The sequence below is a fragment of the Nocardioides sp. L-11A genome, assembly GCA_029961745.1.
Lineage (GTDB): Bacteria > Actinomycetota > Actinomycetes > Propionibacteriales > Nocardioidaceae > Nocardioides.
Genome location: CP124680.1, coordinates 2,738,987 through 2,963,411, shown reverse-complemented (window position 1 = coordinate 2,963,411; position 224,425 = coordinate 2,738,987). Strand labels below are relative to the sequence as shown.

232 protein-coding genes and 1 tRNA gene (1 of these 233 only partly in view) are annotated in these 224,425 nt (G+C 71.7%); 77 read left to right on the top strand and 156 right to left on the bottom strand.

Features of this window, described 5'->3' with window-relative positions; genetic code table 11:
• Positions 1-30: 30 nt before the first annotated feature.
• Together QJ852_14165 and QJ852_14160 are read right to left on the bottom strand one after the other, a co-directional pair.
• Positions 31-492: a hypothetical protein gene (locus QJ852_14165; protein WGX94298.1), complete on the bottom strand. Its 462-nt coding sequence runs from the start codon at positions 490-492 to the stop codon at positions 31-33.
• Between the two features lie 62 nt (positions 493-554).
• Positions 555-1,124, bottom strand: a complete 570-nt coding sequence (locus QJ852_14160) for a TlpA disulfide reductase family protein (protein WGX94297.1) — start codon at positions 1,122-1,124, stop codon at positions 555-557.
• A 98-nt stretch (positions 1,125-1,222) separates the two neighbouring features.
• On the opposite strand from QJ852_14160, the gene QJ852_14155 reads away from it, so the two are divergent.
• Both QJ852_14155 and QJ852_14150 read left to right on the top strand, forming a co-directional pair.
• A complete protein-coding gene (locus QJ852_14155) occupies positions 1,223-1,768 on the top strand; it encodes a sigma-70 family RNA polymerase sigma factor (protein ID WGX94296.1) in 546 nt (181 codons plus the stop codon).
• Positions 1,765-2,517, top strand: coding sequence for a hypothetical protein (locus QJ852_14150; protein WGX94295.1), 753 nt, complete (start codon positions 1,765-1,767; stop codon positions 2,515-2,517). Before QJ852_14155 ends, QJ852_14150 begins: the two co-directional genes overlap by 4 nt.
• 134 nt (positions 2,518-2,651) lie before the next feature.
• Here the strand turns inward: QJ852_14150 and QJ852_14145 are convergent, their stop codons facing one another.
• A complete protein-coding gene (locus tag QJ852_14145) occupies positions 2,652-3,401 on the bottom strand; it encodes an SDR family oxidoreductase (protein WGX94294.1) in 750 nt (249 codons plus the stop codon).
• 20 nt (positions 3,402-3,421) lie between these two features.
• Positions 3,422-3,883 carry a VOC family protein gene (locus QJ852_14140; protein ID WGX94293.1) on the bottom strand — a complete coding sequence of 154 codons (462 nt, stop codon included), beginning with the start codon at positions 3,881-3,883 and terminating at the stop codon, positions 3,422-3,424.
• Positions 3,884-4,017: 134 nt separating this feature from the next.
• Between QJ852_14140 and helR the strand changes: the two genes are divergently transcribed.
• Positions 4,018-6,180, top strand: a complete 2,163-nt coding sequence (gene helR, locus QJ852_14135; protein WGX94292.1) for an RNA polymerase recycling motor ATPase HelR — start codon at positions 4,018-4,020, stop codon at positions 6,178-6,180.
• Here the strand turns inward: helR and QJ852_14130 are convergent.
• The 3 genes from QJ852_14130 to QJ852_14120 are packed head-to-tail and all read right to left on the bottom strand — an operon-like array spanning position 6,173 to position 7,579.
• Positions 6,173-6,637 (bottom strand): pyridoxamine 5'-phosphate oxidase family protein, encoded by a 465-nt coding sequence (locus QJ852_14130; GenBank protein ID WGX94291.1) that lies wholly within the window; start codon positions 6,635-6,637, stop codon positions 6,173-6,175. The two genes, helR and QJ852_14130, sit on opposite strands and share 8 nt — an antisense overlap.
• A gap of 28 nt (positions 6,638-6,665) precedes the next feature.
• Complete coding sequence (locus tag QJ852_14125) at positions 6,666-7,076, bottom strand: VOC family protein (GenBank protein ID WGX94290.1); 411 nt, start codon at positions 7,074-7,076, stop codon at positions 6,666-6,668.
• Between the two features lie 5 nt (positions 7,077-7,081).
• The gene (locus QJ852_14120; protein ID WGX94289.1) at positions 7,082-7,579 is read right to left on the bottom strand and encodes a helix-turn-helix transcriptional regulator; all 498 of its coding nucleotides are present in this window, start codon (positions 7,577-7,579) and stop codon (positions 7,082-7,084) included.
• A gap of 71 nt (positions 7,580-7,650) precedes the next feature.
• Here QJ852_14120 and QJ852_14115 point away from each other — a divergent pair, with 71 nt between their 5' ends.
• Both QJ852_14115 and QJ852_14110 read left to right on the top strand, forming a co-directional pair.
• Complete coding sequence (locus QJ852_14115) at positions 7,651-8,049, top strand: hypothetical protein (protein ID WGX94288.1); 399 nt, start codon at positions 7,651-7,653, stop codon at positions 8,047-8,049.
• Positions 8,046-9,665, top strand: a complete 1,620-nt coding sequence (locus tag QJ852_14110; protein ID WGX94287.1) for an FAD-binding oxidoreductase — start codon at positions 8,046-8,048, stop codon at positions 9,663-9,665. The genes QJ852_14115 and QJ852_14110 overlap by 4 nt, the downstream gene beginning before the upstream one ends.
• Here QJ852_14110 and QJ852_14105 read toward each other — a convergent pair.
• Positions 9,652-10,491 (bottom strand): SDR family oxidoreductase, encoded by an 840-nt coding sequence (locus QJ852_14105; GenBank protein ID WGX94286.1) that lies wholly within the window; start codon positions 10,489-10,491, stop codon positions 9,652-9,654. The two genes, QJ852_14110 and QJ852_14105, sit on opposite strands and share 14 nt — an antisense overlap.
• Positions 10,492-10,611: 120 nt before the next feature.
• Here QJ852_14105 and QJ852_14100 point away from each other — a divergent pair, with 120 nt between their 5' ends.
• On the top strand, positions 10,612-10,758 hold the full coding sequence (locus QJ852_14100; protein WGX94285.1) for a hypothetical protein: 147 nt from the start codon (positions 10,612-10,614) through the stop codon (positions 10,756-10,758).
• Here the strand turns inward: QJ852_14100 and QJ852_14095 are convergent.
• Together QJ852_14095 and QJ852_14090 are read right to left on the bottom strand one after the other, a co-directional pair.
• Positions 10,743-11,546 (bottom strand): maleylpyruvate isomerase family mycothiol-dependent enzyme, encoded by an 804-nt coding sequence (locus QJ852_14095; protein ID WGX94284.1) that lies wholly within the window; start codon positions 11,544-11,546, stop codon positions 10,743-10,745. The two genes, QJ852_14100 and QJ852_14095, sit on opposite strands and share 16 nt — an antisense overlap.
• A 50-nt stretch (positions 11,547-11,596) precedes the next feature.
• On the bottom strand, positions 11,597-12,625 hold the full coding sequence (locus tag QJ852_14090) for a zinc-dependent alcohol dehydrogenase family protein (protein ID WGX94283.1): 1,029 nt from the start codon (positions 12,623-12,625) through the stop codon (positions 11,597-11,599).
• An 82-nt stretch (positions 12,626-12,707) separates the two neighbouring features.
• On the opposite strand from QJ852_14090, the gene QJ852_14085 reads away from it, so the two are divergent.
• From QJ852_14085 to QJ852_14070, 4 genes are all read left to right on the top strand, one after another.
• Positions 12,708-14,249: a UDP-N-acetylglucosamine 1-carboxyvinyltransferase gene (locus tag QJ852_14085; GenBank protein WGX94282.1), complete on the top strand. Its 1,542-nt coding sequence runs from the start codon at positions 12,708-12,710 to the stop codon at positions 14,247-14,249.
• Positions 14,250-14,253: 4 nt separating this feature from the next.
• Entirely contained in the window at positions 14,254-15,045 is a 792-nt protein-coding gene (locus tag QJ852_14080) for a glycerophosphodiester phosphodiesterase family protein (protein WGX94281.1), read from the top strand.
• The gene (locus tag QJ852_14075; protein ID WGX94280.1) at positions 15,042-16,397 is read left to right on the top strand and encodes an MFS transporter; all 1,356 of its coding nucleotides are present in this window, start codon (positions 15,042-15,044) and stop codon (positions 16,395-16,397) included. The genes QJ852_14080 and QJ852_14075 overlap by 4 nt, the downstream gene beginning before the upstream one ends.
• A gap of 72 nt (positions 16,398-16,469) precedes the next feature.
• Positions 16,470-16,859 carry an RNA polymerase-binding protein RbpA gene (locus tag QJ852_14070; protein ID WGX94279.1) on the top strand — a complete coding sequence of 130 codons (390 nt, stop codon included), beginning with the start codon at positions 16,470-16,472 and terminating at the stop codon, positions 16,857-16,859.
• Between the two features lie 13 nt (positions 16,860-16,872).
• Here the strand turns inward: QJ852_14070 and QJ852_14065 are convergent, their stop codons facing one another.
• The 4 genes from QJ852_14065 to QJ852_14050 form a co-directional block, all read right to left on the bottom strand.
• Positions 16,873-17,346, bottom strand: coding sequence for an FxsA family protein (locus QJ852_14065; GenBank protein WGX94278.1), 474 nt, complete (start codon positions 17,344-17,346; stop codon positions 16,873-16,875).
• A gap of 22 nt (positions 17,347-17,368) precedes the next feature.
• Positions 17,369-18,115 carry a polyprenol monophosphomannose synthase gene (locus tag QJ852_14060; GenBank protein ID WGX99465.1) on the bottom strand — a complete coding sequence of 249 codons (747 nt, stop codon included), beginning with the start codon at positions 18,113-18,115 and terminating at the stop codon, positions 17,369-17,371.
• A 28-nt stretch (positions 18,116-18,143) separates the two neighbouring features.
• Positions 18,144-19,712 (bottom strand): apolipoprotein N-acyltransferase, encoded by a 1,569-nt coding sequence (lnt, locus tag QJ852_14055; protein ID WGX94277.1) that lies wholly within the window; start codon positions 19,710-19,712, stop codon positions 18,144-18,146.
• Between the two features lie 417 nt (positions 19,713-20,129).
• Positions 20,130-20,594 (bottom strand): Lrp/AsnC family transcriptional regulator, encoded by a 465-nt coding sequence (locus tag QJ852_14050; GenBank protein ID WGX94276.1) that lies wholly within the window; start codon positions 20,592-20,594, stop codon positions 20,130-20,132.
• A gap of 27 nt (positions 20,595-20,621) precedes the next feature.
• Between QJ852_14050 and QJ852_14045 the strand changes: the two genes are divergently transcribed.
• The gene (locus QJ852_14045) at positions 20,622-21,548 is read left to right on the top strand and encodes a 5'-3' exonuclease (GenBank protein WGX94275.1); all 927 of its coding nucleotides are present in this window, start codon (positions 20,622-20,624) and stop codon (positions 21,546-21,548) included.
• Here QJ852_14045 and QJ852_14040 read toward each other — a convergent pair.
• The 15 genes from QJ852_14040 to dop form a co-directional block, all read right to left on the bottom strand.
• Positions 21,534-21,944 carry an NUDIX domain-containing protein gene (locus QJ852_14040; protein ID WGX94274.1) on the bottom strand — a complete coding sequence of 137 codons (411 nt, stop codon included), beginning with the start codon at positions 21,942-21,944 and terminating at the stop codon, positions 21,534-21,536. The two genes, QJ852_14045 and QJ852_14040, sit on opposite strands and share 15 nt — an antisense overlap.
• 7 nt (positions 21,945-21,951) lie before the next feature.
• On the bottom strand, positions 21,952-24,768 hold the full coding sequence (locus QJ852_14035) for a DEAD/DEAH box helicase (protein ID WGX94273.1): 2,817 nt from the start codon (positions 24,766-24,768) through the stop codon (positions 21,952-21,954).
• On the bottom strand, positions 24,765-25,634 hold the full coding sequence (locus tag QJ852_14030; GenBank protein WGX94272.1) for a diacylglycerol kinase: 870 nt from the start codon (positions 25,632-25,634) through the stop codon (positions 24,765-24,767). Before QJ852_14030 ends, QJ852_14035 begins: the two co-directional genes overlap by 4 nt.
• On the bottom strand, positions 25,634-26,470 hold the full coding sequence (tatC, locus tag QJ852_14025) for a twin-arginine translocase subunit TatC (GenBank protein WGX94271.1): 837 nt from the start codon (positions 26,468-26,470) through the stop codon (positions 25,634-25,636). The genes QJ852_14030 and tatC overlap by 1 nt, the downstream gene beginning before the upstream one ends.
• A 2-nt stretch (positions 26,471-26,472) precedes the next feature.
• Positions 26,473-26,745, bottom strand: coding sequence for a twin-arginine translocase TatA/TatE family subunit (gene tatA, locus QJ852_14020; protein WGX94270.1), 273 nt, complete (start codon positions 26,743-26,745; stop codon positions 26,473-26,475).
• Positions 26,746-26,802: 57 nt separating this feature from the next.
• The gene (locus tag QJ852_14015) at positions 26,803-27,810 is read right to left on the bottom strand and encodes a WYL domain-containing protein (GenBank protein ID WGX94269.1); all 1,008 of its coding nucleotides are present in this window, start codon (positions 27,808-27,810) and stop codon (positions 26,803-26,805) included.
• A gap of 94 nt (positions 27,811-27,904) precedes the next feature.
• Positions 27,905-28,867, bottom strand: a complete 963-nt coding sequence (locus QJ852_14010; protein ID WGX94268.1) for a WYL domain-containing protein — start codon at positions 28,865-28,867, stop codon at positions 27,905-27,907.
• Positions 28,848-29,942 carry an FKBP-type peptidyl-prolyl cis-trans isomerase gene (locus QJ852_14005; GenBank protein ID WGX99464.1) on the bottom strand — a complete coding sequence of 365 codons (1,095 nt, stop codon included), beginning with the start codon at positions 29,940-29,942 and terminating at the stop codon, positions 28,848-28,850. Before QJ852_14005 ends, QJ852_14010 begins: the two co-directional genes overlap by 20 nt.
• A 40-nt stretch (positions 29,943-29,982) precedes the next feature.
• Positions 29,983-31,344, bottom strand: coding sequence for a Pup--protein ligase (pafA, locus tag QJ852_14000; protein ID WGX94267.1), 1,362 nt, complete (start codon positions 31,342-31,344; stop codon positions 29,983-29,985).
• Positions 31,345-31,437: 93 nt separating this feature from the next.
• On the bottom strand, positions 31,438-32,067 hold the full coding sequence (locus QJ852_13995; GenBank protein ID WGX94266.1) for a hypothetical protein: 630 nt from the start codon (positions 32,065-32,067) through the stop codon (positions 31,438-31,440).
• 53 nt (positions 32,068-32,120) lie between these two features.
• Positions 32,121-32,399, bottom strand: a complete 279-nt coding sequence (locus tag QJ852_13990) for a hypothetical protein (protein ID WGX94265.1) — start codon at positions 32,397-32,399, stop codon at positions 32,121-32,123.
• Between the two features lie 184 nt (positions 32,400-32,583).
• The gene (gene prcA, locus QJ852_13985) at positions 32,584-33,393 is read right to left on the bottom strand and encodes a proteasome subunit alpha (protein WGX94264.1); all 810 of its coding nucleotides are present in this window, start codon (positions 33,391-33,393) and stop codon (positions 32,584-32,586) included.
• 1 nt (position 33,394) lies between these two features.
• A complete protein-coding gene (gene prcB / locus QJ852_13980; GenBank protein WGX94263.1) occupies positions 33,395-34,249 on the bottom strand; it encodes a proteasome subunit beta in 855 nt (284 codons plus the stop codon).
• A gap of 6 nt (positions 34,250-34,255) precedes the next feature.
• Complete coding sequence (locus tag QJ852_13975; GenBank protein ID WGX94262.1) at positions 34,256-34,453, bottom strand: ubiquitin-like protein Pup; 198 nt, start codon at positions 34,451-34,453, stop codon at positions 34,256-34,258.
• A 17-nt stretch (positions 34,454-34,470) separates the two neighbouring features.
• Positions 34,471-35,979 carry a depupylase/deamidase Dop gene (gene dop, locus QJ852_13970; protein ID WGX94261.1) on the bottom strand — a complete coding sequence of 503 codons (1,509 nt, stop codon included), beginning with the start codon at positions 35,977-35,979 and terminating at the stop codon, positions 34,471-34,473.
• A 66-nt stretch (positions 35,980-36,045) separates the two neighbouring features.
• Here dop and QJ852_13965 point away from each other — a divergent pair, with 66 nt between their 5' ends.
• Positions 36,046-36,813 carry a DUF1206 domain-containing protein gene (locus QJ852_13965; GenBank protein WGX94260.1) on the top strand — a complete coding sequence of 256 codons (768 nt, stop codon included), beginning with the start codon at positions 36,046-36,048 and terminating at the stop codon, positions 36,811-36,813.
• 49 nt (positions 36,814-36,862) lie between these two features.
• Here the strand turns inward: QJ852_13965 and QJ852_13960 are convergent, their stop codons facing one another.
• The 4 genes from QJ852_13960 to QJ852_13945 form a co-directional block, all read right to left on the bottom strand.
• Positions 36,863-37,000 carry a hypothetical protein gene (locus tag QJ852_13960; protein WGX94259.1) on the bottom strand — a complete coding sequence of 46 codons (138 nt, stop codon included), beginning with the start codon at positions 36,998-37,000 and terminating at the stop codon, positions 36,863-36,865.
• Positions 37,001-37,007: 7 nt separating this feature from the next.
• Positions 37,008-38,771: a proteasome ATPase gene (arc, locus tag QJ852_13955; GenBank protein ID WGX94258.1), complete on the bottom strand. Its 1,764-nt coding sequence runs from the start codon at positions 38,769-38,771 to the stop codon at positions 37,008-37,010.
• Between the two features lie 150 nt (positions 38,772-38,921).
• The gene (locus QJ852_13950) at positions 38,922-39,875 is read right to left on the bottom strand and encodes a tRNA (adenine-N1)-methyltransferase (protein ID WGX94257.1); all 954 of its coding nucleotides are present in this window, start codon (positions 39,873-39,875) and stop codon (positions 38,922-38,924) included.
• A 41-nt stretch (positions 39,876-39,916) separates the two neighbouring features.
• Positions 39,917-41,047: a M50 family metallopeptidase gene (locus QJ852_13945; protein WGX94256.1), complete on the bottom strand. Its 1,131-nt coding sequence runs from the start codon at positions 41,045-41,047 to the stop codon at positions 39,917-39,919.
• An 85-nt stretch (positions 41,048-41,132) separates the two neighbouring features.
• Between QJ852_13945 and QJ852_13940 the strand changes: the two genes are divergently transcribed.
• Positions 41,133-42,077 (top strand): RecB family exonuclease, encoded by a 945-nt coding sequence (locus QJ852_13940; protein WGX94255.1) that lies wholly within the window; start codon positions 41,133-41,135, stop codon positions 42,075-42,077.
• On the opposite strand, the gene QJ852_13935 is transcribed toward QJ852_13940, so the two are convergent.
• Entirely contained in the window at positions 42,046-42,693 is a 648-nt protein-coding gene (locus QJ852_13935; GenBank protein WGX94254.1) for an HAD family hydrolase, read from the bottom strand. The two genes, QJ852_13940 and QJ852_13935, sit on opposite strands and share 32 nt — an antisense overlap.
• Positions 42,694-42,703: 10 nt before the next feature.
• Positions 42,704-44,158 carry a PLP-dependent aminotransferase family protein gene (locus tag QJ852_13930; GenBank protein ID WGX94253.1) on the bottom strand — a complete coding sequence of 485 codons (1,455 nt, stop codon included), beginning with the start codon at positions 44,156-44,158 and terminating at the stop codon, positions 42,704-42,706.
• Positions 44,159-44,243: 85 nt separating this feature from the next.
• On the opposite strand from QJ852_13930, the gene QJ852_13925 reads away from it, so the two are divergent.
• Positions 44,244-44,903 carry a LysE family translocator gene (locus QJ852_13925; GenBank protein ID WGX94252.1) on the top strand — a complete coding sequence of 220 codons (660 nt, stop codon included), beginning with the start codon at positions 44,244-44,246 and terminating at the stop codon, positions 44,901-44,903.
• Between the two features lie 5 nt (positions 44,904-44,908).
• Here the strand turns inward: QJ852_13925 and QJ852_13920 are convergent, their stop codons facing one another.
• Positions 44,909-45,379 (bottom strand): cupin domain-containing protein, encoded by a 471-nt coding sequence (locus QJ852_13920; protein WGX94251.1) that lies wholly within the window; start codon positions 45,377-45,379, stop codon positions 44,909-44,911.
• Between the two features lie 79 nt (positions 45,380-45,458).
• On the opposite strand from QJ852_13920, the gene QJ852_13915 reads away from it, so the two are divergent.
• A complete protein-coding gene (locus QJ852_13915; GenBank protein ID WGX94250.1) occupies positions 45,459-46,085 on the top strand; it encodes a helix-turn-helix domain-containing protein in 627 nt (208 codons plus the stop codon).
• A 3-nt stretch (positions 46,086-46,088) separates the two neighbouring features.
• On the opposite strand, the gene metH is transcribed toward QJ852_13915, so the two are convergent.
• Entirely contained in the window at positions 46,089-49,862 is a 3,774-nt protein-coding gene (gene metH, locus QJ852_13910) for a methionine synthase (protein ID WGX94249.1), read from the bottom strand.
• A 142-nt stretch (positions 49,863-50,004) separates the two neighbouring features.
• Here metH and QJ852_13905 point away from each other — a divergent pair, with 142 nt between their 5' ends.
• Complete coding sequence (locus QJ852_13905; protein WGX94248.1) at positions 50,005-50,853, top strand: PAC2 family protein; 849 nt, start codon at positions 50,005-50,007, stop codon at positions 50,851-50,853.
• Positions 50,854-50,978: 125 nt separating this feature from the next.
• On the opposite strand, the gene mshC is transcribed toward QJ852_13905, so the two are convergent.
• Genes mshC through QJ852_13885 form a run of 4 tightly spaced genes read right to left on the bottom strand, consistent with a single transcriptional unit; the run spans position 50,979 to position 54,260 of the window.
• Entirely contained in the window at positions 50,979-52,214 is a 1,236-nt protein-coding gene (gene mshC / locus QJ852_13900; protein ID WGX94247.1) for a cysteine--1-D-myo-inosityl 2-amino-2-deoxy-alpha-D-glucopyranoside ligase, read from the bottom strand.
• 22 nt (positions 52,215-52,236) lie between these two features.
• On the bottom strand, positions 52,237-52,971 hold the full coding sequence (locus QJ852_13895; GenBank protein ID WGX94246.1) for an SCO1664 family protein: 735 nt from the start codon (positions 52,969-52,971) through the stop codon (positions 52,237-52,239).
• Positions 52,968-53,522: a DUF3090 domain-containing protein gene (locus QJ852_13890; GenBank protein ID WGX94245.1), complete on the bottom strand. Its 555-nt coding sequence runs from the start codon at positions 53,520-53,522 to the stop codon at positions 52,968-52,970. The genes QJ852_13895 and QJ852_13890 overlap by 4 nt, the downstream gene beginning before the upstream one ends.
• A gap of 24 nt (positions 53,523-53,546) precedes the next feature.
• A complete protein-coding gene (locus QJ852_13885; GenBank protein WGX94244.1) occupies positions 53,547-54,260 on the bottom strand; it encodes an MSMEG_4193 family putative phosphomutase in 714 nt (237 codons plus the stop codon).
• A 102-nt stretch (positions 54,261-54,362) separates the two neighbouring features.
• On the opposite strand from QJ852_13885, the gene QJ852_13880 reads away from it, so the two are divergent.
• Together QJ852_13880 and corA are read left to right on the top strand one after the other, a co-directional pair.
• Complete coding sequence (locus tag QJ852_13880; GenBank protein ID WGX94243.1) at positions 54,363-55,610, top strand: glycoside hydrolase family 16 protein; 1,248 nt, start codon at positions 54,363-54,365, stop codon at positions 55,608-55,610.
• 53 nt (positions 55,611-55,663) lie between these two features.
• Entirely contained in the window at positions 55,664-56,644 is a 981-nt protein-coding gene (corA, locus tag QJ852_13875) for a magnesium/cobalt transporter CorA (GenBank protein WGX94242.1), read from the top strand.
• Positions 56,645-56,757: 113 nt separating this feature from the next.
• Here the strand turns inward: corA and QJ852_13870 are convergent, their stop codons facing one another.
• A complete protein-coding gene (locus tag QJ852_13870) occupies positions 56,758-57,639 on the bottom strand; it encodes an undecaprenyl-diphosphate phosphatase (GenBank protein ID WGX94241.1) in 882 nt (293 codons plus the stop codon).
• A 68-nt stretch (positions 57,640-57,707) separates the two neighbouring features.
• Between QJ852_13870 and QJ852_13865 the strand changes: the two genes are divergently transcribed.
• A complete protein-coding gene (locus QJ852_13865; protein ID WGX94240.1) occupies positions 57,708-58,661 on the top strand; it encodes an aldo/keto reductase in 954 nt (317 codons plus the stop codon).
• Between the two features lie 26 nt (positions 58,662-58,687).
• On the top strand, positions 58,688-58,891 hold the full coding sequence (locus QJ852_13860; protein WGX99463.1) for a DUF5703 family protein: 204 nt from the start codon (positions 58,688-58,690) through the stop codon (positions 58,889-58,891).
• A gap of 73 nt (positions 58,892-58,964) precedes the next feature.
• On the opposite strand, the gene QJ852_13855 is transcribed toward QJ852_13860, so the two are convergent.
• Positions 58,965-60,293, bottom strand: a complete 1,329-nt coding sequence (locus QJ852_13855; GenBank protein WGX94239.1) for a M20/M25/M40 family metallo-hydrolase — start codon at positions 60,291-60,293, stop codon at positions 58,965-58,967.
• 42 nt (positions 60,294-60,335) lie between these two features.
• On the opposite strand from QJ852_13855, the gene QJ852_13850 reads away from it, so the two are divergent.
• Positions 60,336-61,031 carry a hypothetical protein gene (locus QJ852_13850; protein ID WGX94238.1) on the top strand — a complete coding sequence of 232 codons (696 nt, stop codon included), beginning with the start codon at positions 60,336-60,338 and terminating at the stop codon, positions 61,029-61,031.
• A 16-nt stretch (positions 61,032-61,047) separates the two neighbouring features.
• On the opposite strand, the gene QJ852_13845 is transcribed toward QJ852_13850, so the two are convergent.
• The gene (locus tag QJ852_13845) at positions 61,048-61,536 is read right to left on the bottom strand and encodes a YbaK/EbsC family protein (protein ID WGX94237.1); all 489 of its coding nucleotides are present in this window, start codon (positions 61,534-61,536) and stop codon (positions 61,048-61,050) included.
• 118 nt (positions 61,537-61,654) lie between these two features.
• Here QJ852_13845 and QJ852_13840 point away from each other — a divergent pair, with 118 nt between their 5' ends.
• Positions 61,655-62,617: a LysR family transcriptional regulator gene (locus tag QJ852_13840; GenBank protein WGX94236.1), complete on the top strand. Its 963-nt coding sequence runs from the start codon at positions 61,655-61,657 to the stop codon at positions 62,615-62,617.
• Here QJ852_13840 and QJ852_13835 read toward each other — a convergent pair.
• The 10 genes from QJ852_13835 to QJ852_13790 form a co-directional block, all read right to left on the bottom strand.
• Positions 62,604-63,458, bottom strand: coding sequence for an alpha/beta fold hydrolase (locus QJ852_13835; GenBank protein ID WGX94235.1), 855 nt, complete (start codon positions 63,456-63,458; stop codon positions 62,604-62,606). The two genes, QJ852_13840 and QJ852_13835, sit on opposite strands and share 14 nt — an antisense overlap.
• A gap of 76 nt (positions 63,459-63,534) precedes the next feature.
• Positions 63,535-64,323 carry an ATP-binding cassette domain-containing protein gene (locus QJ852_13830; protein WGX94234.1) on the bottom strand — a complete coding sequence of 263 codons (789 nt, stop codon included), beginning with the start codon at positions 64,321-64,323 and terminating at the stop codon, positions 63,535-63,537.
• Positions 64,320-65,354: an ABC transporter ATP-binding protein gene (locus QJ852_13825; GenBank protein WGX94233.1), complete on the bottom strand. Its 1,035-nt coding sequence runs from the start codon at positions 65,352-65,354 to the stop codon at positions 64,320-64,322. Before QJ852_13825 ends, QJ852_13830 begins: the two co-directional genes overlap by 4 nt.
• Positions 65,347-66,333, bottom strand: coding sequence for an ABC transporter permease (locus QJ852_13820; GenBank protein ID WGX94232.1), 987 nt, complete (start codon positions 66,331-66,333; stop codon positions 65,347-65,349). Before QJ852_13820 ends, QJ852_13825 begins: the two co-directional genes overlap by 8 nt.
• On the bottom strand, positions 66,330-67,259 hold the full coding sequence (locus tag QJ852_13815; protein ID WGX94231.1) for an ABC transporter permease: 930 nt from the start codon (positions 67,257-67,259) through the stop codon (positions 66,330-66,332). Before QJ852_13815 ends, QJ852_13820 begins: the two co-directional genes overlap by 4 nt.
• The gene (locus QJ852_13810) at positions 67,246-68,934 is read right to left on the bottom strand and encodes an ABC transporter substrate-binding protein (GenBank protein ID WGX94230.1); all 1,689 of its coding nucleotides are present in this window, start codon (positions 68,932-68,934) and stop codon (positions 67,246-67,248) included. The genes QJ852_13815 and QJ852_13810 overlap by 14 nt, the downstream gene beginning before the upstream one ends.
• A gap of 328 nt (positions 68,935-69,262) precedes the next feature.
• Entirely contained in the window at positions 69,263-70,315 is a 1,053-nt protein-coding gene (locus tag QJ852_13805) for a hypothetical protein (GenBank protein ID WGX94229.1), read from the bottom strand.
• 76 nt (positions 70,316-70,391) lie between these two features.
• Positions 70,392-70,943: a tetratricopeptide repeat protein gene (locus QJ852_13800; GenBank protein WGX94228.1), complete on the bottom strand. Its 552-nt coding sequence runs from the start codon at positions 70,941-70,943 to the stop codon at positions 70,392-70,394.
• A 5-nt stretch (positions 70,944-70,948) separates the two neighbouring features.
• Positions 70,949-72,058, bottom strand: coding sequence for a hypothetical protein (locus QJ852_13795; GenBank protein WGX94227.1), 1,110 nt, complete (start codon positions 72,056-72,058; stop codon positions 70,949-70,951).
• A gap of 60 nt (positions 72,059-72,118) precedes the next feature.
• A tRNA-Leu gene (locus QJ852_13790) sits at positions 72,119-72,207 on the bottom strand.
• Between the two features lie 118 nt (positions 72,208-72,325).
• Here QJ852_13790 and QJ852_13785 point away from each other — a divergent pair.
• The 3 genes from QJ852_13785 to QJ852_13775 are packed head-to-tail and all read left to right on the top strand — an operon-like array spanning position 72,326 to position 73,702.
• Positions 72,326-72,772, top strand: a complete 447-nt coding sequence (locus QJ852_13785; protein ID WGX94226.1) for a hypothetical protein — start codon at positions 72,326-72,328, stop codon at positions 72,770-72,772.
• Positions 72,773-72,794: 22 nt separating this feature from the next.
• The gene (locus QJ852_13780) at positions 72,795-73,070 is read left to right on the top strand and encodes a Fe-S cluster assembly protein HesB (protein WGX94225.1); all 276 of its coding nucleotides are present in this window, start codon (positions 72,795-72,797) and stop codon (positions 73,068-73,070) included.
• 38 nt (positions 73,071-73,108) lie between these two features.
• A complete protein-coding gene (locus tag QJ852_13775; protein ID WGX94224.1) occupies positions 73,109-73,702 on the top strand; it encodes a LysR family transcriptional regulator substrate-binding protein in 594 nt (197 codons plus the stop codon).
• Between the two features lie 3 nt (positions 73,703-73,705).
• Here QJ852_13775 and QJ852_13770 read toward each other — a convergent pair whose 3' ends face one another.
• Positions 73,706-74,263, bottom strand: coding sequence for a nucleosidase (locus QJ852_13770; protein WGX94223.1), 558 nt, complete (start codon positions 74,261-74,263; stop codon positions 73,706-73,708).
• Positions 74,264-74,323: 60 nt separating this feature from the next.
• Here QJ852_13770 and QJ852_13765 point away from each other — a divergent pair, with 60 nt between their 5' ends.
• The gene (locus QJ852_13765; GenBank protein ID WGX94222.1) at positions 74,324-75,349 is read left to right on the top strand and encodes a galactokinase family protein; all 1,026 of its coding nucleotides are present in this window, start codon (positions 74,324-74,326) and stop codon (positions 75,347-75,349) included.
• A 146-nt stretch (positions 75,350-75,495) separates the two neighbouring features.
• On the opposite strand, the gene QJ852_13760 is transcribed toward QJ852_13765, so the two are convergent.
• Positions 75,496-76,716, bottom strand: coding sequence for an acyl-CoA dehydrogenase family protein (locus QJ852_13760; protein WGX94221.1), 1,221 nt, complete (start codon positions 76,714-76,716; stop codon positions 75,496-75,498).
• Complete coding sequence (locus QJ852_13755; protein WGX94220.1) at positions 76,716-78,086, bottom strand: acyl-CoA dehydrogenase family protein; 1,371 nt, start codon at positions 78,084-78,086, stop codon at positions 76,716-76,718. The genes QJ852_13760 and QJ852_13755 overlap by 1 nt, the downstream gene beginning before the upstream one ends.
• A gap of 87 nt (positions 78,087-78,173) precedes the next feature.
• Here QJ852_13755 and def point away from each other — a divergent pair, with 87 nt between their 5' ends.
• Both def and QJ852_13745 read left to right on the top strand, forming a co-directional pair.
• Complete coding sequence (gene def, locus QJ852_13750; GenBank protein ID WGX94219.1) at positions 78,174-78,767, top strand: peptide deformylase; 594 nt, start codon at positions 78,174-78,176, stop codon at positions 78,765-78,767.
• A 53-nt stretch (positions 78,768-78,820) separates the two neighbouring features.
• Positions 78,821-79,735, top strand: coding sequence for an alpha/beta hydrolase (locus QJ852_13745; protein WGX94218.1), 915 nt, complete (start codon positions 78,821-78,823; stop codon positions 79,733-79,735).
• Positions 79,736-79,763: 28 nt separating this feature from the next.
• Here the strand turns inward: QJ852_13745 and QJ852_13740 are convergent, their stop codons facing one another.
• The 5 genes from QJ852_13740 to cobA form a co-directional block, all read right to left on the bottom strand.
• Positions 79,764-80,255: a carboxymuconolactone decarboxylase family protein gene (locus QJ852_13740; GenBank protein WGX94217.1), complete on the bottom strand. Its 492-nt coding sequence runs from the start codon at positions 80,253-80,255 to the stop codon at positions 79,764-79,766.
• A gap of 2 nt (positions 80,256-80,257) precedes the next feature.
• Positions 80,258-81,370: a dihydrodipicolinate reductase gene (locus tag QJ852_13735; GenBank protein WGX94216.1), complete on the bottom strand. Its 1,113-nt coding sequence runs from the start codon at positions 81,368-81,370 to the stop codon at positions 80,258-80,260.
• Positions 81,371-81,609: 239 nt separating this feature from the next.
• Entirely contained in the window at positions 81,610-81,927 is a 318-nt protein-coding gene (locus tag QJ852_13730) for a hypothetical protein (protein WGX94215.1), read from the bottom strand.
• A 34-nt stretch (positions 81,928-81,961) separates the two neighbouring features.
• Entirely contained in the window at positions 81,962-82,777 is an 816-nt protein-coding gene (locus QJ852_13725; GenBank protein WGX94214.1) for an RNA methyltransferase, read from the bottom strand.
• Between the two features lie 11 nt (positions 82,778-82,788).
• Positions 82,789-84,015 (bottom strand): uroporphyrinogen-III C-methyltransferase, encoded by a 1,227-nt coding sequence (gene cobA, locus QJ852_13720; GenBank protein WGX94213.1) that lies wholly within the window; start codon positions 84,013-84,015, stop codon positions 82,789-82,791.
• 70 nt (positions 84,016-84,085) lie between these two features.
• Between cobA and QJ852_13715 the strand changes: the two genes are divergently transcribed.
• Positions 84,086-84,613 (top strand): YbhB/YbcL family Raf kinase inhibitor-like protein, encoded by a 528-nt coding sequence (locus QJ852_13715; GenBank protein ID WGX94212.1) that lies wholly within the window; start codon positions 84,086-84,088, stop codon positions 84,611-84,613.
• A gap of 107 nt (positions 84,614-84,720) precedes the next feature.
• On the opposite strand, the gene QJ852_13710 is transcribed toward QJ852_13715, so the two are convergent.
• The 4 genes from QJ852_13710 to QJ852_13695 form a co-directional block, all read right to left on the bottom strand.
• Positions 84,721-85,872 carry an acyl-CoA dehydrogenase family protein gene (locus tag QJ852_13710; protein ID WGX94211.1) on the bottom strand — a complete coding sequence of 384 codons (1,152 nt, stop codon included), beginning with the start codon at positions 85,870-85,872 and terminating at the stop codon, positions 84,721-84,723.
• Positions 85,873-85,926: 54 nt separating this feature from the next.
• Positions 85,927-86,577 (bottom strand): FMN reductase, encoded by a 651-nt coding sequence (locus QJ852_13705; GenBank protein ID WGX94210.1) that lies wholly within the window; start codon positions 86,575-86,577, stop codon positions 85,927-85,929.
• Complete coding sequence (locus tag QJ852_13700; protein WGX94209.1) at positions 86,574-87,779, bottom strand: LLM class flavin-dependent oxidoreductase; 1,206 nt, start codon at positions 87,777-87,779, stop codon at positions 86,574-86,576. Before QJ852_13700 ends, QJ852_13705 begins: the two co-directional genes overlap by 4 nt.
• Before the next feature lie 88 nt (positions 87,780-87,867).
• Entirely contained in the window at positions 87,868-88,581 is a 714-nt protein-coding gene (locus tag QJ852_13695; GenBank protein WGX94208.1) for a PP2C family protein-serine/threonine phosphatase, read from the bottom strand.
• Positions 88,582-88,626: 45 nt separating this feature from the next.
• Between QJ852_13695 and QJ852_13690 the strand changes: the two genes are divergently transcribed.
• Positions 88,627-89,589 carry an alpha/beta hydrolase gene (locus QJ852_13690; GenBank protein ID WGX94207.1) on the top strand — a complete coding sequence of 321 codons (963 nt, stop codon included), beginning with the start codon at positions 88,627-88,629 and terminating at the stop codon, positions 89,587-89,589.
• Positions 89,590-89,605: 16 nt separating this feature from the next.
• Here QJ852_13690 and QJ852_13685 read toward each other — a convergent pair whose 3' ends face one another.
• Positions 89,606-90,118, bottom strand: a complete 513-nt coding sequence (locus QJ852_13685; GenBank protein ID WGX94206.1) for a DUF4190 domain-containing protein — start codon at positions 90,116-90,118, stop codon at positions 89,606-89,608.
• A gap of 48 nt (positions 90,119-90,166) precedes the next feature.
• On the opposite strand from QJ852_13685, the gene QJ852_13680 reads away from it, so the two are divergent.
• On the top strand, positions 90,167-90,565 hold the full coding sequence (locus QJ852_13680; GenBank protein ID WGX94205.1) for a hypothetical protein: 399 nt from the start codon (positions 90,167-90,169) through the stop codon (positions 90,563-90,565).
• A 25-nt stretch (positions 90,566-90,590) separates the two neighbouring features.
• On the opposite strand, the gene QJ852_13675 is transcribed toward QJ852_13680, so the two are convergent.
• From QJ852_13675 to QJ852_13660, 4 genes are read right to left on the bottom strand one after another with little or no spacing between them, the layout of a single operon-like run.
• The gene (locus QJ852_13675) at positions 90,591-91,406 is read right to left on the bottom strand and encodes a sulfite exporter TauE/SafE family protein (GenBank protein WGX94204.1); all 816 of its coding nucleotides are present in this window, start codon (positions 91,404-91,406) and stop codon (positions 90,591-90,593) included.
• Complete coding sequence (locus QJ852_13670) at positions 91,403-92,482, bottom strand: SPFH domain-containing protein (GenBank protein ID WGX94203.1); 1,080 nt, start codon at positions 92,480-92,482, stop codon at positions 91,403-91,405. Before QJ852_13670 ends, QJ852_13675 begins: the two co-directional genes overlap by 4 nt.
• Positions 92,479-92,952 (bottom strand): NfeD family protein, encoded by a 474-nt coding sequence (locus QJ852_13665; protein ID WGX94202.1) that lies wholly within the window; start codon positions 92,950-92,952, stop codon positions 92,479-92,481. Before QJ852_13665 ends, QJ852_13670 begins: the two co-directional genes overlap by 4 nt.
• A 29-nt stretch (positions 92,953-92,981) precedes the next feature.
• Positions 92,982-93,779, bottom strand: a complete 798-nt coding sequence (locus tag QJ852_13660) for an ABC transporter ATP-binding protein (GenBank protein ID WGX94201.1) — start codon at positions 93,777-93,779, stop codon at positions 92,982-92,984.
• 40 nt (positions 93,780-93,819) lie between these two features.
• Between QJ852_13660 and QJ852_13655 the strand changes: the two genes are divergently transcribed.
• On the top strand, positions 93,820-94,557 hold the full coding sequence (locus tag QJ852_13655) for a hypothetical protein (GenBank protein ID WGX94200.1): 738 nt from the start codon (positions 93,820-93,822) through the stop codon (positions 94,555-94,557).
• 13 nt (positions 94,558-94,570) lie between these two features.
• Positions 94,571-95,794, top strand: coding sequence for a phosphoserine phosphatase SerB (gene serB, locus QJ852_13650; GenBank protein ID WGX94199.1), 1,224 nt, complete (start codon positions 94,571-94,573; stop codon positions 95,792-95,794).
• A gap of 101 nt (positions 95,795-95,895) precedes the next feature.
• Here the strand turns inward: serB and QJ852_13645 are convergent, their stop codons facing one another.
• Positions 95,896-96,405, bottom strand: coding sequence for a histidine phosphatase family protein (locus tag QJ852_13645; protein ID WGX94198.1), 510 nt, complete (start codon positions 96,403-96,405; stop codon positions 95,896-95,898).
• 17 nt (positions 96,406-96,422) lie between these two features.
• Here QJ852_13645 and QJ852_13640 point away from each other — a divergent pair, with 17 nt between their 5' ends.
• Positions 96,423-97,097, top strand: coding sequence for a TIGR02206 family membrane protein (locus QJ852_13640; protein ID WGX94197.1), 675 nt, complete (start codon positions 96,423-96,425; stop codon positions 97,095-97,097).
• A 3-nt stretch (positions 97,098-97,100) separates the two neighbouring features.
• Here the strand turns inward: QJ852_13640 and fabI are convergent, their stop codons facing one another.
• The 3 genes from fabI to QJ852_13625 form a co-directional block, all read right to left on the bottom strand.
• Entirely contained in the window at positions 97,101-97,883 is a 783-nt protein-coding gene (gene fabI, locus QJ852_13635; GenBank protein WGX94196.1) for an enoyl-ACP reductase FabI, read from the bottom strand.
• Between the two features lie 2 nt (positions 97,884-97,885).
• Positions 97,886-98,596, bottom strand: a complete 711-nt coding sequence (locus tag QJ852_13630) for a beta-ketoacyl-ACP reductase (GenBank protein WGX94195.1) — start codon at positions 98,594-98,596, stop codon at positions 97,886-97,888.
• A 241-nt stretch (positions 98,597-98,837) separates the two neighbouring features.
• Complete coding sequence (locus tag QJ852_13625) at positions 98,838-99,053, bottom strand: dodecin family protein (GenBank protein ID WGX94194.1); 216 nt, start codon at positions 99,051-99,053, stop codon at positions 98,838-98,840.
• A gap of 43 nt (positions 99,054-99,096) precedes the next feature.
• Here QJ852_13625 and QJ852_13620 point away from each other — a divergent pair, with 43 nt between their 5' ends.
• From QJ852_13620 to QJ852_13610, 3 genes are all read left to right on the top strand, one after another.
• Positions 99,097-99,444: a DUF3099 domain-containing protein gene (locus QJ852_13620; protein WGX94193.1), complete on the top strand. Its 348-nt coding sequence runs from the start codon at positions 99,097-99,099 to the stop codon at positions 99,442-99,444.
• Positions 99,434-99,622, top strand: coding sequence for an acetone carboxylase (locus tag QJ852_13615; GenBank protein WGX94192.1), 189 nt, complete (start codon positions 99,434-99,436; stop codon positions 99,620-99,622). Before QJ852_13620 ends, QJ852_13615 begins: the two co-directional genes overlap by 11 nt.
• Positions 99,623-99,796: 174 nt before the next feature.
• A complete protein-coding gene (locus tag QJ852_13610) occupies positions 99,797-100,726 on the top strand; it encodes a DUF559 domain-containing protein (GenBank protein ID WGX94191.1) in 930 nt (309 codons plus the stop codon).
• Positions 100,727-100,815: 89 nt separating this feature from the next.
• On the opposite strand, the gene moaA is transcribed toward QJ852_13610, so the two are convergent.
• Complete coding sequence (gene moaA / locus QJ852_13605; protein WGX94190.1) at positions 100,816-101,808, bottom strand: GTP 3',8-cyclase MoaA; 993 nt, start codon at positions 101,806-101,808, stop codon at positions 100,816-100,818.
• Positions 101,809-101,851: 43 nt separating this feature from the next.
• Here moaA and QJ852_13600 point away from each other — a divergent pair, with 43 nt between their 5' ends.
• Positions 101,852-102,754, top strand: a complete 903-nt coding sequence (locus QJ852_13600; GenBank protein WGX94189.1) for an SURF1 family protein — start codon at positions 101,852-101,854, stop codon at positions 102,752-102,754.
• Here QJ852_13600 and QJ852_13595 read toward each other — a convergent pair.
• From QJ852_13595 to glpK, 3 genes are read right to left on the bottom strand one after another with little or no spacing between them, the layout of a single operon-like run.
• Positions 102,640-103,410, bottom strand: coding sequence for an SDR family oxidoreductase (locus QJ852_13595; GenBank protein ID WGX94188.1), 771 nt, complete (start codon positions 103,408-103,410; stop codon positions 102,640-102,642). The genes QJ852_13600 and QJ852_13595 overlap by 115 nt on opposite strands.
• Positions 103,410-105,167 (bottom strand): glycerol-3-phosphate dehydrogenase/oxidase, encoded by a 1,758-nt coding sequence (locus tag QJ852_13590; protein WGX94187.1) that lies wholly within the window; start codon positions 105,165-105,167, stop codon positions 103,410-103,412. The genes QJ852_13595 and QJ852_13590 overlap by 1 nt, the downstream gene beginning before the upstream one ends.
• A complete protein-coding gene (gene glpK / locus QJ852_13585; protein WGX94186.1) occupies positions 105,164-106,690 on the bottom strand; it encodes a glycerol kinase GlpK in 1,527 nt (508 codons plus the stop codon). The genes QJ852_13590 and glpK overlap by 4 nt, the downstream gene beginning before the upstream one ends.
• Before the next feature lie 187 nt (positions 106,691-106,877).
• Here glpK and QJ852_13580 point away from each other — a divergent pair, with 187 nt between their 5' ends.
• Together QJ852_13580 and QJ852_13575 are read left to right on the top strand one after the other, a co-directional pair.
• The gene (locus tag QJ852_13580; GenBank protein ID WGX94185.1) at positions 106,878-107,627 is read left to right on the top strand and encodes an ABC transporter ATP-binding protein; all 750 of its coding nucleotides are present in this window, start codon (positions 106,878-106,880) and stop codon (positions 107,625-107,627) included.
• 1 nt (position 107,628) lies between these two features.
• Complete coding sequence (locus tag QJ852_13575) at positions 107,629-110,163, top strand: ABC transporter permease (protein ID WGX94184.1); 2,535 nt, start codon at positions 107,629-107,631, stop codon at positions 110,161-110,163.
• Between the two features lie 18 nt (positions 110,164-110,181).
• Here the strand turns inward: QJ852_13575 and QJ852_13570 are convergent, their stop codons facing one another.
• Positions 110,182-111,780, bottom strand: coding sequence for an ABC-F family ATP-binding cassette domain-containing protein (locus QJ852_13570; protein ID WGX94183.1), 1,599 nt, complete (start codon positions 111,778-111,780; stop codon positions 110,182-110,184).
• 68 nt (positions 111,781-111,848) lie between these two features.
• On the opposite strand from QJ852_13570, the gene QJ852_13565 reads away from it, so the two are divergent.
• Positions 111,849-112,814, top strand: coding sequence for a neutral zinc metallopeptidase (locus tag QJ852_13565; protein WGX94182.1), 966 nt, complete (start codon positions 111,849-111,851; stop codon positions 112,812-112,814).
• A gap of 10 nt (positions 112,815-112,824) precedes the next feature.
• Here the strand turns inward: QJ852_13565 and QJ852_13560 are convergent, their stop codons facing one another.
• From QJ852_13560 to QJ852_13535, 6 genes are read right to left on the bottom strand one after another with little or no spacing between them, the layout of a single operon-like run.
• Entirely contained in the window at positions 112,825-113,730 is a 906-nt protein-coding gene (locus QJ852_13560) for a phosphotransferase (GenBank protein WGX94181.1), read from the bottom strand.
• Positions 113,731-113,781: 51 nt separating this feature from the next.
• The gene (locus tag QJ852_13555; protein ID WGX94180.1) at positions 113,782-114,525 is read right to left on the bottom strand and encodes a hypothetical protein; all 744 of its coding nucleotides are present in this window, start codon (positions 114,523-114,525) and stop codon (positions 113,782-113,784) included.
• Positions 114,522-114,950 carry an ABA4-like family protein gene (locus tag QJ852_13550; protein ID WGX94179.1) on the bottom strand — a complete coding sequence of 143 codons (429 nt, stop codon included), beginning with the start codon at positions 114,948-114,950 and terminating at the stop codon, positions 114,522-114,524. The genes QJ852_13555 and QJ852_13550 overlap by 4 nt, the downstream gene beginning before the upstream one ends.
• A gap of 16 nt (positions 114,951-114,966) precedes the next feature.
• Positions 114,967-115,560: a TetR/AcrR family transcriptional regulator gene (locus QJ852_13545; protein ID WGX94178.1), complete on the bottom strand. Its 594-nt coding sequence runs from the start codon at positions 115,558-115,560 to the stop codon at positions 114,967-114,969.
• Positions 115,561-115,613: 53 nt separating this feature from the next.
• Entirely contained in the window at positions 115,614-117,176 is a 1,563-nt protein-coding gene (locus QJ852_13540) for an ABC transporter permease (GenBank protein ID WGX94177.1), read from the bottom strand.
• Entirely contained in the window at positions 117,173-118,078 is a 906-nt protein-coding gene (locus QJ852_13535) for an ABC transporter ATP-binding protein (protein WGX94176.1), read from the bottom strand. The genes QJ852_13540 and QJ852_13535 overlap by 4 nt, the downstream gene beginning before the upstream one ends.
• A gap of 52 nt (positions 118,079-118,130) precedes the next feature.
• On the opposite strand from QJ852_13535, the gene QJ852_13530 reads away from it, so the two are divergent.
• Positions 118,131-118,607 (top strand): transcriptional regulator TrmB, encoded by a 477-nt coding sequence (locus QJ852_13530; GenBank protein ID WGX94175.1) that lies wholly within the window; start codon positions 118,131-118,133, stop codon positions 118,605-118,607.
• A gap of 116 nt (positions 118,608-118,723) precedes the next feature.
• Here QJ852_13530 and QJ852_13525 read toward each other — a convergent pair whose 3' ends face one another.
• Positions 118,724-119,362 (bottom strand): acVLRF1 family peptidyl-tRNA hydrolase, encoded by a 639-nt coding sequence (locus QJ852_13525; GenBank protein WGX94174.1) that lies wholly within the window; start codon positions 119,360-119,362, stop codon positions 118,724-118,726.
• A 41-nt stretch (positions 119,363-119,403) separates the two neighbouring features.
• Between QJ852_13525 and QJ852_13520 the strand changes: the two genes are divergently transcribed.
• Both QJ852_13520 and QJ852_13515 read left to right on the top strand, forming a co-directional pair.
• On the top strand, positions 119,404-119,910 hold the full coding sequence (locus tag QJ852_13520; protein ID WGX94173.1) for an SRPBCC family protein: 507 nt from the start codon (positions 119,404-119,406) through the stop codon (positions 119,908-119,910).
• A gap of 51 nt (positions 119,911-119,961) precedes the next feature.
• Positions 119,962-120,480: a hypothetical protein gene (locus QJ852_13515; GenBank protein ID WGX94172.1), complete on the top strand. Its 519-nt coding sequence runs from the start codon at positions 119,962-119,964 to the stop codon at positions 120,478-120,480.
• Positions 120,481-120,518: 38 nt separating this feature from the next.
• Here the strand turns inward: QJ852_13515 and QJ852_13510 are convergent, their stop codons facing one another.
• From QJ852_13510 to QJ852_13460, 11 genes are all read right to left on the bottom strand, one after another.
• On the bottom strand, positions 120,519-120,902 hold the full coding sequence (locus tag QJ852_13510; GenBank protein WGX94171.1) for a metal-sulfur cluster assembly factor: 384 nt from the start codon (positions 120,900-120,902) through the stop codon (positions 120,519-120,521).
• The gene (locus QJ852_13505) at positions 120,902-121,384 is read right to left on the bottom strand and encodes an SUF system NifU family Fe-S cluster assembly protein (protein ID WGX99428.1); all 483 of its coding nucleotides are present in this window, start codon (positions 121,382-121,384) and stop codon (positions 120,902-120,904) included. The genes QJ852_13510 and QJ852_13505 overlap by 1 nt, the downstream gene beginning before the upstream one ends.
• A 2-nt stretch (positions 121,385-121,386) precedes the next feature.
• Entirely contained in the window at positions 121,387-122,658 is a 1,272-nt protein-coding gene (locus QJ852_13500) for a cysteine desulfurase (GenBank protein ID WGX99427.1), read from the bottom strand.
• Positions 122,659-122,660: 2 nt separating this feature from the next.
• The gene (gene sufC, locus QJ852_13495) at positions 122,661-123,428 is read right to left on the bottom strand and encodes a Fe-S cluster assembly ATPase SufC (GenBank protein ID WGX99426.1); all 768 of its coding nucleotides are present in this window, start codon (positions 123,426-123,428) and stop codon (positions 122,661-122,663) included.
• Positions 123,425-123,775, bottom strand: coding sequence for a non-heme iron oxygenase ferredoxin subunit (locus QJ852_13490; protein WGX99425.1), 351 nt, complete (start codon positions 123,773-123,775; stop codon positions 123,425-123,427). The genes sufC and QJ852_13490 overlap by 4 nt, the downstream gene beginning before the upstream one ends.
• The gene (gene sufD, locus QJ852_13485; protein WGX99424.1) at positions 123,772-124,956 is read right to left on the bottom strand and encodes a Fe-S cluster assembly protein SufD; all 1,185 of its coding nucleotides are present in this window, start codon (positions 124,954-124,956) and stop codon (positions 123,772-123,774) included. Before sufD ends, QJ852_13490 begins: the two co-directional genes overlap by 4 nt.
• Positions 124,956-126,374 carry a Fe-S cluster assembly protein SufB gene (gene sufB, locus QJ852_13480; GenBank protein ID WGX99423.1) on the bottom strand — a complete coding sequence of 473 codons (1,419 nt, stop codon included), beginning with the start codon at positions 126,372-126,374 and terminating at the stop codon, positions 124,956-124,958. Before sufB ends, sufD begins: the two co-directional genes overlap by 1 nt.
• Positions 126,371-127,051: a transcriptional regulator gene (locus QJ852_13475; protein ID WGX99422.1), complete on the bottom strand. Its 681-nt coding sequence runs from the start codon at positions 127,049-127,051 to the stop codon at positions 126,371-126,373. Before QJ852_13475 ends, sufB begins: the two co-directional genes overlap by 4 nt.
• A gap of 63 nt (positions 127,052-127,114) precedes the next feature.
• Positions 127,115-129,685, bottom strand: a complete 2,571-nt coding sequence (locus QJ852_13470; protein ID WGX99421.1) for a cutinase family protein — start codon at positions 129,683-129,685, stop codon at positions 127,115-127,117.
• 80 nt (positions 129,686-129,765) lie between these two features.
• Complete coding sequence (locus QJ852_13465) at positions 129,766-130,209, bottom strand: hypothetical protein (protein ID WGX99420.1); 444 nt, start codon at positions 130,207-130,209, stop codon at positions 129,766-129,768.
• Entirely contained in the window at positions 130,202-130,567 is a 366-nt protein-coding gene (locus tag QJ852_13460) for a hypothetical protein (GenBank protein ID WGX99419.1), read from the bottom strand. The genes QJ852_13465 and QJ852_13460 overlap by 8 nt, the downstream gene beginning before the upstream one ends.
• 42 nt (positions 130,568-130,609) lie before the next feature.
• Between QJ852_13460 and QJ852_13455 the strand changes: the two genes are divergently transcribed.
• The 6 genes from QJ852_13455 (at position 130,610) to QJ852_13430 (ending at position 136,400) form a co-directional block, all read left to right on the top strand.
• The gene (locus tag QJ852_13455; protein WGX99418.1) at positions 130,610-131,065 is read left to right on the top strand and encodes an Lrp/AsnC family transcriptional regulator; all 456 of its coding nucleotides are present in this window, start codon (positions 130,610-130,612) and stop codon (positions 131,063-131,065) included.
• Between the two features lie 233 nt (positions 131,066-131,298).
• Positions 131,299-132,117 (top strand): carbon-nitrogen hydrolase family protein, encoded by an 819-nt coding sequence (locus tag QJ852_13450; GenBank protein WGX99417.1) that lies wholly within the window; start codon positions 131,299-131,301, stop codon positions 132,115-132,117.
• Positions 132,114-133,799: an FAD-dependent oxidoreductase gene (locus tag QJ852_13445; GenBank protein ID WGX99416.1), complete on the top strand. Its 1,686-nt coding sequence runs from the start codon at positions 132,114-132,116 to the stop codon at positions 133,797-133,799. Before QJ852_13450 ends, QJ852_13445 begins: the two co-directional genes overlap by 4 nt.
• Before the next feature lie 23 nt (positions 133,800-133,822).
• Positions 133,823-134,764 carry an ABC transporter ATP-binding protein gene (locus QJ852_13440; protein WGX99415.1) on the top strand — a complete coding sequence of 314 codons (942 nt, stop codon included), beginning with the start codon at positions 133,823-133,825 and terminating at the stop codon, positions 134,762-134,764.
• The gene (locus QJ852_13435; protein ID WGX99414.1) at positions 134,761-135,534 is read left to right on the top strand and encodes an ABC transporter permease; all 774 of its coding nucleotides are present in this window, start codon (positions 134,761-134,763) and stop codon (positions 135,532-135,534) included. The genes QJ852_13440 and QJ852_13435 overlap by 4 nt, the downstream gene beginning before the upstream one ends.
• Positions 135,531-136,400: a COX15/CtaA family protein gene (locus tag QJ852_13430; GenBank protein WGX99413.1), complete on the top strand. Its 870-nt coding sequence runs from the start codon at positions 135,531-135,533 to the stop codon at positions 136,398-136,400. Before QJ852_13435 ends, QJ852_13430 begins: the two co-directional genes overlap by 4 nt.
• Positions 136,401-136,720: 320 nt before the next feature.
• Here the strand turns inward: QJ852_13430 and QJ852_13425 are convergent, their stop codons facing one another.
• Positions 136,721-137,668 (bottom strand): heme o synthase, encoded by a 948-nt coding sequence (locus tag QJ852_13425; protein ID WGX99412.1) that lies wholly within the window; start codon positions 137,666-137,668, stop codon positions 136,721-136,723.
• A 101-nt stretch (positions 137,669-137,769) separates the two neighbouring features.
• Positions 137,770-138,369, bottom strand: a complete 600-nt coding sequence (locus tag QJ852_13420; GenBank protein ID WGX99411.1) for a TetR family transcriptional regulator — start codon at positions 138,367-138,369, stop codon at positions 137,770-137,772.
• A 104-nt stretch (positions 138,370-138,473) separates the two neighbouring features.
• Between QJ852_13420 and QJ852_13415 the strand changes: the two genes are divergently transcribed.
• The 8 genes from QJ852_13415 (at position 138,474) to QJ852_13380 (ending at position 149,546) form a co-directional block, all read left to right on the top strand.
• On the top strand, positions 138,474-140,189 hold the full coding sequence (locus QJ852_13415) for an amidohydrolase family protein (GenBank protein WGX99410.1): 1,716 nt from the start codon (positions 138,474-138,476) through the stop codon (positions 140,187-140,189).
• Complete coding sequence (locus QJ852_13410) at positions 140,186-141,511, top strand: M20/M25/M40 family metallo-hydrolase (GenBank protein ID WGX99409.1); 1,326 nt, start codon at positions 140,186-140,188, stop codon at positions 141,509-141,511. Before QJ852_13415 ends, QJ852_13410 begins: the two co-directional genes overlap by 4 nt.
• Positions 141,508-142,677: a nitrilase-related carbon-nitrogen hydrolase gene (locus QJ852_13405; GenBank protein WGX99408.1), complete on the top strand. Its 1,170-nt coding sequence runs from the start codon at positions 141,508-141,510 to the stop codon at positions 142,675-142,677. The genes QJ852_13410 and QJ852_13405 overlap by 4 nt, the downstream gene beginning before the upstream one ends.
• Positions 142,678-142,768: 91 nt before the next feature.
• Positions 142,769-144,880, top strand: a complete 2,112-nt coding sequence (gene tkt / locus QJ852_13400) for a transketolase (GenBank protein WGX99407.1) — start codon at positions 142,769-142,771, stop codon at positions 144,878-144,880.
• Positions 144,881-144,912: 32 nt separating this feature from the next.
• A complete protein-coding gene (tal, locus tag QJ852_13395; protein WGX99406.1) occupies positions 144,913-146,019 on the top strand; it encodes a transaldolase in 1,107 nt (368 codons plus the stop codon).
• Between the two features lie 2 nt (positions 146,020-146,021).
• On the top strand, positions 146,022-147,668 hold the full coding sequence (pgi, locus tag QJ852_13390; protein WGX99405.1) for a glucose-6-phosphate isomerase: 1,647 nt from the start codon (positions 146,022-146,024) through the stop codon (positions 147,666-147,668).
• Entirely contained in the window at positions 147,665-148,414 is a 750-nt protein-coding gene (gene pgl, locus QJ852_13385) for a 6-phosphogluconolactonase (GenBank protein ID WGX99404.1), read from the top strand. The genes pgi and pgl overlap by 4 nt, the downstream gene beginning before the upstream one ends.
• A 172-nt stretch (positions 148,415-148,586) precedes the next feature.
• The gene (locus QJ852_13380) at positions 148,587-149,546 is read left to right on the top strand and encodes a hypothetical protein (GenBank protein ID WGX99403.1); all 960 of its coding nucleotides are present in this window, start codon (positions 148,587-148,589) and stop codon (positions 149,544-149,546) included.
• A 68-nt stretch (positions 149,547-149,614) separates the two neighbouring features.
• On the opposite strand, the gene QJ852_13375 is transcribed toward QJ852_13380, so the two are convergent.
• The 9 genes from QJ852_13375 to uvrC all read right to left on the bottom strand — a co-directional run bounded on the left by QJ852_13375 (position 149,615) and on the right by uvrC (position 158,217).
• On the bottom strand, positions 149,615-149,974 hold the full coding sequence (locus tag QJ852_13375) for an RNA polymerase-binding protein RbpA (protein ID WGX99402.1): 360 nt from the start codon (positions 149,972-149,974) through the stop codon (positions 149,615-149,617).
• 69 nt (positions 149,975-150,043) lie between these two features.
• On the bottom strand, positions 150,044-150,280 hold the full coding sequence (gene secG, locus QJ852_13370) for a preprotein translocase subunit SecG (protein ID WGX99401.1): 237 nt from the start codon (positions 150,278-150,280) through the stop codon (positions 150,044-150,046).
• Positions 150,281-150,307: 27 nt separating this feature from the next.
• Positions 150,308-151,126 carry a triose-phosphate isomerase gene (gene tpiA / locus QJ852_13365; protein WGX99400.1) on the bottom strand — a complete coding sequence of 273 codons (819 nt, stop codon included), beginning with the start codon at positions 151,124-151,126 and terminating at the stop codon, positions 150,308-150,310.
• On the bottom strand, positions 151,126-152,316 hold the full coding sequence (locus tag QJ852_13360; GenBank protein ID WGX99399.1) for a phosphoglycerate kinase: 1,191 nt from the start codon (positions 152,314-152,316) through the stop codon (positions 151,126-151,128). The genes tpiA and QJ852_13360 overlap by 1 nt, the downstream gene beginning before the upstream one ends.
• A gap of 4 nt (positions 152,317-152,320) precedes the next feature.
• Positions 152,321-153,319: a type I glyceraldehyde-3-phosphate dehydrogenase gene (gene gap, locus QJ852_13355; protein ID WGX99398.1), complete on the bottom strand. Its 999-nt coding sequence runs from the start codon at positions 153,317-153,319 to the stop codon at positions 152,321-152,323.
• A 79-nt stretch (positions 153,320-153,398) separates the two neighbouring features.
• Complete coding sequence (gene whiA, locus QJ852_13350) at positions 153,399-154,385, bottom strand: DNA-binding protein WhiA (protein ID WGX99397.1); 987 nt, start codon at positions 154,383-154,385, stop codon at positions 153,399-153,401.
• A gap of 22 nt (positions 154,386-154,407) precedes the next feature.
• Positions 154,408-155,403: a uridine diphosphate-N-acetylglucosamine-binding protein YvcK gene (gene yvcK, locus QJ852_13345; protein WGX99396.1), complete on the bottom strand. Its 996-nt coding sequence runs from the start codon at positions 155,401-155,403 to the stop codon at positions 154,408-154,410.
• Positions 155,400-156,266 carry an RNase adapter RapZ gene (rapZ, locus tag QJ852_13340; GenBank protein ID WGX99395.1) on the bottom strand — a complete coding sequence of 289 codons (867 nt, stop codon included), beginning with the start codon at positions 156,264-156,266 and terminating at the stop codon, positions 155,400-155,402. The genes yvcK and rapZ overlap by 4 nt, the downstream gene beginning before the upstream one ends.
• Positions 156,259-158,217 carry an excinuclease ABC subunit UvrC gene (uvrC, locus tag QJ852_13335; GenBank protein WGX99394.1) on the bottom strand — a complete coding sequence of 653 codons (1,959 nt, stop codon included), beginning with the start codon at positions 158,215-158,217 and terminating at the stop codon, positions 156,259-156,261. Before uvrC ends, rapZ begins: the two co-directional genes overlap by 8 nt.
• A gap of 91 nt (positions 158,218-158,308) precedes the next feature.
• On the opposite strand from uvrC, the gene QJ852_13330 reads away from it, so the two are divergent.
• On the top strand, positions 158,309-159,670 hold the full coding sequence (locus QJ852_13330; protein WGX99393.1) for a pyridine nucleotide-disulfide oxidoreductase: 1,362 nt from the start codon (positions 158,309-158,311) through the stop codon (positions 159,668-159,670).
• On the opposite strand, the gene QJ852_13325 is transcribed toward QJ852_13330, so the two are convergent.
• From QJ852_13325 to uvrA, 3 genes are read right to left on the bottom strand one after another with little or no spacing between them, the layout of a single operon-like run.
• A complete protein-coding gene (locus QJ852_13325; protein WGX99392.1) occupies positions 159,571-159,996 on the bottom strand; it encodes a Rieske (2Fe-2S) protein in 426 nt (141 codons plus the stop codon). The two genes, QJ852_13330 and QJ852_13325, sit on opposite strands and share 100 nt — an antisense overlap.
• Positions 159,993-160,472 (bottom strand): Rieske (2Fe-2S) protein, encoded by a 480-nt coding sequence (locus tag QJ852_13320; GenBank protein WGX99391.1) that lies wholly within the window; start codon positions 160,470-160,472, stop codon positions 159,993-159,995. Before QJ852_13320 ends, QJ852_13325 begins: the two co-directional genes overlap by 4 nt.
• Before the next feature lie 50 nt (positions 160,473-160,522).
• Positions 160,523-163,546 (bottom strand): excinuclease ABC subunit UvrA, encoded by a 3,024-nt coding sequence (uvrA, locus tag QJ852_13315; GenBank protein ID WGX99390.1) that lies wholly within the window; start codon positions 163,544-163,546, stop codon positions 160,523-160,525.
• 146 nt (positions 163,547-163,692) lie between these two features.
• Between uvrA and QJ852_13310 the strand changes: the two genes are divergently transcribed.
• The 3 genes from QJ852_13310 to QJ852_13300 are packed head-to-tail and all read left to right on the top strand — an operon-like array spanning position 163,693 to position 165,550.
• A complete protein-coding gene (locus QJ852_13310) occupies positions 163,693-164,376 on the top strand; it encodes a maleylpyruvate isomerase family mycothiol-dependent enzyme (GenBank protein WGX99389.1) in 684 nt (227 codons plus the stop codon).
• Positions 164,373-165,044 carry an MBL fold metallo-hydrolase gene (locus QJ852_13305; protein WGX99388.1) on the top strand — a complete coding sequence of 224 codons (672 nt, stop codon included), beginning with the start codon at positions 164,373-164,375 and terminating at the stop codon, positions 165,042-165,044. The genes QJ852_13310 and QJ852_13305 overlap by 4 nt, the downstream gene beginning before the upstream one ends.
• A complete protein-coding gene (locus tag QJ852_13300) occupies positions 165,041-165,550 on the top strand; it encodes an NUDIX domain-containing protein (protein ID WGX99387.1) in 510 nt (169 codons plus the stop codon). Before QJ852_13305 ends, QJ852_13300 begins: the two co-directional genes overlap by 4 nt.
• Here the strand turns inward: QJ852_13300 and QJ852_13295 are convergent.
• Positions 165,534-166,139 carry a DNA-3-methyladenine glycosylase I gene (locus tag QJ852_13295; protein WGX99386.1) on the bottom strand — a complete coding sequence of 202 codons (606 nt, stop codon included), beginning with the start codon at positions 166,137-166,139 and terminating at the stop codon, positions 165,534-165,536. The genes QJ852_13300 and QJ852_13295 overlap by 17 nt on opposite strands.
• 45 nt (positions 166,140-166,184) lie before the next feature.
• Here QJ852_13295 and QJ852_13290 point away from each other — a divergent pair, with 45 nt between their 5' ends.
• Complete coding sequence (locus tag QJ852_13290; GenBank protein ID WGX99385.1) at positions 166,185-168,125, top strand: GMC family oxidoreductase N-terminal domain-containing protein; 1,941 nt, start codon at positions 166,185-166,187, stop codon at positions 168,123-168,125.
• A gap of 96 nt (positions 168,126-168,221) precedes the next feature.
• On the top strand, positions 168,222-168,620 hold the full coding sequence (locus QJ852_13285) for a hypothetical protein (protein WGX99384.1): 399 nt from the start codon (positions 168,222-168,224) through the stop codon (positions 168,618-168,620).
• 101 nt (positions 168,621-168,721) lie between these two features.
• Here the strand turns inward: QJ852_13285 and QJ852_13280 are convergent, their stop codons facing one another.
• Genes QJ852_13280 through QJ852_13270 form a run of 3 tightly spaced genes read right to left on the bottom strand, consistent with a single transcriptional unit; the run spans position 168,722 to position 171,318 of the window.
• The gene (locus tag QJ852_13280; GenBank protein WGX99383.1) at positions 168,722-169,819 is read right to left on the bottom strand and encodes a ferredoxin--NADP reductase; all 1,098 of its coding nucleotides are present in this window, start codon (positions 169,817-169,819) and stop codon (positions 168,722-168,724) included.
• A 37-nt stretch (positions 169,820-169,856) separates the two neighbouring features.
• Positions 169,857-170,159: a hypothetical protein gene (locus QJ852_13275; protein ID WGX99382.1), complete on the bottom strand. Its 303-nt coding sequence runs from the start codon at positions 170,157-170,159 to the stop codon at positions 169,857-169,859.
• A gap of 13 nt (positions 170,160-170,172) precedes the next feature.
• A complete protein-coding gene (locus QJ852_13270) occupies positions 170,173-171,318 on the bottom strand; it encodes a Rieske 2Fe-2S domain-containing protein (GenBank protein WGX99381.1) in 1,146 nt (381 codons plus the stop codon).
• Positions 171,319-171,355: 37 nt separating this feature from the next.
• Here QJ852_13270 and QJ852_13265 point away from each other — a divergent pair, with 37 nt between their 5' ends.
• The 3 genes from QJ852_13265 to QJ852_13255 are packed head-to-tail and all read left to right on the top strand — an operon-like array spanning position 171,356 to position 175,139.
• Entirely contained in the window at positions 171,356-172,546 is a 1,191-nt protein-coding gene (locus QJ852_13265) for an acyl-CoA dehydrogenase family protein (GenBank protein ID WGX99380.1), read from the top strand.
• A gap of 20 nt (positions 172,547-172,566) precedes the next feature.
• A complete protein-coding gene (locus tag QJ852_13260; GenBank protein WGX99379.1) occupies positions 172,567-173,589 on the top strand; it encodes an acyl-CoA dehydrogenase family protein in 1,023 nt (340 codons plus the stop codon).
• A gap of 38 nt (positions 173,590-173,627) precedes the next feature.
• Positions 173,628-175,139: an AMP-binding protein gene (locus QJ852_13255; protein ID WGX99378.1), complete on the top strand. Its 1,512-nt coding sequence runs from the start codon at positions 173,628-173,630 to the stop codon at positions 175,137-175,139.
• A 6-nt stretch (positions 175,140-175,145) separates the two neighbouring features.
• Here QJ852_13255 and QJ852_13250 read toward each other — a convergent pair whose 3' ends face one another.
• From QJ852_13250 to QJ852_13225, 6 genes are read right to left on the bottom strand one after another with little or no spacing between them, the layout of a single operon-like run.
• Positions 175,146-176,654, bottom strand: a complete 1,509-nt coding sequence (locus QJ852_13250) for a hypothetical protein (protein WGX99377.1) — start codon at positions 176,652-176,654, stop codon at positions 175,146-175,148.
• A 12-nt stretch (positions 176,655-176,666) separates the two neighbouring features.
• Complete coding sequence (locus QJ852_13245) at positions 176,667-177,320, bottom strand: SDR family oxidoreductase (protein WGX99376.1); 654 nt, start codon at positions 177,318-177,320, stop codon at positions 176,667-176,669.
• A 45-nt stretch (positions 177,321-177,365) separates the two neighbouring features.
• Entirely contained in the window at positions 177,366-177,872 is a 507-nt protein-coding gene (locus tag QJ852_13240; protein WGX99375.1) for a hypothetical protein, read from the bottom strand.
• A 47-nt stretch (positions 177,873-177,919) separates the two neighbouring features.
• Complete coding sequence (locus tag QJ852_13235; protein WGX99374.1) at positions 177,920-178,861, bottom strand: hypothetical protein; 942 nt, start codon at positions 178,859-178,861, stop codon at positions 177,920-177,922.
• Between the two features lie 57 nt (positions 178,862-178,918).
• Positions 178,919-180,025, bottom strand: a complete 1,107-nt coding sequence (locus tag QJ852_13230; protein WGX99373.1) for a nitronate monooxygenase family protein — start codon at positions 180,023-180,025, stop codon at positions 178,919-178,921.
• Positions 180,025-181,671 carry an acyl-CoA synthetase gene (locus QJ852_13225; GenBank protein WGX99372.1) on the bottom strand — a complete coding sequence of 549 codons (1,647 nt, stop codon included), beginning with the start codon at positions 181,669-181,671 and terminating at the stop codon, positions 180,025-180,027. Before QJ852_13225 ends, QJ852_13230 begins: the two co-directional genes overlap by 1 nt.
• 47 nt (positions 181,672-181,718) lie before the next feature.
• Between QJ852_13225 and QJ852_13220 the strand changes: the two genes are divergently transcribed.
• On the top strand, positions 181,719-182,531 hold the full coding sequence (locus QJ852_13220) for a crotonase/enoyl-CoA hydratase family protein (protein WGX99371.1): 813 nt from the start codon (positions 181,719-181,721) through the stop codon (positions 182,529-182,531).
• Here QJ852_13220 and QJ852_13215 read toward each other — a convergent pair.
• Positions 182,518-183,141, bottom strand: a complete 624-nt coding sequence (locus QJ852_13215; GenBank protein ID WGX99370.1) for a haloacid dehalogenase-like hydrolase — start codon at positions 183,139-183,141, stop codon at positions 182,518-182,520. The two genes, QJ852_13220 and QJ852_13215, sit on opposite strands and share 14 nt — an antisense overlap.
• Before the next feature lie 55 nt (positions 183,142-183,196).
• Here QJ852_13215 and QJ852_13210 point away from each other — a divergent pair, with 55 nt between their 5' ends.
• Positions 183,197-183,895: a hypothetical protein gene (locus tag QJ852_13210; GenBank protein WGX99369.1), complete on the top strand. Its 699-nt coding sequence runs from the start codon at positions 183,197-183,199 to the stop codon at positions 183,893-183,895.
• 12 nt (positions 183,896-183,907) lie between these two features.
• Here QJ852_13210 and QJ852_13205 read toward each other — a convergent pair whose 3' ends face one another.
• From QJ852_13205 to fadD8, 4 genes are all read right to left on the bottom strand, one after another.
• Positions 183,908-184,273 (bottom strand): DUF5615 family PIN-like protein, encoded by a 366-nt coding sequence (locus QJ852_13205; GenBank protein ID WGX99368.1) that lies wholly within the window; start codon positions 184,271-184,273, stop codon positions 183,908-183,910.
• The gene (locus QJ852_13200) at positions 184,270-184,500 is read right to left on the bottom strand and encodes a DUF433 domain-containing protein (protein WGX99367.1); all 231 of its coding nucleotides are present in this window, start codon (positions 184,498-184,500) and stop codon (positions 184,270-184,272) included. Before QJ852_13200 ends, QJ852_13205 begins: the two co-directional genes overlap by 4 nt.
• A 68-nt stretch (positions 184,501-184,568) precedes the next feature.
• The gene (locus QJ852_13195) at positions 184,569-185,066 is read right to left on the bottom strand and encodes a hypothetical protein (GenBank protein WGX99366.1); all 498 of its coding nucleotides are present in this window, start codon (positions 185,064-185,066) and stop codon (positions 184,569-184,571) included.
• 5 nt (positions 185,067-185,071) lie between these two features.
• Positions 185,072-186,670 carry a fatty-acid--CoA ligase FadD8 gene (gene fadD8, locus QJ852_13190; protein WGX99365.1) on the bottom strand — a complete coding sequence of 533 codons (1,599 nt, stop codon included), beginning with the start codon at positions 186,668-186,670 and terminating at the stop codon, positions 185,072-185,074.
• Between the two features lie 111 nt (positions 186,671-186,781).
• On the opposite strand from fadD8, the gene QJ852_13185 reads away from it, so the two are divergent.
• On the top strand, positions 186,782-187,252 hold the full coding sequence (locus QJ852_13185; GenBank protein ID WGX99364.1) for a hypothetical protein: 471 nt from the start codon (positions 186,782-186,784) through the stop codon (positions 187,250-187,252).
• Between the two features lie 28 nt (positions 187,253-187,280).
• On the opposite strand, the gene QJ852_13180 is transcribed toward QJ852_13185, so the two are convergent.
• Positions 187,281-187,670 carry a hypothetical protein gene (locus QJ852_13180; GenBank protein WGX99363.1) on the bottom strand — a complete coding sequence of 130 codons (390 nt, stop codon included), beginning with the start codon at positions 187,668-187,670 and terminating at the stop codon, positions 187,281-187,283.
• A 66-nt stretch (positions 187,671-187,736) separates the two neighbouring features.
• Positions 187,737-188,780 carry an LLM class F420-dependent oxidoreductase gene (locus QJ852_13175; GenBank protein ID WGX99362.1) on the bottom strand — a complete coding sequence of 348 codons (1,044 nt, stop codon included), beginning with the start codon at positions 188,778-188,780 and terminating at the stop codon, positions 187,737-187,739.
• A gap of 78 nt (positions 188,781-188,858) precedes the next feature.
• Between QJ852_13175 and QJ852_13170 the strand changes: the two genes are divergently transcribed.
• The 5 genes from QJ852_13170 (at position 188,859) to QJ852_13150 (ending at position 194,094) form a co-directional block, all read left to right on the top strand.
• A complete protein-coding gene (locus tag QJ852_13170; protein WGX99361.1) occupies positions 188,859-189,818 on the top strand; it encodes an OB-fold domain-containing protein in 960 nt (319 codons plus the stop codon).
• Positions 189,819-189,836: 18 nt separating this feature from the next.
• Positions 189,837-190,904: a thiolase domain-containing protein gene (locus QJ852_13165; protein ID WGX99360.1), complete on the top strand. Its 1,068-nt coding sequence runs from the start codon at positions 189,837-189,839 to the stop codon at positions 190,902-190,904.
• Complete coding sequence (locus QJ852_13160) at positions 190,904-192,067, top strand: thiolase domain-containing protein (GenBank protein ID WGX99359.1); 1,164 nt, start codon at positions 190,904-190,906, stop codon at positions 192,065-192,067. The genes QJ852_13165 and QJ852_13160 overlap by 1 nt, the downstream gene beginning before the upstream one ends.
• 65 nt (positions 192,068-192,132) lie before the next feature.
• On the top strand, positions 192,133-192,900 hold the full coding sequence (gene map, locus QJ852_13155; protein WGX99358.1) for a type I methionyl aminopeptidase: 768 nt from the start codon (positions 192,133-192,135) through the stop codon (positions 192,898-192,900).
• Positions 192,901-192,987: 87 nt separating this feature from the next.
• On the top strand, positions 192,988-194,094 hold the full coding sequence (locus QJ852_13150) for a glutamate--cysteine ligase (protein WGX99357.1): 1,107 nt from the start codon (positions 192,988-192,990) through the stop codon (positions 194,092-194,094).
• 39 nt (positions 194,095-194,133) lie between these two features.
• Here QJ852_13150 and QJ852_13145 read toward each other — a convergent pair whose 3' ends face one another.
• From QJ852_13145 to QJ852_13125, 5 genes are all read right to left on the bottom strand, one after another.
• The gene (locus QJ852_13145; GenBank protein ID WGX99356.1) at positions 194,134-194,286 is read right to left on the bottom strand and encodes a hypothetical protein; all 153 of its coding nucleotides are present in this window, start codon (positions 194,284-194,286) and stop codon (positions 194,134-194,136) included.
• Positions 194,287-194,387: 101 nt separating this feature from the next.
• A complete protein-coding gene (locus tag QJ852_13140) occupies positions 194,388-194,945 on the bottom strand; it encodes a hypothetical protein (protein WGX99355.1) in 558 nt (185 codons plus the stop codon).
• Positions 194,946-195,030: 85 nt separating this feature from the next.
• Complete coding sequence (locus QJ852_13135) at positions 195,031-196,374, bottom strand: HAMP domain-containing sensor histidine kinase (protein WGX99354.1); 1,344 nt, start codon at positions 196,372-196,374, stop codon at positions 195,031-195,033.
• A complete protein-coding gene (locus QJ852_13130) occupies positions 196,361-197,038 on the bottom strand; it encodes a response regulator transcription factor (GenBank protein ID WGX99353.1) in 678 nt (225 codons plus the stop codon). Before QJ852_13130 ends, QJ852_13135 begins: the two co-directional genes overlap by 14 nt.
• An 89-nt stretch (positions 197,039-197,127) precedes the next feature.
• The gene (locus tag QJ852_13125; GenBank protein ID WGX99352.1) at positions 197,128-198,363 is read right to left on the bottom strand and encodes a cytochrome P450; all 1,236 of its coding nucleotides are present in this window, start codon (positions 198,361-198,363) and stop codon (positions 197,128-197,130) included.
• 158 nt (positions 198,364-198,521) lie between these two features.
• Here QJ852_13125 and QJ852_13120 point away from each other — a divergent pair, with 158 nt between their 5' ends.
• Together QJ852_13120 and QJ852_13115 are read left to right on the top strand one after the other, a co-directional pair.
• Entirely contained in the window at positions 198,522-199,685 is a 1,164-nt protein-coding gene (locus QJ852_13120) for a steroid 3-ketoacyl-CoA thiolase (protein ID WGX99351.1), read from the top strand.
• Positions 199,686-199,774: 89 nt separating this feature from the next.
• Positions 199,775-200,308 carry a hypothetical protein gene (locus QJ852_13115; protein WGX99350.1) on the top strand — a complete coding sequence of 178 codons (534 nt, stop codon included), beginning with the start codon at positions 199,775-199,777 and terminating at the stop codon, positions 200,306-200,308.
• Positions 200,309-200,338: 30 nt separating this feature from the next.
• Here the strand turns inward: QJ852_13115 and QJ852_13110 are convergent, their stop codons facing one another.
• The 22 genes from QJ852_13110 to aspS all read right to left on the bottom strand — a co-directional run.
• Positions 200,339-201,271 (bottom strand): hypothetical protein, encoded by a 933-nt coding sequence (locus QJ852_13110; protein ID WGX99349.1) that lies wholly within the window; start codon positions 201,269-201,271, stop codon positions 200,339-200,341.
• Between the two features lie 333 nt (positions 201,272-201,604).
• Positions 201,605-202,984, bottom strand: coding sequence for an NAD(P)/FAD-dependent oxidoreductase (locus QJ852_13105; protein ID WGX99348.1), 1,380 nt, complete (start codon positions 202,982-202,984; stop codon positions 201,605-201,607).
• Positions 202,985-203,165: 181 nt separating this feature from the next.
• A complete protein-coding gene (gene nusB, locus QJ852_13100) occupies positions 203,166-203,573 on the bottom strand; it encodes a transcription antitermination factor NusB (protein ID WGX99347.1) in 408 nt (135 codons plus the stop codon).
• A gap of 8 nt (positions 203,574-203,581) precedes the next feature.
• Positions 203,582-204,148, bottom strand: coding sequence for an elongation factor P (gene efp / locus QJ852_13095; protein ID WGX99346.1), 567 nt, complete (start codon positions 204,146-204,148; stop codon positions 203,582-203,584).
• Positions 204,149-204,230: 82 nt separating this feature from the next.
• Complete coding sequence (locus QJ852_13090; protein ID WGX99345.1) at positions 204,231-204,680, bottom strand: type II 3-dehydroquinate dehydratase; 450 nt, start codon at positions 204,678-204,680, stop codon at positions 204,231-204,233.
• 2 nt (positions 204,681-204,682) lie between these two features.
• A complete protein-coding gene (gene aroB / locus QJ852_13085; GenBank protein ID WGX99344.1) occupies positions 204,683-205,837 on the bottom strand; it encodes a 3-dehydroquinate synthase in 1,155 nt (384 codons plus the stop codon).
• The gene (locus QJ852_13080) at positions 205,834-206,316 is read right to left on the bottom strand and encodes a shikimate kinase (GenBank protein WGX99462.1); all 483 of its coding nucleotides are present in this window, start codon (positions 206,314-206,316) and stop codon (positions 205,834-205,836) included. The genes aroB and QJ852_13080 overlap by 4 nt, the downstream gene beginning before the upstream one ends.
• 74 nt (positions 206,317-206,390) lie before the next feature.
• Positions 206,391-207,569 carry a chorismate synthase gene (gene aroC / locus QJ852_13075; protein ID WGX99343.1) on the bottom strand — a complete coding sequence of 393 codons (1,179 nt, stop codon included), beginning with the start codon at positions 207,567-207,569 and terminating at the stop codon, positions 206,391-206,393.
• A gap of 24 nt (positions 207,570-207,593) precedes the next feature.
• Positions 207,594-208,292: an A24 family peptidase gene (locus QJ852_13070; protein WGX99342.1), complete on the bottom strand. Its 699-nt coding sequence runs from the start codon at positions 208,290-208,292 to the stop codon at positions 207,594-207,596.
• Between the two features lie 9 nt (positions 208,293-208,301).
• Positions 208,302-209,129: a shikimate dehydrogenase gene (locus QJ852_13065; protein WGX99341.1), complete on the bottom strand. Its 828-nt coding sequence runs from the start codon at positions 209,127-209,129 to the stop codon at positions 208,302-208,304.
• Positions 209,129-210,310, bottom strand: coding sequence for an endolytic transglycosylase MltG (mltG, locus tag QJ852_13060; GenBank protein WGX99340.1), 1,182 nt, complete (start codon positions 210,308-210,310; stop codon positions 209,129-209,131). The genes QJ852_13065 and mltG overlap by 1 nt, the downstream gene beginning before the upstream one ends.
• Positions 210,303-210,779 carry a Holliday junction resolvase RuvX gene (ruvX, locus tag QJ852_13055; GenBank protein ID WGX99339.1) on the bottom strand — a complete coding sequence of 159 codons (477 nt, stop codon included), beginning with the start codon at positions 210,777-210,779 and terminating at the stop codon, positions 210,303-210,305. Before ruvX ends, mltG begins: the two co-directional genes overlap by 8 nt.
• Positions 210,780-210,787: 8 nt before the next feature.
• Positions 210,788-213,469, bottom strand: coding sequence for an alanine--tRNA ligase (gene alaS, locus QJ852_13050; protein WGX99461.1), 2,682 nt, complete (start codon positions 213,467-213,469; stop codon positions 210,788-210,790).
• 11 nt (positions 213,470-213,480) lie between these two features.
• On the bottom strand, positions 213,481-213,750 hold the full coding sequence (locus tag QJ852_13045; GenBank protein ID WGX99338.1) for a DUF6167 family protein: 270 nt from the start codon (positions 213,748-213,750) through the stop codon (positions 213,481-213,483).
• A complete protein-coding gene (locus QJ852_13040; protein ID WGX99337.1) occupies positions 213,747-214,319 on the bottom strand; it encodes a hypothetical protein in 573 nt (190 codons plus the stop codon). The genes QJ852_13045 and QJ852_13040 overlap by 4 nt, the downstream gene beginning before the upstream one ends.
• A 180-nt stretch (positions 214,320-214,499) precedes the next feature.
• Positions 214,500-215,879, bottom strand: coding sequence for a replication-associated recombination protein A (locus QJ852_13035; protein WGX99336.1), 1,380 nt, complete (start codon positions 215,877-215,879; stop codon positions 214,500-214,502).
• A gap of 367 nt (positions 215,880-216,246) precedes the next feature.
• Positions 216,247-217,440: a dipeptide ABC transporter ATP-binding protein gene (locus QJ852_13030; protein ID WGX99460.1), complete on the bottom strand. Its 1,194-nt coding sequence runs from the start codon at positions 217,438-217,440 to the stop codon at positions 216,247-216,249.
• 38 nt (positions 217,441-217,478) lie between these two features.
• Positions 217,479-218,606: an ABC transporter ATP-binding protein gene (locus QJ852_13025; GenBank protein ID WGX99335.1), complete on the bottom strand. Its 1,128-nt coding sequence runs from the start codon at positions 218,604-218,606 to the stop codon at positions 217,479-217,481.
• Between the two features lie 13 nt (positions 218,607-218,619).
• The gene (locus tag QJ852_13020; GenBank protein ID WGX99334.1) at positions 218,620-219,636 is read right to left on the bottom strand and encodes an ABC transporter permease; all 1,017 of its coding nucleotides are present in this window, start codon (positions 219,634-219,636) and stop codon (positions 218,620-218,622) included.
• A 94-nt stretch (positions 219,637-219,730) separates the two neighbouring features.
• Entirely contained in the window at positions 219,731-221,476 is a 1,746-nt protein-coding gene (locus tag QJ852_13015; GenBank protein ID WGX99333.1) for an ABC transporter substrate-binding protein, read from the bottom strand.
• Between the two features lie 88 nt (positions 221,477-221,564).
• Entirely contained in the window at positions 221,565-222,590 is a 1,026-nt protein-coding gene (locus QJ852_13010; GenBank protein WGX99332.1) for an ABC transporter permease, read from the bottom strand.
• Positions 222,591-222,740: 150 nt separating this feature from the next.
• Positions 222,741-224,425, bottom strand: partial view of an aspartate--tRNA ligase gene (gene aspS, locus QJ852_13005; protein WGX99331.1) — the 3' portion only. The gene runs 79 nt beyond the window's last position; only the last 1,685 of its 1,764 coding nucleotides appear in the window; the start codon falls outside the window, past its right edge; it ends in the stop codon at positions 222,741-222,743.

Below are 224,425 nucleotides of genomic sequence, written 5' to 3'. Positions count from 1 at the left end.
ACCCGAGAGGACCGGCCGGGCGCCGCGAACTCATCGGTCGTGCTCCCCTGCTGTCGCGGCCGGCCACGGCGGCTCGAACCGGCGGACGTAGTCACGGGCCCGGGGGCGCGGGTCGTCGTGGTACTGGTGCGGCATCCGGTGGCGGTGCTGTCGGCAGAAGGTCGCCAGGTCGGTGGTGATCTCGACGCGCTCGATCGCGTGGCCGGCGAAGTCCTGGTTCACGCCGACGAGGGCGTCCGCCGGGTGCCAGCCGCTGTGGTCGAACGCCCAGGCGCCCCAGGTCGCGAAGGCGTGGAACACCTGCTCGGCGCCGGTGGCGCGCAGCGCCGCGATGCCGATCGGCTCGCTCGGGTGCAGCTCGCGACAGGTCCACGCCAGGATGTGGCACGCCCCCGAGGCGAAGAACGCGCGGTCCGGTCGTGACCAGGAGAGCCAGGGGCTCGCCCGCTGGGCCCGGGTGCGTCGGTAGGCCCCGGCGGCGTGAAGGTCCACGAGGTCGGACTGTACGGCGTGCGCGGCTCTCCCCCGGCTCAGCCACATCGCCGGCGCTCGGCTCAGCGACCCGGCGCTCCCCCGGCCACGCGCGCGTCGACGTCGCGCACCAGCTCGTCGTAGCTGTCGAAGTCGCCGATGTGGGCCCACCGGATCCGGCCGTCGACGACCAGCACGGTCGACGGCACGCCGTTGAAGGGGACGACGTCGGCCAGTGCCTCCGCAAGGTGGCCGTCCCGGTCGCGGAAGTTCGGGTACGACACCCCGAACTCGTCGAGAGCGGCGCGGGCACTGTCGTCGTCGAGGTCCCGGGAGACCCCGACGACCGCGACCCGGCCCGTGCCGGCCAGGCGCTGGAGCATCGGCATCTCGTCGCGGCAGGGACCGCAGGTGGACGCCCAGAAGTTCACCAGCACGGTGCCACTGGCGGGCAGGTCGTTCGGGGAGGAGTCGACAGGGGTCACGCTCGGCAGCTGCGGCCACGGGACGCCGTCGACCTCGCGCCAGCCCAGCAGGTCGCTCGCGGCCGGCCGGTCGGCGGGATCTCCGGCGCCGCGCTCCGCCCGGAGCCACCCGGCTCCGCCGGCGAGGATCGCGAGCAGCGCGATCGTCATGACGAGAGGGCGCTGCACCCGGCCATCGTACGTACCCGGCCTGCTCTGCCCGCGCCGGGAGCGGAACGGCGCGGTGGCGCCGGTAACACGGGGAGGGAGCCGGACACTACTAGGACATGAGCACCTCCGATGACGCCGAGTTCAGCGAGGCGTGGCGCCGTGACGGCCCACGCGTCGCGGCCTACGTACGCCGCCACGTGCCGCCCGACGACGTTCAGGACGTCGTCGCCGAGACCTTCGTGCAGGCCTGGCGCCGTTGGGACGACGTGCCGCGCCCGCCGATCGCCTGGCTGATCGCGGCGGCCCGCAGGGTCGTCGGCAACAGCCGGCGCTCCACCCGCCGGCGCACAGCGCTGCACGACCGATTGCGGTTGCTCGACGCCGCGGCGCGCACCGGTGAGGATGCCGGCCTGCTCGCGACCGATCGGATGGCCGCCCTCGAGGCGCTCGCGGCGCTGCCCGACGACCAGCGCGAGGCGCTGCTGCTGGTCGCGTGGGACGGCCTGACGCCCGACGCCGCGGCCGATGTCCTCGGAATCCGGCCGGGCACCTTCCGGGTCCGCGCCCACCGCGCTCGCGCCGCCCTGCATGACCTCACGTCCCCGGCGGAGCCACGCACCGCCCGCCCGCACCGACCCCTGACCGAAGGTGGCCTCCGATGACCGACCCGATCACTGCCCTCGCCCCCGCTCCCCTCCCCCTCGATCCGGACTGGTCCGAGGCGGCGCTCGCCCGGATCCTCGCCGAGGACCGGGACCCCCTCGTCACCTCCACCGACGCCCGGGTACGGCGCCGCCGCGCCCGCCGTCGTACCGCCATCGGGCTGGGCCTGGCGTTCTCGACCGTGGGCGCCGCCACAGCCGTCGCGATCGGTGGTCCGACCGAGGTCGTGTCCAGCGTGATCGAGGACTTCGCCCACCAGCCGAACACGACCGGCAACGGCCTCGGGAAGCTCGACGAGCCCGCGCTGGTCGCGCAGTTCGACACCGGCCACGGCGTGTTCGCCTTCTGGGTGGCGACCTCCTCGACCGGGAAGGTCTGCTACGCGATGAGCGACGGCGTCTGGGACGGCACCGGCACGCCGACGAAGCAGGAACTCGAGTACGGCTGCGGCGGAACGATCTGGGCCGGGGACGACGTACCGCCCCAGGAGCTGACCTCCCCTGAGCAGCTCGGCGGCTACTTCACCGACAGCGAGCCGATCCTGTACGGCATCTCGCCGTGGCCGAGCGCCACCCAGGTGCGGGTCCGGGCGCCCGGAGTCGACCGGATGCTGCCCGTGCGGCCGGACTCGCACGGGTACGGCACCGCGCTGCCCGAGGCGGTCGGAGTGCCGCAGGTGACGCTGAGCTTCCTCGACGCCCGCGGCCGGGTCCTCGGCGAGAAGGTCTGGGTCGCCCCCGTCGGATAGCCGTCAGACCGGCAGTGCGTACGTGAGGGCGACCCGGTGGGTGCGTGGTCGATCGTCAGGGACCCGTGCCCCGTGATCCCGGCGAGGCTACCGAGCGGCGCCGACCGGCGGCTTGAAGGAAACCGACAGGCCCCTCACCGGCCGCCCGCCACGTCGAGCACCGCACCGGTCGTGTACGACGACGCGTCGTCCAGCAGCCAGCAGATGGCCGCGGCCGCCTCGGCGGTGGTGCCGGGGCGGCCCATCGGCACCGCCGGCGCGAGCCGGGCGAGCCGGGTCGGCTCGCCGTTGCGAGCGTGGATCTCGGTGTCGATGAGTCCGAGGCGCACACTGTTGACCCGGATCCCCTGCCCGGCGGTCTCGACGGCCAGCCCGCGGGTGACGGCGTCGAGGGCCGCCTTCGACGCGGCGTAGTCGACATACTCGCCGGGCGCGCCGAGCACGGCAGCGCGGGAGGACACGTTGACCACGGCGCCGCCCGCTCCCCCTCGATCGGTCGACATCCGGAGCACCGCCTCCCGGGAGCAGAGCAGCGAGCCGAGCACGTTGACCTCGAGGACCCGCCGGATCCGGTCGGCACGGAGCTCGGCGACGGTGGCGGTCGGCGCCACGATGCCGGCGTTGTTGACCAGGCCGCGCAGCGGGCCCGCGTCGTCGGGCAGGGCGGCGAAGGCGCTCTCGACGGCGGACTCGTCGCTCACGTCGAGCGCGATCGCGTCGGCCCACGCCCCGGATGCCCGGCAGTCCCCGACCACGACACGGGCGGCGGCGTGATCGGACTGATAGGTCAGGAGCACGTTCCACCCGGAGCCCGCCAGCATCCGCGCCGTCGCCGCGCCGATCCCCCGGCTGCCGCCCGTCACCACCGCCAGACGTCGTTGCATGCCGCGACGCTACCGATCCCTCAGTCGAGGCAGAACTCGTTGCCCTCCGGGTCGGCCAGCACCAGGTGCCCCGCGCCCATCGGCGGCGCGGGCTCGTGCCGGGCCAGCCGGGTCGCGCCGAGCGCCACGAGGCGGTCGCACTCGGCCTCGAGGGCGGCCATCCGCTCCTCCCCCGCCAGACCGGGCGCGGCGCGGACGTCGAGGTGCACGCGGTTCTTGACGGACTTGCCCTCGGGAACCTGCTGGAAGAACACCCGCGGCCCGGAGCCGTCGGGATCCTCGATCGCCGAGCGGGTGTTGCGCGCCGCCTCCGGCACCCCGATCCGCTCCAGGAACGAGTCCCAGGCGGCGAGCGGGTCAGCGCCGGGAGGGAGCGGGACGCCGGGCGGCCCGGGGTGGACGTAGCCCAGGACGTCGCGCCAGAACGAGGACAGGGTGCGTGGGTCGTGGCAGTCGAAGGTGATCTGGAGGTCGCGGCTCATACCTGACTTCTATCGGGCGGCACCGACACTCCTCGCCACTCCCAAGGTATAGCGCAGAGGGGGCCTTGCCGCAAGGCCCCCTGGAGCGGGCAGAATCCCGGTCTCCGACCGGCCCGACACGTCACGAAACCCGCATGGGAGCTGATGAATTGACCGACGCGACGACCCGCGCGTTCGACCTGCAGGACCACCCCTCCAAAGACACCCCCGCGCTCGTGGCCGATGACGAGGCCCACTTCGCGGCGATCGGTGCCAGCCTCGAGCGCACCGTGGCCGAGCTCGAGGAACGCCTCGCCGACGTACGCCGGCAGCCGGGCGGGACCGGGCAGGAGGCGATGGACCGCGACCTCGAGGTGCACCGGCTCAGCGGCCGACTCAAGGCGCTGCGCCGCTATCGCCTCGACCTGTGCCTGGGCCGGATGGTGGCGGCCGACGGCGAGACCGTCCACGTCGGTCGCTTCGGCCTGACCGACGCCGACGGTCGGCGCCTCCTCGTCGACTGGCGCTCGCCGGCCGCCGAGCCCTTCTTCGGTGCCACCCACGGCGACCCGATGGGGCTGATGAGCAGACGTCGCTACCGGTGGACCGACGGCCGGGTGAGCGACTACTGGGACGAGGTCTTCACCGCCGCCGCCCTGGACGACGCGGCAGGCAGCGCCGCCCTCGACGACCAGTCCGCGTTCGTGGCAAGCCTCGGCAGCAGCCGGTCGGCTCGGATGCGCGACGTGCTCGCCACGATCCAGGCCGACCAGGACGCCATCGTCCGGGCCGGCTCCCGCGGCACGCTGGTCGTCGACGGCGGCCCGGGCACCGGGAAGACGGTGGTCGCGCTGCACCGCGCCGCCTACCTCCTGTACGCCGACCCGCGGCTCGGCGACGGGCGCGGGGGCGTGCTGTTCGTCGGTCCCCACGAGCCCTATCTCGCCTACGTCTCCGACGTGCTGCCGAGCCTCGGCGAGGAGGGCGTGCGGACCTGCACCGTGCGGGACCTCGTCGCCGAGGGCCGCCACGCCGTCGCCGAGACCGACCCGGAGGTGGCCCGGCTCAAGGCCGACGTCGCCCTGGTCGGCGCGATCGAGCCGGCGGTCCGGCTCTACGAGGAGCCGCCCGCGGAGGGCATGGTCGTCGAGACGGAGTGGTCGGAGGTGTGGCTCGGGGCGGGCGATTGGGCCGAGGCCTTTGGGGCGCCCGACCCCGGCACACCCCACAACGAGGCGCGCGACCAGGTCTGGGAGGCGTTGCTCGACATCCTCGTCGACAAGCACGACGCCGTCGACGCATCGCCGGAGCAGCTGCGGCGCTCCCTGCGCCGCAACGGCGAGCTGGTGGAGGCGCTGACCCGGGCCTGGCCGATGATCGAGCCGACCGACCTGGTGGGCGACCTGTGGGAGGTCCCGGCCTACCTGCGTCACTGCGCACCCTGGCTCACCCCGGACGAGGTCCGCACGCTACGGCGTACCGGGCCCCAGGTGTGGACCGTCGCGGACCTACCGCTCCTCGATCTCGCGCGCGCCCGGCTGGGCGACCCGGACGCGGCCCGGGCCCGGCGGCGGCAGGAGGCCGAGGCGGCGGCGGAGCGGGAGGAGATGGATCGCGTCGTGGACCATCTGGTCGCCTCCGACGACTCCGACCTGATGATCATGTCGATGCTCCGCGGCGCCGACCTGCGCGGCGCGCTCGCGACGGGCGCCGCGGCACCGGCTGCCGATCCCGGCCGCTACGCGGGGCCGTTCGCTCACGTGGTGGTCGACGAGGCGCAGGAGCTGACCGACGCGGAGTGGCAGATGCTGGTGCGCCGCTGCCCGTCGCGCAGCTTCACCGTCGTGGGCGATCGCGCCCAGGCCCGGCACGGCTTCACCGAGGCCTGGAGCGAGCGCCTGGAGCGGGTCGGCCTGCCCGACGCCGAGCTCGCCTCGCTCACCGTCAACTACCGCACCCCGGCCGAGGTGATGGCGGCCGCCGAGCCCGTGATCCGGCAGGTGCTGCCCGACGCCAACGTGCCGACGTCGATCCGGAGCACCGGCGTTCCCGTCCGGTACGGCGAGCGCAGCGAGCTACCCGGGATCATCGAGACCTGGCTGGCCGAACACGACGAGGGCGTCGCCGCGGTCATCGGCGAGCCAGGCTTCGTGGGCACTGCCCGGGTCCGGTCGCTGCGCCCCGAGCACGCCAAGGGCCTGGAGTTCGACCTCGTCGTGCTCGTGGCACCGGGCCACTTCGGGACCGGGACCGAGGGCGCCGTCGACCGCTATGTCGCGATGACCCGCGCCACCCAGCGCCTGGTGGTGCTCAGCTGAGCCAGGCGCCCGCGCGCAGGATCGTGCGGCCGGCCATCTCGTTGGACTCCCGCCAGGCCTGGATCCGCTCGGGCCGGAGCACGAGGAACACATAGCCCGCCAGGCCGCGCGGGTCCCAGTCGGCCCGGCCGGCGTAGGCCTCGCCCAGTGCGGGATCCTCGTCGACCGGCACCGACCGATCGAGGACCGCGTCGATCATGACGACGTCGCGCGTGGGGCCGACGCCCAGGCGCGCGACACCGGAGGCGGTCAGGTTGCGCGCGGTGATCGAACCGCCCTCGACCGCGATCACGACCCGCTCCCCCACCCAGGCGAGGGACACCGGCACGAGGTGGGGTACGCCGGCGGCGGAGGCCGTCGCGACCCAGACGTCGATCTCCGGCGTGGCCAGCAGCGCCCGGGCGTCGGTCTGCCGGGTGGCGCGGTCGCGGGCGGGCGGCGGGTCGGACGGGGGCACGACAGCAGCCTAGGCCCCGTCGGTGCGCTCAGACCGCCTGGTTGATGCGGACGTGGTTGCCGGCCGGGTCGCGGAACGCGCAGTCGCGCACGCCGTACGGCTGGTCGATCGGCTCCTGGATCACCTCGGCGCCGGTCGCCTGGATCCGTTCGAAGGTGCCGTCGAGGTCGGGCGTGCTGAGGACGAGGGTGGCGTAGGTGCCCTTCGCCATCATCTCGGCGATCACCTTCTTCTCGTCCTCGGTGATGCCCGGGTCCGCCGTCGGTGGGCAGAGCACGACCGACGGGGCGGACTGGCCCTTCGGGGCGACGGTGAGCCACCGCATGTCGCCGTACCCGACGTCGTTGAGCAGCTCGAAGCCGAGCACGTCACGGTAGAAGGCCAGCGAGGCCTCCGGGTCGGTCTGCGGGAGGAAGCTGTGCTGAATGCTGATGTCCATGTCGCTCACGCTAGCGGCGTGCCGAACCGGGGTGCTTCTCGATTCCTGACCGATGCCGGCAGGTCCGGACTGGTCTGCGCGCCGCCGCGCCGGACCGGTCGCGTGACCTTCTTCGTCACGCACGACGGCGGCTCGGCCGCGCCGTCCTCGAGCTCGGGGACGTCGTCGCGGTAGGCGCTCGGCGGCACGCCCACCAGCTCGGTGAAACGGGTGCTGAACGTGCCCAGCGACGAGAAGCCCACCTCGAAGCAGATGTCGGTCACGCTCAGGTCGCCGCGCCGCAGCAGAGCCATCGCCCGTTCGATCCGCCGGGTCATCAGGTAGGAGTACGGCGGCTCACCATAGGCCTTCTTGAACTCGCGGCTCAGATGACCGGCCGACATGTGCACATCGCGTGCCAGCGCCTCGACGTCCAGCGGCCGGGCGTACTCGCGGTCGATCCGGTCGCGCACCCGCCTCAGCAGGGTGAGGGTGCGCAGGCGCTCGGGATCGAGAGGGCTCACCCCCCCATGATGTACTGCACCGACGGCCCGGCGGTCCACCGGTCGCCACTCGATCTCCTAGGGTCACCCGCATGACCCTCCCGCCTCCGCCGCCCCCGCCCGGCCACCTCCGCGTGCACGTCCAGGGCAACCGGATGCTCACCATGATCACGCCGAGTGTGCAGGTCAACGGCTATCCCGTCGCGGTCCGCTTCGGCCCGAACGTCATCCCGATGCCGCCGGGCGTCCACACCGTCTCGGCCCATGCCCAGTGGATGTGGCGCTACGGGCAGGCCAGCCAACGGGTCCAGCTGGCGCCGGGACAGACGGTCGACGTCTACTACGCCGCTCCCGTGCTCACCTTCATGTCCGGCGCGATGGGGCTCACGAAGCAACGGGCACCCGGCCTGCTCGCCTTCGTGCTCCTGCTCGCCGTGCTCCTGCTGCTCGTCGTCGGCCTGCCCGTCGCCCTGATCCTGGCCTCGGCATGAGCGGCACCCCCGCACCGGGCGCGACCCGCTCCTGGTGGGGCTGGGGCACCGAACAGGGTCGGCTCACCCCGACCGAGACCACCGACCTGGTGGCACGGGTGGCCGGATTGCTCCCCGGGCACGATCTGACCGACCACGCTCCCCCGGACCCGCGCGGCCTCGGCGTACCGGAATCCCGGGTGGTGCCGCCGGCCACCCTGGCCGGACTCTGCTCGACCGACCCGGTCGACCGACTGGCCCACGCCCGAGGCAAGGCGTTCCGCGACGTCGTGCGCAACCTGCACGGCGACGTCACCCACGTGCCGGACCTCGTCGCCCGGCCCCGCACCGAGCAGGACGTCGTCGACCTGCTCGACTGGTGCACGACGACCGGCACCCCCGTGGTGCCGTACGGCGGGGGCAGCTCGGTCGTCGGCGGCGTCGAGCCCCGGTTCGACGGTCCGGCGGTCAGCCTCGACCTCGAGCGCCTGGACCGGGTCGTCGAGATCGACGCCACCACTCGCGCCGCGCGCATCCAGGCCGGCGCCTACGGACCCGCGCTCGAGGCGGAGCTCAAGCCGCACGGGCTGACCCTGCGCCACTTCCCGCAGTCCTTCGAGTTCTCCACGCTCGGCGGTTGGCTGGCCACCCGCGCGGGCGGCCACTTCGCCACCCTGGCCACCCACATCGACGACCTCACCGAGTCACTGCGGATCGTCACGCCGGTGGGCACCGTCGAGTCCCGCCGGCTGCCGGGCTCGGGCGCGGGCCCGGCGCCGGACCGGATGTTCCTCGGCTCCGAAGGCATCCTCGGCGTGATCACCGAGGCCTGGATGCGCCTCCAACGGCGCCCGACCTGGCAGCGGACGGCGACCACCGACTTCGCCTCCTACGACGCCGCGGTCGCCGCCACCCGCGCGATCGCCCAGTCCGGCCTGCACCCCGCCAACTGCCGCCTGCTCGACCCCGCCGAGGCGCTCATCAACGCCGGCACGGCGACCGAGGGCGGCGTCCTCATCGTCGCCTTCGAGTCCGCCGACCACCCCGTCGATGCCTGGCTCGACCGCGCCCTCGAGCTCGTCGCCGATCACGGCGGCACGGTGCGCACCACCCGCGACAGGTCCGCCACTCCCACGCCGGAGCCGGCAGGCGACGCCTCCCGGGCCTGGCGCTCCGCCTTCATCCGGATGCCCTACCAGCGCGACGCCCTCGCCCGACGCTCGATGATCGTCGAGACCTTCGAGACGGCGTGCACCTGGGCGGCGTTCCCGGCCCTCCACGCGGCCGTCACCGCCGCCGCGACCGACGCGATCGCCCGCGTCTGCGGCGGTCAGGGCGTGGTCACCTGCCGGTTCACCCACGTCTACCCCGACGGTCCGGCGCCGTACTACGGCATCTACGCCGCCGGCCGCTGGGGCAGCACCGTCGCCCAGTGGGATGAGATCAAGGCCGCGGTGTCGTCGGCCATCGCCGACCAGGGCGGCACGATCACCCACCACCACGCGGTCGGCCGCGACCACCGGCCGTGGTACGACACCCAGCGACCGGAGCCCTTCGCCGTCGCGCTGCGCGCGGCGAAGGCATCCCTCGACCCGGCCGGGATCCTCAACCCCGGGGTGCTGCTCAGCCCGCGGTGACCCAGGCCTCGCTGCGCTCCCACAGCTCGGCGGCGAGCTCGTCGGTGACGACGCGGGACGGCTCCTTCTCGCGCCGGTCGTCGTAGTAGCGTCCGGTGTCTCGCGCGAGGTCGGGCGAGGTCGCGCAGTACAGCGACGTCCGGGCGCCGTCGGCCGGCGACTTCATGAACAGCTTCATCGCGTGGCGCAGTCCGAAGGGCACCTCCCGCCACACGTCCGAGGCGATCGCCCCCGGGTGCAGCGCGTACGTCGTCACGCCGGTGCCCTGTAGCCGCCGGCCGAGCTCGCGCGCGTGCAGCACGTTGGCGAGCTTCGAGACGCAGTACTCGTCGAAGGCGGTGCGGGTGACCGAGGGCCGGCGGACCGCCTCCCAGTCGATGCCCTTCGCCCGGTAGTGGCCCGTGCTCGCGACATTGACGATCCGGCCGGGTCCGGTCGCGGCGATGTGGTCGCGGAGCAGCTCGGTGAACAGGAACGGCCCCACGTGGTTGGTGCCGAACGCCAGCTCGAACCCGCTGGCGCTCATCCCCCGCTTCCCGGCGAGGCCGGCGTTGTTGATCAGGACGTCGAGCCGCTCGCCGGAGCCGAGGAAGCTCGCCGCGGCGGCCCGCACCGACGCCAGGTCGCCCAGGTCGAGGGGCAGGAAGTCGAGGGCGGTGTTGCCTGTCTCCGCCGCGATCTCGCGGATCGCCGCGCGGGTCCGCTCCTCGGAGCGGCCGGCGAGCACCACCCGGGCACCGCGCCCGGCGAGGCCGCGGACCGTCTCCTTGCCGATGCCGGTGTTGGCTCCGGTCACCAGGAACGTCATGTCGTGGAGATCGCCCATGGCGCGATCCTCGCGCAGGCACGTGGCGGGCGTCGTCCTCCCCCGGTCGCAAAGCCGAACGCTTCCCTGTGACCCGCATCACTCTTGGGATGTGACCTGCGTCATGCGAAGGTGGGGCCCATGAGTCTTCTCGCCCTCGTGATCGTCCTGGCGGTCGTGCTGCTGTTCGTCCTGGGCATCGCCGCGCTGTTCGGCGTCGTGCTGGTCGCGGGCCGGTCGAGCCGCCGGGCGCAGGTGCGCGGTGCCGGTCCTCAGTCGATCGCCTGACCCAGCACCGCGCCCACATGGGCGCGCACCCCGGCGTCGCCGGTGATCGTCACCCGGTCCTCGTCGCCGCGGTGCCACAGCCAGGCGTCGAGGTCGCCGGCCGTGCCCGTGACCAGCAGATCCGCGGCCACGCCGGGGTCCGTGACGACGTGCTGGTCGGGCTCGCCGCTGCGCTCGACGCCGTCGGGCGTCGTACCCGAGAACGTGCCGAGCCGGACCCACACCGAGGTGCCGGTGTCGCTGGCGCGGAACTCGGCGTACTGCTCGCGCGGCTCGAACCTCCCCCACGGCGGCAGGCCGCCGTACATCACGTCGAGGACCTCGTCGATGCCGTCGGCGGCCAGCGCGGGCGGCAGCGCGGTGACCCGGCCGGCCGCGAGCTCGGCGTCGAGTCGGTGGATGAGCGCCTCGTGGGCCTGGCGCCGGGCCAGGTGGGCAACGTTCTGGTGGTCGGGGTCACCGGACCAGAACCAGGCGGCGTCGGCCGGCGGGGCGGCCCGCAGCGCCTCGCCGAAGGCGGCGTGCGTGCTGCGGAAGGCCGCGAGCAGCTCGTCGTACGTGGCCGGGCGGGTCGGCTCGGCGTAGTCCTCGGGTGCTGCGGGTCGGTGCCGGATCACGTGGTCCCAGGAGTGCTGGACCTCGGTGAGGTGCCACAGCAGGTCGGCCGCGTCCCAGTCGGGGCAGGACGGGACCCGGGCGTCGGGCGGGCAGCCCTCGAGGACCGCGACGAACCGGGCCGACTCGGTGCGGATGTGGTCGAGATAGGCGGTGTGCTCCAGACGGGTCATGGTCGCGACGCTAGGTCGCGACGCCGACATCCGCACACATCGGGGCCGGGTCAGGGCCGCAACAGGACCTTGATGGCCCGGCGCTCGTCCATGGCGCGGTAGCCGTCGGCCACCTCCGCGAGCGGCAGGGTGAGGTCGAAGACCCGGCCCGGATCGATCCGTCGCTCCTGGACCAGCGCGAGCAGCTCGGGCAGATAGCGGCGCACCGGCGCGATGCCGCCGCGCAGCCCGATGTTGCGCTCGAACAGCGTGCGCACCGGCAGCTCGACGCCGTGCGGCACGCCCACGAAGCCGACGCCGCCGCCCGGGCGGGTGACGCCGATCGCGGTGGTCATCGCGTCGTTGGTGCCGACGCACTCCAGGACCGCGTCGGCCCCGATGCCGTCGGTCAGCTCGCGCACCTCGGCGACGCCCTCCTCGCCGCGGGCGGCCACCACGTGGGTCGCGCCGAAGGCGCGGGCGAGCTCCTGGCGCGGCTCGTGGCGCGACATCGCGACGATCCGCTCCGCGCCCAGCACCGAGGCGGCGATCACGCCGCACAGCCCGACGGCTCCGTCGCCGACCACGACCGCGGTGTCACCGGGCTTCACCCCGGCCGCGACCGCGGCGTGCCACCCGGTCGGCATCACGTCGCTGAGCGCGAGCAGCGAGGCCACCAGGCTCGCGTCGAGCTCGCCGGGCCGGGCGCCGTCGACGCGGACCAGGCTGCCGTCGGCCTGATTGACCCGGGCGTACTCGGCCTGGCCACTGGCGGTCATCCCGAGGTTGACGCACGCCGACTGCGCGCCGGCGCGGCAGTGGGCGCAGGTGTTGTCGCAGTGGCAGAACGGGACGACGACGAAGTCGCCGGGACGCACGTCGCGGACCTCGTCGCCGACCTCCTCCACGACGCCGATGCACTCGTGGCCGATCGTGGCACCGGGCCGGATCGGGTTCTCGCCGCGGTAGGGCCACAGGTCGGAGCCGCAGATGCAGCCGGCGGTGACCCTGACGATGGCGTCGGTGGGCTTCTTCAACTGCGGGTCGGGGACCTCCTCGAAGCGGATGTCGCCCGGAGCGTGGATGGTGGTGGCGCGCATAGGAGGATCCTCGCAGACCCGGATCCTCCGCGACCGCGCCGTGGCGACTTGCGTTATCTCATATGTGAGTTACCGTCGAGTCATGACGCTCGACGTGTCGCACGACGACTACAAGGGCCGGATCGGGAACCTCATCCGCGACGCCCGCAAGCACCGCGGACTCACCCAGGCGCAGCTCGCCGAACGCCTCGGCACCAGCCAGAGCGCGATCAACCGGATCGAGAAGGGCCACCAGAACCTGTCGCTCGAGATGCTCGCCCGGATCGGTGCTGCGCTGGACTCCGAGATCGTCGCGCTGGGCGCCGGGCCGACCCACCTGCGGGTCAAGGGCCCCACCACGCTCTCGGGCAGCATCGACGTCAAGACCTCGAAGAACGCCGGGGTCGCGCTGCTGTGCGCCGCGCTGCTCAACCGCGGTCGGACCACGCTGCGCAAGGTGGCCCGGATCGAGGAGGTCAACCGGCTGCTCGAGGTGCTGACGAGCATCGGCGTGCAGACCCGCTGGATCAACGCCGACAACGATCTCGAGATCGTCCCGCCCAAGGACCTCGACCTGACCCGGATCGACGAGGAGGCCGCCCGGCGCACCCGCTCGGTCATCATGTTCCTCGGCCCCCTGCTGCACCGCGCCGACACCTTCGAGCTGCCGTACGCCGGCGGCTGCAACCTCGGCACCCGCACCGTCGAGCCGCACATGTCGGCCCTGCGGCCGTTCGGCCTGGAGGTGAAGGCCACCGACGGCTGGTACCACGCCCAGCTCAACCGGGCGATCGTCCCCGGCCGCCCGATCGTGCTCACCGAGCGTGGTGACACGGTGACCGAGAACGCCCTCATGGCGGCGGCGCTGCACCCGGGCACGACGGTCATCCGCAACGCGTCGTCCAACTACATGGTCCAGGACCTGTGCTTCTACCTGCAGGCGCTCGGCGTCGAGGTCGAGGGCATCGGCACCACCACGCTGACCGTCACCGGCCGCGAGAGCATCGACGTCGACGTCGACTACTCACCCAGCGAGGACCCGATCGAGGCCATGTCGCTGCTCGCGGCGGCGATCGTGACCCGCTCGGAGATCACGATCCGGCGCGCGCCGATCGAGTTCCTGGAGATCGAGCTGGCGGTCCTGGAGGAGATGGGCTTCCGCTACGACCGCTCCGAGGAGTACCTCGCGGCCAACGGGCGCACCCGCCTGGTCGACATCACCACGCACCCCTCCGACCTGGTCGCGCCGCGCGACAAGATCCACCCGATGCCCTTCCCGGGCCTCAACATCGACAACCTGCCGTTCTTCGCGGTGATCGCCGCGGTGGCCGAGGGCACGACCTATCTCAACGACTGGGTCTACGACAACCGGGCGATCTACCTCACCGAGCTCAACAAGCTCGGCGGCCGGGTCACCCTCCTCGACCCGCACCGGGTGCAGATCGACGGCCCCACGTCGTGGACCGGCACCGAGCTGGTCTGTCCGCCCGCGCTGCGGCCCGCGGTCGTCGTCCTGCTGGCCATGCTGGCCAGCAAGGGCACCTCGGTGCTGCGCAGCACCTACGTCATCCATCGGGGCTACGAGGACCTCGCCGAGCGGCTCAGCGACCTCGGTGCCGAGATCGAGACCTTCCGGGACATCTAGGTCCGTGGCCTACCTCGAGCCTGGCCGGGTGCTGGCGTTCGCGCACCGCGGCGGTGCCTACCACCCCGAGATCGAGGGCCTGGAGAACACCCTCGCCGCGTTCCGGCACGCCGCCGCGCTGGGCTACGACTATCTCGAGACCGACGTCCACGTCACCGCGGACGGCGTGCTGCTCGCCTTCCACGACGAGGTGCTCGACCGCGTCACCGACCAGCGGGGGGCGATCCGCGACCTCACCCTGGCCGACGTACGCCGGGCGCGGATCGGCGGTCGCGAGCAGGTGCCCACCCTCGTCGAGCTGCTCGACGCCTTCCCCGATGCCCGGTTCAACATCGACCTCAAGTCCGACGGCGCGGTGATCGCGCTGGCCGACCTGGTCCGTGAGCGCCACCTGTGGGACCGGCTGCTGGTGGCCTCCTTCTCGCGCCGTCGGATCCGGCGGTTCCGCGAGCTCACCGGCGGCCGGGTGCCCACCGCCGCCGATCCCTGGCAGATCGTCGCCTTCCGGGTCTCTCCCAGCGCCCGGATCGCGCGGCTGCTGGCCGGCGGCGGATTCGCCGCCTTCCAGGTCCCGCACCGCCGCAACGGCCTCACCGTGACCACCGCCGGCCTGGTCCGGCGCGCACATGCCGCCGGACTCCAGGTCCACGTGTGGACCATCGACGACCCGGCTGAGATGGCGGCCCTGCTCGACCGCGGCGTCGACGGGCTCTTCACGGACCGCACCGACCTGCTCAAGGATGTCCTCCTGGGACGCGGCCAGTGGTGGTCCGCGCGGGGAGGGGCGACGGCATGAGCGGGACGACGGGGATCGCGGACCTGGGGCCGCTGAACCGGGCGCGGGAGCAGCGGGCCTGGTACTTCACCGACTGGGCCGCCTCGGCCTTCCAGACCACCGTGGCCGGCGTCCTGTTCGCGCCCTATCTCATCTCGGTCGCCGAGAACGCCGTCGGCGAGCACGGCCGGATCCATGTGCTCGGCCTCGCCATCGCGCCCGGCTCGCTGCCGTCGTACGTCATCACGATCTCGACCCTGCTGAGCGCCCTGATCTTCCCGGTCGTCGGTGCTCTCGCCGACCGCACCGCACGCAAGCCGGACCTACTGGTCGGCTTGTCGTGGGTGGGCGCGACCGCGGCCGGCCTGCTGTTCTTCATGAACGGCGAGAACTGGCTGTTCGGCAGCATCGCGTTCATGGTCGCCAATCTCGCGGCCGGAGCGGCGATCGTGGTCAGCGACTCGGTGCTGCCGCTGATCTCGACGGAGGCCGAGCGCGACCGCACCTCGTCGGTCGGCTGGGCCTACGGGTACGCCGGTGGCGGACTGCTGCTCGCCGTGAACTTCGCCGTCGTCACCTTCCACGAGGCGATCGGGCTCGACAAGGAGATGGCGGTCCGCCTCTCCCTGCTCTCCGCGGCGGTGTGGTGGGCGGCGTTCATGATCATCCCGTGGCGCGGCATCAAGCGGCACCAGCCGGCCGCCGTCGAGGAGGTCGCGGGCGGCCTGATCAGCCGCTCGTTCGGGCAGCTGGCGGCCACGCTGAAGGATCTGCGCAACTACCCGGTCGCGCTCACCTTCCTGGTCGCCTACCTCTTCTTCAACGACGGCATCCAGACCGTCATCGCGTCCGCGTCGACCTTCGGCATCGAGGAGTTGGACTTCGAGGAGGGCACGGTGCTCGGCACCTACCTGCTCGTGCAGTTCGTCGCGATGTTCGGGGCGGTCGGCTTCGGCCGCCTGGCCGCGCGCTTCGGTGCCAAGAAGGTCATCCTCGGCGGGATCGTGGGCTGGATGGGCATCGTCACCGTCGCGCTGGTCGTCCCCCGGGGGCAGCTGGTGCCCTTCCTCGTCCTCGGGGTCGCGATCGGCGTCGTGCTGGGCGGCACCCAGGCGCTCGCCCGGTCGTACTTCTCGCTGTTCATCCCCCGTGGCAAGGAGGCGGAGTACTTCAGCCTCTACCACGCCATGGACCGCGGCACCTCGTGGTTCGGCACGCTCACCTTCGGCGTCGTCTACCAGCTCACCGACTCCTACCGGCCGGCGATCTTCGCGCTGATCGCGTTCTTCGTCCTCGGCGGCCTGCTGCTCCTGCGGGTCGACACCGAGCGCGGCATCCGCGACGCCGGCAACGCCCGTCCCGCGGTGATCTGAGCCAGGATTGGAACCTTTTACCGCCGGGTAGCGTTAAAGGGTTCGAGGACGAGACACGGGAGGTGGGGTCTGATGGCAGAGCGCACACTGCGCGGTGCCCGACTGGGGGGCCAGTCCTTCGAGGACGAGCGCGGGATCGAGTTCGCGGCCCGGCAGCAGGTCGGCTACAAGTGCCCGCACGGTCACGAGTTCGAGATCACCATGTCGATCGAGGCGGAGGTGCCGGCCGTCTGGGAGTGTCCGCGGTGCGGCCTCGAGGCCGAGTCGACCGCCGGCATCGAGCGCGAGGTGAAGGCCGAGAAGCCCCAGCGCACCCACTGGGACATGCTGCTCGAGCGGCGCTCCGAGAAGGAGCTCGAGGAGATCCTCACCGAGCGCCTCGAACTGCTCCGCGGCGGCGAGATCGGCCCGGCGCACCTGCACCGCGCCAACGCTCGCAAGAAGAAGCCCGCGAAGGCCTGAGAGACGCGGGGAGTCAGTCCCCGTCGTCGATGACCTCGCCCCGGACCACCGTCGGTCCGGGGCGAGGGCCATTTCCGGGCGCCGTCGCCGCCGTACGGCGGCTCACCTGTCGCCCGGCGTAGGCCATCAGCAGGCCGCGGAAGAGCGGACGGGTGACGGGCAGGATGAGCAGGATGCCGAGCACGTCGGTCACGAAGCCCGGGCTGAGCAGGAACGCGCCGCCGAGCACCACCAGGACGCCGTCGGCGAGCTCACGGGCCGGGAGACGGCCGGTCTCGACCCGCTCACGCAGCGCGAGCCAGGCCCGCCGTCCCTCCCGCTTGATCAGCCAGGCGCCGACGATGCTGTCGAGGACGAGGAGCAGGATCGTCCACCAGGGGCCGATCACCTGGCCGACCTGGATGAGGACGACGATCTCGAGGACCGGCATCACGACGAAGACGAGGAACAGCACCACCGCGGCGCGGCGCGACCTCCGCCGACTCATCCGGCCCTCCCCCTCGTCGGTCTCATCGGGTCTGCAGCCGCCGCTCGGGCGCGACGTGGCGCCGGTGCTTCATCTGGCCCCAGCGCTCGCGTAGGCCCCACCAGGTGATCCGCCGGAGCGACTCCAGGGCGACCTGGCCGCTCATCTTCGACTCGCCGCGAACCCGCTCGACGAACTCGATGGGCACCTCACGGACCGTCAGGCCGGCATGGAGCGTGCGGGTGACCAGGTCGGTCTGGAACACGTATCCGGTGGACTTCACCTCGTCGAGACGGATCTTCTCGAGTGTGGAGCGGCGGAACAGCCGGAAGCCGGCGGTCGCGTCGCGCACCTGGATGCCGAGCAGCAGCCGGACGTAGAGATTGCCGCCCCGGGAGAGCACCTCGCGCTCCCAGGGCCAGTTGACCACCGAGCCGCCGGGGACCCAGCGCGAGCCGATCACCAGGTCGGCGTCCAGCAGGCCGACGAGCAGCCGCTGGAGCTGCTCGGGCTGGTGGGAGCCGTCGGCGTCCATCTCGCCGATGACGTCGTAGCCCTCGGCCAGCGCCCAGGCGAAGCCCGCGAGGTAGGCCGCGCCGAGGCCCTCCTTGGTGGTGCGGTGGAGCACGTGGACGTGCTGGTCGGCGCGGGCCAGGCCGTCGGCGACGACGCCGGTGCCGTCGGGCGAGCCGTCGTCGACCACGAGGATGTCGACCTGGGGCTGCGCGGTACGGACGCGGTCGACGATCCAGGCGATATTGTCGGCCTCGTTGTAGGTCGGGATGACCATCACCGTGCGGCCCAGGGTGGAGAGCTGGTCAGACAACGGGTGCCTCACTCGGGGTCGGGGACGGCGCAGGCGGCTCCACGGCGGGATCCTCCTGCGCAGGGCCATCGAACTCTTGCCTTCGACGGTACGCGACGGCACCTGACACGAGAGCAGCGAGCGTCAGGAGGATGAACAACCGGGCGGGCCAGGGGCCCAGCCACATGGCCGGCGTGAGCGCGGTGCTGAGCCCGACCCGCTCGACGAGCACGTCGGTCGTCCGGGGCGTCACGGAGGCCACCACGGTGCCGTCGGGTGCGATGACGCCCGTCTGGCCGTTCGTGGAGGCCACGGCGAGCCACCGACCGGCCTCGATCGCCCGGAGCCGGGTGATGGCGAACTGCTGCTCGATCTGGTGGGTGAAGATGAAGCTGGCGTTGCTGGTCTGGACCACGAGCAGCTCGGCGCCGTCACGGACCTGCGGCGGCATCACGTCGTCGTAGGCGACGTCGAAGCAGATGGCGTCGCCCACCCGGACGCCGGCGACGCGCAGCGGCTCGGTCCGGGTGCCGCTCTTCATGTCCCGGGTGATCAGCGCCAGCTTGCCGAACTTGGGATCCCACAGGTCGCGCATCGGGATGTACTCGCCGTAGGGCACCGGGTGGTGCTTGGTGTAGCGGTCCCCCGGCCCGCTGACCGGGTCCCAGACGATGCCCTGGTTGAGGACGTGCTCGGGCCCGTCGCCCACGATCCCGCCGACCACCACCGGAGCCTGGACGGCCGCGACCGCCTCCCGGATGCCGGTGTTGACCCGGCCGGGCTCGAACGGGTCCACGGCGGTGGAGTTCTCCGGCCACAGCACGAAGTCGGGCCGCGGCACCCGCCCCGCGGCGACGTCGGCGGCCAGCCGCACCGTCGCGTCCACGTGGTTGCGGGTCACGCCCTCGTGGTCCCACAGGATGTCGTTGCCCGGTCCCGGTACGTCGCCCTGGACGACGGCGACGGTCGTGCTGCCCGTCTCGGGGACGTCGTACGGCACGACGGCAGGAGTGACCAGGACGGCCAGCACCCCGACCAGGACCGCAGCCCAGGCCCGGCGCCGCTCGCCGGCCAGCGCCGCCTCGGCCAGGCGGGCCAGGCAGAACCCGGCGAGCGCCAGCAGGAACGACAGTCCGGTCATGCCGACGTAGGCGACCGCCGGGGCCACCGGGGTGTCGATCGCGGCGAACGAGAGCCTCCCCCAGGGCATCCCGCTGAACGGCCAGCCGCTGCGCACCGTCTCCATGGTGGTCCAGGCCGCCGCCAGCCACAGCGGCCAGGCGGGCAGGCGCCGCAGCAGCGGCACGGCGAGGCCGAGCAGGCCGTAGAACAGCGCCTCGATGCTGGACAGGGCCAGCCAGGCGTCGGACCCGATCGAGCCGCGCATCCAGGAGATGTGGCTGAAGTAGAAGACGACCCCGAAGACGAGGCCGACCAGCCCCGCCCGGCGTACGGCGAGCTCGCGCGTGGCGAGGGCGTAGCAGGCGACGCCGAACGGCAGCAGCCACGGCAGGGCGAGTGGCTCGAACGAGGCGGTGAGCAGCGCGCCGCCGATGACCGCGAGGAGAAGACGCTGCACCACGGCGGTGAGCCTAGTGGTTGCGGTGGCGGCCCCGGCCGTCAGGCACGGAAGGACTCGGATCGCCTTCGGACCATCCCGGCGTCCGACTGGCTGCCGCCGCCCGCGACGTTGTCTAGGGAGATCCGAGTCCTTCCGGCTCGCCCCCGAGGAGCGAACCGACCTCCGCGAACCGTCCCCGTGCGGAGCTGGTGCTACTCCGCCGACATACGGCCACTCGGACGTCGGTCCGCCGGCCACGACCTGCACGGGCGAACGTCTCCGTACTCTGGTGAGCGCCAACCGTCCTGTCAACCGGCCGCTGACCTGCAGCGATACGCGTTCCCGCAGGTCAGGCCGGGCCGCCGCCGGGCCAAGAAAACTGCAAAAAATCACCCGCCCTCGGCGTGTCGCGTGGCGACGCGCCGGGCGTGGTGTCGCTCAGTGCCCGACGGGCCGGTTCTCGTAGTACGTCGAGAGCACGATCGTGGTCCGGGTCGACACGTTCGCCGCCGACCGGATCCGGCCGAGCAGCAGCTCGAGCTCGGCGGGCGTCTCCGTGCGGACCTTGAGGAGGTAGGACTCCTCCCCGGCGACCGACCAGCACGACTCGATCTCCGGGATGCCGACGAGCCGGTCCGGGCAGTCGTCGGGCTGGGAGGGGTCGATCGGGCGGATCGCGATGAAGGCCGTCAGCGGTACGCCGATCTCGGCGTAGTTGACGGTGGCGCCGTAGCCGAGGATGAGGCCGCGCTGCTCCAGGCGCTTGACGCGCTGGTGCACGGCCGAGGTGGACAGTCCCGTCGCGCGCCCGAGGTCCGTGTAGGACATCCGTCCGTCCTTGGCCAGGAGCTCCAGGATCTGCCGGTCGATGGACTCGACCGCTGGATTGCTGCTCTGACTCACGGCGCCACCCTAATAGGCTGCGCGGTGATGACTCAGCGCCTTCTACTCCTCGATACGGCCAGCCTCTACTTCCGGGCCTACTTCGGCTCCCCGGAGATCCTCGCGCCGGACGGCACCAACGTGAACGCCGTACGCGGTCTGCTCGGCTATCTCTCCCAGCTGGTCGACCAGTACCGGCCCACGCACCTGGCCTGCTGCTGGGACGACGACTGGCGTCCTCAGTGGCGGGTGGACCTGATCCCGACCTACAAGGCGCACCGCGTCGTCGAGGAGGTGGCCGGCGCACCCGACGTCGAGGAGGTCCCGGACCCGCTGGAGCTGCAGGTGCCGGTCATCCGCGACGTGCTCGCCGCCTTCGGCATCGCCGTCGTCGGCGCCCCCGGTTACGAGGCCGACGACGTGATCGGCACCCTGGCCACCGGCGCCGGCATGCCTGTCGACGTCGTGACCGGTGATCGCGACCTGTTCCAGCTCGTCGACGACGACGCCGCCGTGCGGGTGCTGTACGTCGGCAAGGGGGTCGGGCGTCACGAGCGGGTCGACGAGACCTGGGTGCTGGAGAAGTACGGCGTGCGCGCCGACCAGTACGCCGACTTCGCCACGCTGCGCGGCGACGCCTCCGACGGCCTCCCCGGCGTCAAGGGGGTCGGGGAGAAGACGGCGGCCAGCATGCTGCAGAAGTACGGCGACCTGGCCGGCATCGTCGCCGCCGTCGACGACCCCGGCAGCGACCTCGGCCCCGGGCCGCGGGCCAAGATCCGGGAGGCCGCGGCCTACCTCGCCGTCGCACCGACGGTCGTGGCCGTGGCGCGCGACATCGACCTGCCGCGCGAGCACCTCGTGCTCCCCCGCACCCCCGCCGACCCGGACGGCCTCGCGGCGCTGGTCGAGCGCTGGTCGCTGAGCTCGCCGGTGGAGCGGCTCACCGGGGTCCTGGCGTCAGTCGACGGGTAGCGCCGCCGCGTCCAGCAGGCGGGCAGCGACGAGGGCCGGGATCACGTGGTCCCGGATGGCCGGCCCCAGGCCGGGTGCGGTCGCATCGGCGACCCAGTCGAGGGCCGCGAGCTCGGCGTTGATCGCGGGCTCGCCCTCGATCGCGACCCGGAAGACCGTCAGCCGCATCGGGACCCGCTCGATGGCGGCCGGCGCCCGGACGTCGAGGAAATGGGCGGCGTCGCGCACCGTCACGCCGAGCTCCTCGCGGACCTCCCGACGCATCGCCTCCTCCGGCGACTCCCCCGGCTCGAGCTTGCCACCGGGCAGGTAGAAGACGTCGGGGGCGGCGTGCTTGCTCACCACCAGCAGGCGCCGCCCGCGCAGGACGACGGCGGCCGCGACGACGAGGCTCATGCCGCACTCACCCGGTCGCCACGATCCCGCGCCGCAGCAGCTTGACCAGCGCCCGCGCGGTGTCGCGTACCGGCGTACCGGCGGCGGCGTCGGCGATCTGGCCGGCGAAGTCGATGAGCTGCTTCATCTGGCGCACGAAGTCGCCGGCTGTCTGGTCGTTGCGAGTGATCACCTCGTCGAGCTCCTGACCCTCCGCCCAGCGCCACGCGGTCCACGCGAAGCCGGCGTCGGGCCGCCGGAGGAAGTCGAGACGGTGCTCACGCTCCAGCCGCTCGAGGTCGCTCCACAGCCGCGTCATCGCCTCGATGGTCGTGGCGATCGCTCCGCCGGGGACGCTCGGGGGGCCGTCCTCGGGGCGCCGCGACTCGTAGACCAGCGCGGAGAGCACGGCACCGAGCTGCGACGGCGTCAGGTCGTCCCACAGGCCCCGGCGCAGCGACTCGGCGGCGACGAGGTCGAGCTCGGAATAGATCCGCATCAGGCCGCGACCGCGCTCGGTGACCGTGTCGTCGGGGCCCCCGCTGAGGTACTCGAGCGCCTCCAGCACCTCGCAGACCCGGTCGAACGTACGGGCCACGGTGTTGGTGCGCCGCTCGATGCGCTGGGCGAGCAGGTCGGTGTCCTTCTGCAGCTTGGCGTGCCGTTCGGCCCAGCGGGCGTGGTCCTCACGGTCGGCGCAGCCGTGGCAGGGGTGCTCGCGGATGCGGGCACGCAGTGCCTGGATCTCGGTCGCGGTGGCCTCGTCGACCGGTCCCCGCTCCGTGCGGGGCCGGGTGACCGACAACGGCAGCGCTCGGACGGCCTCGCGGACCTGCTGGGCGATGTCCTTGCGCTGGTGGGGGTTGCGGGCGTCGACCCGTTTCGGGAGCCGGATGTGGGCGACCGGCTCGACCGGGGTCGGGAAGTCCATCATGGCCAGGCGGCGTCCCTGACGCTCAGCGGTGATGACCAGGGGACGGTGGCCGTGCTCGGACAGGCCGGGGTCGACGACGACCGCGGGACCGGCGAACTTCCCGACGGGCACGATGATCACGTCGCCCGGCGTGAGTCGCTCCAACGACATGAGGGCCTCGCCGCGGCGGTCCTGGCGGCGGGCCTTGCTCGACTCCTTCTCGAGCTCGCCGACCTGCCGGCGCAGGGCGGCGTACTCCATGAAGTCGCCGAGATGGCAGCGGGCGGCCTCGGCGTAGCCCTGGAGTGCGTCCTCGGCCTTGCGCTGCTGCCGGGCCAGGCCCACGACGGCCCGGTCGGCCTGGAACTGCGCGAAGGACTGCTCCAGCAGCTCGCGGGCCTGGTGGCGGCCGTAGGAGTGCACCAGGTTGACCGCCATGTTGTACGACGGCCGGAAGCTGCTGCGCAGCGGGTAGGTGCGGGTGGAGGCGAGCCCGGCGAGCTCGCGCGGGTTCATCCCGGGCTGCCAGAGCACGACGGCGTGGCCCTCGATGTCGAGACCGCGGCGCCCGGCCCGGCCGGTGAGCTGGGTGTACTCCCCCGGCGTGATGTCGGCGTGCGTCTCACCGTTCCACTTGCTCAGCTTCTCCAGCACCACGGTCCGGGCCGGCATGTTGATGCCGAGGGCCAGGGTCTCGGTCGCGAACACGATCTTGACCAGGCCGCGCAGGTAGAGCTCCTCGACGCACTCCTTGAACGCCGGCAGCATGCCGGCGTGGTGGGCGGCGACGCCGCGGGAGGCGGCGTCGAGGAAGTCGTGATAGCGCAGCACGTGCAGGTCGGCCGACGGCAGCGTGCCGAGCGCCTGCTCGACGTACGCGATGACCTCGTCGCGCTCCTCGGGCGAGTTCAGCCGCAGGTTGGCGTCGAGGCACTGCTGCACGGCCGCGTCGCAGCCGGCGCGGCTGAAGATGAAGTCGATCGCCGGCAGCAGGTTGTCGCGCTGCAGCCGCTCGACGACATCGAGACGCCCCGGGATCCAGATCCGGCGGCCGCTGCCGACGTTGCGGCTGCCCGGCCCGCCCTGGCGTCCGCGCGCGCCCTTGGGGGTGCGGCGGTCCTTGAGCCGGCTGGCGGCCCAGTCGTCGCGGGCCAGCTTCATCAACTCGTCGTTGACCGGCGCCCCCTCGCGCACGAAGCCCGCGGCGGCGTCGACATCGGAGGACGCGAACAGGTCGAGCAGTCGGCGGCCCACCATCACGTGCTGGAACAGCGGGACCGGACGCCGCTCGGCGACGATCGTGCGGGTCGATCCGCGGACCGTCTCCAGCCACTCGCCGAACTCCTCGGCGTTGGAGACGGTGGCCGACAGGGAGATCACCGACACCGATTCGGGCAGGTGGATGATGACCTCCTCCCACACCGCGCCGCGGGCCCGGTCGGCGAGGTAGTGCACCTCGTCCATCACCACGAACCCGAGGCCGACCAGCGTCCGGGAGCGCGCGTAGAGCATGTTGCGCAGCACCTCGGTGGTCATCACGACCACCGGTGCCTCGCCGTTGATCGTCGTGTCGCCGGTCAGGAGGCCGACGTTCTCGTGGCCGTAGCGGGCGGCCAGGTCGGCGTACTTCTGGTTCGACAGCGCTTTGATCGGCGTCGTGTAGAAGCACTTCCGGTCGGTCTCCAGGGCGAGGTGGACCGCGAACTCCCCCACGACCGTCTTGCCGGCGCCGGTGGGCGCCGCGACGAGGACGCCGTCGCCGTCCTCGACCGCCTTGCAGCCTTCGACCTGGAAGCCGTCGAGCTCGAAGGAGAAGCCCGCGGCGAAGTCACGGAAGACCGGGTGGGCACGGTCCTTGCGGTAGGCCGCGTAGCGCTGCGCGGGCGACTGCTGCTCCCCCGCGCTGCCGTGGTCGCCGTCGTGGATGCTCATGCCATCACCCGTACCGCGCCCGGGACCACCTCGACGGTGAGCGGGAGCGGTCCGAAGCGCTCGCCGTCGGCGTACCCGACGATGCCGGGGCTGGCGATGGTCACCCGACGGACCCGGTGCCGCTCGTACTGGGGATGGCTCACGTGTCTCCCGTCGAAGAGCTTGGGGAAGGTCCGGACCAGCTCGACCCGGCTGACCGGCTTGATGAGGACCACGTCGAGGAGGCCGTCGTCGAGCTGCGCGCCGTGGGTGATCCGCAGACCGCCGCCGAAGGAGGGCCCGTTGCCGACGGCCACCAGCATCGCCTCGAGGCGGCGCTCGACGCCGTCGAGCTCGAGGACGTAGGGCAGCGGCTCGAAGACCCGGAGCTCGGCGAGCGTGGCCAGGTTGTAGCGCATCTGACCACGCGGCCAGCGCATCCGGTTGGCCCGCTCGTTGACGATGGCGTCGAAGCCGGCGGCCAGGACGCCGCCGAAGTAGCGCCCCCCGATGCGGGCCAGGTCGATGGTGCGCGGCGAGGCCTGCAGGATGCGGGTCGCCGCCGCCGCGCCGTGCCCCAGCGGCAGGTCGAAGTACCGGGCGAAGTCGTTGCCCGTGCCGGCCGGCAGGATCCCGACCGGCACCTCGGTGCCTGCGGCCGCCTGCAGGCCGATGTTGACCATGCCGTCGCCGCCGCACAGGACCAGCACGTCGGGCTCCTCGGCGACCGCCAGCCGCGCCAGGTCGAGCGCCTCGCCGGCGTCGCGGCCGGTCAGCGCCGTGGTCCGCCAGCCGGCGTCGTGGAAGCGGGGCAGCGCGTCGTCGCGCATCCGGGCGCCGCGCCCCTTCCCCGAGGTGGGGTTCGTCAGGACGATCGCGCGGGGCATCAGATCGGGCTGGGCTCGTCGGGCGAGAGGCCGGCGTTGATCGCCTTCCGGTCGCGGCGCCGGTCGTTGAGACGGGCGATCACCTCGGAGACCAGGAAGAGCACCACCATCGGCACGGCCATGAAGCTCATCGTGAACGGGTCGCCCGAGGGCGTGATGACGGCCGCGAAGATGAAGGTGCCCACGATCATCCAGGGCCGGTGGGCGCCGAGCGTCTTGCCCTTGAGGACGCCCGCCATGTTGAGCAGCACAACGAAGACCGGGATCTCGAAGGCGATGCCGAAGCCGAGCAGGGTCCGGCTGAAGAAGGTGAGGTAGTCGTTGAACTCGACCAGGTTGGTCAGCTCTTCGGGGTTGAGCCCGATCAGGATCTCCAGGCCCTTGGGCAGGGTCACGTAGCCCAGCACGATGCCGACCACGAACAGCGGCCCGGCGATGACCGCGAAGATCCCGGTCCAGCGCTTCTCGCTCGGGTGCAGGCCCGGGAGGATGAACGCCCAGATCTGGTAGAGCCAGATCGGGCTGGAGCCGACCAGTGCCGCCAGCCCGCACAGCTTGAGGTACAGCAGGAAGCCGCCCGCGGGCCCGGAGGTGGTCGCCTCGCTCGACCCGTCGGGCAGCTTCGCCTGAGCGTCGAGATAGGGCTCGAGCACCAGCTGGAAGAGCTGGTCGAAGAAGAACAGCGCGATCGCGAACGCGAGCACCACCGCGAAGCCCGCCTTGAGGATCCGCGCGCGCAGTTCCCGGAGGTGGTCGGACAGCGCCATCCGGCCGTCGTCGCCGACGGGATGGACGGGCTTTCCGATGAAGAGCTTGAAGAGACCCGTGAACGCCAAGGTCAGGCGTTGTTCTCGCGGCGCTCGTCGACGATCTCGCCCTCGGCGACGTCGTCGAGGCGCGCCCCGTCAGCGGGGGGCAGCTGCCCCGTCGACGGCGGCGGGGTCTTCTTCTCGTCGTCGCGCAGTCCCTTGGTCTCCGCCTTGAAGATCCGCAGCGCCTGCCCCGTGCCGCGCGCGAGGTCGGGGAGCTTCGCGGCGCCGAAGACCAGGATCACGATCGCCAGGATGATGAGCCACTCGGCTCCCTGGGGCATTCCGAGCAGGGGAATCATCGACGGGACCAACTCTCGATCATCGGGTTCGGCTGACGTCGTCCATGCTACGCCCTCTCACCGGTACAGGCTGAGGGTCTCCTGTGCGCGGGCGGTGAACGTGTCGGTGAACTCCGCGGGGCGGACCACCGTGGCGTGCGGCGCCAGCCGCAGCAGCAGTCGGGTCAGCCACCTGCGGTCCACCACGACGAGGTCGACCTCCGCCGACCCGTCGTCGAGGTCACGCACCTCCCGCACCGGGTAGTAGTCGGTCGCCCACCGCGCCGGTGGCCCGAGCTGCAGGGTCACGACCGTGGCGTCCGGGACGGCGTCGTCGGTGAACAGCCCGTCGCTCAGGTCCCGCGCGGCCCGCGGCGACGTCGTCGGCGCGCTCGGCAGCAGCTCGGCCTTCGTGATCCGGTCCAGCCGGAACAGCCGGTCGCCGCCCGCCCGGTGGCAGTACGCGTCGAGGTACGAGAACACCCCGTGCGCGACCACGCCGTAGGGGTCGACGACCCGTTCGGACTCCTCGTCGCGCGAGGGCACGAAGTACAGCAGCCGCAGCTGCCTGCCGGACGCCACCGCCTCGTCGACCAGCGCGGTCAACTGCGCCACCACCACCTGTTGGGCGTCGTGCGGCGACGGCGTGATCTCCACCCGCGGCGCCCCGGCCGCCGCCTCCAGCTTCGCGAGCACCCGGTCGACCAGCTCCGGCGCTGCGCCCGCCGAGCCCGTGTCGCGCAGCATTCGCAGCGCCACGATCATCGCCGACGCCTCCGTCGCGCTCAGCCTCAGCGGACGGGCGAGATAGTCGGCATTCTCGATCCGGATCACGCCCTCGGTCACCGGACTGCCCGCCTCGGTGACGATGGCATCGAGGTCGACGTCGATCAGGTCGTCGGGAAGCCCGCCGGGCAGACCACACATGAAGAGCACCTTCAGGTCCTGGACGACCTGCTGGGGCGTCGTACCCAGGAGCGCGGCGGCCTCCTCCAGCCGGACGCCGTCGCGGTGGTGCAGGAACGGCACCAGGGTCAGCAGGCGGGCAACCTGGTCGCGGGCCCCGGGGGCCGGCGTACGGCTCACGAGATCGCTCCTTCCGCCTCTCGATTGGGCACAAACTGCAGTCTGTCGCGGCGTGTCGCTGCGGTTTGGGACCAAACCGCAGCGTTCACACCGGTCACGGGACGGCCTGCGCCAGCCGCGCGACGACCTGCTCCCGGACGTCGACGGGCTCGACGATCACCACGTCGGGCCCGTGCGAGAGCACCTCGTCGGCCAGCCCCTGGGTCGGACGGACCAGGACGACCCGGTCCCAGCCGGTACGGTCATCGGGACCGGGTACGCCGACCTCGATCTGCTCGGCGGCCCGCCGCAGGCCGTGGCCGGCGCCGTCGCGGACGAGCAGGACCGCGGTGGTGTTCGGCATCGGCGGCGCCATCCGCCGGGCGATCTCGCGCACGTCGGTCTCGGCGGGCACGTCGTAGGCCCCCGGCGGCCCGACGAGCCTGACCTCGCCGTGGACCCGAGACAGCCGGAAGACCCGCTCGGCCTGCCGGTCGGCATCGTGGCCGACGAGATACCAGCGTCCGGAATACCGGACCACGCCCCACGGCTGGACCCGGCGTCGCATGGGCGCCTCGGAGTCGGGCCGCTGATAGTCGAACTCGATCGCGTTGCGCTCACAGACCGCGATCCAGCAGCGTTCGAAGGCAGGTTCCTCGGCGGTCAGCAGCGGGCGGGCGATCTCCAGGGCGTCGAGGTCGACGTCGATGCCCGATGCGGTCAGCTTCCGGACGGCGTCCGTCGTGGCCTGTGCCATGGTTGCGTGCTGCCAGACCCGCGAGGCGATACCCACGACCGCCGCCTCCTCGGGCGTCAGCTCCACGTCGGGCAGCGCGAAGGCCTCCGGCGGGATCCGGTAGCCGACCTCGTCCTCGAAGAAGGGGTCGATGGTCGCCACTTCCACGGGGACCCCGAGACTGCGCAGCTCGTCCTTGTCGCGCTCGAACATCTTCTCGAAGGCGTCGACGCGCGAGTCCGGGTACAGCAGTTCGCGGATCCGCTCCTTGGCGATCGGTCTGCGCTGTACCAGGAGCATGATCAGCAGGTTGAGCAGGCGCTCACTCTTCGGGGCTGGCATCCGTACTCGGCTCGGGGGCTGACTCGGGGGCCTCAGGGGTCGTCTCGGGCGTCGCCTCAGGGGCGGGCTCGGGCTTCGGCTTGGTGTCGGCAGCGTCGAGGATGTCGACGACGAAGTACAGCGTCGAGTTGCCGGGGATGTCCTCGCCCTGGCCCTCCTTGCCGTAGCCGAGCTTCGGCGGGATCTGGAGCAGGACGCGGCTGCCGACGGGCAGCCCGACCAGGGCCTTGGACCAGCCCTTGACGACCGAGGCGTCCTTGCCGCCGACCACGGCCTCGAGGGCGCGGGCCTCGGCGTAGCTGGAGTCGAACGGCTTCTCGCCGTCCGGGATCTGGCCGAGATAGCTGACCAGGATCGTCTGCCCCTTGGCGACGACCGGGCCGGTGCCCTCCGTCAGTGTCGCGACCTCGAGCTTGGCGCTCGGCTTCGGCGTGTCGGCGAAGTCGAGGCTGGCGGGCAGTCCGGCCTCCTCGACGATCGTCGGCGCCCACGCGGGCGCGGCGGCCTCGGTGCCCTCGGGGCCGGCGATGCCGACGATGTCGGCGACGAACAACAGGCCGTCCTCGTTGCCGATGTCGAGTCCGGCGAGCAGGCCCGCCGCCTGGCTGCCGAGGTAGCCGCCGAAGGCGACGTCGCTGCCGACCGTGACCGCGATCCGGCTGCCGATCTTCTGGCCCGGCTTGATCTCGTCGGCGAAGCCCAGGGAGAGCAGATCGGTGAGTGTCTGCGGCTCCTTCTCGGCGCCGACCTTGACCAGGGTGCTGAGCGAGGTGGCGTCGTAGCTGTCGAAGTTGACCTTGTGGGTCCAGCCGTCGGCGAGGGTGAACTCGACCCGGACGACGTCGTCCTTCTTCAGCTCGGCGCCGTCGCCCTCCGTGAGGACCTTGGCCCGGGGCTTCTCGGCGGTCATGACCGCCTTCCAGTCCAGCTTCGGGGACTCGCCGACCGGGCCGCTGATCGTGACCGCGTCGAGGCCCTTGACCTCGTCGGAGTCGGATCCGCCGCAGGCAGCCAGAGCCAGGCTCGCGGGCAGCAGGGTCGACAGGAACAGCAGGGAGGGACGTCGCAGGCGCATCAGCACGCGCAAACCCTACCGACTGCCAGGTAGTCGCGTGTCACATGCCGTCGATCAGGCGCTGGACACGCTCGTCGTACGCCCGGAACGGGTCCTTGCAGAGCACTGTCCGCTGGGCCTGGTCGTTGAGCTTGAGGTGCACCCAGTCGACCGTGAAGTCCCGTCGGCGCTCCTGCGCGCGGCGGATGAACTCGCCGCGCAGCCGGGCGCGGGTGTTCTGCGGCGGGACCGACTTCGCCTCGAAGATCTTGAGGTCGGACGTCACCCGGGCGACGGCCCCGCGCTTCTCCAGCAGGTAGTAGAGCCCGCGGTTGCGGTGGATGTCGTGGTAGGCGAGATCGAGTTGGGCCACCCGTGGGTGGCTCAGCGGCAGGCCGTGCTTGGCGCGGTAGCGGTCGATCAGCTTCCACTTGATGACCCAGTCGATCTCGCGATCGACCAGGCCGAGGTCATCGGACTCGACCGCCTTCAGGCCGCGCTCCCACAAGTCGAGGGACCGCTCGATGACCGGCGTGGAGATCCCCCGCCGATCGACGAAGTCGCGCGCCTTGGCGAGGTACTCCCCCTGAATCTCCAGTGCGCTGGCCTCCCGACCGTTGGCCAGGCGCACCTTCCGCTGGCCGGTGACGTCGTGGGAGATCTCGCGGATGGCCCGGATCGGGTTCTCCATCGTGAGGTCGCGCATCACCACGCCCTCCTCGATCATCCGCAGCACCAGGTCGCAGGACGCGACCTTGAGCATGGTCGTCGTCTCGCTCATGTTCGAGTCGCCGACGATGACGTGGAGTCGGCGGTACTTCTCCGCGTCGGCATGCGGCTCGTCGCGGGTGTTGATGATCGGCCGGCTGCGGGTGGTCGCGCTGCTCACGCCCTCCCAGATGTGCTCGGCCCGCTGGCTGACGGAGTAGCTCGTCCCGCGCGGCGTCTGGGTCACCTTCCCCGCGCCGACGATGATCTGCCGGGTCACCAGGAACGGGATCAGTACGTCGGCCAGCCGACTGAACTCCCCCGCCCGGCTGACCAGGTAGTTCTCGTGGCAGCCGTAGGAGTTGCCGGCCGAGTCGGTGTTGTTCTTGAACAGGTAGATCTCGCCGGCGATCCCCTCGTCGTGGAGCCGCTGCTCGGCGTCCAGCAGCAAGCCCTCGAGGACGCGCTCGCCCGCCTTGTCGTGGGTCACGAGCTCGGTGATGTCGTCACACTCCGGCGTCGCGTACTCCGGATGGCTGCCGACATCGAGATAGAGGCGGGCGCCGTTGCGCAGGAACACGTTGCTGCTGCGCCCCCAGCTGACCACCTTGCGGAACAGATAGCGCGCCACCTCGTCGGGACTCAGCCTCCGCTGCCCCCGGAACGTGCACGTCACGCCGTACTCGTTCTCGATCCCGAAGATCCGACGGTCCATGAAGGCACATTACTGCTGAGCTGGGCATCTGGGCGGTGGTTGCGGGGCCGGTGGCCGCGGTTTGGTCCCAAACCGCAACATTCTCGGCCGAAGTCATGCGGTTCTTGCCCAATCGACGGGGTTGGTGGAGCGGTACCAGCGGTTCATCACCCGCGACCGCCCCGTGTCGGAATAGAGGGAGTCACCGATCAGCGCTCGCCAGGCGCGGAGCCTCCCGGCCTTGTGCGGACGCTCGAGAAGCCGGTCGAGCTCATGCATCAGCACTGCGGGATGGTTGAGGAGGTCGTCCAGGGTGTAGCCGCGGCGGACGTACGGCGTGCGCGTGAGGGCCCGCTCGCGCCGCAGGTCGCGCCGATGAGCGTGCTTGTCGCGGTGTACCGCGCCGTCGTACTCGTGGATGCTCGTCGTTCCGACGACGAGCAGATCGGCTCGACAGACGAAACGCCCCTGGTCGTCAACGATCTCGACCTGTGACTCGGTCGGCACGTCCAGAACCTGATGGAACCTGTGGAGCAGCGTCTCGCCGGCCGATTCTGCGCCTTCGTTGCGGCTCAGCCACACGTCACGGAGCCGTCGGACTCCGGGTCGCTTGGACGCGAGGATTTCCTGAACGTCGCTATCCGTCACGTGCCCGAGCCGCACCGCCGAGTCGACCATGATGGCGAGGTCGAGATTCCCGAGATCACGTGCGGCGCGCAGCAAGATCTCGGCCGGCTCATCCACCGGCAGACCGTGGACCATGCGTGCCTCAGAGTCATGGACCAGTCGCGAGCAGATCAGGCCGGGTCGCCGGGACGGTTCGCTCCCCTGACCGCAGCGAAGTAGGGCACCTGCTCGGGCAGCGCGGGAAGTTGCCAGCCGAGAAGACGCGCCGCCGTCGCGTGCGTGAAGACGGCGTCGTCGGGAAGCACGAGACGCAACGCGCCCAGGTCGCGTAGGAAGTTCTCCCACGGCGCAAGCTCCGGTGTCTCCAGCCGGTACAGGCCGTGCGCGACACGTTGATGTCCAGATGTGCGCACCTCGCCACGAATGGCGCCGTCCGGTCCGATCTGCATGACGCCCAGACTCGACGTACGCGGAGGCGGGAGCAAGTGCCCTTTGTTCGGCTGTGGATACCCGTCCGGCGACAGTCGCCGACCGGTCGAGGCGAGGCCACCGTTTGGGCACAAACTGCATGTCTGAGGCCGTTGTTGGTGCGGTTTGGGACCAAACCGCACCAACAACAGTCCACAGGTCGGGTCAGAGCGGTGGGGCGACGGGAGGCTCGGCTCCGCCCGACTCGGACGACTCGCCTGCCGGCGTCTCGGAGCTGTGCTGCTCGGGAGCCGTCTCGGCGGGGCCGCGGTCACCGAGCAGCTCGGCGAGGCGGGCGGGGAGGATGCGGCGGAACTTCCGGGGCTGGGTGCGGGTCCGGTCGAGGACGGCGACCTCCAGGTCATCGACGGGGATGACCCGGTCCTGGACCTGTCCACCGTCGGAGGAATGGCCCAGCGCCGCGACGGCGACCTGCAGGGCGGCGTCGAGGGAGGCGCCGTCGGCGTAGTGCTCCTTGAGGTAGGACGACACCGTGTCGGCGTCGCCGCCCATGACCGCGAAGCCGTGCTCGTCGGCCACCCGTCCCTCGTAGGTGAGCCGGTAGATCTGGTCGTCGGCGGCCGTCGCGCCGACCTCGGCGACGAAGATCTCCACCTCGTACGGCTTCTCGCCGCCCGAGGAGAAGATGGTGCCGAGGGTCTGGGCGTAGGCGTTGGCGAGGCCGCGACCGGTCACATCGCGGCGGTCGTAGGAGTAGCCGCGCATGTCGGCGAGTCGGACACCGGCGATGCGGAGGTTCTCGAACTCGTTGTAGCGGCCGACCGCGGCGAACGCGAGCCGGTCGTAGAGCTCGGAGACCTTGTGCAGGGCCTGGGAGGGGTTCTCGGTGACGAGGAGTACGCCGTCGGCGTACTGCACCGCCGCGAGGGACCGGCCGCGGGCGATGCCCTTGCGGGCGAAGTCCGCCCGGTCCTTCATCAGCTGCTCGGGCGAGACGTAGAAGGGGGTGCTCATCTCAGGCCTCCTCCCCCGCGCCGGGCAGGGGTGCGAGCGGTCCGTCGGGGCGATCCATCCGGGCGGCCACGACCTGGTCGGCGAGCGCGCCGATGGCGGCCTCGTCGAGCTGGACGGCGCCGTCGGCGGTCACGACCCAAACGATCGGGAAGATCCGGCGGGTCAGGTCGGGGCCGCCGGTCGCTGAGTCGTCGTCGGCCGCGTCGTAGAGAGCCTGGAGGCACACCCGGACGGCGTCGTCGGCGGACAGGTCGTCGCGGTAGAGCTTCTTCAGCGCGCCGCGGGCGAACAGCGACCCGGAGCCGACGGTGAAGAAGGAGGCCTCCTCGTGGCGGCCGCCCGTGACGTCGTACCCGAAGATCCGACCGGCGCCGCTGTCGAGGTCGTAGCCGGCGAACATGGGGACGACGGCGAGGCCCTGCATCGCCATGCCGAGGTTGGCCCGGATGAGCGCCGAGAGGCGGTTCGCCTTGCCGTCGAGCGAGAGCAGCGAGCCCTCGATCTTCTCGTAGTGCTCGAGCTCGACCTGGAACAGCCGGACCATCTCGACGGCGAGGCCCGCGGTGCCGGCGATGCCGACCACGGAGTACTCGTCGGCGGGGAAGACCTTCTGGATGTCGCGCTGGGCGATCACGTTGCCCATGGTGGCGCGGCGGTCACCGGCCATCACCAGGCCGCCGGGGAAGGTCACCGCGACGATGGTCGTGCCGTGGGGAGCGAGATCCCCGGCGCCCGTCGTACCGGCGGGCATCGAGCGGCGCGCCGGCAGCAGGTCGGGGGCGTTCTCGGCCAGGAAGTCGCTGAAGGAGGAGGTCCCGGGGCGCAGGAAGGCACCCGGGATGCGCGCGTCGTTCATCGGGGACTACTCGCCGCCCTTCTGGATGAACGACTTCACGAAGTCCTCGGCGTTGGTCTCGAGGACGTCGTCGATCTCATCGAGGATCGCGTCGACGTCGTCGTCGAGGGCCTCCTTGCGCTCGGCCACGTCGGACTCGGGAGCGACCTCGGTCGTCTCCTCCGTCTCGTCGGACTTGCGCGGCTGCTTCTGCTCCTGGGCCATGGCTCCAGCCTATCCACCTAGCGGCTGAGCGCGCGGACGAGTTCGTCAGCCGTCGCACACCGGTCGATCAGCTCGCCGACGTGGGCCCTGCTGCCGCGCAGCGGGTCGATCGTCGGAACCCGCTGGAGCGACTCGCGTCCCGGCAGGTCGAAGATCACCGAGTCCCAGGATGCGGCGGCGATGTCGGGGGCGTACTTCTCCAGGCAGCGGCCCCGGAAGTACGCGCGGGTCTCCTCGGGCGGGTTCGTCATCGCCCGGTCCACCTCGTCGTCGGACAGCAGCCGCTGGATGCGTCCCGCGCCGACGAGCCGGTGGTAGAGGCCCTTCTCCGGCCGGATGTCGGAGTATTGGTAGTCGATGAGCTGGAGCTTCGCGTCGTCCCAGGCCAGCGCGTCGCGCGAGCGGTACTGCTCGATCAGCTTGAGCTTGGCGACCCAGTCGAGCTGGTCGGCCAGCGACATCGGGTCGGACTCGAGGCGGGCCAGCACGTCCTCCCACCGGGCCAGGACGTCGACGGTCTGGGCGTCGGCGTCGGCGCCGTACCGGTCCTCGACGTATTTCTTCGCCAGGTCGAGGTACTCCAGTTGCAGCTGGATGCCGGTCAGCCGCCGCCCGTCGGCCATCGTCACGGTCTGGCGCAGGGTCGGGTCATGGGACACGGCCCGGAGCGCGGCGACCGGCGTGTCGACGGCCAGGTCGCGGCCGATGAAGCGGTCCTCGATCATCGCCAGGACCAGCGAGGTCGTGCCGACCTTGAGGTACGTCGCGATCTCGGCGAGGTTGGCGTCGCCGATGATGACGTGGAGCCGGCGGTACTTCTCCGGGTCGGCGTGCGGCTCGTCGCGGGTGTTGATGATCGGGCGCTTGAGCGTCGTCTCCAGCCCGACCTCGACCTCGAAGAAGTCGGCGCGCTGGCTGATCTGGAACCCGTGGTCGCGACCGTCCTGGCCCTTGCCGACCCTTCCGGCGCCGCAGAACACCTGCCGGCTCACGAAGAACGGGGTCAGGTGCCGCACGATGTCGGCGAAGGGGGTCGAGCGACGCATGAGGTAGTTCTCGTGCGCGCCGTAGGAGGCGCCCTTGTTGTCGGTGTTGTTCTTGTAGAGCACGATCGCGGGGTTGCCGGGCAGCTGCTGCGCGCGCCGGGCGGCGTCGAGCATGACCTGCTCCCCCGCCTTGTCCCAGCGGACCACGTCGAGCGGGGTGACGACCTCGGGCGTGGAGTACTCCGGGTGGGCGTGGTCGACGTAGAGCCGGGCGCCGTTGGTGAGGATGACGTTGGCGAGGCCCAGGTCCTCGTCGGTGAGCTGGCTCGGGTCGGCGACCTGTCGCGACATGTCGAAGCCGCGGGCGTCGCGCAGCGGCGACTCCTCCTCGAAGTCCCAGCGCGCGCGACGGGCACGCACGGTGGCCGTGGCGTACGCGTTGACGATCTGGGAGGAGGCCACCATCGGGTTGGCGGTCGGCTGGCCCTGGACCGAGATGCCGTACTCCACCTCGGTGCCCATCACGCGGCGCACGCTCATGCGTCCAGCCTACGGGTACGGCGACGCCGCGGCATCGCCCCGCCGCGACGGGGTACCTCCGCACACATGGAGGATCACCCGCTGCTCGACCGGCTGGCCCGCGCCGGGCGGGTGGCCTACGGGATCGTCTACGGCCTCGTCGCGTGGCTCGCCGTAGCGCTGGCCCTCGGGGACCGGCACGGCACGCCGTCGGGCCAGGGCGCGTTCCAACAGCTCGCCCAGGATCCGGTCGGCCGGATCGCCTTGTGGCTGGTCGCCGTCGGCCTGGCGGGCCTGGCGCTCGAACAGGCGATCCGCTTCGTCCGGGGGACGGACGAGTGGCCCGCCCGCGCCGCCTGCGGTGGACGCAGCGTCGTGCTGGGCGTCCTCGCCGTCCTGGCGGTCCGCTCCGCGCTCGGTGATGGGGGCGGTGGGCGGCGGACGCCGCAGGGCGTGACGGTGGCGCTGCTGGGCCTGCCGGTCGGCCCCGTCATCGTCGTCGCGCTCGGCGTCGTCATCCTGGGCGTCGGGGCGGCGAGCGCGCTCAAGGGGATCGGCGACCGTTGGCGGGAGGACCTCGAGGTGGACGGTCGCACCGGTCCCACCGGTGCTCTGATCACCGTGCTGGCACGGGCCGGCTACCTGAGCCGGGGCGCGGCCTTCGCCGTGATCGGCGGGCTGTTCGCGTGGGCGGGCGTCACCCACGACCCGAGCAAGTCGGGCGGCCTGGACCAGGCCATCGTGCGGTTCCGAGACGAGCCGTACGGGCGCTGGGTGATCCTCGCCGTGGCGGTCGGACTCGCCTGCTACGGCGCCTACCAGGTGGCCCGGGCCTGGTACCTGCGCGGCAGATGACGTCACGGGCCCCGCACCGAGTGGTGCGGGGCCCGTCGACGCGAAGAGGTCAGCGACCCTTGGCGACCTTGACGGCGGCGGTGACGCCGAGCGCGACGAGGGCGACGATGATGAGCTTCTTGACCACGGGGGGCTCCTGTCGGAAGGGGACGTTGGGGGACGTGGCCCACCCTAGCGAGGGGGCCAAGCGGGCGTCAGAGGTACTGCCCCGTGTCGTTGACCGTGTCGATCGACCGGCCCGGCTCGGTGCCCTGCTTGCCCGTGATGAGCGTGCGGATGAACACGATCCGCTCGCCCTTCTTGCCGGAGATCCGCGCCCAGTCGTCGGGGTTGGTCGTGTTGGGCAGGTCCTCGTTCTCCTTGAACTCGTCCACGCACGCCTGGAGCAGGTGGGAGACCCGCAGGCCCTTCTGCTCGTGCTCGAGGAAGTCCTTGATCGCCATCTTCTTCGACCTGTCGACGATGTTCTGGATCATCGCGCCGGAGTTGAAGTCCTTGAAGTACAGGACTTCCTTGTCGCCGTTGGCGTAGGTCACCTCGAGGAACCGGTTCTCCTCGGTCTCGGAGTACATCCGCTCGACGGCGGCCCGGATCATGCCGGTCACGGTGGCCCCGCGGTCGCCGCCGAACTCGGCGAGGTCGTCGGCGTGCAGCGGCAGATTGGCGGTGAGGTACTTGCTGAAGATGTCGCGGGCCGACTCGGCGTCAGGACGCTCGATCTTGATCTTCACGTCCAGTCGCCCGGGTCGCAGGATCGCCGGGTCGATCATGTCCTCGCGGTTGGAGGCGCCGATGACCAGGACGTTCTCCAGCAGCTCCACGCCGTCGATCTCGCTGAGCAGCTGCGGGACGATGGTGTTCTCCACGTCGGAGGACACCCCCGAGCCGCGGGTGCGGAAGAGCGAGTCCATCTCGTCGAAGAACACGATGACCGGCGTACCGGTGCTCGCCTTCTCACGGGCGCGCTGGAACACCAGCCGGATGTGGCGCTCGGTCTCGCCGACGTACTTGTTGAGGAGCTCGGGTCCCTTGATGTTGAGGAAGTACGACTTCCCCTCCTGGCCGGTCTTGGCCGCGACCTTCTTGGCCAGCGAATTGGCGACGGCCTTCGCGATGAGGGTCTTGCCGCAGCCCGGCGGACCGTAGAGCAGGATCCCCTTGGGCGGCTTGAGCTCGTGCTCGGCGAACAGCTCGGGGTAGAGGTAGGGAAGCTCGACGGCGTCCTGGATCATCTCGATCTGGTTGCCCAGACCGCCGATGGTCTCGTAGGTGATGTCGGGGACCTCCTCGAGGACCAGCTCCTCGACCTCCGACTTCGGGACCCGCTCGTAGACGTAGCCGGCGCGGGAGTCGAGCAGCAGCGAGTCGCCGGCGCGCAGGGTCTCGCCGAGGAGCGGGTCGGCGAGGCGGACCACGCGCTCCTCGTCGGCGTTGGCGATCACCAGGACCCGCTCGCCGTCGGCGAGCAGCTCCTTGAACATGACGACCTCGCCGACCGTCTCGTACGCGAACGCGGCGACCACGTTGAGCGCCTCGTTGAGCATGACCTCCTGGCCGCGACGCAGCTCGTCGAGCTCGACGGCGGGGCTGACGCTCACGCGGAGCTTGCGGCCGCCGGTGAAGACGTCGACCGTGTCATCCTCGTTGCGCTGCAGGAAGGTCCCGAAGCCGGCCGGCGGCTGGGCCAGCCGGTCGACCTCCTCCTTGAGCTTGAGGATCTGGTCGCGCGCGTCGCGCAGGGTGCCCGCGAGGCGCTCGTTCTGGGCCGTCACCGCGGCGAGGGACCGCTGGGCCTCGGCCAGCCGGGACTCCAGGCTCCGGGCGGCGCCGGTCGGGGTGTCGACCAGGCGGCGGCGCAGATCGTGGATCTCCTCCTCGAGGTAACGCACCTGGTCCTCGAGCTCCTCACGACTCGGGGAACGGTGTCCGCCTGTCGTGCCTTCTCCCATGCTCGTCATGGCACACCTCCTGGATCCGACACTACTCGGGCCGGTGTTACAGGGAAGTGATTAACGCCGTTTGGGCACAAACACCATGTCTGGGGCCGGAATTGTTGCGGTTTGGGACCAAACCGCAGCGCCCGGAGCACCCCATCGGGCCGGGCCGGCTCAGCCGTCGGCGGGCGTGTCGGGGACACCGGGCGGGCGGGGCCCGGTGTAGTCCGGTCCGTAGGCGCCGGGCGCCGGCCGGCGCTTCTTGAGTGGCGCGCGCTCGCCGGGAGCCATCCGGCGGGCGGTGACGAGGAAGGCGGTGTGTCCGATCATCTTGTGCCCGGGACGCACCGCGAGCCCCTCGACGTGCCAGTCGCGCACGAGCGATTCCCACGGCGTCGGCTCGGTGAACCCGCCGTGGACCCGTACGGCCTCGACGAACTTCGACAGCTGCGTGGTGGTGGCGACGTAGGCGCACACGATGCCGCCGGGCAGCAGCGCGTCGGCAGCGGCGTCGAGGCAGTCCCAGGGGGCGAGCATGTCGAGGATGATCCGGTCACAGCGCTCGCCCGACGCCGGCAGCTCCTCGGCGAGATCGCCGAGCGTCAGCCGCCACGCGGGGTGCTCGCCGCCGAAGAACTGGGTGACATTGCGCCGCGCGACGTCGGCGAACTCCTCGCGCCGCTCGTACGACGAGACGCGGCCGTGCGGCCCGACGGCGCGCAGCAGCGAGCAGGTGAGGGCGCCGGAGCCGACGCCGGCCTCGACGACATGGGCGCCGGGGAAGATGTCGGCCATCGCCACGATCTGGGCGGAGTCCTTCGGGTAGACCACCGCGGCGCCGCGCGGCATGGAGACGACGAACTCGGAGAGCAGCGGTCGGAACACGAGGTACTCGCCGCCCGCCGACGACGTCACCGTGAAGCCCTCCTCGCGACCGATCAGCTCGTCGTGCTCGAGGTGGCCCTTGTTGGAGAAGAAGCGCTTGCCCGCGGTGAGCTCGAAGTTGTGCTTGCGGCCCTTGCCGTCGACGAGGCGGACCCACTCACCGACCCGCAGCGGGCCGCGGTGGACGCCCGACCAGGCATCGGAGGGAACGTCGCCGGCGTGGCTGAGGGGCGCATCGGTCACCGGCGCAATCTATCGGCACCGGCCGCCCGGTCTGAATCGGCTCAGCGTCGGACGGCGCGGATCAGGTCGGTCGCGGCCAGGACGCCGTACACGCGGCCGTCGTCGTCGAGCAGGACGTACTCGGAGGCGGGCGTGCTCCGGACCGTGTCGAGCAGCGCTGGGCCGGTGATCCGCATCGGCAGGGTCAGCCCGGGCTCGAGCGTGCGGGCGACGGTGGCGACCGCGACCCACGGCGTCCGCTCGGCCGGTACGGCGCGCGCGGCGCTCTCGTCGACCACGCCGATCGGGCGGCCGTCGGCCGTGGTGGTGATGATGCTCCCCGCGCCGGCCTCCTGCGCGCGCCGCAGCGCCTCCGCCAGGGGCACGTCGTCCGGCACGGCCAGGGCGCGGCGGGCCAGGTCGCTGGCGACGATGCCGCTGAACTGGCGGGTGATGCCGGCCACGGTCAGCGCCTGGCTGGCGCCGGTCCACAGGAACAGGGCGACGACGAGCAGCACGAGAGGGTTGAACACCGCGCCGCCGAAGGACCACCACAGGGCGACGGCGGCGACCAGCACGGCGACGCCGCGTCCGCTCCAGGCGGCGACCGTGGTGCCGGTGTGCGCCTGGCCGGTGAGCGCCCAGACGCCGGCCTTGAGGACCCGGCCGCCGTCGAGCGGGAGCCCGGGGACCAGGTTGAGGACCCCGATCATCAGGTTCGCGCCGGCCAGGCCCTCGATCACCAGGAGCAGCAGGCCGCTCGGCGTCACGAACCACAGCGCGAGCGCTGCCGCGCCGACGGCGAGCGAGGTCAGGGGGCCGACCACGGCGATCCAGAACTCCTGCCTCGGACGGCGGGCCTCCCCCTCGATCGCGGTCGCGCCGCCGAGGAAGTGGAGGGTGATCGAGTGCACCGTGAACCCGAACCGGCGGGCCACGACGGCGTGAGAGGCCTCGTGGAGGAGCACGGCGAGGTAGAGCGCGATCGCGAAGGCGACGCCGACGACGTACTTCCAGCCGCCGAGCCCCGGCTGCACCTGGTCCACGCGTGGGCCCATGATGAGTGCGATCAGCCCGGCGATGAGGAACCACGAGCTCGACACCAGCACGTCGCTGCCGGCGATCCGGCCGATCCGGAACATGCCCCGGGGCAGCGGCGCGGGCTCGGGGGCGGGACGCTGGGGGCCGGACACGTACCGAGGCTATCCGGGATCCGGCTGCACGCCGGCGGCGGTGGCCACCGCCCGGTTGTCGGAGGGCTGGCCTACTGTCGCTGCCATGACGACCACCACCTCCGCCGCCGGCATCGAGCCGGCCGACCCGTCCGAGCGCGGGGGCACCCGCGTCGACGGCGTCGACGTGCTGGGTGCGTTGTCGCCGTCCCGGGTCGGCGACTTCCTGAACTGCCCCCTGCTCTACCGCTTCCGCAGTGTCGACCGGCTCCCCGAGCCGCCCTCGCCCGCCGCCGTGCGCGGCACGGTGATCCACCGCGTGCTGGAGCAGCTCTTCGATCTGCCGGCCGACGAGCGCACCCCGGAGCGGGCCGACGGGCTGCTCGCTCCCGCCTGGGCGGAGCTGCAGGAGATCGAGCCGGCGGTCAGCTCGATGTTCCCCGTCGACGGCCCCGAGATCGCGGAGTGGCTGGCGTCGTGCCACGAGACCCTCGCGAAGTACTTCGACCTCGAGGACCCGACCCGGCTCGAGCCCGCCGAGCGGGAGCTGTACGTCGAGACGCTCACCGATGCCAAGCTGCTGCTGCGCGGCGTCATCGACCGGGTCGACGTCGCGCCCGACGGCGCGATCCGGATCTGCGACTACAAGACGGGCCCCTCGCCCCACGAGATGTTCGAGGGCAAAGCGCTGTTCCAGCTGAAGTTCTACGCGCTCGTCCTGTGGCGCATGCGCGGCGTCGTGCCGCGCATGCTCCAGCTGGTCTACCTCGGCAACAGCGAGGTGCTGCGCTACGAGCCCGACGAGCGGGACCTGCTGGCCACCGAGCGCAAGGTGCTGGCGGTCTGGGACGCGATCCGGGCGGCCACCGAGCGTCGGGAGTTCGAGGCGCGCAAGGGCGCCGGCTGCCGCTGGTGCGTCCACCAGGCGATCTGCCCGGCCTACGGCGGCACCCCGCCTCCCTACCCCGAGCCCCGCGAGTCCCGGGGGCCCCGGTCCGCTGCGGACGATCCGGAGCCGGTCAGCGCAGTGAGCCCAGATCCGCGGGAGTGAGCCCCTCCAGGCTCTCCCGGAACACCCGCGCGGGCCCCGGCGGCACCGGCACGTGGTTCGGGACGACGAGGACCCGGCAGCCCGCGGCCTCGGCGGAGGTGGCGCCGGTCGGCGAGTCCTCGACGGCGACGCAGTCGGCCGGGTCGACCCCGAGTGCGGCTGCAGCGGTGAGATAGGCCTCCGGGTGCGGCTTGCCGTTGTCGACCATGTCTCCGGTGACGATCACCCGGAAGGTCTCGGGCGGCAGGTGCTCGAGGATCGGGGCGACGAAGCGCTGGTAGGACATGGTCACCAGCGCGCACGGCACACCGGCCTCGTGCAGCGCGAGGAGCAGCTCGCGGGAGCCCGGGCACCACGGCACGGCGTGCCGGACCTGCGCGACGACGCCGTCGAGCAGCATCTCGACGACCTCCTCGGCCGACTGGGCCAGGCCCAGCTTGGCCTTGATGTACTCCCCCGAGACGAGCAGGTCGTTGCCGACCAGGTGCATGGCGTCGGCGTGGGTCCAGGTGCCGCCGTGCTCCTCGGCGATGGCCTCCTCGGTGGCCATCCAGTACGGCTCGGTGTCGACGAGGGTTCCGTCCATGTCCCACAAGACGGCGGCTGGGAGGGTCACGGCGTCCAGCCTAGGAGCCGGAGTGCCCGCTGAGCTCATCCGCGGCGGCCGCCAGTCGCCGTACCGCCTCGGCCATCAGCGTCGGCTCGAAGGTGAACGGCAGCCGGAGGTGGTCGTCCCAGGCGCCGGTGAGATCGGTCTCCCGGCCCGGCGTGACCTCGACGCCGTGCCGCAGGGCGACCCGGGCGAGTACGCCGGCGTCGTACCCGGGCAGCCGGATCCACAGCGCCGTGCCACCGTCGGGCGCCCGCCAGGTCCAGTCCGGCAGCCGCTCGCGCAGGAGGGTGGTGGCGTGGGCGAGACGGTCGAGGGCGGCGGCCGTCCGGTCCTCGACCAGCCCAGCGAGATCGGGCAGCAGGCGGGTGGCGACGGCCTGGTCGAGCAGCGGGGTGCCCATGTCGGCATTGGCCTTCAGGTAGCCGAGGCGGTCGATGTCGGCCGCGCTCGCGCGGACCCAGCCCAGCCGCAGTCCGGCCCACAGCGACTTCGACAGGGAGCCGACGGTGAAGACCCGCCCGGCCCGCGGGGCGTACGCCGCGATCGGGGGCGGGAGCGGCCCGGCCGCGGTCAGGGGCGTCGAGTAGCCGTGGTCCTCGACGATCGCGAGGCCGTGCTCGGCCGCGACCCGGGCCACGGCGCGGCGGCGCGCGGCCGAGGTCAGCAGGCCGGTCGGGTTGTGGAAGGTGGGCATCACGAACAGCGCCGACACCGGCTGCTGCGCCAGGGCGGCGCGCAGCAGGTCGACCCGCGGGCCCTCCTCGTCCAGCCCCACGCCGACCATCCGCGCGCCGACCGCGCTGAACGTGTCGAAGCATCCCGGCCAGCTGGGTGACTCGACCGCGACGGTCGCCCCGCGCTCGAGGAGCAGCTGTGCCACCAGGGACAGGGCCTGCTGGGTGCCGGTGGTGACCAGGATCTGGTCCGGGGTCGTGGCGAGGCCGAGGCGGGTGTGGTGCTCCGCGAGCGCCGTGCGCAGTGCCGGCAGGCCGCGCGGCGTGTAGCCGATCTCGTCGAGCAGCGTCGGCAGGTCCTCCTCGACGACCTCCGCCACGGCCGAGGCGATCCGCGGGTCGCCGGGCTCGACGGCGTGCCGCATCGAGATCAGCCCGTCGGGCGTCTCGTCGAGCCGCCGGACCGCCTCCGCGGACAGGCCCCGCCGGAGCCGGCGCGTCACGGCCGCCGGACCCCGGTCGTCGGGCGCGGCCACCCGGCTGCCGCTCCCCTGCCTGCTCTCGACGAGGCCGCGCCCCCGCAGCTCGTCGTACGCCGCCACCACGGTGGCCCGGCTCAGGTGCAGCGCGCGGGCGAGGTCCCGTTCGGACGGCAGCCGGTCGCCGGCCACCAGCTCGCCCGCGCTGATCGCGTCGGCGAGCGCCGCGGCCAGCTGTCGGTAGAGCGCGCCGCGGCTCGACATCCGGTCGCCGACGACGCGGACCAGCTCGTCGGGGTCGCGAAAACGATCCACTTGCGCCTCCATTGGCCCGGGTCCGGCAGGGCGGTCGGCGACCACGCTAGGGGACGTCCCGCACCCACCCGAACGGAGCTCTCCGATGAGCCTGTCCCTCGAGCCCGCGCAGCTGGCCGCCTTCGCCGCGGCCTCCGTGGTCCTGGTCGGCATGCCCGGCCCCAACACGATCTACATCACCACCCGCAGCCTCGCCCACGGCACCCGTGCCGGCGTCGTGTCCGTGCTGGGCGTCGAGACGGGCACGGCGGTCTATGCCGCCGCGACCGCCCTCGGGCTGTCGGCGCTGATCGCCGCCAGCCCCGCGGCGTTCACCGCGATCCGGTACCTCGGTGCGGCGTACCTGGTCCTGCTCGCCGTGCGCGAGCTCCGCCGCCGGCACCGGGCCGAGGGGCCGACCGCGGCGGTACCGGCCCGGCTGGGCCGGGTGTACTGCGACGGCCTGCTGATGAACCTGCTCAACCCGAAGGTGGCGCTCTTCTTCCTCGCGTTCCTGCCCCAGTTCCTGACCCGCGGGACGACCGGCGCCGCGGCCCGGGCCGAGGTGCTCGCCCTGGGCCTGGTCACGGTGCTGGTCGCGCTCGTCGTCGACCTCGCCTACGCCGTGGTGGCGGGTGCGCTGGGCCGTCGGCTGCGCGCGGCCCGAGCGTCGCACCCGGGTCGCCGGCCGGCGCGGGGCGCGCTCCCCGTCGCCGGGGTGTACCTGGCCATCGCGGCGGCGGCCGCGACCGGGGCCGGCGGCTGATCGGGTCACGCCGGCGGCGGGCCGAGGATCTCCTGGCCGCCCTCGATCCCGGCGGCGACCAGCGCGTCCAGGCTCACCTCCCACCCGTCCGGGCGGGGATCGGTGAGCCGCCGGCCAGCACCCCGGAAGAAGCCCTCCATCCCGCTGGGGGTGCAGATGGTGAGGAGGTCGACGCGAGGCGAGGTGAACCGGTAGGCGTGCGGGATCTCCCGGGGGAGGAACACCGCACCTCCCGAGCCGACCTCGTGCCGCTCGTCGCCGACCCAGAAGATGCCGTGACCCTCGAGGACGACGAACATCTCGTCCTCCTCCCGGTGCAGGTGGAGCGGCGAGGCGGCCCCGGCGCCGAGCGAGCTGCGCACCACGGTGACCTGGTTCGCCGTATGAGAGCCGTCGAGGAGGATCTGCAGCTCCGATCCCTCGATCCACTCGATCCGCTCGTGGTCGGCGGCCTGGGCGATGTAGGCGAGGCTCATCGGGTTCTCCCGTCGTCGGAGATGGCGATCAATTCAACTACCAACCATCTAACCAATATATGCACGGTAAGATGCCGGGGTGGCCGAGGTCAAGAGGCGCTATCACTCCCCCCTGCGCAGCGAGCAGGCCGAGGCATCCCGGGCCGCGGTCCTGCGGGCCGCGCGCGAGCTCTTCGTCGAGCAGGGCTACGGCCGCACGACGGTCGAGCAGGTGGCCGCGCGGGCCGGCGTCAGCAAGCCGACCGTCTTCACCGCCGTCGGCAACAAGGCCACCCTGCTCAAGGTGGTCCGGGACGTCGCGCTGGCCGGTGACGACGACCCGCGGGCCGTGTCCGAGCGGGACGACGTCGCCGCGATCGCCGCAGCCGGCGACCTCGCCCGGGCGATCACGCTCACCGCCCGCCACGTCGTCGCCGTCAACGCGCGCTACGACGACGTCCACGAGGTGATCCGCGGTGCCTCGGGAGCCGACCCGGCGGTCGCCGCGCTCTGGGAGACGAGCGAGGCGGAGCGGCACGTTGGCGCCGGCCACCTGCTGGCCCGCCTGCACGCGACGCCCGCCCTGCCCGTCCGTCGCGCTCAGGACCGCCTCTGGCTGCTCATGGCGCCCGACCACTACCACCGCCTGGTCGTTGTCCAGGGATGGTCGCGGTCGGCCTACGAGCAGTGGCTCATCGAGGGGATCCGGTCGCTCTTCGACGCCTGAAGGTCAGTCCTCCGGGTCGTAGCCGAGGTTGGGCGAGAGCCACCGCTCGGCCTCCTGGACCGTCCAGCCCTTCCGCTCGGCGTAGTCGGCGATCTGGTCGCGTCCCAGCCGGCCGACGACGAAGTACTGCGCGTCCGGGTGGCTGTAGTAGATGCCGGAGACCGACGCGCCGGGCCACATCGCCATCGACTCGGTGAGCTCGATGCCGGTGGCGGCCTGGACGTCGAGGAGCTCCCAGATGGTGCGCTTCTCGGTGTGGTCCGGGCAGGCCGGGTAGCCGGGCGCGGGCCGGATGCCGGTGTACTTCTCGGCGATCAGGTCCTCGTTGCTCAGCTGCTCCTCCGGCACGTGGGCCCAGAACTCGGTGCGCACCCGCTGGTGCAGCCGCTCCGCGAACGCCTCGGCCAGCCGGTCGGCGAGGGCTTCGAGCAGGATGGCGGAGTAGTCGTCGAGCTCCTCCTTGAACGCCATGATCCGTTCGACGGTGCCGAGCCCGGCCGTCACCGCGAACGCGCCGACCCAGTCGCCGCCGCCGTTCAGGTCGCTCCCGATCGGCGCGACGTAGTCGGCGAGCGAGCGGTTGGGCACGCCCGCGCGGTGCTGGCCCTGCTGGCGCAGCTGGTGCAGCGTCGTGCGGACGGCGCCGCGCGACTCGTCGGCGTAGACGACGACGTCCTCGCCGGTGCTGGCGGCGGGGAACAGGCCGTAGACGCCGTTGGCCCGCAGCCACTTCTCCGCGACCAGCTTGTCGAGCATGACCTGCGCGTCGTCGTACAGCTTGCGGGCGGCCTCACCGTGCGTCGGGCTGTTGAGGATGTCGGGGAACTTGCCCTTCATCTCCCAGGCGTTGAAGAAGGGCTGCCAGTCGATGTACTCGCGCAGCTCGGCGAGGTCGTAGTCGGCGAGCACGTGCACACCCGGCGAGCGCGGCTGCGGCGGGGCGTAGCCGTCCCACGAGATCGGCGAGGAGTTGTCCTGCGCGTCGGCGAAGGACAACAGCGGGCGCTCGGACTTCTGGGAGTGCCGGGCGCGCAGCGAGTCGTAGTCGGCCCGGGTCGCCTCCAGCAGCGCGGGACGCTGTCTGTCGTCGAGCAGCGCGGCGGCGGTCGGGACGGACCGAGAGGCGTCCTTGACCCAGACCACCGGGCCGTCGTACTTCCGGTCGATCTTCACCGCGGTGTGGGCGCGCGAGGTCGTCGCCCCGCCGATGAGCAGCGGGATCTCGAGCCCCAGGCGCTGCATCTCGGTGGCGAAGCCGACCATCTCGTCGAGGCTCGGCGTGATCAGACCGGACAGGCCGATGATGTCGGCGCCGACCTCCTTGGCCGTGTCGAGGATCTTCTGTGCCGGCACCATCACGCCGAGGTCGATGACCTCGTAGTTGTTGCACGACAGCACCACGCCGACGATGTTCTTGCCGATGTCGTGGACGTCGCCCTTCACCGTGGCCAGCACGATCGTGCCGTTGGTGTCCTTCTGGCTCGCGAGCTCGGGGTTGGCCGCCTTCTCCTGCTCGATGAACGGGATGAGGTAGGCCACGGCCTTCTTCATGACCCGCGCCGACTTCACGACCTGCGGGAGGAACATCTTGCCGGCGCCGAAGAGGTCGCCGACGACGTTCATGCCGTCCATCAGCGGCCCCTCGATCACCTCGATCGGCCTGCCGCCGCGGGCGGCGATCTCCTGGCGCAGCTCCTCGGTGTCGCCCTCGACGAAGCCGTCGAGACCCTTCACCAGCGCGTGCGTGATCCGCTCGCCGACCGGCAGCGAGCGCCATTCCTCCTCGGCCGCCTCGACCTTCTCCCCGCTGCCCCGGTGAGCCTCGGCGAGCTCGAGCAGCCGCTCGGTGGCGGCCAGCGAGTCGTCGGTGCGGTTGAGGACCACGTCCTCGATCGCGTCGCGCAGGTCGGGATCGATGGTGTCGTAGGGCACCAGCGCGCCGGCGTTGACGATGCCCATGTCGAGCCCCGCCTCGATGGCGTGGAACAGGAAGACGGCGTGGATCGCCTCGCGCACCGGGTTGTTGCCCCGGAAGCTGAAGCTGACGTTCGAGATGCCCCCGGACACCTTCGCTCCCGGCAGGTTCTGCTTGATCCAGCGGGTCGCCTCGATGAAGTCCACGCCGTACGTCGCGTGCTCCTCGATGCCGGTGGCCACCGCGAACACGTTCGGGTCGAAGATGATGTCCTCGGCCGGGAAGCCGACCTGGTCGACCAGGATCCGGTAGGCGCGCTCGCAGATCGCCTTGCGACGCTCCAGGTTGTCGGCCTGCCCGTCCTCGTCGAACGCCATCACGACCGCGGCGGCGCCGTACTTCTTGCACAGGCCGGCCTGCTCGATGAACTTCTCCTCGCCCTCCTTCATCGAGATCGAGTTGACGATGGGCTTGCCCTGGACACAGCGCAGGCCGGCCTCGATGACCTCCCACTTCGAGGAGTCGATCATCAACGGGACCCGGCTGATGTCGGGCTCGCTGGCGATCAGCTTGACGAAGCGGTCCATCGCGGCGACGCCGTCGATCATGCCCTCGTCCATGTTGACGTCGATGACCTGGGCTCCGGCCTCGACCTGCTGCGCGGCGACCGACAGCGCGGTGTCGTAGTCGCCGTCCTTGATCAGGTTGCGGAACCGCGCGGACCCGGTGATGTTGGTCCGCTCGCCGACGTTCACGAAGAGGCTGTCGTCGGTGATCGTGAACGGCTCGAGGCCGGACAGGCGCATCGCGGGCTCGTTGGTCACCGGACGGCGGACCGCGCGGCCCTCCATCCGGCGCGCGATCTCGGCGATGTGCTCGGGGGTGGTGCCGCAGCAGCCGCCGACGATGTTGAGGAAGCCGGCCTCGGCGAACTCCACGAGGACGGCGGCCGTGTCGTCCGGCGCCTCGTCGTACTCGCCGAAGGCGTTGGGCAGACCGGCGTTGGGGTAGGCCGAGACGAAGGAGTCGGCGAGCCGGGACAGCTCGGCGACATAGGGGCGCATCTCCTTGGCGCCCAGCGCGCAGTTGAGGCCGACGGCCAGCGGCTGCGCGTGCCGGACGGAGTCCCAGAACGCCTCGGTGACCTGCCCGGACAAGGTCCGGCCGGAGGCGTCGGTGATGGTGCCGGAGATGACGACCGGCCAGCGCCGGCCGGCCTCCTGGAAGAGCGTCTCGACGGCGAAGATCGCCGCCTTCGCGTTGAGCGTGTCGAAGATGGTCTCGATGAAGAGCAGGTCCGAGCCGCCGTCGACCAGGCCGCGGGCGGCGTCGAGGTAGGCGTCGACGAGCTGCTCGTAGGAGACGTTGCGGGCACCGGGGTCGTTGACGTCGGGGCTGATGGACGCCGTCCGGGTCGTGGGCCCGAGCGCGCCGGCGACGTACCGCTTGCGTCCGGTCGCAGCGGCGACCTCGTCGGCGATCCGGCGGGCGAGGCGGGCCGACTCCAGATTGAGCTCGTAGGCCAGCGCCTCCATGCCGTAGTCGGCGAGCGAGACGGCGTTGGAGTTGAAGGTGTTCGTCTCCACGATGTCGGCGCCCGCGTCGAGGTACTCGCGGTGGATGCCGCCGATGATGTCGGGCTGCGTGATCGAGAGCAGGTCGTTGTTGCCGATCAGGTCGTTCGGCCACTCCTCGCGGTCCGCGAAGCGCTCGCCGCGGTAGCCGGCCTCGTCGGGCCGGTCGCGCTGGATCGCGGTGCCCATGGCCCCGTCGAGGATGACGATCCGCTCCCGCAGCAGCTGCGTGAGCTCGTCGGTCGCGTCGGGCTGCCACGCGACGTCCTGCGGCCTGTCCTGAGCCATGAAACCCATCCTTCCAGAGTGTGGAAGGCGCCCTTGGTGTCTCGGCCGAGCGTGGCGGACCGCCCCGTCGCGGGGCTCGTCCGTTGCAACGCCTCTCGGCTGCTGCTGATGTTACCCACGTTCGGCTGACTAGGCTGGCACAGTGATGGAGATCGAGACGATCCCCGAGCTGGTCCGGCCCGTGGTGATCGCTGCGTTCGAGGGATGGAACGACGCCGCGGAGTCCGCGACCGCGGTCGTGGACCACCTGATGAAGGCGTGGGACGCCAAGGTCGTCGCGGCGATCGACCCGGAGGAGTACTACGACTTTCAGGTCAACCGCCCCTCGGTCGGCATCGACGAGCACGGGTTCCGCAAGCTGACCTGGCCGAGCACGCACATCGCCGTGGCCTCTCCCCCCGATCTGGACCGCGACGTGATCCTGGTGCGCGGAATCGAGCCCAACATGCGCTGGCGGCAGTTCACCGACGAGATCCTCGGGACCATCGCCGATCTCGGTGCCGAACTCGTCGTCACCCTCGGCGCGCTGCTCTCCGACAGCCCCCATACCCGCCCCATCCCGGTCTCCGGGTCGACGACCGAGGCCGACCTGATGGACCGGCTGGTGCTCGAGCAGTCGACCTATGAGGGTCCGACCGGCATCGTCGGCGTCCTCCAGGACGCCTGCGCCCGCGTCGACATCCCCGCCGTGTCGTACTGGGCCGCCGTGCCCCACTACGTCGCCCAGCCGCCCTGCCCGAAGGCGACCCTCGCGCTGCTCACCCGGCTCGAGGACCTGCTGGAGATCCCCGTCCCCCTCGGCGACCTGCCCGACGAGGCCCGGGCCTGGGAGCGCGGCGTCGACGAGCTGGCCGAGGAGGACGAGGACATCGCGGAGTACGTCCGCTCGCTGGAGGAGTCCCGGGACACCGCCGACCTGCCCGAGGCGTCGGGTGAGGCCATCGCCCGGGAGTTCGAGAGGTACCTCAAGCGCCGCGGCGAGGGCGACTGAGTCACGCTGCGGGGCGGGTCAGGCGTTGCGGTTTGGTCCCAAACCGCAACAATTCGGGCCCGCAGCGTGCAGTTTCTGCCCAAAGCAACAGGTTCTACTGCTGCCGGGCGGCTACGGGGCGTCGGCTACAGCGCGAGACCCAGCGCGGCGTCGAGGACCGGGAGCAGCGTGACGGCTGCCTCGGGATCGCTGGTGTCGGCGAGGCCGTCGGTGCCGAGGGTGGCGGCGACCCAGGCGTCGACCGCGGCGGTGGCGCGGGGGGCGTCGAGGTCGTCGGCCAGCGCCGCGAGGATCTCCTCGACCACGGGGGCGGCGGGGGCGCCGGCACCGAGGGCCAGGGCGCGACGCCAGGCGGCGACGTCGTCGACGGCCTGCCAGAGGTGGGCGTCGGTCCACTCCCAGTCGCTGCGGTAGTGGTGGCGCAGCAGCGCGAGGCGGATCGCCATCGGGTCGATGTCGCTGTTGCGCAGGGCGGAGACGAAGACCAGGTTGCCGAGCGACTTGGACATCTTCTCGCCGTCGTAGGCCACCATGCCGGCGTGGGCGTAGACCTGCGCGAAGGACTCGCCGGTCGCGACCTGCACGTGCCCGGCGCACATCTCGTGGTGCGGGAAGACCAGGTCGCTGCCGCCGGCCTGGACGTCGAAGGAGCCGCCCAGATGGGTCAGCGCGATCGCGGCGCACTCGATGTGCCAGCCGGGTCGGCCGCGGCCGAACGGGCTGTCCCAGGCGGGCTCGCCATCGCGCTCCCCCCGCCATACGACGCAGTCGAGCGGGTCCTTCTTGCCCGGCCGGTCCGGGTCGCCGCCGCGCTCACCGAAGAAGCGGAGCATGGTCTCGCGGTCGTAGTTGGACTCCTCGCCGAAGGCGGGGTCCGCGGCTACGGAGAAGTAGAGGTCCTGCTCCACGCGGTAGACCGAGCCGGCGGCGTCGAGGCGCTCGATGAGCTCGATCACCAGCGGGATGGACTCGACCGCCCCGACGTAGGCGATCGGAGGGAGGACGCGGAGCGCCTCCATGTCCTTGCGGAAGAGCTCGGTCTCGCGCTCGGCGAGCTCCACCCAGTCGACGCCGACCTTGTCGGCCCGCTCGAGCAGCGGGTCGTCGACGTCGGTGACGTTCTGGACGTAGCTCACGTCGTGACCGGCGGTGCGCCAGGCACGGTTGAGCAGGTCGAAGGCCACATAGGTGTTGGCGTGACCGATGTGCGTGGCGTCGTACGGGGTGATGCCGCAGACGTAGAGGCGCGCGGCGCCATCGGGCCGGCTCTCGACCCTGCCGCCGGAGGCGGTGTCGTGGAGGACGACCTGGGGGCCGGAGACCGGGAGCACCGGGAGACCCGGGGCGTTCCATGCGCGCATGCCTCGATGTTAGGGGTTGGCTCTAGAAGGGCGGCCAGGGGATCGCCGGCCAGCTCCCCGAGGGGCCGGGTAGCTCCCCGACGGCCAGCAGCCGTTCGGTACGCCGCTCCAGGGCCCGGATCTCGTGCTCGGCGAGATGGGTCGCGAGCCGCTCACCGAGGTCGCCACGGAGCGCGGACAGGACGACCGATACCACCGCGCGCTCCTCGGTGGTCAGCGGCGTGCTGGCCCAGCCCCACAGCACGGTGCGCAGCTTGGCCTCGTGATGGAACGCCACGCCGTGGTCGACGCCGTACCGGTGCCCGCCCGGCATGGCCAGGACATGTCCGCCCTTGCGGTCGGCGTTGTTGACCAGCACGTCGTAGACCGCGAGCCGGCGCAGCGCCGGGCTGTCCTCGTGCACCAGCGTCACCGCCCGATCGCGGTCGTCGAGACCCTCGACGACCGCGAGCCAGCCGGCGGGCGTCGCGCCGGAGCGCACCAGGTCCACCGCGCTGTCGTCGGGGTCGACCTCCTGCCACTCCTGGACCATGCCGGGCCCGTGCGGGCCCTCGCCCCACCAGGTGCGCGGTACCAGGTCCCAGCCGGTGGCCTCGGAGACCAGGAAGGCGCCGACCTCGCGGTCGGCGAGGGTGCCGTCCGGGAAGTCCCACAGCGGCCGCTCCCCCGCCACCGGCTTGTAGACGACCTCGCGACCGTCGAGCTCGGCGAGGAAGGTCGCGTTGGAGGCCGGCATGATCCGGCCCTTGAGGATCATGGGTCGCGGCGCTTGAACCCGTTGGCCCGCACGCACAGGTGACCCTCGGGGTCGATCGGTTGTCCGCAGAAGGGACAGCTCGGCCGGCCGGCCCCCACGACATGCTCGGCACGGCGGACGAACGCCCGGGCCTGTCCCGGCTCCAGACGGACGAGCAGCAGCTCGGCGGGATCCTCGCCGTCGGTGAGCTCGACCGGCTCCTCGCCGACCGGGAACACCTCGACCACGACCCGCTCGTCGTCGGGGTCCCACGACAGCGTCATCGTGCCGGCACGGAACTCCTCCTCGATGGGCAGCTCCAGGGGCTGGTCGTCGGCGAGCCCGAACGGCGCCATCGCGGGTACGACGGCCCGGGCCCGGCCGTCGGCGATCACCTCGTCGAGCAGCTCATCGATCCGCTCGGCGAGCGCTGCGACCTGCTGCTTCTCCAGGGCGACCGAGACCAGCCGGGAGCCGGCCCGCGCCTGGAGGAAGAAGGTGCGGCTGCCGGGCTCGCCGACGGTGCCGGCGACGAAGCGCTCGGGCGGGTCGAATCCGTGCACGATCGGCATGCCCCTGAGCCTATCGACGTACGGTCAGGCCGGCCCGGCGCCACCGCCGACGACCGCCCCGCGAGACCGGGGCCGGCGCTTGCCGGGCTTCGGTGCCAGCCAGGACAGGTCGCCGTCGTGGGTGTTGCTGGCGAGCACGTACGGCCGGTCGGATGCGTACCTGATGATGGACACCGAGGCCGGGTCGACATTGATCCGCTGGAACAGGTCGAGGTGCATGCCGAGTGCGTCGGCCAGGATCGACTTGATGATGTCGCCGTGGCTCACCGCCACCCATACGGCGTCTGGACCGTGGTCGCGGGTGATGTCCGCGTCGCGGCGTCGTACGGCGGCCACCGCGCGGTGCTGCATGGCCACCATCGACTCCCCGCCCGGGAACACCGCCGCGGACGGCTGGCGCTGGACCGTCGACCAGAGCGGCTCGCGGAGCAGTTCCTTGATCGGGCGGCCCTGCCACTCGCCGTAGTCGCACTCGGCGAGACCCTTCTCGGCGAGTGCCCTGGTCGTGGGGTGTCCGGCGCCCCGCTGAGCGGCGGCCACGGCGCGGGCGGTCTGCCGGCAGCGCTCCTGGGGACTGGTGAGGAGCGCGGCGACCGGGACCGTGGCGATCCGGGCACCGGCTCGCTCCGCCTGCTGGACGCCCAGGTCGTCGAGCCGGATTCCTGGTGTCCGACCGGCGAGCACGCCGGAGGCGTTCGCGGTGGTCCGGCCATGGCGGACCAGCAGCAAGGTGGCCATGGCGGGGAGCCTAGCCACTGGCGTGACGCGGCTCCTCCGGGGAGCGCTGATCTGCCACGATGTCCCTGTCGGACGTCCTCAACCCGCACTCGGGAGCGCGGTGTGAACAGATCGATCGTCGCTTGGCCGACCCGTCGTGCCGCCCTCCTGCTCGCCGCCACGGTCGTCGTCCTCCTCCTCGCGGCGCTCGCACCGGTCCCCACCGCGATGGGCGAGCCCTGGCCCGAGCCCCCGCCCCGGGCTCGGCAGGCCAAGGCGCCCACCCTCGATGTGGTCCGGGTGACCGATGGCGCGGCCCGGGTCACCGGCGCCGCGCGCCAGCGCCGGGTCACGGTCCAGGCCCGTTGGGGCGGCAGGTGGAAGCGGGTCGCCCGGGTCCGGGTACGGCACGGGCGGTTCGCGGCCGAGGTCGCGCTGCGGGCCACGCGGGCCGGGCAGGTCCGTGCGGTGGCGGGGCGATGGCGGAGCCGGCCGAAGCCGCTGCCGCGCGTGCTCGCCGGCGACATCTGGCAGCCCGCGCCCGGTGGCGGCGCGGAGCAGCCGCCCGGCCCGCCCGCGCCGGCCGGCCCCTCCGACGCCTGCGGTCCGCAGCCACGCCGGGCGGACGGCAGCTACTGGTCGTGCACCTTCGCCGACGAGTTCTCCGGCACCGAGCTGGACCGGTCGCGCTGGGCACCGCAGACGGTGTTCAGCAGCGGCGACAAGCTCGGCCGCTACGCCTGCTACCGCGACCACCCCGACAACATCTCGGTGTCCGGCGGCGCGCTGCACCTCACGCTCCGACGCGAGGACCGACCGATCCTCTGCCTGCGCAACGGGCTGCTCCCGACGCCGTACTCGTCGGGGATGGTGTCGACGTACCGGCTGTTCAGCCAGCAGTACGGGCGGTTCGAGGCACGCTACGCCAACACCGGCACCGTCGTCCCCGGGCTGCAGGAGACGTTCTGGCTGTGGCCCGACGACAGGTACCAGAAACCGCTCGACCTCTGGCCGGCCGCCGGCGAGATCGACGTGGCGGAGACGTACTCGCAGCATCCCGATCTCGCCATCCCGTTCCTGCACTACACGTGGAACGACAACGGGGGGCCGGTGCCCGGCCGCAACACCGCCTGGAACTGCCGGGCACTGCGCGGCGGCTACAACACCTACACGCTGGAGTGGACCCCGAGCCGGATCGAGATCCTCGTCAACGGGACGTCCTGCCTGGTCAACACCTCCGGCGACAAGGCCTTCCAGAAGCCCTACATCGTCTCGCTGACGATGCTGCTCGGCTCGTCGGGCAACAAGGCGAGCGACGCGACGCCCCTGCCCGCCGGCATGTCGGTCGACTACGTCCGGGTGTGGCAGTGAACCCTCGCGCGCGGCTCAGCCACGAGCGGTGGCGGTGGGGCTAGCGTGATCCCGTGATCGTCGACAGCGCCGTCTACCGGCACGGCGTCCGCCTCCCGGTGGACTGCCACCTGCACGACTACGCCGCGCTGCGCGCCGCAGCCAGCGACGAGCACGACTTCGTCTGGGTGGGGCTCTACGAGCCCAGCCACCTCGAGCTCGGCGAGATCGCCGCGGCCTTCGACCTCCACCCGCTCGCCGTCGAGGACGCGGTCGTCGCCCACCAGCGCCCCAAGCTGGAGACCTACGCGAACAGCCTCTTCCTCGTCCTCAAGACCCTCTGGTACGTCGACGAGGACGATGCCGTGGAGACCGGCGAGATCAACGTCTTCATCGGCACCGACTTCGTCATCACCGTCCGGCACGGCCGGGGCTCGGCCCTCAGCGACGCCCGCCACGACCTCGAGAAGAAGCAGGCCGTCCTCGACCACGGCCCCTCCGCCGTCGTCTACGCCGTCTGCGACGCCGTCGTCGACGGCTACACCGCGGTCGTCGCCGAGCTCCAGATCGACGTCGACGAGGTCGAGGCGTCCGTCTTCTCCGACCGCCGGACCCAGGACGGTGACCGGATCTACGTCCTCAAGCGTGAGCTGTCCGAGGTACGCCGCGCCGTCCTTCCGCTGCGTGAGCCGATGCGCCGCTTCGCCTCCGGCACCGTCGACCTGGTCGAGGCGGAGTCGGCGCCCTTCTTCCGCGACGTCAGCGACCACCTCGCCCAGGCCGCCGAGGAGATGGACACGCTCGACGGACTCCTCTCAACCGCGTTCGATGCCCACGTGTCCCGGATCGCGATGCAGCAGAACGACGACATGCGGAAGATCTCCGCCGGAGCCGCGCTGGTCGTGGTGCCGACGCTCATCGCCGGGATCTACGGCATGAACTTCACCCACATGCCCGAGCTCGGCTGGACCTTCGGGTACCCGTTCGCGATCGCGCTGATGGTGTCGTCGATGGCCGGGTTGTGGGTGTTCTTCAAGAAGTCGGGGTGGTTCTGAGATCACTCGGCTGCTGCCCGGGTGGCTCTGGCCGTTGCGGTTTGGTCCCTAACCGCAACGATTCAGCCCCGGAGCATGCAGTCTCTGCCCGATCGACGACTGGTCAGACCACCTCAGGAACTGAGTACGCCGGCGCCGAGCAGGATCAGCACGGCCGCGCCGAGCAGGACCCGGTAGACCACGAAGGGCGTGTACGACTTCGTGCTGACCCAGCGCAGAAGCCACGCGATGGCGGCGTACCCGACGATGAACGAGACGACGGTGGCGGTGATAGTCGGGCCCCAGCCGTAGTCCGCCTCGCCGGCGTGGGCCTTGCCGACGTCGCCGATCTCCTTGAGCTCGAAGAGCCCGGCGCCGACCACGGCGGGGATGGCGAGGAGGAAGGCGAAGCGGGTGGCGGCCTCACGCTCGTAGCCGAGGAAGCGGCCCATCGACAGCGTGGCACCGGAGCGGGAGACGCCGGGGATGAGGGCCATCGCCTGGGCGCCGCCCATGAGGAGCGCGTCGCGCAGCCGCATCTGCTTGATCGCCTTCTCATTGCGACCGATCCGGTCCGCGAGGCCGAGGACCAGGCCGAGCACGATCAGCGTGCTGCCGATGATCCACAGGTTGCGGAAGTCGCGCTCGATGACGTCCTTGAGCAGGATGCCGAGCACCACGATCGGCAGCGAGCCGACGATGATGTACCAGCCCATCCGGGCGTCGAGGGCGCCGCGGTACTCCGGCTTGAACAGGGACAGCACCCAGGCGCGGGCGATGCGCCAGATGTCCTTGCGGAAGTACACGAGCACGGCCAGCTCGGTGCCGATCTGGATCACCGCCGTGAACGCAGCGCCGGGGTCGCCCCAGCCGAACAGGTCGGGGAAGATCCGCAGGTGCGCACTGCTGGAGATCGGGAGGAACTCGGTCAGTCCCTGGAGCACGCCGAGGAACACTGCCTGCAGGAAGTCCGCCACGACGCGCCATCCTAGGGAGTCGATGGTCACGCGCGTCATCGGCGGTCATCGGGGGTCATCGGCGTGCCCGGCGCGCGGCGCTCGGCCGGGCGGATACCTTGTGCCCCATGCAGCAGCGGTACGTCGGCGCCAGCGGCCTCCAGGTGTCGCGCCTCGCCCTCGGCACGATGACGTGGGGCAAGGACACCGACGAGCACGAGGCCCGCGACCAGCTGGCCGCCTTCGTCGAGGCCGGCGGGACGACGGTCGACACGGCGGCGGGCTACACCGATGGCCGTTCCGAGGCCTTGCTCGGGAGCCTGCTCGGCGACGTCGTACGCCGCGACGAGCTGGTGCTGGCGACCAAGGCCGGGATCTGGCGGCGCGGTTCCGACCGGCTCACCGACACCTCCCGCGGCGCGATGCTGCGCGGCCTCGACACGTCCTTGAAGCGGCTCGGCACCGACCACGTCGACCTGTGGCAGGTCCACATCTGGAGCGACGACGTCCCTGTGGAGGAGACGCTGGGGGCGCTCGACCACGCCGTGGCGACCGGCCGGGCGACGTACGTCGGCATCTCGAACTTCAACGGCTGGCAGACCGCCCGCGCAGCGACCCTGCAGGAGGCGGTCGCGGGGCGTGCCCGGATCGTGTCCACCCAGATGGAGTACTCCCTGGTCAACCGGCGGATCGAGCGCGAGGTGCTGCCCGCGGTCGAGGCGCTCGGCCTCGGGCTGTTCCCCTGGTCGCCCCTGGGCCGCGGCGTGCTGACCGGGAAGTACCGCACTGGCACCCCCTCCGACTCCCGCGCCGCGTCACCGGTCTTCGCGGGCTTCGTCGACGCCTATCTCGACGAGCACAGTCGCGGCATCGTCGAGGCCGTCGCCCGCGCCGCGGACGGGCTGGGCTGGACGCCGCTCGAGGTCGCCCTGGTCTGGGTGCGCGACTCCCCCGGCGTCACCGCTCCGATCGTGGGCGCGCGGACCGCCGCCCAGCTCGCCGGCGCGCTCGGCTCGGAGGGGAAGGTGCTGCCCCCGGAGATCCGGGTGGCCCTCGACGACGTCTCCGGAGGTGCCGCATGAACGTCTCGCTGCTCCGTCCCGGCATGATGCGCGGCCTCGGGCGCGGCGTCGAGTGGGAGTTCGAGCGGGTGACCTTCGACCGCGAGTTCTCGCGGAACATGGTCGCCAAGCTGCTCGTCGAGCGGGCCGAGCACGGCGGCTGGGAGCTGGACCGGGTCCAGATCGGTCCGGACGGGCGGCGTCGCGTGGTGCTGCGGCGCAAGATCATCCGCGCCGTCCGGACCGCCTGAACCGTTGCGGTTTGGTCCCAAACCGCGCAAGAACAGCCCCCGGAGATGCAGTCTCTGCCCAATCGCGAACTGGTCAGACCACGTCGAGGAACCGGTCCATGACCCGCGCGCCGAACTCCAGCGCGTCGACCGGCACCCGCTCGTCGACCCCGTGGAACAGCGCGGTGAAGTCCAGCTCCTCGGGCAGCCGCAGCGGCGCGAAGCCGTAGCAGCGCAGCCCGAGCCCGAGGAAGTGCTTGGCGTCGGTGCCGCCGCTCATGAGGTACGGCGCGACGAGCGCGTCGGGATCCTCGGCGAGCAGGCTGCGGGTCATCGCGTCGACCAGCGCGCCGTCGTACGGCGACTCCCAGGGCGGCTGATGGGAGACGAAGTCGATGTCGACGCCCTCGCCGGTGAGCTCGGCCAGGGTGGTGAAGAACTCGTCCTCGAAGCCGGGGAGGAAGCGGCCGTCGACGTGGGCGGTGGCGTCGGTGGGGATGACGTTGACCTTGTAGCCGGCGTCGAGCATGGTCGGGTTGGTGGAGTTGCGGAGCACGGCGCCGAGCATCCGGGCGGCGTCGCCGAACTCCTCGACCAGCGCGGGCGCGTTCTCCGGGGTCGCCTCGACGCCGGCGAGCTCGCCGACGGTCGCGAGCAGGGTCCGCATGGTGGGCGTGAGCCGGACCGGCCACTCGTGGGCCCCGATCCGCGCCACCGCCGAGGCCAGCCGGGTGACCGCGTTGTCGTCGTTCAGCATCGAGCCGTGGCCGGCGCGACCGCGGGCGCTGAGCCGCATCCAGGCCATGCCCTTCTCGGCGGCCTCGATGAGGTAGAGCCGCCGGCCGCGGACCGTAGTGCTGAAGCCGCCGACCTCGCCGACCGCCTCGGTGCAGCCCTCGAACCACTCGGCGTGGTTCTCCACCAGCAACTGTGCGCCGTGGTGACCGCCGGCCTCCTCGTCCGCGGTGAAGCAGAGCACGATCTCGCGCTCGGGGACCCGTCCGGCCCGCTGCCGCGCCCGCACGACGGAGAGCAGCATGGCGTCGAAGTCCTTCATGTCGACCGCACCGCGGCCCCACACGTAGCCGTCCTGGATCTCGCCGCTGAACGGGTGGACCGTCCAGTCCTCCGCCGCGGCCGGTACGACGTCCAGGTGACCGTGCAGCAGCAGCGCGCCGCGGTCGCCGCCGGTGCGGGTGGCCCCGTCGCCGCCCCAGCGAGCCAGGACGTTCGCACGGCCCGGAGCCGTCTCGATCACCTCGGCCGCGATGCCCACCTCGTCGAGCAACGTGGCCACGTGCTCGGCGGCCTTCCGCTCACCCGTGCTCTCCCCGCCGCCATAGTTGGAGGTGTCGATCCGAATCAGGTCGCGGCACAGGTCGACGACCTCTCCGGCGACGTCGTGAGCGGTGGATGCGGCCATGGGCCCATCGTCGCACGCACCCCCACGCACTAGCGTTCTGCCGTGGCTCCTCCGCAGTGGAAGCAGTACTCCCCCGACGACAGCCCGGACCCCGAGGAGGGGCCGGCCCGGCCGCGCACCCCCACGCCCTACCGGCCCCCGAAGCAGCCACGTCCGCCGCGGACCGTCGACGAGCGGACGGTGCGCAAACGCTCGTTCCACCCGGTCGGCCTGTTGATCGCCGCGGGCGGGGTCGCGGTCGCTCTCGGCGCACCGGTCATCCTCTCGGTCGCGGGCAGCGAGGATTCGCCCGCAGCCGAGGAGCCGCAGACGGACCGGGGGTTCGATGCGTTGGTCGCGGCCCTGCGGGAGGAGACCGGATCGACCCTCGCGCGCAACGCCGTCATCTACCCTGACTACGCCGTGGTGGACGTGCCCTATCGGCCCGACGACCCGGCCGACGAGCGGGAGCTCGTCTACCACTGGGACGGAGAGCTCGGCGAGCCTGGCAAGGACACGGGCGACGACGTGGTCTTCGACCTCGCCGACGTCGACAGCGCCGTCCTCGACGGCCTCTGCCCGCAGGTGGAGGCCCTCGTCGAGGACCCGGAGACCTGCTATCTCATGATCAGCGGTCCGGACCCGGAGGACAGTACGCCGGCATGGATCTCGGTGTATGCCAGCAACGACTTCCGGCAGACCGCCTACGTCGAGTTCGGACTCGACGGCACCGTGGTGGAGGTGCACCCGGCGAGCTGAGCGGCACCGCGCGCGGTCAGTCCGATGCCGCCGTCACGTCGGCGACGGTGGCGCCGAGCGCGGCGACCAGCGCGTCCCCGTCGAGGGTGAGCGCGACGCCGTACCCTCCGCCGCCGAGCGAGACGGTGCCGGTGACCCGCGCGTCGGCGATCACCGGAAGCACGGTGGCGGAGCCCAGCGGAGTGATCGTGCCGCGGACGTAGCCGGTCACCTCGCGCGCGGCGTCGGCCGACGGCATCGAGAGCCGGTTGACGCCCAGCAGCGCGCGCAGCCGCGGCCAGGAGATCTCGCGGTCGCCGGGCACCAGCACGAAGCGGTGATCGCCGTCGGCGACCCGCACGACCATCGTCTTGACGATCTGGCGCGGCGCGATGCCGCGGACCGCCGCCGCCTCCTCCAGCGAGCCGACCGGTCCGTGCCGGATGACCTCGAAGGACAGGCCGAGCCGTTCGGCGGCCGCGATCGCACGGGAGGACTGGTCGGTCGGGTCGGGCTGCTCGGGCACACCCTCAATCTAGGACCCGGCCCCCAGTCCGTAACCGCTAGCATCGAGGCTCCCCCGGTCCCGCCCCACGGCTCCCACCGCCGTGCCGACGCCCGGGCCGACGCGCGACGGAGCCTGTGTGCCGACGATCGACCCCCGACGTCTCCTCGTCCTGCGTGCCTTCGTACTGTCCGACTCGGTCACCGCGACCGCCGCGGCGCTGCACCTGACGCCGTCCGCGGTGTCGCAGCAGCTGGCCGCCCTCGAACGGGAGGTCGGCCATGCGCTCGTCGTACGCACGGGGCGCAAGCTGGCGCTGACCCCCGCGGGCCGGATCCTCGCCGAGCACGCCGAGGAGATCAGCTCCCGGCTGAAGCTGGCCGAGGCCGATCTCGCGGCACATGCCGGCGGCGTGCTGGGCCAGTTACGGATCGGTGCCTTCCCGACCGCGATCAGCTGGGTGGTCGCGCCGGCGATCGTCGAGCTCCGACACCAGGCACCCGGCGTCGACGTCACGGTCGTCGACGCCGAGGCGCACATGAGCCACCGGATGCTGATGCGCGGCGACATCGACGTCACCGTGAGCCTGGAGTACGAGTCGGACCCCGAGCGCGACTCCCCCGACATCGCGAAGTTCCCGCTCTACATCGAGCGGTTCAAGGCGGTCCTCCCGCACGGGCATCCGCTGGCGGGCGAGGAGGGCATCGAGCTCACCCAGCTCAGCGAGGAGGGCTGGGTGATGCCGTCGCCCGGCAACCCGTGCCGGACGATGGTGCTGCAGGCATGCGCCGAGGTGGGCTTCCACCCACCGATCGCGCACGTGTCCGACGACTACCGTGCCGCCGTCGCGCTGGTCGCCGCGGAGGCGGGGATCTGCCTGGCGCCGGAGTCGGCCCTCTCGGCGCGCGACGCGGAGTGGGTCACCATCCTGCCCACGCGCGGCATCGCGCCGCTGCGCAAGGTGATCATGACGACCCGGCGCGACAACCAGGGGCACCCGGTCGTCCGCGCGGGCCTGGAGGCGATGCGGGCCGCGCTCGCCGAGCCGGACTCGGAGATCTACGGCCCGCTCGCACGGTCCGACACGTTCAGCGTGGAGTGACCGCCCCGGCGGAGGGCGCGTTCTCACGCAGGAAGGCGTCCACGTGCCGGTGGTACTCCTCCGGCTTGTCGCGGCGCACGCAGTGGTGCGCGCCCTCGATGACGACGACGTCGAAGCCGGGCGCGACCGCGGTGAGCCGATCGCGCGAGTGCTTGTCGACGATGACGTCGCCGGTCCCGGTCACCAGCAGCGCGGGCACGCCCGCCGGGCCGACCGTGATCTGGCGTGCGGTCGGGGTCCAGATCCGGCGCTTCTCGTGCAGCCGCTGCTCCATGTAGTCGGTGTCGACGGCCTTCATCGCCTCGGCCAGCGGGAGCAGCTCCTGCTCGGGCCAGTGCGGCTTGAGCTCGCGCTGGAGGTCGACGAGCTCCTCGACGGTGGACGTGTCCACCTCGTCGAAGGGATCCCGCTCCCGCTGGTCGGCGGGAACGCTCAGCCACGGGTTGGGCCCCGCCTCCGGCACCCACCACGGCGGGTCCTCCAGGACGACGCCGGCGACGAGGTGCGGCGCGTCGGCGGCGACGAACGCGGCGATCCGCGCGCCCATGGAGTGCCCGACGACCAGGGTCTTGCGCCCGGTGTCCGCCAGCAGGTCGCCGAGGATGTCGATCGCGTCCTGCACCATGACGTCGGTCGACGGCACACCCTCGTGGTCGGGACGGCGGCCGGGCGACTTCCCGTGGCCCCGGGCGTCGGGTGCGACGATGTGGAAGTCGCCGCCCCAGCGGTCGACGGCGTCGCCGTAGCACTCGCCGGACTCCACGGCGCCGTGCAGGATCAGGATGGCGGGCGCATCGGCTGCGTCCCGCCCGTACGTCCGGACGAACAGGTCGGTTCCCACGTGTCTTCTCTCTATCGGTGAGTCATGGTGCAGATCGTGGCACGGCTCGTCGGTGCCGTGCAGTGCTCCGGGCAGGTCAGCTCGGCAGCTCGGCCTCCGGGGTCGCCGCCACGAGCGCCCGCGTGCACGGGTGCTGCGGAGCGCGGAAGATCTCCTCGGACGGTCCGGTCTCCACGATCCGCCCCTGGTGCATGACCGCGACCCGGTCGCTGTAGAGCCGGATCACCGCCAGGTCGTGGCTCACGTGGAGGAAGGAGATCCCCTGGTCCCGCTGGAGGTCCGCGAGCAGGTTGAGGATCTGGGCACGCACCGACACGTCGAGCGCGGAGGTCGGCTCGTCGGCGATGATCAGGTCCGGCTTGAGCGCGAGCGCGCGAGCCACGGCGACCCGTTGGAGCTGGCCGCCGGACGCCTCGTGCGGGTAGCGGCCGAGGTAGTCGGCACCGAGGCCGACCGACGCGAGCAGCGCGACGAGCTCGGTCGTGGACGTCGTCTCACCGTGCGCCCGGTAGACGTTCTCCAGGGTCTGGCGCACGGTCTGGCGCGGGTTGAGCGAGGCGAGCGGGTCCTGGAACACCATCGCGACATTGCGCCGCAGCCGGCGCAGGCCGCGTCTGCCCAGAGCCGCGACGTCGTGGCCGTCGGTCCGGACGGTGCCCGAGCTCGGGACGACGAGCCCATTGGCCATCCGAGCGAGCGTCGACTTGCCCGAGCCGGACTCCCCCACCAGGCCCAGTGCCTCGCCGCGCTCCACGCGGAGCGATACGCCGTCGACCGCGAGGTGACCGCGGCGACCGCGACCGAAGGCGCCGGCACCGGGGAACCGCTTGCTGACGTCGGTCATCTCCAGGATCGAGGTGCTCACCGGCCCACCTCCGGCAGCGACGGGAGTCGGTCGAGGTGGCAGGCGGCGCGGTGGACGCCGCCGGCAGCGCCCGACGGTCGCGGCGCGGGCAGGGGGATCTCGACCCGGCACCGCTCGCCCACTCGGTCGGTGAGACCACAGCGCGGAGCGAAGGCGCAGCCCGCACCCGCGTCGCGCAGGGACGTCGGCGCGCCCGGGATCGCCCGCAGCCGGGTCCGCTCGCCACCATGGTCGAGGCGTGCGTCCAGCCGCGGTGTCGCGGCGCGCAGGCCGGCCGTGTAGGGGTGAGCCGGCTCCTCGAAGATGTCGCGCAGACTGCCGTACTCCGCCTCGCGACCGGCGTAGAGGACGAGGACGTCGTCCGCCGCGCTCGCCACCACCCCGAAGTCATGGCTGATCAGCAGCATCGCCATGCCGTACTCCTGCTGCAGCTCACGGAGCAGGGCCAGGATCTGGGCCTGGACGGTCACGTCGAGCGCGGTCGTCGGCTCGTCGGCGATCAGCAGCGCGGGCCGGTTGACCAGGGCCATCGCGATCACCGCCCGCTGCCGCATGCCGCCGGAGAACTCGTGCGGGAAGCGGCGTACGGCGTGGCCCGGGTCGGGGATCCCGACCCGCTCCAGCATCTCGGCCGCCCGCGCCCGGCCGGCCCGCCGGGACACCGACGGGTCGTGCAGCCGGATCGCCTGTGCGATGTGGCCGCCGATGTCGAGGTACGGGCTGAGCGCCGACATGGAGTCCTGGAACACCATCGACACGTCGGCACCGCGGGCGCGGCGCAGCGAGCGCTCGTCGGCGCCCAGCATGTCCCGACCCGCGACGACGATCCGACCCCGCGCGCTCGCGCCGCGCGGGAGCAGCTGCATGATCGCCCGACCGGTGATGGTCTTGCCCGAGCCCGACTCCCCCACGACGGCCAGCGTGCGGCCGCCGTCGAGGGTCACCGAGAGGTCGCGCACGACGTCGAAGGAGGTGGCGCCGGAGGAGAAGGAGATGGTCAGGTCCTCGACCTGGAGGACGGGGTCAGGCACGGCGGATCCTCGGGTCGAGAAGCGGCAGGGCGAGGTCGACGAGCAGGTTGCCGACGATGATGAGGAAGGCCGAGAAGAGCGTCACGCCCATCACGATGCTCAGGTCGGCCTCGTTGACGCCGGACAGCAGCAGGTCGCCGAGGCCGTGGAGGCTGAAGACCTTCTCCGCGATCACCGAGCCGCCCAGCAGCGCGGTGACGTCGAGCGCGAACATCGCGCTGATCGGCACCATCACGCCCCGGACGGCGTGCCGGTTGACCTGTCGTGGCGAGGCACCGCGCGCGGTCATCGCGACCAGATGCTCGGCCGACAGCTCGTTGAGCAGCTGGGTCCGGGTGACCCGGATGTAGCCGGCGGCCAGGATGAACGACAGCACCATCCACGGTCCGATCAGGTGCCAGGCCCAGCCGGCGGGCGACTCCGAGAACGACACGAAGCCCGAGAACGGCAGCACGTTGAGCATGAACCCGAACACCTGCACGACGAGCAGGCCGACGAGGAAGGTCGGCACCGAGAGTCCGAACATCGCGAACCCGGTCGAGAACCGGTCCACGATCCCGCCCTTGCGGATCGCCGAGAGCGTGCCGAGCCCGATGCCGACGACCAGGCACAGGACTGCCGCTCCCGCCGCGAGCGACAGGGTCACCGGCAGCCGCTCGGCGATGAGCGAGGTGACGTCGCTGCGGTTCGGGAAGGAGTAGCCGAAGCACGGCGCGGCGCACTCGACCCGCTGCGCCCCCTCGCCGTACGTGCGGCCGACGAAGAGTCCCTTCACGAACTCGCCGTACTGCCACACCACGCTCTGGTCGGTCTGCATGTAGGCGCTGACCTTGGCCTTGGTCTCCGCCGGGCACGGCTTGCCGCACATCGCCCGGGCGGGATCCTTCGAGGCGCCGAAGAAGAGGGCGATCGTCACGAAGGCGATCGCGAGGAGCATGAACACCGCGGTGACCATGCGACGGGTGACATAGGTGATCATGCGGCATCCTCCGTGCGCACGTCGAGGACATCGCGGAGCGCGTCGCCGGCGAGCGTGGCGCCGAAGACGATCAGGAACACCACGGCGCCGGGGAAGAGCATGTACCAGACGTCCGCACCGCTGTAGATCCACGGCAGGGAGTCGGAGAGCAGCTTGCCGAGATCGGGTACGTCGCCGCGCAGGCCGACGCCCAGGAAGGAGAGACCGGCCACGACACTGACGTTGCCGGGCAGCGACATCGCGAACAGCACGACGACCAGACCGAACAGGTGAGGCAGCATCTCGCGGCGGATGATCTGGCCGGGCGGGGCGCCCGTCGCCCGGGCGGCCTCGACGAAGGCACGGGCGTTGATCGCGCTCGCCTGGGCGCCGATGATCCGGGCCGGGACGGTCCAGCCGAAGAAGGCCAGCACCAGGACGAGCACCAGGCCCCGGGGCAGCTCCGGCGGCACGATGGCCATGATCGCGATGACGAACATCAGGCCCGGGAAGCCGAACATGAAGTCGATGAGGCGACCGGCGACGGCGTTGACCCAGCCGCCGAAGTAGCCCATCGCCGTGCCGAGGACCGCCGCGACCACGATGGACAGGATGCTCGCGCCGAACGCGATGAACAGCGAGGAGCGGATGCCGTAGACGATCTGGGCGAACAGGTCGACGCCGGTGACCGGCGCGACGCCGAGCCAGTGGTCGGCGCTGACGCCGCCGAACGCGCCGAGCGGCCGGCCGCCGTTCGGGTCCAGCAGGTCGGTGTGGAAGGTGTGCGGGTCCTGGCCCTCCAGCCGCACCAGCAGCGGGGCGCACAGCCCCGCCACCATCGGGACGACCAGCATGACCAGCCCGGCCACGCCGGCGCGCCGGCGGGCGAACCGGCGGAGGACCGACGTACGCCGGCCCTCCGCCTGCTGGGACTCAGCGATCGACACCGACGACCAGCTCGTTCGCGAACGGCGGGTAGGCGGGCATGAAGTAGTTCACGATCTTCGAACCGGCCAGGGCTTGGGTGCGCTGGACGAGGATCGGCACGATGGGCGCGTCCTCCATGATCTGCCGGTCGATGGCCGCCCACATCTCGCCCGCCTTGTCGAGGTCGGGCTCGGAGATGGCGGCGTCGATGGCGGCATCCACGTCGGGGTTGGAATACTGCGACGCGTTGCCGCCTCCGTCGCCGATCTCGCTCGACGCGAAGAGCGGCTGGATGGTGCTCATGCCGCTCGGGAAGTCCGCGCCCCAGCCGCTCGTCGTCATGTCGTAGTCGCCGTCGGCCGACGAGATCAGCTCGTACCAGCCGTCGCCGTCGAGGCCCTTGAGCTCGACGTCGATGCCGACCCGGGCGAGCGAGTTCTTGATGCTCTGCGCCTCCTTCTCCTCGATCGCACTGACGTCGGTCGGATAGGTGAGGCTGAGCTTCAGGTCGGTCACGCCGGCCTCGGCCAGCAGGCTCTTGGCCTTCTCGACGTCGCCGGTGTCACCCCCGTCGTACAGGTCGTAGTCGGTCGCGCCGGGGATGCCCTCGGTCATGATCGACGAGGTGAGCTGGCCGCCGAACTTGGGGCCGCCGTACACGCTCTGGATCTCGGCCTTGTTGATCGCGTAGTTGATCGCCTGGCGCACCCGGACGTCGGAGAGTCCGGGGCGGGTGACGTTCATCGCGAGATAGCGGAAGTAGCCCGACGGCCCGTTGGCCATCCGGTCCGAGACGGACGGGTCCGACTCGATGCGCTGGAACTGCGACGGCGAGATGAGGGCATTGCTGATCGCGCTCTGGTCGTCGCCCTTGTCGTCGATCAGGCGCTGGACGATCGTGTCGTTGTTCAGGCCCATGTCGAGGACGATCTTGTCGGGGCCGGCGAGGCGCGCCTGGTCGGTGTCGGCGCTCCAGTTCGGGTTGCGCTCGAGCACCGCCTGGGTCCCCTTGCTGAAGCTCGTCACCATGTAGGGACCGCTGGCGACCGGGTTCTCGCCGTAGGTCTCGGGTTCGGTGTCGGCCGCCTTCGGCACCGGCGCGAACGCGGGCATGCTCACGATCCATGGCCAGTTGCCGAACGGGCGGCTGAGGTGGAACACGAGCTGGTGGTCGTCGACGACCTCGATGGAGTCGAGCTCCTTGCCGTCGTACGGACCGTCGTAGTCGGGCCCGCCCTCGAGCAGCGTCTTGTGGTATCCGAGACCGCCCTGGAACATCGGCGCGAACGAGCGCTCGATCCCGTACTTGACGTCCTGCGCCGTGATCGGGCTGCCGTCGGAGAACTTCAGGCCCTCCTGGAGCGTGAACGTCCAGGTCTTGCCACCGTCGTCCGTCGTACCGGTGTCGGTGGCCAGGTCCGGGACCAGGACGGTGTCCTTGTCGGGGAACGTCTGCCACGACGTCAGCCCGCGGTGGACCCACCGCAGCCGGCTGGTCGGCACCATCTGCGCGTTGGCCGTCTCGAAGGTCTCGGTGGCCCGTCGGGAGAGGTAGTGCAGGGTCCCACCCTGGGGCACGGACTCCATCGCCGACGCGGACTTGCCCTTGTCCTCGGTGGAGTCGCCGGACGACGAGTTGGCATTGCAGCCGGCCACCGCGAGGGCCAGGACGAGGGCGAGCCCGACGGGCACCACTCTCCGGGATCGATTCGCCATAGGGTCGCGCTTCCTGTCAGGCGGTCCCGATCCGATCGGGGCCGCGGCTTAGGTCTCAGGAAGGGAGTCTGTGGGCGGTCGCGGCCACGCGTCCATCGAGGACTTCTGCACCGGACTTTTCAGAAAAACTGAACGATCGGGCGCTCGGTGGACGCGAGGTTCAGCATAACGGCAGACATCGCCGAAGAGAAGGCCGTGAGCTTGCACCTGTGCTACACGACGCAGCCCACGCGCGAGAGCCCCGACGCTCTGCCGTGCAGAGCGTCGGGGCCGGGCCGCGGTGTCCGAGGACCGAGTGTCGGCTCCGTCAGGACAGCTTGAGTCCGGCGGACCAGTAGCCACTCAGCGTCGTCACGGTGTCGAGCCCCGCCGTGATGTCCGACCGCACGACGAGGATGGCCTGGGTCTGGTTGGTCAGCGGAATCGAGAGTCCGGTGGTGGTGCAGTTGGCGACCTCGCCGATCGCGAGGATCCCGGTGAAGCTGGGCGCCAGTGTGCACGACGCGCCGGGAACCGGGGTGAACACGTTGTTGGGCGTCGAGGACGTCCAGAGCTGGAGCTCGGCGGTGAGAGTGGTGCCGACCAGCGACATGGCGACGTTGTTGGTGAAGTAGCCGTCGATACCGGTCAGCGTCCGGTCTCCGGTGATCGGCTGGGCCAGGCCCGCGACCCCGGAGCCGGTGGCGTCGATCATGCCGCCGACGATCGGGACACCGTTGACGGAGCCGGTGCCGCTGATCGGGAGCACGGCGGCGGTGTTGCCGATGCCGCCGAGGACGGTCGTCGTGATCGCTGCCGCCGGGCCGCTGCTGCTCGACAGCATGGTCCCGGCCCCGGCCGGACCGGTCGGGCCGGTGGGGCCGGCCACTCCCGCGGCCCCGGTGGGACCGGTCGGACCGACGGCGCCGGTGGGACCCGTCGGTCCCGGTGCTCCGGCGGGCCCGGTCGGTCCGGCGGGGCCGATGCTCCCCGCAGTGCCGGCCGCACCCGTCGGTCCCGGTGCTCCGGCGGGCCCGGTCGGTCCGGCCGGCCCGATGCCCCCCGTTGCCCCGGTCGGCCCCGGCGCTCCCGCGGAGCCCGCGGGTCCGGCCGGCCCACTGACCCCGGTCGCGCCCTGCGGTCCTCGGTTGCGGTCGAGGCCTCGGGTCCAGCGGATGTGGTCCTCATTGGGCCGGCACCGCTTGACGTTCTTGACGATCCGGATCTTGCCGGTCTTCACGCTGAAGCAGGCGCTGATGACGCGAGTCTCGGGCTTCGCTCGGTCGGCGGCCTGTGCAGGACCTCCCGAGCCGATGAGCGTCGCGGTGGCCAGCGTCGCGAGAGAAAGGGTGGCGAGGGCGCGGGGCCGGAAGCTAGTCACGCCATCACGCTAGTGGCCGCCCGCATCCGGTGGACCCGACTTCCGGGAACTCGGGACCTCGGTCCCGGTCGCGCGCTCAGTCGTACGACGGGGCGTCGACCTCCGCCATCGCCGGATCGAGCTCGATGCCGGTCGCCAGGTGCTCCTCGGCCTCGGCGGATCTGCCCAGGTGCAGGAGAGCGAACCCGAGCCGCATGTGCGCGGCGGCCAGCTGGGGATCGGCGGCGAGCGCTCGCCGGTAGAGCCCGACCGCCGTGTCGAGGTCGGTGGACTCGAGCACGATGCCCTTGTTGTAGAGCGCCGGAGCGAACTCGGGGTCGGTCGCCAGCGCCGCGTCGTACTGCTCGACCGCGGCGTCCTGCTCCCCCGCCTCCTGGGCCAGCAGGCCGAGGTTGTAGTGGGCATAGACGTTGTCCGGGTCGAGCTCCAGCACGTTCTCGAAGGTGACCCGGGCCTGGGCGTCGTCACCGGCGTCGCGCTGCTGCAGCCCGGTACGGACCAGGGCGTCGGCGGCCGACAGCGCCGTCGACGACGCGGCCGCGGGCTTCTCGGCGCCGTCGTCCCCGCCGCAACCGGTGACCAGGACGAGGGCGAGCAGCACGAGGGCGGGGAGCGCGGGACGAGGCACGGCGGTCAGTCTAGGGAGACCGGCCGGCGGGCGAAGGACAGGTTCTGCTCGACCCGGGCCCGCTCCTCGACGGGCAGCGCGGGGTCGGCCAGCAGGCCCTGGGCGAGCGCGGCGGACTCGTCGTACCGGCCGACCCAGTAGCTTGAGATCGACAGCTCGTCGCGGGCCCGCCAGCCGTAGGAGCTGGCGCTCACGAAGAGGATGTCCTCGGTCGGCGCCAGCTGCGTCGCCCGGGTCGCGAAGACGTGGGCGAGGTGGTGCCGGCCCCGCTCGCGCAGGTGGCGGGCCAGCTCCACCAGCGTCTCGGCGCGCCCGGGGCGGCGCTCGAACGCCGCCAGGTAGGCGGCGAGCACCTCCGGGTCGGGGTCACCGAGCCGCTCCCGCAGCATCGCCACTTGCAACAACGAGTACCAGACCTCCTCCTCCCAGCCGCCCTGGGCGGCCCGGCGCTCGTAGGCAGCGACGGCGTCCCGATGCCGGTCGAGGTCGCGCAGGGTCTGGGCCAGGTAGAACTGATAGCGGGCGTTGTCGGGCTCGTCGGCGAGACCGCGCTCGAGCAGGGCGAGGTCCCGCTCGAACTTCACCTGCCGGCTGGCCCCTTCGGCGTGGTCGTGGAACCACGCGCCGCCGAGAGCCGGCCGGGTCGCCTCGCCGACGTCGAGGTACTCATGCGTGACACCCCGGTAGTGCGCCTGCGCGTCGACACGCAGGAGCCGGACGTTGGCGTAGTCGAGGCCGCTGGCCCGCTGCTCGAGGAGGTAGGCGTCGGCGGTCAGCGCGGCACGGAACGCGGGATCCTCGACCACCAGCTCCATGTCCGCGTCGCACAGCAGCAGGTAGTCCGCGCCCTCGGCCGCGGCCGTGTCCCGTGCTGCCGCGAGCGAGTCGTTGCGCGCCTGGGCGAAGTCGTCGAAACGCCCGCGGGTCAACCGCCCCGGGAGCCCCTGCCGGTCGAAGAACGACGTGATGATCTCCGCCGTGTCGTCCGACGATCCGGTGTCGTGGATCGCCCAGGCGTCGATCCAGGGAGCCGCGGCCGCCAGGCAGCGATCGATGATGGCGGCCTCGTCCTTGACGATCATGGTGAGGCAGAGCCGGGCGCGGGTATCGGTCACGCCAGGAGTCTAGGAAGCCTAGATAACGCAGAACGGCGGCCCTGGGGCCGCCGTTCCGTCTGGTGTCCGAGGGGGGACTTGAACCCCCACGCCCTAATACGGGCACTAGCACCTCAAGCTAGCGCGTCTGCCAATTCCGCCACCCGGACGAGTGCGGAGAAACCGTAGCAAAGGCCGGGCCCAGACACCGCATCGGCACCCCCTTCCGGCGTCGCCATGACCTCCCGGGTCATGGCGACCGGTCGCGGCGGGGACGACGATCGGTCCATGCCAGCCGATCGCGAGCGTCGTACCGACCGCCCCGACAGTCTCGACAGTCTTGACCTGCTGGCCTGGGGCCGGATCGGCCTCGGGCTCGCCTCCCTCGTCGTGCCGGCCGCGACCGCGCGCGGCTTCGGCATCGCGCCGACACCGGAGGTCGGCTACCTGACCCGGATCTACGGCGGACGCGCGATCGCGCTGGGCACGGCGTACCTGCTGGCCGGTGAGACCGAGCGCGCGCGGCTCCAGCTGCTGTCGCTGGGGGTCGACCTGTCCGACACCGCGACCGGTCTCGGGCACCTGGTCCGCCGCGACAGCCGGCCGCGGGCGATGCTCCTGGCCACCGCGCTGACGGGAGCGTACGCCGCCGTAGGGGCCCGGCGCGCGCTGCGGCGACACGCCCGGCGCCTTGAACGACCACCGGCGACCTGCAACGGTGGGGAAGGTCTCTGACCACGAACCGAGAAGGCATGCCATGCTCACCCTCACCGAGAACGCCTGCACGATCGTCAAGCAGATGACCGACGCGCCCGACGTCCCCGACTCCGCGGGACTGCGCATCACCCAGGCCGAGGCCGGCTTCGCCGTGTCCGCGGCCGAACAGGCCGAACCCGGCGACCAGGTCGTCGAGCAGGACGGCGCCACCGTCTACCTCGACGAGGGCGCCGCGCAGCAGCTCGACGCGATGACGCTCGACGCGGGCGTCGACGACAGCGGCACCCTGCAGTTCGGGCTGCTCGCTCAGGCCTAGATGCACCGCTGAGGGGTGCACTCTGGGATCGTGGGCGCATGCAGGAGCTGCGTGTCGCCTTCGTTCCCGGAGTGACCCCCGACAAGTGGGCGCGGGTCTGGCGTGAGCGTCACCCGCGGATCCCGCTCCACCTCCTCCCCGTCGAAGAGGGGCGACAGCGTGCCGTCCTCGACGGCGGCACGGCCGACCTCGCCCTGGTCCGGCTGCCGGTCGACCTCGACGCGCCGGAGCCGCTGCACTGCGTGCGTCTGTACGACGAGCTGCCGGTCGTGGTGGCCGGACGGGAGCACTTCGTGGCGGCTGCCGACGGCGAGACACCGGTCGCCCTCGCGGATCTCGCGGACGAGCAGTTGGTGCTTCCGCACCCGTCGGGCTGGGCGCCCACGACCGAGCAGCTGCCCTTCCCGGCGATGTCGGTGCAGGACGCGATCGAGGTCGCCGCATCGGGCAGCGGGATCGTCATCGTGCCGATGTCGGTGGCGCGCCTGTACCACCGCAAGGACGTCGTCCACCGGGTCGTCGAGCTCGAGCCGACCACGGTCGCCCTCGTCTGGCTGCGCGCGGCGGACAGCCCGATGCACCAGGACTTCGTCGGCGTCGTCCGCGGCCGCCGCGCCTCCAGCAGCCGCTGACGCTCACCCGAGGTGGGTCGCCGCCCACTCCCCCAGCACCCGCGCGCTGCGGTCGACCAGGGCGACCCACTCCATCGCGCCCTCGTCGGCGTTGTCCGAGACGTGCTTGACCATCCGCAGCGGGACGCCGAACTCCTGCGCGACGTAGGCGACGGCGTAGCCCTCCATGTCGACGAGCTGAGCGCGCTCGGCCAACCGGGTCCGGACCGTCGGGTCGTTGACGAAGACGTCGCCGGTCGCCAGGACGGTGGGGCTCTCCCCGATGACGAGCCGGTCGCGCGGGTCGTAGCCGAGGGCGCGGATCGCGTCGCCGTTGATGTCGTGGTTGAGCACGGTGCCGATCTCGTACAGCCCGTGCTCGCCGTCGAGCCCGTCGTGCAGCGCGCCGGCGGTGCCGAGGTTGACGACGACCAGATCGGCCAGGTCGGACTGTCCGGCCAGGTGACGCGTCAGCGCGGTCGCGGCGGCCGTCTTGCCGATGCCGGTGACGACCACGTCGATCCCGGCCGGCACGTAGGCGACCTCGGAGCGGGCGGCGGCGACGATGAGGGGGCGGGGCACGGCGCACACCCTAGAGCCTGACCGCCGCCCGGGACTGCCCGACCAGGCAGGATGGCGCCCGTGACGTCCCTCTCCGCATCCGTCGTCGCGCGCGCACCCGGCCGGGTCAACCTGATCGGCGAGCACACCGACTACAACGGCGGTCGGTGCCTGCCGTTCGCGATCGGCCTCGCCACCATCGCCACCGTCCGGCGCCGTGACGACGACCGGCTGCGGGTGCACAGCCGTGAGGCGATCCCGGGCGACCACCGGTGGCGGGAGTACGTCGTCGGCGTCGTCGCCGAACTGCGCCGGATCGGCTGGGAGATACCGGGGCTCGACATCGACCTCGTCTCCACCCTGCCCCTCGGCGGGGGTCTGTCCAGCTCGGCGGCGCTCGAATGCGCCGTCGCGACCGCGATCGCGGGCCTGCTCGGAGCGCCCCTCGACGGCGCGGGCCGCCGGCTGCTCGCCGAGGCCTGCCGGCGGGCGGAGACCGAGCACGTCGGCGCCCCGACCGGCGGCATGGACCAGCTGGCCGCCCTGCTCGGCTCCGAGGGGCACGCACTGCTCATCGACTTCGCCGACCCGGACGCCCCCACCACCACCGCCGTACCGCTGCCCGTGGCCGCGGCCGGCCTGAGCCTACTGGTCACCGACACCCGGGTGCGGCACGTGCTGGCCGACGGCGACGGTGGCTACGCCCAGCGGCGCCGCGAGTGCGCCGACGGTCACCCCCGGCGCCGGCGCCACGTCACGACCGAGAACGCCCGGGTCCTGGACGCGGTGGACGCGATCGGGGCCCGCTCCTGGCAGCGGCTCGGCGGGCTGATGACCGCGTCGCACGTCTCGCTGCGCGACGACTACGAGGTGAGCGTGCCGCAGCTCGACCTGGTCGTCGACACTGCGCTCACGGCGGGAGCGCTCGGCGCGCGGATGACCGGCGGCGGGTTCGGCGGCTGCACGCTCACCCTGGTCGCGGCGGACCGGGCCGACGCCGTACGGGAGGCGGTGGATGCGGCGTACGCCGAGCGCCGCTGGGACTCTCCCCGGCACCATCTCGTGACGCCCGGAGCGGGGGCGCGGGTGCTCCGCGGGGCGGGGTGAGCTGTTGCGGTTTGGTCCCAAACCGCAACGATTTGGGCCCGGAGTATGCGGTCTCTGCCCAATTGCAACCTGTTCCACCCCCAGATCGCCGAGGCCCGTCCCCAGCCACCGGCAGGAACGGGCCCCGAAGCGATCGAGCCGTCAGCTCACTTCAACTCGGCGCTCGACAGCCCGAGGATCCTTCTCGCGACGATCAACTGTTGGATCTGCTGGGTGCCCTCGAAGATGTCGAGGATCTTGGAGTCGCGCGCCCACTTCTCGAGCAGCTCCTCCTCGCTGTAGCCGATCGACGCACACAGCTCGACGCAGGACAGCGTGACGTCGGAGCCGACCCGGCCGGCCTTCGCCTTGGCCATCGACGCCTCCAGCGAGTTGGGCTTGCGGTTGTCCGCCATCCACGCCGCCTGCAGGGTCAGGAGCCGCCCGGCCTCCCAGTCGGCCTCGAGCTGCAGGAACTTCGCGGCCGCCGCGCTCTGCAGGAGCGCCGGGCGGTCGTAGTCGACCTCGATCCCGGCCTCCTTGAGCAGGTCGCGGGTCAGGTCCAGTGATGCGCGGGCGCAGCCGACGGCCATCGCGGCGACGAGCGGGCGGGTGTTGTCGAAGGTCGCCATCGCGCCGGCGAAGCCCTGCTCGACGTTGATCTCCGGCGAGCCGAGCAGGTTGTCCTTCGGCACCCGGGCGTCGGTGAAGGTGATCACCGCGGTGTCGGAGGCGCGGATGCCGAGCTTCTCCTCGAGTCGCTCCACCTTGACGCCCGGCGTGTCCTTCTCGACCACGAACGACTTGATCGCGGCGCGGCCGAGCGACTTGTCGAGGGTCGCCCAGACGACGATGCAGTCGGAGCGCTCGCCGGAGGTGACGAAGATCTTCTCGCCGTTGATGACGTACTCGTCGCCGTCGAGCACGGCGGTGGTCGAGATCGCGGCGGAGTCGGAGCCGAAGGACGGCTCGGTGATGGCCATCGAGGCCCAGCGGCCCTTGAAGCGCTCAAGCTGCTCGTCGTTGGCGACCGAGGCGATCGCGGAGTTGCCGAGGCCCTGGCGCGGCATCGAGAGCAGCAGGCCGGTGTCACCCCAGCACATCTCGGCGACCGAGGTCACCGAGGCGAGGTTGGCGCCGTTCTTCACGGCGCTCTTGCCGCCGTCGTCGCCGTTCTCCCGGCGTACGCCGGTCGCGCCGGCGCCCTCGCTCGCCCCGGACTCGGAGAGCCCGTCGATCATCGCGGCGAGCATGTCGAGCTCCTTGGGGTACTCGTGCTCGGCGATGTCGTACTTGCGCGAGATCGGTCGCAGCATGTTCATCGCGACCTGGTGGGCCTGGTCGACCAGCGCCCGGTGCTTCTTGGGCACCTCGAGATTGATACTCATCAGACCAGCACCGTGCCTTCCATGATCCCGATCGCCCGCAGGTCGCGGTACCACCGCTCGACCGGGTGCTCCTTGACGAACCCGTGACCACCGAGCAGCTGGACGCCGTCGAGGCCGATCTGCATGCCCTTGTCGGCACATGCCTTGCGCGCGAGCGCGACCTCGCGGGTGAAGTCCTTGCCCGCGGCCGCGCGGGACGCGGCGCGGTAGGTCAGCAGCCGCATGCCCTGCAGCTCGATCGCGATGTTGGCGACCATGAACGCCACCGACTGGCGGTTGGCGATCGGCTCGCCGAAGGCCTCGCGGCCCTTGACGTACGGCGTGACGTAGTCGAGCACGGCCTGGCCGGTGCCGACCGCGAGGGCGCACCAGGCCAGCCGCGAGAGGCGGACGCACTCGGTGTACGTCGACCCGTCGGTCTCCCCCAGGACGGCGTCGGCGGGCACGGTGACGTCCTCGAGGACCAGCGTGGTCATCGACGCCGCGCGCACGCCCATCGCGGGGTCGCCCTCGATGGCGAGGCCCGTGGCGCCGGACTCGACGAGGAAGAGCACCGGCTTGCCGTCGAGGCTGGCACCGACGACGAAGAGCTCGGCGTGGTCGCCGCGGGCGACCAGGCTCTTGGTGCCGTTGAGCACGTAACCGTCGGCGGTCCTCCTCGCCGTCGTCGACGGCCTCAGCACGTCGAAGAGCACGGCGGGCTCGTTGAGCGCCAGGGCCGCGGCCGGGACGGAGCCGTCCTCGGCGCTGAAGGCCGGCAGATAGGTCTGCTGCTGGGCGTCGGTGCCCCACAGGCCGATCGCGGTGGCGACCGAGCCGGGCGCCAGGGTCGCGACGGCCAGCCCCATGTCGCCCTTGGCGAGCGCCTCGGCGACCAGCGTGCCGGCCATCGCGGAGCGCTCCTCGGAGACTCCGCCGAGGCTCTCGGGCAGGCCGAGGATCGGCAGGCCGATGTCGAGGCTGGCCTTGAGCAGGTCGTCGGGTGCGGCGCAGGCCCGGTCGGCCTCGGCCGCCGCGGGCCGGACGACCTCGTCGGCGAACTCGGTGACGACGTCGACGAGCATCTGCTCGTCCTCGCCGGGCGTGAGGTCGAAGACGCCGCTCGCCGCGGCGTGCTTCGGCCGGGCGCCCGGCTGGCCGCCCTTGCCGGCCTTGGCGAAGGTCCGGCCGGCGGTGGTCATCGTCTTGAACCCGGTCCGGGTGATGGAGAAGACCGCCTGCTCGGTCGGCTTGCGGAGGCGGACCTTGTCGAGGAGGTCGGTCTGGGCGAGCCGGTTGAGGCCGGCGACGAGGTAGCCGATCGGATCCCGGCTCTCGCTGCTCGGGACCCCGTGCTTCCCGCCCGGCTTGAGGTTGCTGATCAAGGACATGCGGTAACTGTAACCGTGAGTTACACACTGCGCTACACCTGGGCCGCATCTCGGCCGAATCGGCCGGGCGCGATCCTCGCCCCTACGATGCGCGACATGGAGGACCAGACCCCGCACGCGCCGTACGGACCCCTGCCCCGGAACGGGACCGTGCGGCCGATGACGCGGTGGGGCACACCGGTCATGCACCGCCCCCAGGCGCGGGTCGAGACGTACGACGACGCCCTGCGCGCCCTCGCCGCCGACATGGTCGCCACCATGTACGCCGCCGACGGCGTGGGCCTCGCCGCGTGCCAGATCGGCGAGGACGTCGCGATGTTCGTCTTCGACTGCCCCGACGAGGACGGCCGCCGGGTGGTCGGCGTGGTCTGCAATCCCACCCTCGTCGAGCCCGAGGGCGTCGCGCGCCGCCTCGACGACAGCCCCGAGGGCTGCCTGTCCTATCCCGGCGCCTTCGTCGACTGCGCCCGGCCGGACTATGCGGTGGTCGAGGGCACCGGTCTCGACGGCGGCCGGGTCCGCTTCGAGGGCGACGGGCTGCTGGCGAAGTGCCTCCAGCACGAGACCGACCACACCCTCGGCACCGTGTTCGGCGACCGGATCTCGGCCAAGGCGATGAAGAAGCTGCGCAAGCAGCACGACGCCGCCGTCGAGGACTACCCCGCCGAGTGGCCCACCTGAGGAACGGACCGGCGCCGGGTGCCCGGTGTCGGGTTCTGGGCTAGGTTGCCCGCATGTCCGTCGACGCCGAGCTCGCTCCCCTGCTCCAGCTGATCGAAGCCGGGACCCCGCTGCACACCCTGACGCCCGCCGAGGCGCGGGACTCGTTCCGCAAGCTGACCGTGGACTTCCGACCTCCCGGCACCCTCGCCGAGGTGGGATCCGTCGAGGACGCTACGGTCGCCGGCGCCGCCGGCCCGTTGTCGGCCCGCGTCTACCGGCCCCTCGCGGAGGGGCCGGTGCCGACCGTCGTGCTGCTGCACGGCGGCGGCTTCGTGATCGGCGACCTCGACACCCACGCGGCGATGGCGCGCGCGATCTGCGCCGGAGCCGACGCCGTGGTGGTCGCCGTCGACTACCGGCTCGCGCCCGAGGCGAAGTTCCCCGCCGCGGCCGAGGACGCGATCGCCGCGGTGCGTGACGTGCAGTCCCGGATCGCGGAGTACGGCGGCAGCGACGTGCTCGCCGTGGCCGGTGACTCCGCCGGCGGCAACCTGTCCGCCGTCGCCGCCCAGCACGTGCCCGGCATCGCGGCCCAGTTGCTGGTCTACCCGGCGACCGACGTGCTCGGCAGCTACTCCTCGCGCGAGGAGAACGCGAGCGGGTACTTCCTCGACCAGCCGACCCTGATCTGGTTCATCGGCCACTACGCCGACACCGCCGCCGACCTCGCGGACCCGCTGATCTCCCCGTTGCACGGCGACCTCGCCGGGCAGCCGCCCGCGGTCGTCGTCACCGCCGAGTTCGACCCGCTGCGCGACGAGGGTGTCGCGTACGCCGAGGCGCTTGCCGCGGCCGGCGTGGAGGTGCACCAGACGACCTACCCGGGGCTGATCCACGGGTTCTTCGACATGGGACCGTGGTCGGCCGGCTGCCAGCGGGCGATCGACGAGACGATCGCCCGCTTCGCCACCCTGCTGCGGCGCTGAGGCCCTCCGTCCCGGCTGGGGCCTCAGGTCAGGTTCGGGCGGCGTGGCTCGGCAGGACGCAGGCCGCGTCCAGGCCGAGCACCCGGTTGAGCCGGCCGAAGGAGAGCCAGGAGCCCAGGCACATCGACAGCTCGACGATCTCGCGGTCGGTGTAGTGGGTCCGGATCCGCTGCCAGAAGCCGTCGTCGATGCCGTGGTGGTCCAGGGCGTACCTCTCGGCGTACTCCGCCGCGAGGCGGGTACGCTCGTCGAAGTCGCCGGTGGTGCGCCACTCCTGGACCGCGCGGTCGAAGGTGTCCTCGACCTTCTGCCCGTCCCGCTCGGTGCGCCAGTCCTGGCAGAACAGGCAGCCGTTGATCTGGGCGATCCGGAGCCGGGCGGCCTCGAACTCGCGCAGGCCGAGCGTGCTGTGCTCGTAGACGCTCATCGCCAGGGTCGCGGCCGCCGGCCCGATGCCGGGCACCAGCTCGCCCCAGACGTAGCCGATCGGGTCCTTGCCGTCGGGGATCTCGATGAACATGCTCACGCCTCCTCAGCGGTCCGCAGGTAGGCGCTGGGCTGGAGCGGCACGTCCAGGCCGTCGTAGAGACCGGGCGTGGCGGTGCGCAGCCACGGGATCGCGTTGACCAGCCGGTTGGCCGCGGTCGCGTTGCCGCCGGCCGCGCGGTTGCCGCCCTCATCGGTGGCCTCGACGTTGATCTCGATCCGCGGGCGGCCCTCGATGATCACGCGATGGGCGCCGTCGCCGCCGTCGGCCGGCATCGGCCAGTCCGTGGCGCACGCTGCGGTGATCCGGGTGACATGCTCGATGACGATCCTCGGCTCGCCGGCCACGATGCCCTGCACCTCGAACCGCAGGGCGCCCTGGGTGCCCGCCTCGAACTCCCCCAGCGCCGTCGTGACGGTGGCGTCGAGCGCCCGCCGGTCGAGCGTCTCGCGCAGCTCGTCGATCTCGACGCCCAGCGCCCGGGCGATCAGCCGCACCTGCCCGCCCCAGACCATCGACGGGATCCCGGCGGCCACCATCGGCGGCTCGTAGTCCATCGGCTGGCCCATGCCGACGATGTAGCGGACCGAGTCCTCGGCGTCGTACGTGGAGTAGTCGAAGATCTCCTGGCAGCGGACCTGGTCGATCTCGGAGGCCAGGCCGCTGACGAGCGCCGGCAGCAGGTCGTTGCCCCAGCCCGGGTCGATGCCGCTGACGAACAGCGCGCTGCCGCCCTCGGCGCAGGCCTTCTCCAGCGGCTCGCGCAGCTCGGCGGGCGCGCTGCGGTGGTCGTAGAGGGCGTAGACCGACGGCGTCACGACCACGGCGCCTCCGGCGAGGGCGCGGGCGATGTCGACGGCGGCGTCGTCGGGACGCAGCTCCCCCGACGCGGCGTACGCCACGGCGCCGCCCCCGTCGAGTGTCGCGAGCGCCGCGTCGACGTCGTCGGTGGCGGCCACGCCGAGCGATCGGCCGAGCTCGGCGAGATCGCCCGCGTCGCGCCCCACTTTGGCGGCGTCGTTGACGACGACCGCCGCGAGGCTCAGCCCGGGGTGCGCCGCGACCGCCCGGATGGACGCCCGGCCCATGTTGCCGGTGCCCCAGACCACGACCGGGACCGTTGAGTAGAACGTGTTCTCATCCGCCATGGTGGGGAGAGTAGGCGGCCCAGCGCCGGAACGGTAGTGCGACACCGTGTCCGATCCTGGCTCTTTGCGATCGGGTGTGGAGAACGCCGAGCACGCTTGCGCGCAGGTTCGGCGCGGCGCAGCGTCCACATGGCGAGGCGCAGGAGCGCTGAGAAGTGGGCCCTGGGTCCTGCCGGACGGCGGGAGTCAGGGCTTCGCGTTGTCCGGCACCGTGTGGTCGGCCGTCACCAGCTCGTCGGTCATCGTGCGCCAAGCACCGCCACGCGCCGCCACGTCCTGGTCCCGGCGGTCAGCATGACCTCGTCGGTCTCGATGACCAGCCGCTCCGCGTCGAGCGCCGGCAGATCGCCGGCCAGGACGGCGAGACAGGCGTTCCGGGCATATGCGAGGGCGCGCCGCTCATTCCGCTCTTTGTTGACGTGCAGCCGCCGCTGGGCCCGCAGGAGCAGGCCGCGGAGAGCCCGCCTGGCCGCTGCGACGGCGTCGGTCTCGACCACCGTGGCGGCCAAGATGAGGCCCTTCGCCTTAGCCTCATCGACATGGATGTGCACTGCCATGCCGGGTCCTGTGGATAGCCGGCCGTGGGTGATGTCAACGGCGGGCCGTGACGTAGCACGCCACGGCCGTCGCAGCGGCGACGTTGAGCGAGTCGACGCCGTGCTCGATGGTGCGCGCCATCGGGATGATCGCGCGCCGGTCGGCGGCCTGCTCCCAGCGCGTGGACAGGCCGTGTCCCTCGGAGCCGAGGACGAGGGCGACCTTGTCCTGGCCGGCCACCGCCTGCTCGATGGGTACGGCGTCCGGGGCGAGCGTGAGCGCGACGGTGGTGAACCCGCGGCGAGTGAGGTCCGGCAGGGCGTCGTACCAGTCGGGGAGCCGGGTCCAGGGCAGGGCGAAGACCGCGCCCATCGCGACCTTGATGGCGCGACGGTAGAGCGGGTCGGCGCAGCGGGGTGCCAGCAGGACCGCGTCGAAGCCGAGCGCGGCGCCGGAGCGGAGGATGGCGCCGACGTTGGTGTGGTCGACGATGTCCTCGAGCACGAGGACCGAGTGCGCCTGAGCCAGGACGGTGTCCAGCGAGGGCAGCGGACGACGCTGTAGCGAGGCGAGCGCGCCGCGGTGGACGTGGAAGCCGGTGACCTCCTCGGCCAGGTCCTCGGACAGCACGAAGCAGGGCGCGTCAGAGCGGTCGAGGACGTCGGCGAGGCCGTCGAGCCAGCGGGGCGCCATCAGGAAGGAGCGGGGTGCGAAGCCGGCCTCCACCGCGCGCCGCACGACCTTCTCCCCCTCCGCGAGGAAGAGGCCGTGCTCGGCCTCCAGGTGCTTGCGGAGCTCGACGTCGCGCAGGTCGCGGTAGTCCCCCAGCCGCGGGTCGGCGGGGTCCGTGATCTCGACCAGCTCGGCCATCGTCGGTGCGCTCAGGCCGGGAACGCGTCGGGATGGGCGACGGCGACGACCTCGCCGACCACGATGATCGCCGGCGGCTTGACGGCCTCCTCGGCCAGCCGGTCGGCGAGGGTGCCGAGGGTGGCGAGGACGGTCCGCTGGGTCGGCATGGTGCCGTCGCACACGACGGCGACGGGCGTGGCCGCCGGGCGTCCGCCGGCGACGAGCGCGGTGGCGATGTGCGGCGCGTTCTCGACGCCCATCATCACCACGACGGTGCCTCGCATGCGGGCGAGCGCGTCGTAGTCGACCAGCGACTCCGGGTGCCCCGGCGGAAGATGCCCCGAGACCACCGTGAACTCGTGGGTGACGCCGCGGTGGGTGACCGGGATGCCGGCGATGCCCGGCACCGACACGGGCGAGGTGAGCCCGGGGATCACGGTCACCGGTACGCCGGCCGCGCGGCAGGCGATGATCTCCTCGAACCCGCGGCCGAAGACGAAGTTGTCGCCGCCCTTGAACCGGACGACCCGCTTCCCGGCGAGCGCCCGCTCGACGATGATCCGGTTGATCTCCTCCTGCTGCGCCGAGCGGCCCCGGGGCAGCTTCGCGACGTCGACCAGCTCCACGTCGCTCGGCAGGTCGCCGAGGAGCTCGCGCGGGGCCAGCCGGTCGGCCACGACGACGTCGGCCGCCATCAGTGCCTTGCGGCCGGCGATCGAGATCAGCTCGGGGTCGCCGGGGCCGCCGCCGACGAGGGTCACGCCGGGCGCGCGGTCCCGGTGGTGCGGTGCGGCGATGGTGCCGTCGCGCAGGCCGGCGACGATCTCGTCGCGGACCGAGGCCGATCGGCGCGGGTCGCGGTTGCCGACCACCGCGACGGTGATCCCGGCCTCGCGGCCCACCGCCGGCGTCCACGCCGTACCGAGGGTCGCGTCGTCGGAGCGCACGCAGAACACGCGCTGCCGCTCGCACAGCTCGGACACGTGGTCGTTGACCGCGCGGTCGTCGGTCACCGCGATGACGTACCAGGCGTCGTCGAGGTCGGTGTCGGCGAACGGTCGCTCGTGCCAGGTGATCTCGCCCGAGCCGACCAGCCCCTCGATCGCGGGGGTCACCGTCGGCGACACGACGTGGACGTCGGCGCCGACCGCGATCAGCTGCGGCACCCGGCGCTGGGCGACATGGCCGCCGCCGACGACGAGCACGCGGCGCCCGGCGAGGCGCAGACCGGAAGGGTACGGGGGGAACTCGCTCACGCGCCCCATTCTCCCGGCATGGACCGGGGCGCACCCGCCCTGGGACCAGCACCCGGACTAGCGTGGTGACATGAGTCTCGATCGGCCGGTGACCCCGGACCCCTACGCCCTGCTCCCCGTCGTACCGTCCTTCTCCGTCACCAGCGACGACGTCGCCGACGGCCGGCCGTTGAAGGACGACCAGGTCGCCGCGCACGGCAACACCTCGCCGCAGCTGTCGTGGTCGGGAGCGCCGGAGGGCACGAAGTCCTATGTCGTCACCTGCTTCGACCCCGACGCCCCCACCCCGAGCGGCTTCTGGCACTGGGTGCTGGTCGACCTCCCGGCCGACGTGACCTCCCTGCCCGCCGGTGCCGGTGCCGCGGGGGCCACGCTGCCCGGTGCGGCGTTCATGTGCCGCAACGACGGCGGCCCGAAGGCGTTCATGGGCGCCGCTCCGCCCGCGGGCGACCAGGTGCACCGCTACTTCTTCGTCGTGCACGCCGTGGGCGAGGAGACCCTCGGCGTCGACTCCGACGCCTCCGCGGCGGTCGTGTCGTTCAATCTGGCGTTCAAGACCCTCGGCCGGGCGATCCTCACCGGCACCTACCAGCACTGAGCGGGTGCAGGAATCGCCGGTCGACCGGCGAAACTGTCACTTGACCTGCGTTGCAATGCCCGTCCAGTGACAGAACAACCGGTCGACCGGTTATTCCTGCACCCCGGTCACAACCCCATGCTCTTGGCGATGATCAGCTTCATCACCTCGGACGTGCCGCCGTAGATCCGGTTGACCCGGTTGTCGGCGTACAGGCGGGCGATGGGGTACTCGTTCATGTAGCCGTAGCCGCCGTGGAGCTGGAGGCAGCGGTCGATGACCCGGGAGGCGACCTCGGTGCAGAACAGCTTGGCCGAGGCGGCCTCCACCGCGGTCAGCTCGCCGCGGTCGTGCGCCTCGAGGGCCCGGTCGGCGACGGCCTGGGCGGCGTCGACCTCCGCCTGGCAGGCGGCGAGCTCGAACTTGGTGTTCTGGAAGTGGGCCACCGGCTGGCCGAAGACCTTGCGCTCCTCGACGTACTGCTGCGTGAAGCGGACGGCCGCGGCCGCCTGTGCGTAGGCACCGAAGGCGATGCCGAGGCGCTCCTGCGGAAGGTTCTGGCCGAGGTAGCCGAAGCCCTCGTTCTCCTCGCCGAGCAGGTCCTCGGCGGGGACCCGAACGTCGGAGAAGGACAGCTCGGCGGTGTCGGAGGTGCGCAGGCCGATCTTGTCGAGCTTGCGGCCGACGGCGTAGCCCTCGGAGGTGGTGTCGACCACGAACAGCGAGATGCCGAACCGACGGTTGCTCTCCAGCGGCGGCGAGGTACGGGCGCAGACGATGACGCGGTCGGCATGGACACCGCCGGTGATGAAGGTCTTCGCGCCGTTGAGGACGTAGGCGTCGCCGTCGCGCTTCGCGGTGGTGGTCATGCCGGCGAGATCGGAGCCGGTGCCCGGCTCGGTCATCGCGATCGCGAACATGGTCTCGCCGCTGACGAAGCCGGGCAGCCAGCGCTTCTTCTGCTCCTCGGTCGCGAGCTTGAGGATGTAGGGCAGGCAGAGGGCGACGTGGGTGCTGGACCCGCCGAAGCTCACCCCGGCCCGCGACATCTCCTCGTACTGCACCGCGGCGAACTTGAAGGACTCGATCCCCGCGCCGCCGTACTCCTCGGGCACCTCGATGCCGAAGGTGCCGAGCTCGCCGAGCTTCAGGTAGAAGTCGCGCGGGACGATCCCCTGCTCGAACCACTCCTGGTAGTGCGGCACCACCTCGGCCTCGATGAACGAGCGGATGGTCTGGCGGAAGGACTCGTGGTCCTCGTCGAAGACAGTGCGGCGCATGGTGTTCCTCTCACGACGGCGGGTTCCCCCATCATGACACCAACACTGTCACGGTCAGCGGACGGCGTCCCCGCTCGCCTCGCGCAGCAGCTGCTCGAAGGGCGTCGGGGCGGCGAACTCCTCGGTGACCGTACGCCGGGCGGGGGCTGCCGGCCCGGCCGCGGAGTCGGCGCCGAGCAGGGCCGCGAGCTCGCCGGCCGCCCGCTCGACGCGTTTGTCGAGAGAGCCGTCGTCGGTGGCCCCGAAGTCCTCGCTGGCCGCGAAGACCCCGGTGGGCACCACGACCGCGTGCAGGTAGGCGAACAGGGGCCGCAGGGCGTGGTCGAGCACGAGACTGTGTCGCGGCGTGCCCGCCGTGGCCGCGAGGACCACGGGCTTGCCGTCGAGCAGCCCGGGCTCCAGGACGTCGAAGAAGGTCTTGAACAGCCCGGAGTAGGACGCGGAGAACACCGGCGTCACCACGACCAGGCCGTCGGCGTGCCGCACAGCCTCGATCGCCCGCGCCAGGTCGCCCGTCGGGAAGCCGGTGAGCAGGTGGTCGGCCAGGGCGTGGGCCAGCGGCCGCAGCTCGACGTGCTCGACGGCGACCTCCCGGCCGCGGGCGCCGACCGCCCGCTCGACGGCTCCGCCGAGCTTGTCGGCGAGCAGCCGGGTCGAGGACGGGACGGACAGCCCCGCCGAGACGACGACGATCCGGGTGCTCATGCGATGACCCCCTCGGTCTGCTCGGTGTGCTCCGTGTGCTCCGTGTGCTCCGTGTGCTCCGTGTGCTCGGCACCGTCGCGGTCGGTGGTGCCGGTCATGGTGTCCTCGGCGTGGACGGTGACGTCCTTGGCGCCACCGGCCGCCGCGACGAGCGAGGCGTGGGTCGGCGCGTCGGGGACGTGGGCCGGCCGCCCCTCGGCGAAGCCCCGGCGCATCTCGGGCAGGATCTCGCCGAGCAGGTCGAGCTGCTCGAGGACCGTCTTCAGCGGCAGGCCCGCGTGGTCGACGAGGAACAGCTGACGCTGGTAGTGCCCGGCGTACTCGCGGAAGGACAGGGTGCGCTCCAGCACCTGCTGCGGCGAGCCCACCGTCAGCGGGGTGTGCTCGGTGAAGTCCTCCAGCGACGGCCCGTGACCGTAGACCGGCGCGTTGTCGAAGTAGGGCCGGAACTGCCGGACCGCCTCCTGGCTGGACCTGTTCATGAAGATCTGGCCGCCGAGGCCCACGATCGCCTGGTCCGCGCGGCCGTGCCCGTAGTGCTCGAAGCGCTCGCGGTAGAGGTTGACCATCTGCGCGGCGTGCGAGGCCGGCCAGAAGATGTGGTTGTGGAAGTAGCCGTCGCCGTAGTAGGCCGCCTGCTCGGCGATCTCGGGGCTGCGGATCGAGCCGTGCCACACGAACGGCGCGACTCCGTCGAGCGGGCGCGGGGTGGAGGTGTAGCCCTGCAGCGGGGTCCGGAAGCGGCCCTCCCAGTCGACATTCGACTCGGTCCACAGCCGGCGCAGCAGCGCGTAGTTCTCCACGGCCAGGTTGATGCCCTGGCGGATGTCCTTGCCGAACCACGGGTAGACCGGCCCGGTGTTGCCGCGGCCCATCATCAGGTCGACGCGACCGTCGGTGAGGTGCTGGATCTTGGCGTAGTCCTCGGCGATGAGCACGGGGTCGGTCGTCGTGATCAGCGTCGTGGCGGTCGACAGGATGATCCGCTCGGTCTGCGCGCCGATATAGGCCAGGGTCGCGGTCGGGTTGGACGCGATGAACGGCGGGTTGTGGTGCTCGCCCGTCGCGAAGACGTCGAGGCCGATCTCCTCGGCCTTCCTCGCGATCGCGACGGTGGCCTTGATCCGCTCGTACTCCGACGGCGTGCGCCCCGTGGTGGGGTCGGTGGTGACGTCGCCGACGGTGAAGATGCCGATCTGCATGGTCCGCTCCTGTGGTCGTGTGCTGTCACCCGGCCTAACAGGTGACATGTCAACCATATTCCCTCGGGCCACGTGGGCCGGCATGAGGTCAGCGCCGGGCCAGGACCAGCACCGCCCGATCGTCGTCGCCCCGCTCGACGCCGTCGATGATCCGGTCGGCGGCGCCCTCCCACCCTGCGAGGTACGACGCCCGGGCGGCCTGTCGCAGCCAGCTGATCCCCGTATCGATGTCGACGGCGCGCGACTCCACCACCCCGTCGGTGTAGAACAGCAGCGCGTCGCCCGGCGCGAGGACGCCGGTGCTCTCGTGGACCTCCGGCGTCGCGCTGACGCCCAGGGCGGTGCCACGCGCATTGTCGATGCGCCACTCACGGGTGGCCGTCGACCAGACCAGGGCGGGCGGGTGTCCGGCGCTGCGGATGAGATAGGAGCCGGTCGCCAGGTCGAGGTCGAGCTGGACTGCCGTCGCGATGCTCTCGCCCGACGGCTGGGCCAGCAGGTAGGCGTTCGCATCACGCAGCAGCTCGTCGGCCGGCACCACGCGGATCAGGCTCTCGAGGGCGCCGGCGAACTGGAGCGCGGCGGGCACCGCGGTCTCGCCGCTCCCGCACACGTCGACCAGGACGGTGCGCAGGCGTCCCGCGGCGACGTCCAGGTCGCTGACGATGAAGTCGCCGCCGTACGCATAGCCCTCGGCGGGGATCATCGCCGACTGGTGCCGCCAGCCGTCGGGAAGCTCGGGCATCCGACCGCGGGAGAGCAGTCTCTCGCGGAGCCGGGCCCAGGTGGCGGCGTCGTCCATCGGCACAGCGTACGGTCCGCCACCAGATCTCCTTAGACTCTCCGGGTGAGCGACACGACCGCCGTCGACATCCTCGGCGCCCCCTGGACGGCCGAGACCATCGCGCTGCCCGACGACTTCGAGGGCGAGGTCGTCGCCACGCTGGTCCACCGCCCCGCGGGCGAGCCGACCGAGCACGCCACCCTCCACGTCCACGGCTTCTCGGACTACTTCTTCCACGCGGCGTACGGCGAGTGGTGGCTCGACCGCGGCCACGACATGTACGGCCTCGACCTGCGCAAGTACGGCCGGTCCCTGCGGCCCCACCAGTCGCCCACCTACGTCGCGGACCTCACCGACTACTTCGCCGAGCTCGACGCGGCCTGGGAGCGGATCACGCTCCGCGACGGCCACCGTCAGGTGGTGCTGTCGGGCCACTCCACCGGTGGCCTGGTCGTGGCGCTGTGGGCCGACGACCGGCGGCCCGCGGAGCTCGCCGGCCTGTTGCTCAACTCGCCGTGGCTCGACCTGCAGGGCAAGGCGTGGATGCGCTCGTCGGTGGCCAACCAGGTGATCGACCGGGCGGGACGCCGACGGCCGCTGCAGGTCTTCCCCCGCGACGTGAGCGGCTACTACGGCCGCAGCCTGCACCGCGACCACCAGGGCGAGTGGGACTTCGACCTGCGCTGGAAGCCGGTCGACTCGTTCCCGGTCCGCCTGGGCTGGCTCCGCGCGGTGCGGCGGGGCCACGCCCGGCTGCAGGCCGGCCTCGACGTGCCGGCGCCGGTCCTGGTCCTGTCCTCGGACCGCTCCGGACACCCGACCGGGATGGACGAGGAGGTCTTCTCCACCGACATCGTGCTCGACGTCGACCAGATCCGACGCTGGTCGGTCGCCGTCGGCCGACACGTCACCTACGCCGCTGTGCCCGGGGCGGTGCACGACGTGGTGCTCTCCCGCACCGAGCCACGGGCCCGCGCCTACGACGAGATCGACCGCTGGCTGGCGACCTACGTAGGTCGGGGCTGACCGTGCCGGGAGCCGCTCAGTCGCAGCGGAAGACGCCGTCGGAACGGGTGTAACAGTCGTCGACGGTGCTCTCGGCCCAGACTCCGAGGGCGATGAAGCCGACGACGAGGGCGATGAAGAGCGCGAAGCCCAGCCAGCCGACGATGATGCCGGCCAGGGCCAGTCCCCCGCCCTGCTCGTTGCCACGCCGGATCTGACCCTTGGCGACATGGCCGAGGATCGCGCCGACGAACCCGGTGAACCCGGCGCACACCACCAGCGACACGATGCTCACCACCAGAGAGGCGATCGCCAGACCGTTGGTGGCCGGCGGCGGGGCGTACCCGAAGGGCTGCGCCGGCTGGCCGTACGGCGCGCCGTAGGGCTGGGCCGGGGGCTGGCCGCCGTACGGCTGGTCCTGCGGCTGGTCCTGCGGCTGGCCGTACGGCTGGTCCTGCGGCTGGCCGTACGGCTGGTCCTGCGGCTGGCCGCCGTAGGGCGGCTGGCCGTACGGCTGGTACGGGTCGTTGCCGGAGGGCGGGGTCGTCATGGAGGAAGGATCCCACGCCGCCGCCCGCCGGAGCACTATGGTCTGCGCATGGCTGTTCCCTTCCACCTGGATCCTGTGACCGGACTCTCGCTCGGGCGCATCGTGATCGGCGTCGGCGCCCTCGCCGCCCCCTCGACCACCGCCCGCGTGTTCGGCCTCGACCCGGCCGCCAACCCGCAGCTCGACTACATGGGCCGGATGTTCGGCGCACGGGAGATCGCGCTCGGCGCGGTGACCCTCGTCTCCCGGGGGCCGCTGCGGCGCAACCTGACCGTGGTGGGCATCGCCGTCGACGGGGCCGACCTGGCCAACGGCGTCATCGAGCTCGGCCAGCGCAATGTCACGAAGCTCGCGAGCGGCATGCTCGTCGGGGCCGCGGCCGGCGCCGTCGGCTCGGGCCTGCTCGCGCTCGCCCGGGGCCGGCGTCGCGGCAAGCAGGCCGGCTGAGCCGCCTCGGCCCCGACCGACCGGCTCAGGCGACCAGGGTGACCACGGCGACCAGGCCGACGGTCACGATCACCGCCCGGAGGGCGAGCGGCGGGAGCTTGCGTCCGACCGCCGCGCCGAGCAGGCCGCCGCAGACGGCTCCCAGCGCGATGAGCAGGACGAGCAGCCAATCGACCCGGGCCTCGGCCCCGAACAGGCCGAGCTCGGCGACGATCACGAAGACGAGCCCGGCGATCGCGTTGACGACGGCCACGAGCACGTTCTTCACGCCGTTGAGCCGCTGCAGCGCGTCGGTGACACCGATGCCGAGCACGCCCATCAGCAGCACGCCCTGCGCGGCGCCGAAGTAGCCGCCGTACACCCCGGTGGCGAGGACCGCGATCGGCACCCACCAGGACCGCTCGATCGCACTCGGGCCGCCGGTCTCGTCGCGCCGTGGCTCTCCCCGGCGCTCGGCGCGTGCGGCGACCGCACGCGAGAGCCGCGGCTGGAGCACGACCAGGACGATCCCGAGCAGGATCAGCACCGGTACGACGGCCTCGAAGGCTCCCGGGGGCAGGACGAGCAGCAGCACCGCGCCGGCCACGCCGCCCGCCGAGGAGAAGGCCAGCAGGCGCAGCAGCCGGTCGCGCTGGCCGATCAGCTCCCGCCGGTACCCGAACGCGCCGGCGATCGAGCCCGGCACCAGGCCCAGGCTGTTCGACATGTTCGCCGTCACCGGCGGCACGCCGAGCGCGAGCAGGGTCGGGAAGGTGATCAGGGTGCCGGAACCGACCACGGCGTTGATCATGCCCGCGCCGACGCCCGCGAGGAGCACCGCCGCGATCTCGAGAAGGGTCACTCCGCGGGTGGCTCCTCGGCCGGCTCGGCACCCGGCGCCTGTCCCGGGCGAGCCGCGCTCTCGGCCTCCGCGATCGCCTCCTGGACGGCCTCACTGGTCCCGGTGAGCGGTGCGGCCGGCTCGGTCGGCCCCATGTCGACCCGCTTGGCGGGGCCGGGGGTCGCCTTGGGGATGCCCGCGATCTCGTGGATCGAGGAGCCCAGTCCCTCGAGGGCCTTGGTGATCTCCGACGGGATCACCCACACCTTGTTGGCGTCGCCCTCGGCGATCTTCGGCATCATCTGGAGGTATTGGTAGGCGAGCAGCGACTGGTCGGGACGCCCGTCGTGGATGGCCTGGAAGACCGTCTGGATGGCCTGGCCCTCACCCTGGGCCCGCAGGATCTGCGCCTCGCGGTCGGCCTGGGCCCGCAGGATCTGGGACTCCCGCTCTCCCTCCGCGTTGAGGATCGCGGACTGCTTGTTGCCTTCGGCGGTGAGGATGGCGGACTGGCGCTGGCCCTCGGCGGTGAGGATGAAGGCCCGCTTGTCGCGCTCGGCCCGCATCTGCTTCTCCATCGCGTCCTTGATCGACGGCGGCGGGTCGATGCCCTTGATCTCGACCCGCTTGACCTTGATCCCCCAGCGGCCGGTGGTCTCGTCGAGCACGGCCGACAGCCCGCTGTTGATCGACTCGCGGCTGGTCAGCGTCTGCTCGAGGTCCATGCCTCCGACCACGTTGCGCAGGGTGGTCATGGTGAGCTGCTCGATGGCCTGGATGTAGTTGGAGATCTCGTACGTCGCCGCGATCGGGTCGGTCACCTGGAAGTAGATGACGGTGTCGATGTCGACGGTCAGGTTGTCCTCGGTGATCGCGGCCTGCGGCGGGAAGCTCACGACCTGCTCGCGCAGGTCGATGGTGTAGCGGACCTTGTCGATGAACGGGACGACGAAGTTGAGGCCCGCCGGAAGGGTCTCCTTGTACTTCCCGAACCGCTCGACGATGCCGGTGTATGCCTGCGGCACGATCCGGATCGCCTTCGCGACGACGGTGATCACCAGCAGGAGCAGGAGGGCGAGCAGGATCAGGACGGTCATAGCGGCTCCTCGAGTTCGGGCGCGGACACGGGACGGACGTGCGCGGTGGCCCCCACGATGGAGACGACCTCCACCGTCGCACCGATGGCGAGCCCCGAGCCGGGCGGCTCGGTGACGGCGAGCCAGGACTCGCCGCCGATCTTCACCCGGCCGGGACGGTGCTCGGCGACCGGCTCGGTGACGATGCCGCGGCTGCCCACCAGGCTCGCGGGCCCGAGCACGAGGTCCGGCCCCCCGTGCAGTCGCCGGACGAGGGGCGGGCGCACGGCGGCGAGCAGCAGCACGGACACCGCCGAGGCGGCGAGCACCTGCAGGACGATGTTGTCGGTGACGAAGGCCGTCAGAACGCCGGCGACGGCACCACCGGCCAGCATCAGCAGGAACAGGTCGAGGCTCAGCAACTCGGCCAGGGCGAGCACGAAGGCCACACCCAGCCAGGCCTCCCACAGGTGCTCCCGCAGCCAGTCCATGGCCGCAGCCTAGTTGAGGCGGCCCGGCCTCAGCCCCGGTGGTGCTGCTTGCGCCGGGCGGCGTAGCGCCCGTCGTGGTGCTCCAGCACGAGCGGCATGCCGAAGGTCGCCGACAGCGCCTCGGGCGTCAGCGTCTCCTCGAGCGGCCCCTGCGCGACGACCCTGCCGTCGCGCAGCATCATCACGTGGGTGAACCCGGGCGGGATCTCCTCGACGTGGTGCGAGACCAGCACGGTCGCCGGCGACAGCGGGTCGTAGGCCAGCACGGACAGGGTCGAGACCAGGTCCTCCCGTCCGCCGAGGTCCAGGCCCGCGGCGGGCTCGTCGAGCAGCAGCAGCTCCGGGTCGGTCATCAGCGCCCGGGCGATCTGCACCCGCTTGCGCTCCCCCTCGCTGAGGGTGCCGTAGGTGCGGTCCGCGAGCGGCGCCACGCCTACCTCACGCAACAGTGCGTCGGCCCGGTCATGGTCGACATCGTCGTACTCCTCGCGCCACCGCCCGAGCACGGCGTACGACGCCGTCAGCACCAGGTCGCGCACCGTCTCGTTGCGCGGGATCTGCTCGGCGACGGCGGCGCTGGAGACGCCGATCCGCGGGCGCAGCTCGAAGATGTCGACCGTGCCGAGCAGCTCGCCGAGAAGCCCGACCGCGCCGGAGGTCGGATGCAGCTGGGCGCCGGCGATCTGCATGAGGGTGGTCTTGCCGGCTCCGTTGGCCCCGAGCAGGATCCAGCGCTCGCCCTCGCGGACCACCCAACTGACCCGGTCGAGCAGGGTGGACTGGCCTCGTCGTACGGTCACCTCGGCGAGCTCGAGCACGGCGGACATGGAGGCCACCCTATCCAGAGCGGACCAGTAGGGTCGGCGGGTGAGCGCCCTCCCCGTATCTGCCCGGCTGGCCTGGTGGGGAACGGCCTGGCTGCGCGGTCGGATCGGCCCCGACGAGCTCGTCGACGCCGTCCACGGCGACGACGTGACCCATGTCGTCGTCTCCCCCGACGGCCCGTCCTCGCTGCTCCTCGAACTCGCCGCGGCCCGCAACGAAGGGGCCGACGGCGTGGCCGCCGCCTTCCCGGCACCGGGCGACCCGGCCGGCGTGCGGGGGCCGCGGGAGCTGACGACCGCGGCGATCGAGGCGGGCGAGGTGGTGCTGCTACCGGGCGTCGGGCTGGTCCCCCGGCAGGTCGGCCGGGCGGTCGAGTGGCGGGTGCTGCCGGCCGAGCGCCGACCACCGCCCGACCTCGGCGACGCGGATCGGCAGCTGCGGGCGGCCCTGCTCGCGACGGCCAACACGCTCGCCGAGCTCGACGTGGCCCGGTGGCAGCCGCGGGTCGCCGACGAGCTGCACGACCTGCGGGCCGGCGTACGCCTGGTCGCTCCGCCGGGCACGCCGTCGCGGTGCGTGGACCTCGCGGGCCGGGCCCTCCACCTCGAGGCGGTCGTCGAGCTCGCCCTGCGCGACGACGGCGGGGCCCTCTCCGCGGCCGCCGGGACCGCGCGCCGGGCGTCCCTGGAGCCGCTGGAGCGTGCCGCGCGTCACGCCCTCACGGCGGCCTGCTCGCCCGACGGCTGGCCGCCGCCCTCCGACGACACCCGGCAGCGGTAGCCTGCACCCCGCCATGAGCCCTCACGATGCAGCGGACGACACCCTCCTCATCACCGTCACCGGCACCGACCGCCCCGGCGTCACCTCCGCGGTCCTCGAGAGCCTCGCCGGGTCCGGGGTCAGCGTCGTCGACCTCGAGCAGATCCTGATGCGGGGCCGCCTGGTGCTGGGCGTCCTGGTGACGGCGCCGCGCGACCGCAAACGGCTGCGGCGCCAGCTGGGCGCGAGCATGGAGGCGCTCGGCATGAGCGTCGACATCGAGAAGGGCTCGGGAGACAACCGCTCCCGGCACCGCGACCGCGCCCACGTCACCGTGATCGGGGCGCCGCTGAAGGCGTCGGCCATGGCGGCCATCGCCGGCCGGATCGCCGACTGCGGCGGCAATATCGACCGGATCGAGCGGATGGCGCGCTACCCCGTGACCGCCATCGAGCTGGACGTCTCCGGTGCCCGGCCGGACCGACTGCGCCAGCTCCTGGCCGGCGACGCCGCGGCGCACGGCATCGATGTCGCGGTGCAGCCGGCCGACCTGCTGCGCCACGGCGTCCGGTTGATCGTGATGGACGTCGACTCGACCCTGATCCAGGGCGAGGTGATCGAGATGCTGGCCGAGCACGCCGGCTTCGGGCCCGAGGTCGCCGACGTCACCGAGCGGGCGATGCGCGGCGAGCTCGACTTCGAGCAGTCGCTGCGGGCGCGGGTGAAGCTGCTGGCCGGCCTCGACGCGTCCGTCCTGGACGAGGTGTACGACGCCATCGTGGTGAACCCCGGCGCCCGCACGATGGTGCGCACGCTGCGTCGCCTCGGCTACCGGTTCGCGATCGTGTCCGGCGGCTTCAGCCAGATCACCGACCGGCTGGCCGACGACCTCGGCATCCACCGGTCCCGGGCCAACACGCTCGAGATCGTCGACGGCAGGCTGACCGGCGAGGTGGTCGGCGCGGTCGTCGACCGGGCCGGGAAGGCGCAGGCGCTGCGCGAGTTCGCTGCCGACCTCGGCGTACCGGAGGACGCGACGATCGCGATCGGGGACGGTGCCAACGACCTCGACATGCTGGCGGCCGCGGGGCTCGGCATCGCCTACAACGCCCGGCCGGTGGTGCGCGAGGCCGCCGACACGGCGCTCAACGTGCCCTATCTCGACGCGATCATGTACCTGCTCGGCATCACCCGCGAGGAGATCGAGGCGGCCGACGCCGCGGCCGGGATCGTCACGCCGGCCCCGCCGCTGGGCTGAGCGGTGCAGGAATCGCCGGTCGACCGGCGATTCTGTCACTTGTCGGGCGTTGCAACGCCCGACAAGTGACAGTAATGCCCGTCGAGTCCCGGTTCCGGACGTCAGACCCGGCCCACCTCGAAGGCGACCAGCCGCCCCGCCATGGCCGCGACGTCCTCCCACGGGCCGGCGATCTCGAACACTGCCGCGGCGCCCGTCGGGAAGGTGCCGAGCTCGACCACGCCCGATGCCTCACCCTCGCCGTCGTCGAGCAGCTGCACGAGCATCGCCATGGTGGGGTTGTGGCCGACCACGACCACGGTAGCTGCCTCCGCCGGCGTGGTGTGCACCAGCTCGAGCACGCCGTCCTCGTCGGTGCCGTAGAGGCTCCCGTCGACGGTCGGTGCGAGGTCCCAGCCGGCGCCCGCGGACAGGACGTCCCAGGTCTCGCGGGTGCGGGCGGCGTACGACACGTAGGCGATGTCGGGTGCGATCCCTTGCTCCGCGAGCCACCGGCCGAGGGCGTGTCCGTCAGCCCGGCCCCGCTCGCTCAGCACGCGCTCGACGTCGGAGGGGGCGAGCTGCTCGGCCTTGGCGTGTCGGACGACGACGAGCCGCCGTTGCTTCTCCACCCGTGCATGGTAGTGCTGTGACGCAGTACGGGCCCACCCACATCATCCCGCTCGCGGTGTTCGCGGCCGGGCTGGTGGCCGTCGTGCTCCTGGGCCGCCGGCACGCGTCGTACGACGGGCCGACCCGGTTCAGCCGCGCCTGGGCGGTGCTCGTCCCGCTGACGACGGTGCCCTTCCAGCTCGTCGACCTCGCGTTCAACTTCGAGCTGGGCGTGACCCTGCCACTGCATCTGTGCGACCTGGCCTGGATCGCCGCGACCTGGGCGCTGTGGACGCACCGGCCGCTGCCGGTGGCGCTGACCTTCTTCTGGGGACTGACCCTGACCGTCCAGGGCATCGTGACCCCCTCGCTCAACGAGGACCTGCCGCACCCGCGCTACTTCGCCTTCTGGGCGCTGCACCTGCTCATCGTGCTCGCGGCGGTGTACCTCGTCGTCGGGCTGCGCCTGGTGCCCCGCTGGCGCGACTACCGGTCGGCGGTCGCCGTCACGCTGGCGTGGGCGGCCGGGACCTACCTGTTCAACCTGGTCGCCGACACCAACTACGGCTACCTCATGCGCAAGCCCGGCCGCTCGCTCCTCGACCTGCTCGGGCCGTGGCCGTGGTACGTGGTCGAGGAGATAGCGATCGTGCTCGCGGTGTGGGCGCTGATGACGCTCGGCGCCCGACGGTGGCTGCGGCGTACCGGGTAGGGGTCAGGCGCCCATCGCGTGGAAGCCGCCGTCGACGTGGACGATCTCCCCGGTGGTGGCCGGGAACAGGTCCGAGAGCAATGCGCAGACCGCCTTGGCGGTGGGCTCCTGGTCGGTGTTGTCCCAGCCGAGCGGCGACTTGGTCGTCCACATCGACTCCAGGTCCTCGAAACCCGGGATGGCCTTCGCCGCGAGCGTCCGCAGCGGACCGGCTGAGACCAGGTTGACCCGGATCCCGTCGCCGCCCAGGTCGCGGGCGAGGTAGCGGTTGGTCGACTCCAGGGCGGCCTTCGCGACACCCATCCAGTCGTAGACCGGCCACGCGACGCTGGCGTCGAAGGTCAGCCCGACGATCGATCCGCCGGACGCCATCAACGGGCGGCAGGCCACGGCAAGCGACTTCAGGGAGTACGCCGAGACCTGCACGGCCTGCGCGACGTCCTCCCACGGGCCGTCCAGGAACTTGCCGCCGAGCAGCGTCTCCGGGTTGCCGTAGGCGATCGAGTGGACGACACCGTCGAGCGTCGCGTCCGGGCCCAGGGCCTCGCGGACGGCGTCCGGCAGCGCGGCGAGGTGCTCGGTGTCGGTGACGTCGAGCTCGATGACCGCGGGTAGCTCGGGGAGCCGCTTGACGATGCGGCGGGTGATCCGCAGCGCCTGGCCGAAGTTGGAGACCAGGACCGTGGCGCCCTGCTCCTGCGCGAACTTCGCGACCGCGAAGCCGATCGAGGTGTCGAGGGTGACACCCGCGACGAGGATGTTCTTGCCTGCGAGGATTCCGGTCATCGTCAGTGCCCCATTCCCAGTCCGCCGTCCACGGGGATCACCGCGCCGGTCACGTATGCCGCCTCGGGGCTGGCGAGGAACAGCACCGCCCCGGCGATCTCGGTCGGGTCGGCGTACCGGCCCAGGGGGACCTGGCTGCGGATCCCCTCCTTCTGCTCGTCGCTCAGCACCGCGGTCATGTCGGTGTCGACGTACCCGGGCGCCACGACGTTCGCCGTGATCGAGCGCGGCCCGAGCTCACGCGCCAGCGAGCGCGCCATGCCGACCAGGCCGGCCTTCGACGCGGCGTAGTTGACCTGGCCCGGTGAGCCGAGCAGGCCCACCACGCTGGAGATGAAGATGATCCGGCCCTTCCGCTGACGCAGCATGCCCTTCGCGGCGCGCTTGGCCAGGCGGAAGGACGCGGTCAGGTTGGTGTCGATGACCGACGACCAGTCGTCCTCGGACATGCGCAGCAGGAGCGTGTCCTTGGTGATGCCGGCGTTTGCGACCAGCACCTCGACCGGGCCGTGCGCCTCCTCGGCGGCGGCGAACGCGGCCTCGACGGCCGCGGCATCGGTGATGTCGGCCTTGAGCTCGAGTGCACCGTCCGGCGCGCCTCCGCTCCGGGTCGTGACGGCGACCTTGTCGCCCGCGGCGATGAAGGCCTCGGCGATCGCGCGGCCGATGCCGCGGTTGCCTCCGGTGACGAGGACGGAACGTGGTTGGCTCACGCTCTGTGACGCTAGTGGCGCAGATGGCTGGGCCTCACCGGCGGCAGGCACCAAGATCCCGGCCCTGCGTTGTAGGACCCCGACAAACGGCTCCGTATCGGGTGGGTCGGGATCGCTGCGGTTTGGTCCCAAACCGCAACAATTCGGGGGTCCGGCATGCGGTTTGGGACCAAACCGCAACGGCATGGATCCGGCTCCGGAGGCAGACCCACCAAAAGCAGACCTGCGAGAAGGTCGCGGCCTACTCGTCGTCCTCGAGCCGGAACCCGATCTTCATGGTGACCTGGAAGTGCTCGACGGAGCCGTCCTTGATCTGGCCCCGCACCTGGGTGACCTCGAACCAGTCGAGGTGGCGCAGGGTCTGGCCAGCGCGCTCGACGCCGTTGCGGACGGCCTGATCGATGCCCTCCGGGGAGGTGCCGACGATCTCACTGACGCGGTAGGTGCGATTCGACATGCCAGCAGCGTACTCAGCGGGGCACCGGCGTAGGCTGAGGGCCATGGACGCCATCCGCATCACCACGGCCGGCTCCAGCCCCCAGGACGACCTGGCCCGGCGGCAGAAGAAGTACGTCATCGCGATGACGATCCGGACCCTGTGCTTCGTCGGCGCGGCGATCAGCGGCGCGGCCGGCCTGCACTGGCTGTGGCCGATCCTGATCGCGGGCGCGATCATCCTGCCGTACGTCGCCGTGGTGATGGCCAACGCCGAGGACAGCCGCACCACGTCGCTGCCGCTCACCGGCGGTGGCGACCCGCAGCGCCAGCTCGGCCCGGGTGACCAGCCCGAGCACACCGACCAGGACGCCGAGGATCGCGAGCACGAGGATCGCGGGCATGGAGCCTGACGTCTGCTCGGCCAAGGGCTGTCGGCAGCCGGCCGCGTGGCAGTTGCGGTGGAACAACCCCAAGATCCACACGCCGGAACGTCGCAAGACCTGGCTCGCCTGTGCGGCACACCGGGAGTCGCTCGCAGCCTTCCTCGGGGCGCGCGGCTTCCTGAAGGAGACCGTCCCCCACCCTTGACTTGCCGCATCCTCACGGTTGAGTTGACCCTTTCCAACACTTGAGTTGCCGCAAGGTCGCCGCCGAGTTTCGGAACGTGCCGTTCTCTCTCCACAGGTGGGTCGCCGAGCATCCCTGTCCACAGTCGTCCGGTTGTCCGCCCGCCCGTCCTCCCGGAACGGAGAGCGTCGTCGGATGGACATCGACGACTTTCCGACCACGCCCTTCCACCTCAGCGAGGCAGTCGAGCACGGTCTGACGCACGACCAGGTCTGGCGCGGCGTTGCGACCGGTCTCCTGGTTCGACTCGGGTCCGGCACCTACCGGCGTGTCGATACGCCCGACTCGGTCGAACTGCGAGCTCGAGCCGTGCGCTGCGCGGTGGCCGCCGACCAGATCCTCGTCGATCGGACCGCCGCCTGGCTCCATGGCGTCGATGTCCACACCTTCGCCGAGAGCGACCTGCCCGCCGCCGTCGAGACGTGCTCGCTGCGCGGCCATCGCGCAACACGCCGTCGCGAGCTCAGCGGCCGACAGCGTGACCTGCTCCCGGCCGACGTCGTGGAGCTGGACGGCCTGCGGGTCACCTCACCGATCCGCACCGCCCTGGACCTCGGCTGCCACCTTCACCGCCGTGACGCGTTCGCCGCGATGTGCCTCCTCGCCCGGTTACACGGCTTCACCAGCGCCGACCTGGCGAGCGAACTGCCGAGGTACCGACGTCGCCGGGGCGTCCTCCAGTGCCGGCCGCTCACCGCGCTCGTCGAACCGCGCGTCGAGTCCCACCGCGAAGCGTGGGTGCTGCTGGAGATCCTGGACGAGGGCCTGCCAAGGCCCGAATCTCAGTGGTGGATCGAGATCGACGGCGTGCCGACGTACCGGCTCGACTTCGCCTACCCATCCGCCCGCGTGTGCGTCGAGTACGACGGCGAGGAGTTCCACGACCTGATCGACGAACAGCGCGAGTACGACATCGCACGACGCCGCTGGCTCCGTGAGCACGGTTGGGTAGTGATCGTCGTCAAGCGCGGCGACTTCAGCGGCACGGCCCGCACGCGCTGGATCCGTCGGCTCGAGGCAGCCCTGGCGCCGACGTACACGAACCGCCGTTGGACGAAGTGGTGACTCAACAACTGGGAACCGGCAACTCAGCGGCTGGGAACCGGCAACTCAACGGCTGGGAACCGGCAACTCAACGGTCAGGATGGGGAAACTCAACCACCGATGGCGGACATGGGCCGGTCAGGCTGCAGGAAGCTCGGGTCGTCGATGCCGTGACCGGGCAGCTTGCCCCACATCGCGACCCGCCAGCGCTCGGCGAGCTCCTCGTCGTCGGCACCGGCGCGCATCGCCACCCGGAGGTCGGACTCGGAGCGGGCGAAGAGGCAGTTGCGGACCTGGCCGTCGGCGGTGAGCCGGACCCGGTCGCAGTCGCCGCAGAAGGGGCGGGTGACGGAGGCGATCACGCCGACCGTGGCGGGACCGCCGTCGACGAGGAACAACTCGGCGGGGGCGCTCCCCCGGGGCTCGGCCGCGGGAGAGAGCCGGAAGGCCGCGGAGAGCGACGCCAGGATCTCGTCGGCGGTGACCATGGCGTCACGGTCCCAGCCGTGCTGGGCGTCGAGCGGCATCTGCTCGATGAAGCGCAGGTGGTAGCCGCGCTCGAGGCACCAGGTGAGCAGCTCGGGCGCCTGGTCGTCGTTGACGCCGCGCAGCAGCACGGCGTTGACCTTGACCGGCCCGAGGCCGGCGGCCTCCGCCGCGGCGAGGCCCTCGACGACGTCGGTGAAGCGGTCGCGCCGGGTGATCTGGTGGAAGGTCTCGCTGCGGACCGTGTCGAGGCTGACGTTGGCCCGGCTCAGCCCCGCCTCGGCGAGCGCGTGGGCGGTGCGGGCCAGGCCGAGGGCGTTGGTCGTGATCGACATCTCGACGCCGGGGTCGAGCGCGCGCACCCGGCGCACGATGTCGACCAGGCCGCGGCGGACCAATGGCTCGCCGCCGGTGAACCGGACCTCGTCGACGCCCAGCTGCCGGACCGCGACGCCGATGAGGCGCACCACCTCGTCGTCGGTGAGCTGGTCCTCGGACGGCAACCAGTCGAGGCCCTCGGGCGGCATGCAGTAGGTGCACCGCAGGTTGCACCGGTCGGTCAGCGAGACACGGAGGTCCGTCGCGATCCGTCCGTGCTGGTCGAGGAGAGGCTGCACCCCATCAGTCTAGGCACGCCGGGGTCGTGGCTACCGTTGTCCCGTGTTCTCCTGGCTGTCCTCGTGGCGCTTCCTGCTCAGTCGCCGCTGGGTGCTCTTCCTCGTGGCGATCATCGTCGTCGGCTGGGCGACGTGGTGGCTCGGCGAGTGGCAGTTCGGCCGGCTCGAGGACCGCAAGGACCGCAACGCCGTCGTCCGCGCCAACGAGGACCGCGCGCCGGCCGAGGTCGGCGAGGTGCTCGCCCCGGGCCGGAAGGTCGGCGAGGAGGACGAGTGGCGGGTGGTCACCGCCACCGGCGAGTACGACCGCGACGACACCGTCGTGGTCCGCTACCGCACCCGCAACGGCTACCCGGGCGTCGAGGTGGTCGTCCCTCTCGTCACCGCGGACGGTACGACGCTCCTGGTCGACCGCGGCTGGTTCGGCACGGACGATCCGCTGATCAAGGGCGCCGCGCTCCCCGCCCCGCCGGCGGGCCAGGTGACGATCACCGGCTGGGTCCGGGCCGACGGCACCGGCAAGAGCACCGCGGTCGACGACCACTCGACCCGGGCGATCGCGAGCGGCCCGATCGGCGAGGCCATCGACCGGGAGGTCTACACCGGGTTCGTCGCCCTCAAGGCCGAGGACCCGTCGCCGGCCGAGGAGCTGGCGGCCGTGCAGCTGCCCGAGCTCGACGAGGGCCCGCACTTCTTCTACGGCCTGCAGTGGTGGTTCTTCGGCGTCCTGGCGTTCGGCGGCTTCCTCTACCTCGCCTGGGACGAGCGACGCCTCGGCCCGCGCGGTGAGCGCACGGGCACGAAGCGCCGCTCGGGCGGCCCGTTCTCGCGTCAGAGCGGGCGGAGCAGCCCGCCGTCGACGGGCAGCATCACCCCGGACAGGTACGACGCCGCGGGCGACAGCAGGAACGCCGCCACCCGGCCGAACTCCTCGGGCAGGCCGTAGCGCCGCAGCGGGATCTGGGCCGACATCTCGGCGCGAGCCCGCTCGGCGTCGCCACGGGCCGCGTCGAGCTGGGCGACCCGTTCGGTGCCGATCCGGCCGGGCAGCAGCCCGTTGACCCTCACCCCACACGGACCGAGCTCGTCGGCGAGGGTCTTGGCCGCCATCGCCAGGCCCGGCCGCAGGCCGTTGGAGATGGCGAGGTCGATGATCGGCTCGCGGACGCTGGTCGACAGCACGAACGCGATGGAGCCGCCATCAGGTGAGGCGCCGAGCACCGCCCCGACCTCGCGGGCGAGCCGGACCGCGCCGAGGAAGACCGTGCCGAACGCAGCCGTCCACTGCTCGTCGGTCATCTCGGTGATCAGCCCCGCGGGCGGCCCGCCCACGCTGATCAGGACACCGTCCACCCGACCCCAGGCGTCCTGCGCCGCGCCGAGCAGCGCCGCCGGCGTACCGGGGTCCGCATTGTCGGCGACCACGCCTCGGGCGCTCCCGTCACCGCCGAGCGCGGCCACGGTCGCCTCGACGGCCGCGGCGTCGCGGCCCGACACGACGACCCGGGCACCGTCCGCGACCAGCGCCTCCGCCGTGGCGCGACCCAGTCCACGGGTCGCGCCGGTGAGCAGGTAGACGCGGTCCTTCAACTGCAGGTCCATCAGGAGCCCTCCATCGACTCGATCTCCTCGGCGATCCTCGACACCGGTACGACGTCCGGCGCACCCTTGCGCGCGGCATCGGCCGTGTGGTCGTCCGGCTGCCGCTGGCTCTCGCGCTCGGCCTCGACGCGCTTGAGGTAGTGCTCGACCTCACGCGCGGTCTGGTCGGCGTCCCAGCGCAGGTGCCCGCGCACCAGGTCGGCCACGTGCGGCGCGGCGCCGACCCCGCGGTCGAAGGTCTCGAACGAGACCCGCAGCCGCCGGGTGAGGATGTCGTCGAGGTGCCGCGCGCCCTCGTGGGTGACGGCGTAGACCGCCTCGGCCTTGAGGTAGTCCTCGGCGCCCGGCAGCGGCTCCCCCAGCTCGGGCTCGGCGGCGATCAGGTCGAGCACCTCCAGCACCAGCGACCCGTAGCGCTCCAGGAGGTGCTCGACGCGGTTGATCGCCAGCCCGGACTGGGCGGCGAGCGCGCGGCGCTGGTTCCACAGCGCCTGGTAGCCGTCGGCGCCGACGAGCGGCACCCGCTCGGTCACGCACTCCCCCGCCCTGCGGCCCAGCACGGTCTCCAGGCCGTGGACGGCCTCGTCGACGGCGTCGGCCGCCATCACCCGGTAGGTCGTGTACTTGCCGCCCGCGACGACGACGAGCCCGGGCACGCTGTGGGCCACGGCATGCTCGCGCGAGAGCTGGGAGGTGGCCTCGGACTCGCCGGCCAGCAGCGGCCGGAGACCGGCGTACACCCCCTCGACGTCGTCGCGGGTCAGCGGCACCTCCAGCACCCGGTTGACGTGCTCCAGCAGGTAGTCGATGTCGCTGCTGCTCGCCGCCGGGTGGTCCTTGGACAGCTCCCAGTCGGTGTCGGTGGTGCCGATGATCCAGTGCCGCTTCCACGGGATCACGAAGAGCACGGACTTCTCGGTGCGCAGGATCAGCCCGGTCTCGCCGCGGATCCGGTCGCGCGGCACCACCAGGTGGATGCCCTTGCTGGCACGCACCTTGAACTGGCCGCGCTCGCGCGCCATCGCCTGGGTCTCGTCGGTCCACACACCGGTCGCGTTGATCACCTGGGAGGCCCGGATCTCGAAGCGGTGGCCGGTCTCGAGGTCGATCACCTCGGCGCCGACGACCCGCTCGCTCTCCTTGACCAGTCCGAGCACGCGGGTGCGCGACGCCACGGCCGCGCCGTACGTCGCCGCGGTGCGCGCCAAGAACATCGTGTGCCGCGCGTCGTCGACCTGGGCGTCGTAGTAGCGGATCGCGCCCACGAGCGCGTCCTTGCGCAGTGAGGGGAACGCCTTGCGCGCACCGCGCCGGGTCAGGTGCTGGTGCAGCGGCAGACCGTCGCCGTAGCCGCTCGCCTTGGACAGCGCGTCGTACATCGCGACGCCGGTGCCGGCGTACCAGCGTTCCCAGCCCAGCCCGGTCAGCGGGTAGAGGAAGGGCACCGGACGGACCAGGTGCGGGGCCAGGCGCTGCATGAGCAGGCCGCGCTCCTTGAGCGCCTCGGCCACCAGCCGGAAGTCCAGCATCTCCAGATAGCGCAGGCCGCCGTGGATCAGCTTGGAGCTGCGGCTCGACGTGCCGGAGGCGAAGTCGCGCGCCTCGACGAGCCCGACCGTCAGGCCCCGGGTGGCCGCGTCGAGCGCGGCGCCGGAGCCGACCACACCTGCGCCGATGACCAGCACGTCGAGGTGCTGTGTGGCGAGGCGCTTGAGGGCGGCGCTGCGGGCCCGCGGGGAGAGCGCGGCGGGATTCATCGGCCCACCTCCACCCAGTCGAGGGTGCGTTGCACGGCCTTCCGCCACTGGGCGTACCCGGCGGCGCGGCGGTCCTCGTCCCACTGCGGCTCCCAGCGGGTGTCCTCGCGCCAGTTGCTGCGCAGCTCGTCGGTGTCGCGCCAGTAGCCGACCGCCAGCCCCGCCGCGTACGCCGCCCCCAGCGCCGTCGTCTCCGGCACCACCGGCCGCGACACGGGTACGCCGAGCACGTCGGCCTGGATCTGCATGCACAGGTCGTTGAGGGTGACCCCGCCGTCCACCTTGAGCACCTCCAGCTCGACCCCGGAGTCGGCCGACATCGCCTCGATGACGTCGCGCGACTGGTAGCAGATCGCCTCGAGGGTCGCCCGGGCGACGTGGGCGTTGGTGTTGAACCGGGACAGTCCGACGATCGCGCCGCGGGCGTCGGAGCGCCAGTAGGGCGCGAACAGGCCGGAGAAGGCAGGGACGAAGTAGACGCCGCCGTTGTCCTCGACCTGCCGGGCCAGGGACTCGGACTCGGCCGCTCCGCTGATGATGCCGAGCTGGTCGCGCAGCCACTGCACGGCCGATCCGGTGACCGCGATGGATCCCTCCAGGGCGTAGACGCAGGGCCCGTCGCCCAGCTGGTAGGCCGGCGTCGTCAGCAGGCCGGCGCGGGAGCGGACGATCTCGGTGCCGGTGTTGAGGAGCATGAAGTTGCCGGTGCCGTAGGTGTTCTTGGCCTCGCCCGGCGCGAAGCAGACCTGCCCGACCGTCGCGGCCTGCTGGTCGCCGAGGATCCCGGTGATGGGCACCTCGCCGCCGAAGGGACCACGGGCCCGCGTCACGCCGTACGGCGTAGTCGCCGACGACTCCCGGATCTCCGGCAGCATCGCCCGGGGCACCCCGAAGAAGCCCAGCAGCTCGTCGTCCCAGTCCAGGGTCTCGAGGTCCATCAGCATGGTCCGCCCGGCATTGGTGACGTCGGTGACGTGCACGCCGCCGTCGGGCCCGCCGGTGAGGTTCCACAGCACCCAGGTGTCGGGCGTGCCGAACAGCACGTCGCCACGTTCGGCACCCTCCCGCGCCCCGGAGACGTTCTCGAGGATCCACTGCAGCTTGCCACCGGAGAAGTACGTCGCCGGGGGCAGTCCCGCCCGGTGCCGGATCACGTCGCCGCGACCGTCGCGGTCGAGGGCGGCGGCGATCGCGTCGGTCCGGGTGTCCTGCCACACGATCGCGTTGTGGAGCGGACGGCCGGTGCGGCGATCCCACACGATCGTCGTCTCGCGCTGGTTGGTGATCCCGATCGCGGCCAGGTCCTCCGGGCCCAGGCCCGCCTTGCCGAGCGCGGTCTGCACGACCGCGGACGTGCGCTCCCGGATCTCGACCGGGTTGTGCTCCACCCAGCCCGCGCGGGGCAGGATCTGCTGGTGCTCGAGCTGGTGGCGGGCGATCTCGGTGCCGTCGTGGTCGAACACCATGAAGCGGGTGCTCGTCGTCCCCTGGTCGATCGCCCCCACGAAGCGTGCCTCAGCCATGGCCACCACCCTAGAGATCCCGTCCACAGGTGTCGCCTGCTGCGCGCCGCGACGCACGCACGCTGGCGGCGTTGCGGCCGCTCGACGTGCAACCAGCATGCCTTCGCGTCCGCGCCTTGCCATCGCACGCGCCTCGCGACGCTCGCGACGCCGCCTCCTGTGAACGGGATCTCCTAGGCTGAGAGCCATGCCAGCCGTCGCCGCCCGCGCCATCGACCTCCACAAGCGCTACGGCGCGGGCGACTCCGAGGTCCGCGCCCTCGACGGGGTCTCGCTCGACATCGCCGCCCGGGAGTTCACGGCGATCATGGGGCCCTCCGGATCGGGCAAGTCGACCCTCATGCACTGCCTCGCCGCCCTCGACACGCCGACGTCCGGCGAGGTGCAGATCGGCGAGGTCATCCTGTCCCGGCTGCGTGACAAGGCGCTCACCGCGCTGCGGCGCGAGCAGGTCGGCTTCGTGTTCCAGGCGTTCAACCTGGTCCCGACCCTCACCGCGCGGGAGAACATCCTGCTGCCGCTGAGCCTCGCGGGGCGCCGGCCCGACCAGGAGTGGTTCGACACCGTGGTCGACACCGTCGGACTGCGGGACCGACTCGGGCACCGCCCCTCGCAGATGTCGGGCGGCCAGCAGCAGCGCGTGGCCTGTGCCCGCGCCCTGGTGAGCAAGCCGTCCATCGTGTTCGCCGACGAGCCGACCGGCAACCTCGACAGCACGTCCGGCGCCGAGGTCCTCGGGTTCCTGCGCCGCAGCGTCGACGAGTTCGACCAGACCATCGTGATGGTCACCCACGACCCCGTGGCGGCGTCGTACTGCGACCGCGTGGTGTTCCTCGCCGACGGCCGGATCGTCGACGAGATCCGCTCCCCCGACCGGGAGCAGATCCTCGAGCACATGACGGCGCTGCAGGCCGCGGCCGTGCGCGGGCAGGCCTGACGTGCTGCGGCTGACCCTGCGCACGCTTCTCGCGCGCAAGGTGCGGCTGCTCATGAGCGGCCTGGCGATCGTCCTCGGGGTCGCCTTCCTCGCCGGCGTCCTCGTGTTCAGCAACGCGCTGTCGGCGACCTTCGACAGCATCATCAACGGCTCCACACCCGACGGCGTGGTCCGTGCACAGGACACCGACGAGTTCAGCGGTGGCGTCGGCGGGCAGTCGGCTCAGGCGATGACACCCGAGGTGGTGGCGAGCCTCGCGGCCCTGCCCGAGGTGGCGCGGGCCGACGGCGACGTCGCGGGCGCCGGCCTCAACCTGCTCGCCAGCGACGGCACGCTCGTCGGCGGCACCGGCGCCCCGACGCTGTCGTTCAACTACCACGACGGGCCCAACATGCGCGGCGAGCAGGCACTGCTCCTCGAGAGCGGCAGCTGGCCCACCGCCGACGGCGAGATCGTGCTCGACCGGCGCGCCGCGGAGTCGGGCGGCTACGCCCTCGGCGACGAGGTCAAGCTGCTCGCGCCCTTCGGCGAGCTCAACCGCACGGCCCGACTCGTCGGCATCGCCGAGTTCAACGGCGGCGGCACGGCCGGGGCCACTCTGTTGATCTTCTCGACCCACGAGGCCCAGGAGATCTTCTATCAGGGGCGCGACGTCTACAACCGGATCAGCCTCACCGCGGCCGACGGGGTCACCCAGAAGGAGCTGGCTGCCGCCGCCGGCCGGGTGCTGCCGCCCGGCTTCGAGGCGGTCACCGGGACCCAGGTGGCGAACGACTCGCAGGACGCCGTGGGCGGCTTCCTCGACGTCATCACGATCTTCCTCACCGTCTTCGCCATCATCGCCGTCCTCGTCGGTGGCTTCATCATCGTCAACACCTTCTCCATCCTCGTGGCCCAGCGCAGCCGCGAGCTGGCGCTGCTCCGCGCGCTCGGGGCGTCTCGTGGCCAGGTGACCCGCTCGGTCCTGGTGGAGGCGTTCGTGCTGTCGCTGGTGTCCTCGACCCTGGCGATCGGCCTCGGACTGCTCCTCGCCCGGGGGCTCGCCGCGATGTTCCGCTCCTTCGGGCTCGACATCGCCGGTGGCGCGCTCGACCTGACCGGTGACACCGTCCTGACCAGCTACCTGGTCGGCGTGGGCGTGACCATGGTGGCGGCGTACCTCCCGGCGCGCCGGGCGGGCCGGGTCCCCCCGGTCGCCGCGATGCGCGCCGACGCGACCTCGGAGCGGTCCTCGCTGCGCCGCCGCACGGTCATTGGCGGCCTGGTCCTCGCGGCCGGAGCCGGCTTCGCGGCGTACGGCGTCGCCGACTCCGACGCGTTGTGGATCGGGGTCGGCGCGGTCCTGTGGATCCTGACCGTCGCCGCCCTCAGCCCGGTGCTCGGCAAGCCGGTGCTGGCCGGGTGCCGCACGCTCTTCGCCGGGCTGTTCGGCGCCACCGGTCGCCTGGCCGGCGAGAACGCCCTGCGCGATCCGCGGCGCACCGGCGCGACGGCCTCCGCCCTCATGATCGGCCTCGCCCTCGTCTCGACCATCGGCGTGCTCGCCGCCTCGCTCAACGCCTCCGTCGACGACGTCGTCGACGAGCAGTTCACCGCGGACCTGCTCGTCCAGAGCCCGACCTTCCTGCCCTTCTCGACCGAGATCGGCGATCGGATCGCGGACACCGACGGCGTCGGCGTGATGACCCGGCAGCAGTTCACCTCCGCCCGGTACGACGACGGGTCGGTCTTCGTCACCGGTGTCGACGACCGCTTCACCGATGTCTTCGACCTCGACGTCGTCACCGGGACCGACCGCCTCAGCGGCGACGAGGCGGTCGTGACGACCGACTTTGCCGAGGAGCACGACCTCGTGGTCGGCGACCCCCTGGAGCTGTCCTTCCCGGGCGCGCTGCGGCTGCGGACCACGGTCGCCGGCGTCGTCGAGGCGAGCGAGGTGACCTCCGAGGTCACCGTGCCGCTCGACTCCCTCGCCGAGGCCGGCGTGCTCCGCCAGGACACCTCGATCGGGATCCTGCTGGCCCCCGGTGCCGACCCCCGGGCCGTCCACGACCGGGTCGACGAGGCGGCCACGCCGGCGCCGATCGTCGGGGTCTACGACAAGACGGAGTTCGCCGACGAGATCCGCGGCCAGGTCAACCAGCTGCTCTACATCATCTACGGCCTGCTCGCCCTCGCGATCGTCATCGCGGTGATCGGCATCGTCAACACGCTCGGGCTCAGTGTCATCGAGCGCACCCGCGAGATCGGGCTGCTGCGGGCGGTCGGCATGAGCCGGCCCAAGGTGCGCCGGATGGTGACCCTCGAGTCGGTGACGATCGCGGTGCTCGGCGCGGTGCTCGGCATGGCGCTGGGTCTCGTGGTCGGCACCCTCCTGCAGCGTGCCCTCGCCGAGGACCTGACGAGCCTCGGGCTGCCTGTCGCGCAGCTCGTCGCCTTCCTGGTCGTGGCGATCGTGGTCGGCGTCCTGGCCGCCGTCATCCCGGCGATCCGGGCCGCGCGGCTCGACGTACTCGACGCGATCGCGAACGAGTGACGGAGCCGGTGGGGACGGTCAGGCCAGCGCGACCAGGTCGGCGTAGTCGGGGCTCCACAGGTCCTCGACCCCGTCGGGGAGGATCAGCACCCGGTCGGGCTCGAGCGCGTGCACGGCGCCCTCGTCGTGGGTGACCAGCACGATCGCGCCCTCGTAGCGGCGGATCGCGTTGAGGACCTCCTCGCGGGAGGCCGGGTCGAGGTTGTTGGTGGGCTCGTCGAGGAGCAGCACGTTGGCGGCGGAGACGACCAGCGAGGCCAGCGCGAGCCGGGTCTTCTCGCCGCCGGACAGGACCCCGGCCGGCTTGTGCACGTCGTCGCCGGAGAACAGGAACGAGCCGAGCACCGAGCGGGCCTCGGTGTCGGTCAGCTCGGGCGCGGCGGACTGCATGTTCTCCAGCACCGTGCGGCCGACGTCGAGCGTCTCGTGCTCCTGGGCGTAGTAGCCGACCTTGAGCCCGTGGCCGGCGACGACCTCGCCCGTGTCGGGCTTGTCGACGCCGGCCAGGATGCGCAGCATCGTGGTCTTGCCGGCGCCGTTGAGGCCGAGGATGACCACCCGGGAGCCCTTGTCGATGGCCAGGTCGACGGCGGTGAAGATCTCCAGCGCGCCGTACGACTTCGAGAGGTCGTGCGCGGACAGAGGGGTCTTGCCGCAGGCGGCCGGGGTCGGGAACTTGATCGCCGCGACCTTGTCGGCCTGCCGCTCCCCCTCGACGCCCTCGAGGAGGCGCTCGGCCCGCTTGAGCATCTGCTGGGCGGCGCTCGCCTTGGTGGCCTTGGCCCGCATCTTGTTGGCCTGGTCGGTGAGCGTCTTCGCCTTGTTCTGGGCGTTCATCAGCTCCCGCTTGCGGCGGGCCTCATCGGTCTCGCGCTGGGTGAGGTAGTTCTTCCAGCCCATGTTGTAGACGTCGATGACCGACCGGTTCGCGTCGAGGTGGAGGACCTTGTTGACGGTCTCCCCCAGTAGCTCGTTGTCGTGGCTGATCACGATGAAGCCGCCCTTGTAGGACTTCATCCAGTCCCGCAGCCAGGTGATCGAGTCGGCGTCGAGGTGGTTGGTCGGCTCGTCGAGGATGAGCACCTCGGCGCTGGAGAAGAGGATGCGAGCCAGCTCGACCCGGCGGCGCTGGCCGCCCGACAGGGTCCCGAGCGGCTGGTCCATCAGCCGGTCGGGGATCCCCAGGCTCTGCGCGATCTGCAGCGCCTCGGTCTCGGCGGCGTAGCCGCCGCCCGCGTCGAGCTCGTCCTGGGCGCGCTGGAAGCGCCGGAACGCCTTGTCGCGCTCGTCGGGGTCGTCGGAGGCCATCGCGATCTCGGCCGCGCGCATCCGGCGTACGGCGTCGTCGAGCCCGCGGGCGGACAGGATCCGGTCGCGGACGATCACCTCGGGGTCGCCGACCCGGGGATCCTGGGGCAGGTAGCCGAGCTCGCCGCTGTTGGCGACCGAGCCGCCGGCCGGCAGCACGTCGCCGGCCAGCACCTTGGTCAAGGTCGTCTTGCCGGCGCCGTTGCGGCCCACCAGGCCGACTTTGTCGCCGGGGCCGACGCGGAAGCTGACGTTCTCCATGAGGAGTCGCGCACCGACGCGTACCTCGAGTTGGTGCACCGTGATCATGACCTGCTGATCCTCCCACGGCGGATCGACACCCCCGAAAACGCCGCCGCCTGCAATAGGGTGCTGCCGTGGTGCGATTCAATCCGAAGGCACGCCTCGACCGGTCCCGGGTCCGCGACGCGGGCCGCGGTGGCGGCGGGGGCACGGGCGGTGGCCTCGGCGGAGGCGGCATGCGGCTGCCGATCCCCACCGGCAAGGGCGGCATCGGCAGCCTCGTCGGCGTGATCCTGGTCGTGGTCGTGACCCTCCTGCTCGGCGGCAATCCGCTCAGCGGGGGCGGTGGGGACGGCGGGCTCGGCAACGTCTACTCGCCGTCGCGTCTCAGTGACCAGCAGCAGGGCAGCGAGAGGTACGCCGGTTGCACCACCGGCGAGGACGCCAACAACAGCCAGGACTGCGCCCGGGTCGCGATCGAGAACTCGCTCACCGACTACTGGGACGCGGAGCTGGGCGGGAAGTTCCGACCCGAGCAGGCCATGGTCACCTTCACCGGGTCGGTCAACACCGGCTGCGGTGCGGCCTCGTCAGCGGTCGGGCCGTTCTACTGCCCCAGCGACGAGACGATCTACCTCGACACCACCTTCTTCGACGACGTCCTCGAGGGCCAGCTCGGCGGCCCCGACGGCAGCTTCGTGGAGTTCTACGTGCTCGCCCACGAGTACGGCCACCACATCTCGAACCTCCTCGGCTACATGGGCCAGGTGCGCAGCCAGGACACCGGCCCGCAGAGCGACGGCGTCCGCCTCGAGCTCCAGGCCGACTGCTACGCCGGGCTGTGGGCCAACCACGCCACCACGACCGAGGACGCGTCCGGCAACAAGCTGATCCTGGACCTGACCCAGGACGACATCACCGAGGCCATCGACGCGGCCAAGGCGGTCGGCGACGACTACATCCAGAAGCGCAGCGGCGGTCGCGTCAACGAGGAGGCCTGGACGCACGGCTCGTCCGAGCAGCGTCGGAAGTGGTTCATGATCGGCTACCAGCAGGGCAGCCTGCAGGCCTGCGACACCTTCGCCGCCGATCGGGTCTGACCCTGCGGGGCTAGAGCTCGAGCAGGGCCTCCATGTGCCCGAACGTGCGCTGGAGCGCTCGCAGGTGGGGTGCGACCGCGGGGTGGCGGTACTTGCCGGCGAGGGCTCCCTCGCCCCCGGCGACCCGGGAGAGCGCCCACTCGGCCCGGCTGAGCGCCGTGTAGACGGCGACGACCTGCGCACCGCGGACGACCTCGTCGCGCCCGGCGACGCCGTCGGGCAGGCCGAGCAGGTAGGCGTCGAGGAGGGGCTCGAACTCCTCGCGGGACGACAGCGACAGGTAGCCCAGGTCTCCGCCGACCGGGCCGTGCCCGAGTGTCCCCCAGTCGATGGCCACCGCGTCGTCCTCCTCGCGGCCGGGCAGGTTGGCCGGGGTCGGGTCGCCGTGCTGCGGCACCTGGGGCAGGTCGTCGAGCAGGGTGAGCATCCGTTCGCGGTGGGTCCACAGGTGCTCGGCGACGTCGGCGACCGTCGTACGGGCGAGCGTCGGCCAGCCGCCGCGTCGCGCGACCCGGGAGAGCCGGTCGCGGAACAGCCCGGTCGCGAGGAAGGTGGGGTGCCCGAGGGACGCACCGGCGAAGCGACCGAGCGAGAGGGCGAGGAAGAGCCCGCTCGACGCGGCGTCCTCGACCCAGTCCCGGACGATGGTGACGCCGTCGTCGTCCTCCTCGACCGCCGCGCCCGCCGACTGCAGGCCGGGTGTCGCGGTCGTGAGGCCCGTCAGCAGGACGTCCGCCTCGCGCCGCCAGTACCCGGCGTGCGTGCGCTCCGCGAGCACGGCCGGATCGCCCGGCGCCGGAGCGCCGAGCCTCTTCACCACCACGGGCCGCCCGCCGAGTGCGGTCCGCCACACGCCCACGGTGGAGGTCCCGGTGCCACCGGGAAGCGCCACCCAGTCGGGCTCGGGCTGCCACATGCCGCTGAAACTAGCCGATGTGGTGCACGCGGGAGCGCCACCACGCGGAGGTCAGCGGGGCGAAGGCGGCACCGACGCGGCCCGCACTGCGCCCGCTCGCACCTCCGCGAGCGGGTCCCGCCCGCGCCAGCTGCCGTGCGCGGCGACGGGGCGGAGGCGGACGAAGAGCGGGTGGTCGATGCGCTGCTCCTCCTCGAAGCGACGGCGCACCGGGTCGTGGCTGCCGGCACCGTAGGCGAAGCGGGTCATCGCCGCCCGGGAGCGCCACAGGGTGAAGGTGCCGAACCCGAGTGGTCCGTCCATGAGCCCGAGTCGGAAGGTCTCGTCGGGGTTGTCGTCGAGGTCGCGCAGCACCTGTCGGTTGCCCCGAACGAAGGCCGGCACGCTGCGCGGGCGGAGGAAGCCCAGGGTGAGCACGGCCAGTGGCTCGTCGCCCGGGACCCGCTCCGCGCTGTTGCTCTCGGGCCGCCAACCGTGCCAGTCGCCGCGCAGCACGCGAACCGTATCGAGCGCGACCGCCCACGACTCGGTAGCGCCCTCGGTGTACGACGCCGGCCAGGCCGGGTCCGCGAAGCAGGCGTCGCGCGCGGCGCGGTCCTCCCACCCGACCAGCAGCGCCGTGCACCGGGGCCGCGGCAGGCCACCGGTGCTGGCGCGCAGGTCGACGTTGGGCATCAGCCGGGCCAGGGCGACCCCGGGCGTGCGGTCGGTCTCGGCCTGCAGGCAGCGGCGGTGCCGCCAGCGGTGCGGTAGGTCGCGGACCCGGTGCTCGACGAGATGCAGCGACATCGTCATGACGCCCTGCGCTGCAGGAGGTAGAGGCCGTGACCGACCGGACCGGCCAGCCAGGTGAGCAGCAGCGCGAGCCGCGCGGTCCGGCCGCGGTCCAGCGCGTCCTCCCAGATCCACTGCCCGATCAGCAGATCGAAGGTGAGGTAGTGCGACCAGGCCGCGAGGAACAGGTCGCCGTCGGTGAGCTGGCGGCGCAGCGCGTCGGGATCTCCGAAGTCCGGCAACTGCCGGTTGCGGACCATGCTGCGGCCCAGCAGGCCGGCATAGCCGAGGGAGAGGCCCGCATGGAGGGGAACCGCCCGTCGTACGAGTGTCCGGGTCAGGCGGGAGCGCGGCAGGACGATCATGGCGAGCCAGAGCGGGACCACGCCGGCGTTCATGGCGCCGTAAGCGCCGCGTCGGGCGCTGTCGAGCGGAGTCGGGGACATGAGTGCTCCTTCGTGCCTAGGGGACGTGCGGCGGCGCCAGCCAGCCCTCGATCACGGCCCACGCCGCGGCGGCGGGATCGGCCTCGGGAGGGAGCTGGCCGGCGGTCATCAGCGCAGCGAGCCCGTGCACCTGGGCCCAGAGCGAGGCGATCACGGTCACCTCGTCGGCGGCGCGGAACGCGCCGCCGACCAGCGCCCGTCGTACGGCGTCGGACACGCCGGCGATCGCCCCCGCCCGCGCCGCGTCGAGCTCCGGGGTCGGGGTGAGACCCACGGCGCTGTCGGTGAACATAGCCTCGTAGAGGCGGGGGTGGTCCAACGCCCACTGGACGTAGCGGGCGCCGAGGCCGGCGATGTCGGTCACCGGGTCGTCGCTGACCGGCTGGGCGGCCTGCTCCGCCCCGAAGGCGGCGAACGCGCCGATCAGCACGGCCCGGTGCAGGGCCTCCTTGCTGCCGAACAGGGCGTAGACGGCCGCCGTCGACGTGCCGGCCCGTCGCGCGACATCGCGCAGGGCCAGTGCCGCCATCCCGTGCTCGGCGACGGTGTCCAGCGCGCGGGCCACGATCCGCTCACGCAGCTCGGCGGTGTGGGTGCGGGGGCGGGCCATGGCCGAACGCTAATCCGAACGTCGTTATATAACAAGGTTCGAATTGCTGGCGGTCACCCGATGTCCCGCGCCCGGAAGCGCCACCACGCCACCGCCAGCAGGACCGCGGCGACCGCACTGAGGCCGCCCGCGCTCCCCCAGCTCCAGGCGTCGGACGGCAGCGACGGCACGTGGGAGTACGGCGAGAGCCCGGTCAGCCAGGCCGGGAGCTCCAGCAGGTCCCCGACGAGACCGAGAGTCAGGAAGGCCGCCGGCCAGGCCCAGACCAGGCCCGACCAGCGCAGTCCGGCGGCGAGCGACAGCACGGCCAACGCTCCGACCACCCAGGCGGCGGGGGCCCAGGCGAGTGCCGCGAGGAGCAGGTTCCCGATCCCGGGACCGTCTGCGGCGACGTACCCGATCCAGAGACCGAGGCCGGTCACGGCGAGCAGCCAGGCCGTGCCCACGAGCGCGAGCGTCGCGGAGGCGGCGAACCAGCGTCCGCGGCTGGTGGCCGTGGCGAGGACCAGCTCGGCCCGCCCGTCCTCCTCGTCGCGGCCGGCGTGACTGACGACCGTGACCGCGAAGTAGGTGAGCACGACGGCCACGATCGACAGGATCGCGGCCACCAGCGCGCCGCCCAGCTCGTCGATGATCGACTGCGCGACCTCGGAGTCGAGCAGGTCGCCGATGCCGGGGGCGATCATGCCGAACACCACGCCCAGGACCCCCGCGGCCACCGTCCACAGGACCAGCGTCGCGGCGTGCACCTTGACCGCGAGGGCGAAGGCATCGGCCAGCCGTGGCGCGCCGGTCCGCGGGCCGGGCCGGGTCGGCACCAGTCCGGAGCCGAGGTCGCGCCGCGAGCGCAGCCGGAAGGCGAGGCCGGCCAGTGCGGCCGCCACCAGGCCGTAGCAGGGAAGCAGCCACCAGCGCACCTCGCCGTACGCGCGGACCTGGGTGTTCCAGCCCAGTGGCGACAGCCAGCTCACCCACCCCGGGCCGGTGTCGCCCACCGCGCGCAGCACGAAGAGCAGGCCGACGACGCCGGCGGCGTACGCCGCGCAGGTGCGAGCGCTCGCCGACAGCTGGGCCGTGACGGCGCCGATGCCGGACGCCACGAGCGCCGTCCCCGCCCAGAGGGCGCCGAAGGCGAGGGAGCCGACGAGGTCCAGGCCCGCGAGCGTGTTCCCGAGCGCGGTCAGCAGGCCGAGGGCGACGGCCAGCAGGAGCGCTTCGACCCCGGTCGCGACCAGTGCGGCGTGCCGGCCGACGGCGGTGCCCCCGAGCAGCTCGGTGCGGCCGGTCTCTTCCTCGACGCGGGTGTGGCGCCGCACCACCGCGACGAAGAGCACCGCGACGAAGACGGCGTACAGGACGGTCATCTTGGTCATCGCCAGCTCCCCCTCGCTGGCGACGTCGAGGACCGGGCCGTAGAGCGCGACGATCGCGGGGCTGGCGTTGATGGCCTCGGCCGCGCGGACCCGGTCGGCCTGGTCGGCGTACAGGCCCGGGGTGGCGGCGGCCGACGCGATGCTCATCAGGACCAGGACCGCGAGCCCCACCGGCGCGAGGATCCGGTCCTGGCGCAGGCCGAGGCGCAGGAGCAGCGCCGAGCCCGCGGTCGAGCTGCTCACCGGGCCGCACCCGCCCGGTCCCGATAGGCGTCGAGGAAGAGCTCCTCGAGGCTGGGCGGGGCGCTGGTGAGGGCCGTGACGCCGGCGCCGGTCAGCGCCGCGAGGACCGCGGGCAGGCCGTCGGGGTCCACGGTGCAGCTCACCTGGGAGCCGTCGACCGCCAGGTCGTGGACGCCCGGCGTCCCGGCGAGGTCGGGCGCGGCGCCGCTGAGCGTCGCCACGATCCGGCTCCGGCTGAGGTGGCGCAGGTCGGTGAGGCGGCCGCTCTCGACGACCGCGCCCTCACGGATGATGGTGACCCGGTCGGCGAGCCGGTCCACCTCGGTGAGGATGTGGCTCGACAGCAGGACCGTGGCGCCGCGCGCGGTCTGCTCGGCGACGCAGTCGTTGAAGACCTGCTCCATCAGGGGGTCGAGGCCCGAGGTCGGCTCGTCGAGGATGAGCAGGTCCGGATCGGTCGCGAACGCCGCGACCAGCGCGACCTTCTGGCGGTTGCCCTTGGAGTACGCGCGGCCACGCTTGGTCGGGTCGAGCGAGAAGCGCTCGATCAGCTCCTCGCGCCGCGAGGTCGCAGGATCGGCGCCGCGCATCCGGATCAGCAGGTCGACGATCTCGCCGCCGCTCAGGTTCGGCCACAGGCTGACGTCGCCGGGGACATAGGCCAACCGGCGGTGCAGGGTCGCGGCATCCCGCCACGGATCGCCACCGAGGATCCGGACCTCCCCCGCGTCCTTGCGCAACAGCCCGAGCAGCACCCGGATGGTCGTGGACTTCCCCGCGCCGTTGGGACCGAGGAAGCCGTGCACCTCCCCCGCCTCGACGACGAGGTCGAGCCCGTCGAGGGCGCGGAAGGCTCCGAAGGTCTTCACGAGGCCACGGACCTCGATGAGGGGACACGTCATGGACCCATCATGCACCTGTTTCAGCAATTTCTGAATCTTGTAGAATCTCGGCATGTCCACCGACACCTCGCGCGACGCCTTCGTGGAGCGGATGGGCGGCGCCTTGACCAGCGCCGGCCTGGCCCGGCTCCCCTCCCGGGTGTTCGCCGCGCTCCTCGTCGACGACGACGGCCGGATGACCGCGGCCCAGCTCGCCGCCGGCCTCGGGGTCAGTGCGGCCGGCGTCTCCGGCGCCGTGCGCTACCTCGACGGCATCGGCATGATCCGCCGCGAGCGCGAGCGAGGCTCGCGCCGCGACGTCTTCGTCGTCGACGACGACGCCTGGCACGGCATGCTGGTGCGGCTCGACCAGTTCTACGCCCCGCTGATCGCCGCTCTCGACCGCGGCCTGGCCGACCTGCCCGCCGGCGACCCGGCCGAGCGGCGGCTCCGGCTGGCCCGCGAGTTCCTCGCCTTCGTGCTCGCCGAGATGTCCGACCTCGACCAGCGCTGGGAGGTGCGCCGGGCCGAGCTCGGGCTCGACGACTGAGCGCCGGATTGGGCTCTGGGCGTTGCGGTTTGGTCCCAAACCGCAACAATTCCGGGCCTGTCCATGCAGTTTGTGCCCAATCGCAACACGTTCCACCACCCGGCCGGGCCACTCCGTCAGCGCTGTGCCGGGGCGGCCCCGGCGTTCTCCACCATCACGACCAGCGCCTGCGCGTCGAGCACCGCGCGGTCGAGCACCGCCCTCCGCGGGTCCGGTACGGCGAGCCAGGGACCCACGACGTCGACCGCGCTCAGCCGGGGGTCGGCCAGCACCTCGTCCACCGCGCCGCGGTCGCCGCCGGCGACCACCTCGGTCGCGCCGGCCAGCACGGCGAACGCATGGTCGGCTGCCGCCTCGTAGGCGACGCGGGCCTGGTTCGCGCGGCGGCGGGCAAAGCGCTGCTGGGACTGCCCGCCGGCCTTGGTCCGGCCCTGCACGTGCCGCTGGCCGACCTTGCTCGCGACCACGGCGCCGGCCTCGACCCGCGCGATCGCGAAGCCGCCCTTGCGCACGAGCAGCACCCCCCAGGTCGCCGGCGCCGCCGAGTCCGTCACCGCCGCCACGGCCAGCGCGTCGACTTCCGGGGCGCCGGCGTAGGGCCGGGAGAAGGGCGGTGCCGCGCGGAACCAGGAGTCGTCGGGCGCCGTGCCGTGCAGCGCTCCCCCGTCGACGCGGAGCTCCGGCTCACCGTGGGAGGCGGCGAAGTTCGCGACCCAGCGCGGCCATCGGGCGGGCGGGACGAGGACCTCGGGCACGGAGCGAGCCTATCGACGAGAACGTGTTCTAGTCTGGCCCCATGCCTGCCCTGCATCCCTGCGAGCGGGTCGGGATCGACTACGTCGACACCGCGCCCCACCGCTTCGCCAACAGCGTCGACCTCGCGATCACGCCGGACCAACTGTTCGAGGTCTTCGCCGACGCCGGCGCCTGGCCGCGGTGGGTCTCGGTGATCCGCAAGGTCGAGTGGACCTCGGCGCTGCCGCCCGGCGTCGGCAGCACCCGCGTGGTGTCGATGCTCGGCGGGCTGAAGGGGGCTGAGGAGTTCCTGCTGTGGGAGCCGGGTCGGCGGATGGGCTTCCGCTTCAACGAGTCCTCGGAGAAGTCGATCCGCGCCTTCGCCGAGCGGTACGACGTCGAGCCGACTCCGCAGGGCTGCCGGCTCACCTGGACCCTGGCGCTCGACGTGGCCGGGCCGGGCCGGTACTTCATGCCGCTGAGCGGGCTGGTCTGCACGGTCGCCTTCCGGCGCTTCCTCGCGAACCTGCGCCGCTACACCGACCGGCGGTTCGCGACCGCACGCTGAGTTTCCCCGGAACTGCGACGGCGCCGCTCGCGAGAACGTATCCTCGACGACGTGTTCCCGCTGCTCCGTCGCTTGTTCGCGCTCGCGGGAACGACACTCCTGCCGGCGACCGTCCTGGCCACCGCGCTGCCCGCGACAGCCCTGGCCGGGGCGGAGGCGGCCGGGGAGCGGGTCCCCGTCGTCGAGCTTCGGGTCCCGGGGCCCGACCTGCGGGCGGCCGTCGTGGAGCACTGCGTGGGGTTCCCGGCCGTCGTCACCGCCGAGGGCGAGCTGGGCGGCGGCACCTGCCGACGCCCCGCCGGGACCTCCGTGCCGCGGCTGACCGGCGAGGGGCGGGTCCTGCTCGCCGTGGACCGCCCGGGGTGGACCTGGCAGGCGACGTACCGCAGCACCCGGTCGGCCGAGCCGGGCTGCCGCACGACCAGGCCCGCCGTCGCGGTCGCCGAGGGGATCTACCGCCTACGGCCGCCGCGGCAGGCCGGCAGCTACCAGGTGACGCTCGTCGGCACCGGGCCCCAGGAGTCGCTCCGCGCCCGCTTCGACTGGAGCTACGGCACCGGCCGCTGCTAGCCGGCCGGCTCGCCGGCCAGTCGTGGACGTTGAAGCCGTCAGACGTTGAAGCCGAGGGCGCGCAACTGGTCGCGACCGTCGTCGGTGATCTTGTCGGGGCCCCACGGCGGCATCCAGACCCAGTTGATCGCGACGTCGTTGACCAGGCCCTCCAGGGCGGACTCGGTCTGGTCGGTGATCACGTCGGTCAGCGGGCAGGCCGCGGAGGTCAGCGTCATGTCGAGGACGACATTGGTGCCCTCGTCGACGTGGATGCCGTAGACGAGGCCGAGGTCGACGACGTTGATGCCGAGCTCGGGGTCGACGACGTCCTTCATCGCCTCCTCGATGTCAGCCAGCGCGACGCTGGACGACGCGTTGGTGCCCGCCAGTCCGGCCTCGGGGACCTCGGGCAGGTCGCTGTTGTCGATGGACTCGCTCATCACTTGTCTCCGTCTCCGGCGACGACCTTCGCCGTCGCGTCCTTCCACGCCATCCATGACAGCAGGGCGCACTTGACCCGTGCCGGGAACTTCGCCACACCGGCGAAGGCGATGCCGTCCTCGAGGACGTCCTCGTCGGGCTCCACCGTGCCCTTGCCCTGCATCAGGGTGAGGAACTCCTGGTGGATCGCCATCGCCTCGTCGACGCTCTTGCCGACCACGAGGTCGTAGAGCACCGACGCCGAGGCCTGCGAGATCGAGCAGCCGAGCGCGTCGTACGACACGTCGTCGACGACGCCGTCGGCCACGTGGACCCGCAGGGTCACCTCGTCACCGCACGTCGGGTTGACGTGGTGCACCTCGGCGGAGTGGTCCGGGTGGTCGGCGTGCTCGCGCAGCCCCTTGCCGTGGGGGTTCTTGTAGTGGTCGAGGATGATCTCCTGGTAGAGCGCATCCAGGTCCTGGCCGTTGGCGGTCGTCATCGTCAGTCCAACTTGAAGTAGGAGCGGGTGTATTCCAGCGCCTCGACGAGGGCGTCGATCTCCCGCGGCTCCGTGTAGAGGTACGACGACATCCGCGTCGAACTCTGCACGCCGAAGCGTGCATGGGCCGGCTTCGCGCAGTGGTGCCCGGCGCGCACGGCGATGCCGCGGCTGTCGAGGACCTGGGCGATGTCGTGGGGATGCACGCCGTCGAGCTCGAACGAGATGGCGCCGCCGCGGGAGGCCGCGTCGAGCGGGCCGAGCACGGTCAGGCCCTTCACGGTCTGCAGCCCCTCGAGGGCGTAGCCGGTGATCGCCTGCTCATGGGCGTGGATCGCGTCCATGCCGACGTGCCCGAGGTACTCGACCGCGGCGCCGAGACCGATCGCCTCGACGATCGGCGGGGTGCCGGCCTCGAACTTGTGCGGGATGCCGGCGTAGGTCGAGCCGTCCATCCGGACGGTCTCGATCATCTCGCCGCCGCCGAGGAACGGCGGCAGCGCGTCGAGCACGCTCCGCGAGCCCCACAGCACGCCGATGCCGGTCGGCCCGACGACCTTGTGGCCGGTGAAGGCGACCAGGTCCGGGCGCTCCTCGACGGGCATCGCGGCGAGGTCGATGGGCAGCTGCGGCGCCGCCTGCGCCCCGTCGACGACCACGATGGCGCCGACCTCGTGGGCCCGGCGGGCGATCCGCGCGATCGGATTGATCGTGCCGAGCATGTTGGAGACCCAGGCGACCGAGACGACCTTGGTGCGCTCGTTGATCAGCTCGTCGAGGTTCGACAGGTCGAGCCGACCGTCGTCGGTGAGCCCGAACCAGCGCAGCGTCGCGCCCGTGCGCTCGGTGAGCAGCTGCCACGGGACGATATTGGAGTGGTGCTCCAGCTCGGTGATGACCACCTCGTCGCCGGCCTTCACCTGGTGCGGGCCGGCCCACGCAAGCGTGTTGGCGACCAGGTTGAGCGCCTCGGAGGCGTTCTTGGTGAAGACCACCTCGTCGCGCTCGGGCGCGCCGATGAAGGCCGCGACCTTGTCGCGCGCGGCCTCGAACGCCTCGGTCGACTCGGCACCGAGCTGGTGCATCGCCCGGGCGATGTTGGCGTTGTGACGCTCGAGGTGGTCGACCATCGTGTCGATGACGACCTGCGGCTTCTGCGAGGTGTTGGCGCTGTCGAGGTAGACCAGCGGCAGCCCGCCCGCGAGCGTGCGCTCGAGGATCGGGAAATCCTTGCGGATCACCGTCAGCTCGGGGAGCAGACCCTCCAGGGTCATGATCAGACCCCGGCAGGCGCAGCGGTGAGGAAGCGCTCGTACCCGTTCGCCTCCAGTTCCTCGGCCAGCTCCGGGCCGCCGGACTCGGCGACCCGGCCGGCCACGAAGACGTGGACGTGGTCGGGCTTGATGTAGCGCAGGATCCGCGTGTAGTGCGTGATCAGCAGGACGCCCTTGCCGTCGCGCTCGCGGAACCGGTTGACGCCCTCGGAGACGACCTTGAGCGCGTCGATGTCGAGGCCGGAGTCGGTCTCGTCGAGGATCGCGACCTTGGGGTCGAGCAGGTCGAGCTGGGCGATCTCGTGGCGCTTCTTCTCGCCACCGGAGAAGCCCTCGTTGACCGAGCGCTGCGAGAAGGTGCCGTCGAGGTTCATCCGGTCGAGGGCGCCGTTGACGTCCTTGACCCAGGTGCGGAGCTTGGGCGCCTCGCCGTCGATCGCCGTCTTGGCGGTGCGCAGGAAGTTCGACACCGAGACGCCGGGGACCTCGACGGGGTACTGCATCGCCAGGAAGAGACCCGCGCGGGCCCGCTCGTCGACCGACATCGCGAGGACGTCCTCGCCGTCGAGCGTCACCGTGCCGGCGGTGATCTCGTAGCGCGGGTGGCCCGCGACGGAGTAGGCCAGGGTGGACTTGCCCGAGCCGTTGGGGCCCATGATCGCGTGGGTCTCGCCGTCCTTGATGGTCAGCGTGACGCCCTTGAGGATCTCCTTGGGACCGTCCTCGGTCTGCACCTGGACGTGCAGGTCCTTGATCTCGAGGGTGCTCATGATGGGGTGACTCCGTTCAATGTGGTGGCGACGTCGATGTAGACGTCGACGTCGCCCGAATCGGTGGGGCGAAGTTCGACGGGGAAAGTGGCGACCGGCTCGGTCGCCGGGAGCCCGGTGGGCTTGCCGGTGCGCAGGTCGAAGCGGGAGCCGTGCAGCCAGCACTCGACGGTGCAGTCCTCGACCTCCCCCTCGCTCAGCGCCACGGCGGCGTGCGAGCACAGGTCCTGCAGGGCGAAGACCTCGTCACCGTGGCGGGCCACCGCGACGTCGTACCGGTCGACGGTGACGCCGAGCGCCTCGTCCCCCGGGATGTCGGCCAGCGCGCAGGCCCGCTCGAAGGTCATGCTCCCTCCACGACGGCAGAGCCCTTGAGGACGTTCTTGGCCAGCTCGGCCTCGACCGTCTCGAGCAGCTGGTCCTCGATGGAGGGGATGCCGACCTTGCGGATCAGGTCGTTGAAGAAGCCGTGCACCACCAGCCGCTGCGCCTCCTTCTCGGAGATGCCGCGCGCCCGGAGGTAGAACAGCTGCTCGTCGTCGAAGCGCGCGGTCGCCGACGCGTGGCCCGCGCCCTCGATCTCGCCGGTCTCGATCTCCAGGTTGGGGACCGAGTCGGCCTGGCAACCGTCGGTGAGGACGAGGTTGCGGTTCTCCTCGTACGTCTCGATGCCCTCGGCGATCTTGCGGATCAAGACGTTGCCGATCCAGACGGTGTGGGCGCCCTTGCCCTGGAGCGCGCCCTTGTAGACGACATTGCTCTTGGTCTTGGGGGCGTTGTGGTCGGCGAAGAGTCGGTGCTCGAGGTGCTGGCCCTCGTCGGCGAAGTAGAGACCGAGCAGCTCGGCCTCGCCACCCGGACCGGCGTACTCGACGTTGGCGTGCATGCGCACCAGGTCGCCACCGAAGGAGATCGAGGTGTGCTTGACCGACGCGTCCCGGCCGACCCGGATCGAGTCCCGGCCCAGGTGGACGGCGTCGTCGGCCCAGTCCTGCAGGCTCAGCACGTTGACCTTGGCGCCGTCGCCGACCAGGAAGGTGGAGATGGCGGAGTAGCGGGCGGAGCCGCCGTGCACGAGCACGATGGTGACCTCGGCGTGGGCGCCGATGCGGTAGAGCAGCCGGCCCCAGACCAGGTCGTCGACCGAGGCACCGGTCAGCCGGATGACCACCGGCTCCGCGACGACGGCCTCGGCCGGCACGTCCAGCAGCAGCGCACCCCCGGAGTTCGCCGCGGCCAGGGCGGCCGGCCGCTCGTTGGGAGGCAGCTCACCGAGCTCCACCGCCTCCTCGGCCGTGATCTCGCTGAGGGTCACGCCCGCCGGCAGCGTGGTCTCCTGCTTCAGCGCCGCGTCGGAGGCGTCGCCGTCGAGGATGCCGCGCAGGCGCTTGATCGGCGTGAACCGCCAGACCTCCTCGCGCCCGGTGGGCACGGGATGGTCGGCCAGGTCGTACGACGCGGGCGGGTTCAGGTGGCTCTCGATCCGGGCGGACCCGCCCATCTCCAGAGCCTCGGCAACTGCCGTCATCAGCCGACGGCTCCTTCCATCTGCAGTTCGATCAGTCGGTTGAGCTCGAGGGCGTACTCCATGGGGAGCTCCTTGGCGATCGGCTCGACGAAGCCGCGGACGATCATCGCCATCGCCTCGTCCTCCTCCATGCCCCGCGACATGAGGTAGAACAGCTGGTCGTCGGAGACCTTCGAGACCGACGCCTCGTGGCCCATCGACACGTCGTCCTCGCGGATGTCGACGTAGGGGTAGGTGTCGGACCGGCTGATCTGGTCGACCAGCAGCGCGTCGCACAGCACGTTGGACTTCGACCCGTGCGCGCCCTCGTTGACCTGGATCAGGCCGCGGTACGACGTCCGGCCGCCACCGCGGGCCACCGACTTCGACAGGATCGAGGACGAGGTGTGCGGCGCGGCGTGCACCATCTTGGCGCCGGCGTCCTGGTGCTGGCCCTCGCCCGCGAACGCGATCGACAGGGTCTCGCCCTTGGCGTGCTCGCCCATGAGGTAGACGGCGGGGTACTTCATGGTGACCTTGGAGCCGATATTGCCGTCGACCCACTCCATCGTCGCTCCGGCCTCGCACACCGCGCGCTTGGTGACGAGGTTGTAGACGTTGTTGGACCAGTTCTGGATGGTCGTGTAGCGGCAGCGACCGCCCTTCTTGACGATGATCTCGACGACCGCGGAGTGCAGCGAGTCGGAGGAGTAGATCGGCGCGGTGCAGCCCTCGACGTAGTGCACGTAGGCGTCCTCGTCGACGATGATCAGGGTCCGCTCGAACTGGCCCATGTTCTCGGTGTTGATCCGGAAGTAGGCCTGCAGCGGGATGTCGACGTGGACACCCTTGGGGACGTAGATGAACGAGCCGCCCGACCACACCGAGGTGTTGAGCGCGGCGAACTTGTTGTCTCCGACCGGGATGACGGTGCCGAAGTACTCCTTGAAGAGGTCCTCGTGCTCCTTCAGCGCGGTGTCGGTGTCGAGGAAGATGACGCCCTGCTCCTCCAGGTCCTCGCGGATCTGGTGGTAGACGACCTCGGACTCGTACTGCGCGGCGACGCCGGCGACCAGGCGCTGCTTCTCCGCCTCCGGGATGCCGAGCTTGTCGTAGGTGTTCTTGATGTCCTCGGGCAGGTCCTCCCAGCTCTGGGCCTGCTTCTCGGTGGACCGTACGAAGTACTTGATGTTGTCGAAGTCGATCGCGCTGAGGTCGGAGCCCCACGTCGGCATCGGCTTGCGGTCGAAGAGCTTGAGGCCCTTGAGGCGCAGGTCGAGCATCCAGCCCGGCTCACTCTTCTTGCCCGAGATGTCGCGGACGACATCCTCGTTGAGGCCGCGCTTGGCGTTGGCGCCGACGTCGTTCTTGTCGGACCAGCCGAAGTCGTAGCGACCGATCCCCTTGAGCTCGGGGTTCAGCTCTTCGATCGAGGTCATGAGACCTGCTCCTTCTTCTCTCGGGACGAGACCGTGGCGGCGTCGGGGATGCACGTGGTGCACACCCCGTCGCCGTGGGCGATGGTGGCTAGCCGCTGGACGTGGGTGCCGAGCACGCGGCCGATGGCCTCGGTCTCCGCCTCGCACAGCTGGGGGAACTCGTGGGCGACGTGGGAGACCGGGCAGTGCTGCTGGCACAGCTGCTCCCCCACGACCGGCAGCTCGCGGACGGCGGCGGCGTACCCCTCGTCGGAGAAGACGAGGGCCAGCACCTGGGCCGGCGAGGCCCCGGGGTTCTCCGCGGCGACCTCGGGGAAGCGCCGCTCGATGAACGACGCCCGCCGCTCGGCGAAGGCGCGCACGGCGTCGTCGCCACCCGTCTCGGCGAGGAAGCGCAGGGCTTCCGTGGCGAGATCGTCGTACTGCTGGTCGAAGGCGTCGCGGCCACGCTCGGTCAGGGCGAAGACCTTGGCCGGACGTCCTCGGCCCCGTGCCCCGACCGGACGCGGGTCGCGCGCGTCGACCGCGCCCTCGGCCAGCAGCTGGTCGAGGTGCCGACGCACCGCCGCGGGGGTGAGCTCGAGGCGCTCGGCGAGAGCCGCCGCCGTGGACGGCCCGTTGACCAGGATCGACCGCGCGACGCGCTGCCGCGTCGGCTGATCGGTCTCGGTCGCCATTTCCACAACATCAGTGTGCCGATATTGGGTCGGCCTGTTCAAGCAAGGGTTGCCTTAGTCTCCTCACCGGCCCGCGAGATCGTGCCGGTAGACCGCCGAGAGCCCACGCGCGTCACCCGTGGAGGCCCGGTCGCTGGCGATGGTGACATAGCGCCCGTCCTCGCTGATCGCATAGCCCATCCAGCCACCACCACAGCAGTCGACGGCGGTCGAGGCGCCGCCGATCACCGACACCGACCTCCCCGTCGTCGTGTCATGCCGGAACAGATCGAACAGCGTGCCGTCGGAGGACCAGACGTCGTGGGCCAGATACCGGCCGTCGGACGTGATCTGCCCGAGCCCCGCTCCCGGCAAGGTGAGACGACCCACGTCACCACCGGTGGCGATGCTGTGGACCACCCGATCGGCCCCGGAGCGATACGCGACCAGTCCCCCGCTCCGCGCGAGGACAGGAGAGCTACCCTCGGCCAACCAGGTCGAAGCGCCGGTCACGGTGTCGTACTGGTAGACCTCGGTGTCGTCGAGGCATCCGGGGCAGGTTCCACCGCCCCACGGGACCATGCCGCCGAAGACCACGATGGCGCCATCGGCCGAGATGGACGGCCCGCTACCACCGAAGATCGGATGGTCCCCTCCCGGTACGTCCGAGACGGCTCGGGTGGTGGACAGCGTGAGGTCACGTACGTACACATGGGTCGTGATGTCCGTCCCACCGCCCGGGAGAGGCGTCGTCACCGGTCTGGTGAAGGCCACGAACCTACCGTCGTCATCCACGGCCGGCCGGTCGGGAAGCGGGATGCCCTGGGGCCCAGATCCGAACGAGAGCCCCGCTGAGGTCACGGAGACCCGCTGCGTCGTCCCGGTGACGCGGTCGTGCAGATAGAGGTCGAACGCGTTGTCCTGATCCGAGGCAGTGAGATTGCGGGCCAACGACCAGAAGGCGACGTATCGCCCGTTGGGGCTGATCCCCGGGCGGCTCGACCCGCCGTCCGCCTGCAGACCCGCACCAGAGACGGACACCCGGGCCGTCGTCCCGGCCCGCAGGTCGCGGACGAAGATGTCGTTGCTGCCGTTGGTGTCGCCGGGCACGAGATTGTCCGCGACCGACTCGAAGGCCACGACCTGCCCGTCGGCGCTCACGGACGGATGCCCGCTGTGGCCGTTCGCGGGCACCCCGGCCGTCGACACGGACACGTTCTCGACGAGGTGGCCCGGATCGGTCGCGGAGACCGTGCGGAGCGAGAGGGCGCGGGTGGTGCGTTTGCCGATGGTGTCGACGAAGGCGACGGTGAGCTCGTAGGTGTCCGGCTCACCCGCGGGTACGCCGGCGAGGTGGCCGTCAGTGCTCAGAGCGATCCCCGGCGGCAGGCTGCCCGCTTCCACCGACCAGGTGCCGTTGCGGTTGTCGGCGGTGGTCAGCCGCTCGTCGTAGTGAACACCGATCTGCGCATCGGGAAGCGCGGAGGAGGAGATGACCGGGTCCGGCCCCATCCGCCCCCCGATCGCTTCGACTGCCTGCTGCACCCACACCACGCCTTGGCTGGCGTACGGCTGGATCCCGTCCGACCTGTATCCGTTGTGGATGGCGGTCTTCGCGGGGTTGGTGAGGTCGAGCGGGTTCTCGAGGATGCAGATCGGGTCGTTGGGGAGGCACACGCTGTGGAATCGGTCCTCGAGGAAGCCCGGGATCATGCGGTCCTGCGCGTTGTGAACCTTCGGCCCGATGAGCAGGCCGAAGTCCGCTGCTTGATGCCCGACGCCCAGCCCCTCGCCGGCGTTCCCGTAGTCGATGCCGTCGGCGTCGGCGTCGTTGCCGATGCGGTCGCCGTCGGCGATGAGCAGGAACCCGTCGATCCTGTCCCAGGCCGCCTGGTCCTTCAACGGGTCGTCGAGGAAGTCCCAGATCGCGCGGTGCACCACCATGCTCCCTTGGGAGAAGCCTGCGAACACATAGCGCTCTCGAGGGCACTTGCCGTACCTGCCGCGAAAGAAGCCGCTGGCCGTGGTCACTCCGTCATCGACGCTCGTCATGAAGGAGTCAAGCGTTCCGGGAAGCCCGTTGGTCGTCAGCGCGGTGTACTCGATGGAGGCGAATCCGGCGTCGATGCTGTCGTCCATCACAGCGGCGAGACGAGTCCACGCCTCGTGGACCTCCGGGCCGAGGCCCCAGGTGGTGGTGTCGGACTTCTGTCCGGAACCGCGAACGCCGATGAGGAGCACGTCTCGGCATCGGTCGTTGCCGGACCACACCTGCTCCGCAGGATGTGGTGGCTCCGCGGGCGGTCCGGGTGGCGGCCGACAGGTCGCAGCCGCCGACGCCGCGGCTGTCGTCGCAGCCTGCTGAGCGCCGACGAGAACCTTCTTCTGGGCGGCCAGCTTCTTCTTCAGGGACCTGGTCCTGCTCGTCTTCCCCGACTTCCTGGCCTTCTTGAGCTGAGCCGCGATCTTGTGCACCTTCACCTGCTGCATCGACGCCTGAGCCGCCAGGGTGGTGGCGAGGTCCTGCGCGGAGCAGGAGGCGAGCCGCAGGACTCCGTCGCGTTCGGAGGATGCATCGGCTGCGTGGCCCACGTCGAGGAGGAGGGCGGAGCACAGCAACGCGACGGCAAGAAGACGGCCGATGGGCACGCGCACCTCACGAGTGGGACCACTACCGCTGGTTCACGGTCGGGCCGACCTCATGGCCGACCAGTTGAGGACCTTAGTGGTCGGCTCTACGCGGCGCCGGCATTTCCCGCCTCATCCGTCCGGCCCGGACTCGTATGCCGCAGCCAGGCGAGCCCGGCCACCGGCAGGACGAGCGGCAGGAACCCGTAGCCCTGTCCGAAGTGCGACCAGACGGTCTTGTCCGGGAACAGGTCGGTGGCGACGTAGCTCAGCATGCCGACCGAGAGCACCCCGAGCAGCTCGATGGTCACGGCGATGCCGGCGACCCGCCAGCCGGTGCTGCCGCCCAGCAGGAGACAGGTCGTGGCGACGAGATAGAGCACCGCAGCGAGCAGGGACAGGGAGTAGGCCAGCGGGGCCTTGTCGGGCTCCATGCCGAGCTGCACCGCCGAGCGGCCGGTCGCCGCGACGGCGAACAGGCCGTAGGCGAAGACCAGCGCGCGGCCCCACCCCTCGGAGAGCGCCTGGCTCGGCTGCCGGCGCTCAGGCACCGCGACCTCCCCACACGTCCCACAGCCGTACCTCGAGGCCTGCGACGGTCGCGACACCGAGCAGCAGGATCGTCGTGCCGACCCGGGACCGCTCGGCGAGCGCGAGAAAGGCGGCGACGATGGGGACCAGCAGGTTGGTGACGAGGTAGCTGACGAAGACGGCGCCCTCGAGCTCGCGCTCGGTGCGGCTCAGCGCGACGACGCCGCCCACGAGCTGGACGAGCATGACCACCTCGAGCACGGCCAGGCCGATGAAGTGCGAGTCCTGGGCGGCCCGGTCCCGCACCAGGTCGACCACGAGGAGTACGGCGAGCACGCCGGCGACGACCAGCGCGACGCCGTACAGCCAAGGATTCACGGCGGTCAGCGTAGACCGGGACGGTCAGCGAGAATGACCCGCATGCAGCTCGACCACCTCGACCGGCTGATCGTCGGCGTCCTCCTCGAGGACGGCCGGGCCACGTTCGCGCAGATCGGGCAGACCGTCGGGCTGTCCGCCCCGGCCGTCAAGCGGCGGGTGGACCGGCTGGTGGCGAGCGGCGCCATCACCGGCTTCACGGTCCGCGTCGACCCGGCCGTCGCGGGCTGGGCGACCGAGGGCTACGTCTCGATCTACTGCCAGGGCTCGACGACGCCCGGCGAGATCCTCGAGGCCGTCGACCGACACCCGGAGGTCGTGTCGGCCTCGACGGTGACCGGTGAGGCCGATGCGATCCTGCACATCCTGGCGGCCGACATCCGGCACTTCGAGCAGGTCGTCGAGCGGATCGCGAGCGAGCGGTTCGTCGCGCGCACCCGCAGCGAGCTGGTGCTCTCGCCGCTGGTCCGACGCGAGCAGGGCAGCCTTCCCGACTGACCTCCCCTGGGCCGTGCACGCTGTTGCGGTTTGGTCCCAAACCGCAGCATTTCGGCCCGCTCATGTGCGGTCTCTGCCCAATCCCCGACTGGTCCGACCACCACGGTATCGACCCGCCCATCCGTCGCAAGCGCAAGAGATCACCACCGAGCGACACATCAGCGCAAGAGATCGACGCCAGCGCGCAACGCGCACCCCTCGATCTTGTGGCGCCCCGTTCCTAGGCTGTCCGGGTGACCGATATCCACCGCGCCGACGCTCTGGTCGTGGCTGTCTGGCAGCCCGATGGTCCCCTGCTCGACGTGCCCGCCGCCCTCGACACCCTCGACACCGCGGCAGCCGAGGCCGCCGACCGCGGTACCCGGCTGCTGGTCGGCCCGGAGCTCACCCTCACCGGCTACGACATCGCGGCGCAGGCCGCCCGCCTCGCCGAGCCGGCCGGCGGACCCATGGCACGCGCCGTCGCCGCGATCGCGCGGCGCCACGGCCTCGCGATCGCCTGGAGCTGGCCCGAGCGCGACGGCGAGCGGGTCCACATCGCCGCCGAGCTCGTCGACCGCGACGGCAGCGTGCTGGCCCGCCACCGCAAGACCCACCTCTACGGCCCGGAAGAGGCCGCGGCGTACGTCCCCGGTGACGGCACGCCGGCGGTCGGCGAGATCGACGGGTACCGGGTCGGGCTCCTGGTCTGCTACGACATCGAGTTCCCGGAACAGGTGCGGATGGTCGCCCTCGCCGGCGCCGACCTGCTCGCCTGCCCGACGGCCCTGATGGCGCCGTACGACGCGGTCAGCACGCTCGTCGTGCCGGCGCGGGCGTTCGAGAACCAGATGGCCGTGGCCTACGCGAACCGCGCCGGCGCCGAGCACGACCTGACCTACATCGGACTGAGCTGCGTCGTGGGACCCGACGGTGCTGACCTCGCGCGCGCCGACGACCGGCCCGGCCTCGTGGTCGGCACGCTCACCTCCGCCGCGCTCGACGCCGCGCGCCGCGCCAACACCCACCTGGCCGACCGCCGGCCCGAGGTCTACGGAGGCCTGACCCGATGACGACCGGACAGACCACCCCCGACGAGGGCGTCACCCGGCCGGCCGCGGTCACCATGCTCGGGCCCGACTTCCCCTTCGGGTACGACGAGCACCTGGCCCATCCCGACGGACTCGGCTCCGTCCCCGTGGAGCAGCACGGTCGCGAGGTCGCGATCATCGGCGGCGGCCTGTCCGGCATGGTGACCGCCTACGAGCTGATGCGGATCGGACTCAAGCCGGTCGTCTACGAGGCCGACCGGATCGGCGGACGACTGCGCTCCCAGCCGTTCGGAGGCCCCCACGGCCCGATCGCCGAGCTCGGCGGGATGCGCTTCCCGCTCTCCTCACGGGCACTGTTCCACTACATCGACCGCCTCGGCCTGCGCACCTCGCCGTTCCCCAACCCGCTCTCCGAGGCGACCCCGAGCACCGTGGTCGAGCTGGGCGGCGAGTCCCACTACGCCCGCACCTACGACGACCTGCCGCCGCTCCTCAAGGACGTCGCCGACGCCTGGCACGAGGCGCTCGGCGAGGTCGGCTTCGCCGAGATGCAGCACGCGATCGCACGCCGTGACGTGCCCCGCATCAAGGAGCTGTGGAACCAGCTCGTCCTCACCCTGGACGAGGAGACCTTCTCGGGCTTCCTCGCCAACAGCAAGGCGTTCGGGTCGCGCAGCTTCCGACACCGCGAGGTCTTCGGACAGGTCGGCTTCGGCACCGGCGGCTGGGACACCGACTTCCCCAACTCGATGCTCGAGATCCTCCGGGTGATCTTCACCGACGCCGACGAGGAGCACCAGCTCATCCACGGCGGCGCCGAGCAGCTGCCCGTCGGGCTCTGGAAGGACACGCCCGACTGTGCGCACTGGCCCGCGGGCACGTCACTGGAGAGCCTGCACGGCGGCTCCCCGATGCCCGGCGTGGCGCGGATCACGCCCGGCGGCGACCGGGGGTTCGAGATCACCGACCGCTGGGGCACCACCCGCGCGTACGACGCCGTCGTCGTCACCTGCCAGGTCTGGCTGCTGTCGGCGCGGATCGACGTCGACGAGTCGCTCTTCTCCCCCGACCTGTGGATGGCGATGGAGCGCACCCACTACATGCAGTCGTCCAAGACCTTCGTGCGCGTGGACCGGCCGTTCTGGAAGGACGCCGACCCGACCACGGGGCGCGACGTGATGAGCATGACGCTCACCGACCGGCTGAACCGGGCGACGTACCTCCTCGAGGACGACGGCGCCGCCTCGATCTGCCTGTCCTACACGTGGAACGACGACGCACTGAAGTGGCTCGCACTGCCCGTCGAGGAACGGGTCCGGCTGCAGCTCCACTCGCTGCGCAAGATCTATCCCGGCGTCGACATCGCCGCCCACATCGTCGGCGACCCGATCACGGTCTCCTGGGAGTCGGACCCCAACTTCATGGGCGCCTTCAAGGCCAACCTGCCCGGCCACTACCGCTACCAGCGGCGGCTGTTCTCCCACTTCGTGCAGGACGGCCTCCCGGAGCGTCGGCGCGGGATCTTCCTCGCCGGCGACGACATCTCCTGGACCGCCGGGTGGGCGGAGGGCGCGGTCACGACCGCCCTCAACGCGGTGTGGGGTGTCGTGCGTCACTTCGGCGGGACGAGCGCCCCGGGCAACCCGGGGCCGGGTGACCGGTTCGCCGAGCTCGCACCCCTGGCCCTGCCCGACGAGGCGTGAGGGCGCATTCCTAGACTGTCGCCGTGCCTCACGCTGCGGACCATGCTGTCGAGGTCGACGGACTGGTGATGAGGTACGGCGACACGGTCGCCGTCGACGCGCTGTCCCTGACCGTCGAGCGGGGCACGATCACCGCCGTGCTCGGCCCCAACGGTGCCGGGAAGACCACCACGTTGGAGACCTGCGAGGGCTACCGCCGTGCCCAGGGTGGCTCGGTGCGCGTGCTGGGGCTGGACCCGGTGCGCCAGCGGCACGAGCTGCTTCCCCGCATCGGCGTCATGCTCCAGTCCGGCGGCGCCTGGAGCGGCGCTCGGGCCGAGGAGATGCTGCGGCACTTCGCTCGCCTGCACGCGCAGCCCCAGGACATCGGCCTGCTGATGGACCGGCTCGCTCTGCACGAGTGTGGCCGCACGCCGTACCGCCGACTGTCGGGCGGCCAGCAGCAGCGGCTCGGCCTGGCGTTGGCCCTGATCGGCCGCCCGGAGCTGGTGTTCGTCGACGAGCCGACCGCCGGCATGGATCCCCAGATCCGCCGCGCGGTCTGGGAGCTGCTGGAGGAGCTGCGCGCCGACGGCGCGACGGTCGTGCTGACGACGCACTACCTGGAGGAGGCCGAGCGGCTCGCCGACCGGGTCCACATCCTCGACCGCGGTCGCCTGGTCGCCAGCGGCACACCGCTCGAGCTCACCCGCGGCGGAACGGTCGCCACCATCCGGATCGTGGTCACCCAGCCCTTCCCCGACGGCGCGCCCGAGGCGCTGGTCCGCGAGCTCGGCGCGGGCACCGAGCTGACCGTGCTCGACCCGCTCAGCCTGCAGCTGTCCGGCCCGGCCGACAGCACCACCCTCGCCACCGTGGCCACGTGGTGCGCGGCCCACGGCGTGCTCCCCGAGTCGCTGTCGCTGGGCCAGCGCAACCTCGAGGACGTCTTCCTCGAACTCACCGGCCGCGAGGAGTTCGCATGAGCACCGGCACCTTCGCCCCCGCGCCCGGCGCCGCGCCCGTCGCCCGTCAGCTGCTCGCCCAGGCGGGCATGGAGGCCCGGCTGATGCTGCGCAACGGCGAGCAGCTGCTGCTGGCCGTGGTGATCCCGGTGATCGTCCTGGTCGGCGCCGTCCGCGGCTCCGAGAAGGTCGGCCTCGACCTCGGCGGCGACCCGATCGACGTACTCACCCCCGGCGTCCTGGCGCTCGCGGTGATGTCGACCGCGTTCACCTCGCTCGCCATCGCGACCGGCTTCGAGCGCCGCTACGGCGTCCTCAAGCGCCTGGGCACCGCTCCCCTGTCGCGCGCCACGCTGCTCGGCGGCAAGGTGCTCGCGCTGCTCGCCGTCGAGGTGTTCCAGTTCATCGTCATCGGCGGCGTCGGGCTCGCCCTCGGCTGGTCCGGGCCCTCCGGCGTCACCGGCATGATCGGCGTCCTGCTCACCGCGCTGTGCGGCACGGCCGCCTTCGCCGCCCTCGGCATGCTCCTGGCCGGCTCCCTGCGCGCCGAGGCGACGCTCGCCGCCGCCAACCTGGTCTACCTGCTGCTCTTGGCCGGCGGCGCCGTCGTCCTGCCCGCCGACCAGTACGGCGGCCTCGGCGACGTCGTGCGCTGGCTGCCCTCGGGGGCCCTCGGCGAGGCCATGCGCAGCGCCTGCGACGGTGCGATCGCCGTCCGCGACCTCGTCGTGCTCGTGGCCTGGGCCGTGGCCGGCTCCGCGCTGACCGCCCGAACCTTCAAGTGGGAGTGAACACTGTGATCCGCCGCTGGCTCGTCCGCCTCGCCTGGGCCAACCTCGTCGCCAACATCGGTATCGTCGTCACCGGCGGCGCCGTCCGCCTGACCGGGTCCGGCCTCGGCTGCCCCACCTGGCCGCGGTGCACCGAGGCGTCGTACGTGCCGCACGAGGAGCTGGGCATCAACGGTGCCATCGAGTTCGGCAACCGGATGCTGACCTTCGTGCTCGGCGTCCTCGCGGCGGCTCTGCTCATCACCGCGATCGTCGCCGTGGTGCGCGAGCGCTACTGGACCGCGCTGTGGTGGTCGCTCGGCATCTTCCTCGGCATCCCGGCCCAGGCCGTCGTCGGCGGCATCACCGTCCGCACCGACCTCAACCCCTGGGTGGTCGCCTTCCACCTGCTCGTCTCGATGGTCATCGTCGGCGTCTGCGTCTGGTTCCTCGACCTCCTCAGCTCACCCCCGCGGCCCGCGGCGTCACCGCCGTCCCGGACCCTGGCCTGGCTGACCCTCGCCTCGGGCGCCGTCGCGCTCTGGCTCGGCACCGTCGTCACCGGCTCCGGCCCCCACTCCGGCGACCTCGAGTCGCGCCGTACCGGACTCGACCCGGAGATCGTCTCCCACGTCCACGGCTTCTCGGTGTGGCTGCTCGTCGCGCTCACGGTCGCCCTCATCGTTGTCGCCCGCCGCCGCGGCGACACCCGGCTCGCCCGCTTCGCCGGCGTCCTGCTGGTCATTGAGCTGGCTCAGGGTCTGCTTGGCTACGTGCAGTTCTTCACCGACCTCCCGGCCCTCCTGGTCGGGATCCACATGCTCGGCGCCGCCGTGATCGCCGCGGGACTCGCCCGGGTCGTCGTCACCGCGCACCAGCGGGTCTGAGCCACCTGCGCCGGCCCTCCGGCCTCGGGGCTCCCCGCCCGCTGTACGGAATCCGGCTCTGCGGTTTGGTCCCCAACCGCATCACCCACCGGCGTGTCGCGTGCGGTTCGTGCCCGAAAGCAACACGTTCCACCGCCCACACCCAGACCGAGCCGCCGCCCGCACCGTGCGCACCTCGACCGACCGCGCGTACGGCGGTCTGGCCGCCTGGCAGACGTTGCACCGCAGAGACCTCGACCGCGCGCGGCAGCGCGGCGAGAGCCGCGTCCGGGGGCAGCTTGCTGCCTCCCCCGCGGCGAGGCCGCGCTCGCGCAGTCAGCTCAGTGCAGCAGCGGGTCGATCGCCACCGCGACGAACAGCAGCGACAGGTACAGGTTCGACGAGTGGAACAGCCGCATGGGCTGCAGCACGCTCAGCTCGTCGGAGGTCTTGGCGCGGCGGTGCAGGCCGTGGGCCTGGACCAGGAAGACGGCGCCGAGGGCACCGGCGGCGATCGGGTAGAGCGGACCGGTCTCGGCGACGGGCCACAGGACCAGGGAGGTCGCGACCATCACCCAGCTGTAGATCACGATCTGCAGCGCGACCGAACGGGCCGGCTTGACCACGGGCAGCATCGGGACGTCGACCTGGGCGTAGTCCTCGCGATAGCGCAGCGCCAGCGCCCAGGTGTGCGGCGGGGTCCAGAAGAAGACCACGGCGAAGAGCACGATCGGCACCCAGGAGAGCTCGCCGGTGACCGCGGTCCAGCCGATGAGGGCGGGGAAGCAGCCCGCGATGCCGCCCCAGACGATGTTCTGGGTGGTCCGCCGCTTGAGCAGCATGGTGTAGACGAACACGTAGAAGGCGTTGGCGCTGACCGACAGGACCGCCGAGAGTGGGTTGACCCAGACCGCGAGGATCACGGTCGAGAGGATGCCGAGCACGGCGCCGAAGACGAGCGCTGCGGTCGGCGTGACGATGTGGCGTGGCAGCGCGCGGCGCCGGGTACGCCGCATCTGCTCGTCGATGTCGCGGTCGTAGACGCAGTTGAAGACCGAGGCGGACCCTGCGGACAGCGTGCCGCCGGCGACGGTGGCCAGCACCAGGCCGAGCGGGGGCACGCCGCGGGCCGCGAAGAACATCACGGGGACCGTCGTCAGGAGCAGCAGCTCGATGACGCGCGGCTTGGTGAGTCCGACGTAGGCCATCACCACATCGCGGGCGGTCGCCTTCCGCGGTCCCTCGCCGTCAGCCAGCAGATCGCGGCTGGTCGGATCGACGTAGGTCACGGCAATGGTCCTCGGCTGGCCTCACGAGCAGGGTTAGAAGCGGTCCGAGTGTAGCCCGAGCACTTCTCGGTACAGAAAGCGGACAGGGGTGAGCCGCGCCATCAGTGCTCGGGGAAGAACCGGGCGACCAGCGGCCGCAGCCGGGTCGTCACGAAGTTCTCGACGGGCAGCGCCAGATGCTCGAGCACCAGTCCGTTGACAGCGGTGAGCAGGTCGGCGGCGGCCGCCTCGGCGTCGGCGACGCCGGCGCCGCGCAGCTCGCCGGCGAAGGCGGCCCGCTGGGTGGTGCCCCAGGCGTCCAGGCTGGCGCGTAGGCCGGGCCGACGCGCGACCGCGAGGAAGAGCTCGTAGCGGGCGATCGCAGCGTCGCGGTCGTCGGTCAACGCCCCCATCAGGTACGACGTCAGGCGGTCGATGCGCCGCGACACGTCGACGTCCGGCAGCTCGGAGAAGACCGCGCGGACCTCCTCGATCTGCCGGGTCGCGAGGCGGCGCAGCGCCTCATCGAGCAACTGGTCGAGCGTGCCGAAGTAGTAGCGGGCGTTGCCGTGGGTGGTGCCCGCCTCGGCGGCGACCGAACGGTGGGTCAGTGCCCCGACGCCGTCGCGGGCGACGAGCCGGATCGCCGCGTCGAGCAGCGCCTCGCGACGGGCGACACCTCGGGCCATCCGGGGCTCGCGCACGGAGGGGGTCGAGGACATGCCCGCATCGTATCGGCGGATTTTGCCTCGCTAGTCTTCTCCAAACGGAGAAAACAGGGCTACGGTGGCGCACGTCACTTCTCGACCACGGCGAAAGGCCACCCATGACCACCACACTCATCACCGGCGGGCGCGTGCTCACCATGGATCCGGACCGGCCCGAGGCGGAGGCGGTCGTCCTCTCCGGCGGCCGGGTCCTCGCGGCGGGCGACCGCCGGGAGATGGAGGACCTCGCGGGCGCGGGCACCGAGCGCGTCGACGCCGGCGGCGGGGTCGTGATGCCCGGCCTGGTGGACACCCACCCCCACGTCATGCACTTCGGCATGCTCGCCGGCGGCCTCGTCGACCTGACCGACGCTGTCGACCACGCCGACATCGTCGCCCGGATCCGCGCCAAGGCCGCGACGACGCCGGCCGGCGAGTGGATCATGTGCACGCCCGTCGGCGAGCCGCACTACTTCCTGCGCCGCAACGAGAAGGACCTGGCGGAGCGGCACCTCCCCACTCGCTGGACGCTCGACGCCGCGACCAGCGAGCACCCCGTGATGATCCAGGCGTGGGCCCCGCGGATGCCCAATGTCGTGGCGTTCAACAGCGCCGGACTCAAGGCGCTCGGGCTCACCGCCTTCATCCCCGACCAGGTCTGCGACGTCCAGATCGAGAAGACCGACGACGGCGACCTGACCGGCATCCTGCGCGGTCCGGTCACGAACTACTACACCTACGACCCGTTCTGGGGGCAGCTCCTCACCAAGCTCCCCCCGCCGCAGCTCGAGACCGCCGCCGCGGGCACGCTCGCCGAGATGGCCCGGTTCACCGCTCAGGGTGTGACGACCGCCTACGAGGGCCACGCGATGGAGCCCGAGCACCTCGGCCTCTACCGGCACCTGCGCGAGCAGGGCGCCCTGACCATGCGGGTCCTGGCCACGCTGGACGTCGAGTCGGTCATCTTCTACCCGTTCGACCCGCTGTCCGACGAGGAGTTCGCGGCCCGGCTCCCCGAGTTCGCCGCGCAGGTCACCGACATGTCCGACGACCTGCTCCGCTTCAACGGCCTCACCATCAGCCCCGGCGGCCCCTGCTTCTCCGGCTACTACGCGACCTACGAGCCGGCGCTGGACCCGTTCGGGCGGCGTACCCGGGGCACCCGGTTCATCTCGGTCGAGAAGGAGGAGGCGTTCGTCCGCTTCTGCGCGAGCCAGGGCATCCGCGGCAACATGTGTCTCGGCGCCTTCCGCGAGCACGACGACTTCCTCGAGATCGCCGAGCGGGTCGTGCAGGAGCACGACTTCCGCGACCAGAGCTGGATCCTCCAGCACGCGATCACCATCACGCCCGCGCAGGCCCGCCGCTACCAGGACCTCGGCTTCAAGGTCACCACCAGCGCCGGGTTCGCCTGGGGCAAGGGCGCGATGTACGGCGAGCGGATCGGCGAGCACGCCTGGCGCGACCTCGAGCCGCTCCAGCGCCTGCTGGACCAGGGCCTCGAGCTGGCCGGCGGCTCCGACTGGGGCCCGAAGAACCCCTGGGAGCAGATCGAGCTCGCCCAGACCCACCGCTTCGCGGGCAGCGACCGGCGCAACGACGGCCCCGACCAGAGCGTCTCGCGCCTCGATGCGCTGCGCATGTGGACGTCGGCCGCGGCGAGCGTCATCGGCTGGGACGAGGTCGGCTCGCTGACCCCGGGCAAGCACGCCGACGTCCTCATCGTCGACCGCGACCCGCTGACCTGCGACATCGACGACCTCCCCGACACCCGCGTCCTGCGGACCTACCTGGGCGGCGAGGTCGTCCACGACAGCAAGGAGCTGACGGCATGAGCGCCGCCACGGAGAAGACCCTCGCCCGCATCGATGACCTGCGCGACGAGATGCTCGCGACCCTGCAGGAGGCGATCGCGATCCGGAGCGTCAACCCGACCTACCCCGACCAGGACTACGACGACCTCGTCGGCGGCGAGACCGAGGTCTCCCAGCTGCTGGCCGGCCACTACCGGGGGGCTGGCGCGGAGACCCAGCTCTTCGGCGACGCACCGGGCCGCGACAACGTGGTCGGCGTCGTCCGCGGCACCGGCGGCGGTCGCTCGCTGATCTTCAACGGCCATGTGGACGTCGTCCCGGCGGGCGACGCGGGTGCCTGGACCCACGACCCGTTCGCCGGACACATCGACGGCACCCACATCTGGGGCCGCGGATCGGTCGACATGAAGAGCGGGCTCGTGGCGCAGGCCTTCGCGGCCCGGGCGCTGCACGAGTCCGACGTACGGCTGCGCGGCGACCTGATCCTGCAGGGCGTCGCGGGCGAGGAGAACCTCGAGCACCACCTCGGTACGTCGCTGGTGCTCGGCCACGGGTTCACCGCCCACGGCGCGATCATCGCCGAGCCCACGGGGGCGGTCGGCCCGCTCAGCGTCATGCCGGCCACTCCGGGAGTGCTGGTCATGCGGATCACGGTGACCGGCAAGACCGGGCACGCCTCCGCCCGGTCGCTGATGCGCGCCCAGCTGCGCACCGCGCCCGACACCGAGCCGATCGCGGCCAGCGCGCTCGACGGCGCGCTCCTGGTCCACGAGGCACTGCGTGCGCTGGAGAACGAGTGGGAGGTGACGCTGACCGACCCCCTGTTCGAGCCCGGCCAGTTCACCATCGGGCTCGACGTCATCGACGGCGGCGCCCGTGCAGCACGCAATGTCGCCTTCATCCCGGACGAGACGACGCTCGACTACGCGATCTTCTACCCGCCGTCGGTCGACGTCACGAAGATCCAGTCCGAGATCACGGAGACCGTGGCGAAGGTCGCCCAGAGCGATCCCTGGCTGCGCCGCAATCTGCCCACGATCGAGTGGCCGATGCACTATCCGGGCGGACGCACCGACCGCAGCGACCCGCTGTGCCAGGCCGTCGTCGCGGCGCGCGAGGAGGCCGCCACCGGTACGGCGTACGCCGGCGTGCCCGACGTACGCCCGTTCCCCAGCGCCACCGACCTCACCTGGTTCACCGCCGCGGGCATCCCCGCCGTCGGCCTGGGCCCGGGCTCGCTCTCGATGGCACACGCCGTGGACGAGCGGTGCGCCCTCGACGAGATCGTGGTGGCGGCACGGGCGTACGCCACCGCGGCGATCCGTTGGTGCGGTGCCTCGTGACCGGGCCCAGCGCCCCGGTCGCGCCATACCTCGCCGTCGGGCTGTCGACCTACGTCCACGGCATCGGCGCCCGCGAGCACATCGCGCGCAACCTCGACACCATCGAGGAGGCATTCCACGCCGCGGTCTCGATCGTCGGGATCAACCTGCCGGTCAAGCTGGTGGCGCTCTGCGAGGGAGCGCTCACCGGCTTCACCGACGAGATCTTCGACCTCCCCCACGTCCGCAGCGCCCGGGACCTGTTCATCGACATCCCCGGCCCCGAGACCGAGCGGATCGCGGAGCTGGCCCGGATGTACGAGACCTACGTCATCGTCCAGTGCAAGGCGCGCTGGCCCGAGGTGATCGAGGACCGGTTCTTCAACGTGATGGTGGTGATCTCGCCGAGCGGCGAGATCGTGCACCGGGCCGCGAAGAACCACGTGTGGTGCCGGGAGCACTCCTGCACGCCCCACGACGTGTACGACCGGTGGGTGGAGCTGTTCGGTGACGGCATCGACGCCTTCTACCCGGTGCTCCGCACGCCGGACATCGGCAACATCGGGACGATCTGCTGCAGCGACGGCGAGTACCCGGAGGCGGTCCGGGCACTGGCGCTCAACGGGGCCGAGGTCGTCTACCGGCCCAGCGAGGCGGTCCCGATGACGACCTCCGGACCGGACGACGGCGGCACCTGGCTCCTGCAGAACCGGGCGCACGCGCACTTCAACAGCCTCTACATGCTGTGCCCGAACACCGGACCGGTGTACTCCTCCCCCGCAGCCGAGCACGCGGTGGACATCGCCGGGGGCAACGGGCACATCGTCGACTACAACGGCCACGTCGTCGCCCGGGCGTCCTCGGGCGCCAACGCGATCATCACGGCGCCCGTCGACATCGAGGCCCTGCGCCAGTTCCGGATGATGAACCTCAACTCGAACTGGCTCAAGGACGTCCGCACCGAGCTGTTCCGCACGATGTACGACCGGCCGATCCACCCGGCCAACCTGTGGCTGGAGGACGAGCCCGGCCGCCACGCCGAGGTCGACGAGATCTACCGGGCCAATATCGCCCGGCTGGTCGAGTCCGGCACCTGGACCGAGCCGTCCGTGCGGTTCCCGGGGGCGCGGCACCACCCCACCCCGGCCGACGGCGACCTCGACGCGATCGCGTCCGACTGGACCTGACGGCCCGCCCGCGTGGCGCCCGACCGGTCGTACGCCGGCCGGGCGCCACGCGAATGTCCCTCTCCCACCCGCTCTCGGTAGGCTCGGAACCATGATCCCGGAGCTCGAGTGGACCGACCTCGACCGCAAGGCAGTTGACACCGCACGCGTCCTCGCGATGGACGCCGTCCAGAAGGTGGGCAACGGTCACCCGGGCACCGCGATGAGCCTGGCGCCGGCGGCGTACCTGCTGTTCCAGAAGGTCATGCGCCACGACCCCGCCGACCCGGCCTGGATCGCCCGCGACCGGTTCGTGCTGTCATGCGGCCACTCCTCGATCACGCTCTACACCCAGCTCTTCCTCGGCGGCTTCGGCCTCGAGCTCGGCGACCTCGAGGCCCTGCGCACTTGGGGCAGCAAGACCCCCGGGCACCCCGAGTACGGCCACACCGTCGGCGTCGAGGTCACCACCGGCCCGCTCGGCCAGGGGCTCGCCAACGCGGTCGGCATGGCCATGGCCGCGCGTCGCGAGAAGGGGCTGCTCGACCCCGAGGCGGGTGACGGCCCGTCGCTGTTCGACCACCACGTCTACGTGCTCGCCTCCGACGGCGACCTCGAGGAGGGCGTGACCAGCGAGGCGTCCTCGATCGCCGGCACCCAGGAGCTCGGCAACCTCACCGTCATCTACGACGCCAACCGGATCTCCATCGAGGGCGACACCCACATCGCGTTCAACGAGGACGTCGCGAAGCGCTACGAGGCCTACGGTTGGCACGTCCAGACCGTCGACTGGACCGGCACCGACCACTCCGACCTCGCCCACTACGAGGAGGACGTGCCGGCGCTGTACGCCGCGCTCAAGGCGGCCGACGAGGTCACCGACAAGCCCTCGATGATCGTCCTCAAGACCGTCATCGCCTGGCCGGCCCCCAACGCCCAGAACACCGAGGCCGCCCACGGCTCGGCGCTCGGCGCCGAGGAGGTCGCCGCCACCAAGCAGGTCCTCGGCTTCGACCCCGACCAGAGCTTCGAGGTCCCCGCCGACGTCCTGGCCCACACCCGGGGACTCGTCGAGCGCGGCAAGGCGTGGGGGGCGGAGTGGGGCGCGGCGTACGACGCCTGGGCGACCGCCCAGCCCGAGCGGGCCGCACTGCTCCACCGCCTCAAGGACCGTCGCCTCCCCGACGGCGTCGAGGAGGCGCTGCCGGTCTTCGAGGCCGACGCCAAGGGTGTCGCGACCCGGTCTGCATCGGGCAAGGTCATCAACGCGCTCGCCCCGATCATGCCGGAGCTGTGGGGCGGCTCGGCCGACCTGGCCGGCTCCAACAACACGACCATCAAGGACGCGCCGTCGTTCCTGCCGCTCGACCGCTCCGTGGCGGAGTGGACCGCCGACCCCTACCAGGGCCGCGTCATCCACTTCGGCATCCGCGAGCACGGCATGGGCGCGATCATGAACGGCATCGCCGTCCACGGCGGCACCCGCATCTTCGGCGGCACCTTCCTGACCTTCTCCGACTACATGCGCGGCGCGGTGCGGATCGCGGCGCTCACGAAGGTGCCGGTGATCTACGTCTGGACCCACGACTCCATCGGGCTCGGCGAGGACGGACCGACCCACCAGCCGATCGAGCACCTCGCCGCCCTGCGCGCGATGCCCGGGCTCGACGTGGTCCGCCCGGCCGACGCCAACGAGACGGCAGCCGCGTGGCTGCAGGTGCTGCGCAACACCGACCGGCCGGCCGGGCTGATCCTGACCCGCCAGAACGTGCCGACCTTCCCCCGGGGCGCCGAGGGCTTCGCGACCACCGACGACGTGGCCAAGGGCGGCTATGTCCTGATCGACGCCGAGGGCGGCGAGCCCGACGTGGTCCTGATCGGCACCGGCTCCGAGGTCCAGTACGCCGTCGCCGCCCGCGAGCAGCTCGCTGCCGAGGGCGTCCGCGCCCGAGTCGTGTCGATGCCGTGCCTGGAGTGGTTCGACGCGCAGACCCAGGCCTACCGCGACGCCGTCCTCCCGCCGACCGTCAAGGCGCGCGTCTCGGTCGAGGCCGGCGTCCGGCAGGGGTGGCGCGAGTACGTCGGCGACGCCGGCCGGATCGTCAGCATCGACCACTACGGCGCGAGTGCCGACGCCGCCACCCTGTTCCGCGAGTTCGGGTTCACGCCCGAGGCGGTCGTCCAGGCGGCCCGCGAGAGCCTGGCGGCAGCAGCACGCGACTGAGCCCACCGCACCCACCGCAGCAGGAGGAACTGATGACCGATCGACTCAAGGCCCTCGCTGACGCGGGGGTGTCCATCTGGCTCGACGACCTGTCCCGTGAGCGGATCGAGACCGGCAACCTCGCTGAGCTCGTCCGGGACCGCTCAGTCGTGGGTGTCACGACCAACCCGACCATCTTCGCCGGCGCCATCGCCGACGGCGAGCGGTACGACGCCCAGGTGCGCCGTCTCGTCGAGGGCGGCGCCGACGTCGACCAGGTGATCTTCGCGCTCACCACCGACGATGTCCGCAACGCCTGCGACGTCCTGGCGCCGGTGGCCGCCGCGACGACGGCCGACGGTCGCGTCTCGATCGAGGTCGAGCCGACCCTGGCCAACGACACCGACGGCACCGTCGCCTCGGCCGAGGCGCTGTGGGCGGCCGTCGACCGGCCCAACGCCCTGATCAAGATCCCCGCGACGCTGGAGGGGCTGCCCGCGATCACGGCCGCCATCGCAGCCGGCATCAGCGTCAACGTCACGCTGATCTTCTCGGTGGAGCGCTACCGCGCCGTGATGGACGCCTACCTCACCGGCCTCGAACAGGCCCGTGACGCCGGCATCGACCTGGCCACCATCCGGTCGGTCGCGTCGTTCTTCGTCTCCCGCGTCGACACCGAGATCGACGCACGGCTCGAGAGGCTCGGCACCGACGAGGCGCTCGCGCTGCGCGGTCAGGCCGCCGTCGCCAACGCCCGACTCGCCTACGCCGCCTTCGAGGAGGTCACCGGCTCCGACCGCTGGCAGGCCCTCGCCGACGCCGGCGCGCACCCCCAGCGCCCGCTGTGGGCCTCGACCGGCGTGAAGAACCCGGCGTACCCCGACACCCTCTATGTCACCGACCTCGTCGTCGCCGACACCGTCAACACGATGCCGGAGAAGACCCTGCTGGCCTTCGCCGACCACGGCGACGTGACCGGCGACCAGGTCACCGGCAAGGGCGGCGAGGCGCAGGCGGTGTTCGACCGGCTCGCCGGCGCGGGCGTCGACCTCGACGACGTCTTCCTGGTGCTCGAGACCGAGGGCGTCGACAAGTTCAAGGCATCCTGGACCGAGTTGGTCGCCACGGTGCAGGCGCAGATGGACAAGGCCGAGGCCTGACCGTGGCGGCGGCTCCCGTCGACCCGACCACGACCGAGGCCTGGCGGCGGCTCGCCGAACTGGCCGCCGGCTTCCGGCCCGACCTGCGCCGGTTCCTCGCCGATGAGGAGTGGGTGGCCCGGTCGACGGTCCAGGCGGCCGACCTGCGGGTCGACCTGTCCAAGAACCTGGTCACCCCGGAGATCTGGAAGGCGCTCCGCGCCCTGGGCGACGAGGTCGGGCTCACCGATCGCCGCGACGCGATGTTCCGCGGCGAGCACATCAACGCCACCGAGGACCGCGCCGTACTGCACACCGCATTGCGACGAGCCGCGGGGACCCGCCTCGAGGTCGACGGAGCCGACGCCATCGAGGAGGTCCGCGCCGTACTGCGCCGGGTCTACGCCTTCGCCGACGCCGTCCGCTCCGGCACCTGGCTCGGGTTCACCGGCCTGCCGATCCGAACCGTGGTCAATATCGGCATCGGCGGCTCCGACCTCGGCCCCGTGATGGCCTACGAAGCCCTCCGGCCCTACGTCCAGGCCGGCCTGGAGTGTCGCTTCGTCAGCAATATCGACCCGACCGACGTGACGCAGAAGCTCGCTGACCTCGACCCCGCCACGACCCTGTTCATCGTGTCGAGCAAGACCTTCGGGACGCTGGAGACGCTCACCAACGCCCGGCTGTGCCGGACCTGGCTGCTCGACGGGCTGGGTGTGAGCGAGGAGGCGGTGTCCCGGCACTTCGTCGCGGTGTCGACGGCTCTCGACAAGGTCGAGGAGTTCGGCATCGATCCCGCCAACGCGTTCGGGTTCTGGGACTGGGTCGGTGGCCGCTACTCCGTCGACTCCGCCATCGGCACGTCCCTCGCGGTGGCGATCGGGCCCGAGCGGTTCGAGGAGTTCCTCGGAGGCTTCCGGGCCGTCGACGACCACTTCCTGAACGCCCCGTTGGAGCGGAACGTGCCGGCCCTGATGGGCCTGCTCAACGTCTGGTACGCCAACTTCCTCGGCGCCCAGTCCCACGCCGTCCTGCCCTACGCGCAGTCGCTGCACCGGTTCCCGGCGTACCTCCAGCAGCTCACCATGGAGTCCAACGGCAAGAGCGTGCGCTGGGACGGCTCCCCCGTCACGACCGACACCGGCGAGGTGTTCTGGGGCGAGCCGGGCACCAACGGCCAGCACGCGTTCTATCAGCTGATCCACCAGGGCACCCGGCTGATCCCGGCCGACTTCATCGGGTTCGCGACCCCGGCGTACCCGCTCTCCGACGGCGACACCGACGTGCACGAGCTGCTGCTCGCCAACTTCCTGGCCCAGACCAAGGCGCTGGCCTTCGGCAAGACCGCCGACGAGGTCCGCGCCGAGGGCACTGCGGAGGCGATCGTCCCCGCCCGTGTGTTCCCGGGCGACCGGCCGACCACCTCGATCCTGGCGCCCGCGCTGACCCCCTCGGTCCTCGGCCAGCTGATCGCGCTTTACGAGCACATCACCTTCACCCAGGGCGTCGTGTGGGGCATCGACAGCTTCGACCAGTGGGGCGTCGAGCTCGGCAAGCAGCTGGCGGTGCAGATCGCGCCCGCGCTCGCCGGCGACGCCGCCGTCCTGGCCGAGCAGGACCCGTCGACCCGCGCGATGATCGACTACTACCGGGAGCAGCGCCCACGATGACCGAGACCCCTCAGCCCCTCATCGAGGTGCACGCCGACGCCGGCGTCCTCGCGACCGCGGTGGCCGGTGAGCTGCTCAACCGGATCGCGGACGCGCAGGCCGCCGGACACGTCCCCCAGGTCGGGCTGACCGGCGGCACCATCGCCGAGGCGATCCATCGCGAGGTCGCCCGCCTCGCGCCGGCCTCCGGGGTCGACTGGGGCGCCGTGGTGCTGTGGTTCGGCGACGAGCGCTTCGTGGCCGCCGACTCCCCCGACCGCAACGTCAACCAGGCCCGGGCCGCATTCCTCGACGAGGTCGGCGCCGTCCGGGTCCACACCGCACCCGCGTCCTCCGAGGCCGGGTCGGTCGAGGAGTCCGCGGCGTCGTACGCCCAGACGATCCGGGCGCAGGGCAACGGCGAGTTCGACGTCCTCATGCTCGGCGTGGGTCCCGACGGCCATGTCGCGTCGCTGTTCCCCGGCCACCCCGGTCTCGACGTCGGGGACGCCGTCACCGTCGCCGTCCACGACTCCCCCAAGCCGCCACCCGAACGGGTCAGCCTGAGCTTCGAGGCCCTCAACCGGGCCCAGTCCGTGTGGTTCCTGGTCAGCGGCGAGGCGAAGGCCGACGCCGTGCGCCGGGCCCTCGCCGAGGTCGCCCCCGCCGACGCGGACGCCGCGCTCAGAGAGACCCCCGCCCGCGGTGTCAGCGGCCGGGCCGAGACGATCTGGTTCCTCGACGCCCCTGCGGCCTCGCTGATCTGAGCCGACCCGGCGCGTCTGAACCTCCTGGGAGCGCCGACCCGGCGCATCTGAACGTCCTGGGACCGCCGACCCGGCGCGTTTGAACACGACGGGTCGGTTGATTCACGCTCCTGTCCACAGGTCGCGCGCGCCCGAGTTTGAGTAACGGGTCGGCCGGGGCAATCCCGGGCCCATGGATCTCATGCAGCTTGCCGGCCTCCCCTTCCTTCCCGACTCCTTCCCGCTTCCGCTCGACCGTCCCTTCACCTATCAGCTCGCCCGTGCCCAGGGCCTCCGTCAGCGGGAGCTGACGTGGCTGACCGCCGAGGGATTCCTGCGGCGCCCCATCAAGAGCGTGTACGTCGACAGCCGGCTGCCCGACACCATCGACCTGCGCTGCGCCTGCCTGCGGCTGGTGGTGCCACCGGACGCCGTCGTGTGCGACCGGCACGCCGGCTGGCTCGCGGGCGCGACCATGGTGCTCGAACCGGGAGAGCACCTCGCGCTCGCCCCGATCTCGATGTACCTGCCAGCCGGCCGACGGCTGCGCAACGACCTCGCGGACAGCGGCGAGCGCAGACTCCGGCCCGAGGACGTGATGGAGATCGGCGGGCTGAGGGTGACGACTCCTGTGCGCACCGCATGGGACCTCGGTCGCGACCGCTGGGTCGATCGGTCCCTGGCCGCTGTCGACCAGATGCTTCGGCTCGGGGCGTTCTCCCCCGCCGAGCTCGCTGCCGGGCTCCCGCGGTTCAAGGGCATGCGGTGGGTGACCGTCCTGCGGGCCGTCGTACCTCTGGCGGACGGGCGTGCGGAGTCGCCACCGGAGTCGGTCCTCCGGCTCCGGTGGATCGAGGCGAACGTGCCCGCGCCGACCCCGCAGCTCGACGTATGGGCGCAGGGCCGGTTCCTGGCGAGGCTCGACCTCGGGAACCCGGAGCTCCGCTTCGGCGCGGAGTACGACGGCGACGAGTGGCACAGCACTCCGGAGCAGATCGCGCACGACCGGGTGCGACGGGCCGCCGTACGTGACGAGGGAGGCTTCCACGTCGTGGCGCTCCGCAAGGAGCAGGTGTTCGGGCCCGCTCAGTGTGCGGAGCGACTGATCCGGGAGGGCGCTGCCGAGGCCCGCCGGCGCTTCGGGTCGCTCTGACACATCGACCCGGCGCGTTCAAACACGCCGGGTCGGCGCTCTCAGGACGTTCAGATGCGCCGGGTCGGTCAGAAGATGATCTCGCCGGACTTGCGGCGGGAGCGGAGCAGCTGGATCGCCTCGTCGAGGATGACCTCGGCCTCCTTGTCGGAGCGACGCTCCTTCACGTAGGCGAGGTGGGTCTTGTAGGGCTCGATCTTGGGCGCCGGGGGCGCGTTCTCGGAGTCGAGGCCGGCGGGCAGGCCGCACTTGGGGCAGTCCCAGGAGTCGGGGACGGACGCCTCGACGGAGAAGGTGATCACCGAGCGGTGGTCGTTCGCACAGAAGTACGTGACCGCCTGACGAGGAGCGGCCTCGCCACGCTCGGCCTCGCCCATCGGACCCGCACCGACGCGACTACCGCGGATCGCGTTCCCACCACCAGCCAACGGATTCTCTCCTCAAGCCCTCGGACACACCCGGCCACGCCGGGTGTGGTTGCAAGACGGTCTGTGCTGTCAGTTCTGATAGGCGAGCAGGAGGCCCAGCGCGATCACGCAGGCGAACCAGATCACGCCGACCCCGACCGTGAAACGGTCGAGGTTGCGCTCGGCGACCGAGGACCCGCCAAGCGAGCTCGACACACCGCCGCCGAACATGTCGGAGAGGCCGCCGCCCCGGCCCTTGTGCAGGAGCACGAGCAGGATCATGACCAGGCTCGTCAAGATGAGCAGAACAGTCAGCAGCGTCGACACGCGAGGAATCCTACGTCAGACCTGGTGCTAGGACAGCACCGGCATGTCGTAGAAGCGGCAGATTCCGCCGAACTCGTCGACCTCGAGGCTCGCACCGCCGACCAGCGCGCCGTCGACATCGGCCTTCGCCATGATCCCGGCGACGTTCGCGGCCTTCACCGAGCCGCCGTAGAGGATGCGGACGGCGTCGGCCGCCTCGTCGCCGTAGGACTCCCTGACCTGGCCGCGGATGGCGGCGCAGACCTCCTGCGCGTCGTCCGGGGTGGCGACCTCGCCCGTGCCGATCGCCCACACCGGCTCGTAGGCGATGACGAGACCGGCGACCTGCTTCTTGGACAGCCCGGCGAGCGAGCCCTCGACCTGCGCCATCGTGAACGGCACGTGCTCGCCGGCCTGCCGCACCTCCAGGCCCTCGCCCACGCAGACGATGGGCGTGATCTTCTCCCCCAGGGCGGCCTTCGCCTTGGCGTTGACGACCGCATCGGTCTCGGCGTGGTACTGCCGCCGCTCGGAGTGCCCGACCACGACGTACGCGCAGCCGAGCTTGGCGAGCATCGCCGCCGAGATCTCGCCGGTGTAGGCGCCGGCGCTGTGCTGCGAGACGTCCTGGGCGCCGTACCGGATGGAGAGCCGGTCGCCGTCGATGAGGGTCTGGACCGACCGGATGTCGGTGAACGGCGGGATCACCGCGACCTCGACCCTGCCGTAGTCGTGACGCTTGTCGGACAGCGTCCACGCCAGCTTCTGCACGAGGACGACGGCCTCGGCGTGGTTGAGGTTCATCTTCCAGTTGCCCGCCATGAGCGGGGTGCGCGCCGCCCCGGCGGTTGAGCTTGTCGAAGCCATCAGTCCTCCAGAACCGTGATGCCGGGGAGCTCCTTGCCCTCGAGATACTCGAGGCTGGCGCCACCACCGGTCGAGATGTGGCCGAACGCGGCCTCGTCGAACCCGAGCGTGCGTACGGCGGCCGCGGAGTCGCCGCCGCCGACGACGGACAGCCCGGCCACACCGGTGAGCGCCTCGGCGACGGCTCGGGTGCCCTCGGCGAAGGCGGGCTGCTCGAAGACGCCCATCGGGCCGTTCCAGAACACCGTCCGCGCATCGGCCAGAGCGGCGGCGAACGCCTTGCCCGACGCGGGGCCGATGTCGAGGCCGAGGGTGTCGGCCGGGATGGCGTCGGCAGCGACCACGCGGGCGGAGGCCTCGTCGCCGAAGCTGTCGGCCACCACGATGTCGGTGGGCAGCACGATCTCGACGCCGAGCTCCTTGGCCCGGGCCTGGTAGGCGCGCACGGTGTCGAGCTGGTCCTCCTCGAGGAGGCTCTTGCCGACCTCATGGCCGTCGGCCTTGAGGAAGGTGAACACCATGCCGCCGCCGATGAGCAGCCGGTCTGCCTTGCCGAGCAGGTTGTCGATCACGCCGAGCTTGTCGGAGACCTTCGAGCCGCCGAGGACGACGACATAGGGCCGCTCGGGGTCGACGGTGAGCCGGCGCAGCACCGCGACCTCGGCGGCGACCAGGCCGCCCATGGCGTGCGGGAGGCGCTGCGCCACGTCGTACACGCTGGCCTGCTTGCGGTGCACGACGCCGAAGCCGTCGGACACGAACGCGTCGGCCAGGCCGGCCAGCCGGTCGGCGAAGGCGCCCCGCTCGACGTCGTCCTTGCTGGTCTCGCCGGCGTTGAACCTGACGTTCTCCAAGAGGGCGACCTGGCCGTCCCGCAGCGCGGCCACCGTCTCCTGGGCCGAGGCGCCGACGGTGTCGGTCGCGAAGGCGACCGGCGCGCCGAGCAGCTCGCCGAGGCGGGCGGCGACCGGCGCCAGGGAGTACGCCGGGTCCGGCTCGCCCTTCGGCCGGCCCAGGTGTGCGGTGACGATGACGCGGGCGCCGGCGTCGGCCAGTGCCCTGATCGTCGGCACGCTGGCACGGATCCGGCCGTCGTCGGTGATCCGGCCGCTGTCGAGCGGCACATTGAGGTCGGAGCGGACCAGGACGCGCTTGCCACTGACCTCGCCGAGGCCGTTGAACTCAGTCACGGGGTCAGAGCGTAGTGCCCACGTGCGTGATCAGGTCGGCGAGGCGGTTGGAGTAGCCCCACTCGTTGTCGTACCAGCCGGCGACCTTGACCTGGTTGTCGATCACCTTGGTGAGCGGCGCGTCGAAGATGCACGAAGCCGGGTTGGTGACGATGTCGGAGGACACGATCGGGTCGGTGGAGTAGACCAGGTAGCGGCCGTCGGCGGCCGCCTTCACGATCGCGTTGACCTCCTCGACGCTGGTCTCGCGGGGAGCCTCGAAGGAGAGGTCGGTCAGCGAGCCGGTCGGGGTCGGCACCCGCAGGGCGTAGCCGTCGAGACGCCCCTTGAGCTCGGGCAGCACCAGGCCGATCGCCTTGGCGGCACCGGTCGAGGTGGGCACGATGTTGATCGCGGCGGCGCGCGCCCGGCGCAGGTCCTTGTGGATGTTGTCCTGCAGGTTCTGGTCGGCCGTGTAGGCGTGCACCGTGGTCATCAGGCCCTTGACGATGCCGAGGCCGTCGTTGAGCGCCTTCGCCATCGGGGCCAGGCAGTTGGTCGTGCACGACGCGTTGGAGATCACCGTGTGCGCCGCCGGGTCGTAGCTGTCGTGGTTGACGCCCATCACGATGGTCACGTCCTCGTTCGAGGCGGGCGCCGAGATGATCACCTTCAGCGCTCCGCCGCCGTCGACGTGGGCGCGGGCCTTGGTGGCGTCGGTGAAGAAGCCGGTCGACTCCACGACGACGTCGACGCCGAGGTCGCCCCAGCCCAGCGCGGCCGGGTCGCGCTCCGCGAAGGCCCGGATCTCGGTGCCGCCGACCGTGATCGCGGTGTCGGTCGCCTCGACGTCGGCGTCGAGCGGGCCCAGGATCGAGTCGTACTTCAGCAGGTGGGCCAGGGTCGCGTTGTCCGTGAGGTCGTTGACTCCGACGATCTCGATGTCGGCGCCGCTCGCGCGCACCGCGCGGAAGAAGTTGCGGCCGATCCGACCGAATCCGTTGATTCCTACACGAACAGTCACTGCGAACCTCCTGGGAGAGCGGGACCTACGTCGGTGCTCCGACCCTATCCCGGAGGTTCCAACCCCGTCAGGGGTCGAGTCACGCGTCGCCGGCGAGCATCTCGGGAGTCAGCGACGCCTCGGTGTCAGGTACGCCGAGGTCCTCGGCGCGCTTGTCGGCCATGGCCAGGAGGCGCCGGATCCGGCCCGCGATGGCGTCCTTGGTGAGCACGGGCTCGTGCAGCTGGCCGAGCTCCTCCAGGGATGCCTGCTTGTGCTCCAGCCGGAGCTCGCCGGCCATCCGCAGGTGGTCGGGCACCTCGTCGCCGAGGATCTCCATCGCCCGCTGGACGCGGGCCCCCGCCGTCACGGCCGCGCGCGCGGATCGGCGCAGGTTGGCGTCGTCGAAGTTCGCGAGCCGGTTGGCGGTGGCCCGCACCTCACGGCGCATCCGCCGCTCCTCCCAGGCCATCAGGGTCTCGTGGGCGCCGAGCCGGGCCAGCAGCTGGCCGATCGCGTCGCCGTCGCGGATGACGACCCGGTCGACACCGCGCACCTCGCGCGCCTTGGCCTGGATGCCGAGGCGGCGCGCCACGCCGACCAGCGCGAGGGCGGCCTCGGAGCCGGGGCAGGTGACCTCGAGCGAGGACGACCGGCCGGGCTCGGTGAGCGAGCCGTGGGCCAGGAAGGCCCCGCGCCAGGCGGCGACCGCGTCGCAGGCACCGCCGGAGACGACCGCCGGCGGCAGGCCCCGGACCGGCCGGCCGCGCTGGTCGAGCAGACCGGTCTGGCGGGCGAGCGCCTCACCGTCCTTGACGACGCGCACGATGTAGCGGCTGCCCTTGCGCAGCCCGCTGCCCTGCACCATCACGACCTCGGAGCCCTGGCCGTAGATCTCGGAGATGTCCTTGCGCAGCCGTCGCGCGGCGGCACCGGTGTCGAGCTCGGCCTCGACGACGATCCGACCGCCGACGATATGGAGCCCTCCCGCGAACCTCAGCATCGAGGCGACCTCGGCCTTGCGACAGCAGACCTTGGTCACCGGGATGTTGGCGAGCTCCGCCTTGACCTGTGCCGTCATCGCCATAGGGGCGATCCTCCCACGTGGGTCAACAATCCGACGCCTCGAAGACGCGGGCGTACGCCGCCGCGAGCCTGGCCGGGTCGTGCCGGGGGCCACCGTCGTCGGTGGCGACGTCGTCGACGACCAGCCGGGCGCCCAGAGCGGCCACCGTCTCCTCGAGCTCACCGAGGCCCTCGGCGACCGACCGCCGGTCGGCGAGCACGACGTCGATGCCGAGATCGGGTGCGTGCTCGGCCAGGACGGCGAGGTGGTCGGCCGGGCCGAAGCCGCCGGTCTCGCCCGCCTGCTCCTCGAGGTTCAGCACCACCACGAGGCGCGCCTCGGTGGCGACCAGGGCCTCGCGCAGCCGCGGGACGAGCAGGTGCGGCAGCACGCTGGTGAACCACGACCCCGGACCCAGGACCACCCAGTCGGCCGCGGCGATCGCGTCGATGACGGCCGGGCCGACCTCCGGGTCCGGCGGGTCGAGGGCGATGGAGGTGATCACACCGCCGGTCGTCGCCACCTCGACCTGGCCGCGCACGGAGGTCAGCCCGTCGGGGCGCCCCGCCTCGAGACCGCGCACCTCGGCGGTGATGTCCATCGGCGTCATCGCCATGGGCAGCACCCGGCCCTTCGCGCCGAGCAGCCGGCCGACCCAGTCCAGCGCGTCGACGTGGTCGCCGAGCAGCTCCCACAGGCCCACGATGAGCAGGTTGCCGACGACATGGCCGCGCATCTCACCGTCGCCGGCGAACCGGTGCTGCAGGACCCGGGCCCAGGTGGCGCCCCACTCGTCGTCGCCGCACAGCGCGGCCAGCGCCATCCGCAGGTCGCCCGGCGGCAGCACCCCGAACTCCCCACGCAGCCGACCGGACGAGCCGCCGTTGTCGGCGACCGTGACGACGGCGGTGAGCTCGTCCACGGTGAGGTCGTCGACCAGGTGGCGCAGGGCGCTGAGCGAGGCGTGCAGGCCGTGGCCGCCCCCCAGGGCCACGACCGCCTGCGCCCGCTGGTCCGCCCCGAGCTGCTCGGAGCTCACTCGCGCCCCAGGTCGCGATGGATCGCCCGGGCGACGTGCCCCTGCTCACCCAGCCGACGGGCGATCTCCTCGGTCATCGCCACACTGCGGTGCTTGCCGCCGGTGCAGCCGATCGCGACCCGCATGAACCGCTTGCCCTCGCGCAGATAGCCCTCGGCGACCCCCACCAGCAGCGGCACGTAGGCGTCGACGAACTCCGCGGCCCCCGGACGCCCCAGGACGTACGCCGACACCTCGGCGTCCTGGCCGGTGCGCGGGCGGAGCTCGGGCACCCAGTGCGGGTTGGGCAGGAAGCGCATGTCGGCGACGTAGTCGGCGTCGACGGGGATGCCGTACTTGAAGCCGAAGCTGATCACCGACACGCGCAACCGGGTCGCCTCCGACGTACCGAACGACTCGGCGATGCGGTCGGTGAGCTGATGCACGTTGAGGCTGGTGGTGTCGATGACCAGGTCGGCCTCGGAGCGCAGGTCGGCCAGGACGACGCGCTCGCGCTGCAGGCCGTCGAGCAGCCGGCCGCCCTGCTGGAGCGGGTGGGGCCGGCGCGCCGCCTCCTGGCGGCGGACCAGCACCTCGTCGGTCGCGTCGAGGAACACCAGGGTGGCCACCCGGCCGGCGACGCCGTGGGCCAGGGCGCTGCGCAGGCCCTGGAAGAAGGAGCCCGAGCGGACGTCGACCACGACCGCGACCGGCTGGGCCGGGCCATGGCTCTCGTCGACCAGACGGACCACCTCGGGCAGCAGGCTGGGCGGGAGGTTGTCGACGACGAAGAAGCCGAGATCCTCCAGTTCCTTCGCGGCGGTGCTGCGGCCCGCACCGGTCATGCCGGTGACGACCACGAGCTCCCCGTGCGTCTCATCCATGGGCGTCATTGTGCCCACTGGGCGTGTGCAGGGCCTCCTTGATGGCCGCGGCCGTGCGGGGGCCGACGCCCGGGACCGCCGCGATCTCCTCGACCGTGGCCGCACGCAGCTTGCGCAACGAGCCGAAGTGACGCAACAGCGTGCGGCGGCGCACCTCGCCGAGCCCGGGCACGTCGTCGAGCAGGCTCTCGACCATCGACTTCGAGCGCCGGTTGCGGTGGTGGGTGATGGCGAAGCGGTGCGCCTCGTCGCGGACCCGCTGGAGGAGGTAGAGGCCCTCCGAGGTGCGCGGCAGGATCACCGGGTCCTCCTCGCCCGGCACCCACACCTCCTCGAGGCGCTTGGCCAGGCCGCAGATCGGGATGTCGTCGATGCCGAGCTCGTCGAGGGCCCGCTGCGCCGCGGCGACCTGCGGCGCACCGCCGTCGACCACGACCAGCCCGGGCGCGTAGGCGAACTTCCGCGGCCGGCCGGTGTCGGGGTCGACCAGCATCGGCCCCGTGCCGGCGTCCGGGTCGCCCGGGCGCAGCTCCGAGCGCGCCTGCTCGTCGAGCAGCCGGCGGAACCGCCGCGTGATCACCTCGTGCATGGCCTTGACGTCGTCGGAGCCGTCCTGATCCTTGATCACGAACCGGCGGTACTCCCCCTTGCGGGCCAGCCCGTCCTCGAAGACCACCATCGACGCGACGATCTCGGTGCCCTGGATGTGGGAGACGTCGTAGCACTCGATGCGCAGCGGCGCCTCGTCGAGGTCGAGCGCCTCCGCGATCTCGGCGAGCGCGCGGTTGCGGGTGGTCAGGTCGCTGGCGCGCTTGGTCTTGTGCAGGGCCAGCGACTCGGTGGCGTTGCGGGCGACGGTCTCCTGGAGGGTCTTCTTGTCGCCGCGCTGCGGCACCCGGATCTCGACCTTGGACCCCCGCAGGTCGGACAGCAGCTGCTCGAAGGTCGCGTGCTCGGCCGGCAGCGCGGGCACCAGGATCTCGCGCGGCACGGCGTCACGCACGTCCTCCGGCGCGACGCCGGCGTAGAGCTGCAGCAGGAAGTCCTCGACCAGGGCAGCCGTGTCGCCGTCGTCGGTGCGGTCGGCGACCCAACCGCGCTGGCCACGGATCCGGCCGCCACGGACGTAGAACACCTGGACCGCGACCTCGAGCGGGTCCTCCGCGAGCGCGATCACGTCGGCGTCGGAGCCGTCGCCGAAGACGACCGCCTGCTTCTCGAGCGCCTTGTTCATGGCGCCGAGGTCGTCGCGCAGCCGGGCGGCCTTCTCGAAGTCGAGCGCATCGGAGGCGGCGTACATCTGCTGCTCGATGCGTTTCATGAACGGTCGGGTCCGGCCGGCCATGAACTCGCAGAAGTCGTCCACGATCGCGCGGTGGTCCTCGGGCGACACCTTGCCGACGCACGGCGCCGAGCACTTGTCGATGTAGCCGAGCAGGCACGGGCGCCCGATCTGGCTGGAGCGCTTGAACACGCCGTTGCTGCACGAGCGCATCGGGAAGACGCGCAGCAGGATGTCGACGGTCTCGCGGATCGCCCAGGCGTGGCTGTAGGGGCCGAAGTAGCGGGTGCCCTTGCGCTTCGCGCCGCGCCCCACCATCACCCGCGGGAACTCCTCGGACACGGTGACCGCCAGCCACGGATAGGACTTGTCGTCGCGGTACTTCACGTTGAAGCGGGGGTCGAACTCCTTGATCCAGGAGTACTCCAGCTGCAGTGCCTCGACCTCGGTGCCGACGACCGTCCACTCCACCGAGGTCGCGGTGGTGACCATGCTCGCCGTGCGCGGGTGGAGATTGCCGATGTCCTGGAAGTACGACGACAGCCGGGCCCGGAGGTTCTTGGCCTTGCCGACGTAGATGACCCGCTGGGTGCGGTCGCGGAACCGGTAGACCCCCGGCTGGGTGGGGATCGAGCCGGGTTTCGGCCGGTAGCTCAGCGCGGGTGACACGAGGCCAACCCTACGGACCGCCACCGACACGGATTCCACATGGATCCGGCACCGATCTTTATTCGTCTTAGTCGCGTGCTTTACTAGACATATGCGATGTCGGGATGCCTACGGCTACGAGCTCACCACCGGTCCGCTGGCCGCCGACGCCTATGTCGACGGCGTCCGCGACCTGCTCCGGCTGCGCACCGGCGCCGCCGACCGGATCGCCACGGCCATCGCCCTCGACCCGACCTTCGCGCTCGGGCATGCCGCGCTCGCCCTGCTCGGCCACGAGATGTGCGTGGAGGTCGACATCGCGGCCCGCCTGGCGGACGCGCGGCTGCACGCCGCCCGGGCGACCGAACGCGAGCGCAGCCATGTGGACGCGGTCGAGCAGCACCTACGGGGTGACCCCGCTCCCCTCGTGACCCACCTGGCGTCGTACCCGCTCGACGCGCTGCTGCTCTCCGTGGCGATGCCGACCATCGCCTTCGCCGGTGTGACCGATGTCCCCGAGACGGCCTGGCGGATCGTCGAGGACGCCGCGCCGGCGTACGGCGACGACCCGTGGATCACCGGGCTGATGGCGTTCGTGCGCCAGGAGCAGCGGCGCTTCGACGAGGCGATGGACCTGTCGTGCCGCTCGCTGAGCGCCGAGCCGTCCGGCGGGCACGCCGCCCATGCCCGCGCGCACGCCCACTACGAGACGGGCGATCATGCGGCCGGCCTCGCCTGGATGGACGCGTGGATCACGGGCGCCGGTGCTGCTACCGACAGCCTGACCCACTTCTCGTGGCACGCGGCGCTCCACGAGCTGTCGACCGGCGACCTGGCAGCCGTCCGGAGTCGCTACGACAGCCAACTGCAGCCCCGCCACGCCGTCGGCTGCCGAGCCCTCGTCGACAGCGGGTCGCTGCTCTTCCGCTGGGCCATCACGGCCGATGCCCGCGACGTGCCACCCCTCGACGAGGTCGTCGCTGTCACCGGCCGTGACGTGCTCGAACGGCCCGGGACGGCCTTCCTCGGCCTGCATGCCGCGGTGGCGCTGCTGGCCGTCGACGACCGGGCCGCTCTGCAGCGGCTCTCCGACTGGTGCTCCGCACACCCCAACCCGACCCACCGGGAGGTGGTGGCGCCGCTCGCCGCCGCCCTCGGCCTCCTCGCGGCGGGGCGGAGCTCGGCAGCTGCCGACCGCCTCGCCGCGCTGGGCACGTCGACCTGGCGCCTCGGCGGCTCCGACGCGCAGCGCGAGATCGTCGAGGAGGCCCGGATCGCGGCCCTACTGCGCGCCGGCCGGTACGACGACGCCCGGCTCGTCCTCGATGCCCGGCTCGACCGCCGGGACTCCCCACGCGACCGGCGCTGGCGCGCTCAGGCGGCGAGGATCCGGTCGCCCTCGACCGTGATGTCGACCGCGGCCAGCGGGCCGCCGGCCGGTCCGCCCTCGACCTCCCCGGTGGTCGCCGAGTAGGACGAACCGTGGTTGGCGCAGCGGATCGTGCCGTCCTCGACCGAGGTCACGAGAAGGCTCTGGTGCGTGCAGACGGCCGTGAACGCCAGGAACGTGCCCGCCGTCGGCTGGGTGACCACGACCTTCTCGTCGGTGAGGACGATGCCGCCGCCCACCGGCACTTCGGAAGTCGTGGCCAGCTCCGCGCCCGCGGCGACCTTCGGCCCGGACGACCCACCGTCTCCGTCGCCACCCGCACAACCGGCCAGCGCGGCGGCCACGCCGAGCGCTCCGAGACCGGAGAAGACGATGCGGCGGCTGGCGCGGATCTCGCCGATCCCCGTCATGCGCGCCGGACCTCACCGTCGACCACGGTGACGGTGATCTCGCTCAGCGGCCCGTTGGCGGGGCCGCCCTCGACCGAGCCGTCGGCGGCCGAGAAGGAGCTGTCATGGCAGGGACAGTGGATGGTGCCGTCCGCCACCGAGCCCACCAGGCAGCCCTGGTGGGTGCAGATCGCCGTGAACGCCTTGAACTCGCCGGCCGCGGGCTGGGTGACCACGACCTCCTCGTCCTTGAGCACCACGCCCCCGCCGACGGGCACGGCATCGGTGGCGATCAGCCCACCCGCCGCAGCCTCCGCCGTCGTGGTCGCGCCCGCCGGATCGGAGGGCGCTGCCGAGGTCGGGGTCGACGTGGGGTCGGGCGCCACCGGGTCGTCGGCGGTCGCGCCGTCGTCGCCACACGCGGCCAGGAGGGGAACGCCGACGCCGAGCGTCGCGACCCCGGTCAGTGCGCGCCGCCGGCTCACGGAGGAAGTCATGGCGTCAGGCTACGGGCCACGGTTGAGAGCCGGCTGAGACCCCGATCCGACTACGACCGCGACGCCTTCTTGGCTGCAGTCTTCCTGGCGGTGGCCGACTTCGTCGCAGCCGCCTTCTTGGCGGGAGCCTTCTTCGCCGTGGCCTTCTTGACAGCCGCCTTCTTCGCCGGTGCGACCGCCGCCGGCGGCCGCTTGAGCCCGGTCGGCTGCTCCGCCGCCCGCCCGTCGAGCAGCGGCCGGAGGAAGTGGCCGGTGTGGCTGCCGGGCGTCGCCGCGATGTCCTCGGGCGTGCCCTCGGCGACCACGGTGCCGCCCCGGGAGCCGCCCTCGGGACCCATGTCGATGATCCAGTCGGCCGTCTTGATGACGTCGAGGTTGTGCTCGATGACCAGCACCGTGTTGCCCTTGTCGACCAGGCCGGACAAGACGCCGAGCAGCTTGCGGATGTCTTCGAAGTGCAGGCCGGTGGTCGGCTCGTCGAGCACGTAGACGGTGCGGCCGGTCGACCGCTTCTGCAGCTCTGCGGCGAGCTTGACCCGCTGCGCCTCGCCGCCGGAGAGCGTGGTCGCCGGCTGGCCGAGGCGGACGTAGCCCAGGCCGACCTCGGTGAGCGTCTTCATGTGCCGGGCGATCGCCGGGACGGCGGCGAAGAACTCCTGGGCCTCCTCGATCGGCATGTCGAGGACCTCGGCGATGGTCTTGCCCTTGTAGTGGACCTCGAGCGTCTCGCGGTTGTAGCGCGCGCCGTGGCAGACCTCGCACGGGACGTAGACGTCGGGCAGGAAGTTCATCTCGATCTTGATCGTGCCGTCGCCGGCGCACGCCTCGCAGCGGCCGCCCTTGACGTTGAACGAGAACCGGCCCTGCTGGTAGCCGCGCACCTTCGCCTCGGGCGTCTGCGCGAACAACTTGCGGACGTGGTCGAACACGCCGGTGTACGTCGCCGGGTTGGACCGCGGCGTGCGCCCGATCGGCGACTGGTCGACGTGGATCACCTTGTCGACGTGCTCGAGGCCGGTGATCTTCTGGTGGCGGCCGGGGATCGCGCGCGCGTTGTAGATCTGCTTGGCGAGCGAGGTGTAGAGGATGTCGTTGACCAGCGTGGACTTGCCGGAGCCGGAGACACCGGTGACCGCCGTGAAGACGCCCAGCGGGAAGGCGACGTCGACGTCCTTGAGGTTGTGCTCGCGGGCGCCGATGACCTTGAGCTCGCGCCCCTTGGTGCGCGGGCGGCGTACGCCGGGCACCGGGATCTCCCGGCGTCCGGAGAGGTATTGCCCGGTCATCGAGTCGGCGTGCTCGAGCAGGTCCTTGACCGTGCCGGAGTGCACGACCTGGCCGCCGTGCTCTCCCGCGCCGGGTCCGATGTCGACGATCCAGTCGGCGACCCGGATGGTGTCCTCGTCGTGCTCGACGACGATCAGCGTGTTGCCGAGGTCCTTGAGCCGGACCAGCGTCTCGATCAGCTTCTGGTTGTCGCGCTGGTGCAGGCCGATCGACGGCTCGTCGAGGACGTAGAGCACGCCGACCAGCCCCGCACCGATCTGGGTGGCGAGCCGGATCCGCTGCGCCTCGCCGCCCGACAGCGAGCCCGAGGGCCGGTCGAGGGAGAGGTAGTCGAGGCCGACGTCGAGCAGGAAGTTGAGGCGCTCCTGGATCTCCTTGAGCACCCGCTCTCCGATCTGCCGCTCGCGCGCGGACAGGTCGAGATCGGCGAGGTAGGCGGCCGCCTCGTTGATCGGCAGTGCGCACACCTCGGCGATGTTCTTGCCGCCGCGGTCGCGCGGCCCGAGGGTCACCGACATCGAGACCGGCTTGAGCCGGCTGCCGGAGCACACCGGGCACGGCACCTCGCGCATGAAGCCCTCGAACCGCTCCCGGCTGGTGTCGCTCTCGGCCTCGCGGTGGCGGCGCTCGACGTAGGTCCGGACGCCCTCGAAGTCGGCGTAGTAGGAGCGCTCGCGACCGTAGCGGTTGCGGGTGACCACGTGGACCTTCGTGGGATGGCCCTCGAGGACGGCCTTGCGGGCCTTGGGCGAGAGCTGCTCCCACGGGGTGTCGACGTCGAAGCCCAGCTCCTCGCCCAGGGCGATCAGGAGGCGTCCGAAGTAGTCGGCGACATGGGCGTGGCTCCACGGTTGGAGCGCCCCCTCCGCGAGGGTGGCGGTGGGGTCGGGCACGACCAGCTCGGGGTCGACCTCCATCCGGGTGCCCAGGCCGGTGCAGGCCGGGCAGGCGCCGAACGGCGAGTTGAACGAGAACGACCGGGGCTCGAGGTCGTCGGTCTCGATCGGGTGGTCGTTGGGGCAGGCCATCTTCTCGGAGAACTTCAACTCGCTCTGCTCACCCTTGGCGGCGTCGACGAGGTCGAAGACCACGAGCCCGCCGGCGAGGCCCAGCGCCGTCTCGACGGAGTCGGTGAGCCGGCGCTTCGCCGACGCCTTGACCGCGAGCCGGTCGACGACGACCTCGATCGTGTGCTTGAGCTTCTTGTCGAGCGTCGGCGGGCTGTCGAGGCTGTGGGTCTCGCCGTCGACGCGCGCCCGGGAGAAGCCCTGGGTCTGCAATTGCTTGAACAGCTCGACGTACTCGCCCTTGCGGCCCCGCACGACCGGCGCCAGGACCTGGAACCGGGTGCCCTCGTCGAGGGTGAGCATCCGGTCGACGATCTGCTGCGGGGTCTGCCGCTCGATCGGCGCACCACAGGTCGGGCAGTGCGCGCGGCCGGCGCGGGCGTAGAGCAGGCGGAGGTAGTCGTAGACCTCGGTGATCGTGCCGACGGTCGAGCGCGGGTTCTTGGAGGTCGACTTCTGGTCGATCGACACCGCCGGCGAGAGGCCCTCGATGAAGTCGACGTCGGGCTTGTCCATCTGGCCGAGGAACTGGCGGGCGTACGCCGACAGCGACTCGACGTAGCGCCGCTGGCCCTCGGCGAAGATCGTGTCGAAGGCCAGGCTCGACTTGCCGGAGCCCGACAGCCCCGTGAACACGATCAGGGAGTCGCGGGGAAGGTCGATCGAGACGTCCTTGAGGTTGTGCTCGCGTGCCCCACGGATGATCAGCTGATCGGTCACTACCGGTCCAATTCCCTCGAAGTGCGTTTCGAACAAGTGTTCGCCATCGTACGCCGGTCAGGCAAGCCGCCGCGCGCACGGAACAGCCTCTCACCCACCGCCGACAGCCCTCCTGTCCGCGACGGCCGGGCGGGCATGATGGGCGCGTGACCTCCCTCACCGCCGCGACCGAGCGGCTTCTCTCCACGGCCCGCGCGCTGACCGCCGACGACTGGGCCGCCCCCTCCCTGTGCACCGGCTGGAGCCGGGCCCATGTGCTCGCCCACCTCGCGCTCAACGCGGACGCGCTCGCGGGGGTGCTGCGCGGCATCCGGGACGGACGGCCGGTGACCATGTACGCCTCCGACGACGCGCGCGACGGCGACATCGACGTGCTGGCCGCCGAGGCCCCGGCCGCGGTGCTCGACCGGCTCGTCGCCGGCAGCGCGGCCCTGGCCGAGGTCGTCGGTGTCGCGGACGGCCTGGCCCCGGGCACCCTGTTCGAGCGCACGCCGGGCGGCCAGCAGATGCCCGCGGACGGCGTACCCGGGCTGCGGCTGCGGGAGGTCGAGATCCACCACGCCGACCTCGACGCCGGCTACTCCGCCGCCGACTGGCCGCCCACCACCGCGATCGCGTTCCTCGGCCACGACGCCGCGCGGTACGACGGCCCCGGCTTCCACGTGGTGGCCACCGACGAACCGGCCCGGTGGGCCTTCGGCTCCCCCGCCGCGAACGCGCCGACGGTCAGCGGCCCCCTCGACGCCCTCGCCTGGTGGGCGACCGGCCGTGCGCCCGCGGCAGTACTGTCGAGCACGACCGGAACGCTGCCGAGCCTGGAGGGACGATGAGCTACACCGGAGAGGTCACGGTCGGCGGTGCCGCCGACGTGCGCGAGCTGGCCGGGCTGACGATCACCAAGGTGGCCGTCGACGAGAAGATGTCGAACAACTGCTACCTGCTGCGCTGCGGCGACACGGGAGAGCAGGTGCTGATCGACGCCGCCGCCGCGCCCGAGACGCTGCTGCCCCTCATCGGCGACGCCGGCCTGACCGCCGTGGTCACCACCCACCAGCACTGGGACCACCACCGAGCGCTCGCGGACGTCGTCCGCGCCACCGGCGCCGCGGTCGTGGCCGGCGAGCCCGACGCGGACGCCATCACCGAGCAGACCGGCGTGGCCGTCGACCGCCGGGTCGCCGACGGCGACACCGTCGCCGTCGGCTCGTGCGAGCTGGAGGTCATCCGGATCACCGGCCACACCCCCGGCTCGATCTGCCTGCTCTACCGCGACCCGAACGGCCATCCGCACCTGTTCACCGGCGACTCGCTCTTCCCCGGCGGTGTCGGCAACACGTTCGGCGACGCCGCCGCCTTCGCGACACTCGTCGACGACGTCGAGACCAAGCTGTTCGGCGCGTTGCCGGATGACACCTGGTTCTACCCCGGCCACGGCAACGACTCCCGCCTCGGCGTCGAGCGCCCACACCTGGCCACGTGGAGAGAACGGGGCTGGTGACCGGCTCGGTGGAGGAGCAGGTCGCCCTGTACGGCGCCGACGGCCGCCCGACGGGCCAGGCGGTGCCCCGCTCGGAGATGCGGGCGCGGAACCTCCGCCACGCGGCGACCCTGATCGTGGTGCGCAACAGCGCCGGCGAGGTCTACGTCCATCGGCGCACCGACATCAAGGACGTGTTCCCCGGGCGCTACGACTTCGCCGCGGGCGGCGTGCTCCAGGCCGGGGAGGACCCGTACGACGCCGCGGTCCGTGAGGTGGCCGAGGAACTCGGCGTCACCGGGGTCGACCTGGAGCCGCTCGGCGAGCACGACTACGCCGACGAGCACACGACGTACCGTGCGTTCGCCTACACCTGCGTCTACGACGGCCCGATCACGTGGCAGCCCGAGGAGGTCGCCTGGGGTGCGTGGGTCGGCGTGGAGCGGCTGCGGGAACTGGTGGCGACGCTGCCGTTCGTGCCGGACACGGTGGCGGTGCTGGGCGAGCGGATCATGCGGGAGGCGTGAACCGCCCGCGCGCGGTGGCGACCTCGTCGCGGATCACGCAGCCGGCCACGTGGTCGTTGACCAGGCCCATCGCCTGCATGAACGCGAACATGGTGGTCGGTCCGACGAACGTCCAGCCACGCTTCTTGAGGTCCTTGGACAGGGCGATGGCGGCCGGAGAGGTGGTGAGCGTCTGCGGCTCGGCAAGCTCGGCAGCGGCGGGCTCGAAGCGCCAGAGGTACGCGGCGAGCGAGCCGTGCTCGGCGACGGTCTCGATCGCACGGGCGGCATTGTTGACGGTCGCCTCGATCTTCCCGCGGTGGCGCACGATGCCGGCGTCGGCGAGAAGACGCTCGACGTCGCGCTCGTCGTAGCCCGCCACCACCCGGAAGTCGAAGTCGGCGAAGGCGGCGCGGAAGGCGGGGCGCTTGACCAGGATGGTGCGCCAGCTCAGCCCCGCCTGGAAGCCCTCGAGGCAGAGCTTCTCGAACAGCCGTTGGTCGTCGGCGACGGGGAAGCCCCACTCGGTGTCGTGGTAGGGCAGCTCGTCGGGCGACAGGGACCATCGGCAGCGGGGCCGGCCGTCCGGCCCCGGGGCGGCAGCGTTCATGCGCAGACCCTCCCACGCGCCGCCGACACGCCCTACAGTCCCGGCATGGGGTTCAGCGCGAGGCAGGTCCGGGCGATGGGACTCATCGCCGACACGTTCGCGGCCGGCGGGAGCGGAGTGCCGTCGCCGACCGAGACCGGCGCCCACGAGCTGGCCCTGCGGATCGCGGAGGCGAATCCCCGCGCGAGCGAGCTGCGGCAGCTGCGGGCCCTCCTCGACGCGTGGGACACCCGGGCTCTCGGCCTGGCCCTCACCGGGCGGCCGCGGCGGTTCTCCGAGCTCGACCGCGCCGCCCGCGAGCGAGTGCTGCTGTCCCTCTCCGACAGCCGGGTCGGCGCCAAGCGGGTGCTCTTCCAGGGGCTCAAGACGGCGTCGCTCCTCCCCTACTACATGACCGGCGGTCCGGCGCTGTGGGACGACCTCGGCTACTCCGGCCCGCTCGGCCTCCGCCCCGACCCGCCCGCACCGGTCATCCGGCCGACGCCGATCACCCGCGACACCGCGATGAGCTGTGACGTGGTCGTCGTCGGGTCCGGCGCCGGAGGCGGGACGGCGGCCGGGGTGCTCGCCGCGGTCGGGCTCGACGTGGTGGTCCTCGAGGCCGGCGAGATGCACGACGAGCGCCACTTCGACGGCGGCGAGGAGACCGGCTTCCTGGAGCTCTACGCGCTCAGCCCGCAGTCGACGGCCGAGGGTCAGCTGGCCCTGCTCGCCGGGCGCGGTCTCGGCGGCGGCACCGTCGTCAACTACACGACCTCCTTCCGCACCCCCGACCGGGTGCGCGAGGAGTGGGCGGGCCACGGCGTGCCGCAGTTCGCGACCGAGGAGTACACCGCCTCGATGGACGCCGTGTGCGCCCGGCTCGGCGTCAACACCGAGCACGACCGGGCGGCGCCGCGCGACGCGATCCTCGAACGCGGCGCCCGGGCCCTGGGCTGGGACGTCGCCGCGATGCCCCGCAACGTGGTCGGCTGCGACCAGGACGTCGAGTGCGGCCGGTGCGGGATGGGCTGCCGCCTCGGCGCGAAGCAGTCGACGGCGAAGACCTGGCTCGCGGACGCCGCCGACGCCGGCGCGCGGATCTGCACCGGGGTGAGCGTGCGCACGGTCCTCACCAGCTTCGGCCGGGCCACGGGCGTCGAGGGCGTCACCGCCCAGGGACATCGGGTCCGGGTCCGGTCGCGCGCGGTCGTCGTCGCGGCCGGTGCGATCCAGACACCCGCCCTGCTGCAGCGCAGCGGCCTCACCAACCCCCACATCGGCCGTCATCTCCGCCTGCACCCCGCGACGGCCGTGTGGGGCCGGATGGACGAGCCGGTCGACGGCTGGGTCGGCGCCATGCAGAGCAGGTATGTCGACGCGCTGACCGACCTCGACGGCAACGGCTACGGCGTCCTCTTCGAGACCGCGCCGCTCACGCCCGCCTTCGGCACCGGCTTCGTCAACTGGCGCGGCTCCGACGACTTCCGGCGCCGGATGACCGAGCTCCGCCATACCCTCGGCGTGGCCGTGATCGTGCGCGACCGCGACCCCGGCGGCACGGTGCGGACCGACCGGCGCGGTGAGCCCGTCGTCCGCTACCGGCTCTCCCCGCGCGACACCGACCATCTCGTCCAGGGCCTGGTGGGCGGTGCCCGGATCGCGGAGGCCGCCGGGGCCCGCTGGATCGCCTCCACCCACCATCGCCCGCTCAGCTACGAGCCCGGCGGACGCGGCTCGCTGGCGGGCTTCGAGCGGGACCTGCGCTCCGCGGGGGCCGCTCCTGCCTCGCTCGCGCTCGCTGCCCTCCACCTCATGGGCACCGCCCGCATGGGCGGCTCCGCCGATTCCTCGGCGCTCGACCCCGACGGGCGGGCCTGGGAGATCGAGGGACTGTACGTCGCCGACGGGTCGTGCTTCCCGACCGCCTCGGGCGTCAACCCGATGATCTCGATCGAGTCGATCGCGCACCTGACGGCGACCCGGCTCGCCGCGCACCTGACGTGAGCCGGCCCGATCCCGGTGGCGCCGGATGTAACGGGACGTGCCCCTGGCGACATGTACCGGGTGACGAACGATTCGACCCACGAAGGAGCGTCACCCATGACCCTGGCCAGCACCACCGTCCGCACCGCTGCCGCAGCGGCCGTCCTCGCCCTCGGCCTCACCGTCGCGCCGCTCGCCGGCGCCACGGCCGCGCCGCCGACGGACACCCCGTGCGCCAAGGAGCAAGGCCAGCTCGACAAGGCCCAGGCCAAGCTCGAGTCCCTCACTGCGAAGCTCGCCACCAAGAAGGAGGCGATCGCCGAGGCCAAGGCCGAGGTGAAGGCGTCCGAGACGGCCCAGGAGAAGCGCTCCGCCCGCGCTGCGGTCGCCACGGCCAAGGAGAAGAAGACCAAGGTGAAGAAGGCCAAGAAGTTCCAGGTGCAGCGCGTCGCGCACGCCCAGGAGCGCCTCGACAAGTGCCTGGCCAAGAACCCGGCTCCGGCGCCGGCCGCCTGACGGCCGACCGGAGGCCACCGAGACCAACGGCCGCCGGCTGCATCCTAGGGGGGTGCAGCCGGTGGCCGTTGTCGTCTCTCGCGATGCTCGGCCGCGCCGATCTAGGAGTAGCTGACCTTGACCGTGTCCGTCAGCGGCACGGACTGGCAACCGAGGCGGATGCCGTCCTCGAGGTCGTCCTTGTCGAGCACATCGTTGTAGAGCATCTTGACGTCCCCCTCGACGAGGCGGATCGCGCAGGCCGAGCACTCGCCCTCGCGGCAGGAGTAGGGGGCCTTGACCCCCTTGCTCTCGAGGAAGTCGAGCAGCTTGGTGCGCGGATCCCAGTCGTCGAAGGTGAACTCCTCGCCGTCCAGCTCCACCTCGAGCTTCACCGGTCCGGCCGGGGCGTCGGAGAAGACGTCGGCGGCTGCCCCGTCGTCGTCGGACTCGGCGAGTGCGATCTCGGTCTCCGCCTGCTGGAGCTCCTCGAGGTCGCCGAAGGGGTTGCCGCCCAGCGAGACGAACTTCTCCTGGTGGCGCAAGCTGCGCGGGACCTCGAGCTCCTTGAGGACCGTGGTGACCATCTTCATGAACGGCGCGGGACCGCAGACGAACGAGTCGAAGCCGCCGTACGCCGAGGCGAAGGCCCTCATCTGGGCATCGGTCGGGATGCCCTGGACCGACTCGAGCCAGTGGATCACCTGGAGCCGGTCGGGGTGCTCGGCGGCGAGCCGGGTCAACTCCGCGGCGAAGATGACCGAGCTCTCGTCGCGGTTGGCGTAGAACAGCACGATCCGTCCCTTGCCCTCGGCCAACGCCGTCCGGGTGATCGACATGATCGGCGTGACGCCGGAACCGCCGGCGAACAGCAGCAGGTCCGCATCGAGCGACGATGGCGTGAAGATGCCCGACGGCGGCAGCACGCGCAGGGTGTCACCGACCGCGAGGTGGTCGCAGATCCAGTTGGAGGCGTACCCCTCGGCCGTGCGCTTGACGGTGACGGTGAGCGGCCCGCCGTCATGGGGACTGCTGGACAGCGAGTAGCAGCGCGCCGCGATGCCTGTCTGGTCGCTCGGCACCGCCACGGTCAGGAACTGGCCGGGCTTGTACTCGAACCGCTCCTCCGCACCGGCCGGCACGGCGAAGCTGATCGACTTCGCGTCGGCGGTCTCCTCGACCACCCCCACGACGTCAAGGACGAAGGACTCGATGTCCACGAGACTCCCTACAGGACTGTTTGCTGGAAGAACGGGCTCAGTACCCGTCGTACGCACCGATCGGGACATCGCCGGCCCGAACTGCCTCGTCGATGCTAGCCATCAGGCGCGGGCACGGCTTGTGCACGTCCCGCCCTCCGGGCGCCTCGCCTCGTCGCTGGAACTCTTGACAATCCGACCGGGACTGTCCGGTCCACTGGACGGACGTCTGGTGGTCGCTGTTCTTCTTGACCCGGACCCGGGCCAGGCAGTCGAGACAGGCCACCTCGACCAGCCGCTCCTCGGTGTAGCGCCGGAGGTCGGCGAGGGTCTCCTCGCGGGTCGGGACGAACGATGCCATCAGGGCCGGCCCGTCAGGCGTCGGCGGGCGCGGCGGCCTCGGCCGCGGCACGCTTGGCCAGGTTCTCGGCGACCTCGGCGTGCCAGTACTCGTTGGCCTTGGTGGTGTCGACCTCGAACTCGAACCGGTCGACCATCTCGGGCTTGATGTCGGCGACGTCGACGTAGAACTGCTCGTACCACCGGCGCAGCTGGTAGACGGGACCGTCCTCCTCGCACAGCAGCGGGTTCTGGACGGCGACCTTGTTCTCCCAGATCGCGACGTCCTGGAGGAAGCCGTCGCCGAAGGACTCGGTGTAGCGCTCGGCGATGTAGGCGCAGGTCTTGTCGTCGAGGCCCTCGGGCTTGCGCACGCTGATGCCGTACTGGAGCGTGAACGACTCGGGTCCGGTCGGGATGTGGCAGTTGATCAGGATGACCTCGGTGACGAAGCCCTTGTAGTCGACCTCGAGCCAGTTGATCATGTAGGCCGGTCCGTAGTAGGTCGCGACCGACTTGAGCATGGAGTTCTCGTCGCCGTAGCCGCTGCCGCCGGAGGTGTCGGGACGGCCCTTCGACTCCATGAACTGGGTCGCGGTGTGCCCGTCGAACACGTTGCGGAAGCTGGTCGGGAACGCGAAGTGCACGTAGTAGAAGTGCGCCATGTCAGCGACGTTGTCGATGAGCTCACGACAGTGCGAGCCGTTGATCTCCTTGGTGTGCCACGACCAGGGCGTGTACTTGTCCGACATCACGTCGGGCAGCTCCGGCGGCAGGATGTCGTGGTCCGCCGCGGAGCCCTCCGGGTCGTGCCAGATGAGCAGCTGGCCGTTGCGCACGACGGTCTCGTAGCGCTGGGTGCGGGCCCGCAGCGGGACGCGGCGTGCGTACGGGATCTCCTTGCACTTGCCGTCGCCGCCCCAGCGCCAGTCGTGGAACGGGCAGGCGATGTTGTCACCCTTGACCTCACCCTGGGTCAGGTCGCCCCCCATGTGCCGGCAGAAGCCGTCGAGCACCCGGAGCTCGCCGTCGCCGCCCTGCCACGCGACGAGCTTGGTGCCGAAGCCCTCGACGGCATGCGGCTTGCCGTCGGCGAAGTCCGAGGCCAGTCCGAGACAGTGCCACCCGCGAGCGAAGCGGATCGGCACGGTGCCCTGGTCGAGAAGTCGGGTGTCGCTCATGTAGAACACGTTACAGTTTTGCGGTTAGGGTGACAACATGCACATCGACTTGGAGCCGCAGCAGGTGGCCCTGCGCGAGGAGCTCCGTGAGTACTTCGCCCAGCTCGTCACCCCCGAGATCCGCGCCGGCCTCGCGTCGGCCACCGGCGAGTTCGGCGAGGCCGGCGTCTACAAGGACGTCATCCGCCAGGTCGGCCGGGACGGCTGGCTCGGCATCGGTTGGCCCAAGGAGTACGGCGGCCAGGCGCGCTCGATGGTGGAGCAGCTGATCTTCACCGACGTGGCCGCCATCGCCGGCGTACCGATCCCCTATCTCACGCTCAACACGGTCGGCCCGACGATCATGCGCTTCGGCAGCGACGAGCAGAAGGAGTACTTCCTCCCCAAGATCCTCGCCGGCGAGCTGCACTTCTCCATCGGCTACTCCGAGCCCGGCTCGGGCACCGACCTGGCCTCGCTCCAGACGAAGGCGACCCTCGAGGGCGACGAGTGGGTGATCAACGGCCAGAAGATGTGGACCTCACTCATCCAGTACGCCGACTGGCTCTGGATGGCGTGCCGCACCGAGCCCGACGCCCCGCGGCACAAGGGCCTGTCGATGATCCTGGTGCCGGCCGACGCACCGGGCGTCTCGTACACGCCCGTCCACACCGTGGCCGGCGTCGGCACGTCGGCGACCTACTACTCCGACGTCCGCGTGCCCGCCTCCAACCTGGTCAGCGAGCGGGGCGGCGGCTGGGCGCTGATGACCAACCAGCTCAACCACGAGCGGGTGGCCCTCACCTCGGCGGCTCCCCTGGTGCACTCGCTGACGCTGGTCAAGGACTGGGCGCGCGAGACCCGCAACCCCGACGGCAGCCGGGTCATCGACTCCGAGTGGGTCCAGATCGCCCTCGGGCGTGCGCATGCCCGGGTGGAGGCGCTCTCGCTGATCAACTGGAAGCTGGCCGCCGATGCCGACCACGGCGTCGACCTCTCCCCCGCCGAGGCGTCGGCGACCAAGATCTACGGCTCCGAGCTGGCCACCGAGGTCTACCGCTCGCTGATGGAGGTCGTCGGGCCGCACGCCGGTGTCACCGGCGACTCCCCCGGTGCCGTGCTGGCCGGGCGCCTGGAGCGGTTCCACCGGTCGTCGCTGGTGATGACCTTCGGTGGCGGCACCAACGAGATCCAGCGCGACATCATCGGGTACGTCGGCCTCGGCCTGCCCGCCGCCAAGCGAGCCTGACCCGAGAACGGGAGCACACGATGGACTTTCTCTTCACCCCCGAGCAGGACGAGGCCGCGGAGCTCGCCGCCCGGATCCTCGAGGACAAGACCACCAACGCGCGCCTCAAGGAGGTCGAGGCCGGCGGCGACCGGTTCGACCGCGACCTGTGGGCGACGCTCGGCGACGCCTTCGACTGGACCGAGCTCGACCTGGTCACGCTGGCCCGCGTGCTCGTCGAGGTCGGCCGGCACGTCGCGCCCCTGCCGCTGGCCACGCACACCGCGTGCACCACGCTGTTGACCGGCGCCGACCAACCGGCCGGGCTCGGCCTCTACGCTGCAGCAGTCGCCGAGGAGCGGGCGCACCTGCCTGCAGCGCCGACCGTCACCGCGGACGGCGCCGGCACCCTGACCGGCACCAAGACGCTCGTCCGGGCCGGCCTGGCCGCCGACGCGTTCCTGGTCACCGCGACCGGCCCGTCCGGTGTCGGCGTCTATCTGATCGAGGCCGGTGCGACCGGGGTCGAGCGGGTCGCGCAGAAGACCAGCGACGGCGACACCGCGGCCCTCGTCACCTTCAGCGGCGCGGCCGCCCATCAGGTCGGCGAGGCGGACACGGCGGAGCGGTTCGGCCAGCTCCTGGTCGCGCTCGCCGCCGCGGAGCAGCTCGGCGTGACCGAGGGCGCGCTGCGCCTGACCGCCGAGTACGCCAAGACCCGCGAGCAGTTCGGCCGCCCGATCGGCACCTTCCAGGCCGTCTCGCAGCGCCTCGCCGACGGGTTCATCGACGTCCTCGGCCAGCGGCTCACCCTGTGGCAGGCGATCTGGCGGCTCGACGAAGGGCTACCGGCCGCGACCGAGGTCGCCACCGCCAAGCTCTGGGCCGCCGACGCCGGGCACCGGATCGCGCACACGACCGTCCACGTCCACGGCGGCGTCGGCATCGACCTCGACGGCGAGGCGCACCGCTACTTCACCAGCGGCAAGCGGTTCGAGTTCCTGTTCGGCGGCGCCACCGAGCAGGCGCTGTCGATCGGCCGCACCTTCGCGGTGATCGAGTAGTCCGGAGCGAGGCACGAGAGACGGACGTATCGCGATCCATGACCGTCCGGGACCTGCTGCTCGCCCGCGCTGACGACGACCGCCCCGCGCTGCGCTGGCGCGACGCGGGCTCGGTCCGCGAGCTGACCTGGCGCCAGTACGTCGCCACGGCGGCCCGGCTCGCCACCTCGCTCGAGGAGCGCCTGGATCCGGCACTGCCGCCGCATGTCGGCGTCCTGCTGCCCAACGGGCCCGCCTTCGCACTGCACCTGGCGGCCGCGGGGCTCGGCGGTCATGTGCTGGTCGGCCTCAACGCGACCCGGCGCGGGGCCGCCCTCGCCGCCGACGTCGCGAAGGCCGACTGCCAGTTCGTCGTCGACTCCCCCGACCTCGCGCTCACGGCGCTGGAGGCCACCGGCGCGACCGGGTGCCCGGACCACGCACCCGCACCGGACTCGCTGTTCATGCTGATCTTCACCAGCGGCACCAGCGGCTCACCCAAGGCCGTGCGCGTCACTCACGAGAAGATCACCGGTCCCGGCACCCACCTGGTCGGGCGGCTCGCGCTCACGCGCGACGACGTCCACTACGTCTCGATGCCGATGTTCCACTCCAACGCCGTGATGGCCGGCTGGGCACCGGCACTCACGACCGGCGCGACGTTCGCCGTGGCCGCCTTCTCGGCGCGGGGCTTCCTGCCCGACGTCCGCGCCTTCGGGGCCAGCTACGCGACCTACGTCGGCAAGCCGCTCACCTACGTGCTGGCCACCTCACCGCAACCCGACGATGCGGACAACCCGCTGCGCCTGGTCTTCGGCAACGAGGCCAACGAGGCCGACATCACCGCCTTCGCCGCGCGCTTCGGCTGCGAGGTCGTCGACTCGTACTCGTCGACCGAGAACGCGATCATCGTCCAGCGCCGGCCCGAGATGCCTGCGGGCGCGCTCGGCATGCCGCTGCCCGGCGTCGCCGTCCTGGACCCGGAGACCGGCGAGATCACCGCCGACGCGGTCTTCGACGCGACCGGACGGCTGATGAATCCGGAGGCGGCCGTCGGCGAGCTGGTCAACACGACCGGCGCGGGCGCGTTCGCCGGCTACTACAACGACCCCGTCGCCGAGGCGGAGCGGATGCGCGGCGGCAGGTACTGGTCCGGCGACCTCGCCTATCGCGACGCCGACGGTTGGGTGTACTTCGCGGGCCGCTCCGGCGAGTGGCTGCGGGTCGACGGGGAGAACCTCGCGGCCGCGCCGATCGAGCGGATCCTGTTGCGCCACCCGGCGATCGGCGAGGCAGCCGTGTACGCCGTACCGGATCCGAGGGCGGGCGACCAGGTGGCGTGCGCGCTCATCCTGCGTGGGACCTTGACGCCGGCGGGCCTCGAGACGTTCCTCGCCGAGCAGGGCGACCTCTCCACCCACGCCTGGCCGCGGTTCGTGCGGATCGTCGAGACCCTCCCCCGCACGGCCACCAACAAGGTGGTCAAGCGCGAGCTCACCGCGGCCGGCGTGATCCCGGCCGCGGACTCCCCGGTGTGGGTCCGCGCGGAGCGCGGTACGTCGTACGCCTGAGCCGGATCAGGGCAGCAGCGCCGCCGCGGCGCCCCGCAGGCCGACGGCGTAGAAGCCCTCGTCCATGTCGGTGTACCAGACCTGGCCCCGCTCGACGTCCCACGCGGGCTGGGACAGCGCCGCGCCACCGTTCGGGCCGGGCTGGTTGAAGTAGCCGACCTCACGAGGGCGGGTGACGTCGGAGATGTCGAAGAGCCGCAGGCCCGAGCCGATCATCGAACAGCCGGCGATCTTGGGGTCGTCGCGCGTCGGCACCGAGCAGTAGTGCCCGGTGTAGCTGCGGACGATCATCCGCGCGCCCGGATCGGCCATGACCTCGCCACGCACCAGCGGATCGTGGACCTCGAGCCTCAGGTTGGACACGACGACCGGGGCGCGCGGGTCGGTGACGTCGATGATCCGCGCCGCACCGACCGGGCTCTTCGGCGAGTTGATCCGGGTGAAGTCGCCGAACAGGTCGCTGAACTCGTCCACCTCGAGGACGTACTGCCGCCCGCCGCTGGAGAACGGCTCCGCCACCTGCGGGATCGACGGCTCCTCCCAGGTCAGCCGGGAGAGCGTGCGGATCGCGGGCTTCGGGCGTCGGTCCTGGATGTCGGAGACATCGAGGATGTCGAGACCGGCCCCGTCGAGCAGGCCGCCCGTGAGGACGCTCGGGCTGCCGATATTGGCGACGTACATCGTGCGGCCGTCATCGGAGAGGCGCAGGCCGTGGTAGACGACGCCGGTCCTGGTGTGGAGGATCCGCGGCCGGCGCGGCTCGGTCAGGTCGACGGCGGTCAGCGTGAAGCCCGCCGCGCCCGCGGTCCAGAAGGTCCGGCCGTCCGGGGAGAAGCCGCTCTCGTGGCCCATCACGCCGGACAGGGTGGTCGACCTCAGCCGGGGCTTGCGGCAGTCCTGGCTGATGTCGTAGACGTCGAGGACGCCGGGCGCGGTGGCGAGGGTGCCCAGCACCGCGGCGAGCAGGCCCCGCTCCTCGTTGACCAGCAGCGACTCGTGGGGCTGGAGCATGGCCGGCGTGACCAGGTTCGCGGTCCGCACCGGGTTCGCGGGGTCGGTCATGTCAAGGACGACGACGCCCAGGCCGGCACCGCCCGTCAGCAGCCCAGGCAGGTTGAGACCCGCCATCAGCGCCGAGTCGTAGTAGGCGCAGGTCCGCCCGGTCACGTCGGTGTAGCGCTGGACCTTGTAGCCCCCCGACCCGAGGATCGATCGCTTGCCGTGATGGCCGACCTGCACGGTGTTGCACCGGTAGCCCTGCCGCGCCCGCCCCGACGCGTAATCCGCGGTCGGAACCCGGCCCTGGACACCCGTCTCCACGGGGTCGCCCACGGCGCAGGTCGCCCGCGGCACGCCGCCGAGCGAGAGGTCGGCCTGGGACGATCCGGCCGTCACCACGGCCCCGGCAAGAACCAGAGCGGCGACCAGCATCGCCAGCAGCAGCCTGCGGGCCGGCGGACGCGTCCGCCGGTCCGTGTCGCGATCCGGCTTGTCGACCCCCATGTCGACCTCCATGTCTGTCTCGACTCAGCCCGCGTACGGGATCTCCGTGCGCCAGTCTGCCTCGTCCTGGTCGATCGCGGCCCGCAACGCGCGCGCGACGTTGTCGGGAGCGAACGGCCCCTCCTTCTTCAACAGGCCGCGGACGGTGACCGAGACGGCGCGGATGCCGTCGTCCTTCAGCGTCGCGTCGATGCTGTGCACGAGGTTCTGGACGCCCGCCTTCTGGACGCCGAGCGAGGCGGCGCCGTGCCAGGGCCGGTCGGCGGCCATGCTGCCGGTGACGGTGATCCGGCCGCCGGGCCCGAGGAAGGGGCGCGCGGCCTGGAGCACGGAGAGCAGCGCGCCGACGCCCAGCCGGACGTCGTCGAGCAGCTCGTCCGGAGTCAGGCTGAGCGGGTCCTTCTCCCGGTAGGCCGACGGGTTGAAGTGGACGACGTCGAGATGCCCGACGTGCTCGCCCATCCGGGTGACCGCGGCCCGGGTCGCCGCGTCATCGGTGAGGTCGACGACCGACGAGCCGGCCAGGGCGCCCGCGGCCTCGACATCGGCACGCAGCGCGCCCAGCACGTCCTCCTCGGCGCCGAGCAGGCCGACGCTGCCGCCCTCGGCGGCGTAGAGGCGGGCGAGCGATCCGCTCACCCCGGGTCCGGCTCCTGCGATCAGCACGTTGCGGGTCATCCCGGCAGCGTAGTGCGCTGCCAGGACGCCAGCGATCGCAGGCGCCTAGCGATCGCAGGCGCCGAAGCCCGACCGGGGCTCGATGCTCCCGTCGCCGACGATCACCTGGTCGGGCGTCATCCTCTCCAGCTGGTCGGTCGTGAAGGACACCTGGGTCGTCTCGGCATCCTCGTCGGCGTCGGCGGCGGTCAGGATGTAGGGGCGGCCGGCGGCCAGGGGCAGGTCGTCCGGGCCGGACCAGCCGTCGTTGGCGGCATGGAGCGCCAGCTCGACCAGGCCGTCCTGGCCACCCCTCGCGCGCCAGATGCCGAGGGTCGGGTTGGGCTCGTCGTCGGCGAGGCCGGCGCGGTCGCCGGATATCCGGACGGTGTCGACCTCACCGCGGCAGACCCGCACCAGCGCGATCGGCGTACCGTCCGCGGCGACCGTGATCGCGGCCGTGCCGACGACCTCGGCAGTGACCGCGTTCCCGCAGCCCGTGAGGGAGGCGCCGGCGGCGACGAGGGCGAGAAGGTGCGGGGGGCGGACGCCAGGGCGCGCGGAGGTGGTCATGGACCGATCCTCCGCACCCGACCCCGGTCACGGTTGAGTACGAGGGCTCAGCCCGACCGTCCCACGCGGAGCGGGCCGACCCCCGTGGGGACGTCGGGATCGACAGAGAAGCTCGGGCGCGGACCCTGCCGGCGGCCGGGGTCCAGGACACCGGCCCGGCGGCCGAGCCGCATCGCGGCGACCTTCGCCGCCGGCGCCAGCCCGCGCTCGCGGGTGGACCGCGGCGCCCACCCCAACCGGTCGCGCAGGTAGTAGTTGGCCGCCCACAGGTGCTCCCGGCGCGCCGACGCCGCCGTCCAGTGCTCGGTGGACAACGACACATTCATCCCGCCGGCGTTCTCGACGCGGTGCGGGCTGTTCTGCGGCCACCAGGCCACCTGACCTGGCTCCAGGTCGAGCACCGCCGCATGTTCGTCGTACCCGAGGTCGAAGGGCAGCTCCTCCTCGGACGCGCCCGCGACCAGCCGCTCCAGGTCCACGTCGCTCACGAACCGCTGCCCCCGCGGGTAGACGTAGGCGCGCTTGCGACCGCGGAGGTGCCACAGCAGGTTCGGCTGGTTGTCGGCGTGGTAGTAGACCATCGCCGACGGCGAGGAGAGGATCAGCGTCGCGGACGTCCTCATCGGCGCGAATCCCGGCACGAGGTCGCGGATCTCGCCGTAGAGCTCGTCGACCTGCCGGGCGACGTCGCGGTCGTGGGCGTCGATTCCGACCAGGTTCAGCCACAGGTGACCGCGCGCCACGATCTCCAGGAGCTCCTTGCCGGGCAGGTCGGTCGGCCCACCACGGCGCCAATCCTCCAGGCGCAGCGGATCGTCACCCATCGTGTACGGGTGCACGACCGAGCGCGGCAGCCGGTCGAGCAGGTCGGCCAGCGCGTCGTCGGTGAACAGCGGCTGCTCGTGCAGCCGGTGCCGAGCCCGGTGGGGCCGGACGCCGAACGCGTCGATGTCGTCGAAGCTCCACGGGAGCAGGTGCGGATCAGTCACGCCTACACGTGCGTGCCGGACCCCGAAAAGATCCGCGCCGGCCCGGGACTCGTCGGGTCAGCTGCCGGTGATCCCGTCGAGCTTCTTCACCGTCGCCTCGAACTCAGCGACCAGGTCGCCGATGACCTCGGCCACCGGGCGGACCTCGTTCATCCGCCCGACGATCTGGCCGATCGGCATCGAGATCACGTCCGGGTCGCCGGAGGCGTTGATCCGGTTGTGCGCGTCGGCCACGAGGAGGTTCTGCAACGGCATCGGCAGCGGTGCCGGGGCGCCCTCCTCCGACCACGCCTCGGTCCACTTCGTCTTGAGCAGCCGGGCCGGCTTGCCGGTGTAGATCCGGGTCCGAACGGTGTCGGACGACGTCGCCCGCAGGAACGCGGTCTCCCAGCCCCTGTTGCCGGCCAGGTTGCGGTACTCCTCGGTGCCGAGCCAGATCGACCCGGTCCACACGCCCTGTGCTCCGAGGGCGAGCGACGCCGCGATCTGGCGACCCGACCCGATGCCACCCGCGCCGAGGACCGGGACGTCGGGACCGACCGCGTCGACGATGTCGGGCGTGAGCACCATGCTGGCGATCTCACCGGTGTGGCCGCCGGCCTCGTACCCCTGGGCGATGATGATGTCGACGCCGTTGGCGACGTGGCTCAGCGCGTGCTTGGGCGCACCGGCGAGCGCGGCGACCTTGAGGCCGGCCTCGTGGCACTGCTCGATCACGTCGACCGGCGGCGAGCCGAGCGCGTTGGCGATGAGGACCGGGCGGTGCTGCAGGGCGACGTCGACGTGGGAGCGCGCAACGGAGTGCAGCCAGCCGAGCACACCCTCGCGGCCCTCGCCCTCGGGCAGCGGCGGGACGCCGAGCTTGAGCAGGGTCTCGTCGACGAACGTCCGGTGGTCCTCCGGGATGTACGTCGACAGGTCGGCGGAGGTGCCCTCGGTCGGGATCTTCATCGGCATCACCACATCGACGCCGTACGGCTTGCCGTCGGTGTTCTCGTCCATCCAGGTGAGCACCCGGTCGAGGTCGTCGGTGTCGTTGAACCGGACGCAGCCCAGCACGCCCAGTCCGCCCGCCCGCGAGACGGCGGCCGCCACGTGCTCGGAGGGCGTGAACGCGAAGATCGGGTACTCGATGCCGAAGGCATCGCACAGCGCGGTGTGCATCAGGCGTTCGCCTCCACGGTGTCGGTGCGGTCGTCGGTGCGGGCCGCGAGCGCGAGCTCCTTGGCCCGGGGGTACTGCGCCTTGCCGGTGGCATTGCGCGGGATCTCGGGCACGATCGTCAGTGCTCGCGGGAGCTTGTAGCCGGACAGGTGCGCGCGCAGGAAGGTGCGCAGCTCCTCGAGCTCCAGGCTCGCGCCGGGCCGCAGCTCGACGACGGCGGCCACGGTCTGGCCGTACTTCTCGTCGGGGAGGCCGACCACCAGGACGTCGTACACGCCGGGGTGCGCCTTGATGGCCTGCTCGACCTCTTCGGGGTAGACCTTCTCGCCGCCGGTGTTGACGCAGTTGGAGCCGCGGCCGAGCAGCGTGATCCGGTTGCCCTCCTCGATCCGGGCGTTGTCGCCGGGGATGGAGTAGCGGACGCCGTCGATCTCGATGAACGTCTTGGCCGACTTCTCGGGGTCCTTGTAGTAGCCGACCGGGACGTTGCCCGCGCGGGCGGTCCGGCCGATCTTGCCGACGTCGGTGGCCGGGTCGAGCGGCTTGTTGTCGTCGCCGAGGATCACCGTGGTGGGCGGGATCGAGACGACCGGGCCGTCAGTGGAGAGGGCGCTGGCGTCCTGCAGGCCGGTGCCCTGGAAGCCGGTCTCGGAGGAGCCGACCGAGTCGGTGAACACGGCGTTGGGGAACGCCTTCATCCAGCGCTCCTTGACCGACTTCGAGAAGATCGCGGCGCTCGAGGCGATCGCGAAGAGCGTCTGGCCGTCGTAGCCGCCCGCCTCGTAGGCGTCGATGAGCGGCACCGCCATCGCGTCGCCGGTCATGAAGAGCATCTGCACACCGTGCTGGTCGACCAGCTCCCAGGTGCGGACCGGGTCGAACTTCGGCTCCAGGATGGTGACCTGGCCGGCGAAGAGGTGCATGAGCAGCGATGCCTGCGCGCCGCCGTGCATGAGCGGGCTGAGCGGGAGGGTGACCAGGCTGTCCTGGAGCGCCTTCTTGGACTGGTCGTACTCCTCGAGCGGCTCGGAGGTCATGAAGTCGATGCCGCCGCCGAGCACCCGCCAGAAGTCCTCGTGGCGCCACATGACGCCCTTGGGGAAGCCGGTGGTGCCGCCGGTGTAGATGATGTGGATGTCGTCGGGGCTGCGCTCGCCGAAGTCACGCGCGTCGGACTGGCCGGCCACGGCCTCCTCGAGCGTCACGCCGCCGAACGGCGACAGGTCGCTCGCGTCGTCGGGCTCGAGCGGGTTCGGAACAGCGATGACCGCCTTCATGGCGCCGACCTTGGGGAGCACCTCGGCGACGAGCGGCGCGTAGACGCGGTCGTGGACCAGGCCGACCAGGTCGGCGTTGTCGAAGAGGTACTCGAGCTCGCCGGCGACGTAGCGGAAGTTCACGTTGATGGAGACGGCCCGCACCTTGAGGATCGCGATCAGCGCGATCACGTGCTCGATGCTGTTCTTGGCGTAGAGACCGACGTGGTCGCCGGTCCCGATGCCCTGCGCCTGCAGGTAGTGCGCGAGCTTGTTGGACTCCGCCTCCAGCTCCGCGAAGGTGATGACGCGGTCCCCCACCTGGACGGCAGGCTTGTCCGGGACGGCGTCGACGGCGTGTTCGAAGAGGTCGGCGATGTTCAGGGCCACGAGGCCGACAGTAGAACACGTTTCACTTTTTCGCTAGCGTTGTTCACATGTCCGCCACCGAAGTCGCCCCCGACGCCTCCCCCGACTGCCTCGTCGAGCAGGACGGCCACAAGCTGGTCGTCACGATGAACCGCCCCGAGCGGCGCAACGCGCTGTCCGGACCGATGCTCCGGATCATGGAGGCGGCCTGGGACCGGGTCAACGAGGACCCGGAGATCCGGGTCTGCATCCTCACCGGTGCGGGCGGCTACTTCTGCGCCGGCATGGACCTCAAGGCCGCCGACGAGAAGCCGCCGTCGGAGAGCTTCGAGTCCGGCGAGTACGACCCCACCGTCATCAAGGGCCTGCTCAAGGGCTTCCGGCTCACCAAGCCGCTGATCGCCGCGGTCGAGGGCCCCGCGATCGCCGGCGGCACCGAGATCCTGCAGGGCACCGACATCCGGGTCGCGGGCGAGTCGGCCAAGTTCGGCGTCGCCGAGGCGCGCTGGTCGCTGTACCCGATGGGCGGCTCCGCGGTCCGGCTCCCCCGCCAGATCCCCTACACGGTCGCCGCCGAACTGCTGCTGACCGGCCGTACGCTCAAGGCGCCCGAGGCCAAGGAGCTCGGCCTGATCGGGCACGTCGTCCCCGACGGCGAGGCGCTGGCCAAGGCCCACGAGCTCGCCGACCTGATCGCGGCCAACGGCCCGCTCGCCGTCCAGGCGATCCTCAAGACGATGCGCGACTCCGAGGGCAGGCACGAGGAGGAGTGCTGGGCCGACGACGCCAAGGTCGGCGCCGCGGTGTTCTCCTCCGAGGACGCCAAGGAGGGCCCGCGGGCGTTCCTGGAGAAGCGAGCGCCGGAGTTCAAGGGCCGCTGAGTCCCGTGAGGTGGCCGTCCAACCAGGCCGGGAAGTCGTCCAGGCCCGGCAGCACGACGTGGGTGCCGGCCCCACGGAGCTCCTCGGCCGTGCACCCGCCGGTGAGCACCGAGACGCTGGTGACGCCCGCGGCGAGCGCGCCCTCGACGTCGTGGACGTGGTCGCCGACGTAGACCGAGGCACCCTCGCGGCGCAGCACGGCCGCCTTCCCGACCCCCCAGACCCAGCCCTCCAGGAGGTCGACGTCGAGCCCGGTGTGTTGGAGGTGCAGCTGGGCGTTCGGCGCGAACTTGCCGGTGACCACGACCACCCGCCCGCTGTGCCGGCGTACGGCGGCGATCGCCTCGTGTGCCCCCGGCAGCACCGGCACGTTGGCGATCGCGTGCTCCGGGTAGAGCTCTCGGAACCGGTCGCCCGCGGCCGGGATCGCCTCGGCCGGCAGGTACGGCGCCAGGAGGATGTCGAGCGGCGGCCCCAGCCGGGCGACCAGCTCGTCGACGGGCAGGTCCACGCCGAGCTCGGCGCCCAGCACTCCGAGCACGTCGCGGACGCCCGGCGCCGTGTCGATGAGGGTCAGGTCGAGATCGAACCCGACGACGAGATCCGGCATGGACGCACGCTATCGCCGAGGAGTGAGCCGAGGCCCGGCCGGGCAGCATGGCGTCATGGGTGCCCTCGCTATCCTCCTGTTCTCCGTCCTCGCACTGGTCGCGGTGGCGCTCGTCGTACTGCTGGCGCTCGCCGTGTCGGCCGCGGCCAAGCGGGCCGCCGAGCGACGCGCGGGTCTGGCCGCGTTCGCGCACGGCCGCGAGTGGGAGTACCGCACCACCGATCCCGCGCTCGTCGACCGCTTCGCCGGCGCGCCCTTCGGCCGGGGGCACGCCCGCCAGGCGAGCAACGTCCTCCTCGGGCGGTACGACGGTCGCCCGTTCACCGCCTTCGACTACCAGTACACGACCGGCTCCGGGGAGGACTCCTCGCGCCACACCTACTCCGTGGTCGCGCTCAACCTCGGCGTGCGGGCGCCCGAGCTGGCGGTCGGCCCGACCAGCACCCTGCGTCGCTGGGTGGACTCACTGACCGGCCGCGACATCGAGATCGGCGATCCGGTCTTCGACGCGGCCTACACCGTCCACTCCCCGGCGCCCGACTTCGCCGCCGACGTCCTGCTCTCCGACGTACGCGATGTGATGCGGCACCACCCCGCGCTGTCGTGGCGGATCACCGGCGACTCGCTGCTGGTCATCCGTTCCGGAGCGCACACACCGGCGGAGGTGGACGCGAAGCTGCACCTGATGGACGCGCTCCTCGACCGGATCCCCGATCGGGTCTGGGACCGACTGCGGGGCGAGCAGCCCCGCTGACACGGAGCGCCTTCAGCGCAGCGGCCGCCGCCGCACCCGGACACGATCATCGGCGAGCACCACGACCGCACCGAGGCGGAGATCCTCCGCCACCTGCTCCAGGTTGGCGAGAAGCGTCACGGCACGGTGCTCCGCGCCGCGGTTCCCTTGGCGGAACAGGATGAAGCTGGGCAGCGCGGCACCCGACCGCGCCAGGATCTCGCCGAAGTCCGTGTCCGCGGAGATCAGGATCCGCTCCTCGGCTCGCGCCCTTGCGATGACCTCCTCATCGAGGTGTCCCTGGAGGTCACGGTCCCGAACATGGACGACGTCGTGTCCCGCTGCTGCCACCAGCGCGACCGTGCGGGCACTCAGGCACTCGTCGACGAGGAACCTCACGCTGTCGAACGCAGCGGCAGCTGGCGTTCCGAGACGGCGGCGGCGGCGAACTCCAGAGCGGCGCGCACATCTTCGAGAGCCAACTGCGGGTAGTCCAGGAGGATGTCTGCCTCACCCTGTCCCTCGGCGAGCAGGCCGACGACCGTAGCCACCGGGATCCGGGTGCCGCGGATGCACGGCACCCCACCCATGACGCGGTGGTCGACGACGACGCGCTCAGCGGACATGACCCCAGTGTAGGCACGTACCCGCCCGGGCGGAGCCGGATGAGTCCTGCCGGTCGGCGGTCAGGCGGTCAGCGACCGGTGCGCTTCGCCGTCCAGTCGAGCGGACCGCTCGGGCCGGTGCCGCGTTGACACCAGCCGACCTTGTAGGACAAGGTGCCGGCCTTGACCTTGCGCTTCTTCGCGACCAGCTTCCCGCTGACCTCGACGCGGTACTCGGTCCCGTTGTAGACGCCCGCGTCCACGCCGTGGAAGCGGCCGTTCTTCTTGACCTTCATGGTCGCCATGGGTTGCACGATCGTCCTGACGTCGAGCCCGCAGACCACGTTCATCAGGACCTGCCAGTTCTTGACCTTGCGACCGTTCTCGGTCACCTCGAAGTCGATCTCCAGGCGGTCGAGCGGGTTGGGCTCTGTCGGGGTCTCGGCCCCGGCATAGCTGCCCCCCGGCCCCTTCGGCGCGGAGCCGGCCACGGAGCCGACCGCGGCCCCGGTCGGAGCGGGAGCGGAGGTGAGCAGCAGGGCCAGGGTGGCGCACCCGACGACGAGGGCCCGAGAGACGGATCGCATGGGCGTCAGCCTACGCTGCGCTCCCCCGTCCAGAAGCGGGCGCGCAGCGCCTTCTTGTCGGGTTTGCCGAGGGCGGTGAGCGGCAGCGCGTCGACCGCGAGGACGTCCTTCGGCGCCTGGACCGAGCCCTTGCGCTCCTTGACGGCGTCCTTGATCTCCGCGACGACGCCGTCGGTGAGCTCGAAGCCCTCGCGCAGGACGACGACCGCGGTGACCGCCTCGCCGAACTTCTCATGCGGCGTGCCGATGACGCCGACCTGGGCGATCGCCGGGTGCTCGGCGATGACGTCCTCGACCTCGCGTGGGAAGACGTTGAAGCCACCGGTCACGATCATGTCCTTGGTGCGGTCCACGATGTACCAGAAGCCGTCCTCGTCCTCGCGCGCCACGTCGCCGGTGTGCATCCAGCCGTCGCGGAAGGTCTCGGCGGTCGCCTCGGGCAGCTGCCAGTAGCCGGCCGAGAGCAGCGGTCCGGCGACGCAGATCTCTCCCGGCTCGCCCGGGGCGACCGGGTTGCCGGACTCGTCGAGCAGGGCCGCGCGCAGGTACGCCGAGGGCCGGCCGCAGGAGGTGAGCCGGGACTCGACGGGTGCCCCGGCGGCATCGACGTGGTCGCCCTTCGGGAAGTAGCTGATCACCATCGGGGCCTCGGACTGCCCGTAGTACTGGGCGAAGATCGGGCCGAACCGCTCGATCGCCTCCTTGAGCCGGACCGGGTTGATCGCGGAGGCGCCGTAGTAGACGGTCTCGAGCGAGGACAGGTCGCGGGTGCGCGCGTCCGGGTGGTCCATCAGCGCGTAGAGCATCGTGGGGACGAGCATCAGCGAGTTGATCCGCTTCTCCTCGATCGTCTGCAGCACCTCCGCGGGGTCGAATCGCGAGGAGACGAACAGAGTGCCGCCCTTGAGCACGACCGGGACGAAGAACGCAGCACCCGCGTGGGACAGGGGCGTGCACATGAGGAACCGGGGCTCCTCGGGCCACTCCCACTCCGCCATCTGGATCTGCGCCATCGTGGAGAAGGCGCGGACCGTGCCGATGACGCCCTTCGGCTTGCCGGTGGTGCCACCGGTGTAGGTGATCGAGGTGATGTGGTCGGGCTCGAGGAGGGCCGCCTGGAAGGGCTGCGGCTCGAACGAGGCGGCCACCTCGGTCAGGTCGGTGCCGACCTCCGCGAGCTCCGCCGGGACCGGCCCGATGGTCAGCACCTGCTTGAGGCCCGGGCACTTGCTGAGCAGCTCGACGGCACGACCGGCGAAGTACGGGTCGATGACCAGCGTCGTGATGCCGGCGTCGTTGATGACGTAGGCGTGGTCGTCGGCCGAGCCGAGCGGATGCAGCGAGGTGCGCTGGAAGCCCTGGGTCTGCCCGGCGCCGAGGATGAACAGCACCTCCGGCCGGTTCAGCGCGAGCAGCGCGCCCGGCGTACCGCGCCCGGCGCCGAGGGACTCGAAGGCCTGGATGTACTGCGAGATCCGGTCCGCGGTCTCCTTGCCCGTCAAGGTGACGTCGCCCAGGTGCACGATCGGGCGGTGCGCGTGGCGCCTGAGCGCGGCAACCATGAGGTGGCCGTTGTGAGCGGGGGTCCGGAGCGTGTCGGTCACAGACTCACAGTAGAACGTGTTCTATTTGTGGGCAAGGACCCTACCTTGGTCGGGGCCGCCGGATACCGCCGTCCGATGTGGCCGGCGCGCGGCGCGCCCTACCGTCGCCCCATGCCGTACGACGACCTGGGCTCGAGCCGCGAGGACAAGATCTGGACCTATGCGATCTGCGCGGCCGGGGGCATCCTGATCCTGACCCTCGGTCCGCTGCTGGCCCGCTGGCTCGCCGACGTCCCGTTCGTGCCGTTCAAGGAGCCGCTGCGCTGGGTCGGCGGCTTCGACCAGCCCTGGGCGTGGGCGGCCCGAGTGGCACTCGGCCTCGTCGCCGGACTGGTCGTCGCCCTGCTCACCCTCGTCGACGAGTGGCACCTGGAGGTGCACGACGACGCCGTCGTGGTCGTCCACGACCAGGATCGGCGCCGGCTCCCCCGCGAGGCCATCGTCGGCATCCACCTCGAGGGCAAGAAGATCGTCATCGACGGCACCGACGGACGCCGCCTGTTCGAGAAGCCGGTCGAAGCCGGGCGGGAGCGGGTGAAGCTGGCTTTCGCCTCCCGCGGCTACCCGCTCGAGACCGAATAGCTCAGGCTCGATAGCTCAGCTCGATAGCTCAGCTCGCCGGGCGCCGCTCGACGGGCGCGATCAGCGGCCGCACCCCGCCCAGGCGGCGGTGGAAGCGGACCTGGTCGGCATGGGCGTCGAGCACCTGCCACAGCGCACGGTGCGCGGACCACGGCAGCGGGTCGTCGCCGTGGACCCAGCGCTCGCCGAAGCTGATCCACACCGGCACCCATGCCTCCGCGCAGTCCCAGGCGCCGCGCTGGGCCTCGACCAGGCGTCGGCGCACCTGGAACTCCGCGCGCGGCCCGTCGAGGCAGATCGGCGCCGAGCGCACCGGCCACACCCACAGGTCGAGCTCGACCAGCTCCAGCTCGAGCTCCGGCAGCAGGACCGGATCGACCAGGACCGTGGCGACGTTCTCGTGCGGCTCGCGCCTCATGGAAGAGGACGGTAGCCCGCACCGCCGACGAGCAACAGGGGCCGGACCGCGTCCGCCGCGTGAAGATCAGGCGAGCAGCTCCGCGATCCCCCGGATCTCGTCGGCACTGCGGCACGACAGCAGCAGCGTCGTGACGCCGGTCTCCTCCCACTGGGCGACCCGCTCGCGCACCTCGCCGGGCGTGCCGATGATGTGCATGTCGTCGACCAGCTCGTCGGGGATGAGCGCGGTGGCCTTGTCCTTCTCGCCGGACAGGTAGAGCTCCTGCACCTCGTCGGCCAGCTCGCCGTAGCCCATCCGGGTGAAGACCTGCTTGTGGAAGTTCTGCTCCTTGGCGCCCATGCCGCCCATGTAGAGGGAGACGAACGGCTTCATCCCGTCGACGACCGCCTGCTTCTGCTCGGCGTTCTCGACGACCTGGAGGTGACAGGTGGCGGCGATCTCGAAGTCGGCTCGAGTACGACGCGCGCCCGGGCGAGCGAAGCCCTCGTCCAGCCACGGCTGGTACATCCCCGCACTCCGGGGCGTGTAGAAGATCGGGATCCATCCGTCGGCGATCTCGGCGGTCTGGGCGACGTTCTTGGGACCCTCGGCGCCCAGCCAGATGGGCAGGTCGGCGCGCAGCGGGTGCACGATCGGCTTGAGCGGCTTGCCGAGGCCGACCGCGCCCGGGCCGGCGTAGGGCAGCGGGTGATGGGGGCCGGCGTTGGTCACCGGGGCCTCGCGGGCCAGCACCTGGCGGATGATCGAGACCACCTCGCGGGTGCGGGCCAGCGGCTTGGAGAACGGGACGCCGTACCAGCCCTCGACGACCTGGGGCCCGCTGACGCCCATGCCGAGGATGACCCGCCCTCCGGTGAGGTGGTCGAGAGTGAGCGCGTGCATGGCGATCGACGTCGGCGTCCGTCCGGACATCTGCACGATCGACGTGCCGAGCCGGACGCGCGAGGTCTCGCGGCCCCACCAGGCCAACGGCGTGAACGCGTCACTCCCCCAGGCCTCGGCGGTGAAGATCGCGTCGAAGCCCGCGCTCTCCGCCGCCGCGACCAGCTCGCCGACCCCGTGCGGCGGTTGCGCGGACCAGTACCCCAGCTGCAAGCCCAGTTTCATGACTGCATCATGCCCGGCCCGCGGACACGTTTCTAGAACGTGTTTCACTTTTGAGCAGAACATGTTTCACTTCGGATCATGAGTCGCACCCTCTCGGCGCCGGTCACGGTCGCCTTCGACTACACGCGATCCACCGGGCCCGTCGTCGGCCGCTTCCTCTCCGGCCTCCGCGACGGGGTGGTCGTGGGCGGACGGACCTCGGCCGGCCAGGTCGTGGTGCCGCCGCTCGAGTTCGACCCCGTGACCCACGAGGCGACGACCGAGTTCGTGGAGGTCTCCTCCGTCGGCACGGTCACGTCCTGGACCTGGGTTCCCGAGCCGGTGAAGGACCAGCCGTTCGACCGTCCGTTCGCCTTCGCGCTGGTCACCCTCGACGGAGCCGACGTGCCGCTCCTGCACGCCCTGGACGTCTCCTCGCCGGCCGAGGTCACGACCGGCATGCGGGTGCGGGTGCGCTGGGCGGCGGAGCGCGTCGGCCACATCAACGACATCGCCTGCTTCGAGCCGCTCGCACCCGGCGAGAGCCAGACCGCGGTCCCCCCGGCAGCCGGCGACGAGCCGGTCACCGGCGTGGTCACCCCCGTCTCGCTCGACTACCAGTACGCCGCCTCCCCGGAGGAGTCGCTGTTCTACCGCGGCCTCAACGAGGGCCGCATCATGGGCCAGCGCTGCCCGACCTGCCAGAAGGTCTACGTCCCGCCACGCAGCGCCTGCCCCTCCGACGGCACGCCGACCGCCGAGGAGGTCGAGCTCGCGCAGACCGGCACGATCACGACCTTCTGCGTGGTCAACGTGCCCTTCCTCGGCCAGAAGATCACTCCGCCGTACGTCTCGGCGTACGTCCTCCTCGACGGCGCCGACATCGCGCTGCTGCACCTCATCCTCGGCGTCCCCGCCGAGGAGGTGCGGATGGGCATGCGGGTCAAGGCCGTCTGGAAGCCGGAGGAGGAGTGGGCCTATTCCCTGGAGAACATCGACCACTTCGCGCCGACCGGCGACCCGGACGCCGACTTCGACACCTACCAGCACCACCTCTGAGACGGGAGAGACGGACAGATGCGTGACGTCGCCGTCGTCGGGTTCGCCCAGCGACAGATGCCCCAGTTCGACGGGTCACCGACCTGCGTCGAGCTCCTGGTCCCGGTCTTCAGGGAGCTCTACGAGCAGACCGGCTGGACCCGCAAGGACGTCGGGTTCTGGTGCTCCGGCTCCTCCGACTACCTGGCCGGCCGCTCGTTCTCGTTCGTCCAGGCGGTCGATGCCATCGGCGTCATCCCGCCGGTCAACGAGTCGCACGTGGAGATGGACCTCGCGTGGGCCATGTACGAGGCGTGGATCAAGATCCAGACCGGCGAGGTCGACACCGCCCTCGTCTACGCCTTCGGCAAGAGCTCGGCCGGCGTGCTGCGCCGCACCCTCGCCCTGCAGCTCGAGCCCTACACGATGACGCCCCTGTGGCCCGACACCGTGTCCCTCGCCGGTCTCCAGGCCCGTGTCGGCATCGATGCTGGCCTGTGGGACGAGCGCGCCATGGCCGAGGTCGCCAACCGCTCGCTGACCGACGCGGAGAAGAACGAGCATGCCATCCGCAAGGGCGGCTCGTCCGTCGAGGAACTGCTCGCGCGCCCGATGTATGCCGACCCGCTGCGCAAGCACGACTGCTCCCCCGTCACCGACGGCGTGGCGGCGCTGGTGCTCGCGGCCGGCGACCGGGCTCGCGAGGTCCGCGAGCGTCCCGCCTGGCTGACCGGCATCTCCCACAACGTCGACCCGATGGGCATGGGCGTGCGGGACCTGACCAGGTGCCCGTCGGCCCGGCGGGCCGGTGCCGCGCTCGACCTGGGCGGCGTCGAGGTGGCCGAGCTGCACGCTCCGTTCAGCCACCAGGAGCTGATCCTGCGCACCGAGCTCGGGCTCGGCGACGATGTCGTCATCAATCCCTCCGGTGGCGCGCTCGCCAGCAACCCGATGTTCTCCGGCGGTGGCATCCGCGTCGGCGAGGCCGCGACGAGGATCTGGGCCGGCGAGGCCGACAAGACCCTCGCCCACGCCACCAGCGGTCCTGCCCTGCAGCAGAACCTCGTCTGCACCCTGGAAGCCTCGACCGAAGGAAGGCAGATCTGATGGGCAAGCAGCCTGCAGCGATCATCGGCGTCGGCCAGACCCACCACCGCGCGAAGCGCGAGGACGTCTCCATGGCGGGCCTGTGCCGCGAGGCCATCGACCGCGCGCTCGTCGACGCGAACCTGACGCTCGACGACATCGACGCGATCGTCGTCGGCAAGGCGCCGGACCTGTTCGAGGGCGTGATGATGCCCGAACTGTTCCTCGCCGAGGCGCTCGGCGCGGCCGGCAAGCCGCTGCTGCGCGTCCACACGGCCGGATCGGTCGGCGGCTCGACCGCCATCGTCGCGTCGTCGCTGGTCCAGGCCGGCGTCCACAGGCGGGTGCTGACGGTCGCCTACGAGAAGCAGTCGGAGTCCAACGCGATGTGGGCACTCTCGGTGCCGCTGCCGTTCAACATGCCGGTCCACGCGGGGGCCGGCGGGTACTTCGCACCGCACGTGCGCTCCTACATCCGGCGCTCCCAGGCACCCACCCATGTCGGTGCGATCGTGGCGGCCAAGGACCGCAACAACGCGCTGAAGAACCCCTACGCGCACCTCCACAACGAGGGCACGACCGTCGAGTCGGTGCTGGCGTCGCAGATGCTCTGGGACCCGATCCGGTACGACGAGACCTGTCCGTCCTCCGACGGCGCCTGCGCCCTGGTGATCGTCGACGAGGACACCGCAAAGTCCTCGCCGAACCCGGCCTGGATCCACGGCACCGTGATGCGCTCCGAGGCCACCACGGCCGCCGAGCGCGACCAGGTCAATCCCCAGGCCGGGCGCGACGCCGCGGCCGCGCTGTGGAAGCAGGCCGGCATCACCTCGCCGATCGACGAGATCGACGCGGCCGAGATCTACGTGCCGTTCTCCTGGTTCGAGCCGATGTGGCTGGAGAACCTCGGCTTCGCCGCCGAGGGCGACGGCTGGAGGCTCACCGAGGCCGGCGAGACCGCGATGACCGGCCGGATCCCGGTCAACTGCTCGGGCGGCGTGCTCTCGTCGAACCCGATCGGCGCCTCGGGGATGCTCCGCTTCGGCGAGGCCGCCCTCCAGGTCCGCGGCGCGGCCGGCGAGCACCAGGTCGACGGCGCCCGCAAGGCACTCGGCCACGCGTACGGCGGCGGCTCGCAGTTCTTCGCGATGTGGGTCGTCGGCGCGGACAGGCCGACCAACTGATCCTGCGCCTCCGGGACGCGCCCGCCGACTCACGCGAGTCGGCGGGCGCGCCGTAGTCTGGGGGTGTGATCGAGCTTCGTACCCCGACCCAGATCGAGCAGATGCGCCCCGCCGGGCGCTTCGTCGCCTCGGTGATCCAGGCCCTCTCCGAGAAGGCCGATGTCGGGGTCAACCTCCTCGAGCTCGACGAGCTCGCGCACCGGATGATCAAGGACGCCGGCGCCGAGTCCTGCTATATCGACTACCACCCGTCCTTCGGCGCCAGCCCGTTCGGCAAGGTGCTGTGCACCTCGGTCAACGACGCGGTGCTGCACGGCCTCCCTCACGACTACACCCTGCGGGACGGTGACCTGCTCTCCGTCGACTTCGCCGCCTCGGTCGACGGCTGGGTCTCCGACTCGGCGCTGTCCGTGGTCGTCGGCACGCCCGACCCGAAGGACCTGGCGCTCATCGACGTCACCCAGCGGGCCCTCGACGCCGGCATCGCGGCCGCCCGGGCGGGCAACCGTCTCGGTGACATCTCGTTCGCCATCGGCAGCGTCGCCCACGAGGCGGGCCTCAAGGTCAACCTGCAGTTCGGCGGTCACGGCGTCGGCCGGACCATGCACGGTGAGCCGCACGTCGCCAACGACGGCAGGGCAGGGCGCGGCATCAAGCTGCGGCCCGGTCTGGTCATCGCGATCGAGCCGTGGTTCCTGCACACGACCGACGAGATCGTGTTCGACCCCGACGGCTGGACCATCCGCAGCGCCGACGGCTCCCGCGGCGCCCACACCGAGCACACCGTGGCCATCACCTCGGGCGACCCGCTCGTCCTCACCGCCCGGGACTGACCGACCGCTCGCGCCCCGTCCCGGCGGCGGCTGGTAAGGGGCGCCGGGGGTACTGCCCCGTCACCAGCGACGTGACGGCGGGGTGCGATGGAGCAGCGGACCATGGGCGTCGAGGAGGAGCTGATCCTCGTCGACCCGGAGACCCGGGTGGCGGCGCCGCGTGCGGAACAGGTGCTGCGGTACGCCGCAGAGTCGGGCGGGGACGGCGGGGACCCTGCCGAGGAGCTGGACCACGAGCTCTTCGCCCACCAGCTGGAGACGCGGACCCCGCCCGTGACCGACGCCGGCGCGCTGCGCGCGCATCTGGTGCGACTGCGTCGACGGGCGGCGCGCGCTGCCGAACAGGCCGGCGTCCTGACCGCCGCCTCCGGCGCTGTCCCGCTGCCGGGTGGGCCGCCCCGGACGACCCGGGACGACCGGTACCTCGCCATGGTCGAGACCTACGGCGAGGTGGCTCGCCCGGGCGGCACCTGCGGCCAGCATGTGCACGTGGCCATCGAGGACGACGAGAGTGGGATCCGGGCGATCGACGCGATCACGCCCTGGCTGCCCGTGCTGCTCGCGATCAGCGCGAACTCGCCCTACTACCACGGCCGCGACACGCACTACGCCTCCTGGCGGTCGCAGGCCTGGGCGCAGTGGCCGAGCGCCGGTCCGACCGAGGCGTTCGGGTCGGCCACCGCCTATCACGCGCTGAGCCGGCAGCTGGTCGCGTCGGGCGCCGCCATGGACCCGGGCATGCTCTACTTCGACGCACGACTCTCCGCGCACCAGCCGACCCTCGAGGTGCGTATCGCCGACGTGTGCACCGACCCGGACGACGCGACGCTTCTGGCGGTCCTGGTGCGCGCACTGGTGTGCAGCGAACTCGACGGTGGCGGTCTGACCACCGGGACCTGGCGGGCCGAGCTGCTGCGAGCGGCGCGGTGGCGGGCAGCACGGTACGGACTGACCGACCGCCTGCTGGACCCGCCCAGCGGCGCCCTGGCGCCCGCCCGCGCCGTACTCGAGCGACTCCTGGACCACACCCGCGTGCAACTCGAGGTCAGCGGCGATCTCGATCTCGTCCGGGCCGCCCTCCCCCGGGTCCTGGCGGCCGGCGGCGCGAGCCGCCAGCGCGCGGCCTACGAGCGCAGCGGCGCCAGCCTGCCGGCGGTCGTCGACGACCTGGTGCGGCGGACCAACGCACCCTGAGCGCGGCGCCCGCCCGGGCCGGCTCAGGCGATCAGTGGGTCAGTGGGTCAGGCCCCAGATGAACCCGAAGGCGCCGCAGGCGACGCCCAGGCCCACGATCAGCCACAGCGAGATCCACGCGAGGGAGTGCATCCCGTGCTGGTAGTGGTTCTCCGAGAACCCGGGGAACTGGTCGGCGTTGACGTCGCTCATCGCAACCTCCTGAATGTCGGCCTGCCTTCACCGCGAACGCTACTGCACCCGGCCCGCCGGAGGGAGCATGCCTCCGCCCCGATCCGGCCCCCGGGCCCCGCTCAGTTGTCCGCGACCTTGGTGACCACGGCGAAGGCGGCGTCGAGGTCGACGTCCCACTCCACGCCCGCAGTGTCGCGCACCTCGGCCTCATAGGCGACGCCCGGGTCGTCGCTGGGGTCGACGTCGAGCACGGTGCCACCGCCGACGGCCGCCAGTGCCGCCTGCTCGGCGGAGGCCCGCTCCGCGTCGCTGAGGACCCGGTCGTCGGCGTCGACGCCGGTGTCGTCGTCCAGATCGTCGTCCCTGTCGTCGTCCCTGTCGTCGTCGCGGTCCTGGGCCACGACCCGGAGGTCACGGTCCAAGGTGACGTCGATCTCGGTGCCGTCGGCGAGACGGACCTCGACCTCGTAGGCCTCACCCGGATCGTCGCTCTCCTCGACGTCGACGGCCTCGCCGCCCCCCGCCACCTCGACGGCCGCCGCGGCGACCCGGTCACGCTCGTCGCCGGAGACGTCGTCGGCCGACGCGGCCCAGAAGACGCCACCGGCGCCGACCACCGCGACCGCGGCGAGGGTGGGGAGGATGACGCGCTTGCGGCGCAGGGTGCTGATGTTCATGGGAGCTGCCTCTCGTTCGGATCGTTGTCGGTCCGAGCCTGCCCGCAGGTCGCTGAATGTCCCCTGAAGGCACCTGAAGATCCGTTCAGGCGGGCAGCCGTACGTCGAACCGGGCGCCGCCGAGCGCGCTGGGCCCGAGCGCGACCGAGCCGCCGTGGGCGGTGACCACCTCGCGCACGATGGCCAGGCCGAGGCCGCTGCCGCCGGCGTCGCGGGCCCGGGCGTCGTCGAGCCGCACGAACCGCTCGAAGACCCGGTCGCGGTCACGCTCGGGGACCCCGGTGCCGTCGTCCTCGACGGTGAGGACCACGGCGCCGTCCGCCGCCCCCAGCGAGAGGCGGACGCCGCGACGGGCGTGCCGGGCCGCGTTGTCGACGAGGTTGCGCACCACCTGCGCGAGGGCGACGGCGTCACCGTGGACCCGTCCCGCGCCGACGTCCCGGGTGTCGATGGTGAGACCGGAGCGGATCACCCGGCGCGCGTCGGCGAGGACCAGGTCGTCCAGATCGACCTCGGCCCACGGCGCCCGGCCCCGGGCATCACCGGCCCGGGCGAGGACGAGGAGCTGGTCGACGAGGGACTGCATCCGCAGCACCTCCTCGTGGACCGTGGCGGCGAGCTCGCCGTCCGGCAACGCGCCAGGATGGGCACGGGCGACCTCCGCCGCCTGCCGGATGCTCGCGAGCGGCGAGCGCAGCTCATGGGAGGCGTCGGCGACGAACTCCTCCTGGCGGTCGCGGGCGCCCTGCAGGCGGACCAGCATCTGGTTCATGGTGCGGGCCAGGCGGCCGACCTCGTCACGGACCGGGGGCTCGGGCACCCGGCGGTCCAGGCTCGAGCCGCTGATCCGCTCGACCTCCGCGCGGATCCGCTCGACCGGCCGCAGCGCCCGGGACACGACCAACCACGTGGTCGCACCCACGACGAGCAGCAGCAGGGGCGCCCCCAGCAGCAGCGGGGCGGCGAGCGCGGCGGTGGTCTCGTCGACGTCCTCCAGCGAGACGGCGGCGGTCACGACGGACCCGTCCTCGGTGTCGTCGCTGGCGACCGCATAGCGGTGCTCTGCCCCGGGCAGCTCGACGGTGTCGTCGTCCCCGTCGGGGATCCGCCCGCGCAGCGAGGGATCCGCGGCGAGGAGCTGACTGTCCGGACCGACCACCTGCCATACGACGTCCTCCGGCTCGTCGTCGGTCTCGTCGTCGGTCTCGTCGTCGGGGGCCGCATGCGGGGGCCCGCTCGCCTCGACCTGCGCGACGAGGTCCGCGACCCGCTGCTCGGCGGTCGTCTCCGCGGCGTCGCGCAGCGACCCGCGCACGGTCAGGACCAGCGCGGCGACACCGACGACGAGGGCCACGGCGACCACCAGGACAGCGGCGAGCGTGGTGCGCAGCCGCACCGAGCCGGCGGCGCGCATGTCAGCCCCCGTCACCGGAGAGGCGGTAGCCGGCACCGCGGACGGTCTCGATGGCCTGCCGCCCGAACGGACGGTCGACCTTGTTGCGCAGGTGCCGGACGTAGACCTCGACGATATTCGGGTCGCCGTCGAAGTCGCCGTCCCAGACCGCGTCCAGGATCTGGCGCTTGGACACGACGTCGCCCTTGTGCCGGGCGAGGAAGGCCAGGACGGCGAACTCCCGCGCGGTCAGGCCGACCTCGACGTCGCCGCGGTGGACGCGCCGGGCGGCTGGGTCGATGGTCAGGTCGCCGACCTCCAGGGCCGTCGGGCGCTCCCGGGCGCCACGGCGGGCGACGGCCCGCAGCCGCGCGACCAGCACCGGGAACGAGAAGGGCTTGGTGAGGTAGTCGTCGGCACCGGTGTCGAGTCCCTCGACCTGGTCCCACTCGCCGTCCTTGGCGGTGAGCATGAGGATCGGCGTCCAGTTGCCCTCGCGGCGCAGCGTCTCGCACACCTTGTAGCCGTTGATGCCGGGCAGCATCAGGTCGAGCACGATCGCGTCGTACTCGTTCTCCCGCGCCAGCCACAGGCCGTCGGTGCCGTCATGGGCCACGTCGACCGCGAAGCCCTCGGCGCCGAGGCCGATCTCGAGGGTGCGGGCCAGCCGACGCTCGTCGTCGACGACCAGGACACGCATGCGACCTCCGGGAAATGCAGTCAGGGTGGCTCCCCGAGCCTAGTGTCACGGAGCCACCCTGAATCTGCGCTGAACAGCGCGCCCGCGGGTCAGACGTAGTTGACCTGCATCTCCTTGATGGCGTTGAGCCATCCCGACCGCAACCGGCGCGGCTCCGCGGCGAGGGAGATGTTCGGCGCCAGGTCGGCGAGGGCGTTGAAGATCAGGTTGATCTGCAGGCGGGCCAGGTTGGCGCCGAGGCAGTAGTGCGCGCCGTGCCCGCCGAAGGCGACGTGCGGGTTGTTCTCCCGCAGGATGTCGAACTTGAACGGGTCCTCGAACACCTCCTCGTCGAAGTTCGCCGACGCGTAGAAGATGCCGACCCGGTCGCCCTTCTTGATCGCCTGGCCGGCCAGCTCGGTGTCCTTCTTGGCGGTGCGCTGGAACACGGTGACCGGCGTCGCCCAGCGGACGATCTCGTCGATGGCGGTCTCCGGCCGGTCCTTCTTCCACAGCTCCCACTGGTCGGGGTTCTCGAAGAAGGCGTGCATGCCGTGCGTGGTCGCGTTGCGGGTGGTCTCGTTGCCCGCGACGGTCAGCAGGATCACGAAGAAGCCGAACTCGTCGTTGGTGAGTGCTCCGTGGTCGTCGTCGAGCCCGACGCTGATCAGCTTGGTGACGATGTCGTCCTGCGGGTTGGCGCGCCGCTCGTTGGCCAGCTGGTCGAAGTAGACGAGGATCTCCATGGACGCGACCGCCGGGTCCGCGCCGATGTCGGGGTCGTCGTACCCCATCATCTGGTTGGACCACTCGAAGAGCTTCTTGCGGTCCTCCTGCGGGACGCCGAGGAAGTCGGCGATCGCCTGGAGCGGCAGCTCGGAGGCGACCTCCTCCACGAAGTCGCCGCTGCCCTTCGCGACGGCCTGCTCGACGATCTCGTACGCGCGGTCCTGGAGGGCCTGCTTGAGCGAGGCGATGACCCGGGGGGTGAATCCGCGCGAGACGATCCCGCGCATCTTGGTGTGGTCCGGCGGGTCATGGTGGATCAGCATCGCCCGCTGGACCTCGACCTGGTCCCGCGTCATGTCCGGCGCGAAGCGGATGATGACGCCGTTCTCCATCGCCGACCAGTTCTCGTTGTCCTTGGAGACCTGGCGCACCTCGGCGTGCCGGGTGCAGGCCCAGTAGCCGGTGTCGAGGAAGCCGGCGCGCGCCTCCGGGACCTGCTCGATCCAGCGGATCGGCTCACTCGCGCGCAGCGCGCGGAACTGCTCGTGGGGTACGGCGACTTCGTTGATGTCGGGATCGGTGGGATCCCAATCCGTCGGGATGAGGAGCTCGGTCACACCACGAACCTTTCGCTACGGGACAGCCGGGGGATGGAACACGTTCTAGAGCCACCGTACAAAGCATCGCGTCAATACGAAAGGGTTTCGTGAGATTGACTTCCGGCGTGGCACAGGTCTCACTAGAACGTGTTCTAGTGAGATGTTACGGTGCGAGCATGGGCAACCCCGTGATCGTCGAAGCAGTCCGCACCCCGTTGGGCAAGCGCAAGGGCTGGCTCGCCGGCCTGCACCCGGCCCAGACCCTCGGCTTCATCCAGGCCGAGGTCCTCCGCCGCGCCGGCGTCGACCCCGCCCTCGTCGAGCAGGTCATCGGCGGCTGCGTCACCCAGGCGGGCGAGCAGTCCAACGACGCCGTACGCCGGGCGTGGCTCTACGCCGGACTCCCCCAGGCGACCGCCGGCACCGCCCTCGACGCGCAGTGCGGCTCCGGCCAGCAGGCGGCCCACCTGGTCAACGACATGGTCGCGGCCGGCACCATCGACGTCGGCATCGCCTGCGGCGTCGAGATGATGTCGCGCATCCCCCTCGGCGCGAACGTGCCGCCCGGGCTCGGCGACCCGCGCCCCGCCGACTGGTCCATCGACATGCCGAACCAGTTCGAGGCGGCCGATCGGATCGCCCGGCACCGCGGCATCACCCGCGCGGACCTCGAGGCACTCGGTCTGGCCTCCCAGGCCAAGGCCAAGATCGCGGTCGAGGAGGGACGGTTCAAGCGCGAGATCGCCGCGATCGAGGCGCCCGTGCTCGCCGACTCCGGCGAGCCGACCGGCGAGACCCGCGTCGTCGACACCGACCAGGGCCTGCGCGAGACCACCGCCGAGGGCCTCGCCGGCCTGCGCTCCGTGCTCGAGGGCGGTCTGCACACGGCCGGCACCTCGTCGCAGATCTCCGACGGCGCCGCCGCGGTCCTCATCATGGACGAGGACCGCGCGAAGGCGCTCGGCCTCAAGCCCCGGGCCCGGATCGTCGCGCAGTGCCTCGTCGGGTCCGACCCCTACTTCCACCTCGACGGCCCGATCGACGCCACCCGGCGACTGCTCGACAAGACCGGCATGGAGATCGGCGACTTCGACCTGTTCGAGGTCAACGAGGCGTTCGCCTCCGTCGTCCTGTCCTGGGCCGGCGTGCACGGCGTCGACCTCGACAAGGTCAACGTCAACGGCGGTGCCATCGCGCTGGGCCACCCGGTCGGCGCCACCGGCGTCCGCCTGATCACCACCGCCCTGCACGAGCTCGAGCGCCGCGACGCCTCGACCGCCCTCATCTCGATGTGCGCCGGCGGTGCGATGGCGACGGGCACGATCATCGAGCGGATCTGACCCGGCACCCGGCGGCGCCGCCCGGCGGCGGGCAGATGTTGGGGTCCGACCCTGACGTGAGGACCGCAGCCGGCTCCTAGCGTGAGCGCATGTTCCGATTCAGGCCCGGATTGTTCGGCGGCATCGTCGCCGTGCTCGCGCTCGTGGTGGCGATGTCCGGCGGCGCGTACGCCGCGGGGAAGATCACCGGGAAGCAGATCGCGAAGAACGCGATCAGCAGCAAGCACCTCAAGGACGGCCAGGTCACCGCCGCCGACCTGTCCGCCGACGCGAAGGCCGCCGCGGCCGGACCGGCCGGCCCCCGCGGTGCGGCCGGCGCCCCCGGCGCGCCCGGGATCAGCGGCTACGAGATCGTGACCGGCACCAGCGCCGAGTCCACCGGCGCCGGCGACTGGGTCGACCTGGTCGTGAACTGCCCGCCGGGCAAGAAGGTGCTGACCCACGGCGCCACCTGGACCAAGCTCGACCCGTCGGACGTCAAGGGCGTCTCGGTCTACTACAACTCGATCGCCCAGGCCCGCCTCGCCGCCGATGGAGGCAGCGTGACGTTCTACGGGTACGCCGAGTCGATGCCGGACGGCTGGGGGATGATCGGCCAGCTCGCCTGCGGGTTCGTGGCGTAGGGAAGGGTCTCCACGGCGGGCGACGGTCGGCTACAGCGCCGCCGCCATCGCCGCACACGCCCGCAGCCAGGATCGGCGAGTCTCGACGGACAACTCGGCGTAGGGCACGACCGAACCCGACACCAGCGCCGCGTCGTACGGGACCCGGTAGACGCCGCGGGTGCGCTGCTCGTAGACTTGGACCAGGTCCCGGGCCAGCGCCTCGTCGACCTTCGGGCTCGGGTCCGACAACACCGTGATCGTCTTGTACTTCAGGTTCTCGTGCCCCGCGTCCTGGAGCGCGTCCAGCATCCACAGGCCGCTGTAGCCGGTGTCCTCGCGCACCGTGCTGGTGACGACGAGCAGGTCGGCGGCCTCCGCGGCGGCGAGCCAGTTCTCAGCTCTCAGGTTGTTGCCGGTGTCGATCAGCAGGATCCGGTAGAACCGCTCGAGGAGCTGGTGGACCTCGGCGAAGTCGGCGGCGTGGATGATGCCGGTGACATCGGGCCGCTCATCGGAGGCGAGGACGTCGAAGTGCGCGTCGCCCTGCGAGCGGACGAAGGCACCGAGGTCGCCGATCCGGGACTGGTAGACGTCCTTGAACCGGCCGAGGTCGTCGAGAAGCTCGCGGGTGGTGTTGCGGTGGGTGCTGCGCGCACCGCGGATCCCCAAGGTCCCGCGGGTCTCGTTGTTGTCCCAGCCGATCACGCCGCCGCCCCGCACGGTGCCGAACGTGTACCCGGCGGCCAGCACGCCGGTGGTCTTCGCCGCGCCGCCCTTCGGGTTGACGAACGCGATGGTCCGCGGGCCGTCGAAGTCCTTCTGGATCGCTGCCCGGTCGGCCTCGTAGGCACGCTCCTTGGGCCCCATCGCGGGCGACACCAGGCCACCGCTCCAGCGGCGTACCCGCCCCCGCCAGCCCCAGGTCGCCGCGCCGAGCGCCAACTCCTGGTCGCGCCGGTCGAGGAAGTCGGTTGCGGTCATGAATCGCCGCGGCTCGGCCGACGGCGATGTGGGAGCGGGTGCGCTCGGGGGTGCACCCGCCGCGCCGGGCGGTGGACTGCCGGGCGGTGGACTGCTGGGCGGTGGACTGCTCGGCGGTGGACCGACCGGTGCGGGGGCGCCGGCATGCAGGCCGCGGACCGCCGTGTGCTCGTCGGCCGGTGGCGCCGGGGCCGGATCCGCCGGCGGCGGGGAGGCCGGGCGCTCGCCGAGCGGGGCGGTGAGCGGATCGAACAACGGGTCGGTCGACGAATGACGCACGTGTACCTCCGAGATAGGCAGCGCTCGCCCGCCAACCTACCCCGCCCCGCGGGATCAGGACACGTCCGACAGCGCCGTCTCGATCGCCCGGTGGAAGGTGGGGTAGGCGAAGTGCATCCCCCGCAGCGTGGCGAGCGGGACCTCGGCGTGCACAGCGGTCACGAGCATCCCGACGATCTCGCCGCCGGCGGGCCCGACGGCCGTCGCTCCCACCAGGACATCGCGGTCCAGGTCGGCCACGACCTTGATCAGGCCGTCGTTCCCGGCCTTGTGCAGCCAGCCCCGGCTCGACTCCGGCAGCGGCGCCGTACCGATGCCGACGCGGAGGCCCGCGGCGCGGGCCTGCTCCTCGGTCAGCCCGACCGAGCCGACCTCGGGATCGGTGAAGGTCGCCCGGGACACCGCGCGGTAGTCGGCCCACGGCCCGTCCTCGCCGATGAGGTCGCGGACCGCCACGCTTGCCTGATACATCGACATATGGGTGAAGGCGCCCTTGCCGGTGATGTCGCCGATCGCCCACAGACCCTCGGCGCCGACCACCCGCATCCGCTCGTCGACGTCGATCGCGCGGATCCCGGGATCCAGGCCGAGCGTGTCGAGCCCGATATCCCCGAGGTTGGTACGCCGCCCGGCGGCCACCAGCAGCGCCTGGGCGTCCAGCGCGGTGCCGTCGGCGAGGCCGATGCGGAAGGCGCCGTCATGGGCGACCGAACCGATGCCGACGCCCGCCCGGACGGCGATGCCCTCGGCCGCGAGGGCCTTCGCCACCACCGCACTCGCCTCCGGCTCCTCCGGCCCCAGGATCCGCTCCCCCGCCTCCACGACCGTGACCTCGACCCCGAAGCGGGCGAACGCCTGCGCCAGCTCGCACCCGATGGCGCCGCCGCCGAGCACCGCCAGGCTGCTGGGCAGCTCGCGGAGCCGGACGGCGTCCCGGTTGGTCCAGTACGGCGTGCCGGCCAGGCCCTCGACCGGCGGGACCGCGGGCTCGGTGCCGGTGTTGAGCACCACGCCCCGGCGCACGACGACCTCCTGGTCGCCCGTCTCGGTGGCGATCACGACCCGCCCCGACCCGGCCAGCCGGCCGTGCCCGCGGACGAACCGCGCGCCCGCCCGCTCCAGCCGCTCGACCGCGACCGCGTCGTCCCAGTCGTCGGTGGCCTCGTCGCGGATCCGGTCGGCCACCGTGGTCCAGTCCGCGTGCACCTCGGCGGTACCGCCCAGGACCGGCACCCGCCGGGCCTCGGCGAGCGCGTCGGCGGCGCGGATCATCATCTTCGACGGGATGCAGCCGAAGTAGGGACACTCGCCGCCGACGAGGCGGCGGTCTACCCCGACCACGGACAGCCCCGCCCGGGCGAGCGACGCGGCGAGGTGCTCACCGCCCGGCCCGAGTCCGATCACGACGACGTCGGCTTCCCGCTGGCCTGTCATGGCGCCACAGTGGCACAGCCGGCAAGGACGGGCCAAGGGGCGCGGACGGAGGCCGCGACGTCGCCGGGCGGTCGTCGAGAGGTCGTCGGGAGGTCGGCGGGAGGTCGGCGATTGGGCACAGACCGCATGCCCGAGGCCCGAATTGTTGCGGTTTGGTCCCCAACCGCGCCAGGTCAGGTGGTCAGACCAGTGTCGCCTTCTTGCGCTGGATCGCCCCGAGCACCCCGTTCACGAACGCCGGCGAGTCGTCGGTCGACAACTCGCGGACCAGGCCCATCGCCTCGGTGACGGCGACGGTGTCGGGGACATCGTCGGCCCACAGCAGCTCCCAGACGCCGATCCGGAGCACATTGCGGTCGACGGCGGGCATCCGGGCCAGGCTCCAGTCGGTGGAGAACTCCTCGAGCACCTCGTCGATCCGGGCGCGCCGCTCGCTCACGCCGCGCACGATCACGGCGGTGTAGGGGTTCGCCGGGGCCTCGCCCTCGGCGGAGACCCGCTCCAGCGCCTCGGCGCCCGTCTCGCCGCGCAGGTCGGCGGCGTAGAGGACGTCGAGGGCTCGCTTGCGGGCCTTGGTCCGGGCTCCCACGAGGTGGATCAGCCCTTCACACGGGAGAGGTACGAGCCGCCCTCGCGGGTGTCGACCTTGATCTTCTCGCCCTGCTCGATGAACAGCGGGACCTGGATCTCGGCGCCGGTCTCGAGCGTGGCCGGCTTGGTGCGACCGGTGGCGGAGTCGCCGACGACACCGGGCTCGGTGTAGGAGACGACCAGCTCGACCGAGGCGGGCATCTCGATGAAGAGGACGCGGCCCTCGTTCGTGGCCAGGATGACGTCCTGGTTCTCCAGGAGGAAGCCGGCGGCGTCGCCGACGATCGCCGGGTCGACCTCGACCTGGTCGTAGTCCTGGACGTCCATGAAGACGAAGTTGGTGCCGTCGTTGTAGAGGTACTGGAACGAGCGGCGGTCGACCGTGGCGGTCTCGACCTTGGTGCCGGCGTTGAAGGTCTTGTCGACGTTCTTGCCGGACTCGACGTGCTTGAGCTTGGTGCGGACGAACGCGGGACCCTTGCCCGGCTTCACGTGCTGGAACTCCACCACCTGCCAGAGCTGGCCCTCCAGGTTGAGAACCATGCCGTTCTTGAGGTCGTTCGTCGTTGCCATGCGTCAGCCTTCTCTGGAGGTGTCAAGATCGGGTGGCCGCAGCGCCACCTCAGACGGGGCGCACCGGGGCCAGCGGGAGAGTCTAGTGCGCGCCGCGGGCTGCGATGAATTCGAGCGCCTGCCGGTACCCGTCGATGCCCTGGCCCTCGATCACCTTCGCCGCGTGTGGCGTGACCACCGAGGTGTGCCGGAACTGCTCCGGGCGCTTCGACGGCGCGCTGATGTGGACCTCGACGAGGGGTGCGGTGAGCTGGGCGCAGGCGTCGTAGAGCGCGTACGAGTAGTGGGTCCAGGCACCGGCGTTCAGCACGACCGGCCAGGCGCGGTCGGCCGCGTCGTTGAGCCAGTCGAGCAGCTGACCCTCGTGGTTGGTCTGGGAGAAGTGGATCTTGAGGCCGAACTCCCTGCCCCACGCCGGCATCAGGCGGTCCTGCAGGTCGAGGTGGGTGGTGCTGCCGTAGATCTCAGGCTGCCGCCGGCCCAGACGGCCGAGGTTGGGCCCGTTGAGGACGTAGACATCCGGCTTCCCCATGGTCAGGATCCTGCCCGACCCGACAGCGCCGTGTACGCCGCGCGCAGATCCGTTTCGGACGGCCCGGCCAGCACGACGGGACGGGCCAGGTCCTCCAGGACGACGAACCGGAGCTGGTTGCCGCGAGCCTTCTTGTCGACCCGCATCGCGGCGAGCAGGGTGTCGAAGTCGACGCCCGACCAGCCCGACAGCGAGGTGGGCAGTCCGACCCGGTCGAACGCCGCGCGATGACGCGCGACCAGCTCGGGCGACAGCCCTCCGGCGCGTGCGGCCAGCTCGGCGACGTACACGCAACCCACCGCGACGGCCTCACCGTGGCGGACGGAGTAGTCAGTGGCCTTCTCGATGGCGTGGGCCAGGGTGTGGCCGTAGTTGAGCACCTCACGGCCGGGGTGCCCGTCGGCTCCCCCGGTCTCCTTGAGGTCACCGGCGACGACGTCGGCCTTCACCCGGATCGCCCGCTCCACCAGCTCCCGCAGCACGGGCGAGTCCGCCGTGAGCGCGGCCGGCTCCGCTGTCTCGACGAGCTCGAGGATCCGCGGGTCGGCGATGAATCCACACTTCACGACCTCTCCGAGCCCGGCGACGATCTCGGCCCGGGGCAGGGTGGCGAGCAGTGCGAGGTCGCACAGGACGCCGGCCGGCTCGTGGAAGGAGCCGACCAGGTTCTTGCCGGCAGGGGTGTTGATGCCGGTCTTGCCCCCGACCGCCGCGTCGACCATCGCGAGGACGGTGGTCGGGATGTGGACGACCGCGACTCCCCGCAGCCAGGTGGCGGCCACGAAGCCGCCGAGGTCGGTGGTCGCGCCGCCACCGAGAGTCACGACGGCGTCGGAACGGGTGAACCCCTCCTCACCGAGCGACTCCCAGCAGGCCGCGGCGACCTCCCAGTTCTTCGCCTCCTCGCCGTCGGGGACCTGCAGCACGATGACGTCGAGGCCCTCCAGCAGGTCCGCGAACGGCTCGAGCAGGTCCTCCAACGACTCCGGCGTGATGATCGCGACGCGCTGCACGCCGGCCGGCAGCAGCCCGCGGAGGCGGTCGAGCACGCCGTGACCGACCACGACGTCGTACGGCGCCGCGGTGGCCACCCGCAGTACGGTGCTGTCTACGGTGCTGACTGCGGTGCTGTCGGCGCTGTCGTTCGGTGCGCTCATGCGCGGTCTCCCTCGAGGGCGGTGACGATCTCGGCGGCGATGGCCGCAGGCTCGCGGCCGTCGGTCTCGACGGTGATCCGGGCGAGGCTCTCATAGACCGGGGTGCGCTCGTCGAGGAGCTGCTTGACCCGCGCCCGCACGTTGCCGAGCAGCAGTGGGCGACCGGTGCCGAGGCCGACCCGCTTGACGGCGTCGGCCAGGCCGACCCGGAGGAACACGACCGGGTGGGGCGCGAGCAGTGCCCGCGTCGCCGGGTCCAGGACGGCTCCGCCGCCCAGGGACAGCACGCCGTCGTGCTCGCCGAGCGCGCGGGCGACGGTGGCGTGCTCGAGCGCGCGGAAGGCCGTCTCGCCGTCCTCGACGAAGATGTCCTGGACCGATTTGCCCGCCTGCTCCTCGACGAGCTCGTCGCTGTCGGCGAACCCGACGCCGAGCGCGGCCGCGACCCGCCGGCCCACGGTCGTCTTCCCGGCGCCCATGGTGCCGATCAGGACGCACACCGGAGCTCGGCCCCCGTGGTCCCCCGCTGGTGGCTCGGCTCGAGGGGTGTCGCTCACTTGAACCGGAGCGTGTCGAGGTACGACTGCACGTTGCGCCGGGTCTCCTGGACGGAGTCGCCGCCGAACTTCTCCAGCACGGCCTGGGCCAGGACGAGCGCGACCATCGCCTCGGCAACGATGCCGGCCGCCGGCACGGCGCACACGTCGGAGCGCTGGTGGTGGGCGACGGCCTCCTCGCCGGTGGCCAGGTCGACGGTGCGCAACGCCCGCGGAACCGTGGCGATCGGCTTCATCGCGGCGCGCACCCGCAGGATCTCGCCGGTGGTCATCCCGCCCTCGGTGCCGCCGGAGCGGCCCGAGACCCGGCGCAGGCCGTCCTCGGTCGGGACGATCTCGTCGTGCGCGAGTGAGCCGGGCGTGGCGGCCAGCTCGAAGCCGTCGCCGACCTCGACGCCCTTGATCGCCTGGATGCCCATCAGCGCGCCGGCCAGGCGCGCGTCGAGGCGCCGGTCCCAGTGCACGTGGGAGCCGAGGCCCGGCGGCAGGCCGTGGACGACGACCTCGACGACGCCGCCGAGGGTGTCGCCGTCCTTGTGGGCCTGGTCGATCCGCTCGACCATGAGCTTCGAGCCGTCGGCGTCGAGGCAGCGCACCGGGTCGGCGTCGAGGCGCTCGACGTCGTCCGGGGCCGGCAGCTCGGCCGACGGAGTGCGCACGCCGCCGATCTCGAGCACGTGGCTCACGATCCGGGCACCGGTCGCCTGTTCGACGAAGTTGCTCGCGACGCGGCCCAGGGCGACCCGCGCGGCGGTCTCGCGCGCGGAGGCGCGTTCGAGGATCGGGCGGGCGTCGGCGAAGTCGTACTTCTGCATGCCCGCGAGGTCGGCGTGGCCCGGGCGCGGACGGGTCAGCGCGGCGTTGCGGGCCTGGCTCTCGAGGATCGCGGGGTCGACCGGGTCGGCCGACATCACCGTCTCCCACTTGGGCCACTCGGTGTTGCCGACCTGGATCGCGACCGGCCCACCCTGCGTACGCCCGTGCCGGACGCCGCCGGTGATGGTGACCTCGTCGGCCTCGAACTTCATCCGGGCGCCCCGGCCGTAGCCGAGGCGACGACGGGCGAGCGAGTCGGAGATGTCGTCGGTCGTGACCTCGACGTGGGCCGGCAGGCCCTCGAGGATCGCGACCAGGGAGGGGCCGTGGGACTCCCCCGCAGTCAGCCAGCGCAACATGAGCGCCATTGTCCCACGCGGGGCTCAGCCGCCGAGGACCTGTCCCACGACGACGGCGACCAGTGCGCCGAGCACGAGGAAGGGACCGTACGGCACCCGGCGCCGGATCATGGTGCCGCTGCGCCGCATCGGCACCATGGCCACCACGCCCAGCACGGCGGCGGCCAGCACGGACACGAGGAGCACCCCCGCGCCGTACGGCCCGATCGCGATGCCGAGCAGCGCGCCCAGCCGGACGTCGCCGCCGGCCATGGCCCGCGGGCTGACCAGGCGCATCAGACCGTAGTAGCCACCGAGCGCCAGGAATCCGATCAGTCCCCACCCGGCGACCCACGGGTCGCTGACCACCACGGCCACCGCCGCGACCAGCCCGCCGCTGACCAGCCAGGCCGGCCGGATCAGGCGGGAGGGCAGGTACCAGGTGACGTAGTCGATGATCGTCAGCGCGCAGCAGACCGGGACGAGGGCCAGCAGCCAGAACAGACCCCAGTTCCACCCCAGCGCCAGGCCGAGGACACCAGCGGCGAGCGCGCACGCGGCGGCGGAGCGCAGGCGCAGTCCGGTGCGGGCGGCCACCTGTGCGAAGGGCACGTGGTCGGGGTAGTCCTCGGGGTTCTCGGACGGATCGTGCTCGGGCTCGGGACACTGCGCGATCAGCCAGGGGACGAGGAGTCCGGCGAGCGCGCCGACGAGGGCGCAGACCAGCGCGGGGACGGCGTGCATGCCGCGACGCTACCGGGCGGCCTGCGCGGCTTCGCCCGCCGAGCGCATGGCGTCGAGTGGTCCGTCATGACCAGTGAACATGGCGAACTGGAGCACCGCCTGGTGCACCAGCAGGTCGAGTCCGGAGACCACCGGGATGTCCGTGCGCAGTGCCGCCTCGACCAGCGGTGTCGGCCACTCGTTGTAGGTCACCTCGAACACGACCTCGGCGGGCAGCACCCGCGCGACCAGCTCGGCCGTCTGGGCGGCGGCGGGGATCGTCGAGACCAGTACTCCGCCGGTGTGCTCCGTCACGTCGAGGGCGAGGACGCGGACCTCGGGCGCGGCCGGGTGGCGTCGGACGGCGGCGACCGCCTCCGTGGCGTTGCCCGGGTTGCGTGCGGCGACGGTGATCCGGCCGACGCCGAGGTCGGCCAGGGCGAGCCCGACGCTGGCAGCGGTCGCGCCGCCGCCGAGGATCGTGGCCGTGGCCGGGGTGCCGGCGAAGCGTTCGCGGACGGCGGCCGACGCACCCGGTACGTCGGTGTTGTCGGCCGACCAGCCGCCGGCGGTCCGGACCAGGGTGTTGGCACCGCCGGCCAGCCGGGCCAGGTCGGACACCTCCTCGGCCAGGGCCAGTGCCTCCCGCTTGAGCGGAGCGGTGACCGACAGCCCCCGCCACTCCGGACCGAGCCCGGCCACGAACCCGGCCAGCCCACCGGCCGGCACCCGGATCGCGTCGTACGCCGCGGTGAGGCCGAGCGCGGCGTACCCCGCGCGGTGCAGGGTCGGCGAGAGCGAGTGCGCCACCGGGTCGCCGACCACGGCGCAGCGGATCGGCCCACCCTCGGCGACCACTAGCAGGCGCCCTCGGACTCGTTGGCGCAGTAGTCGCGCAGCTCGCCGGTGTAGGTGAGGAACTCGTCGTAGCTGGTCGCGAACTTCGTCTCGCCGGTGCGCAGGTTGACGGTGACGTAGTAGTACCAGTCGCCCTCCGGCGGGTTCATGGCCGCGGTGATCGCGTCGTCACCGGGCGCGCTGATCGGCCCCGGCGGCAGCCCGGTGACCCGGAAGGTGTTGTACGGCGAGTCGGTGTTCTCCCGCTCGGCCTGGGTCAGTCCGACGGTGAGCTTGCGGCCGAGCGCGTAGTCGACCGAGGCGTCGATCTGCAGCCGGCCGACCTGTCCGGCGGTGCCGGGGTTCTCGATCCGGTTGAGGATCACCCGGGCGATCTTCGCCATGTCCTCGGCCGTCTTGCCCTCCACCTGCACCAGCGAGGCGACGGTCATCAGCTCGTGGGGGGTGTAGCCGAGCCGCTGGGCGGCCGCGTCGAGCCCGGCGTCCTCGGCGGCCCGCTTCCATCGGTCGACCATGGCCTTGAGGAAGCCGGCCTCGGTGTCGTTGGGGCTGATCGTGTAGGTCGCGGGGAACAGGTAGCCCTCGGGATTGCCGTCGGCGTAGTCGGGCAGGCCGAGCTCCGGGCTACGCAGCGCGGCGTTCAACGCCTTCTTGGTGAAGTCGGTCTTCTTCGCGAGCAGGTCGACGATGTCGACGACACGCAGCCCCTCGGGGACGGTGACCGTCTCGGTCGAGACGTTCGCCGGGTCGACGAGGATGGCGACGACGTCGGCCGCCTTCATCTCGCTCTTGAGGAGGTAGGTGCCGGCCTGGATCTTCGTCGACCGTTGGTCCTTGGCCGCGGCGTCGACGAAGGCGTCGCTGGAGGCGACCACACCGAGCTCCTCGAGCTCGGCACCCATCGAGCCGACCGTCTGGCCGGGGTCGATCACGAAGGTGACCTCCCCGCTGCCCGGCCCGGCGAAGTCCTCCGGCCCGGCGAACATGTCCTTGACGTCGGAGATCGCGCCGCGGGCGAACCAGGCGACCAGGCCGCAGAAGAGCACCACCACGAGCAGGATCGGCAGGCAGCCGCCGCGCCGCTGCTTGGCCGCGCGCCGGCGTCCGCCCGCCGGCGTGCCGGGGAGCAGCCCGAGGTCCTCAGCGGGCTCGACGGGCTCCGTCGGCGGCTGCTCAGTCATGGGTCTCCTCGTCGGTGGGGGGCGGCGTCACCAGCTCCCCCGGAGGGGTATCGGTGGCGCGTTCGGCATCGAGCGCCTGCTGCAGGATGACGACGGCCGCGACCTGGTCGACCACAGCGCGTCGCTTCGCGCCCTTGCGCTGGTCGCGCAGCATAGCCTCCGCGGTCACCGTGGTGAGCCGTTCGTCGACCAGCCGCACCGGGACCGGCGCCACGCGCCGGGCCAGCCGGGCGGCGAACTCACGGGTCTTGGCCGCGGCCGGTCCCTCGCCGCCGGCGAGCGAGCGTGGGAGGCCGACGACGATCTCGACGGCGTCCTCGGCCTTCTGGATCTGGTGGATCCGGCGCAGGTCGCCCCTACCGCGCCGCACGGTCTCGACAGGCGTGGCGAGGATCCCGGACGGGTCGCTGCGGGCGACGCCGATCCGGGCGTCGCCCGGGTCGACGCCGAGACGGACGCCGTGCCTCATCCGGCTGCTCAGGCCGAGGCGACCGCTGCCGTCACCGCGGCGAGCGCCTCGTCGATCCGGGACACGTCGGTGCCGCCGCCCTGGGCGAGGTCGGCCTTGCCGCCGCCCTTGCCGCCGAGGAAGGGCGCCGCGGCGCGCACCAGGTCTCCCGCCGCCAGGCCGCGGGCCTGGGCGGCATCATTGAGGGCGGCGACGATCGCGGCCTTGCCATCGGCTGCGCCCACGAGGACGACGACCGCCGGGGCGTCGCCCACGAGGCGGGCCCGGACATCGGTCGCCAGGGTGCGCACGTCGCCACCCGCCGCACCGTCGAGCCGCTGGGCGACCAGACGTACGCCGTTGACGTCGGTGGCGCCCTCGGCGAGCGCCGCGCCGCCGGACAGCAGCTGGGCGAGCCGGATCTTCTCCATCTCCTTCTCGGACTGCTTGAGTCGCTCCAGGAGGTCGCCGACCCGGCCGACGAGGTCGTCGGGCTGGGTCTTGAGCAGGGTGGAGAGCTGGCCGACCACATCGCGCTCGCGGGCGAGATAGGCGAAGCCCTCGACGCCGGTCAACGCCTCGATGCGGCGGTTGCCCGAGCCGACCGACGCCTCGCCGGTGACCACGACGGTGCCGACCTGGCTGGAGTGCTCCACGTGGGTGCCACCGCAGAGCTCACGCGACCAGGGGCCGCCGATCTCGACGACGCGGACTGATCGGTCGTCATAGGTCTCGCCGAAGAGGGCGATCGCGCCCCAGTCCTTGGCCTCGCCGAGCGTCATGTACTGCCAGCCGACGGGCAGGTCGGCGCGCAGCGCGTTGTTGGAGACCTCCTCGATCGCGCGGACCTGCTCGGGCGACAGGGCGCTGAGCCAGCCGAAGTCGAGGCGGAGATAGCCCGGGCGGTTGTAGGAGCCGGACTGCAGGGCCGTGGGGCCGAGCACCTCGCGCAGCGCTGCGTGCACGATGTGGGTGCCGGAATGCGCCTGCCGGGCGCCGATGCGCCACTGCGGGTCGACCTTCGCGTGCAGCAGCCGCGCGTCGGCGGGCAGCTCTCCGTCGACCACCCGCACCTGGTGCACCACCAGGCCGCGGACCGGGCGCTGGACGTCGAGCACCTCCAGCGCGCCGCCCTCGAACTCGATGACGCCCGCATCGGCGACCTGGCCACCGGACTCGGCGTAGAACGGGGTGCGGTCGAGGACCAGCTCGCCGATCTCGCCACCGGTGAGCACGGGGACGGCAGCCCCCTCGCGCAGCAGCGCCAGCGGCTTCGACTCGGTCTCGAGGGTCTCGTAGGCCAGCCACTCGGTCGGGCCGTTGGCGTCGAGGATGTCACGGTAGACCGCCGTGTCGGCGTGCTGACCCTTCTTGGCGCGCGCGTCGGCCTTGGCCCGCTCGCGCTGCTCGGCCATCAACTGCCGGAAGCCGGACTCGTCGACCGCGAGACCGGCCTCGGTGGCCATCTCCAGGGTCAGGTCGATCGGGAAGCCGTAGGTGTCGTGCAGCGCGAACGCCTTGTCGCCCGGGATGGTCGAGGCGCCGGACCGCCGCACCTCGCCGGCGGCGAGATCGAAGATCTGGGTGCCGGCCTGGAGCGTCTTGCGGAACGCCTCCTCCTCGGCGTACGCGACCTGGGCGATCCGGTCCCAGCCGGAGACCAGCTCGGGGTAGCTCTCCCCCATCCGGTCGCGGGAGACCGGCAGCAGCTCGGGCAGTGCGGGGTCCTGGAAGCCGAGCAGCCGCATGTTGCGCACGGCGCGGCGCAGCAGCCGGCGCAGGACGTAGCCGCGGCCCTCGTTGCCGGGCGTGACGCCGTCACCGATCAGCATGAGCGAGCTGCGGACGTGGTCGGCGACCACGCGGAAGCGCACGTCGTCGACATGGGCGTCGGCACCGGTCGCGCCGTACTTCTTCCCGGACAGGTCCATCGCCTTCTCGATCACCGGGAAGATGGTGTCGATCTCGTACATGTTGTGCTTGTCCTGGAGCAGGTACGCGACCCGCTCCAGGCCCATGCCGGTGTCGATGTTCTTGCTCGGCAGCGGCCCGGCGATGTCGAAGTCGTCCTTGGCACGGACGGCGCTGAGCTCCTCCTGCATGAAGACCAGGTTCCAGATCTCCAGGAACCGGTCCTCGTCGGCCTCGGGGCCGCCGTCCGGGCCGAACGCGGGGCCGCGGTCGATGTAGATCTCGCTGCAGGGGCCGCCGGGACCGGGCACGCCCATGTTCCAGTAGTTGTCCTTGAGCCCGCGCGGCTGGATCCGCTCGTCGGGCAGGCCCGCGATCCGCTTCCACGCGTCGCGCGCCTCGTCGTCCTCGGGCAGCACGGTGACCCAGATCTTGTCGGGGTCGAAGCCGAACCCGCCGTCGGCCTGGACGTTGGTGATCAGCTCCCAGGCGAACTGGACGGCGCCCTCCTTGAAGTAGTCGCCGAAGGAGAAGTTGCCGTTCATCTGGAAGAACGTGCCGTGGCGGGTCGTCTTGCCGACCTCCTCGATGTCGAGGGTGCGCACGCACTTCTGCACGCTGGTGGCCCGCTGGAACGGCGGTGTCTCCTGGCCCAGGAAGTAGGGCTTGAAGGGCACCATGCCCGCGTTGACGAACAGCAGGTTGGGGTCGTCGAGCAGCAGGGAGGCCGACGGTACGACGGTGTGGCCGCGCGCCTCGAAGTGGGCGAGGAACCGGTTGCGGATCTCCGCGCTGCTCAGGTGCCGCTCGTTCAACGGGTGCCTTCTCTGCTCGGTGTGGTGGTGGGGTTCATCAGCTGGGGCGGACCGGCGTCGGCTCCGTCGAAACGCTGCCGCAGGTGGATCTCGGCCTCGGCCTGTCCGCGGGCGACCTCCTCGCCGAACATCCGGGCGCCGAGGAAGGCCGCTCCGATGCGGTCGCGCATGCCGTCGGGGGTGAGCGCCTCGGCGAGCCGCCGGGCCCGGACCACGCCGTAGACCCCGGCCGCGGCGCCGGCCGCGAACCAGACGCCCGCCTTCACGAGGACACCTCGACATCGGGCCGGAGCGCCCCGCGCCGACGGGACTCGAGGTCGCGGCGGGCGGCCCGCAGCATCAGTCTGCGCTCCTTGCGGGAGCGCTTGACCTCGCGCTTCATCTCGAACCGGATCCGGTTGCGGACCTCCGGCGAGAGGGCCCGGCGCAGCCCGGCGGCCAGCGCCGCGGTCTTGATGACGCTCTCGCGGAGCAGGATGTCGGCGAACAACGGGGCGGGCACGACGCGCGCCGGGACCCGCGGGCCGTTCTCCTGCCCGAGGTCGGTGATGACGTACTCGCGGTCGTCGACCGTCGCGACCGGCATCCGCTCCGTGCCGTCCGTGCGGTCCGAGCGGAGCGCGCCCTCCTGCTTCTCCTGCAGCTCGGCCTCGATGCCGGCCAGCTGCTCGCGCAGCGCCTCGGCGTCCTGGGCCGCGGCCGCCAGCAGGGCCTCGGTGTGGCCGCGAGCCTGGCGCACGGACCGGGACAGGCGGAAGGCGGCGACCGCGAGCGCCAGGACGGCGACCGCGACCAGCACGGCCAGCCAGGCCGGGACGACGAGCTCGTTGGTCACGACGAGCAAGCCTACTTGCTAGGCCGTGCCGCCCCTTCCTCGGTGGATGCCCAGGTCGTCCGGCGCGTGCGCTGGCAAGGCGCCGGCGCGAAGGCATGCTGGGCGCACGTCGAGCGTCGGGAAGGCCGCCCGCGTGCGTGCGGGGCGGGCTGGGCACCGGCGGCGAAAGGGAGGCACGGCCTACCGCCCGCGGATGATACGGCGTACCCGCTCCCACCGCTGTTTGACGGCGGCCTCGGCGCCCAGCTCGGTCGGGCGGTAGTAGGACGCGTCGAGGACCACGTCGGGGGCGTACTGCTGCTCGGCCACGCCGTACGGCGCGTCGTGGCTGTAGACGTAGCCCTTCCCATGCCCGAGGGCCTTGGCGCCGGAGTAGTGGGCGTCGCGCAGGTGGGGCGGCACCTGTCCGATCTTGCCCGCCCGGACGTCGCCGATCGCCTCGCCGATCGCGGTGGTCACGGCGTTGGACTTCGGGGCCACCGCCAGCGCGATGGTGGCGTGGGCCAGGGTGAGCTGCGCCTCGGGCATCCCGATCAGCTGCACGGTCTGCGCGGCGGCCACCGCGGTCGTGAGGGCCGTCGGGTCCGCGAGCCCGATGTCCTCGCTGGCGAGGATCATCAGCCGCCGGGCGATGAAGCGGGGATCCTCCCCCGCCTCCATCATCCGGGCCAGGTAGTGCAGCGCGGCGTCCGCGTCGGAGCCGCGGACCGACTTGATGAACGCGCTGACGACGTCGTAGTGCTGGTCGCCGTCGCGGTCGTAGCGCACCGCCGCCTGGTCGGCCGCCGTCTCGGCGGTCTCGACGTCGATCACCGGCTTGGCGGTCGAGCCGGTCGATGCCTTGGTCCGGGCGGCGCCGGCGGCGGCCTCCAGGTAGGTCAGCGAGCGCCGGGCATCGCCGCCGGCGAGCCGCACGATGTGGTCGCGGGCGGCGTCCTCGAGCACCACCTCGCCGTCGAGGCCGCGCTCATCGGTCACCGCGAGGTCCAGGACGGCCGCGATGTCGTCGTCGGTGAGTGACTGCAGCCGCAGCAGCAGGCTGCGCGAGAGCAGTGGCGAGATCACGCTGAACGACGGGTTCTCCGTGGTGGCCGCCACCAGGGAGACCCAGCGGTTCTCGACGCCCGGCAGCAGGGCGTCCTGCTGGGCCTTGCTGAACCGGTGCACCTCGTCGACGAAGAGCACCGTCTCCTCCCCCGTCGCGACGAGCTGGCGACGGGCGGAGTCGATGGCCGCGCGGACCTCCTTGACGCCCGCGGAGACGGCCGAGATCTCCACGAACCGGCGCCCGGTCTGCTGGCTGATGATCGAGGCGATCGTCGTCTTGCCGGTGCCGGGCGGCCCCCACAGCAGCAGCGAGAGCGACTGGTCGCCCTCGACGAGCTGGCGCAGCGGCGAACCGGGCGCACGCAGCTGCTCCTGGCCGACCAGCTCCTCGAGCGTGCGCGGGCGCATCCGCACCGCCAGCGGCGTCGACGCGTGACCGGCGTCGGCGAGGGAGCCGCCCGACGCCGACCCCCGGGAGCCGGGGGTGTCGAACAGCTGGGGCTCGTCATCCACGGTGATCCACCCTAGTCAGCGGCTGCGACATCGATGACGTGAGGCTCGGAGACGTCCGCCCGTCGCGAGTCCGCTCGCTGTCCCGGCGCGATCAGGTCTGTTGCGGTTTGGTCCCAAACCGCAACGATCCGGCCCCACCACCTGCGGTCTGTGCCCGATCGCCGACTGGTCTGACCAGCGCGGCGACGGCTTCTCGCCGATACCGTCGAGAGCAGGCCGGCTTCGCCTCCGGGGGTCAGGTCTGTTGCGGTTTGGTCCCAAACCGCAACGATCCGGCCCCACCACCTGCGGTCTGTGCCCAATCGCCGACTGGTCTGACCAGCGCAGCGCGCGGCCGCCGGTCGGGCACACACTCGGCCGGGTCAGGTCAGGCGCGTCCGATGGACTTGTTGTCGAGGTCGAACCACGTGTCGGCGTACCCGGGCTGCTCGACCAGGTCCGTGCTCGGGCTGGCGCCGGGATCGGGCCGTCCCTCGGAGTCGACGCCCAGCAGACCGGCGGTCAGCGGCTCGCGCGGCGCCTCGCCGAGGCGGCCCGGGAAGTGGCAGGCGACCTTGTGCTTGCGGCCGATCTGGAGGAGTGGCGGCTCGTGCCGGGCGCAGATCTCCTGGGCGATCGGGCAGCGGGTGCGGAACCGGCAGCCGGACGGCGGGTTGATCGGGCTGGGGACGTCGCCCTGCAGCCGGATCCGCTCCAGGCGTCCCCCGGTCGCCGCCTGCTTCACGTCCGGCACCGCCGAGAGGAGCGCCTGGGTGTACGGGTGGTGCGCGTTGCCGTAGATCGACTCGCGGTCGCCGATCTCGACGATCTTGCCGAGGTACATCACCGCGATCTCGGGGCAGAAGTGCCGCACGATCGCGAGGTCGTGGGCGATGAAGAGGAAGGCGACGCCGAACTCGGTCTGGATGTCCTGGAGCAGGTTGACCACCTGCGCCTGGATCGACACGTCGAGCGCGGAGACCGGCTCGTCGGCGACCAGCAGCTTGGGCTGCAGGGTCAGCGCGCGGGCGATGCCGATGCGCTGGCGCTGGCCGCCGGAGAACTCGTGCGGGTAGCGGTTGAAGTGCTCCGGGTTCAGCCCGACGATCTCGAGCAGCTCCTGGACCCGCGGGAGGATCTTGTCCTTCGGCAGCACCTTGTGGATCGCGAGCGGCGCGCCGACGATCGAGCCGACCGTCTGCCGCGGGTTCAGCGAGGTGTAGGGGTCCTGGAAGATCATCTGGATCTCGCGCCGCAGCGGCTTGAGCTCGCCCGCCTTCGCGTGGGCGATGTCCTGGCCCTCGAAGCGGATCGCGCCGGCCGTGGGCTCGTAGAGCCGGGTGATCAGGCGGCCGGTGGTCGACTTGCCGCAGCCGGACTCGCCGACCAGGCCGAGCGAGGTCGACTCGGCGACCTGGAAGGACACCCCGTCGACCGCCTGGACGTGACCGACGGTACGGCGGATCAGGCCCGGTGCCTTGACCGGGAAGTGCATGCGCAGGCCGTCCACCTCGAGGATCGGCTTGGCGTCGGAGGGCGCGACAGCCGCGCTGTGCCCCTCGGTCCTCGGCGCGACGGCCATGTCGTCGGGCTCCCCCTGCTGGTTGATCGTCTCGTTCGTCATCGCAGCTCCTCGGCACCCTCGCCGGCACCCTCGCCGGCACCGCCGACGAGGTCCGGCGCGATGTCCGGCAGCACCTCGGCCTCGTAGATCGCGTCGGGATTCGGCAGGTGGCACCGCTTGGTGTGGTGGGCTCCGCGCTGGCCGGGGACGAGCAACGGCAGCTCGGTGCGGCACAGGTCGCCGGGGACCTTGTCGCGGTGCGGGCAGCGCGGGTGGAACGCACAGCCCGACGGCGGGTTCAGCAGGCTCGGCGGGTTGCCCGGGATCGGTACGAGCCGGGCGTCCGGGTCGCCGGAGAGGTCGGGGACGCTGGAGAGCAGGCCCCAGGTGTAGGGCATCTCCGGGTGCGTCAGGATCTCCTTGCACGGGCCGTGCTCGACCGCGCGGCCGGCGTACATCACCAGGACGTCGTCGGCCATCTCCGCCACGACGCCCAGGTCGTGGGTGATGATGATGATCGCGGAGTTGAACTCGCGCTGCAGGTCCTGGAGCAGGTCGAGGATCTGCGCCTGGACGGTCACGTCGAGGGCCGTGGTCGGCTCGTCGGCGATGAGCAGGCCGGGGTCGTTGATCAGGCCCATCGCGATCATCGCGCGCTGGCGCATGCCGCCGGAGAACTGGTGCGGGTAGTCGTTGACCCGCTTGTCCGGGGTCGGGATCCCGACCCGGTCGAGCATCTCCACGGCGCGCTGCTTGGCGATCTTGCGGGACACGTCGTGATGGACCCGGTAGGCCTCGGCGATCTGGTTGCCGACCGTGTAGTACGGGTGCATCGCGGAGAGCGGGTCCTGGAAGATCATCGAGACCTCGCGCCCGCGCTTCTTGCGCATCTCGTCGGCGGAGATGTCGAGCAGGTTGACCCCGTCGAGAACGATCTCGCCGCTGATCTTCGCGTTGGTGCCCCGGTGCAGGCCCATGATCGCCATGCTCGAGACCGACTTGCCGGAGCCGGACTCGCCCACGATGCCGAGCGTCTTGCCGCGCTCGAGGTCGAAGGTGAGGCCGTTGACGGCCCGGACCAGGCCGTCCTGGGTCGGGAAGTGGACCTCGAGCTCGCGGATCGACAGCAGCGGTGCGGACGAGGTGCCGACGCTCGTGGACCGGGACGGGGAGGTGGTGGACATTTCCGGATTCCTCTCAGCCCAGGCGCACGCGCGGGTCGATGACGGCGTACAGCAGGTCCACGATGATATTGGCGAGGATGACGAAGGCCGCCAGGAGGACGACCAGGCCGACGATGGTCGGGAGGTCGAAGTCGGTGCTCGCCAGGACGAAGAGCTTGCCCATGCCCGGATAGTTGAAGACCTGCTCGGTGATGATCGCACCGCCCAGGAGGCCGGCGAGGTCGAGACCCGCCATGGTCACGATCGGCGTCAGCGCGGCGCGGAGGGCGTGCTTGAAGGTGACCGTGCGCTCGGACAGGCCCTTGGCCCGGGCCGTGCGGACGTAGTCCTCCTGGAACGACTCGATCACGTACGAGCGGGTCATGCGGACGTAGGCCGCCATGAAGAACACGGCGAGGGTGATCGCGGGCAGGGTGAGGCTGGACAGCCAGCCGCCGATCCCGCCGTCGGCGATCGACGTATAGCGTGGCACGTCCGTCAGCCCCCATTGGATGGCGACGAACTTGTAGAGCAGCAGACCGACGAAGAAGGTCGGGAACGCGTAGCCGATCAGGGTCAGGCCGACCAGGCCGCGGTCGATCCAGGAGCCCTTCTTGAGGGCGGCGATCACGCCGAACAGGACGCCGCCGACGATCCACAGCACGAAGGCGGAGATCGCCAGCGAGAACGACACCGGGAAGGTGTCCTTGATCAGGTTGGTGACCGTGTCGCCACGCTCGCGGGAGTAGCCCAGGCACGGCGCGTCACAGCGGACGATCGTCTGCGGCGCGGTCTCACGCAGCTTGGGGTCGTCGGGGAAGTCGCGGCCGACGACCACGCCCTTGGCGAAGTCGGTCCACTGGTTGACGAAGCTGTCGTCATAGCCCATCGCCGCGGCGGTCTGCTTCTTCTGCGCGGCCGAGCAGTTCTTGCCGCAGATGAAGGACTCCTGGTCGATCGGCGAGGCGAAGAACAGGGCGAAGGTGACGATGCTCATCACGATGAGCATGATCACGCCGGCGAAGACACGGCGGATGACGTACGCGAGCACTGAGGACCTTCTCGAAGCGTTGGTGGCCGGTGGGCACCGACGATCGGGGGCCGCCGTGAGGGCGGCCCCCGACCGTCAACTGGTTATCGGAGCGTCACTTCTCCACGCCGAGCACGGCGAGGTCGGCGTAGCCGTTGACCGACACGTTGTTCGCGTAGCCGGTGACCTTCCCTCCGTGGACGAAGTTGAAGATCGTGATCTCCAGCGGGATGTAGGCGATGTCCTCACCCAGCTTGGCGTCGACCGCGGCCCACTTGTCCGCCGCCACGTCGAGGTCGGGCTCGGCGTAGGCGTCGTCGATGAGCTGGTTGACCTCGGGGCCACCCTTGTAGTTGCCGTAGTCGTTGCCGTTGGAGTCGCCGGTCAGGTTGATCCGGCTGTCGAACAGCGGCGGGATGACGGTGCCGGCGGAGGCCCAGTCAGCACCCCAACCACCCCAGGTGACGTCGAAGTCGGCGTCCGGCTTCTGGATCACGGCGTAGTAGGTGTCCTCGAGCGGGTCCAGCTCGGTCTGGAAGCCGGCCTTGTCCCAGGCGGCCTTGAGGGCGGAGGCCTGGTTGTCGGAGGTCGGCGTGCCGCCCGAGTAGGTGAACTTGATCTTCACCGGCTTGGGGGCCGAGCACTTCTCCAGCGCGGCAGCGGCGGCTTCCGGGTCACCGGCGGCCGGGATGTCCGCGAAGGCCGGGTTCGGCTTGTAGCCGGGAACGCCGGGGTTGATCACCGAGTCGGTGGCCTTGAAGTAGTTGTCGCCACCACCGGCCTTGATCCAGCCCGCGCGGTCGGTCGCCAGCTTGAGCGCCTCGCGGCAGTTGGCGTCCTTGAAGACCGGGGAGTTGAAGTTCGGCAGCACGTAGTCGACGTACGGCGACTCGACCTGGCTGTAGCGATCTCCGGCCTCGTCCTTGCGGCTGAACAGCGCCGGCGGGAGACGACGCTCGGTCACGGCGTACTGCGCGTCACCGGTGTCGGCGAGCAGCTGCTCGTAGATCGCCTCGTCGGTGTCACCCTCGCGGAAGTCCCAGGTGTCCGGGTAGGCCTTGCGGATCGGGTCGGTGGACTCGTCCCAGTTGTCGTTGCGGACGAACTTGCCACCGGTGCCCTCCTTCCAGTCACCGTCGAGCTTGTAGGGACCGTTGGAGATGATCGCGAAGTTGTTCGCGTCGCCCTTGTCGAGGTCGGCCCGGTACGGGTCCATGTACCGCAGCTGCGCGATCGAGTTCGGGAAGTCCGGCCACGCCTTCTTGAACCGGTACGTGATCGTCTGGCCGTCGCAGGTGACGGCCTTGTCGAACAGGTCCTGGCCCTCGCCGGAGTAGGGGCCCTTGTAGGCCGGCAGCTCGTCGTCACCGGTCGGGATGTCGAGGTAGGTGAACAGGTAGTTGGCGGGACCACCGATGATCACGTCGGTCGCGAAGTTCCGCGACGCGCCGTACTTGAAGTCCTCACACGTGATCGCCTGGCCGTCCTCCCACTTGACGCCGTCGCGGACCGTGAAGCTCCACGTCTTGCCGCCGTCCTCGGTGGTGCCGGTGTCGGTCGCGAGGTCGGCGACCGGCGTCGTGCCCTCGACCGGGTCGTTGGACGCGGGCAGCGCCACCAGACTCCGGTAGAAGAGACGGCCGGAGTTGTTCAGGTCACGACCGATGTACATGCGCTGGGGGTCCCAGTGCTCGACGGTCCGCGGACCGACGAAGAAGATGGCGTCGCCACCCTTCTCCGCCTTGCCGCCGCTGCTGCTGCCGCCGCCGTTGTCGTCGTCGCCGCTGCCACCGCCACACGCGGCGAGCGTGGCCGCGAGCGCCGTGGCCGCTACGGCGGCCAATGGCTTCTTGAAGGCCATTCAACTATCTCCTTTTCGGTGAGTGACGCCGGCCAGGCCGGCGTCGCAGCGCTCCGCGTCCCGAATGTCAGCGGAGCACTGGGTCCAGTTATCGGTTCGACTTGGGGTCGAGCGCGTCTCGGGCGCCGTCGCCGAGGAGGTTGAACACCACGACGATGAGGGCCAGCAGCAGGCCGGGCAGGAAGAAGTACGTCGGATCGCCGCTGGTGTAGTCCTTGGAGTGGGCCAGGATGTTGCCGAGGGTCGGCGTGGGCGGCTTGATGCCGACGCCGAGGAAGTTGAAGGCCGCCTCCGCTGAGATGTAGGCCGGCACGAGCAGCGTCAGGTAGACGAGCACCGGCGCCCACACGTTGGGCAGCACCTCCTTGAAGTACAGCCTCCGCCGGGAGGCACCGAACAGCCGGGCCGCCTCGATGAACTCGCGCTCACGGATCGACAGCACCTGGCCGCGGACCACGCGCGCCACCGGCGGCCAGCCGAAGGCCGCGAGGATGCCGATGACGAACAGCGCGTTCGACAGGTCCGCGTTGGAGAGGAAGCCGAAGCCCCAGACGTCGGAGACCTGGGTGCGCAGCAGGAGCACGGTCGGCGCCGCCAGCGCCAGCAGCATCATCGTCTGCGGGAACGAGAGCGTCAGGTCGATGATCCGGCCGATCGTGGCGTCCACGAAGCCGCCGGAGAAGCCCGCGATGATGCCGAGCACCGAGCCGATCACGACGGTGAAGAGCGTCCCGGTGAGCGCGATGCCCAGCGACCAGGAAATCGCCAGCATCAGCCGCGAGAGCAGGTCGCGCCCGAGGCCCGGGTCGACGCCGAGCGGGTGGTCCCAGCTGACGCCGCCGAACGCGCCGCTCGGGACGACGCCGTCGTCGGAGAGCAGGTTCTGGTGCGGCTCGTTGGGGTTCAAGACCCCCATCGACACCAGGATCGGCGCCGCGATCGCGCACAGCACGATCAGCACCGACAGGACGAACGAGATCATCGAGAGCTTGTCCGCCCGGAAGCGGGCGACGGCCAGCTGGGTCGGGGATCGTCCGGCGACCTTGACGACGACGTCGTCCTCGACCGGAACCTCAGCCTCGTGGATCTCCAGTTCGGAGCCCGGGATCGTCATCTTCACCTCGTCGCCGTGCGTCACGGATGCGACACGGGCCCACGGGGCCACGCGCCGTCCGTGACACTAGGCGTACTTGGTGCGTCAAGGCGATAGCGACGCGGTAACGGTTTGGTCTCGACGCCCGGCAAACCGTCCCGCCACAAGGCCTCAGGCCTTGGTTTCCTCCTCCGGACGGGCATCCACACCGGCTTCCTTCCGCTGCTCCGCCGTGATCGGCGCAGGAGCGGCCGTCAGCGGGTCGAAGCCGCCGCCGGTCTTGGGGAAGGCGATGACGTCGCGGATGGACTCGGTGCCGGCCAACAGCGCCGTCACCCGGTCCCACCCGAACGCGATGCCGCCGTGCGGGGGCGCGCCGTACTTGAACGCCTCGAGCAGGAAGCCGAACTTCTCCTCGGCCTCCTCGGTCCCGATGCCCATCACCTCGAAGACGCGCTTCTGGATGTCCTCGCGGTGGATACGGACCGAGCCACCGCCGATCTCGTTGCCGTTGCACACGATGTCGTAGGCCCACGCCAGGGCGTTGCCCGGGTCGGAGTCGAACGACTCCAGGTCCTGCGGACTGGTGAAGGCGTGGTGGACGGCGGTCCACGCTCCCCCGCCGACCGCGACGTCGCCGGCCGCGGTGGCCTCGTCGGCCGGCTCGAAGAGCGGCGCGTCGACGACCCAGAGGAAGCTCCAGGCGGCCTCGTCGAGCAGGCCGGTACGACGGCCGATCTCGAGGCGGGCGGCACCCAGGAGGGCGCGGCTGCTCTTGACCGCACCGGCGGCGAAGAAGACGCAGTCGCCCGGCTGCGCACCGACGTGGGCCGCCAGGCCGGACTTCTCCTCCTCGGAGAGGTTCTTGGCGACCGGTCCGCCGAGCTCGCCGTCCTCCTGGACGAGCACGTAGGCCAGGCCGCGGGCACCGCGCTGCTTGGCCCACTCCTGCCACGCGTCGAGCTGCTTGCGTGGCTGGGCGGCGCCACCGGGCATGACCACCGCGCCGACGTACGGCGCCTGGAAGACGCGGAAGGGCGTGTCCTTGAAGTAGTCGGTGCACTCGACCAGCTCGAGGCCCATCCGCAGGTCGGGCTTGTCGGAGCCGTACCTGGCCATCGCGTCGGCGTAGGTCATCCGCTGCAGGGGCAGCTCGACCTCGACACCGATCAGTCGCCACAGCGCCGCGACGATCTCCTCGCCCAGCGCGATCACGTCGTCCTGGGTCACGAAGCTCATCTCGATGTCGAGCTGGGTGAACTCGGGCTGCCGGTCGGAGCGGAAGTCCTCGTCGCGGTAGCAGCGCGCGATCTGGTAGTAGCGCTCCAGGCCGCCGACCATGAGCAGCTGCTTGAACAGCTGGGGGCTCTGGGGCAGGGCGTACCAGCTCCCGGGCGCCAGTCGCGCCGGCACCAGGAAGTCGCGGGCGCCCTCGGGTGTGCTGCGGGTCAGCGTCGGGGTCTCCACCTCGACGAAGTCGTGGCTCGCCAGGACGTCGCGGGCGGCCTTGTTGACCTGGCTGCGCAGCCGGATCGCCTGCGCCGGGCCGCCGCGACGCAGGTCGAGGTAGCGGTGCTTGAGACGCACCTCCTCGCCGACGTCGACGTGGTCGCTGATCGGGAACGGCAGCGGAGCCGCGGTGCTGAGCACCTCGACATCGTCGGCGACGACCTCGATCGAGCCGGTGGGCAGGTTGGGGTTCTCCCGCCCCTCGCCGCGGGCGATGACCTCGCCGGTGACCTTGAGACAGAACTCCGAGCGCAGGCTGTGGGCGACGGCCTCGTCACGGATGACCACCTGGACCACGCCGCTGGCCTCGCGCAGGTCGATGAAGGCCACACCGCCGTGATCGCGCC

Excerpts from the sequence above, each read along its gene's own strand:
- QJ852_13865 (WGX94240.1), top strand. The coding sequence starts at position 57,708 with ATGCAGCAGCGGTACGTCGGCGCCAGCGGCCTCCAGGTGTCGCGCCTC.
- QJ852_13305 (WGX99388.1), top strand. The coding sequence starts at position 164,373 with ATGAGCTACACCGGAGAGGTCACGGTCGGCGGTGCCGCCGACGTGCGC.
- pgl (WGX99404.1), top strand. The coding sequence starts at position 147,665 with ATGACCGAGACCCCTCAGCCCCTCATCGAGGTGCACGCCGACGCCGGC.
- QJ852_14105 (WGX94286.1), bottom strand. The coding sequence starts at position 10,491 with ATGGGCGATCTCCACGACATGACGTTCCTGGTGACCGGAGCCAACACC.
- QJ852_13580 (WGX94185.1), top strand. The coding sequence starts at position 106,878 with ATGCCAGCCGTCGCCGCCCGCGCCATCGACCTCCACAAGCGCTACGGC.
- QJ852_13660 (WGX94201.1), bottom strand. The coding sequence starts at position 93,779 with ATGTCCGCCGTGCTCGAGCTCGCCGAGGTGACCGTACGACGAGGCCAG.
- QJ852_13625 (WGX94194.1), bottom strand. The coding sequence starts at position 99,053 with ATGTCGAATCGCACCTACCGCGTCAGTGAGATCGTCGGCACCTCCCCG.
- QJ852_14060 (WGX99465.1), bottom strand. The coding sequence starts at position 18,115 with ATGGTCATCCCGACCTACAACGAGGCCGACAATATCGCCTGGATCGTC.
- QJ852_13015 (WGX99333.1), bottom strand. The coding sequence starts at position 221,476 with ATGGCCTTCAAGAAGCCATTGGCCGCCGTAGCGGCCACGGCGCTCGCG.
- QJ852_13260 (WGX99379.1), top strand. The coding sequence starts at position 172,567 with ATGGACTTTCTCTTCACCCCCGAGCAGGACGAGGCCGCGGAGCTCGCC.
- QJ852_14045 (WGX94275.1), top strand. The coding sequence starts at position 20,622 with ATGACTCAGCGCCTTCTACTCCTCGATACGGCCAGCCTCTACTTCCGG.
- QJ852_13740 (WGX94217.1), bottom strand. The coding sequence starts at position 80,255 with ATGTTCATCGAGATCCCCGACGGCAAGGACCCGATCGGCTACGTCTGG.
- QJ852_13890 (WGX94245.1), bottom strand. The coding sequence starts at position 53,522 with ATGCCGATCGTGCACGGATTCGACCCGCCCGAGCGCTTCGTCGCCGGC.
- QJ852_13200 (WGX99367.1), bottom strand. The coding sequence starts at position 184,500 with ATGTCCGCTGAGCGCGTCGTCGTCGACCACCGCGTCATGGGTGGGGTG.
- QJ852_13700 (WGX94209.1), bottom strand. The coding sequence starts at position 87,779 with ATGCAGATCGGCATCTTCACCGTCGGCGACGTCACCACCGACCCCACC.
- QJ852_14010 (WGX94268.1), bottom strand. The coding sequence starts at position 28,867 with ATGCCAGCCCCGAAGAGTGAGCGCCTGCTCAACCTGCTGATCATGCTC.
- QJ852_13215 (WGX99370.1), bottom strand. The coding sequence starts at position 183,141 with ATGCCGGATCTCGTCGTCGGGTTCGATCTCGACCTGACCCTCATCGAC.
- aroB (WGX99344.1), bottom strand. The coding sequence starts at position 205,837 with ATGAGCGCACCGAACGACAGCGCCGACAGCACCGCAGTCAGCACCGTA.
- QJ852_13105 (WGX99348.1), bottom strand. The coding sequence starts at position 202,984 with ATGACAGGCCAGCGGGAAGCCGACGTCGTCGTGATCGGACTCGGGCCG.
- tatA (WGX94270.1), bottom strand. The coding sequence starts at position 26,745 with ATGATTCCCCTGCTCGGAATGCCCCAGGGAGCCGAGTGGCTCATCATC.
- QJ852_13070 (WGX99342.1), bottom strand. The coding sequence starts at position 208,292 with ATGCACGCCGTCCCCGCGCTGGTCTGCGCCCTCGTCGGCGCGCTCGCC.
- QJ852_13775 (WGX94224.1), top strand. The coding sequence starts at position 73,109 with ATGCAGGAGCTGCGTGTCGCCTTCGTTCCCGGAGTGACCCCCGACAAG.
- QJ852_13010 (WGX99332.1), bottom strand. The coding sequence starts at position 222,590 with ATGACGATCCCGGGCTCCGAACTGGAGATCCACGAGGCTGAGGTTCCG.
- QJ852_13590 (WGX94187.1), bottom strand. The coding sequence starts at position 105,167 with ATGAATCCCGCCGCGCTCTCCCCGCGGGCCCGCAGCGCCGCCCTCAAG.
- QJ852_13180 (WGX99363.1), bottom strand. The coding sequence starts at position 187,670 with ATGAGGCGCGAGCCGCACGAGAACGTCGCCACGGTCCTGGTCGATCCG.
- QJ852_13510 (WGX94171.1), bottom strand. The coding sequence starts at position 120,902 with ATGAGCGAGTCCATCGACAACAGCGACCTGCCCGAGGTCCCCGAGGCC.
- QJ852_13735 (WGX94216.1), bottom strand. The coding sequence starts at position 81,370 with ATGGCGGATGAGAACACGTTCTACTCAACGGTCCCGGTCGTGGTCTGG.
- QJ852_13250 (WGX99377.1), bottom strand. The coding sequence starts at position 176,654 with ATGGAGGTCGACATGGGGGTCGACAAGCCGGATCGCGACACGGACCGG.
- QJ852_13160 (WGX99359.1), top strand. The coding sequence starts at position 190,904 with ATGGGCAAGCAGCCTGCAGCGATCATCGGCGTCGGCCAGACCCACCAC.
- QJ852_13240 (WGX99375.1), bottom strand. The coding sequence starts at position 177,872 with ATGACCACCTCCGCGCGCCCTGGCGTCCGCCCCCCGCACCTTCTCGCC.
- QJ852_13255 (WGX99378.1), top strand. The coding sequence starts at position 173,628 with ATGACCGTCCGGGACCTGCTGCTCGCCCGCGCTGACGACGACCGCCCC.
- QJ852_13595 (WGX94188.1), bottom strand. The coding sequence starts at position 103,410 with ATGGACCTGCAGTTGAAGGACCGCGTCTACCTGCTCACCGGCGCGACC.
- QJ852_13755 (WGX94220.1), bottom strand. The coding sequence starts at position 78,086 with ATGTCCTTGATCAGCAACCTCAAGCCGGGCGGGAAGCACGGGGTCCCG.
- QJ852_13730 (WGX94215.1), bottom strand. The coding sequence starts at position 81,927 with ATGGCAGTGCACATCCATGTCGATGAGGCTAAGGCGAAGGGCCTCATC.
- QJ852_13120 (WGX99351.1), top strand. The coding sequence starts at position 198,522 with ATGGGCAACCCCGTGATCGTCGAAGCAGTCCGCACCCCGTTGGGCAAG.
- QJ852_13115 (WGX99350.1), top strand. The coding sequence starts at position 199,775 with ATGTTCCGATTCAGGCCCGGATTGTTCGGCGGCATCGTCGCCGTGCTC.
- QJ852_14005 (WGX99464.1), bottom strand. The coding sequence starts at position 29,942 with ATGCGCCTGCGACGTCCCTCCCTGCTGTTCCTGTCGACCCTGCTGCCC.
- pafA (WGX94267.1), bottom strand. The coding sequence starts at position 31,344 with ATGGACCGTCGGATCTTCGGGATCGAGAACGAGTACGGCGTGACGTGC.
- QJ852_13435 (WGX99414.1), top strand. The coding sequence starts at position 134,761 with ATGAGCACCGGCACCTTCGCCCCCGCGCCCGGCGCCGCGCCCGTCGCC.
- QJ852_13940 (WGX94255.1), top strand. The coding sequence starts at position 41,133 with ATGACGACCACCACCTCCGCCGCCGGCATCGAGCCGGCCGACCCGTCC.
- QJ852_13925 (WGX94252.1), top strand. The coding sequence starts at position 44,244 with ATGAGCCTGTCCCTCGAGCCCGCGCAGCTGGCCGCCTTCGCCGCGGCC.
- QJ852_14085 (WGX94282.1), top strand. The coding sequence starts at position 12,708 with ATGACGCTCGACGTGTCGCACGACGACTACAAGGGCCGGATCGGGAAC.
- QJ852_14030 (WGX94272.1), bottom strand. The coding sequence starts at position 25,634 with ATGCCCCGCGCGATCGTCCTGACGAACCCCACCTCGGGGAAGGGGCGC.
- QJ852_13030 (WGX99460.1), bottom strand. The coding sequence starts at position 217,440 with ATGGCCGTCGCGCCGAGGACCGAGGGGCACAGCGCGGCTGTCGCGCCC.
- efp (WGX99346.1), bottom strand. The coding sequence starts at position 204,148 with ATGGCAACGACGAACGACCTCAAGAACGGCATGGTTCTCAACCTGGAG.
- QJ852_13680 (WGX94205.1), top strand. The coding sequence starts at position 90,167 with ATGGCTGTTCCCTTCCACCTGGATCCTGTGACCGGACTCTCGCTCGGG.
- QJ852_13870 (WGX94241.1), bottom strand. The coding sequence starts at position 57,639 with ATGACGCGCGTGACCATCGACTCCCTAGGATGGCGCGTCGTGGCGGAC.
- QJ852_13715 (WGX94212.1), top strand. The coding sequence starts at position 84,086 with ATGAGTCTCGATCGGCCGGTGACCCCGGACCCCTACGCCCTGCTCCCC.
- prcB (WGX94263.1), bottom strand. The coding sequence starts at position 34,249 with ATGAACGACGCGCGCATCCCGGGTGCCTTCCTGCGCCCCGGGACCTCC.
- QJ852_13780 (WGX94225.1), top strand. The coding sequence starts at position 72,795 with ATGCTCACCCTCACCGAGAACGCCTGCACGATCGTCAAGCAGATGACC.
- QJ852_13570 (WGX94183.1), bottom strand. The coding sequence starts at position 111,780 with ATGATCACGGTGCACCAACTCGAGGTACGCGTCGGTGCGCGACTCCTC.
- QJ852_13610 (WGX94191.1), top strand. The coding sequence starts at position 99,797 with ATGGACATCGACGACTTTCCGACCACGCCCTTCCACCTCAGCGAGGCA.
- sufD (WGX99424.1), bottom strand. The coding sequence starts at position 124,956 with ATGACGGCAGTTGCCGAGGCTCTGGAGATGGGCGGGTCCGCCCGGATC.
- serB (WGX94199.1), top strand. The coding sequence starts at position 94,571 with ATGAGCCCTCACGATGCAGCGGACGACACCCTCCTCATCACCGTCACC.
- QJ852_13820 (WGX94232.1), bottom strand. The coding sequence starts at position 66,333 with ATGATCACCTATGTCACCCGTCGCATGGTCACCGCGGTGTTCATGCTC.
- QJ852_13445 (WGX99416.1), top strand. The coding sequence starts at position 132,114 with ATGACGACCGGACAGACCACCCCCGACGAGGGCGTCACCCGGCCGGCC.
- helR (WGX94292.1), top strand. The coding sequence starts at position 4,018 with ATGGGAGCTGATGAATTGACCGACGCGACGACCCGCGCGTTCGACCTG.
- QJ852_13110 (WGX99349.1), bottom strand. The coding sequence starts at position 201,271 with ATGACCGCAACCGACTTCCTCGACCGGCGCGACCAGGAGTTGGCGCTC.
- QJ852_13855 (WGX94239.1), bottom strand. The coding sequence starts at position 60,293 with ATGGCCGCATCCACCGCTCACGACGTCGCCGGAGAGGTCGTCGACCTG.
- rapZ (WGX99395.1), bottom strand. The coding sequence starts at position 156,266 with ATGGATGAGACGCACGGGGAGCTCGTGGTCGTCACCGGCATGACCGGT.
- QJ852_13555 (WGX94180.1), bottom strand. The coding sequence starts at position 114,525 with ATGACGATGTCGCTGCATCTCGTCGAGCACCGGGTCCGCGACCTACCG.
- QJ852_13975 (WGX94262.1), bottom strand. The coding sequence starts at position 34,453 with ATGGCCCAGGAGCAGAAGCAGCCGCGCAAGTCCGACGAGACGGAGGAG.
- def (WGX94219.1), top strand. The coding sequence starts at position 78,174 with ATGCGCGACATGGAGGACCAGACCCCGCACGCGCCGTACGGACCCCTG.
- QJ852_13455 (WGX99418.1), top strand. The coding sequence starts at position 130,610 with ATGCAGCTCGACCACCTCGACCGGCTGATCGTCGGCGTCCTCCTCGAG.
- QJ852_14150 (WGX94295.1), top strand. The coding sequence starts at position 1,765 with ATGACCGACCCGATCACTGCCCTCGCCCCCGCTCCCCTCCCCCTCGAT.
- QJ852_13705 (WGX94210.1), bottom strand. The coding sequence starts at position 86,577 with ATGAGCACCCGGATCGTCGTCGTCTCGGCGGGGCTGTCCGTCCCGTCC.
- QJ852_14155 (WGX94296.1), top strand. The coding sequence starts at position 1,223 with ATGAGCACCTCCGATGACGCCGAGTTCAGCGAGGCGTGGCGCCGTGAC.
- QJ852_13210 (WGX99369.1), top strand. The coding sequence starts at position 183,197 with ATGGGTGCCCTCGCTATCCTCCTGTTCTCCGTCCTCGCACTGGTCGCG.
- whiA (WGX99397.1), bottom strand. The coding sequence starts at position 154,385 with ATGGCGATGACGGCACAGGTCAAGGCGGAGCTCGCCAACATCCCGGTG.
- QJ852_13420 (WGX99411.1), bottom strand. The coding sequence starts at position 138,369 with ATGTCCTCGACCCCCTCCGTGCGCGAGCCCCGGATGGCCCGAGGTGTC.
- QJ852_13320 (WGX99391.1), bottom strand. The coding sequence starts at position 160,472 with ATGACTTCCTCCGTGAGCCGGCGGCGCGCACTGACCGGGGTCGCGACG.
- QJ852_13965 (WGX94260.1), top strand. The coding sequence starts at position 36,046 with ATGGAGGATCACCCGCTGCTCGACCGGCTGGCCCGCGCCGGGCGGGTG.
- QJ852_14070 (WGX94279.1), top strand. The coding sequence starts at position 16,470 with ATGGCAGAGCGCACACTGCGCGGTGCCCGACTGGGGGGCCAGTCCTTC.
- QJ852_13170 (WGX99361.1), top strand. The coding sequence starts at position 188,859 with ATGAGTCGCACCCTCTCGGCGCCGGTCACGGTCGCCTTCGACTACACG.
- QJ852_13745 (WGX94218.1), top strand. The coding sequence starts at position 78,821 with ATGTCCGTCGACGCCGAGCTCGCTCCCCTGCTCCAGCTGATCGAAGCC.
- QJ852_14125 (WGX94290.1), bottom strand. The coding sequence starts at position 7,076 with ATGGACATCAGCATTCAGCACAGCTTCCTCCCGCAGACCGACCCGGAG.
- QJ852_13145 (WGX99356.1), bottom strand. The coding sequence starts at position 194,286 with ATGAGCGACGTCAACGCCGACCAGTTCCCCGGGTTCTCGGAGAACCAC.
- QJ852_13330 (WGX99393.1), top strand. The coding sequence starts at position 158,309 with ATGCGATGTCGGGATGCCTACGGCTACGAGCTCACCACCGGTCCGCTG.
- QJ852_13990 (WGX94265.1), bottom strand. The coding sequence starts at position 32,399 with ATGCAGATCGGACCGGACGGCGCCATTCGTGGCGAGGTGCGCACATCT.
- QJ852_13415 (WGX99410.1), top strand. The coding sequence starts at position 138,474 with ATGACCACCACACTCATCACCGGCGGGCGCGTGCTCACCATGGATCCG.
- QJ852_14100 (WGX94285.1), top strand. The coding sequence starts at position 10,612 with ATGAGTCTTCTCGCCCTCGTGATCGTCCTGGCGGTCGTGCTGCTGTTC.
- QJ852_13895 (WGX94246.1), bottom strand. The coding sequence starts at position 52,971 with ATGATCCTCAAGGGCCGGATCATGCCGGCCTCCAACGCGACCTTCCTC.
- QJ852_13710 (WGX94211.1), bottom strand. The coding sequence starts at position 85,872 with ATGCGCCGCACTGTCTTCGACGAGGACCACGAGTCCTTCCGCCAGACC.
- QJ852_13490 (WGX99425.1), bottom strand. The coding sequence starts at position 123,775 with ATGACCTTCGAGCGGGCCTGCGCGCTGGCCGACATCCCGGGGGACGAG.
- QJ852_14145 (WGX94294.1), bottom strand. The coding sequence starts at position 3,401 with ATGCAACGACGTCTGGCGGTGGTGACGGGCGGCAGCCGGGGGATCGGC.
- QJ852_13185 (WGX99364.1), top strand. The coding sequence starts at position 186,782 with ATGCCGTACGACGACCTGGGCTCGAGCCGCGAGGACAAGATCTGGACC.
- QJ852_13860 (WGX99463.1), top strand. The coding sequence starts at position 58,688 with ATGCGCGGCCTCGGGCGCGGCGTCGAGTGGGAGTTCGAGCGGGTGACC.
- QJ852_13230 (WGX99373.1), bottom strand. The coding sequence starts at position 180,025 with ATGCACACCGCGCTGTGCGATGCCTTCGGCATCGAGTACCCGATCTTC.
- QJ852_14065 (WGX94278.1), bottom strand. The coding sequence starts at position 17,346 with ATGAGTCGGCGGAGGTCGCGCCGCGCCGCGGTGGTGCTGTTCCTCGTC.
- glpK (WGX94186.1), bottom strand. The coding sequence starts at position 106,690 with ATGGCTGAGGCACGCTTCGTGGGGGCGATCGACCAGGGGACGACGAGC.
- sufC (WGX99426.1), bottom strand. The coding sequence starts at position 123,428 with ATGAGCACCCTCGAGATCAAGGACCTGCACGTCCAGGTGCAGACCGAG.
- prcA (WGX94264.1), bottom strand. The coding sequence starts at position 33,393 with ATGAGCACCCCCTTCTACGTCTCGCCCGAGCAGCTGATGAAGGACCGG.
- QJ852_13290 (WGX99385.1), top strand. The coding sequence starts at position 166,185 with ATGGGGTTCAGCGCGAGGCAGGTCCGGGCGATGGGACTCATCGCCGAC.
- QJ852_14110 (WGX94287.1), top strand. The coding sequence starts at position 8,046 with ATGAGCGGCACCCCCGCACCGGGCGCGACCCGCTCCTGGTGGGGCTGG.
- QJ852_14090 (WGX94283.1), bottom strand. The coding sequence starts at position 12,625 with ATGCGCGCCACCACCATCCACGCTCCGGGCGACATCCGCTTCGAGGAG.
- QJ852_13275 (WGX99382.1), bottom strand. The coding sequence starts at position 170,159 with ATGGCATCGTTCGTCCCGACCCGCGAGGAGACCCTCGCCGACCTCCGG.
- QJ852_13090 (WGX99345.1), bottom strand. The coding sequence starts at position 204,680 with ATGGGGAAGCCGGATGTCTACGTCCTCAACGGGCCCAACCTCGGCCGT.
- QJ852_13520 (WGX94173.1), top strand. The coding sequence starts at position 119,404 with ATGCCTGCCCTGCATCCCTGCGAGCGGGTCGGGATCGACTACGTCGAC.
- QJ852_13285 (WGX99384.1), top strand. The coding sequence starts at position 168,222 with ATGACCCTGGCCAGCACCACCGTCCGCACCGCTGCCGCAGCGGCCGTC.
- QJ852_13025 (WGX99335.1), bottom strand. The coding sequence starts at position 218,606 with ATGTCCACCACCTCCCCGTCCCGGTCCACGAGCGTCGGCACCTCGTCC.
- QJ852_13785 (WGX94226.1), top strand. The coding sequence starts at position 72,326 with ATGCCAGCCGATCGCGAGCGTCGTACCGACCGCCCCGACAGTCTCGAC.
- QJ852_13500 (WGX99427.1), bottom strand. The coding sequence starts at position 122,658 with ATGACCCTGGAGGGTCTGCTCCCCGAGCTGACGGTGATCCGCAAGGAT.
- QJ852_13665 (WGX94202.1), bottom strand. The coding sequence starts at position 92,952 with ATGGACTGGCTGCGGGAGCACCTGTGGGAGGCCTGGCTGGGTGTGGCC.
- QJ852_13295 (WGX99386.1), bottom strand. The coding sequence starts at position 166,139 with ATGAACGCTGCCGCCCCGGGGCCGGACGGCCGGCCCCGCTGCCGATGG.
- arc (WGX94258.1), bottom strand. The coding sequence starts at position 38,771 with ATGACGAGCATGGGAGAAGGCACGACAGGCGGACACCGTTCCCCGAGT.
- QJ852_13725 (WGX94214.1), bottom strand. The coding sequence starts at position 82,777 with ATGGCCGAGCTGGTCGAGATCACGGACCCCGCCGACCCGCGGCTGGGG.
- QJ852_14140 (WGX94293.1), bottom strand. The coding sequence starts at position 3,883 with ATGAGCCGCGACCTCCAGATCACCTTCGACTGCCACGACCCACGCACC.
- QJ852_14075 (WGX94280.1), top strand. The coding sequence starts at position 15,042 with ATGAGCGGGACGACGGGGATCGCGGACCTGGGGCCGCTGAACCGGGCG.
- QJ852_13670 (WGX94203.1), bottom strand. The coding sequence starts at position 92,482 with ATGACCGTCCTGATCCTGCTCGCCCTCCTGCTCCTGCTGGTGATCACC.
- QJ852_13530 (WGX94175.1), top strand. The coding sequence starts at position 118,131 with ATGTCCACCGACACCTCGCGCGACGCCTTCGTGGAGCGGATGGGCGGC.
- QJ852_13150 (WGX99357.1), top strand. The coding sequence starts at position 192,988 with ATGGAGCAGCGGACCATGGGCGTCGAGGAGGAGCTGATCCTCGTCGAC.
- aroC (WGX99343.1), bottom strand. The coding sequence starts at position 207,569 with ATGTTGCGCTGGCTGACTGCGGGGGAGTCCCACGGCCCCTCCCTGGTC.
- QJ852_13195 (WGX99366.1), bottom strand. The coding sequence starts at position 185,066 with ATGCGATCCGTCTCTCGGGCCCTCGTCGTCGGGTGCGCCACCCTGGCC.
- dop (WGX94261.1), bottom strand. The coding sequence starts at position 35,979 with ATGAGCGTGCGCCGCGTGATGGGCACCGAGGTGGAGTACGGCATCTCG.
- QJ852_13380 (WGX99403.1), top strand. The coding sequence starts at position 148,587 with ATGGATCTCATGCAGCTTGCCGGCCTCCCCTTCCTTCCCGACTCCTTC.
- QJ852_13760 (WGX94221.1), bottom strand. The coding sequence starts at position 76,716 with ATGAGTATCAATCTCGAGGTGCCCAAGAAGCACCGGGCGCTGGTCGAC.
- QJ852_13410 (WGX99409.1), top strand. The coding sequence starts at position 140,186 with ATGAGCGCCGCCACGGAGAAGACCCTCGCCCGCATCGATGACCTGCGC.
- QJ852_14095 (WGX94284.1), bottom strand. The coding sequence starts at position 11,546 with ATGACCCGTCTGGAGCACACCGCCTATCTCGACCACATCCGCACCGAG.
- mltG (WGX99340.1), bottom strand. The coding sequence starts at position 210,310 with ATGACTGAGCAGCCGCCGACGGAGCCCGTCGAGCCCGCTGAGGACCTC.
- QJ852_13325 (WGX99392.1), bottom strand. The coding sequence starts at position 159,996 with ATGACGGGGATCGGCGAGATCCGCGCCAGCCGCCGCATCGTCTTCTCC.
- QJ852_13270 (WGX99381.1), bottom strand. The coding sequence starts at position 171,318 with ATGAGCGACACCCGACTTCTCGACCAGGGCACCGTGCCGATCCGCTTC.
- metH (WGX94249.1), bottom strand. The coding sequence starts at position 49,862 with ATGGCTCAGGACAGGCCGCAGGACGTCGCGTGGCAGCCCGACGCGACC.
- sufB (WGX99423.1), bottom strand. The coding sequence starts at position 126,374 with ATGACCTCGATCGAAGAGCTGAACCCCGAGCTCAAGGGGATCGGTCGC.
- QJ852_13560 (WGX94181.1), bottom strand. The coding sequence starts at position 113,730 with ATGTGGCAGCCCGAGCCCGACTGGGTGGCGCTTCCCGGTGGCACCGGG.
- QJ852_13080 (WGX99462.1), bottom strand. The coding sequence starts at position 206,316 with ATGGGCGCCGGGAAGACGACCGTGGGCCGGCGGGTCGCGGCCGCGCTC.
- QJ852_14040 (WGX94274.1), bottom strand. The coding sequence starts at position 21,944 with ATGAGCCTCGTCGTCGCGGCCGCCGTCGTCCTGCGCGGGCGGCGCCTG.
- QJ852_13695 (WGX94208.1), bottom strand. The coding sequence starts at position 88,581 with ATGGACGACGCCGCCACCTGGGCCCGGCTCCGCGAGAGACTGCTCTCC.
- QJ852_13130 (WGX99353.1), bottom strand. The coding sequence starts at position 197,038 with ATGCGTGTCCTGGTCGTCGACGACGAGCGTCGGCTGGCCCGCACCCTC.
- QJ852_13475 (WGX99422.1), bottom strand. The coding sequence starts at position 127,051 with ATGGCGACCGAGACCGATCAGCCGACGCGGCAGCGCGTCGCGCGGTCG.
- QJ852_13505 (WGX99428.1), bottom strand. The coding sequence starts at position 121,384 with ATGACGACCGCCAACGGCCAGGACCTGGATGCGCTCTACCAGGAGATC.
- QJ852_13550 (WGX94179.1), bottom strand. The coding sequence starts at position 114,950 with ATGTCCCCGACTCCGCTCGACAGCGCCCGACGCGGCGCTTACGGCGCC.
- QJ852_13175 (WGX99362.1), bottom strand. The coding sequence starts at position 188,780 with ATGAAACTGGGCTTGCAGCTGGGGTACTGGTCCGCGCAACCGCCGCAC.
- fabI (WGX94196.1), bottom strand. The coding sequence starts at position 97,883 with ATGACCGGAATCCTCGCAGGCAAGAACATCCTCGTCGCGGGTGTCACC.
- QJ852_13265 (WGX99380.1), top strand. The coding sequence starts at position 171,356 with ATGCACATCGACTTGGAGCCGCAGCAGGTGGCCCTGCGCGAGGAGCTC.
- mshC (WGX94247.1), bottom strand. The coding sequence starts at position 52,214 with ATGCGCGCATGGAACGCCCCGGGTCTCCCGGTGCTCCCGGTCTCCGGC.
- tkt (WGX99407.1), top strand. The coding sequence starts at position 142,769 with ATGATCCCGGAGCTCGAGTGGACCGACCTCGACCGCAAGGCAGTTGAC.
- QJ852_14115 (WGX94288.1), top strand. The coding sequence starts at position 7,651 with ATGACCCTCCCGCCTCCGCCGCCCCCGCCCGGCCACCTCCGCGTGCAC.
- QJ852_13920 (WGX94251.1), bottom strand. The coding sequence starts at position 45,379 with ATGAGCCTCGCCTACATCGCCCAGGCCGCCGACCACGAGCGGATCGAG.
- QJ852_13245 (WGX99376.1), bottom strand. The coding sequence starts at position 177,320 with ATGACCCGCAACGTGCTGATCGCAGGAGCCGGACCCGGGGTGAGCGGA.
- QJ852_13685 (WGX94206.1), bottom strand. The coding sequence starts at position 90,118 with ATGACGACCCCGCCCTCCGGCAACGACCCGTACCAGCCGTACGGCCAG.
- tpiA (WGX99400.1), bottom strand. The coding sequence starts at position 151,126 with ATGGCTTCGACAAGCTCAACCGCCGGGGCGGCGCGCACCCCGCTCATG.
- tal (WGX99406.1), top strand. The coding sequence starts at position 144,913 with ATGACCGATCGACTCAAGGCCCTCGCTGACGCGGGGGTGTCCATCTGG.
- QJ852_13535 (WGX94176.1), bottom strand. The coding sequence starts at position 118,078 with ATGACGTGTCCCCTCATCGAGGTCCGTGGCCTCGTGAAGACCTTCGGA.
- QJ852_13220 (WGX99371.1), top strand. The coding sequence starts at position 181,719 with ATGTCCGCCACCGAAGTCGCCCCCGACGCCTCCCCCGACTGCCTCGTC.
- QJ852_13620 (WGX94193.1), top strand. The coding sequence starts at position 99,097 with ATGGACGCCATCCGCATCACCACGGCCGGCTCCAGCCCCCAGGACGAC.
- QJ852_13165 (WGX99360.1), top strand. The coding sequence starts at position 189,837 with ATGCGTGACGTCGCCGTCGTCGGGTTCGCCCAGCGACAGATGCCCCAG.
- QJ852_13140 (WGX99355.1), bottom strand. The coding sequence starts at position 194,945 with ATGAACATCAGCACCCTGCGCCGCAAGCGCGTCATCCTCCCCACCCTC.
- QJ852_13885 (WGX94244.1), bottom strand. The coding sequence starts at position 54,260 with ATGGCCACCTTGCTGCTGGTCCGCCATGGCCGGACCACCGCGAACGCC.
- QJ852_13615 (WGX94192.1), top strand. The coding sequence starts at position 99,434 with ATGGAGCCTGACGTCTGCTCGGCCAAGGGCTGTCGGCAGCCGGCCGCG.
- ruvX (WGX99339.1), bottom strand. The coding sequence starts at position 210,779 with ATGAGGCACGGCGTCCGTCTCGGCGTCGACCCGGGCGACGCCCGGATC.
- QJ852_13545 (WGX94178.1), bottom strand. The coding sequence starts at position 115,560 with ATGGCCCGCCCCCGCACCCACACCGCCGAGCTGCGTGAGCGGATCGTG.
- QJ852_14035 (WGX94273.1), bottom strand. The coding sequence starts at position 24,768 with ATGAGCATCCACGACGGCGACCACGGCAGCGCGGGGGAGCAGCAGTCG.